Source organism: Dietzia sp. CH92 (assembly GCF_032248695.1).
GTDB lineage: Bacteria > Actinomycetota > Actinomycetes > Mycobacteriales > Mycobacteriaceae > Dietzia.
The window spans coordinates 111,142-337,596 of sequence record NZ_JAVHXC010000003.1; the positions used below are offsets into that span (position 1 = coordinate 111,142).

Below are 226,455 nucleotides of genomic sequence, written 5' to 3' on the forward strand. Positions count from 1 at the left end.
GGCCGGGGTGGAGCTCGGCGAGGGTGCCGAACTGCTCGGCGATCACGAGGGGTGAGTGGTTGGGCAGCATGACGCCGCCGGAGCCGAGCCGGATCGACGAGGTGTGCGCGGCGATGTGCGCCATGAGCACCGCCGGCGCCGAGGACGCGATCGAGGGCACGTTGTGGTGCTCGGAGTACCAGACCCGCTCGTACCCCAGCTCCTCCGCCTTGCGCGCCAGGGCAAGCGAGTCCTGCAGCGCCTCCCCCACCGACTGCCCGGGGCGGACGCTGGCGAAGTCGATCACGGACAGGGGCAGGGCGCGGGAGTCGGGGGAACCGGAGTCGGGGGACGTCATGCCGGGTGCAACCCGGGCCGCCGGCGCACTATTCCTGTCGAGGGGCGCCCGGGGGCACACTGGGGGACATGGCCACCACCGCTGACACCCCCGTAGACCTCGCCCGACTGGTGGACGCGATGCGCGCCGACGGCCCGCTCGTGCACTGCCTCACCAACTCCGTGGTCCGGCAGATCACGGCCGACGTGCTGCTCGCGGCAGGGGCGGCGCCGGCGATGGTGGACCACCCGGACGAGGCGGGGGACTTCGCCGCGATCGCCTCCGGGGTGCTGATCAACGTGGGTAACCCGACCGCCGAACAGGTGGAGGGCATGCGCGCGGCGATCGCCTCGGCCCGGGAGCACGGCACGCCGTGGGTGCTCGATCCGGTGGCGGTGGGCGGGCTGGTGATGCGTACGGGCCTGGCGACCGACTGGCTGGAGTCCGGGCCGGCCGCCATCCGCGCCAACGCGTCGGAGACCACCGCGCTGGCCGGCTCGGGGGCGGGCGGCCGGGGCGTGGACTCGACCGAGGAGGTGGCCGCCGCGGAGCCCGCCGCCCGCGACCTGGCGGCGCGGTCCGGGGCGGTGGTGGCGGTGACGGGACCCCGGGACCTGGTTGTCACCCGTCGCGACGGCGGGTTCCGCACGACGTGGGTCGAGTCGGGTCACCCGTTGCTGCAGAAGGTCATCGGCACCGGGTGCGCACTGGGCGCGCTCACCGCGGCGTATCTGGGGGCGGCCCGGGCGGCGGGGCTCGACGATCATGACGCGGTGGTCGCCGCGCACGCCCACGCCGGCGCCGCGGGGACGGTCGCGGGGCGCACGTCGGCGGGGCCGGGGAGTTTCGCGGTGGCGTGGCTCGACGCCCTGTACACCCTGTCCGGGGAGGACATCGCGGGCCTGGTCACGGTGACCGGCGCGTGAGCGCCGCGCGGCCCGGCGGGGACGCCGCCCTCCCCGCGCGGGGCCCCGGGGTCGACTGGCGCCTGTACCTGGTCACCGATCCCCACCTCGGCGGCGGGCGCGGCGCCGTGCCGGACATCGTGTACGAGGCCGTGCTCGGCGGGGTGGGGGTGGTCCAGGTCCGCGACAAGGAGTGCGACGACGACGAGTTCGCCACCCACGCCGCCGCCGTCGCCGGGGCGGTCGCGCGGGCGTGCACGGAGACGGGCCGCCGCGACGTGCCGGTGTTCGTCAACGACCGGCTCGACGTCGCGCGGGAGCTCGGGCTGCACCTGCACGTCGGGCAGCGGGATGTGCCGCTGGCCCGGGCCCGCGCGGCGTTGCCGGTCGAGCTGATGCTGGGACTGTCGATCGAGTCGGACGGGCAGTTGGCGGCCGCGGTGGCGGGCCCGGGTCCCGCGCCGGATGTGATCGGGGTGAGCCCGGTGTGGGCCACGGCCACCAAGACCGACACGGCCGCGGCGCTGGGTCCGGCCGGTGCCGACCGGATCGCCCGCGCCGCCCACGCGCACGGGGTCCGGGCGGTGGGGATCGGCGGGGTCACGCCCGCGACCGTCGGGCAGCTGGCGGCGACCGATCTGGACGGGGTCTGCGTGGTGTCGGCGATCATGGCCGCCGCGGACCCGCGCGCTGCCGCCGCCGATCTGCTCGCGCGGTGGGAGGACGGGAAATCGTCCTCGCCAGGGCGGCCGCGCGCGTAGCGTCATACGAATGGACGACAGGACGCCTCTCGAGATCACCCTCGTCGAGTTCCCCAGCACGTCGATGACCGCGACCGCCGAGTTCCTCGAGGCGGTCTGCGGCTGGACGCCCACGGTGTACGGGTCCTCGTACGCGTGCATGCTCGGCGGCGGCATCGACGTGGGCGTCCAGGGCGACGCCGACGAGCAGTCCCCCACTCCGCTCATGGTGATCCGGGTGGGCGACCTCGAGGTCGCGCGTCGGCGCGTGGAGGAGGCCGGCGGCGAGGTGACGTTCGGGCCGTTCGACTTCCCCGGCGGCCGCCGCTTCCACTTCCGCGAGCCCGGCGGCAACGAGATGGCCATGTGGGTGCCGGCCTGACCTCAGCGTTCACCGCCCGGGCGCGCCCTGGGGTTCGACGGGCAGCCACAGTTCGCAGGTCGCCCGGGTGAAGTCCGCGGAGTGGTCGAGGACGGCCAGGACCGAGGGGCCCGGCCGCAGTCGCCACGGGTTGGACGGGAACCACTCGGAGGCCGTGGCGGCCCACATCTGCTGCAGGGCGGACGGGTGGTCGCCGGAGGAGCGGAAGACGGCCCAGGCGCCGGCGGGGACGTCCATCACGTCGAGGTCGGCGGGGACCGGCGTGTCCGGGTCGGTGGCGACGCCGTGGAGATAGGTCAGGTCGGTGCCCTCGGGGTCGCCGGGGCCCGTCCCGTGGGTGATCTGCAGGAGCCCGGTGGGCTCTCCGCTGGACAGGGCCTTGAGCCGCGCGTTCTCGGCGGCCGGGATCGACTCGACGTGGGCGCGGATGTGGTGGTTGACCCCCTCGAAGATCAGCGGTACGCGGGTGGCGTGGCCGACCAGGCGCAGGACGGGGCGGTCGATGATGCGGACATCCATGGGATGGCTCCCTTCAACGGTCAGGCGGAACCTGAGGACGGACTGGCTGCGGAGGGGGCCGCCGTCGCGACGGACGTCGCCGTGGCTCACGCCGTGCACGGCGCGGAACGCCCGGCCGAACGCCTCGACGGATCCGTAGCCGTACCGCACGGCGATGGTGAGCAGGTCGTCCTCGCCGAGCAGGTCCCCGGCGGCGACGGCCATCCGGCGCCTGCGGACGTACTCGGACACCGGCATCCCCGCCAGCGACGAGAACATCCGCCGCAGGTGGTACCCGGTGGTCGATCACGGCACCTCCCCTTCCCCGACCACTGTCCTCCCGGTCACCGGGGCGCGCCCGACTTCCCGGGACGCGTGCGGTCGGGTGGCGTGGCGGTCACCCCGACGCCGGTGAGGCCGGCGCTCGTCATACCGGCCCCGTGAACCCCTCCGGGAGCGCCAATCGGGTGAGTTTGTCCGGGTTGCAGTGGAAGTACAGTCGGTCCACGCGGCCATCGACCATTCCGACCTGCGCCACACGCAGCACCCCGCGGGTGACCATCGCCAATCCCAGTTCGCCGTTGACCTCCACGGGCGCGACCATCCCGTCGGCCAGCTCCATGCCCTTGACCAGGAAGTAGGCGCACTTGCGGGCGCCCACGATGTCGCGGCGGGCGGCGTTGACCTTCCCGTTGCCGTCCGACGTCACGCGGGCGTCCGCCGTGAGGGCGGCGACCGTCTGCTCCAGGTCTCCGGAGAGCACGGCCTCCACGAGCTGCGTGATGAGCGCGTCCGGGGCCGGCTCGGGCGGGCGCAGGTCGGTCGCGAGGCGGTGTCGGGCCCGGCTGACCCATTGCCGCACCGTGGCCACGGCCGCGCCGAGCGTGTCGGCGATCTCGGCGTAGGGCAGCTCGTACGCCTCGCGCAGGACGAAGGCCGCGCGCTCGTCCGGGCCGAGCTTCTCGTACGCGAGCAACACGGCGATGCGCAGGTCGTCGCGGCGTTCGGCGCGGTCCGCGGGCAGCAGCGCGGTGTCGACGGGCTCGGGCAGCCAGGCACCGATGTAGTCCTCGCGCTTGCGTCGCCGGAGGCGGTCCAGGCACAGCCGGGTGGTGACGGTGGTGAGCCACGCCTCGGCGTTGCGCGGCGCGTCCGCCGGGTCGAGGGCCACGAGGCGGGCCAGGGCCTCGTCGGCGGCGTCCTCGGCGTCGGCCCAGGTTCCGGTGATGCGGTAGCCGATCCCCAGCAGTCGACCGCGGACCCGCTCGAGCGCCGCCCGGTCGGGCAACACCTCGATCGTGGCGGGGGCGACTCCGCCGGCCGTCGGTTTCGAACCGGCGGGCGCGCCTGTCGTCAACCCCGGCTCACCGGCTCCAGGTCGCCCGGGACGAGACCGCGCAGCGATCCCGGATCCTTGCGGGTGGCGATCGCGATCCGGTTCCATGCGTTGATGGTGACGACCTCCATGACCAGCTGTCCAGCACCTGTGTCACCCCGGTGGCGGACGACGTCGGCCCAGAGCTCGTCGGGGACCGAGTCCTCGCCGTCGACGTGGGTGAGCGCGTCCGCGAATCGCAGGACGGCCTGCTCCGCCGGGCTCATCTCGGCCACGTTCGCCGTCCAGTCCTCCACCGCCGCGATCCGGTCGGCGGACCATCCGTCCCTGCGGGCGTCGCGACGGTGCATCGCGGTGCAGTAGCGGCACCCGTTGACCGCCGAGACGCGGAGTCGGATGAGGTGGGAGTCGTCGCGGGAGACCCGGGCCCGGGAGTAGGCCTCGAGCGCCAGCATGGGGGCCATGGCCGCCGCGCTGACCTGTTTGCGCTGGTCGTGCGTGCTCTGTGATGTGCTCATGTCTACTCGACGCACGAACCGCCCGGAATGTGACAGCGCCAGCCGATCAGGGCGATTCCCTATGGCATCGCCCCGTCGCCGGTCATAGCCTTGGGGGCATGGCCGAGCCCGACGATCTGCTGCTCTCCGACGCCGAGCGACTGCATGCCCTCACCGTCCTGGGTGATCACTACGCGGCGGGCCGGCTCGATGATCCGCAGTTCCATTCCCGTTCCGGCGACGTGGCCGCGGCCCGCACCCTCGGCCAGCTGCGCGACTCGTTCGCCGACCTGCCGGGCGGGATGCCGCTGACGACGGTGGACGGTCTGATCGTCCGGTCGGCCACTGCGGCCGGCGGTGAGGTCGCGCTCTCGTCGTCGTCGTCGCCGTCGTCGTCCCTCGCGACACCTGTCACCGGCGCGCGGACGCCGGCCACCCGCGACGCCGATGCCGACCTGGAGGACCTGCGCCGGCGCGGCAAGCTGGTCGAATCGCTGGACGGGGTGGTGATCGGGCTGACGCTCATCACCTTCCTCGTCCTGCAGATCGTGGTGGACTGGCAGTACGCGTGGATGGTGTGGCCGTCGCTGGTGCTGACGCTGGGGATCCCGCGGCTGGCGCTGCGGTTCACCGATTCCGACGAGAAGACGTACGAGAAGCTCAAGAAGGCCGACGAGAAGGCCCGCGAGGAACGCCTGCGCGCGGCGACCGAGCGGATCCGCGAGCTGGGCGACGGGCGCGAGAAGCGCGACTGAGCGCCGCGGGTCAGGTGTTCTCGAGGGCGACGCCCTTGCGCTCGGGGAGGGTGAAGGCGGCCAGGGCGGCGACGACGAAGGCCGCGGCGAAGACCCCGAACACCATCGCGGTGTCACCCAGATCGAGCAGGAACGGCACGAGCAGCGGCGCGATGATGGAGGCGATCCGCCCGAACGCCGCGGCGGCGCCGGTGCCGGACCCGCGGGTGGCGGTGGGGTAGAGCTCGGGGCCGATCGCGTACAGGGCGCCCCACGCGCCGAGGTTGAAGAAGGACAGGGCCATGCCGGCGGCGATGATCGTGGCCGGCGAATCGGCCAGTCCGAACAGTCCGGCCGACACGGCCGAGCCGATGAGGAACACGGCGAGGGTGACGCGGCGACCCCAGACCTCGATGAGCCAGGCCGCCACGGCGTACCCCGGCAGCTGGGCGAGCGTGATGATGAGCGTGTAGCCGAACGACTTCACCAGGTCGAAGCCCTGGGACACGAGCAGACTCGGCAGCCAGATGAAGGCGCCGTAGTAAGAGAAGTTGATCCCGAACCACACGATCCACAGCGCCCCGGTGCGCGCGCGCAGGCGAGGGGACCAGATGGATTCGGCGGGCTGCCCGGGCCCGGCCGGCTCACCGACCGGCTCGCCGGGCGTCGCGGCGCCGGCCGTCGCGGTCGCGGTCGTCGCGGTCCCGGCCGGGGGCTCGACACCCGCCGAGGCCTCGTACTCGCGGACGATCCGCTCGGCCTCCTCGACCCGGCCCCGGGACTCGAGGAAGCGCACCGACTCGGGCAGGCCGAAGCGCACGACGAGGGCGTAGGCGGCCGGGACCAGTCCCACGGCCAGCGCCCAGCGCCAGCCGTCGTCACCGGTGGGCACCACGAAGTAGCCGATGAGGGCGGCCATGATCCAGCCCAGGGCCCAGAACGCCTCGAGCGCCACCACCACCCGGCCGCGGACCTTGCGGGGCGCGAACTCGCTGACCAGCGTCGACGCGACCGGCAGCTCGGCGCCCAGGCCGAGGCCCACGATGAAGCGCAGCACGATGAGCATCGCCACGCCCGTCGACAGCGCGGCCGCGCCGGTGGCCAGGCCGTAGACGAGCAGCGTCGCCGCGAAGACCTGCCGCCGCCCGATCCTGTCGGCGAGCAGACCGCCGAACGCGGCGCCGAGCGCCATGCCGACGAAGCCGATGGACCCGATCCACGACAGTTCGGTGGGGGTGAGCGACCAGTGCACGGCCAGCGCGGCCATGACGAACGAGATCAGCCCGACGTCCATGGCGTCGAGCGCCCAGCCGATGCCCGAGCCGAACAGCAGCTTGCGGTGCTTGCGGGTGAACGGCAGGCCGTCCAGGCGCTCGGTACGGGTTGTCATGTACGTCACGCTACTCGGCCGCTCCGACACCTCGGGCGGCCTCCCGAGGTAGACATGGACGGTTGTCCGAGTAGACTGATGGATACTGTGTTGCACGTCACAAACGAAGGAGCTCCCCGTGGGCATCACCGATCCGGCCGCCGACGCGGCCACCACCACGCGGGCCGACTTCGACGTCGTCATCCGCGGCGGCACGGTCTATGACGGCACCGGGGCACCCGGCGTGCGCGCGGACGTCGGCATCCGGGACGGAGTGGTCGGGGCGATCAGCGCCGCGCCGCTCCCCGTCTCCCCCACCACGCGCGGGGTGGAGGCCGAGGGCCGGTGGGTGACACCGGGCTTCGTGGACACCCACACCCACTACGACGTCGAGCTGCTCGTCTCCCCGGGACTGGGCGAGTCCGTCCGCCACGGGGTGACCACCGTGCTGGTGGGGAACTGCTCCATCACCGGCGTGTACTCCGGCACGGTCGACGTGGCGGACCTGTTCAGCCGCGTCGAGGCCCTGCCCCGCGAGTCCGTGCTGACCGCGCTCGAACAGAAGAAGACGTGGTCCGACCCTGCCGCCTGGCGGCGCGCCGTGGAGGACCTGCCGCTCGGCCCCAACGTCGCCTCGTTCATCGGGCACTCCGACGTCCGCGCGTCGGTGATGGGCATGGGCCGCTCGACCGACCCGGCGCACTCCCCCGGCCGTGACGAGCTGCGCGAGATCGACCGCCGGATCACCGCCGCCCTCGACGCGGGCTTCCTCGGGGTGTCCACCATGACCAACCCGTGGGACAAGATGGACGGCGACCGCTACCGCTCGCGGACCCTGCCCTCCACCCACGCCTCGTGGGGGGAGTTCCGCCGCATCAGCCGCCTCCTCCGCCGCCGCGACCGCGTCCTGCAGGGCGTGCCCAACCTCAACACCAAGGTGGACGTGGCCTTCTACGCGGCCACCAGCACCGGGCTGTTCCGCAAGCCCCTGCGCGTCTCGCTGCTCTCGGCCGCCGACACCCTCGCCGAGCCCTGGGTCAACCGCATCATCCGCCCCATCGCCTGGGCCGCCAACACCGTCGGCAGGGGCCGGTTCGTGTGGCAGCACCTGCCCACCACGTTCAAGGTGTGGGCGGACGGCATCGACCTCGTGGTGTTCGAGGAGTTCGGGTCGGGCCGCGAGGCGCTGCACCTGGCCGACGAGGTCGCCCGCAACGAGCTGCTGCAGCAGGAGAGCTACCGCCGCTGGTTCCGCCGGGACTTCGAGAAGCGGTTCAGCCCCCGCGTGTGGCACCGCGACTTCGACGACGCCCTCATCGTGGCCTGCCCCGACGAGACGCTGGTCGGCCGGACGGTCGGCGACGTGGCGCGGGCCCGGAAACTGCACCCCGCCGACGCCTACCTGGACCTGGTGGTGGAGTACGGCACCGACTTCCGCTGGACCACCACCATCGCCAACGCGCGCGAGAAGGTCGCCAACCGGTTGGTGAACACCCCCGGCGTGACGATCGGCTTCTCCGACGCGGGCGCGCACCTGCGCAACATGGCGTTCTACAACTTCGGCGTGCGCCTGCTCGAGCGGGTCCACCAGGCACAGCGCAGGGGTCGCCCGTTCCTGTCCACGGAGCAGGCCGTGCACAAGCTCACCGGTGAGTTGGCGGAGTTCTACCGCCTGGACGCCGGGCGCCTGGAGGTGGGCGCGCGCGCCGACGTGGTGGTGATCGACCCGGACGGGCTCGACGGCGAGTCCCTCGACTACCACGAGGAGGCCATGCCCGAGTTCGGCGGAATCCGCCGCATGGTCAACCGCAACGACCGTGCGGTCGCGGCGACGATCATCGGCGGCCGGGTGGTCTGGAGCGACGGCGAGTTCGCGCCGGGCTACGGCCGCGAGTTCGGTGCCGGCCGCTTCCTGCCCTCGGGGGAGACCGTCGCGCCCCGCCCGGCGGCCGCCCGTCCGGTGGAGACCCGCGGGCAGACGCCGCACAATTCACCGGCATGAGCGCCACACCCCTCGACGACGACGTCCGCGACCTGCTCCTCGCGCCGAACCCGGCCGTGATGGCGACGCTGCGGAAGGACGGCTCACCGGTCACCGTGCCCACCTGGTACCGGCTGGTCGACGGCGACCGGATCCACCTCAACCTGGACGCGGGCCGCGTGCGGCTGCAGCACCTCCGCCGCGACCCGCGGGTGGCGCTGTCCGTCATCGAGTCGGAGGACTGGTACACCCACGCGAGCATCCAGGGCCGGGTCACCGAGATCACCGACGATCCGGACCTGGCCGGCATCGACGCCCTCGCGCGCCACTACACCGGCGAGCCCTACCCCACCCGCGACCGGGCGCGCGTGGACGCGTGGGTGGAGATCGAGCACGTCCACGTGTGGGGCCGGCTCCGCGAGTCCTGACCGGAGGTCAGCCGGCGGGCGTGTGCTCCACGCCGAGCGCGGCGAGGAGCGACTCCCGGTAGGCGGCGTGCTCGGCGGCCCGCTCGACCCGGTCCTCGGACAGCACCACGTCCACGTCCCGGACGATCCGCCCCGAGTCCAGCACCACCACGCGGTCGGCGAGGGTGACGGCCTCGTCCACGTCGTGGGTCACCAGCAGCACGGCGGGCCGGTGCACCCGGCACAGTTCGAGCAGTAGCGCGTGCATGCGGATGCGGGTGAGGGCGTCGAGGGCCCCGAAGGGCTCGTCGGCCAGGAGCAGCTCCGGTCCGCGCACCAGGGATCGCGCCAGGGACACCCGCTGCTGCTCGCCGCCGGACAGCTGGGTCGGCCAGGCCCGCTCGCGTCCGGCCAGGCCGACCTCGGCCAACGCGGCGCGGCCCCGGGCGCGCGGGTCCGGCCCCTCCAGGCCCAGTACGACGTTGTCCAGCACGCGGGCCCACGGCAGCAGGCGGGAGTCCTGGAACACCACCGACCGGTTCGCGGGCACCTGCAGGTCCCCGGATCCGGGGACCCCGGCGTCGAGGCCGGCGATCGCCCGCAGCAGGGTCGACTTGCCCGAGCCGCTGCGCCCGAGCAGGGCGACGAACTCGCCTCGGCGGATGTCGAGGTCGATGCCGTCGAGCACCACCCGCCCGCCGAATCCGCGGGTGAGGCCGCGGGCGCTCACGCTCAGCTCGCGATGGTCGTGCGCCATGACAGTGCCTTTCGCTCGAGGAAACGGACCAGCAGGTCGGAGGTGGTGCCGAGGATCGCGTAGACGACCAGGCCCACGATGATCACGTCGGTCAGGCCGTAGTTGCGGGCCTGGTACATGAGGAACCCGATCCCGCTGCTGGCGTTGACCTGCTCCACCACGACCAGCGAGGTCCACGCGATGGTGACGGCCAGCCGGAGGCCGGAGAAGAAGCCGGGCAGCGCGCCGGGGATCGCGACGTGCCGCAGGAACTGGGTGCGCGACAGCCGCAGGGACTCGGCCAGCTCCACGTGGCGGGCGTCCAGGCCCCGGAGCGCGGAGAAGGTGTTGATGTACACGGGCACGAACACGGCCAGGGCGATGAGCAGCACCTTCATCTGCTCGCCGATGCCGAACCACACGATCGCGAGCGGGATGAGGGCGAGCGTGGGGATGGAGCGTTTGATCTGCACGGGCCCGTCGATGAGCGCCTCGCCGATGCGGGTCAGGCCGGCCAGGGTCGCCAGGACCACGCCCAGGGCGACGCCGAGGACGCCGCCGATCAGGGCCCGCTGCACCGAGATCCACAGGTTGCTCTGCAGGCGGCCGTCGGCGATGAGGTCGCCGGCGGTGGTAATGACGGTCCAGGGCGCGGACAGGGTCCGCTCGTCGATGAGGCCGGTGGCGGAGCCGACGGCCCAGATCGCCAGGAGCAGGGCGGGGCCGATGGCGAGCCCGAACCGGATCGGGGAGCCCGGGCCGAGGCGGGAGCGGCCGGGCCTCGGCTCGAGCCTGTCATCGGCCACAGTGCCCGGTGGCGCGGCAGACGGTCCCGCCGGCGCGGCCGGGGTCCCCGCGCCGGGGGCGCCGTGGGGCCCCGCGGCGCGGGCGGGCTCGGAGTTCTTGGTGGTGCGCATGGTGGAGGTCACGGGTCGTCCTTTCCGTCAGGTGGTGGAGGGAATGGTGTCGGCCGGAAGCACCGCGGGGCAACGGTTGTCGTCACCGTGATCGGATGTGCGCCGGGGCAGGTACCGCGGGACGACGCGGGCAAAGATCACCGCGCCGGCCGCGGCCAGTCCGCCGGAGGCGAGGCTCGCCGCGGCCAGCCCCGCCGTCGCGGTCACGCCGGCGACAACCAGCGGGCCGACGACCGTGCCGGAGTCGTGCGCGACCCGCCACAGGCCGAGGAACGCCACCCGGTCCCCGGGCGGGGCGAGGTCCGCCCCGAGCGTCATGAGCAGCCCGTTGCTCAGCCCGTTGGCCGCGCCGAGCACCACGGACACCGCGGCCACCGACACGGCCCCGTTGGCCAGGGGCAGCAGCAGCGCACCGGCGGCGAACACGGTGGTCGAGGCCACGGCGACGGGGACGCGCCCGATCGTGTCGAGCGCCCGTCCGGCGGGCAGGGACACCAGCAGGTCCACGGCGCCGCCGATCCCGAACACCACGCTCGTCGCGACCGCGTCCAGTCCGATGTGTGCGGCCCACAGCGGCAGCACCGCGGTCCGACAGGTGCGGCACACCCCCAGCACCATCGCGCCGGAGCCGACGCGGGTGAGCACCCGGGCGTGGCGGACCGCCACCATCGTCACGCCCTCGCCGCCGGACCCGCGGGGGGTGGCGTCGGGGACGCACATCATGAGGGCGCCGGCCACGGCGAGCGCCGCGGCCTGGAGCCACAGCCCGCCCTCGGGGCCGGCCGCCGCGACGAGGGCCGCGCCGAGGAACGGGCCGAGCAGCAGCCCGGCGCGCATCGAGGCCGCCACCGCCGACAGCGCCCGCCCGCGGTGGGAGTACGCCACCACCTCGACGACCGAGTTCTGCCGGGCGACCATCGACACGGCGGTGGCGAGGCCGACCAGCGCCACGCCGACCGCGATGAGGTCCGGCCGGGTGGCCAGTGCGCTGAGCACCGCGCCGGCCACCCCGATCAGCGTCGATGCGGCCACGGCCCGGCGCTCCCCGAGGCGGGAGATGATCCACCCGGACGGCACGTCGCCGACGAGCATCCCCAGCCCGGCCGTCGCGGCGACGAGTCCGGCCTGCGGCACGCTCGCGCCGTGCTCGAGCGCGAGCAGCACCACCACCGGCGCGGCGGCGCCCTGTCCGAGGCCGTGCAGCAGGGACGGCACCAGCAGCGGCATCGCCAGGCCCCGCGGCAGCGTCGGGCCCGGCTGCGGCCCCGGACGGCCGCCCGCGCGCCGGACCCGCGCCGGCCCGGGCCCCACTAGGAGGCGGTGGAGCCGGCCAGCGGCTCGGCGGCGTAGCGGCTCTCCGGCCGGGGCAGTCCGTAGTGCTCGCGCAGGGTGGTGCCGGTGTACTCGCTGCGGAACAGGCCCTTGTCCTGAAGGATCGGGACCACCCGCTCGGTGAACGCGTCCAGGCCGGTGGGGTAGACGGGCGGCATGATGTTGAACCCGTCGGCGGCGCCGGTGCGGAACCACGTCTCGATGACGGTGACGATCTGGTGCGGGGTCCCGGCGACGACGTTGTGACCCCGCGCGCCGGCCAGGCGGTAGAGCAGTTGCCGGACGGTCGGCTTCTCCCGCAGAACGATCGCGGCCACGACCGACCGTCGGCTCTGGGTGGTGTCGCCCAGGTCGCCGAAGCCCTCGAACCACGACTGCGGAACCTCGTCGTCGTACCCCACCCCCGACAGGTCGATGCCGGTCATCTTCCGCACCTGTTCGAGGCCGAACGCGGGGATGGTCAGCTCGTTGAGTTCGCGCTCGGCGTCGCGGGCCTCGGCGGGCGAGTCGGCGATGAACGGGCTCAGCCCGGGCAGGACCTTGACGTGGTCGGGGTTGCGGCCCACCCGCAGGGCGCGTGCCTTGATGTCGGAGTAGAAGGCCTGGGCGTCGCCGAGGCGCTGGTGGGCGGTGAAGATGGCCTCGGCGTAGCGGCCGGCGAACTCGCGGCCGTCGTTGGAGGATCCGGCCTGGACCAGGACGGGGCGGCCCTGGGGGGACCGTGGGGAGTTGAGCGGACCCCGCACGCGGAGGTGCTCGCCGCGCGCGTCGACGCGGTGGATCCGCGCGGCGTCGGCGTATGTTCCGGAGGACTTGTCGACGACGAGGGCGTCGTCCTCCCAGCTGTCCCACAGCCCGATGGTCGCCTCGACGAACTCCGTGGCCCGCGCGTACCGGTCGGCGGCCGGCGGGTGCTCGTCCAGCCCGAAGTTCGCGGCGGCGGCGTCGGTCGAGGTCGTCACGATGTTCCATCCGGCCCGCCCGCGGGACAGGTGGTCGAGCGAGGAGAACAGGCGCGCGAGGTTGTACGGCTCGTAGTAGGTGGTGGAGGCTGTGGCTATGAGACCGATCCGGCTGGTGGCGGCAGCCATCGCGGTGAGCGTGGTGACGGGTTCCAGGTGGTAGTCGGGCTTGAACCGGGCGTCCGAGCGCAGGGCCGGTCCGTCGGCAAAGAAGACGGCGTCGAGCTTGGCCGCCTCCGCCGTCTGCGCCAGTTCCTGGAAGTAGGCGATGTCGGTGATGCGGTCGGGGCGGGAGTCGGGGTGGCGCCACGACGCCTCGTGGTGACCGGTCGGGTAGATGAACGCGTTGAGGCTGAGCTGCCGGGGTGCGGGCACGGGAGTTCTCCTGGGATGTGCGCGGGTGGGTGTCAGTCGCGGGTGGGTGTCAGTTGCGGGTGCGGGAGGCGCCGACGGCGGCGACGGCGTCCGCGATGACCGGGTCGAAGCGACGGTCGACGCCGTCGGAGGCGTCGACGGGACGGGGCAGGCCGCCCACCGAGTCGAGGCCGGCGGCGATGGAGCCGATGACCTGCTCGACCTCGTCGAAGGTCGGGAAGGTGAACTCGCCCTGGGAGGCGAGGATCGCGTCGCCGTCCTCGGCGGTCAGGCCCTCGGACTCGATCACGTAGGAGCGGATCCACTCCTGCGGGTTCTCGTTGATCCACTGGTAGCTGCGCACGACGGCGGTCACGAACTCGGCGGCCGCGGCGGCCGTCGCGGGATCCGACAGTGCGGTCTCGCTGGAGTAGACGTACAGGTGCCCGGAGCCGAACTCCTCGGTGAGGTCCTCGGGCAGCTGGGAGGCCCCGGGCGTCTTGAGGTAGCGCGAGCGCACGGGCTGGCTCAGCGGCGCCGCGTCGATCACGCCGGAGCGCAGGGCGTCGGGGAAGTCGGGCAGGCTCATGTGGACCAGCTCGACGTCCTCGGTCGTCAACCCGGCCGCCTCCAGCAGGTTGAGCAGGAAGATCTGCTGGGTGGTGCCCTCGGCGTACCCCAGCTTCTTCCCCCGCAGGTCCGCGAGGCCCGTCGCCTCGACCCCGGGCGCCAGTGCCAGGGCCACGGAGTTGTCCGTCGCGCCGGCGCCGATCACGGTGACGTCGTCGCCGGCCGCGAGGGCCTGGACCTCCATGATGTCGCCGGCGTAGCCCACGTCGATCGCGTCCGCGCGGAACGCCTCGAGCACGGACGGGGCGCCCTGGAACGCGCCGAACTCCACGTCGAAGGGCAGCTTGTCCAGTTCGCCGGAGGCCTCCAGCGCCACGGTGAGTCGGTTCTGCTGGTCGGCCACCACGAGGGTCGTGCCCGGCGGGATCTCGGTGGGCAGCGGCGCGTCGGCCTGCAGTCCGTCGGCCTCCCCGGAGCACGCCGCGAGGCCGGTGACCGCGGCCATCGCCATGGCCATCAGCGCCAGGCGGGGGCGGTGGCCATCACGGCGGGTGTGTCGGGGACGGATCGACATTCTCTACTCCTGTACGGCGGTGGGTCGGTGACGGAATGTCTACCAACGGCCCCCGCCCCGGGGGAACGGTTCCGCGCGCGGTGAACAGAACCCCCCGCCCGCTCTACGCTCCCGGTAATCCCTCTGCCCTCGACCGTCCGGAAGGCCCCTCATGTCTGAGCGCTATCCCCTCGCCGACCTCGCCGACCTGCCCGATGACCTGCGCGAACGCGTCCTCGCCGAGCAGGAGAAGGCGGGCTTCGTCCCCGAGGTGTTCCTGATGTTCGGCCGTCGCCCGGCCGAGTCGCGCGCGTTCTTCGCCTACCACGACGCACTGATGGAGCGAGAGGGAAACCTCACCAAGGCGGACAAGGAGATGATCGTGGTGACCATCTCCGGGCAGAACAACTGCCTGTTCTGCGTGGTCGCCCACGGGGCGATCCTGCGCATCGTGAAGAAGGCCCCGCAGATCGCCGACCAGCTGGCCGTGAACTACCGCAAGGCCGACCTCACCCCGCGGGAGCGGGCGATCTGCGACTTCGCCACCAAGGTCAACCTGCGCTCGGACGAGCTGTGCGACGCCGACTTCGCGGCCCTACACGAGCACGGTCTCGACGACGAGGACGCGTGGGACATCGCCGCCATCACCGGGCTGTTCGGGCTGAGCAACCGCCTCGCAAACGCCACGGACATGCGTCCTAACCCGGAGTTCTACCTGATGGGCCGGGTGCCGCGGCAGAAGTGACGGCGGCCGCCCCGGCCATCGGCAGCGCTGCCGGTCAGCCCTGCTCGGTGACGACGCCGCAGGCGATGCGGCTGCCGCCGTCGCCGGCGTTGCGGGTCTCCTCATCAGCCCCTTCGGGCGCGTAGCGCTCGGGGATGTTGGCGAGGTTGTCGGAGTTCTCGTGGATCATCACGGCCGAGCCGTCGTCGTCCAGGAGCAGGTCGCGGTCGAGGCGGTCGGTCAGTGTCATGATGCGCGCCGAGCCGTCCTCGGTGACGAAGAGCGGCGGGAGGTCGCCGGCGTGTTCGGGGTGGCCGGCTTCGCCGTCGGGGCCGGCGAGGTGACCACCCGCGGACAGGAAGGCTCCGCGCTCACCCGGTTCGTTCGGGTTCTCGCTGTCGGGCTCGCACAGTCCCGCGCCGTGGATGTGCAGGCCGTGGAACCCGGGCGTCAGGTCGGTGGCGTCGACCGTGACGATCGTGCCGCCGTCCGCCTCGGCGAACTCGACGGTGCCGCGGGCCTGGCCCTCGGGGTCGACCAGCTCGGCGGTCGCGAAGGCCTGGCCCTCGCTCGCGCCAGCGGCGCCGCCTTCGGTCACGGTCGTCGTCGCGGTCACCTGGGGTTCGACGTCGCCCTGCGCGGCCGGTGAGTCCTCTCCGGTGCCGCAAGACGCGAGCAGAATCGCGGAGGCGCCCAGGGCGACGAGTGGCATTTTCCTGCTCGAGAGTCGGGCGGTGGACACGGTGCGTGCGGTCATGGAACCTCCTCGGACGGCGTCGTGGCCGTCACGCTACCCACGAGCCCCGGCGCTGCAACCGCCTTGTGCGACTGCCCTTCTCAGCCGGTCGCACAGAGACCTCGCCGCTACCACAAAGTAAGGATCCACTGGGCTGGATAAGCTGGCGTTTTGTTGATCTGCCAACCCCGAAGTCGGACGCTTGCCCTGACACGCCACAGGGCCGCGACCCGCGGCACGCCTAGACCCATTGGCCTGCAATGACTTTCGATAACGCGGGCACGAGCTCGGCCGGGACAGAATCAAGAGTGTGATGCTCGTTACCTAAATTTGGCCAACCGCTTGCGCAACCTGAGAGCGAGATGCATACTCTTCTCAGTCCCCGCACAGATTCCCTCTGGCCCTCCGCGGGGCATCCCCCTCCCCTCGAGCCCACGGGCTCAATCCCCCTCTAGAAAGGGTTCGTCATGAACCAGGCGTACTACGCTCTCGCCACCCTGCAGGCCTTCTTCTCCGATCGCCTGGACAACCGCAAGGACCGCGGCGCGACCGCCGTCGAGTATGGCCTCATGGTCGGCCTCATCGCGGTCGCGATCATCGTCGCCGTCGGCTTCATCGGCACGGACCTGACAGCTCTCTTCAATCAGGTCGTCGCAGCCCTCCCCGGCGGAAACGCTGGCACTCCCTGACAGAGGTCGAGCCCGGTGAAGGTTCAGGCCTTCACCGGGCTTGGCTCGCCGCCTCCTCCCCTCCTTGCGTCACGACCGCATGTTCACGCCCTCACGTGACCGCGGAGCAGCCGCAGTTGAATTTGCGCTCGTCCTGCCAATACTTCTGCTGCTGGTCATCGGCATTCTCGAATTCGGCCGCGCTTATCACGTCCAGACGACCCTTTCCAACGCTGCTCGCGACGGGGTTCGGGTCATGGCCCTACAGGACAGCGCATCCGCGGCCATTCAGGCGGCGAAAACGTCAGCCGAGCCCCTCGACCTCGCCGGCGCACGAATTCTCGTTGAGCCGACCGATGGATGCACTGCGCCCGGTATCGCTACCGGACTGGCGACGGTGACCATCGAGTATCCGTTTGAGCTTGTCTCCGGGTTTCTACCCCTGGACGCCATCACGCTCACAGGCAAAGGGACCATGCGATGCTTCGGTTAACTGATGATCGCGGCGCGGTCGCTGTGATCGTCGCGATTCTAATGGTCCCGATAATTGGCTTCGCGGCAGTCTCCCTCGATATCGCCGCCACTCACGAAAAAAGGCTACAAATTCAGAATGGCGCCGATGCCGCCGCGCTAGCCATTGCGCAGGACTGCGCCCGCTATGCATGCAGCAATCCTGAACAGACCGCACGCACATTAGCAATCGCCAATAGCAACTCTGGCGTGGTAGCAGCATCTCTGCCGGTCATACCCAGCTCAAAAACTGGGCGGGTAACTGTCGAAACCTCGGCCGTGCGCGATCATTGGTTCGCCCCGGTCTTGGGCATCGACTCGACTGAACTCCGCGCGCGCTCTAGCGCGGCGTGGGGATCGCCAACCGGCGGGACCGCAGTTCTTCCACTCATTCTCCCGCTCTGCGAAGTTAAGAAGAATGCAGACCCTTACGGTCGACCCACTGGGATTGAGCAGACGATTGTGACGACGCCAGCCAGCTGCCCGCCGAACGGGAAGAACCAGGTTCTCCCGGGAGGATTCGGGTGGCTGCAGACCGACGTCATGAAGAGTTGCAATGTCACAACACGCATAGGGGGCGAGGCACGCAGCGAACCCGGCAACACGATAAAGCACTGCGATCTTTCACCTATTCGTGACCGGACCGTCCTTGTCCCGATTTTCGATGAGTCCGACCCCGCCAATTCCTACGGCACAGGAAAGAACGGCCGGTACATCGTGTACGGCTATGCCGCGTTCCATGTGACCGGGTACTACTTCTCCAACCAGAGCTGGGGAGACCTGAGATGCAGCGGAGAGATAGGGGTCAGCGGAAACGGAAACGGAAACGGGAACGGCAACGGCAACGGCAACGGCAACGGCAATAGCGAACGCTGCATCAGTGGCTACTTCACCGAATTGCATCTAGCCGATCCCGACTTCGATTACGGCCCCGGTGCGCCGAACCTTGGCGCGTCCGCCGTCTACCTTCTACCCGATTAGTGAGTGAGCCATGACCCGACGTCTCGTCTCGGCGATCGCCGCCGGCGTCCTCGCAATCCTCGGCGCGGTGCTGCTCGTCGGTTACGTGAACACCGCGGACAGCCGTGCAATGGCGGACCTGGATCCCGTCGACGTGCTGGTGGTGTCGGCGCCGATCGCCCAGGGTACGCCCGCGGAGGAGATCGCGACCTTGGTTACCACCACGAGCCTGCCCCGCAAGGCCGTGGGGCCCGACCCCGTCCGCTCGCTCGCGGAGGTCTCCGGCCGGGTGGCGGCGACGGACCTGCAGCCGGGCGAACAACTCCTCGGCGCGCGGTTTGTCACTCTCCAGTCGCTTGAACGTTTCGGCGGCATTCCGGTCCCCGAGGGATATCACCAGGTCACCATCCCGCTCGACGCTGCCCGGGTCGTCGGCGGAACCGTCACCCCCGGTGACACCGTCGGCGTCTTCGTGACAAACGGCGGCGGGTCGACGCGGTTGATCCTTCGAAAGATTCTCGTCACGCGCGTCCAGGGTGGGCTCGGCGCGTCTCAGCCGGACGAGGGCGTGGAGGATCCCGACGCCGCGCCGGAGCCGGAGGGGGGCGCCCTGATCACCATGGCGCTGACCACCGAGCAGTCGTTGACCGTCGTCCATGCCGCCGAGCACTTCCCGATCTGGCTCTCCCTCGAGGACGACTCCGTCCCGAACGACGGCACCCCCTCCATCGAGTACAGGGACTTCTACTGATGAGCCGCATCCTGATCGCCTCCGACTCCGCCGACCTGCGCGGGAAGGTCGCCACCGCGGCCGGCGCACCCGTCTCGGTCATCCCCGGCACCGCGCTGCCCGCCGGCCCGCCGCAACTGTTCCAGCGCCTCGGCGCGGGCGCGCCGATCCCGCAGGTCGTGGTGATCGACACCGCCGCGGGACTCGACGACGCCCTGGGGCTCTCGTCCCGGCTGGCGGCGGAGTGCCCGGGACTGGCGGTGGTGTTGGTGACCGATGAGCCCGACACGCTCGCGCTGTCCGCCCTCCGCGCCGGCGCGTGCGATGTGGTGCACCCCGAGGCCGGGGTCCCCGAGGTCGCGGCGATCCTGCGGCGCGCGGCCCAGGTCGCGGCCGCCTCCGCCCCGCAGCACCACGGGGACGGGACGAGCAACGGGGCCGGCGACTCCCGCGGCCGCGTCATCAGCGTCGTCTCCCCCAAGGGCGGCGTCGGCAAGACGACCGTCGCCACGAACCTCGCCGTCGGCCTGGCCCGCTCCGCGCCACACTCGACGGTGCTGGTGGACCTGGACGTGCAGTTCGGCGACGTGGCCAGCGCCCTCAACCTCGACCCCGAGCACACGCTCCTCGACGTGGTCCGCGGCCCGGCCGTGCAGGACTCGATGGTGCTCAAGACCTTCCTCACCCAGCACCAGACCGGCCTCTACACCGTGTGCGCGCCGGTCTCCCCCGCGGACGCCGACGACATCACCTCCGCCGACGTGGCCCGGCTGCTCCAGACGCTGGCCTCGGAGTTCCGCTACATCGTCGTGGACACCGCCCCGGGCCTCGACGATCACGCGCTCGCCGCGATCGACCAGGCCGACGAACTCGTCCTCATGACGAGCCTCGACGTCCCGGGCGTACGCGGCCTGCGCAAGGAGATGACGGTCCTGCGTGACCTGGGCATCGACGTCGACCGGCGCCACGTCCTGGTGAACTTCGCCGACCCGCGCAGCGGGCTGACGAAGGCCGACGCGGAGGCCACCATCGGTGCCGGCGTCGACCTCGTCCTGCCCCGCAGCAAGGCGGTGCCGGTCTCCGTCAACCAGGGCCTGCCGCTGCTGCAGAGCGACACCCGCGACCCCATGACCAAGCAGCTGCGCAAGCTCGTCGACCGCTTCACGCCGGCGCCCATGCGCCCGGCCCCGACCGCCGTGCCCGTCACCGTGGGCGGCCGGCACCGACTCCGTAGGAAGCGGGTGAAGGCATGAGCCTGGCCGAACGTCTCCGCGCCGCGCGCGCCGCCGACGGCCTCACCGCCGGCGCGCCCCCCGCCGGTACCGCCGCGCAGGTCCCCGCCGCGTCGGACGCACCGTCGTCGGTGGCCACCTCGACGATGACGACGACGAAGCCGGTCGCCGCGGGCGGTCCGCAGGCTCCCGCGACCGCGGGAGGGCCCGTGACCGACGATCCCACGGCCGATCCGCTGATCGCCCTCAAGGAACGCGCGGCCAGCGCGCTGTTCGAGCGCATCGGCGCGCGCCTGAACAACCCTTCGCTCACCGAGGACCAGCTGCACGCCATGGTGCGCGCCGAGCTCAACAAGGTCGTCGAGGACGAGACCGTCCCCCTCACCGGCGACCAGCGCCAGCGCCTGATCGCCGACGTCCAGGCCGACGTCCTGGGCCACGGTCCGCTGGAGAAACTCCTCGACGACCCGGACATCACCGAGATCATGGTCAACGGCCCGGACATGATCTTCGTCGAACGCGCCGGTCAGCTCACCCGACACCCGTCCCGGTTCACCTCGGAGGAGCACCTCCGGCAGGTGATCGAGCGGATCGTCTCCCGCATCGGCCGCCGCGTCGACGAGTCGTCCCCGCTGGTCGACGCCCGACTCGCGGACGGGTCCCGCGTCAACGCGGTGATCCCGCCGCTCGCGGTCAACGGCTCGTCGCTGACCATCCGGAAGTTCTCCAAGGACCCCTTCCAGGTCCACGACCTCATCCGGTTCGGCACCCTCACCCCCGAGATGGCCGAGGTCCTGCAGGCCTGCGTGCAGGCGCGACTCAACATCATCGTCTCCGGCGGCACCGGCTCCGGGAAGACCACGCTGCTCAACGTGCTGTCCTCGTTCATCCCCGAGGGCGAGCGGATCGTCACCATCGAGGACGCCGTCGAGCTGCAGCTGCAGCAGGATCACGTGGTGCGGCTCGAGTCGAGGCCCGCGAACATCGAGGGCCGCGGCGAGATCACCATCCGCGAACTCGTCCGCAACTCCCTGCGGATGCGGCCCGACCGGATCGTGGTGGGCGAGGTCCGTGGCGGGGAGACCCTCGACATGCTCCAGGCCATGAACACCGGCCACGACGGGTCACTCTCCACCGTGCACTCCAATTCGCCACGTGACGCCATCGCCCGCCTCGAGACCCTCGTGCTCATGGCCGGCATGGACCTGCCACTGCGGGCCATCCGGGAGCAGATCGCCTCCGCTGTCGACGTCATCATCCAGCTCACCCGTCTGCGCGACGGCACCCGCCGCATCACCGCGGTGACCGAGGTCCAGGGCATGGAGGGCCAGACGGTCACCCTGCAGGACGCGTTCCTGTTCGACTACTCCGCCGGCGTCGGACCCGACGGCAAGTTCCTCGGCAAGCCCGTCGCCACAGGGGTCCGCCCGCGGTTCACCGACCGGTTCGCCGAACTCGGCATCACCCTGTCCCCCCGCGTGTTCGGGGCCACCACCGACGGGGCGGGGGCGATCCGGTGAACGCCCAGTCCGCGCAGGCCGCCCTGCTCTCCCCCGCCGGGCTGGGCATCGTCGCCGTCGCGCTCGCCGTCGCCGTCCTCACCTTCCTCGCGCTGGCCCCCGCGCGCGGGCACATCCCCCGCGAACGCCGCAGGCCCGACCAGGCCGCCGGCCCCGGCCTGCTGAACCGCACGGCCACCGCGCTGACCGAGGCGATCGACTCCGTCCTGCGCCGCCGCGGGACCACGGGAGCCGGCCAGCTCGAACGCGCCGGCGTCCGCATGGGACTCCAGGACTACGTCTTCCTCGTCGTCGTCGCCACCATCGTCGGCTTCGCCCTGGGACTCATCCTCATCGGCCCGCTGATGGGCGTGCTCCTCGCGCTCCTCGCGCCCGTGGGCGGATACGTCCTGCTCCAGGTCCTCGCCGCCCGCCGCCGCGCGGCGTTCGCCGACCAACTCGACGACTCCCTGCAGCTCATGGCCTCGAGCCTGCGCGCCGGGCACAGCCTCCTGCAGGCGCTGGCCTCCGTCGCCCGCGAGGCCGAGCAGCCGACCTCCGAGGAGTTCGCCCGGATCATCAACGAGACCCGCGTCGGCCGCGAGCTCGCCCCCGCACTCGAGGAGACCGCCGCCCGGATGGGCAGCCAGGACTTCGTGTGGGTCACCCAGGCCATCGCCATCAACCGCGAGGTCGGCGGCAACCTCGCCGAGGTCCTGGACGGCGTGGGCCACACCATCCGCGAGCGCAACCAGATCCGCCGGCAGGTCAAGGCGCTGGCCGCGGAGGGCAAACTTTCCGCGTACGTGCTGATGGCGCTGCCGTTCGGCATCGGCGGCTTCCTGTTCGTCTCCAACCCGTCCTACATCGCCGTGCTCACGCAGAGCCCGCTCGGCTGGGGGATGATCGCCGCCGGCGTGGTCATGCTCACCATCGGCGGGATCTGGCTGAGCAAGGTCGTGCGCATCCGGTTCTGACCCCGGGCGCCGCCCCCCCCCCCCCCCCCGGCCCCGGCCCCCCCCCCCCCCCCCCCCCCCCCCCCCCCCCCCCCCCCCCCCCCGCCNTCATGCTCACCATCGGCGGGATCTGGCTGAGCAAGGTCGTGCGCATCCGGTTCTGACCCCGGGCGCCGCCCCCGCCCCGACCCGGGCAGCGGCCCTCACCGCAGCCCCCGCCCCTTCCCTCCCCCCTCTTGCCCGTCTCCGCGAAAGGAGGCCCCTGCGATGCCGCTGACCGCCGCACTGGCCGTGTTCGTCCTGACCGCGTCCGTGTTCCTGCTGGCCTTCGCCGTCTTCGCGGGCCGCGACACCGTCCGCGCTCGCACCGTCACCAACCTCCGCCGCGGCATGGACGACGGGTTCGCCTCCCAGGTCGACCTGACCGGGGTCGACGACGACGACTCCCGCAGCCGCCTGTACGAGGTCGCCCGCCGCCTGACGCCGGTCGGCACCATTCGCAGGCTCGAGACGCTGTCCATCCGCGCGGGACGGCCCCGCGGATGGTCCATCCAGCGGCTGGTCGTGGCCAAGATCGTGGTGCCGCTCATCGTGGTGCTGCTGGGCCTGGCGCTGCTGCGCACCAACCCCTCACCGATGCTGCTCCTGCTCATGCTGGGCACCGCGGCGGTGTGCTACTTCCTGCCGGAGCTGCTCCTGCAGAGCCGGGGCCAGGAGCGCAACGACGAGATCGCGCTCGAGCTGGCCGACACCCTCGACCAGATGACGATCGCCGTGGAGGCCGGGCTCGGGTTCGACGCCGCGATGGCCCGCGCCGGCCGCAACGGCACCGGCCCGCTCGCGCAGGAGCTCATCCGGACACTGCAGGAGATCCAGGTGGGGCAGCTGCGCCGCACCGCCTACGAGCAGCTGGCCCTGCGCACCGACGTGCCCGACCTGCGGCGGTTCATCCGCGCGATCAACCAGGCGGACGCCTACGGCATCTCCGTGGCCGACGTGCTGCGCACCCAGGCGTCCGAGATGCGCCTCAAGCGGCGGCAGCGGGCCGAGGAGAAGGCCCAGCAGGTGCCGGTCAAGGTGATCTTCCCCCTGCTGGTGTGCATTCTGCCCGTACTGTTCATCGTGCTGCTCGGTCCGACCGTGATCAACATGATGGAGGCGTTCTCCTAGGTGCTCTTCGTGATCTGCGTGGCCTCCGCGGTCGTGTCCGCGGTGGTCGCTGCCGCACTCACCCGGCCGATGCGCGCCCTCGCCGGCTCCCGGTCACGCTGGCTGCGCAGCGGGCTCCACGTCCTGCTCGCCGCCGCGGGCGGGTTCGGGGCCCCCTACCTCGCCCTGGGCTGGGCCGACCTGACCACCTTCCTCGCCCTGGCCGTGGCCTGCGCCCTGCTCATCCCGATCGACCTGGCGGTCTTCCGGCTGCCGGACGCGATCGTGCTCCCCCTGTACCCGCTGACGGCCGTCGGCCTCACCGTCACGGCCGCGACCTTCGACGCGTGGGGGTCGCTGGGCCGGGCCGCGGCGGGCGCCGCGGTGCTGCTCGCGTTCTACTTCGTGTTGGCCCTGATCAACCCGGCCGGCCTGGGGTTGGGTGATGTGAAGCTCGCCGGCGTCCTCGGCGCGTTCCTCGGCTGGCTCGGCTGGCCCGCCGTGCTGGCTGGGACGCTGGCGGCGTTCGTCCTCAACGCCGCCGTGGCGCTCGTCCTCCTCGCGGCCCGGCGCGTCACCGTCAAGAGCGGGATCGCGTTCGGCCCGGCGATGATCCTCGGCGCGGTCCTCGGCGCCGCCTACTGGGCCGTGCGCTCGACGGCCCTCGCGGGTTAGACGGGCTGACGCGCCCCACGGTCGGCGGCGCCGCGGCCGCGCTCGCGCCGCAGCCCCGTCAGTCGCCGGACCAGCGCCACGGCCACCACGACGACCGACGCGACCGCCGCCGCCCCCACCAGGGCGGCCGACTCGTGCTCGCCGGAGGTGCGGCCGAAGGCGACCCACGCCAGGCCCCACGAGGTGGCCAGCGCCGGCGGGATGCGCCCGCCGCTGATGAGCGCGGTGGCCACGCCGACCGCCGCCGCCACCACGATCCCGACGATGCCGAACGGCACGCCGGTCACCACGTCGACGCCCGCGCTGGCGAGCCACGCGAAGGTGTTGGCGAAGAACGCCACGGACACCCAGCCCAGGTACAGCCCGAACGTGCCGTCGGTGACCACGGACTCGAGCACCCCGCCGATCCGCGGCGCGGCGAGGACGTACATGATCCGCACGAGCACGGCCAGCAGCAGCGCGATCACGATGACCGAGCCGAGGATCAGCTCGAGCTGCACCGCCCAGACCCACGCCGCGTTGAGCAGCACCGACGCCAGCGCCCACGGCCGCAGCGCCGCCTGCCGCACCGAGCGGCGGGCGGTCGGCGTGAGCTGCCACAGGGCGTACGCGGCGAGGCCGATGTAGATGACACTCCAGATGCTGAACGCCGATCCGGCCGGGGCGACGGGGGTGGCGTCGGCGGACAGGACGCCGCCGGCGGCCTCGGCGATCGGGGTGCCGCCCAGCGCGCCGCTGCCGAAGAACGCGGCCACGATCGCGGCCGCGGTGCCCAGCACGGTGATGATCGGCAGCGCCCAACCGGTCGGCGTCGCGAGGGTGCCCGGCCCGGCGGGGTCGGCGGGCCCGCCCGGCGCGCCGCGGTCGGCGGGTCCGCCCGGGCCGGGGTGGCCGGCGCGTCCGGGGTCGGTGGAGGGGGCATCGGTCGCGGGATCGGAGTGTGACCTCATAACTCCACCCAACCACGGGCTACCCGACAGTGCAGCCGGTCGCTGGGGCGCTCGGGCCTCCGGAACCGCGAAATCCGCTACCCCGCCTCGGGATCCGCTACCCCGGTAGGAGTAGCGGATCCGGAGCGGGAGTAGCGGATTCGGGGAGATCGGGCGGGGCAGGCGTCAGACGGCGGCGCGGAACCTCCGCAGGCGCAGGCTGTTGGCCACCACGAACACCGAGGAGAACGCCATCGCCGCGCCGGCGATCATGGGGTTGAGCAGTCCCGCCGCGGCCAACGGCAGCGCCGCGACGTTGTAGGCGAACGCCCAGAACAGGTTGCCCCGGATCGTGGCCAGCGTGCGCCGCGACAGGCGGATCGCGTCGGCCGCCGAGCGCAGGTCGCCGCGGACCAGCGTGAGGTCGGAGGCCTCGATCGCCGCGTCCGTGCCGGTGCCGATGGCCAACCCCAGGTCGGCGGTGGCGAGGGCCGCGGCGTCGTTGACGCCGTCGCCCACCATCGCCACGACCCGGCCCTCGCCCTGCAGGCGGCGGACCACCTCGACCTTGTCCGCGGGCATGACTTCGGCGATCACCGTCTCCGGGCCGGGATCGATCCCCACCTCGGCCGCCACCGAGGCGGCCACGGCGGCGTTGTCGCCGGTGAGCAGGATCGGCGTGAGGCCGAGGTCCCGGAAACGGCGGATGGCCTCGGCGGAGGTGTCCTTGATCTGATCGGCCACCACCAGAACCCCGCGGGCCCTCCCGCCCCAGCCCACGGCCACCGCCGTGCGGCCACCCTGCGCGGCCTCGGCGACGGCGGCCTCCAGCTCCTGCGGAAGCGGCATGTTCCGCTCTGCCAGCAGCGCGGGCCGGCCCACCACGACCACCTCGTCGTCGTCGACACCCTCCACGGCGTCCGCACCGTCCGCACGGCGGGCACCGGCGCCGCCACCCACGCGGCCCGACACCCCCAGGCCCTCGTGGTTCCGGAAGCCCTCGACGGCCGGCAGGGCGCCGACCTCCTCGCGCGCACCGGCGGCGATCGCGCGGGCGATGGGATGCTCGGAGGCGTCCTCCACGGCGCCCGCGCGGCGCAGCACCTCGTCGCGGTCCTCGCCGGACGCGACGGTCGTCGAGACCAGCGCGTGGCGGCCGGTGGTGACGGTGCCGGTCTTGTCCAACACGATCGTGTCGACGCGGCGCGTGGACTCCAACACCTCGGGCCCCTTGATGAGGATCCCCAGCTGCGCGCCGCGCCCGGTGCCCACCATGAGCGCCATCGGCGTGGCCAGGCCGAGCGCGCACGGGCAGGCGATGATGAGCACCGCCACGGCCGCGGTGAACGCCATCGACGCGCCGCCCCCGGTGAGCATCCAGTACGCGAACGTGCCCGCGGCCAGGACCAACACGATCGGGACGAACACGCCCGAGATGCGATCGGCCAGGCGCTGCGCGGCGGCCTTGCCGGACTGGGCGTCCTCGACCATCCGCGCCATCTGCGCGAGCTGGGTGTCGGCGCCGACGCGGGTCGCGCGCACGATCAGGCGGCCGCTGGCGTTGACGGTGCCGCCCACCACGGCGTCACCCGGGCCGACCTCCGCGGGCACGGATTCGCCGGTGACCATGGACGTGTCGATCGCGGAGGCGCCGTCGACGATCTCGCCGTCCGTGGCGATCTTCTCGCCGGGCCGCACGACGAACTCCTCGCCCACCTGCAGCGTCTCCACCGGCACGCGGGACTCCACGCCGCCGCGCAGGACCGCGACGTCCTTCGCGCCCAGCTCGAGCAGCGAGCGCAGGGCGGCGCCGGCGGAGCGCTTGGAGCGGGCCTCGAAGTAGCGGCCGAGCAGGATGAACGTGGTCACGCCCGCGGCGGCCTCGAGGTAGATGTCGCCCGCGCCGTCGCTGGGCGAGAGGCTGAACTCGAAGCCGTGCGTCATGCCGGGCATGCCGGCGTGGCCGAAGAACAGGGCGTACACCGACCACAGGAACGCCGCCGAGGTACCCAGCGAGACGAGCGTGTCCATGGTGAACGCGCCGTGGCGCAGGTTGATCGCGGCCGCGCGGTGGAACGGCCACGCGCCCCACACGATGACCGGCGCGGCCAGGGTGAGACTCAGCCACTGCCAGTGGGTGAACTGCAGCGCCGGGATCATGGCCATCGCGATGACGGGGATCGACAGGACCGCCGAGATGAGGACGCGGCGGCGCAGGTCGTCCACGCGGTCGGGGCCGGCCGAGTCGTCGGTCTGGTTGTTGGCGCTGCCCGCGGCGCGGCCGGCGTCGGTCGCCCCGCCGGCTCCGGGCGCGGCGGGCTCCGGCGTGCGGGGTTTCGGCAGGCGGGCGTGGTACCCGGCCTGTTCGACGGTGTCCAGGAGGAGCTGCGGCTGCATGTCCGCCGGGAGCTCCACCCGCGCCTTCTCGGTGGCGTAGTTGACCTCCGCCGTGACGGCGTCGAGCTTGTTGAGCTTGCGCTCGATGCGGTTCGCGCACGCCGCGCAGGTCATGCCCTCGATCTGGAGCTCGACGAGGGTGGTGGCGCCCGCGGCGCCGGTCGCCGGTCCGGGGGCGGCGGTCCGGGCGGGGTCGTTGGTGGTCACCGTGATCACCCCTCCGTGAGTGTGTACCCGGCCTCGTCCACGGCGGCGCGGACCGCCGCGGGATCGATCGGGTCGGAGGAGACGACGACGAGGCGACCGGACTCCAGATCGACCTCGACCTCCGAGACGCCGGAGATCTCGGAGACCTCCTCCTTGACGGAGGCGACGCAGTGGCCGCAGGTCATGCCGGAGACGGTGTAGGTGGCGGTGGCGGACATGGGGTTCTCCTCTGTCGGTCGGGGTGTGTGGGGTGAGTCGGGCGGGCGCCGTCGATCAGGACCGGACCAGTCGGGCGATCGCGGCGTTGGCCTCGGCGAGCTTGGCCTCGGCCTCGGGCCCGCCGTGTTCGATCGCTCCGGCGACGCAGTGGCCGAGGTGCTCCTCGAGCAGGCTCAGCGAGACGGACTGCAGTGCGCGGGTCATGGCGGAGATCTGCGTGAGGATGTCGATGCAGTACTTGTCCTCCTCGACCATCCGCTGCAGCCCCCGGGCCTGCCCCTCGATACGGCGTAGCCGCTTGAGGAGGTCGTCCTTGTGAGGGGTGTACCCGTGCTCAGCCATGCCACATACGGTACCCCCCTAGGGTATGTACGGCAAGGGTCGGCGCCCTGTCCCCGTCGCGCCCGCCGGCCGTACGCGCCGACCGGTGTCGCTTCCCGGCGGTTCTTCCTATGGTCGAGGCCAGACCTGCTTTTCGTTGTCGACCCGTCGGGAAAGGAATGGCAGTCATGACCGCGCAACCCGATAACGCCGCCCGCCCCCGTCTCCCGGTGCAGCTCGCCTCGCGCGTCGTGGGCGTCGTGTTCCTACTGGTGGGGATCGCCGGGTTCATCCCGGGCCTCACCACCGGCTACGACACGATGCAGTTCATCGGCCACGAATCCCAGGCCATGCTCCTGGGGATCTTCCAGGTGTCGATCCTGCACAACGCCGTCCACCTGGCGTTCGGCGTGCTCGGCATCCTCATGTCCCGCACCCCGGCGCAGGCCAGGCTGTTCCTGCTCGTGGGCGGCGTCATCTACCTCGTCCTGTGGGTCTACGGACTGTTCATCGGCCACGACTCGCCGGCGAACTTCGTACCCCTCAACACGGCTGACAACTGGCTGCACCTGGTCCTGGGCCTCGGCATGATCGCCCTGTCCTTCCTCCGCCGCGGCCGTCCGGCCGACACCTGAGCCGTCTCGCCCCGGCCCACACAGATCGACAGAGGAGAAGTCATGCCCAAGACCGGCAAGGACGGCCACGCCAAGGAGAGCGAACTGCCCTCGACCCTTCAGCGCAGCGACCAGAAGGCCAAGGACACGTTCGCCAAGGCCTACGACTCCGCCGAGGAGGAGTACAGCAGCGAGTCCCGAGTGGCCCGCACGGCGTGGAGCGCCGTGAAGCACACCCACGAGAAGGTCGGCGACCACTGGGAGCCCAAGGACTCCGCGGGCCCGTCCGACTCCCGCTCCGAGAGCGGCGGACCGAACCCGTCCGGGAAGTCCGAGGGCGGCGTCGACGCCAACGCGACCAAGGACCATCTCTACGAGCAGGCCCGGAAACTCGATATTCCCGGCCGCTCGGACATGACGAAGGACGAGCTCGTCGACGCGCTGCGCAAGGCCAACGACAAGGAGACGCGGAAGAGCCGCGACAAGTGAGCGGCCGGCCGAGCAGGCACGCGGTCTCCTCGGCGCCGCCGGGTGGAGCGGCCCGGTGATCCGCCGCGAACACCTCGCGTGGAGCCTGCGCGTCGCCGGGCTGCGCTACCGGTTCCGGGAGAGCCTGTTCGTCCTCCCGGCCCTGGTGATGGTCGGGGGGATCCTTCTCGCGATCGCCGCCACCTCCGCGGACAACGCCCTGGGCGACGAGGCGGAGGTGCCGCTGACGCTGGCGATGAACAGCAACGCCGCGACCTGGCTGGTCGCCACAGTGGCGGGCGCGATGATCACGACCGTGGGCGTGGTCTTCTCCCTGACCGTCGTCAGCCTCCAGCTGGCCAGCGGGCAGTTCTCCCCGAGGGTCATGCGCTCGTTCATCCGCGACCGCCTCAGCCAGGGCGTGATCGGCCTGCTGGTGGGCACGTTCTTCTACTGCGTGCTGGTCCTGCCCAACATCAACGGGGAGGCCACCGCTCCCGCGCCGCGGATCTCGGTCACCCTCGCGGTGGCCCTCACCCTGGTCACCGTGGTGGGCATCATCGCCCACCTCGACCATCTCGCGCGCGGGCTCCAAGTGGGGACCCTCGCGCGCGTCATCTCGGACGAGGGCCGGGCCATCGTGTCGGCCGCGGGCCAGACCCCGTCCGGACTGCACGAGGTGGACCCGGCCGACTTCCCCACCTCCGACGACGCCACGATCGTGCACTCGCGGCGCAGCGGATGGGTCAGCCAGGTGGGCGTCGAGCAGATGCTGCGCGCCGTGCCGCCCGGCACGACGGTGAGGATGGAGACTCGTGTGGGCGCCTACATCCACGAGGGTGAACCCCTCTACACCGTCCACCCGCACCAACCCCGACGAATCCAGCACGCCCTCGCGGAGGCCATCGACGTCACCGCCGCGCGGACGATGCTCCAGGACGTCGACTTCGCGATCCGACAGCTGGTCGACATCGGCCTGCGCGCCCTGAGCCCGGCCGTCAACGACCCCACGACCGCCGTCGAGATCCTCCTGCGCCTGGGCACTCTCATGCGCAAGCTCCTCACCTCGCCGCCGGCTCCCCTGGCGGTGCGGGACGAGCAGGACCGTGTCCTGGTCCAGCCGTACAACCTGCACCCCGACGAGTTCGTCGAGCACGCCTTCGACCAGCTCCGTCAGTGCAGCCTGGATCAGCCCGAAGTCGTCGCCACGCTGCTGCGGGTCCTCCGGATGCTCATCGCCCATGTGCACGGGGAAGGATGTCCGGACCGCGCGGACGCCCTGGAGCGGCAGATGCGGCTGACCCTCGAGGCGGTCGCGAAGCGGCCGGACCTGCACCCGGAGGACCTGGCGCGCCTGGAGGCGCTCTCCTCCAACGAGACGGATCCCGCCGACCACAGCCGGTGACCGCGCAGGCGGGCCGCGCTGGCGGGCATCGTGGCCGCCCGGGCCCGGACGGGAAGCGGACACGCCCCACGGCCCCGGGACGAGTCACCACGGGACGACAATCCCGATTAGGCTCCGTTTACTCGTCATCCGCACCACAGGGAGTCCGGGGGGACCGTGACACGTCGTCGTATCGCGATGCGCGCAGCCGCTTTCGCCACCGCCATCGCCACTGCTTTCGCGGGAGGGGCGCTCGCCGCGCCCGCCGCCGGCGCGCAGGGATCGTCCAACGATCCGGCGCCCGCCTTCTACCAGCCGCCCGCCGAGCTGCCCGGCGCCCCGGGCGTGCTCGTCAAGACCGAGGCCTTCCCGCTGGCCGCCTCGATCCCGCCGATCCCCGGCGCCGGGTCCATCTCGGATGCCGCCGGGCCGCTGTCCACGGACGCGCACCGGCTCATGTACACCTCGGTCGGGTCCCGCGACCAGCCGATCGCCGTCACCGGAGCCTACCTGCAGCCGCGTGCCCCGTGGACCGGCCCGGGCAGCCGCCCGCTCGCCGTGATCGCGCCGGGCACGCAGGGGCAGGCCGATCACTGCGCGCCCTCGAAGACCTTCCAGAACCTGGCCACCGTCCGCACGGATCCGCCCGGGGTCGGCTTCGGTTACGAGCTGTTCCAGGCGTACGCGCTTCTCGCCCGCGGGTACGCGGTGGCGATGACGGACTACGAGGGCCTCGGCACGCCCGGCCTGCACTCGTACGTGAACCGTGAGTCCCAGGCCCGGGCGGTGCTCGACCTCGCGCGCGCCGCCTCGGCGGTGCCCGGCGCCGACATCCGGCCCGACGCCCGCACGGTGTTCACGGGCTACTCGCAGGGCGGCGGGGCCGTCGCGGCGGCCGCCGAGCTCCACCCGAGCTACGCGCCGGAGGTCAACCTGGTCGGCACCGCGGCGGGCTCCCCGCCGGCCGACCTGCTGGCCACGCTCGAGCAGGTCGACGGGACCGCGATCGCCGGCGTGATCGGCTACTCGCTCAACAGCCTGCTCGACGCCTACCCGGACATGGGTCCGCTGATCGACCCGTACTTCAACGACCGTGGCCGGGCCATGCTCGCGGCGACCTCGGACCAGTGCATCGGCGAGACCGCGATCCAGTTCTTCCAGCAGCGCACCACCGACTTCACCGTCTCGGGCCGGTCGGCCGGGGACATCGTGCGCGGGGAGCCCGAGATCCTCGCGTTCCTCGAGCGTCAGCGCATCGGCCGGCTCACGCCCACCACGCCGGTGCGGATCCTCTCGCCCGTCAACGACGACGTGGTCCCCGGCCACCAGTCGCAGCAGCTCGGCCGCGACTGGTGCGCCCGGGGCGCGGCGGTCGACATGGCCATCGACCCGATGCCGGCGGTCGCACCCGGCCTCGTGATCGGCCACGCCGCGCCGATGATCACGGGCCTCGACGCCAATCTGCGGTACCTGGACGAGCGCGTGGCGGGCGTCCCCGCGCCCAGCAACTGCGGGACCTACTGACCCGCCTCGGGTCATGAGACGGGGCCGGGGCCGGCGGACGCGCCTGCCCCGGCTCCGCAAGAAAGTTGCGCAATCTGGTTGTACGATCGGCGCGTGACCGACCGCGACCGCCCGATCGACCCCGCCTCACCCGACCCCGCCCAGCTCGCCGCGGAGCTGCGTGAGGCGCTGCGCCCCCTGTGGCGCCGGCTCCGCGCGCACAAGACGCTGTCGATGGGCAAGGTCGGGATCCTGTTCCACCTCGAGCAGCACGGCCCGCTTGCGGCCACCGACCTCGCGGGCCTCGAGCGGATCAGTCACCAGGCGGTGGCCAACGCCGTGCGCGAGCTGCAGGACCTGGGGCTGATCTCGCGCAGTCCGGACCCGGAGGACGGCCGCCGCACGCTCGTCTCGCTCACCGACGCCGGCCGCGACCGACTCCTCGCCGAGCGCTCGGCGGGGCAGGACTGGCTGGCCACCGCGGTCGCGGACCACCTCGACGCCGACGACCGCGCCGCGCTCGCCGCCGCCCTCCCGGTGCTCCGGCGCCTCGACGACGTCGCCGGCACCGAGGCCGAGCAGTGACCGCGCCCTACCGCCGGCCCGCGCCGCGCTGGTTCGTCCAGGCCCTCGTCTACGCCGCCCTGACCAGTTCGATCGTCAGCTCGCTCGGCATGCTGCTCGTGCCGTCGGTCGCCGCGGAGTTCGACGTCACCGTCAGTACGGCGCAGTGGATGCTCACCGTGAACCTGCTGGTGGGCGCGGTGGCGACGCCGATCATGGGCCGCCTCGCCGACGGGCCCCACACCCGCCGCCTGCTGCTGACCAGCCTCGGCGTTATCTTCCTCGGGTCGGTCGTGGCGACGCTCGCGCCCGACTTCACGGTGTTCCTCATCGGCCGCGCCCTGCAGGGGTTGCTGTACGGCACGGTGCCGGTGACCATCGCGCTGGCCCGCCGCCACCTCGACTACACCGCGTCGCAGCCCACCATCTCCACACTCTCGGTGACGGTGTCGGTGGGGATGGGCCTGGGTTATCCCCTCACCGGCATCCTCGCCTCGACGTTCGACCTGCGGGCGGCGTTCGCGTTCGCGGCGCTCTTCGTCGTCACCGCCGCGGTCGGGGTGTGGCGCTTCGTGCCCGCGGGCCCCGATCCCCTCGCGCCCCGCACCCCGTTCGACGTCACGGGGGCGATCCTGCTGGGCGTCGGGCTGGCGGCGCTGCTGTTGTGGATCTCGGAAGCGCAGACGTGGGGCTGGGGTTCGGCGACGGCGCTGGTCGTGCTGGTGGTGGCGCTGCACACGCTGCTGCTGTGGGTGGTGCACAGTGTCCGCACCCGGCATCCCCTGGTCAACCTGCGGGTCGTGCGGCGGCCGGAGGTTCTGCTGGCCAACGCCACGGCGATCGGCCTGGGCACGGCGATGTACATCGGCCTGTCGATCGCGAGCCTGGTGGCGCAGGCGCCGCGGGAGACGGGCTTCGGCCTGGCGGTGCCGCTGCTGTGGGCGGGGTTCATGATGGCGCCGCTGTCGGTGGGCAGCCTCGCGGCCAACCGCACCGTCCGGGCGCTGTCCCGCCGGGTGGACATGGCGATGTTCCTGCCGGTGGGCGCGGCCGTGATGACGGTGGCGTCCGTCCTGCTGTGGCTGCGCCACAGCGACTTCTGGACCCTCGCGATCGGCATGTTCCTGTTCGGCGCGGGCATCGGCTCGGGCTACGCGGCGATGCCGGCGCTCATCGCCCGCAGTGTGGCCGTCGACCAGCTGGGCAGCGCGGTGAGCTTCAACCAGGTGCTGCGCACGGTCGGTGGCGCGGTCGGTGCCGCGCTGTCGGCGGCGGTCCTCGCCGCGCATCCGTCCGGGTCGACCTACTCCACCGACGAGGGGATCACCATGGCGTTCGGCGTGGGGGTGCTGTGCTGTGTGGTGGTGTCGCTGGCGTTGGTGGTCCATGCCGTGTCGGGTCGACGACGACGAGCCCGCCCGTAGTCCCGTCGCCCGCCCGTGGCCCGCGCTACCGTTCCCCCATGCGCGTGCTGAGCTGGGTCCCGATCGTGATCGTCACCGTGGTTCACCTGGTCGCGCTGGTGGCGGACGCCGCGGTCGTGGCGGCGTGGTCGCAGGTCCTTCTCATGCCCGCGCTCGCGGTGGTGTTGCTGACGCTGCCGCGCCACGACCGCGGCCCGGCGTGGCCGTGGGCCGGCGGGGCTCTCGCGGCGAGCTGGGTGGGCGATTCGCTGCCCCGTGTGGTGCCCGAGGACGCGCAGTTCCTGTCCATGGTCGGCGGGTTCGCGGTGGCGCAGGTGTTGTGGATCGTGGCGTTCACGCGCGTCGAGCGGGGTCGGGCGCCCATGGCGTGGACCCTGCTCCTGGTGGTGGTCGCGGTGGCGTTGCTGGCGGTGACGATGCCGGAGGCCGGGATCCTCGCCCCGGCCGTCCTGGCCTACGGGATGCTCCTGCTCGCGGTGGCGTGGTTCGCGGCCGACCACGGCTGGGTGGGCGGGCTCGGCGGCGCCCTGTTCATCCTGTCGGACGGGCTCATCGCGCTGGGGGCGTTCCGGCCCGACCTCGTCGACTGGCCCGAGCGCGACCTCATGGTGATGGCCACCTACGTCGCGGCGCAGGCCCTGTTCGTGGCGGTCGTCCTGTTCACCCGCTCGCCTGACCACACACTCCTGCGGTCACCGATCCACCTGCGGGACGCCGCTTAGCCGTCGCCTCACGCACGAGACCTCGTGACCCCCAGGGCTGCCAGATGCCTCGTGCACTCGGCGTGGAAGTCGGCGACGGTCCGCGGCTTGAGGGCCATCCGGCGGCCCGTGCCGTCGGAGACGAGCGACGCACACCGCGGGGCGGTCGAACGCGAGGCCCGGAATCTGACCCCGCCCTCTCACCAGGTGATGCGCTCCGGGCGGGCGTCGGCGAGGATCTCCTCGCGGTCGTCGGCCAGGAGGAAGCCCTCGGCGATGAGCCGGTCGGTGGCCTCGGTATAGGCCCGCAGGTACTCGTCGCGGTCCGACCACCGCTGACGCAGCTGCTCGTCGGGCACCACCTCCGTGCGACCGAGGAGCATGCAGAACGGCGCGGACCGCGGATAGGGCGCACCGACCAGCCTCTCGACCGGCGCCTCCACGGCCGGGGTCCGCACGCCACCGCGGCCGATGCCCAGGTCGCCGGGGACCACCTCGTCGTCGTACTCCACCGGCGGCGCGGCCGGCGGGCGCGCTCCCCCGTCGATCCACGTGAGGAGGTGGCGCAGCGCGGCCCGGCAGACGAACACCTGCTGGCCACTGTTGATCGCGCCGCCGCAGTCGACCATGCCCGCGAGCTCGCCCAGCTGGTAGGCGTCGGCGTGGGCCTGGCCGGCGATCTCCCAGGTGACGATCTTCTCGGAGTCGGGCTGGCGGGCGCGGGCCGAGTCGAGCAGTCCACCGAGGTCGCCCTCGGCCTGCACCACCAGCACGGGCGTGTCGAGGTCGTCGCGCAGGAGCAGGGTCTGCGACGAGACGGCGGCGGCGATCCCGGCCGCGCGCCCGCGATCGCCGAACGGCAGCGCGCCCCCGCCGCGGCTGTGCAGCAGGAAGCCGTCGAACACACCGGCCAGCGGGTGGACGCCGTCGATGTACGAGGTCAGCGCGATGGCCGACTGCGACTCCCCGATCGCCACCACCACCTCCGGCTGCAACCCGGCGAGCGGCCCGGCGTCGAGCGGGGCCGCGCCGTCGCGCGACCCGCCCGCCGCGCGACAGTAGCGGCCGACCTGCGTGACGATGTCGTACGAGTACGCATCGCCGGGATGGTGCAGGTCGCCGTAGCGGGCCCTGCGCTGCGCCCGCAGGCCGCCGGTCTGGCCGCCCATGCCCACGGCCGCGTCGCCGCCCTCGACGGCGATGAACTGCGCCGACACCCCGACCCACGCGTGGCCCGCGCGCACGATCTCCTCCGCGAGGTAGGTGTACTCGGGCGCGGCGTCCTGGCCACCGCTGACGTTGAGCCACTCCACCAGCACCACGCCGCTGAACCGGTCGGCGGCCGGCCGGCGGACCAGCACGCGGGTGCGATACGGGGCCGAGTCCGCCTCGGCCAGCACGACCCGGCCGTTCGTCGGCAGCTCGCCGACCGAGTACGACACCGCCTCACCCGCACACGCCCACTCGGACTCCGTGAACTCCGCCGCGGCGAGGTCCGGGCCCGGGCGGGCGGCCATGGGCGGGACGGGCCGGCCCTCGGTGAGTTCGGTGAACGTCGGGGTCGCCACTGGCTGCATGGCGATGATTCTGCCCGGCCCCGGCGTCCGCGGCCCCGATTTCCCGGACCCGGGGTCCGCAGCGGGCCGTGCCGCTATTCCCCGTCTGCGGCGGGGATGTCGTCCGCCGCGGTGGACGGGGTCGTCTCGCTCGTCGGCGTCGACGTGTCGGGCGTCGTGGGCGTCGTCGGGGTCGTGGGAGTCGTGGGCGTGGGCGTGGGCGTGGGGACACTGGTCGGCGGCGCGGTCGTGGCCGGCGTCGAGGGCGCCTCGGCCGGGGCCCACGTCCGCGTCGTGGTGCGGGTGGGTCGGTCCGGGGGCAGGGGCGGCGGCGCGGGCGGGGACGAGGTCCTCACCTCGGGCGCCCGCACGGGCGGCGGTGCCGCCCGGACTGACCGCTCACGAGGCGGGCAGCTCCGCAGGTGCTTGCGCGCCATCCACGCCGGCGCGCCCCTGGCGATCGCCTGGTCCGAGCACGTCCCCAGGGACTCCGCCACACCCGGGACCCTGCGCCACCTGCCGTCCGAGAACGCGACCCAGTACGGATCGCCCGACACGGCGCTGGCCATGACCGCCCACCCCGCCTGGCAGTCGAGGACCCTGGCCCTGCTGTTCGGGAACAGCAGGTCGGCGTTGATCACCGCGGGATCGCAGTCCGGGCCGGTCACCTCGAGCACGGCGGAGACCCCGGGCGCGGCGGCGTGCGGCACCAATCTGGACATCCGGGGCGACTCGGGGGACGTGACGGCGGCGGCCGTCGCGGCGTCGACGGCCGCCGGTTCCGTTCTGGGCGCTCCTACGCGGGTCAGGGCGAACGCGCCGGCGGCGACCATGAGCACGGCGAGGGCGGCGACCAGGACGGTGGTCACCGTCCGGGAGGCCGTGAGGTTGGGTAGTCCGGTCATCGCGTGCTCCTGCACGGTCGGAGCCACACCCGTTAGTGAGGTCTCTCTTATTATAAGGACCGCGTCAAGACCCCACCGGTGGCCGATTCCCGCCCCGCCCGCGCCGGTTATCGGAGAGGATCGGCCCATGAACGACTCCACCCGCACCCTGGCCGGACGCACCATCCTCATGTCGGGAGGCAGCCGCGGCATCGGCCTGGCCATCGCCCTGCGGGCCGCCCGCGACGGCGCGAACGTGGCGATGCTCGCCAAGACGGACCAGCCCCACCCCACGCTCGAGGGCACCGTCCACACCGCGGCCGCCGAGGTCGAGGAGGCCGGTGGCCGGGCGCTCGCGGTGGTGGGCGACGTCCGCGACGAGGCCTCCGTGCAGCAGGCCGTCGACACGACCGTCGCCGAGTTCGGCGGGATCGACATCGTCGTGAACAACGCCAGCGCGATCGACCTCTCGCCCACGCCCGACCTCGCCATGAAGAAGTACGACCTCATGCAGGACATCAACTGCCGGGGGTCGTTCCTGCTGGCCAAGACGGCGCTGCCGCACCTCGAGAAGTCACGGGCAGCGCACATCCTCACCCTGTCGCCGCCGCTCAACCTGGACCCCAGGTGGGCGGGCAGCTTCCTCGGCTACACGATCGCCAAGTACGGGATGAGCCTGGTGACGCTCGGCCTGGCCGAGGAGCTCAAGGGGCGCGGGATCGCCGCGAACAGCCTGTGGCCGCGCACCACCATCGCCACCGCGGCGGTGGCCAACCTGCTCGGCGGGCAGGAGATGGTGGCCCGCAGCCGCACGCCCGAGATCATGGCGGACGCGGCGCACGCGATCCTCACCCGCGACCCCCGCGCGTGCACGGGCAACTTCTTCATCGACGACGACGTCCTCGCCGAGGAGGGCGTCACCGACTTCTCGGCCTACGGCGGACCGCTGGAGGAGCTGGAGCCGGACCTGTTCCTCTGACGGCCCGGCCCCGGCTCGGCTCACCTCGCGTCGGACAGCGCGTACGCCGCGCCCGAGGCCACCGCCGTCACCGTGAGCACCGCCGGCCACGAGCCCATCTTCTCGGCCAGCGGGTGCGAGGCGCCGAACGCCGCCACGTACAGCGCCGACAGCCCCACCGTGGTGGGCACGTCCGTCCTGGCCGCCCACGAGCGCCCGGCCCACACCCCGGCGGCGGCCAGGATCACCCCACCGAGCGGACGGATCCCCGTCTCCCGCGCGGTCAGCCAGCCCCCGAGCAGCCCGGTCGCCACGACGGCGGCGGTGGAGACGGACTCGGGACTCTTCACATCGATCATCGCCATGCCCCGAATCCTAGGTCCGGGGCCCACGCCGGCGGTGACACGGACCAGCGCTCGGACCGCGCCCGTCACCGCTCAGAGGTCGGAGGGCGGCGGTCCCACGATCTCGATGTCGTGCCGGGCGGCCGCCGCCTGCAGCGCCGCGGGGTCGACGGGCCCGGGCTCCGGGAGCTCGCGGCGCCCGGCCGGCTCCCCGGCCTCGGCCGCGAAGTCCTCGAACCCCGCCGGGACGGTGATCTGCAAGGTCCGCAGCGGCTCGTCCCCCAGCACCAGAAAGGTGTGGACCGACCCCACGGGCAGAAAGACCACGTCCCCCTCACGGGCCTCGAAGTCCTCGCCGTCGCAGCGGAACCGGGCCGCACCGGACAGGATGTAGAAGACCTCGTCCTGGCGCAGGTGCCGGTGTGCGGGCGGCGCGAACCCCGGCGGGTTGACGAACTCCATCAGCGTCAGCCGGTCACGGGTCTGCTCCCCGGAGATCTTGACCGTGGCCAGGCTGCCCAGGAACCAGTACGCGGAGCCGTCGTCAGGGCGCAGAACCGCCCCGGTGGCCAGTGGTTGCTCTGTCATGTCCGTGCCCTTCGTCGTGCGGCGACATGCTGGCTGCCCCCGAGTATTCTCCGCCTCCCGGCGGTGTCAAGAGCCGCCCGCGCGCGGACCCGGCGGGCCGCGGTCGAGGGCGGCGACGGGCATTCCTCGTCGTCGTCGCCCCCGATCCCGATACGGTGACCCCAACCACCCGCGCCCCCGCGCCGACCGTCCCCACCACCCCCCAGGAGACCCCGTGACCAGCCAGGACACCGCCACCCACGCGCTCGACGAGGCCGTGGCGCTGGAGCCGATCGGCGAGAACCTCTTCCGCGGGCGCACCCACCCGGCGTACGCGAACATGGTCGGCCCGTTCGGCGGCGTCACGGCGGCGGCGATGCTGGGCGCGGTCCTGCGGCACCCCGAGCGGCACGGTGATCCGATCGCGCTGACCCTCAACTACGCCGGACCCGTCGCCGAGGGCGAGTTCGTGATCGAGGCGCGCCCCGCGCGCACCAACCGCTCCAACCAGCACTGGTGGCTCGAGATGCGCCAGGGCGAGGAGGTCGTCACCACCGCCACCGCCCTCACCGGGCTGCGGCGCGAGACGTGGTCGGAGACCGAGGCCACCGCGCCGGCCGTCCCCGCGCCGGAGGAGGTGCCCCCCACCGGCGCCGACCGCGGTGTGAAGTGGGTGGAGAACTACGACATGCGGTTCGTCGAGGGGGGCTGGGACCGTGTCACCGCCGGGGAGGAGCATCCGGGGTCGACGACGACGATGTGGATCCGCGACGCCCCCTCCCGCGATCTCGACCACCTCTCGCTGACGGCGATGTGTGATTCGTTCTTCCCGCGGGCGTTCCTGCGCCTCGGTCGGCCGGTCCCCGCGGGCACCGTGACGTTGACGATCCACTACCTGGCCACCGCCGACGAGATCGCCGCGCAGGGCGGCGAGTTCCTGCTGGGGAGCGTGCACTCGCACCGCTTCCACGGCAGCTACCACGACGAGTCCGCGCGGCTGTGGGGTCGCGACGGGAGGCTGCTGGCCACGGGCACGCAGTTGATGTACTTCAAGAGTTAGGAGAGGCCGTGCCGACCCGCGACCACACCAGCCAGCGTCACCACACCACGCACGAGGTGCTCAACCAGGCGCCGCCGAGGGTCGAGGTGGACGAGTTCGCGCTCAACCCGGCGCTGCGGGAGGCGGTCGCGGTGTTCTCGCCGCACGCGCGGGTCGAGCGGTTCCACGAGATCGGCCGCCACGTCGGCACCGAGGAGTTCCAGCACGACGCCGAGCTCGCCAACACCCACCCGCCCGTCCATCACTCGCACGACCGGTGGGGCAACCGCGTCGACGAGATCGAGTTCCACCCGTCCTACCACCGGATCATGGAGTTCTCGGTCTCCCGGGGACTGCACACGTCGGCGTGGGCCGACCCCGGGCCGGGCGCGAACGTCGAGCGGGCCGCCGGGTTCATGCTGGTCTCCCAGGTCGAGGCCGGGCACGGTTGTCCGCTGTCCATGACGCACGCCGTGGTGCCGTCGCTGCGGCTGAGCCCGGAGCTGGCCGCCGAGTGGGAACCCGCGCTGCTCTCGCGGGTCTACGATCCCGAGCTGCGCGACCCCGCCACCAAGGCGGGCGTGCTGTTCGGGATGGCCATGACCGAGAAGCAGGGCGGCTCGGACGTGCGCGCCAACACCACCACCGCGGAACCGGTCACCGCGGGCGGCGCGGCTGCGGGCGGCTCGGGCTCGGGCGCGGGCGGCTCGGGCTCGGGGTGCCACGTCCTGCGCGGCCACAAGTGGTTCTGCTCGGCGCCGCAGTCGGACGCGTTCCTCGTGCTGGCGCAGGCCCCGGAGGGGCTCAGCTGCTTCCTCGTCCCGCGGGTCCTGCCCGGCGGGGAACGCAACCCGTTCCTGGTGCAGCGGCTCAAGGACAAGCTCGGCAACAAGTCCAACGCGTCCTCGGAGGTGGAGTTCGACGGCACCCTGGGGTGGCTGGTCGGCGAGCCCGGCCGCGGGGTGCGCACGATCATCGAGATGGTGGGCCGCACGCGCCTGGACTGCGTGCTCGGCGCGGCGGCCGGCATGCGCCAGGGAGTGGCCGAGGCGGCGTGGCACGCCCGGCACCGGACCGCGTTCGGCGCGACCCTGATCGACCAGCCCGCCATGGCCGCGGTGATCGCCGACCTGCAGCTCGAGTCCGAGGCCGCGACGTGGACCGCCCTGCGGTTGGCGTCGGCGTACGACGACGAGGACTCCGCCCCCTACCGCCGGCTCGCCACCGCGGTCGCCAAGTACTGGGTGTGCAAGCGCGGGCCGAACCACGCCTACGAGTCGCTGGAGTGCCTCGGCGGGAACGGGTACACCGAGGCGTTCCCGCTCGCGCGGCGCTACCGGGAGCAGCCGGTGCTGGCCGTGTGGGAAGGCTCGGGCAACGTCATCGCCCTGGACGTGCTGCGGGCGATGGCGCGGGAGCCGGAGTCGGTGGCCGCCTTCGACGCCGAGCTGGCCGCGCAGCTGGGCTCGCACGAGCTATACGACCGGCACGTCGAGCGGGTGCGCGGCCTCGTCGGCCGTGCCGCCGCCGACCCGGGCGCGGCGCCGGGGATCGCCCGCCGGCTGGTCGAGGCGATGGCCCTGGCCCAGCAGGCCGCGGTGCTGCTCGACCACGCGCCCGCGCCCGTGGCGGAGGCGTTCTGCCTGGCCCGCCTCGGCGACGACCGCTCTGCCGAGTACGGGGCGCTGCCCGACGGGGTCGACGTGGCGGCGCTGGTCGAGCGGGCCTGACGCCGCCGCGACGGAGAAACGACACCGCCGGTTTCGAAAATCGCGTGACAATCCGTGAGTTGTGTCACACACTGGGGGCAACCCGCAGACAAAGAGGTGCAGAATGTCCATTCCCGGCGACCCCCGCCCGAAGATCTTCCGCCCCGACCCGGCCCCGCTGCGCTCCCACCTGCCGGTGCTGGGCAAGACGCTCGAGTACGTGCACGACCCGCTGTCCGCCATGGCCCGGCGCTACCGCGACCACGGCCCCGTCTCCGATCTCACCCTGCTCGGCCGCACCTGGACCGCCCTCATCGGGCCCGACGCGTGCCAGGCCGCCCTGCAGAACGGGGACAAGGCGTTCGCGAGCGGCCCCGGCTGGGGATACCTGGTGGGGCCGTTCTTCAACCGCGGGCTGATGCTGCTCGACTTCGAGGAGCACAAGCACTACCGCATGATCATGCAGGAGGCCTTCACCCGGCCCCGGCTCGAGGGCTACACGCGGACGCTCGCGCCCCTCGTCGACGCCGGGATCTCCGCCTGGTCCCCGGACCGGGCGTTCCAGATCTATCCCGCGCTCAAGTCCCACACGCTCGACCTGGCGACCGACGTGTTCATGGGCGGCGCCGAGTACGCCGCGCCCGGCGAGCTGGACCGGGTCAACACGGCGTTCGTCGACTGCGTGCAGGCCGCCAACGGGTACGTCCGGTCGACGGCGCCGGTGCCGTTCACCAAGTGGGGGCGCGCGACCCGGGGCCGACGCCTGCTGGAGGACTTCCTGCGCCGGCACCTGCCGGCCCGCCGCGCGAACCCGGGCGAGGACCTGTTCTCCGCCCTGTGCCAGGTGGCCGACGCCTCCGGCGGGATCAGCGACGACGACATCATCAACCAGATGATCTTCCTGCTGATGGCCGCGCACGACACCACGACCAGCACCGTGACGTCGATGGTCTACGAGCTGGGCCGCGACATCGAGTGGCAGGAGCGCCTGCGTCGGCAGTGCCTGGCGCTGGGCCCCGACCCGACGCTGGCCGAGCTGGAGGACTTGCCCGACCTGGCGCTGGTGATGAAGGAGACGCTGCGGCTGCACCCGCCGGTGCCGGTGCTGGCCCGCAAGACGGTCAAGGACACCGAGATCCTCGGCGTGGAGATCCCGGCCGGGCGGCTCACCTCGATCATGCCGCTGTACACCCACCACATGCCCGAGTACTGGACCGATCCGGAGATCTTCGACCCCGAGCGGTTCTCCGAGGAGCGGCGGGAGGACAAGTCGCACCGGTTCGCGTGGGAGCCGTTCGGCGGCGGGGTGCACAAGTGCCTCGGCATGATCTTCGCCAACCTCGAGTCGAAACTCGTGCTCAGCGCCCTGCTGCGGCACTTCGAGTGGTCGGTGCCGCTGGACTACTCCCCGCCCATGAAGAACGACTCCCTGCCCTACCCCGGCGACGGCCTGCCCGTCTCGTTGCGCCCGCTCAGCCGCGTCGGCGCCGCCTGACCCCGCCCATCCGATGCCGCGAGTGCGGCCGGGGCACCCCGCCGCCCGGCGACCCGGGCGGCGGGGTGCGGTCAGCTGTCGAGGGCGTTGATGACCTCGAGCTCACCCTCCGAGTGCGAGGCGCGGATGCGCTTCTTGTCCAGCTTGCCGACCGAGGTCTTGGGGATCTCGTCGACAAAGGCGAAGCGCTCCGGCACCTGCCACTTGGCCATCCGCTCGGCCAGGTGGGCGCGCAGCTCCTCGACATCCGGGTCGGGGAGGCCCTCCTTGACGACGATCGTCGCCAGCGGGCGCTCGTCCCACTTGGGATCCGGCACGCCGACGACCGCCGCCTCGGCCACGGCCGGGTGCTCGAGCAGGTAGTTCTCCACCTCCACCGAGGAGATCCACTCGCCGCCCGACTTGATGATGTCCTTGGCGCGGTCGGTCAGCTGCAGGAAGCCCTCGGGCAACACGTAGCCGACGTCGCCGGTGCGCAGCCAGCCGTCGTCGAACGCGTCGGACTGGTCGACCTTGTAGTAGCTGCCGGTGATCCACGGCCCGCGGACCTGCAGCTCGCCCACGGACTCCCCGTCCCAGGGCAGCTCGTTGCCCGCGTCGTCGACGATCCGCGCCTTGACCCCGGCCAGGAACCGGCCCTGGGTCTTGCGCAGTTCGAACTGCCGCTCCTCCGGCAGGGAGGCCGCGGGCCGCGAGAGGGTGCCGATGGGCGAGGTCTCGGTCATCCCCCAGGCGTGGATGATGTTGATCCCGTAGTTGTCCTTGAACTTGCGGATCAGCTCCGGCGGGCAGGAGCTGCCACCCACCACGACCGCGCGGAAGCTCGACATGTCGACGGGATGGTCCACCGAGTACGCGTCGACGGCCATCCAGATGGTCGGCACCGCGGCCGCCAGGGTCGGACGCTCGGCGGCGATCATCGCGGCGAGCGGCTCGGGCTGGAGGAAGCGCTCCGGCATGAGCAGCGAGGCGCCGACCAGGAACGCGGCGTACGGCAGGCCCCACGACATGGCGTGGAACATCGGCACGATCGCCAGCACGTTGTCGTCCAACGAGATGTTCATCCCGTCCGACATGCACACCTGCATGGAGTGCAGGTAGATCGACCGGTGCGAGTAGACCACGCCCTTCGGGTCACCCGTGGTGCCCGAGGTGTAACACATGGCGGCGGCCGAGTTCTCGTCCACCTCCGGCCAGTCGAACTCGGTCGGCTGCGCGGCGAGCAGCGCGTCGTAGTCGTGGACCTGCATCCCCTCCGGCGCCTCGAGCGTGTCGGCGGCGCCCCCGGTGACGATGACGTGCTCGACCGTGGAGAACCGCGGGAGCAGCGGCTGCAGCAGCGGGATCAGGCTGGGGTCGACGATCACGACCTTGTCCTCGGCGTGGTTGGCCACGAACTCCAGCTGGTCCGGGAACAGCCGGATGTTGAGCGGGTGCAGCACGGCCCCCATCGACGGGATGGCCAGGTAGGCCTCCATGTGCTCGCCGTTGTTCCACTGGAAGGTGGCGACCCGCTGGTCCGAGTCGATCCCGAGCGAGCGCAGGGCGTTGGCCAGCTGCGCGGCCCGCCCACCCATCTCCCCGAAGGAGACCCGCCGCGGCTCCTCACCGGTCCACGTGGTGACGACCGCGTCCTTGTGGACCGTCGCGCCGTACTGGAGGATCGTGCTGATGGTCAGCTGCTCCGGCATCATCGTGCTGCGCATGGGAGGGGCTCCTTACTCGCGGGGCATGACCTGCCGGGAACGTGGATATGCCGCAGGTCACTCTCAGCGGCGAGACTACCCGCGGGAACCGCCACCCCACCCGCTCACGGGGGAATCGACCGCGACCGTGTACGGGGGCACCGCACACACGCGGGTCACCCCTGCGAGGGCTCGGCGTCGAGGGCGTCGAACACCTCCTGGATCGTCTTCATCGCCGACAGCGCGGCGGGTGCCCCGCAGTAGCCCGAGGCGTGGATGACCGCCTCGGCGATCTCCTCGCGGGTCAACCCGTTGGTCAGCCCGCCGCGCACATGCCCGGCCAGTTCGGCGTTCGCCCGCAGCGCCACCAACATCCCGATGTTGAGCAGGCTGCGATCCCGCCGACCCAGCCCCGGCCGGTCCCAGATGTTGCCCCACACGTTCTCCGTCACCACGTGTTGGAGGGCCTCCGACGCCGTCCCGGCGGCCCGACCCATGGCCCGGTCGACGAAGTCGTCGCCCATCACCTCACGTCTGGTCGCGAACCCCTGCGCCCGCAGGTCCCCGCCCGCCGGCCCCGCTGCCGCGCCGCTCGTCGTCGTCATCCCGTCCTACCTCCCTGCGCTCGGCGTCACCCTCCTGCGCGCCGTTCCCGACCATCCTGACCGAAACCGCCCGCGCCGCGCGCCGCCGGAGCACCCTGGGAGGAGGTACCCGGCTCCGGAAGGCGGCCCGCCATGCACTCTCGGACTTCCCGACGGATCGCACGCGCGGTCCTCGCCCTGGGACTCGCGCCCGTCCTCGCGCTGTCGGCCTGCTCGTCCGACCCCGGAGGCGCCGAGCAGGAGGCCGCGCCCACCTCGTCGTCGCCCCCGGACCGTCCCACCTCCGCGCGCCCGGGTGCGCTCGGCGGCGAACCCCTCCCCGTCCAGGACACCGCCCCGTGCGCCCAGGACGGCGGCGGCACGCCCGTCGCCCGCACCGCCGACGGAGCCGCACCCGAGGGCCCGATCTCCCTCAACCCCGAGGTCGCGACCGGGTACCGCACCGGGATGCGACCCGTGGCCACCGCGTCGTACTCGGTCTCCACCGCACACCCGCTGTCCACCCTGGCCGCGTGCGAGGTCCTCGCCGACGGCGGCACCGCCGCCGACGCCCTCGTCACCGCCCAGGCCGTCCTCGGGCTCGTCGAACCCCAGTCCTCCGGGCTCGGCGGCGGCGGATTCCTCGTCCATTACGACGCCGACCTGCGGCAGGTCCAGACCTACGACGGACGCGAGACCGCGCCCGCCGCCGCCACCGCCGACTACCTCCGCCACATCTCCCCCGAGGACACAGGCGAACCGCAGCCCGACGCGCGGCGCAGCGGCCGGTCCGTCGGCGTCCCCGGCATCCTCCGCCTCCTCGAGACCGCGCACACCGAGCACGGCGCCCGCGAGTGGGGCGAGCTCTTCGACCCGGCGGCCCGGCTCGCCGACGAGGGCTTCGACATCAGCCCCCGCCTGGCCGAGTCCATCGCCGCCTCCGCCGAGGACCTCGCCCGCGACCCCGACGCCGCCACCTACTTCCTCGACGGCGACGCCGGCAAACCCGCCGGGACCCGCCTGACCAACCCCGCCTACGCCAAGACCCTGGCCGCCATCGCCACCGAGGGCGCCGACGCCTTCTACACCGGCGCGATCGCCGAGGCGATCGTCGAGCAGGTCAGCACCGCCCGCGAGGGCATCACCCCCGGCGCCATGACGCTCGACGACCTCGCCGGCTACGAGGCCGTGGAACGCGACCCCGTGTGCAGTCCCTACCGCGACCACGCGGTGTGCGGCATGGCGCCGCCGTCCTCCGGCGGCACCGCGGTGGCCTCCACCCTCGCCATGCTCGCCGAGTACGACCTCGCCGCGTACCCGCCGGTCGACGTGGGGCCCGACGGTGGCCTGCCCGCCCCCGAGGCCGTGCACCTGGTCACCGAGGCCCAGCGGCTCGCCTACGCCGACCGCGACGTCTACATCGCCGACCCCCGCTTCGTGCCGCCGCCGCTGGGCTCGGCCATGACCCTGCTGCGGCCCGGTTATCTCGCCGACCGCGCCGGTCTCATCGACACCGAACGGTCCATGGGCGAGGCCGAACCCGGCGAGTTCGCCTTCGACGCCCGCGGCGTGTTCACCGGCCCCGAACACGGCACCACCCACATCAGCATCATCGACGCCGAGGGCAACGCCGCCGCCCTCACCACCACCATCGAGTCCGCCTTCGGCTCATTCCAGATGGTCGAGGGCTTCCTGCTCAACAACCAGCTCACCGACTTCGCCGCCGAACCCCGCGACGAGAGCGGGGAACTGCAGGCCAACCGCGTCCAACCCGGCAAGCGACCCCGCTCGTCCATGGCCCCGACGCTGGTGTTCGACGGCACGCCCCTCGCGCGCGGCGAGCTGCGCGCGGTCGTCGGCTCGCCCGGCGGCTCGCGGATCATCCAGTTCGTCGTCAAGACCCTCGTCGGGATGCTCGACTGGGAGCTCGACCCGCAGCAGGCCGTGGGCTCCCCGTCGTTCGGGGCGATCAACTCCCCCGAGACCGCGATCGGCGGCGAGCACCCGGCGGTGACCGACGACTCCGAGCTGACCCGGTGGCTCACCGAGCGCGGCCACGAGATCTCCACCGAGGAGCAGTCCTCGGGGCTCTCGGCGATCCTGCGCCAGTCCGACGGCACCCTGGTCGGCGGTGCCGATCCCCGGCGCGAGGGGGTCGTGCTGGGCGGGTGACGCGGCCACTTCTGCCCGTCGCGGCCGCTCGGCTACCCTCGAGGGGTCCGGCCCCGCGCCGGGCGACCGAGGTGCTCGGCGGAAGTCGGTGGGAATCCGACGCTGTCCCGCAACTGTGATCCCGTCCCCCACACGGGCAAGCCAGGTCGGCCGGATCCTCGGCGCGAGTACGAATCGACCTCGGACGAAGGACGGTTGCGTGCAGCGGCCCCGCGCCGCGGCCCGAGCTGTTCTCGTCCTCCGGATCACGGAGGATGCCGTGCACCACCCCAGCCCACACCACGGCCCGCGCGCCCGACGCGCCCGCTCCCTGCTCATCGCGCCCCTGGCCGCGCTGGCGCTCGTCGCCACCGCGTGCGGCGGCGCCGACGGCGAGGACGCCGCCCCCGCCGACCAGACCGGCGCGGCGGCCGGCGAGCCGCAGGCCATCGTGTCCCTGAGCCCCACCACCACCGAGATGCTCTACGCCGTGGGCGCGGGCGACCAGGTGGTGGCGGTGGACGAGCGCTCGGACTTCCCCGAGGGCGCCCCGGTCACCGACCTGTCCGGCTACACGCCCAACCTCGAGGCGATCCTGGGCTACGGCCCCGACCTCGTGGTGCTGACCGACGACAACGCCGACGTCGTGGCCGGGCTCGAGCGCTCGGGCGTCGAGGTGCTGCAGCTGTCGGCCGCCCAGACCCTCGACGAGACGTACACCCAGCTCGAGCAGGTCGGCGCGGCCACCGGCAACATCGGCGAGGCCGCCGAGCTGGTGTCGAAGATGCAGGGTGAGATCGACGAGATCGTCGCGTCCGTGCCGCAGCGCGAGACGCCGCTGACGTACTTCCACGAGCTGGACGACACGTACTACACGGTCACCGACGACACGTACATCGGCGAGGTGTACTCCCTGCTCGGCCTGACCTCGATCGCCACCGGCGACGACACCTACCCGCAGCTGTCCGAGGAGCTCATCCTCGAGGCCGACCCGGACCTGGTGTTCCTCGCCGACGGGCAGTGCTGCGGCGTCACCGCCGAGACCGTCGCGCAGCGGCCCGGCTGGGGCGGGCTCACCGCCGTGCGCGAGGGCCGCGTCCACGTGGTGGACGAGGACCTGGCCAGCCGCTGGGGCCCGCGCGTCGTGGACTTCATGCGCGAGGTCGCCGCGATCGTCGCGCAGATCCCCGCCACCCAGCCCGCGTCATGACCCGCCCGTCGCCCCGCCACGCCCTCGTGCTGGGCGGGGCGACGCTGCTCTTCGGCGCGGCGATGCTGCTCGGCACTCTGATCGGTCCGGCCGGGCTCACCGCGGGCGGGGTGCTGCTCGACCTCGTCGACCGTCTGCCGCTGGTCGCAGTGGACTCCGGGCTCACCGAGCGCCAGCAGGTGATCCTGTGGGAGATCCGGATCCCGCGCGTGGTGCTGGGGGCGATCGTCGGTGCGACGCTCGCGATCGCCGGTGCCACCTACCAGGGCGTCTTCCGTAATCCGCTCGCCGACCCGTACCTGCTGGGCGTGTCCAGCGGCGCCGGGCTCGGCGCGACCCTGGCGATCGTGGTGGGCGGGGCGGCGGGCTCGGGACTCGTGCCGCCCGCCGCGTTCGCCGGCGGCATGATCGCGGTGATGGCCACGTACGCGCTGGGGCGCAGCGTGGGCGGCGGGCGCAGCGAGGTCGTCATCATCCTCGCCGGCGTCGCGGTGGCCGCGTTCGCCAGCGCCATCCAGACGTTCTTCATGCAGCGTCACGACGAGACGCTGCGGCAGGTGTACTCGTGGATGCTCGGCCGCCTCACCACGAGCGGGTGGACCGACGTGCAGACCGTGCTGCCGTACGTGCTGGTCTCGGTGGCCGTGATCGCCCTGTTCCGCCGGATGCTCGACGTCATGGCGGTCGGCGACGTCGAGGCCGCCACCCTGGGCATCGCCCCGGCGCGCGTGCGGCTCATCCTCATCAGCGTGGCCACCCTCGGCACGGCGGCGGTCGTGTCGGTCTCGGGCCTCATCGGGTTCGTGGGCATCGTCATCCCGCACGCCGTGCGGATGCTCATCGGGCCCGGGCACCGGCTGTTGCTACCCACGTCCCTGCTGGTGGGCGCGACGTTCCTCGTCCTGGCCGACGTCGTGGCCCGTACCGCCATGAGCCCGGCCGAGCTGCCGATCGGCGTGGTCACCGCCGCGATCGGCGCCCCGTTCTTCCTGGTGGTCCTGCGTCGCAGTCGGGGGCAGATATGAGCCCGACCGACCCCGTTCGCCGGGCCCCCTCGGACCCGACCACGCCGCGCCACCCCGCCTTGGCCTGCCGCGACCTGCACGTCGCGCGCGACCGCGCGCCGGTGCTGCACGGCATCGACCTGTCGGTGCCCGCCGGGTCCTGGGTGTCGCTGGTCGGCCCCAACGGCTCCGGCAAGACGACGTTGCTGTTCGCCCTGGCCGGCCTCATCCCCGCGTCGGGGCGGGTCGAGGTGGACGGGTTCGCGCCGCGCCGGGCGGGGCGCCGCCGGGTCGCCCGCACGGTGGCGATGATGCCCCAGCGCCCGGTGGTCCCCGAGGGGGTCACCGCCCGCGAGCTCATCCGCCTCGGCCGCACGCCGCACATCTCCCGCTTCGGCACGGAGACCGCCCACGACCACGAGGTCGTGGACCGGGTGATCGACCGCCTGGACCTGCACGATCTGGCCGCCCGCACCGCCACCACGCTGTCCGGCGGCGAGCTGCAGCGGGTGGTCCTGGCCCGGTCCCTGGCGCAGGAGCCGCGGGTGTTGCTGCTCGACGAGCCGACCAGCGCCCTGGACATCGGCCACCAGCAGCAGGTGCTGGACCTGGTGGACTCGATGCGCCGCGAGAGCGGGCTGACGGTGGTGGCGGCGATGCACGACCTCACCTCGGCCGCGCACTACGGCGAGCGACTGGTCCTGCTCGACGGCGGGCGGGTGGTGGCCGACGGCCCGCCGGCCGAGGTGCTCACCGCCGAGCGGGTGGCGCAGGTGTACGGGGCGCGCGTGGAGGTCCTGGCGCGGCCCGACGGCCCGGCGGTGCTGCCCCGGCGCGGGCCGGGCGGCTCGCGGGCGGACGGCTCGACGCGCGGGGCGGGCGCGCCCTGATGGAGGTCGTGCTGCTGGGCACGGGCGCGGCCGACGGCTGGCCCAACCCGTTCTGCCGGTGCGACTCGTGCGGCGCGGCACGCCGACTCGACGTGGTGCGGGGCCAGACCTCCGCGATGGTCGACGACGACATGCTGATCGACTGCGGACCGGAGGCCCCGGGCGCGGCGGTACGGCTCGGGCGCACCCTGGCGTCGGTCGGGCATCTGCTGATCACCCACGCCCACGCCGATCATCTCGGCCCCCAGGCGCTGCTCTACCGCTCGTGGGTCCCGGAGGCCGGCGAGCTGGAGGTCCTCGGCCCCGCCGATGCACTCGACGTGTGTCGCCCGTGGGTCGGTCCGGACGTTCCGGTGCGCTTCGTCCCGGTCCGTGCGGGGGACCGCCTCACCGTGGGCCGCTACGACGTCCGGGTGCTGCCGGCCCGGCACCGGGTCTTCCGCGACGGCGACGCCGTCCTCTACGACCTCACCGGCCCCGACGGCGTGCGCATCCTCTGGGCCACCGACACCGGGCCGTGGGAGGACGACTGGTTCGCGGCGGTACGCGACGCCCGGTACGACGCGGTGTTCCTCGAGGAGACCCTCGGCGACCGGGAGGAGCTCTCCCCCGCGCACCTGGGTCTGTCCCGGTTCGCCGACATGCTCGCGCGGCTTCGCGAGGCGGGTGCGGTGGTCGAGGACACCGAGGTGGTGGCCGTCCACCTGGGGCACCACAACCCGCCGCCCGACGTCCTGGCCCCGCGCCTGCGCGGACTCGGCGCCCGGGCCGGGGTCGACGGCGAGGTGGTCGACCTCCGGGCCCGGTCCTAGTTCGGGGTCTCCGCGATGACCATCCGCACCAGGCCGGCGAGTGTCGACGCCATCAGAGCGGCCAACCCCGCGACGAGGACAGCCGAGCCGGCGTCCGCGAAGGTCTGCAGCACGATCCCGAGGTAGACGACCGCCACCCCGGCCAGCACCCACACCATCATCCGTTCGCCCTCGCGGTAGAGGCGCTGGGCGTTGGCCTCGGTGACCTCGCCCGGGTAGTTGAGCACCCGGGGCCTGGTGGACAGCCACGCGATGAGGGAGCCCATCGCGAGCATGACGCCGGCCAGCCACAGCAGGCTGGACCTGGCGCCGAACCCGTCGGCCTCCCCGCGGAAGGTGAAGTGGATCGGCACCGTCTCGGGCAGGGTGGGGTACCGGACGAGGAGGTAGGCGCTCACCGCCACGATCGCGGCCAGCGAGACGAGCCGCAGGCCGCGGGTCACCGGACCGGTCACGTACTCGGCGGCGGGACGCTTCGGGGTCGCGGGGCTCTTCGGACTCATCGGTGACGAACCTACCCGCGCGGACGTACGTCGAGTCCGCAGCCGCTCCCGGGGATGGCGTCTCGCACCCCCCGCGGTGCGCGCGAGACGCCATGTTGGCGTGCGGCTACCTACCCCCGCGCGCCCGGCACGGTCAGTCGCCCCGCAGCAGGTCGGCGGCGCCGCGCTCGAGCAGGTCGAACGCCTCGTCGAGGTAACCCGCGCGACCGTGCGTCGCGTCCTGCTCGCCGCCGCGCGGGCGGTGCCGCAGCACCGAGGCACCGGCGGCCAGGCTCAGGTCCACCAGCACCCGGACGCGGAATCCGCTCAGCTGCGGCTCCCGGCGGCCGATCGCCTCGTACAGCGGGTCGAGGATCTGCTCGGCAAGGCACGATCGGGCCTCGCTGGAGAGCATGATGCCGATCTGCTCCCCGGCCACGAGCAGGTTCTCGGCGGCCTCGATGTCATCCGCCGAGCGACCGTACAGCTCCCGGAACATCGTCCGGAAGATGTCCACGGGGGTCAGCTCCGGACGCGCCTGGTCCACCTGCCGCACGAACTCGGCGATCTGCTCCCGCAGGAAGTGCACGAACGCGTCCTCGCGGTGCGCGAAGTAGTTGTGGAAGGTGCGGGTCGACACCCCGGCCCGCCCGGCGATCGCCGAGACCGTGGCCCCCTCCGCGCCCTCGGCGACCAGCAGTTCCACTGCGGCCGCCGAGAGGCGGGTCCGGGTGTCGGCCTTCTTCCGCTCGCGCAGGCTAGCCATCGGACCTCGTGGACCGGCCCGCGGCCACCGTGTCGGCGTGGACCACCTCGTCGTCGTCGCCCGATCCGGCACGGTCTCCCGCATCGCGGGGGCCCGCCTCCTCGAGCCCCTCCAACGCCGACCCCTCGACGTCCACCGAGGGCAGGATCCGGTCCAGCCAGCGCGGGATCTTCCACGCGTTCTCCCCGAGCAGGAACATCACGGCCGGGATGATCGTCATGCGCACCACGAACGCGTCGAACACCACCGCCACCGCCAACGCGAAGCCCATCACCTTGATGAACTGCTCGTCGATCGTCATGAAGGCCGCGAACACGGCGGTCATGATGAGCGCCGCCGCGGTGACCACGCGGGCGCCGTGCTTGAAGCCGTTGGCCACGGCGTTCTGCGCGGTCTTGCCGTGGACCCAGCCCTCGCGCATGCGGGTGACGAGGAAGACCTGGTAGTCCATCGCGAGGCCGAACACGATGCCGATGAGGATGATCGGCAGGAAGCTGATGATCGGCTGCGGGTCGGAGACGATGCCGCCCCAGCCCTCCTGCCACAGCGCCACGGTGAGACCGAACGTGGCCGCCACCGACAGGCCGAAGCCCAGCGCGGCGATGAGCGGCACCCAGATCGAGCGGAACACGAGCATGAGCAGGATGAACGCCAGCGCCAGGACGATGCCGATGTACGGCAGGAGCACCTGGGCGAGACGCTCGGAGATGTCCTCGTAGATCGGGGTGACGCCGGTGACCGAGTAGGTGCCGCCGGTCTGCTGCTCGAACTCGCCGATGCCGTCGCGGATGTTGTCCAGCACCGTGGCGGCCTGCTCGTCGGTCGCCCCGTACTCGGGGGTGACCAGCACCTGGGCGGCGTCCCCCGCCTCGTTGGTCTCGATGATCTGCGCGTTCTGGACGCCGTCCACCGCCTGGATGTCCTCGACGGCCGTCGCCCACGCGGCCGGGCGTTCCTCCGCCGGGACGTCGAGGGTATCGACCAGCGCGATCATCGGCGCGTTACGACCCGGGCCGAACGCCTCGGACGTGAGGTCGTACGCGGTGCGGTTGGGGGTGCCGGGCGACATCGTGCCGTCCGAGGGCATGGCCAGCCGCAGCTGCGCGGCCGGGATCGCGAGCAGACCCAGCAGGACCACCGCGATCACGGCGTGCAGGATCGGATGCTTGCGGACGCGGCGGACCCAGGTCAGGCCCATCGTCGGCTTCTCGTCCTCCGGGTCCGGGGCCTTGACCACCGGCACGCGCGCGCCGAAGACCTTCGTCCCCACGGCGCCGAGGACGGCCGGCAGCAGGGTGATGGCCACGAGGACCGCCACGGCGACGGTCGCGGCCGCCGACAGCGCCATCGCCGTGAGGAACGGGATGTTGATGATCGACAGCGCGGCCAGCGCGATGAGCACGGTCAGGCCCGCGAAGACCACGGCCGACCCGGCCTTGCCGACCGCGAGTCCGGCGAGGTGCGCGCGCTCCCGGAACGGGATCGTCTTGAGCTGCTGCGCCAGTTCCCTGGGCTCGAGGTCGTTGCCGCCGATGTGCTTGACCAGCTCGGTGCGGAACCGGGAGACGATGAACAGGGCGTAGTCGATGCCCACGGCGAGGCCGATCATCGACGCCAGCGTGGGCGTGAAGTTGCTGATGGTGTCCGTGAACGAGGTCGCGGCGAAGATGCCCGCGATGCCGATGCCCACGCCCACCACGCCGACGAGCAGGGGCAGGCCCGCCGCGATGAGCGAGCCGAACGTGATGGTGAGGATGACGGCGGCCACGGCGATACCGATGATCTCGCCGGTCGCGCTGATCTCGGAGGTCTGGAACGCGTTGCCCGAGTAGGCGATCGTCAGACCGTCCTGGTGCTCCGCGACGAGGTCGGCGAAGGCCTCGCGGTCCTCGGCCTCGACGTTCATCGTGGTCTCGGCGTCGAACTGCACCTGGAGCGTGCCGGTCGTCCCGTCCTCGCTCAGGGGGCTGAGCGCGGCGAAGTCGGCGTCGATCTGCTCCTGAGGGATGCCCTGCGCGGCCTTGGCCTCGGTCAGCTGCTGGCGCATGCCCTCGGCCGCGAGCACCGGGCTGACGATGGCCTCGGTGCCGGTGAGGAAGTCCAGTTCACGGACCTCGGCCAGGAAGGCGTCGACGTCCTCGGCCACGGCCGGGTCGGCGAGGGTGCTGCCCTCGGGCGCGCGGAGGACGACGGTGCCGGTGGGCACGTCGAGCTGGCTGGGCGAGCCGGGGAACCGCTGCTGGATCTCCTCCTGGGTCTCGATCGACTCGAGGCCGGGGATCTCGAAGCTGCTGGTGGTCTGCTGCGACAGGGTGGCGGCGGCCGTGCCCATACCCGCGATGATGAGCAGCCACGCGACGATGTACCTCCACCTGTGCAGGTAGGCCGAGCGGCCGATCCGGTAGAGAAATGACGCCATGCGCTGGGCTCCTCGTGATATAGGTGCGTCTCGCGAACTCTCGCAGTTTTGCACGGCGACTGCACGATTGCACAGCCCGTGCAACGTTGTGTGGCGGAGGACACCCTGCGGGACACTCCGGCGCGATCGGAGCACCACTGCAGCGGTGGCGTGACGGCGATCACATGGTTAGAGTGCTCTCACTGTTCGGTAGGGGGGCGGGGGCCCATGGACGAGATCGATCGACGAGTTTTTCTCGCGCGCGCGTGGCTTGTGGGGGCGGTGGTCGGCGTCGGCGCGGCGCTACCGGGTGCGCTCTCCGGCCCGCCGGGGCTGACCGCCCGGGCGCGTGCACAGGGCACCGGCAGCGCCGCCCTCGACGCGGTCGAGGCGTTCTCGCTCGACACGATGCGCGGGCTGTGCGTGATGGTGATGCCCGGGCCCGACGAGTGGTCGCGGCAGCAGGGCACCCTCCGCACCGACGCCGGCCCGATCGAGGTCGGCGGCGGCGAGTTCATGAAGGACCTGTTCGACAACTACCTCGGGATGGGCGATCAGCTCGCGCGGCCGCTCGCCCTGGGGTTCGGCCAGGCCCTGTCCGACCTGGGCGTCGCGACCGAACCGTTCCTGGGCCTGTCCGAGTCCGACGGCCGGCGCATCGACGAGCTGCTGGGGTACGTCTACAGCGACCGCGTGCTCCCGCTGTCGCTGCCGGTGGCGCTCCTGCTGGGCACCGGCGCGCTGCTCGTGAACCCGGCGTCGATCGCCGGACCGCTGGGCAGCCCCTTCTCCCGGTTGTCGCTGGCGGACAAGTGCCGCGTCCTCGAGGCGGTCGAGGGGCCGGTCCCGCAGCTCATCGCCCTCCTGGACGGGGCGCTGCCCGTCCCGTTGCGGGGCAGCGCGTCCGGATTCCTCCGCTTCGCCGGCGGCATCCTCCTGGAGGGCACGGCCTTCGGCGTCTACTCGGAGATGGACGCCTACGACCCGGCGTCGCGCGAGGTCCGCCCGCGGCCGGTGTCGTGGGACCTCACCGCCTACCGGCCCGGCGGCCTGGTCGACGGGCACCCCGAGTTCCTCGGTTACTACCAGGGCCGGACGGAGGTGCCCGCTGATGCGTGACGTCATCGTCATCGGTGCGGGCGGCGGCGGCCCGGTGGTCGCGGCGGAGCTCGCCGGGCGGGGGCTCGACGTGTTGCTCCTCGAGGGCGGTCCCCGCCAGGCGGACCCCGGGAGCCAGTGGTCGCACGCGGAGAACGACGCCAACAACCCCAACGACGGCTACCTGCGCTTCGGGCCCGAGGATCGGGACGCGCCCGCGTGGTTCCGCGAGTGGACGAACAACATGTTCGTCTGGCAGCTGTCCGGGGTCGGCGGGACGACCCAGCACTACTACGGCAACAGCCCCCGGCCCATGCCCGGCGTGTTCCGCGGGTACGAGGGGCCCGACGCCGCCGAGTACGACACGGCGCACCGCTTCCCGTTCACCTACGCCGAGTTCCGGCCCTACCTGGAGTGGGTCGAGGCCACCCTGCCGGTGGAGACGGCGGCGATGGGGACAAAGGAGGCCCTGATGTTCCGCGGGTGCGAGGCCGTGGGCCTGCCGGTCCAGACCTCCCGGGACATCTCGCGGCCCGCGTTCCGGCCGCAGCAGAACGCGATCCTCCAACCCGGCGGCACCGCCGGCCGCACCGACCGCTCGGAACTGCTGGTCTACCCGCAGGCGACGGGGTGCACGTTCTGCGGCCACTGCTTCCAGGGCTGCTACGCGCCGCTGCGCGCGCCGCGGAACCAGTTCGCCAAGCGGTCGACCGACAACAGTTACGTCCCCCTGGGCCTGGCCGCCGACGCGGTCCGCCCCGGGGGCCGACCGGTCGAGCTCCTCACCGACTCCTTCGTGCGGCGGATCCGTCACGAGCAGCAGGGGGCCCACACCGTGGCCCGGGGCGTGGAGTGGAGGAACAACGCCACCGGGGAGCTCTTCTCGGAGGACGCCCGCGTCGTGGTGCTCGCCGGCGGCGCCACCGAGAGTCCGCGACTGTGGTTCAACAGCGGATTGCCCGATCCCAACGACTGGGTGGGCCGCGGACACACCGATCACCACTTCGACTGGGTGGTGGGGGCCTTCGACGAGTACACGGGCAACTCAAAAGGGGCCAACTCGTCGGCGCGGCTGGACTGGCCGGGCCGGGGCGGGATCGAGAACGTGGGGCTGGGTCCGGCCATCCAGGCGTTCTCCCTCAGCCTGTCGGATTCGGGCACACGGGGCCACTACACCAACGGCCGTGGGCTGTACGGCCCGTGGGACGGCCCGTCCGGCCGCCTCGTCGCGGACGAGCTCAAGGACCTCATGGCGGGCGGGATCGACCACCTGCTGAACTTCCTCGTCATCACCGACGACCATGTGCAGCCGGACAACCGCATCACGCCGTCGCTGTTCCCCGCCGACGAGAACGGTGCACCTGCGAAGATCGACGTGACGTTACGCGGCCGCGTGCCGCGGACCCGCGAGAACCGGGAGTTCATGGTGGCCCGGGCGGCGGAGATCATGCGGGCGGCGGGGGCGCGGACGGTGTATCGCCTGGACTGGGCGCCGTTGCTGCTGCACGTGCACTCGACCATGCGGATGGGCGAGTCGGACCGCGATTCGGTGCTCGACGCCGACGCGGAGGCGCGGTGGGTGCGTCGGCTGTTCATCGCGGACAACTCGGCGCTGGCCAATTCGCTGGGCGGGCCCAACCCCACGCTGTCGACGCAGGCGCTCGCGACCCGGACGGCGGAGAAGATCTTCGGACGGTACTTCGGCGGCGACCCGTGGGTGGGCGTCGAGGCGCCGGTGCCGTCCACGGACCCGCGGATCTCGGCCAGGATGCAGCAGCTCGGCCTGTGACGCCGGCGGCCACGGGCGCGCGCAGCGCAGGCGGAAGGGGCGCAGCGGGCGCCGGCTAGAAGACGCTGATCCCGAGGGCGCGCCGGACCCGCAGGTCGAGAAGGTTGAGGGCGTAGTACACGCGCAGGGGCGCGGGGAGGACCGTGCCGAGCGCGGTGGACACCGCCACCACCCGCCGGCGGCGGCGCAGGTCGGCGGGGGTGATCTCCCAGCGCATCTCCTCACGGATCCGCCGCGGCACGGCGAACTTGCTCATCGACAGGTTCCACGGGCCGACTATCTTGCTCGCCAGGGTGCCGACCCTGCCCATGCGGATCTCCAGGACCCGGAAGTCCGCCAGGGACTGCAGGTAGTCACGGACCGTGTCGTCGATCGAGACGTCCTCCAGTCCCTCGGCGAACTGCTTCTCGTACTCGGCCCAGCTCGACGGCCAGCGGGCGTCGGGCACGTTGAGCGTGGTGCCGAGCGGCCGTGCGATGTCGACGATGTGGTCGAGCTCGGCCTCGGTGAGCGGGCCGTGGATCATCTCGAACTGGTCGGTGTAGTAGCGCACGAGACACAGCGCCACCCACATCTGGTACCCCGCGTGGTTGGCGTTGTAGCTCACGGGGCTGGACTCGGTGGAGGTCACCTGAGCGTGGATCCGGTGCACGGACTCGTGGAAGAACCGCCGGTCCTCGCGGCTGCCGAGCGTGGCCACGGCGAGGTACTGCGCGGTGGTACGCGCGCGCTTGATGGGCCGCAGGTCCCCGCGGCCGCGTTCGACGCGGCTCTCGACCACGCCGTAGCCCACGGCGGGGTTCGCGAGCTGCATGACGACGTTGGCGACGGGCAGCCAGAACGCGAGGTGGGTGGAGATGTCGGGGAGGGTCCGGATCCGCCGGGCCCGGCCTCCCGCGGTGCCGGTTCGCGTCCCTGCGGTCATCATCCACTCCCCGTCGTCGGCCGTCCGATCCGATCACATATATCTTACACGGGGGTGCACGTCGCGGTGGCCGCTCCCGCGTCGCCCGAAAATGGGGAAGGATAGGTTCACCTAACCCCCCAGCACTGAGGAGCATGAGTGGCCCGCGATCGTAAGCCTGTCGCCCCGACCGTCCTGACGGTCCTGCGCACCGAGTCGGTGACCCCGCACCTGGTCCGCGTCATCCTGGGTGGGGAGGGTTTCGGGTCGTTCGCCGCCCGGGCGGAGACGGACAGCTACGTCAAGATCGAGCTCCCGCACGCGGGCGAGACCGTGGTGCGCACGTACACCGTCCGTCGGGTCGACGCCGCCGCGCGCGAGATCTGGATCGACTTCGTCGTGCACGGCGACGAGGGCGTCGCCGGACCGTGGGCGCGTTCGGTGACGCCCGGCACGGAGGTCGCCGTGCGTGGGCCGGGCGGGGGTTACCGTCCGGATCCCGAGGCCGACTTCCACCTGCTGGCCGGGGACGAGACGGCGGTGCCGGCCGTCGCCGCCGCGCTGGAGTCGCTGCCGGAGGACGCCGTGGGTGCGGTGTTCCTTGAGGTCGGGGGCGACGACGACGAGCTCGACCTGGCGGCGCCGGCGGGCGTGGAGATCACCTGGGTCCACCGCGGAACCTCCTCGACGGACGCCGGACCGGACCTGATCGACGGCGACGCCCCGCTGGTCGGCGCGGTGCGAGGGCTGCCGTGGCCGGGCGGTGACGTGCAGGTCTTCGTCCACGGCGAGGCCGAGACGGTGATGAAGCACCTGCGGCCGTATCTGCGGTCCGAGCGCGGTGTGCCCGCCGCCCGCGCGTCGATCTCGGGGTACTGGCGGCGCGGTCGCACGGAGGAGGGCTTCCGTGTCTGGAAGCGCGAACTGGCGGACACGGAGGAGACCCCGCAGCCCGTCAGGTGAGTCCGGGCTCACGGTGCCGGGCCGACCCGGTACCCTCATGTGCCAGCACCGTTCACGCATCCGGCCCCTCGCGTTCTCAACCCGTGAGGCCCAGACGGCACAGACAAGGCATGGCACATGGCATTCTCACGCGCGAAGCTCTTCACCGGACTGGTCGCCACCTCGGCTCTGGTCCTGGCAGGTTGTTCGAGCGGCGGTGAGGACGACGCCGCCGGTGGCGGGGGCGAGTCCTACCGCATCGGCATCAACCAGCTCGTCCAGCACCCGGCGCTGGACTCGGCCACGGCCGGGTTCAAGGAGGCCTTCGCCGAGGCCGGCGTCGAGGTGGAGTTCGACGAGCAGAACGCCAACGGCGAGCAGGGCACGGCCCTGACCATCGCCCAGCAGTTCGCCGCGGACGACCTGGATCTGGCCCTGGCCGTGGCCACCCCGGCCGCGCAGGCGATGGCCCAGAACATCACCGACGTCCCGCTGCTGTTCACCGCCGTGACCGACCCGGTCTCGGCCGAGCTCGTCGACTCGATGGAGGCGCCGGGCTCCAACGTCACCGGCACCTCGGACGCCGCCCCGATCTCCGATCAGCTGGAGCTGCTCAAGCAGCTCGTGCCGGACGCCGAGCGCGTCGGGATCGTCTACGCCTCCGGCGAGGTCAACTCGCAGGTCCAGGTCGATCAGGCCGAGGAGGCCGCGGGCCCGCTGGGGCTGGAGATCGTCACCCAGACCGTCACCACCGTCAACGAGATCCAGCAGGCCGTCGAGGCGCTGGGGGATGTCGACGCGATCTACGTGCCCACGGACAACATGGTCGTCTCGGGCATCTCCTCGCTCGTGCAGGTCGCCGAGGCCAAGCAGATCCCGGTGATCGCCGCCGAGTCGGGCACGGTCGAGGGCGGCGCCGTCGCGACCCTGGGCATCGACTACACCGAGCTGGGCCGCCAGACCGGCGAGATGGCGCTGCGCATCCTGCGTGACGGCGAGGACCCGGCCGGCATGCCGGTGGAGACCGCCACCGAGTTCACCTACGTGGTCAACGAGGACGCCGCGGAGCGCCAGGGCGTGACCATCCCCGAGGACATCCTCGCCGAGGCTGAGAAGAAGTGATCGGGACCGTCGAGGTAGGTCTGATCTACGGGGTCATGGCCCTGGGGGTCTTCCTGACCTTCCGCGTGCTCAACTTCCCCGACCTCACCGTCGACGGCAGTTTCACCACGGGCGCCGCCACCGCGGCCATGGGTATCCTCGCCGGCTGGAACCCGGTGCTCGCGACCCTCGCGGGCTTCGGCACCGGGTTCCTGGCCGGAGCGGTCACCGGACTGCTCCACACCAAGGGCAGGATCGACGGTCTGCTCGCCGGGATCCTCACCATGATCGCGCTGTGGTCGGTCAACCTGCGGATCATGGACGGCGCCAACATCCCGCTGCTGCGCAGTGACACCGTGTTCACGCCCCTGAAGGACGCGGACCTGCTGGGCGAGTGGCCCGGGGTCGGCATCCTCGCGGTCGTGGTCCTGCTGCTCGGCCTGGTCGTCCTGTGGTTCCTCACCACCGACCTCGGCCTGTCCATCCGGGCGACCGGCGACAACGGGCCGATGATCTCGTCGTTCGGTGTGTCCACCGACTTCACCAAGACACTGACCCTGGCCCTGTCCAACGGGTTCGTGGGCATGTGCGGCGCACTCATCGCCCAGTACCGGGGCTTCGCCGACATCTCGATGGGCATCGGCCTCATCCTGGTCGGCCTGGCCTCGGTGATCATCGGGCAGGCCATCCTCGGCCAGCGGAAGCTGCTGCTCGCGGTGCTCGCCGTGATCGTGGGCGCCCTGCTCTACCAGCTCATCATCTTCGCGGCCCTGCGCGTCGGCCTGGACCCCAACGACATGAAGGCGGTCACGGCCATCCTCGTCGTCGTGGCGCTGCTGCTGCCCCGGTGGAAGGGGGCCGGCGGGCGCTTCGGTCGCAAGCCCACCACCGCGGTCGCGGCCAACGAGCGGGCGGCCGCCGGGGTCGGCGCGTCGGTCGCCGCGGGGCCGGGCACGGCCGCCGAGGCCACCGCGACCGGGTCCGCCGGGCCCGATTCCACCGCCCCCGGCTCCAAGGAGGTCTGACGATGCTGTCCGTCACAGGGGTGTCCAAGACCTTCTTCCCGGGCACCGCCAACGAGCGCCGGGCGCTCAACGACCTCACGCTGACGCTCGGCGAGGGCGACTTCGTCACCGTGATCGGCTCGAACGGCGCGGGCAAGTCGACCCTGCTCAACGCCGTGTCGGGCAAGCTGCCGGTGGACGCCGGCGCGATCGATATCGACGGCGTGCGCGTCAACCGGCTGCCCGATCACAAGCGGGCCAAGTACATCGGCCGCGTGTTCCAGGACCCGCTCGCCGGCACCGCACCGAACCTCACCATCGAGGAGAACCTGTCGCTGGCACTGCTGCGCGGTCGGCGTCGGGGCCTCGGACGCGGGTTGAACAAGAACCGGCGCGCCCGGTTCGGCGAGCAGCTCGCGATGCTCGAACTGGGTCTCGAGGACCGGCTCACCGCGAAGGTGGGGTTGCTCTCGGGCGGTCAGCGGCAGGCGCTGTCGCTGCTCATGGCCGGGTTCACCCAGCCGCGCATCATGCTGCTCGACGAGCACACCGCGGCCCTGGACCCGCAGCGGGCGGCGCTGGTCACGTCGATCACCGAGCGCATCGTGCGCGAGGGCGGCCTGACCACGCTCATGGTCACGCACAACATGGAGCAGGCCATCCGGCTGGGTAACCGGCTCATCATGATGCACGAGGGCCGGATCGTGTACGAGGCCGACGACGCGACCAAGTCGAAACTCACGGTGCAGGACCTGCTGCGCGAGTTCACCAACATCAAGGGCGCGACCCTGTCGGACCAGGCGTTCCTGGGCTGACCGTCGGGCGACTGAGCTGCGCCGGCGCCCGCGCCCGCAGCTCAGTCGCCCGACGCGCCGCGCACGGCCTCCCAGCCGTCGCAGTTCCTGCGTACCAGCCCCATCTGCTCGAACTTGGCGAACCAGCCCGGCGCGGGCCACTCCCCCCACCGCTCGGCGTAGTGCGCGCCGTTGCGGAGCAGGTCCTGCAGGTGGTCGACGGGCGGGTCGGCGACGGGGTGCCAGCGGTGGTACGCGTGCGCCCCGGCCACCAGGATCACCGGTACGCGCCGGTGGAGCAGTCGTCGGCCGAAGTCGGTGTCCTCGGCGCCGTAGCCGGTGAAGGTCTCGTCGAACCCACCGAAGTCGGTGCGGAGCCGCAGCCAGAGGTCCGGGCGCATGGCGAAGGACAGCGACCAGAACATCCCGAACTCCCCCGGCTCCAACATCCGGGTGCCGGTCTCCGGGAACGGACGCGCCGGATGGGGGTCGGTGAACGCGGGCAGGTCGGCGGGGTCGGGCGCGCCGGCGGATTCAGGGAGATAGGTCACCGGGCCGAGCCCCACGACGCCGTCGGGGAGCTCGGCGTAGCGCGAGCCCAGCTCGGGACCGGGCATGCAGTCCACGTCGAGGAAGACGATCAGATCGACCCCCAGGTCGGCCGCCCGGTCGCCCCCGAGGTTGCGACTGCGGGCGATCGGCAGGTCCGGCCCGGCCGGCACCTCGACGATCTCGGCGCCCTCGGCGCGGAGTTCGCGGCCCAGTTCCCGGCTGCCGGGTCGTTCGGGCAGGACCACCACGTGCCGCGCGTCGGGCAGGTGCGCGGCCATCGCGCGTCGCTGGGACCGCAGGTGATCGGCGCGGCCGGGCGTGCAGACCGTCACCACGGCGGTCGGCGCCGCCGTGGTCATCGCGCCACTCCCACCGTCGACTCCGCCGACGGCGCGCGTCCACTGAGGGCCTCCGCGCTCCCCGCGGCGCCCGCCCCGAGTCCGTCGAGCTCCGGCTCGCGCCCCGCGGCGACCGCCTCGAGCACGCCGGCCAACCGCTCGGCGGCGCCGTCGACCTCCCACGCCTCGCGCAGCCCGGAGCCGGCGCCGGGGGCCGAGCGGGCGGCCTCGAGGGTGCGCCGGACGGCTGCCGTGAGCTGCTCGACGGGGGCGTCGCGGCCGACGACCTCGGCCAGTCCGAGTCGGGCGAGGGTGGCGGCGGTGGCGTCCTGCTCGCCGAAGGGGCGCTCCTCCGGCGCGACGACGAGGTGCGCGTCAGCGGCGGCCAGGTCGGCGATCGAACTCTGCCCCGCGGCGCTGATGACCACGTCGGCGCGACGCAGGTCGTCCCACGGGTCGGCCACCCAGCGGCCGCCGGGGCCGCCGAGGGAGACCCAGTCGGCCTCGCGGAGTGTCTCGCGCACCGCGTCCCAGCGGGCGTCGTGCGCCGTGCCGCCGGAACCCCGCAGGTGCAGCACGCGCGGTCGCGCTCCCGGCCGGAGGCCGTCGTGGGGGTCACGCCCGGCGAACCGCGAGACGCCGCCGACGGGCAGCAGCGGTCGCGTCGCCCCGGCGGGCACCGGCGCCCCGGCCGCGCGGGGCCACCCGGCCACCAGGGCCGAGCAGACGCCGTGGGCGAGGATGTGCGGGGCGTCCTCGCGGCGGCCGGGAAGCACGGTGGACACCACGGGAGTGCCGGTCAACCGGGCGCCGAGCGTCACCTCGACGGAGATGTCGGACCAGAACACGGTCGGTTCGTGACGGTCGATCCAGTCGGCGATCATCGCCATCCGGCGGCGCAGCCCGGCCTGGCGCAGCGGGACCCAGTGCAACCGGCCCCCGGCGGTCGGGTCGTTATCCGCACCGGGTCCGGCCCCGGCCTCGTCGTAGTCCAGCGGCAGCGGGAGGATCCGGACCCGTCCGGGATCGGGGACGGCTCCGTCGCCGATGCGGGCGGAGGTGAGGATGGTGACCTCGTCGCGGAGCGCGGCGGCCACCGACAGCGCCCGCTGCACGTGGCCGCTGCCGTGATGATGGGCGTAGATCCCGATCACGTCGCGGCGCCCACCATCAGTGAACGGAGTCGTTCCTCGAGGGCGTCGATGCGGGCGTCGTGGGAGAACGCGGCCGCGGCGGCGCGGGCGGTCGCGGCGCGGTCGAGGGTGAGTGCGGCGGGGATGCCGGCGGCCAACGCGGCCGCGGGGTCGTCACCGGGGTCGACGAGGATCACCCCGGGCTGCCCGCGCAGGATCTCGCGGATGCCGCCGCGCGCCAGCGCGACGACCGGGGTGCCGCACGCGAGCGCCTCCACGGCGGTCAGTCCGAACGGCTCCTCCCAGCAGGGCGTCACCAGGGCGACCGCGGCGCTCGCGACCAGCGGCACCAGCGCATCGCGGCCCAGCGGGCCGTGGTGTCGCGCCAGCGCCCCGGCCTCCCGCAGCCGGGGCCGCAGGACGCGACGCAGGTACCGGTCGTCGCCGACGCGGCCGGCCAGGTCGAGCGGTATCCCCGAGAGCCGGGCCGCCTCGACGGCCAGGTGCGGCCCCTTCTCGGGCACGATCCGGCCGGTCCACACGGCGCGGGGCGCCGCAGCGCGCCGCGATCCGGCCGGGCGCCGGGGTCGCCAGGTGGCGAGGTCGACGCCGTTGGGCAACACGTCGGCCCCCTGCGGCACGCGCCAGGTCCCCAGGACGGACCGGCTCACGGCGAGCACGTGCCCGGTGGCGGCCCCGAAGCGGTCGAACGCCCGCTGCATCGGCTCGAGTTGGGGGCAGTGCAGCGTCGTGATCATGGGCGTGCCCATGTCGGCGGCGCGCTCGAGCGGGACGTGGCTGAGGCTGTGGTTGAGCACCACGTCGTAGCCGGCCACGGCGACGTGGTCCATGAGTCGCTCGAACTCGGCGGAGTCCGCCTCGTAGCCGCCGGGCGGGTAGTAGCTGTCCCCGCGCCCGGTGGCGGTGGCCATGGCGGTGAACTCGAACCGCTGGTCGTGGCCCTCGCTGCCGGCGGCGGCGTAGAGGGTCACCCGGTGGCCGCGGGCGCGCAGGGCGCGGACCTCCTTGGCCACCACGACCTCGAGCCCACCGGCGTACGGCTCCCGGATGGGGAACCGGGACGGCCCGATCACCGCGATGTTCAGAGTCTCCCCGCTACGTGCGTCCACAGCCCCCCTCGTCGTCTCGTCGCGCCCGGCGGATCCGGACGCGTGCCAGAACCTTGAATGGTGTCCTGTCGGGGGCCCTTCCGCCACCGCTCGGGCGCTCCGCGTCACCACAGGCCTCACCAGCCCCCGACGATCCGCTCGAGCCGCACGCCGTCCCCGTCGACCGGCAGGACCCGGACCCCCACGCCGGACGCCGCGACGGACCGCGTCGCCGGGGGCCGCTCACCCCATTCCTGCTCGCGCGCCAGGGCCCGGGAGCTGCGGATCCGCGCGAGGGTGCGGCCCTCGTCGTCGTCCAGGGTCACGCCGCCCTCGGGTGGGCACAGGGCGCGCAACCGCCGCGGGTCGAGCCCGCCGAGCGCGCACGGTCGGTGGAGGTCGACCAGGACGGGGGGACGACGACGAGGACCCGCCCCCGGCGTTCCCGGCCGCCACCACCCGCCGCGCTCGCGGAGTCCCACGCGTGGGTCGTCGGCGAAGAGCCGGGCGATCACGGCGGCGTCGGGTGTGGCGGGGTCGATCGTCACCGCGGCGTCGCCCCAGGTGAGCAGGGACGCGACCGTGGCGGCGGTCGCGCCGGTCCCGGCGAACGCGGGGTCGGCGGCGTGGACGTGGACGGCGATCGAGGGCAGCGCGTAGATGCCGCCGGCGGGCCGGGTGAGCGGGGAGGCGATGAGCGGGGCGAGGCGGGCGGTCTCGAGGTTCTTCTCGGCGAGGCGGTCGGGGTCGTCGGTGCGCCCGGACCAGTCGGGGCCGTCGTGCCAGGCCACGGCCTCGGGGACGTACTGCAGGCGGCCGCCGGCCTGCTCGCAGCGCCACCCGAGGTCCCAGTCCTCGCCGCCGTAGCCCACGATGTCGGGGTCGAAGCCGCCGGCGAGGTCGTAGAGGCGGCGGTGCAGGCCGCACACGGCGGACAGCACGCCGCGCCACAGGTCCTCGCCGCGGGTGAGGTTCGCCGTCTCGGCGTAGTAGCCCGCCGGCCACTGCGGGTCGGGCAGCACCTCGACCGGCTCCGGGGCTGTCTCGGTGGCGGCGTCGGGGGGCACGGCGTCGGGGAAGCGCCCGTAGCGGCGCCTGCCCACCACCAGGAGGTCGGGCCGGCCCTCGAGCGCGTCGCACATCGCGGCGACGTACCCCGGCCCGGGGACGGTGTCGCCGTCGAGGAAGAGCAGGAGTTCGCCGCGACCGGTCTGCGCGCCGAGGTGCCGGGCGGCGGAGGCGCGGAACCCGTCGTCCGCCTGGCGGACCACCGTGACGCCCTCGGGAACTGTGGGCGGGGTGGGCGAGCCGTCGTCGGCGACGATCACCCGCAGGGCGCGCCCGGCCCGGCCCAGCCCGGTCTGGCGGGCCAGCGCGGTGAGGATTCTGTCGAGCATCCGCTGGTCGCGGTAGTACGGGATGATCACGTCGACCCCGCCCGCCGCGGCCGGATCCGGGCGCACGCCGCCGCTCACGCGAGCCACCGCGTCCACGCGGCGCGGTACTCGCGGCCGACGTCGTCCCACCCCGGCGGCGGGGGCGCGAACCGCGTGGGTGCCGGGTCGTCGAGCAGTCGCCGCAGGTCGTGGGCCAGGTCGGCGCCGTCGGTGATGAGCAGGGAGCGGGGCCGCTGCCGTTCCATCTCGCGGATGTAGTCCGAGTCCCGGACCAGGGGGCGGCGCCCGGCCGCGGCCCATGTCCCCAGCGAGCCCGACGCCGACACGTTGCGGAACAGGGCGACGGGCACCGTCACCTCGCCGAGCACGCGGGCGAGGTCCTCGTCGTCGACCCGGCCAGTCAGCTCGGCGCGGCCCCCGGCGGCGCGGACGGTGTCCAGCGCGTCGCGGACGTAGTCGTCGTGCCCGTCGGCGGGCGCCCCCAACAGACGTAAAGTCACGTCGGTGCCCCCCTGCGCGGCGAGGGCCGCGACGGCTTCGGCCACCACGTCGACGGCCTTGCCCGGGTGCAGGAACCCGAAGACGCCGACCGACCGCGTGTCGGGGGTGAGGTCGGCGGGTGGCGCGAGTTCGGGCACTGGCAGCCCGATGACGGCGTCGGCCGTGATGCCCGCGTCCGCGCACAGCCGCCGTTCGTGCTCGGAGCTCACCACGACCAGGCCGGCCGCGCGGGCGATGCGCTGGTAGGCGTCGGTGCGGCGTCGGCACCGCTCGGCGCCCTCGGCGGGCTGTGGCACGTCGTGCAGGGTCACGCCGACGGGCCGACCCGCGGCGAGCTCCTCCACAGTTGTAGCGGCCTCATCCGGTGTCGCGCCGAACAGCGGGTCCGTGAGGTGCAGGTGCACGGGGACCGGGCCGATGTCGGCGAGCGCAGCGGGTAGCGCGGTCACGTCCGGGACCTCGAGCAGCGGGGTCCCCGCCGCGCGGGCACTGTCCACGGCGAAGCGGGTGACGCCGTGCTCGGGCGGGCCGAGGGCGATCGTCACGGGCACGCCGCGAGGGGCGCCGGGCCAGGCGGCGGTCATCGCAGCCCCAGCAGGTCGAGGCGGTCGGCATGGCGGCGCAGCCCCTCCTCGACCACGCCCGGCGTGACCGCGTACCAGGCCAGATGCGCCTCGACGATGTCGCGCGCGGCCACCGGCGCACCGTCGACGAGCCAGTCCGCCGACTCCTGGTCCGCCCGCCCGTCCAGGCCCAGGGCCCGCGCGACGGCGGGCTCGACGGGCGCGCGGGTGGCGCCGAGGGGCTCACGGTCTCCGATGCGGGGCGGGTCGGTGAGCAGCCCCGCGGGCAGGCGCTCGAGGATGCGGCCAAAGACCGTCGCCAGCGTGTCCCGGTCGGGGTGGTTGATGGTGTGCCAGCGCGGGTACCCGTCGAGCAGGTCGGACGCGGTGATCGTCCCGTGTGCCTGTTCCCGCACCCGCAGGGCCTCGACCGACTCGCGGGCGGCGGCCCGGGCCTGCTCGGGCGTGGGCGCGGCGTCGAGCACCCCGCGGTCGCCGGTCGCGGCGGCGACGATCGTGCGCAGGTCGTGGTACGGGGCGAGCGGCGGGACCAGCGACCGGTCGTGGGGTGGACGGACCAGCACCTGGTACGGGTGCAGGCCCGCGTAGCGCAGCACCGGGACCAGGACCACCGTCGCCGAACCGGGCAGCCGCGCGGCGAGCTGGCGGTGGCCGAGCGGCAGGCCGCGGTAGTCGTCCCGGACGGGCTGGGTGATGAGCACGTCGGTGCGGGCCAGGTCGTCGTGGAGGGCGGGCAGATCGGCGGCCGTCATCTCGTACACCGGCCGCACGTCCACCACCCGGACCTCGGCGGAGGTGCGCAGCAGGTCGCGGTAGACGTCGGCCTGGCAGTTGCCGATCACCATGACTGTCGGACGGTCGGGGGCGCTCACGGCGTCGAGGGTAATAGGCCCCGGGGTTCCCGCGACCGGTGCGCATGGCACGGTGGCGGGGTGAACTCTGGCGTCCCACCGCTCCCGTCGGTCCCGTCCCCGGCGCGGCCGACGACCCCGGCGCGACCATCGACCCCGGTGCCGTCGATCCGGGTGCGTTCCGTACCCGCCGGGCACGACTACGTCCGCCACGCCGTCGGGCCCGCCCGCGGCGTCACCGTGCTGGACGACCCGGTGCTCGACCCGGCCGAGCCCGCCCGGTGGTGGCCGCACCCTGCGCTGGAGGCAGCCGAGCGGCCCGGGGTCCTGGAGGACGCCGACCTCGTGCACGTGCACTTCGGCTACGAGCACCGCTCGCCCGAACAGGTCGCCGAGTTCGTCGCGGCCCTGCGGGCGCGGGCGATGCCGCTGGTGGTGACCGTCCACGACCTGACCAACCCACACGAGCCGGACCCCGCCGCCCATCTCGAACGCACCGGCCATCTGGTCCGCGGAGCCTCCGCCGTCCTCACGCTGACCGCCGGCGCCGCCGCGGAGATCCGCGAGAGGTGGGGCGTCGACGCTCAGGTCGTCCCGCATCCTCGCCTCGTGCCGGCCGCGGTCACCGAGCCACTCCGTCCGGCCCGCGCCTCACGCGGCCACGTCAACCCGGGCCCCGGACGCGTCCGCACGGTCGGGGTGGTGCTCGGCTCGCTGCGGGCGGGCGTCGCAGCGGAGGACCTGCTACCCGCGCTCGCCGACGCGCTGCCCACCGACGCCCGGCTGGTCGTGATGATCCGCGCCGACGCCCTCGCCGCCGCCCGCGATCCCGGACACCCGCGACACGCCGCCGCGCTCGCGCTCGACCGTCTCGCCACCCGCCCCGAGGTCGAGGTGCGGGCGCACGACCACCTGCCCGAGTCCGATCTGTGTGCCGCCCTCGCCGGGTTCGACGCCCTCGTGCTCCCACACCGCCACGGCACGCATTCGGGCTGGTTGGAACTGTGCCGCGACCTGGGTCTGCCGCCTGTCATCCCGCGCATCGGTTACCTGGTGGAGCAGTGGGGCCACGACGTCGCCTCGTACGACCCCGCGTCACCTGACACCGCCGAGCTCCGGGAGGCAGTGGGCACCGCGTTCGGGGGCCCGCCCGTCCCCGTGCGCTCGGCGGACGCCGAGGACGCCGCGGTCGCCGACGCCCACGCCGCTGTGTACCGGGCCGCGCTCAGCTAGACGAGCTGTGGGCGCACATGCATTTGGCGACGACCAGATGAGGTCCTACCTCGCCGATGCCCTGGCAGCGGTCGCATTGACCTCGATCGCCCAGACCGGATTGGCCCCCGCGCATCGGCCGCGATCAGCGCTGGCTTCCTTTCCCCGCCTCGTGGTCTCTCGGATCAGCTCCCGCCGCCGAGTCGCCACCGGCGATCCCCCGGTCAGCCGTCGCTTCTGTACGGTTCGCCGACGCACGTCCTGGGGAAACGCTGACCGTAGTGACGGCTCGCGCGGTCCGGGCGCGGTCCGGGCGCGGTCCGGGCGCGGTCCGGGCGCGGTCCGGGCGCGGTCCGGGCGCGGTCCGGGCGCGGTCCGGGCGCGGTCCGGGCGCGGTCCGGGCGCGGTCCGGGCGCGGTCCGGGCGCGGTCCGGGCGCGGTCCGGGCGCGGTCCGGGCGCGGTCCGGGCGCGGTCCGGGCGCGGTCCGGGCGCGGTCCGGGCGCGGTCCGGGCGCGGTCCGGGCGCGGTCCGGGCGCGGTCCGGGCGCGGTCCGGGCGCGGTCCGGGCGCGGTCCGGGCGCGGTCCGGGCGCGGTCCGGGCGCGGTCCGGGCGCGGTCCGGGCGCGGTCCGGGCGCGGTCCGGGCGCGGTCCGGGCGCGGTCCGGGCGCGGTCCGGGCGCGGTCCGGGCGCGGTCCGGGCGCGGTCCGGGCGCGGTCCGGGCGCGGTCCGGGCGCGGTCCGGGCGCGGTCCGGGCGCGGTCCGGGCGCGGTCCGGGCGCGGTCCGGGCGCGGTCCGGGCGCGGTCCGGGCGCGGTCCGGGCGCGGTCCGGGCGCGGTCCGGGCGCGGTCCGGGCGCGGTCCGGGCGCGGTCCGGGCGCGGTCCGGGCGCGGTCCGGGCGCGGTCCGGGCGCGGTCCGGGCGCGGTCCGGGCGCGGTCCGGGCGCGGTCCGGGCGCGGTCCGGGCGCGGTCCGGGCGCGGTCCGGGCGCGGTCCGGGCGCGGTCCGGGCGCGGTCCGGGCGCGGTCCGGGCGCGGTCCGGGCGCGGTCCGGGCGCGGTCCGGGCGCGGTCCGGGCGCGGTCCGGGCGCGGTCCGGGCGCGGTCCGGGCGCGGTCCGGGCGCGGTCCGGGCGCGGTCCGGGCGCGGTCCGGGCGCGGTCCGGGCGCGGTCCGGGCGATCGGTAGGGGTCGCAGTGGGGGTTCAGCGCTCCTGCCGCCGGACCATCTCGCCGATCCACTCGGGAACGTACGGCGAGGTGCAGCCGCGCGGCGTCGGGTAGTCGCGCAGCACCCCCAGCCGCTCGCCGATCTCCAGCGCCCGCCCGCGCAGCTCCGGGTGATGGATGCCGATCTGCGCGAGGCACGTGTTCATCTCCCACTGCAGCCGCTCATGCGCGTCGGCCATCTCGGCCTCGATGACGTCGAGCAGCCCGGGCAGGTCCAGGCCCTCGGGCTTCTTGACCACGCGGTCGGCGGTGAGCGCCCAGCCGGCGGAGGCCACCACCGGGTCGGCGTCGTCGAGCCACGCCACGCGCAGCTCCTCGGCGTGCGGGCCCTTCATCACCACGTAGCCGACCAGCCAGTCGTGGACCTTCCGGGTGCGGGCCTGACGCAGCATGGCGTCGAGCTGGTCGGCGGAGAACTCCCTGGGCCGGCACACGAGGAGCGCCAGCAGTCGCGCGGCCGAGTCGCCCGTGCCCCACAGCTCGAGCGCCAGGGGCTGGTTCTTCTTCACCCGTTTGGCCACGGCCCGCAGCGCGGTGAGGTTGACCCCGTGGTCGTCACCGTGCCGGGCGTTGACCTCCCGGATCCGTGCGTCCTCGAGGTCCGAGAGCTCGGCCATCACCTCGTCGAGTGTCGGCGTTGTCGTCGTCGTCATCGTCTCGTCCTCTCCCTCCCGGGCGCGCCCGGCGTCACTCGCGCCGGCCCCCCACCACGCGGCGCGTCCCTATACTCGCCGGGGTGCGCCTGTGGAGCATCCATCCCGACCTGCTCGACCGCGCGGCGCTCGTCGCCGGGTGGCGCGAGGGGCTCTTGGCCCAGAAGGTACTCCGCGGCCTGACGAAGGGCTATCGCTCGCACCCGCAGCTCGAACGATTCCGGGAGCTCCCCGACCCGGTCGCGGGGATCGCCACGTGGCTGCACGGGCTCGGCGACGCCGCCGACGCGCGCGGGTACCGGTTCGACCGCACGCGCATCGTCCTGCCGCCGGGCCCCGAGCGCCTGCCGCTCACCGACGGCCAGCTCGCGCTGGAGTGGGCGCACCTGCGCGCGAAGGTGGTCGAGCGCGACCCCCCGTGGCTGGCCCGGCTCGTCGCGCCACGGCCGCACCCGATGTTCGACCTGGTCCCGGGCCCGGTGGCGGCCTGGGAACGCGCCCCCGTGCCGGAGGACTGACCCGTGTACCGACCCACCCGCGTCCCGCTGCCCGTGCTCGTCGCGCCGGCCGCGGCGTCGACCGCGCTCGCGTTGCGGCCGGTCCGGGGGCCGTTCCCCGCCGCCACGGCGGGGTGGGTGGCGAGCCTGCCCGCGCAGGAGCTGCCGCTGCACGTCGGTGCGCTCGTGGGCGCGGTGACCGCGCACGCGTGGGGACGCGGGCAGCGCCGCCCGTCGGACCTGGTGGGCGCGGGGATCGCCGCGCTCACCTGCGCGGGGCTCGGGACGGTGCTGGCCCGGCACCTCGCCGCGGGGCCGGCGCTGGAGCGGGCGCTGCGCGAGGGCGCCGGGTCGCGCGCGGGTGAGCCGCAGGAGGGCGCCGGGTCACGGGCGGAGGGGGACGACACGGCGACGACGACGAGCTCCGCCCCACGCCACCGCACGCCGTGGCCGACCGTGCTGACCCGCCCGTGGCCGCTGCCGCCACGCGGGGTGCGGGCCCGCCGGGGCATGGTCTACGGCCCGGACCCGAGGGCCAACCGGTTCGATCTCTACACCCGTGCCGATCGGGCGGGGGACCGGCGCTCGTTCGCCGACGCCCCGGCGGTGCGTGGCGTGCTCGTGCACGTCCACGGCGGCCACTTCCGCGCCGGCGGACCGAGCCGGGAGTCCCGGGCGATGCTCTTCGACCACGCCCGCCGCGGCTGGGCGGCGATCAGCGCCACCTACACCCTGTCCCCCACGCCGGAGGGCGGGTTCCCGCAGCACCTCGTGGACGTCAAGCGGTTGATCCGCTGGATCCGCGTCGAGGGCCCGGCCCACGGCATCCCGGCGGGCGCGCCGATCGTCGTGGCCGGCAGCTCGGCCGGAGCACACATCGCGATGATGAGCGCCCTGGCCGCGGGCGACCCGCGATTCCAGCCCGGCTTCACCGACGTCGACACCACGCTCGCCGGGGCGGTGGGCCTCTACGGGTACTACGGGCGGCTGGGCGCGGCGACCCGCGACGTCTCGGACCCGGTGCGCCACCCGGCGTCCGCGGCGCCGCCGGTGCTGGTCGTCCACGGCACCCACGACACGTACACGCCGGTCACGGGCGCCCGCCGGCTGGTCCGGCACCTACGGGCGGGATCGTCGAACCCGGTGGTCTACGCCGAGCTGCCGGGTGCGCAGCACGGGTTCGACGCCGTGCGCTCACCCCGCTACCTCGCGGTGGTCGAAGCGGTGGCCCGATTCACGGACCGATACGCCTGAGCGCCCCGACCGCGTAATGTCCCAGACGACGGCCAGGACATCGTCGACCCGAGGAGACTCCATGCCGCTGACCGGAGAGTACGAGCCGAGCCCCAGCCGATGGGTGCGTGACCAGGTCGAACAGTACGAACGCACCGACGGGGCCGAGGCCTCGGACCTCGGCGGCATCCCCGTCGTCATCGTCACCACGGTGGGCAACAAGTCCGGGAAGCTGCGCAAGACCCCCCTCATGCGCGTCGAGCACGACGGCGCCTACGCGCTCGTCGCCTCGCAGGGCGGCGCGCCCAGCCACCCCTTCTGGTACTGGAACATCGTCGCCGAGCCGCACGTCATGGTGCAGGACAAGGACCACGTGGGCGACTACACGGCCCGCGAGGTCACCGGCGCCGAGCGGGACGAGTGGTGGGCGCGCGCCGTGTCGGTGTTCCCGGACTACGGCGACTACCAGGAGAAGACCGATCGCACGATCCCGGTGTTCGTGGCCGAGCCCCGTGCGTAGAGCGGCGGCACGCGGGCGTCACCGCCGCGAGGGGGCCGCGGCGTGACCCGCGTGGCCCTCGTCCTGGGCTGCGGCGGCACCATCGGGGCCGCCTGGGCGATCGCCGCACTGCAGGCCCTCTCCGACCAGGCCGGCCTCGACCCCCGCGAGGCGGACGTCCTGCTCGGCACCTCGGCCGGCGCCGAGCTCGTCACCATGCTCGCCGGCGGCGTCTCCGTCTCCGAACTGGTGGACATGCAGTGCGGACGGGCGACCGACCCCCGGCTGCGCGACCACATCGCCTCCACCCCGGCGAGCGTCCCGCCGCTGCCCCGGTTCCCGCTGCTCAACCCGGGCCTGGTGCGCAGACGCTCCGGCCTGGCGGGCCTCACCGGGATCGCCCCCACCGGCCGCGCGGACGCGAGCTGGCTGCAACGCCTGGCCGAGCAGTTCGAGGTCGGGGCGTGGCTGCCCCACCCCGCGGCCCGGATGGTGGCCTACGACGTCCGCGCCGGCGAGCGGGTCGTGTTCGGCGCGCCCGGCTCCCCCATCGCGACCGTCGGCGAGGCGCTACGTGCCTCGTGGGCCACCCCCGGGTGGATGCCGCCCGTGCCGATCGGGGACCGCATCTTCGTCGACGGCGGGATGGGCTCGACCGCCTCCGTCGACCTCATCGGCCCCGACGAGGCGGACCTGATCTACGTCATCGCCCCCATGGCGTCGGCGCCGGGCGTGCGGATCCCCGGCGCGGGCGGGACGATCGAGTACCGGATGATCCGCCGGCCGATGTCGGCGGTCCTGCACGCGGAGATCGCCACCGCCCGCTCGCGCGGCACCACCGTGGTGCCGATCCTGCCGACCCCCGCCGACCTCGCCGGGCTGAGTCCCCACTTCATGAACGGCTCACAACGCGTGGCCGCGTTCGAGCACTCCATGATCACCGCACCCGAGACCGTGCGGGCGGCCCTGTCGGCCGACGAGGCCGGGGTCTGACCCGGCCGTCGCGGACCGGCTCCCAGGGCGTCCCGGCCACCGGGAGACGGCGGTTCGCGTGTGGGCGGCCGGAATTATCGTCGCCGCATGACCGAACCGACCGTGCACATCATCGACCGGGTGGAGGTCCGGCCCGGCCACGGCCGGGAATTCGTCGGGGCCTACCTCGCCGACTACGCCCCCCGCGCGCGGGACCGCGGCCTCACACTGGACCGGATCCTGGTCAGTCCCCCGGTGTGGATGGACGACGAGCCCAACGTCGTCACCGCGATCTGGTCCGCCGCCGGCCCCGCCGGATGGTGGCGCGCCGCGATCGACGCCCGCTACGACTCCGAGTCGGCCGGCTGGTGGGAGCGGATGGCACCGTTGGTGCTCACGCGCACGCGCTCCTCTGCGGCCGCGGCCGCCGACGTGGAGGCGCTCTGCGATGTCTGACGTCGTGTACGCCGTGTTCCTCACCGACGCCGCCGGCGGCTCGTCGGCCCCGGCCGACCGGATCCGCGCGACGCTCGCCGACCTGCCGGGCACCGACCCGGTGGTCGCACCGACCCTCCCGGGGGCGCGCAACGGAGGGGACCTCATCGTCCGCCTCCGGTTCGACTCCCCGGAACGACGGGAGCAGCACCGGCCGACGATCGAGGGGGCACTGCGATCCGCGGACATCGAGCGGGTCTCAGGGGCGGTCATCGACCCGCGCGCCGCATCCGCCGGGTGGTCCGGTCGTCGCACCGGTGCCGGCGGTCCCGGCGTCTACCGGGTGCTCCTGGCCCGCGCCGCGGACGACGCCACCGCCGAGCAGATCGCCGACTTCGAACGTGCACTCCTGCGGATGCCCGCACACGTCCCCCAGATCCGGGCCTGGCGCCTGAGCCGGACGGCCGAGACGAGCGGTGCCACCCCGTGGACCCACGTCTGGGAGCAGGAGTACGACGAGCTCGACGGACTGCTGGGCCCCTACATGAACCACCCGATCCACTGGGCTCACGTCGACCAGTGGTTCGACCCGGAGAGCCCGCGGCGGATCGTGCGGGACCGGGTGGTCCACACGTTCTGCGCGATCGACGCACCGGTGCTCGACACCGCCGGTTGACCCGTTCTCCCGACCACGCGGTCGGTCCACCGCCGCGGGATGTCCGCGGGGTAACCCCCTCACCGAAGGAACAGGCACATGGGATCACTCGACGGAAAAGTCGTCTTCATCACCGGGGCCGCACGCGGCCAGGGCCGGAGCCACGCGGTCACCCTCGCCGCCGAGGGCGCGGACATCATCGCGATCGACATCTGTAGGCAGTTGGACACCGTCGAGTACGACATGTCGACCCCGGAGGACCTCGCGGAGACCGTCGCGCAGGTCGAGGCGCTGGGCCGCCGCATCGTCGCCTCCCGCGCCGACGTCCGGGACCCCGAGGCGGTGGCCGCCGCGCTCGCCGACGGCGAGGCCAGGCTCGGCCGACGGGTGGACATCGTCCTCGCCAACGCCGGCATCATGCCGCTGAGCGTGAACATCCACTCCCACCAGGCGTTTCTCGACGTGATCGACGTCAACCTCAACGGGGTCCACAACACCGTGTCGGCCGCCGTGCCCAGCCTCCTGGAGAACGGGGGCGGGTCGATCGTCATCACCAGCTCGAGTCAGGGCCTCAAGGGCACGGGCGGTCTGGGAGGGGTCAACGCCGCCTACACCGCGGCCAAGCACGGCGTCGTGGGGCTCATGCGCAACTACGCCAACTGGCTGGGCCCACAGAACATCCGCGTCAACACGATCCACCCGACGGGCGTGGCGACGCCGATGATCCAGAACCCGATCATCGAGCAGTTCTACAACGACCCGAACGCCAACTTCGACGCCGTCAGCAACCTCATGCCGGTGCCGTTCATCGAGCCCGTCGACGTCTCGCGGGCGATCCTGTTCCTCGTCGGCGATGCCGGGAAGTACGTCACCGGGGTGACGTTCCCGGTCGACGCGGGGTTCAACGCCAAGTGACGCCCGGCCGGGCGGGGATCGACCCGCCCGGCCACGGCCCGGGCGTCAGCCGCGTGCGGCGGCGTGCTCGCCCGCGATCCGGCCGAACACGAGGGCGTCGGCGATGTGGAAACCGCCGTCCTTCGCCCAGCTGTAGGTCGAGCTGACGCTGCCGGCGGCGTAGAGCCCCTCGATCGCCTCCCCGGAGGGTCGCAGCACCCGGGCGTGCTCGTCGCGACGCGGCCCGCCGCTCGTCCAGCCGAGCATCGGGCCGCTCCGGTAGGCGTAGAACGGCGGCTCGGACACCGGCACCAACGTCTCGGGCGCCCGGCCGAAGTGCTCATCGTGCCCGGTCTCGCAGGCGCGGTTGTACCGGGCCACCGACTCGACCAGAGCCGCTGCCGGCACGCCTGTGGCGTCGGCGAGTTCCTCGAGGGTGTCGGCCCGGTGGATCCACCCGGCCTCGATCTCGACCGAGTTGTCGGGGCTCCACCGGTAGCCGTCGACGAGCAGGCTCCACCCCACCGGCAGGATCTCGGGGACGGCGCCGATCGGGCCCGCGAGGCGGGTGCGTTCGTCGAACACGACGTGCATGGGGCGTTCGGGGTGCAGCCGGTACTCCCCGTCGATGAGGGCCTGCCCGTGCCCGGTGGGGACGCACTCGTCGACGAAGCGGCGCCCGTCGTCGTCGACCCACAGGTACCCGCGGCGGTGGATCAGCATCGCGAAGGACCCGTGCCGCGAGTCGGGCCGGGGGATCCCGTTGACCGCCATCATGTTGTCCATGTGCCACAGGTCGGCGCCGATGTCCTGCGCCATCCGCAGCCCGTCCCCCGTGGCCGCCGCACTGCCCCACAGCGGCGGGTCCTCCAGGCCGAGATGCTCGCGTACCAGGTCCGCGTCCCCCTCGAAACCCCCGGTGCTCAGCACCACCCCACGCCGGGCCGCCAGCCGTTCGCCAGCGGCGGTGAGGACACCGGTCACCCGGCCGTCGGCCGGGTCCGTCACGAGCTCGGTGGCCGGGGACCCGTACCGCACGGGGATGTCGCGCTCGCGCACGATCGTCTCCAGCGCGCGGTAGAGCCGCCCGTCACCCATGGCCCCGTCGACGCAGCGCAGGTGGTCGTAGGCGTCGCTGCCGGGCAGCTCCGGGTACTCGACGGGGAAGTGCCGGAGCGGCAGCGCGGTGACCCCGAGCGAGCTCATCCACTCCGTGATCTCCCGGGTGCCGTGGGCCCAGGCCCGGATGATCGGTTCGGGAACCGGCCGGTCCCCGCAGAGCGCGCGCAGGTACGTGGCGATGCCCTCGGGGTCGTCGTGGCCGAACCAGGCCCCGCCGGACACCCGGGTGTTCCCGCCTGCGGTATCCGCATCGCCCTTCTCGAGGATCAGCACCTGCGCGCCGGCGTCGTGGGCCGCCACCGCGGCCGCGCACCCCGCCGCGCCCATGCCGACCACGATGACGTCGGCGACGGCGTCCCACGCCGTGCCCGCCCGGTCGCCGGAGTCGTTCCGTGTCACCTGTGTCTCCTCACTCAGTGCAGCCGGGGGATGCCCGCGCCCGTCGGCAGCTCGACGTGGGAGACCGTGATCTCCCCGTCCGCGACCGCGCGGTCGATGCTCGCGCGCAGCGCCGTGCACTCCCGTCCCGGGTCACCCGGCCGGGTGCCGTCCGCGGCGATGACCGGGCAGCCCGCGGTGCCGCCGACCCACTGGATCGAGGTGTGGGCCTCGCTGAACTTCTCCACCCGGACCTCCCGCTCGCACGTGCGGCACCGGTGCGGTCTCATCGCCACGGCGCTCAGCCCCCGACCGCGGCGTCGCGGGGTGCCCGGGACAGGAACTCCATCGCCCGCGGGTCGGGCTCGCGCAGCATGGTCCAGTAGTCGACCAGTCGCCACGGGCACGCCACGACCGACCGGCCCTGCGAGTTGCGGTAGTAGCCGCCGACGTTCGAGCCGCCCGGATGCATCCACACGGTCTTCTCGAGCGCTTCGTCGACCCGCTGGTTGTACTCCGCGACCGCCTCGGGCCTGACGTCCATCGCGTCGAGGTCGTTCTCGAGCAGGTACTGCAGGCACTCGATCACGTAGTGGACCTGCTCCTCGCTCGTGATGTTGTGTCCCGCGCCGTGGTTGGGTGCGGAGTTGGGGCCTGCGGTGATGAACAGGTTGGGGAAACCCGCCGCCTGGACCCCCAGATAAGCGCGCGGGTCCTCCCCTCCGGCCCACTCTTCGGCGAGCGTGCGGCCGTGGCGGCCGGTGATCTCGATGCCGGTGGTGAACTCGAGCTTGAAGCCGGTGGCGAGGATGATGACGTCCGCGGGGATGAACTCGCCCTCGGTGGTGATGACGCCGTCCGGGATGATGCGCTCGAACGAGGCCCGGTGCAGGGAGACGTGCTCGCGGTTCAGGGCCTTGTAGAAGCCGGGATCCTTGACGATCCGCTTGCCGTACGGCCGGAAGTCCGGGGTCAGCTTCTCGATGAGGTCGGGCCGGTCGGGGAAGCTGTCGTGCAGGTAGCGGGTGGCGTTCTGCAGCACCATCTCGTTGGCGGGGGACGCGGAGAAGTGGGTCGCGGCCCACTCGGGGTCGATCCGCGGCAGCGGGTAGAGGTTGTCCGAGGCGAACCAGTAGGCCCGCAGGCGGAACCACTCGTGGAACCGCGGGATGTGCGCCAGCGCCCACTTCTGCGCCTCCGGGACGTCGTTCTGCACCGCCCTCTCCGGCACGATCCAGTGCGGGGTACGCACGACGATGTCCATGGCACTGACCCGGTCCACGATCGCGGCCACCACCTGCACGGACGTGCACCCGGTGCCGAGCACCACGACGCGCTTGCCGTCCAGGTCGACGTCGTCGTCCCACTGCGCGGTGTGCACGATCCGGCCGGCGAAGTCCTCCATCCCCTCGACCCGGGGGATGTTGGGCGAGTTGAGCATGCCCAGCGCGGTGACCACCGCGGCGGCCCGGTGCGTGGTCAGCGTGCCGTCGGAGCCCTCGGTGACCACCTCCCAGCGGTGCTCGTCCTCCAGCCACGTGGTGCTCCGCACGCGCGTGTTGAACTCGATGTTCCGGGCGATGTCGTACTTGTCCACCACTCCGCGCAGGTACTTCTGGTACTCCGCGCCCGTCGGGTAGTACCGCGACCAGTCGGGATTGAGCTCGAACGAGTACGAGTAGTAGTGGCTGGGCGTGTCCACGGCCGCGCCCGGGTAGGTGTTGGCCGACCAGGTCCCGCCGATCTCGTGGCGGGACTCGAACACCCGGTAGGAGAACCCGGCCTCGCCGAGCTTGATGGCGGCGTTGATGCCGATGATGCCGGCGCCGATCACGATCACGGAGAAGTCGGCGGGCGGGTCCACCGTGACGGGGACGCGGCGCTCCGAGAGCACGAAGCCGGCCTGTTCCCGCAGGATTGGGACGAACTCGGCGTCCACGCGCTCCGAGGTGGCGATCCGGGCCATCCGGTTGAACAGCTCCGGGTCGGGCACGCCGAGGACGTCGGTCATGCCGGGCTCGAGAAGCTCGTGGGCGCGGGCCCGGATGTCCGCCACCACGTCGTCCGGGTACTGCCCCGGGGGGACGACCGGCGCGTCGCCGGTCTTGTAGTGGCTGCCCGGCTCGCCGTAGGTCAGGCGCGGCTCGAACTCGTCGAGCAGGCCGGTGTCGCCGGTGACGTGGACGAGCGCCATGAGCAGGGGCGCCGGGTCACACCCGTCGATCGCCTCGCGCAGGCGGGCAGCGTCGTCGGCGTCCGTCGCGCCTACCGCGCGGGGGGAGGTCGTGCTGGTCATGAGGAGGAGCCTTTCGGGAGCGGCACGCCCATGCGGTCGAGCATCGCGCGCGGGTCTGCCGGTGGGGAGGAGTCGAGGAGCTGCCGGGCGCGGCGCTCGAGCGCCGCGGTGCACAGCCGGTCGTCGGAGTGGATCCAGAAGTCGCCGCGGGCGATCTGGGCGACCATGTGCTCGGCGGCGACGAGCGGGTCCAGGCCCGTGCTCTCGTTGTCGCGCTGCATGGCGTCGAACACCGCGTTGGCGACCGGGTTCTCGGTGGGGGCGTCACGCCTGGCGGCGCGGAAGATCTCGCTGCGGATCGAGTGCGGGATGAGGACGCTGACCTGGATCGGCGCGCCGACCACGGCGAGGTCCTGGTGCAGCGCCTCCGTCATGGCCTCCACCGCGAACTTGCTCACGATGTACGGGGATTGAACAGCGACGCTGTTGATCCCGCCAACCGAGGACACGGTCGCGACGCACGACGGCGTCCCGGCGGCGATCATCCGGGGCACGAACGACCGCACGCAGTGGAAGACGCCGTCCACGTTGACGTTCATCACCGTGCGCCAGCGCCGGGGGTCGATCTCCCACAGCAGCCCGGCCGATTCGACGCCGGCGTTGGCGATGAGCAGATCGACGCCCCCGTGTCGGTCGAACACCGACGCGGCGAGCGCGTCGACCGAGGCGGGGTCCACCACGTCGACGTGGCAGGCCTCGGCCCGGCCTCCGCCGTCGCGGATCGACTCGGCGACCCGCTCGGCGCGGGCGACGTCGATGTCCGCGACGACGCTAGTCATCCCGATCTGCGCGAGGTGGCGGACCAGTCCCTCACCCACCCCGGCGGCCGCACCGGTCACCACGGCGACGCCCCCGGCGAAGCGGGCCCGGGCGTCGATCGCCGCGTGCGGGTCGTTCATCGTGGCCACCTCAGATCCCCGCCGGCGCGATGTTCGGGTTGCACCACTGCGGCGGCTCCAGCGGTGGCAGTTCGGTCTCGCCCTCCACGTCGAACACGGGGACGCCCTGCGACCAGGGGTAGTGCAGGCTGAAGGTGACCAGGCCCGTCCGTTCGGCGGGCGATCCGGTGCACATCTCCAACACGGTCTGGGCCAGGTAGTCGACCGGCTCGGCCTCGTATCCCTCCGGGAGGAGGTCACTAGCGCCGGGCGTGCGGATCGCGGTCGACGGGCCCACCGCGTTGACGCAGATCCCGTCGTCCATGACCTCGGCCGCCAGGCCCTGGGTGAACCGGTGCAGCGCCGCCTTGATCGACGCGTACACCACGTCACCGGAGGTCTTGTTGTACTCGCGGAAGGGGCGGATCGGCGGCAGGCCCGTACTGGAGCCGATGTTGACGATCCACCCCCGACCGGCCGCGCGCATGTGGGGCAGCGCCTTCTGGGTGAGCAGGAACGGGACCCGCAGGTAGTGCTCGACCGTGCGGTCGAAGGTGTCGGCGCCCATCGTCTCGATGGGCGCGTAGTCGGCGAAGCCGGCGTTGTTGACCAGGATGTCCAGCGCCCCGGCCTGCTCGATCACCGCGTCGACCAGGCCGTCGCGCTGCTCGGGGTTCTCGAGATCCGCCGGGATCGCCAGGGCCCGGCCACCGGCGCGAGTGATGAGGTCCACGGTCTCGGCGAGCGAGCCGCCGATGACCTGCTCGCGGCCATCTCGGATCGAGGCCGACGGCGTCATCGACCGTGCCGTGACCACCACGGTGGCGCCCTCGGACGCGAGCCGCCGCGCGATCCCGCGGCCGATCCCCCGACTGCTACCCGTGACCAGGGCGACACGCCCGTCCAACCGGCCCGTCATGACGTCACCTGCCCGTCCAGCACGCGCCGCATGAGCGTCCAGAGCTCCGCGCGGGCGGGCCCGGTCAGGGACAGCGACGGGAAGGTGAGGAAGCCGTGGAACAGCCCGTCGAAGCGGTGGGCGAGCACCGGGACGCCGTCTTCGGCCAATCGGCGGGCGTAGTCCTCACCCGCCGAGCACGGTGGATCGAGCTCCGCGGTCGCGACGAGCGCGGGCGGGAGGCCGCTGAGAGTGTCGGCCTTCGTGGGGATGACGAGCTCACTGTCGGTTCCGCCCGGTGCGTACTGCTCCCAGTACCAGCGCATGGCCTTCGTGGTGTTGTAGTACCCGACGCCGTAGAGGCGGTACGACTCGGTCTCGAAGTCGTCGTCGATCACCGGGTAGAGCAGGATCTGCGCGAGGATCTCCGGGCCCCCGCGCTGCCGGGCGGCCAGGCACACCGTGGTGGCGAGGTTGCCGCCGGCGCTGTCGCCGGCGACGGCGATCCGGGCGGGGTCGCCACCGTGCTCGGCGATGTGCTCAGCAGCCCAGCACACCGCCGAGTAGACATCCTCCATCGCCGCGGGCGCCGGGTGCTCCGGCGCGAGCCGGTAGTCCACCGCCACGACCACCACGGACAGGGCCTCGGCCATCGACCGGCAGAACTCATCGTGCGAGTCCAGGTCGCAGAACACGAAGCCGCCGCCGTGGGCGAAGACGATCACGTCCAGCGGAGCGTCCGTGGACGAGTGGGAGGCGGCATGCGGGGTGAAGACGCGCAGCGGTAGGTCGCCGCCGGGACCGTCGATGACGAGATCGACGACGGCGAGCATGTCCGGCTGCCGCTGGAGGGGGGCCCGCCGCGCGGCGATCAGCTCGCGCAGTTCGGCGGGCTGGTGCTGGGTGACGTCCGGGAAGCCCGCCTCCAGGTTCGCGAGCATCTGCTCGACATCGGGGTGCAGGTCGCTGCGACGGGTACTCGTCATCTCAGCGCTCCCCGTGGCCGACGAGCGCGTTCTGCGCGGAGGTGATGGTCATGCCGCGGTATCCGTCCCGCGCGACCTCGTCGAGGACCTGCCCGTAGGCGGCGAACCCGCCGATGTACGGCATGAACACCCGCGGCTTACCGGGGATGTTCGCGCCCATGTACCAGGAGTTCGCGCTGGGGAAGAGCGTCCCGGCGGCCTTGCTGTTGACCTCGGCCACCCACTCGTCCACGGCATCGGGCGTGGGCTCGATCGCCGCGGCGCCGTTCTGGCGGAGGTGGTCGAGGCAGGCCGCGATCCAGTCCACCTGCTGCTCGGCACCGAGGACCATGTTGGCCAGGACGCTCGGGCTACCCGGCCCGACCATGATGAACATGTTGGGAAAACCGTCGGTCATGAGGCCGAGGTAGGTGCGGGGACCCGCCGACCACGCCTCGCGCAGGTCGCGGCCGTCGCGACCGCGGATGTCGATGCGGGACAGCGCCCCGGTCATGGCGTCGAAGCCGGTGGCGAAGACGATCATGTCGAGTTCACGGTGCCCGTCCGTCGTGCGGATACCGGTGGGGGTGATCTCCTCGATCGGGGTGCGGCGCAGGTTGACCAGGGTGACGTTCTCACGGTTGAAGGTCGTGAAGTAGCCGTCGTCGGTGACGATGCGCTTGGTGCCGATCGGGTGGTCGGTGGGGATGAGCTCGTCGGCGATCGCCGGGTCGTCGACCATCTGGCGGATCTTCGCCTCGACGTACTCGCGCGCGGCGTCATTGGCGGCCATGTTCACGGTCTGGTCGGGGAAGGCCTTGGCGAAGAGGTATCCGCCGCGATGCCACCACTCGTCGAAGACGCGCTGCCGCTCGTCGTCGTCGACCTCCATCGCCCCCTTGGGGTACGGCGTGAACGGGGTCCCGCCCCCGCTGAGTCGCGCCTTGCGGCGACGCTCGGGGTAGGTCGCCTTGACCTCGGCGATCTGCTCGGGGGTCAGGGGGCGGTTGCCGGCGGGGATCGAGTAGTTGGGGCTGCGCTGGTAGACGTAGACGTGCTCGGCCGTCTCGGCGATGACCGGGATCGACTGGATGCCGGAGGAACCGGTGCCGATCACCGCGACGCGCTTACCCGCGAAGTCAACGGGCTCGTGCGGCCACTCCCCGGTGTGGTAGCTCTCGCCGGTGAAGGCGTCCCGGCCGGGGATCTCGGGGCGGTTGGCGGCGGAGAGCACGCCGGTGGCCATGATGCAGTACCGGGCCGTGATGGTCTTGCCGGTGTCGGTCCGGACCGTCCACCGCGAGGCGGCCTCGTCGAACTCGGCCGAGACGACCCTGGTGAGGAACTCGAACGACCGGGTCAGGTCGTGCCGCTCCGCGACGTGCTCGAGGTAGGCCAGGATCTCGGGCTGGGTGGCGAAGCGTTCCGTCCAGGTCCACTCCTGCTGGAGGTCCTCGTCGAAGGAGTACGAGTAGTCGATGCTCTCGACGTCGCAGCGGGCTCCCGGGTATCGGTTGTGGAACCAGGTGCCGCCCACGCCGGCGGCGGAGTCGATGCCGAGCACGGTCATGCCGCGCTTGCGGAGGGTGTGGACGGCATACAGGCCGGAGATTCCGGCACCCACGACGACGGCGTCGTAGTCACTGGTGGTGCTCATCAGACGGTCTCCTTCTCCTGCTCGGCCTTGTGCTGGGCGGCCTTCATCTCCTTGGCCCACAGCCACTCGTGACCCCAGTAGCTGTCCGCGGTGATCTCCTCCGCGGTGTAGAAGGACTCGTCCACGGGGTGACCGTCGGTGCCGTACTCGATGTCCCACCCGCCCGGCACCCGGACGTAGAAGGAGACCATCTTGTCGTTGGTGTGCCGGCCGAGGGTCGACGAGACGGGGAAGTGCCGCGCCTCAACCGAATCCAGGGCCCGACCGACCGCGTCGAGCGAGTCGACCTCGACCATGACGTGGATGAGTCCCGGGTCGCGGCCCTCGAGGCTCGGCATGATGGCGAGGCTGTGGTGACGGCGGTTGATGCCGAGGAAGCGGATCCGCAGCGGGCCCGCCTCGGGCGGGGCGGGCATCCGGAACGCGCCCCGGGGCAGGAATCCGAGCACCTCGATGTAGAAGCGGTACGACTCGTCGAAGTTCGCCGTCGGCATGACCACGTGCCCCATGCCCTGGTCCCCGGTGACGAAACGCTGGCCGTAGCGGGTGATCAGGGGGCTGTGGTCGAGGACGGGGCCGTAGAAGATTTCCAGCGGCGTGCCACCGGGGTCCCGCAGGCTCAGCCCGCCCTCGACCCGGCGTGCCTCGCAGAGCTCGAACGGCATGGCGCTGTACTCGTGACCGACCTCGTCGAGCCGGGCGGCGACCCTGGCCAGCGAGGCGGCGTCGCGCACCTCCCAGCCCACGGCCGTCACGCGGTCGACGTCGCCACGCTCGACGGTCAGCCGGGACGTCCGCTCGTCCATCCGGAAGTGCAGCGCGTCCTCCTCGACACCACTGCCGGGGGCGAAGCCGAGGACCTCGAACCCCAGCTCGCGCCACCGGTCCATGTCCGTCGCCTGGACTCGGACGTAGCCGAGTCCCCTGATCTCCGTGCGCCCGTAATGGCGCTCGCCTGTCATCTCGAAAGTGCTGTTCATCGGGGGTTCCTTGGTCCTCGCGGGGTCAGATCATCACGCGCAGCGGTCCCACCGGGACCTCGACGCCGAGGGAGGCCAGGGCGGAGGCGTGGTAGGGGGTGCTGGTGACGTGGATGGCGTGGTGGAGTCCGCAGTGCGCGTCTCTCCAGAAGCGCTGCAGGGGGTTGTCCATGCGCAGGGCGTTACCGCCGGAACGGTCGAACACCTCGTCGGCGGCCCGGACCGCGCGCCACGCCGACCGGATCTGATTGCGGCGCGACTGCGCGCGCATCTCGAAGCTGATCTCCTCGCCCGCGTCGACCATGTCGTAGATCCGGTCGACGTTGCCGAGCAGCTGCTGGCGGGCGGCGTCGATCTCGGCGGCCGCCTCGCCGAGGGCGTGCAGCACGTACGGGTCGTCCTTGATCTTGGTGCCGGTGGCCCCGACGCGTTCGCGCTGGTAGGCCAGGCCCTGGGCCAGGACCCCCTCGCAGATCCCGATGGTCGCCGAGGTGATCCCGAGCGGGAACATGGTGGACCACGGCATCTTGTACAGGGTCTCGGTGACGCCGTACTCGCGGGCCGCGGTGCCGTCCATGACCTCCGCCGACTTCATGACCCGGTACTCGGGGATGAAGGCGTCGGTAACGACGATGTCCTTGCTGCCCGTGCCGCGCAGCCCCACCACGTCCCAGGAGTCCTCGATGATCTGGTAGTCCGAGCGGGGCAGGATGACGTGGAGGCCGACCGGCGGCATCACCGGCGTCCCGTCCGGGTTGGCGACCATCGCGCCGAGGAAGATCCAGTCGCAGTGGTCGGTCCCGGACGAGAACTGCCAACGCCCGGTCATCCGGTAGCCGCCCTCGACGGGAGTGGCCAGGCCACCGGGCATGTACGGCGAGGCCTGCCAGGTGTTGCAATCCGCGCCCAGGACCTCGTCCTGGACCTTCGGGTCCGCGAAGGCGAGCTGCCACGGGTGCACGCCCACGATGCCGCCCACCCACCCGGCGGAGCCGTAGTAGCCGGCGGTGGCCATCACCGTCTCGGCGAACTCGCGCGGGTGCGCCTCGTAGCCCCCGTGGCTCTTGCGCTGCAGCATGCGGATGATCCCGGCCTGTTTGAGGCCGGCGGCCAGGCCGTCGGTGAGGCGCCCCAGCGAGTCGGAGGCGTCGGCCTCGGCGCGGATGTCGTCGGCCATCGCGACGATCTTGTCGAGTACTTCGTGGGTCATGGGTGTCCTGCTCGTGTCGGGGTTCGGGGGGTGGCCGGCGCGGAGGGCGCTCAGCGGGCCGTGTCGAAGGCGGTGCGTCCGGCCGCGAGGTTCTCGTCGACCTCGGCCTGCCAGTTGGTCAGGGCGCGCTCGGTGTCGATCTCGAACTCGAAGCGATCGACCATCTCGGGCTCGATGTCCTCGACGTCCACGTAGAACTGCTCGTACCAGCGGCGCAGCTGGTAGACGGGCCCGTCCTCCTCGGACAGCAGGGGATTGTCGATGCGCGACTTGTGCTTCCAGATCTCGACGTCCTGCTCGAAGCCGATCGCCACGCCCTTGGCGATGGCCTCCGCGACCTGCTGGGCCTGCTCGTCGGGCATGCCCTGGGGCTTGGCCGCGATGACGCCGTACTGCAGCCGGAACGAGGTGGGCGAGATCGGATAGTGGCAGTTGACGAGGTAGACGTTCGGCGGGCCCTCCGGGTCGGTGCCGGCCGTCCAGAGCTTGTCGATCATGTACGACGGCCCGTAGTAGCTGGCGTCCGAACTGCTCTCGGTGCTGTAGTTGGTCCGGTTCATGCTCACGCCGGTGGCGTCCGCCCGGGGCAGGGACCTCATGACCTGGGTCGCGGTGTGTCCCTCGAAGACGTTCCGGAAGAAGGTCGGCATCCCGTAGTGCACGTAGAAGAAGTGCGCCATGTCGACGACGTTGTCGACGATCTCGCGGCAGTGCGCCCCCTCGACGTCGATCGAGTTCCACACCCAGTCGGTCCAGCCCGGGTCGCCGTGGGTGGGGATCTCGGGGATCGCCTGCTCCTCCGGCGGCTTCCGGTTCTGCGGGTCGTGCCAGACGAACAGCTGACCGCTCACCACGGCGGTCGTCCAGGCCCGGGTCTTGGCGACCGGGGGCACGCGACGGGCGTAGGGGATGCCCACGCACTTGCCGTCTCCACGCCACCGCCAGTCGTGGAACGGGCACGCGATCGTGTCGCCCTTGACGGTGCCGCGGGCGAGGTTGCCGCCCATGTGTCGGCAGAAGGCGTCCAGCACGTTGATCTGGCCGTTCTCCCCGCAGAACACGACGAGCTGGGTGCCGAACGCGGAGACCTGGTGCGGGCGGCCATCCGCGAAGTCACGGGCGAGGCCGAGGCAGTGCCAGCCCCGGGCGTAGCGCTGCGGCGGGGTGCCGGCGTCGATCTCGCGGACCGCGTCGGCGGGGTCGGACGGGGTGGGGGTGGTGGATCGCACTGCGCCTCCTGGTCGGTGGTGGCTGATGGGCTCAGCCTGCCGATCCCGGACCGCGATGTGATGTGGGTCTCCCGCCCACCGGGAGGGTCGGACGGTCGCTGCACGTCGCCCTGAACCAGCCGACGCTCGCCCGTCCCGCTCAGCGGGATGAAGGGGTTTTGACGGAGCCCGGACATGCGACCGTCACATGGGCGTGATACACATCACATAGGACGACAGGTACGGAGGAACGCGTGCCCACGATGAACCCACCCCGGAACATCCCCCGGAACCAGCCCGGCCTACATCGGTCCGTCGAGCAGGCGCAGGCCCGCTACCGCACCCGATCGGCGCCGGCCCCGGCAACCAGAACCGGCGAACCCGGCGCGGAGGTGCCCGTGTCGATGGTCGACCGGGTCTCGCTCGTGCTCAGAACGTTCGGCGCCGCCGGGCCGATGACCCTTGCGCAGGTCACCGCGCGCACCGGACTACCCCGCTCGTCCGTGCATCGCCTGCTCGACCAGCTCGCCCAGGCGGGGTGGCTCGCCAAGAGTCCTGGACAGACCTACGAGCTGGGGGTGCACGCCTACGAGGTCGGCCAGGCTGCCCTCCGCCACAATCGCCTCCTCCAGGCCGCCACCCCGGTCATGCGCGCCTTCGCCCACCGGACCGGATTCACCATCCAGCTGGGAGTGGTGGACCGCGGGGACACCGTGTACCTCGCCAAGACCGGTGGGCGTCGGTCCGGCCCCACGCCCACCGCCGTCGGCCAACGGATTCCGGCCCATCTGACAGCGGTCGGAAAGGTGCAGATGGCGATGCCCCAGCCGGCCGACCGCACCGGACCCCGTGGCCGACCGGTCGCCCCGTTCCATCACCCCGCGACCGCGTTCGCGCAGGAGATGGAGGAAATCCGTCGCCGCGGTGCGGCGTTCGACCGCGGCGAGGCGTTCTCCGGCATCGGCTGTGTGGGCGTGTCGATCGGCCCGGCCGATCATCCCTACGGCAACCTGGCCGGACTGTCGGTGTCCGCGGCGGTGGGGACGTTCGAGCCCCGCGAGCTGGTCGGTCCGCTACGGATCGCCGCTCGGGAGATCTGGGAGCGGTCGGTGGCCACCGATCTCGCCAACGACTGACGACGGTCGCCGAACGACGACGCCCCTGAGGCGCGTGCCGGGCACGCGCCTCAGGGGCGTCTCGTGCGGCCGGGCCGCGACCAGAAGGTGGCGCGCCGCGGACCGCCGTCACTCACCGAAGTCGATACGCTGCCCCCCGTTGGCCACCGAGACGACCGTCCCGGTCCCGAACGGCCCTTCCCGGTCGTACAGGGTCGCCGTGCCCACCGCGACCCCGTTCGTGCTGAGGTGCTGATCCGCTTCGAGGCCGAGATCCTCGGACCGGGGCAGGCGGGACAGGGCGACGGTGACATCGGCGTTGATGAAGCCGATGCCCTCGGTGCCCCAGTTGGTGGCCAGGCTCGTGGACTCCGCCAGCGTGGCTGCGCGCTGGAACGGCGTCGCGCGGTCCCCTTCCACCACGTTGCGCGGGTGGTTCCATACCCGCTTGCGTCGGTTGTTCTGGTGGTCACCCATGTCCCGGCTCCACCGGTCGGGGTTCTCGGGGTCGCCAACGAAGTAGTGGTGGGCGTCCGAGGCGAGTGACTCGTCGGCCAGTAGTCGGGGGAAGCCCACCTCCCGCGGGGCGGTCCACACCTCGCCGGCCGGCTGCTCACCGAGCCGGAGCATGACGAGTGTCGCCCGCGCGACGGTCTGCCCCTCCTGGATCACCCGGGCGTCGGCCACCCGGATCCGTCGGCCCGCGCGCACCGCCTCGGTGGACACCTCGAGGGGCGCGAACCGGACGGGGGCGAACAGGTCGACGGTCAGCCGCGCCGGGAGGAAGTCGCCGCCGCCCTGCTCGCGTTCCAGCGAGCGGGCGGCGGCCGCCACCACGGAGGGCCCGTTGAGCATCGTCGGCGACCACGCGCTGCGGGCGTATTCCGTGGGCTCATACGAACCGGCGGAGTCCAGGCTGAAGAACGCGGTGTGCTCAGTGTTCATCCGGCCCATTCTGGTGCCGGAGTCGCTGCGTCATCTCCACCAGGTACCCGTCCGGGTCGCGCACCATCCCGATGATCATCCCGAACCGTGCGACCTCGGTCGCGGGCATGACCACCTCCCCACCATGGCCCGCGGCGGACGCCACTCGTGCCTCGACGTCGTCGACGGACAGGACGAGCTTGCCGAACATCTGTCCGTGTTCACGCGAACGGCCGGCCGACTCTCCCGTCGGCAGCATGAGTTCCAGTCCGCCCGCCCCGGCGCGGACGATCGCGGCGTCGAACTCACCGGCCGAGAACCGGTCGCCCTCGGTGAAGCCGAGCGCGTCGACGTAGAAGCGCACCGCCCGGTCGAGGTCTGCCACGTTGAGCGCGGTGAGTGAGAGCTCCGTGGTGGTCATCGGGTCTGCGACCCGCCGTTGAAGTCGAGGGTCTGGCCGGTCATGCCCCCGGCCTCCTCGGAGGCGAGGTAGGCGCAAAAGGCCCCGACCTCCTCCGGGTCGCCGAGCCGGCCGATCGGGATGCCCTCCAGGAGCCGGGAGATCATCTCGGGCGGCATCTTCTCCTCGAGGTTCTTCTGTAGTCCGAGCGCGACGATGTTCGCCGTGATGCCGTACTGCCCGTTCTCCGCGGCGAGGTGCCGGATGAAGCCCTCGATACCGCTCTTGCCGGTGGCGTACATGCTCTGGTTGATGTTCTGTCCGGTGCGGGCCGATCCGGACGAGATCTGGATGACCCGTCCCCACCGGGCCTCGTACATCCCGTCGAGCACGACCTTGATGCAGTTCATGGCTCCGAAGATGTTCAGGTCGATCGGGGCGCGCCAGTCCTGGGGGTCGAGCTCGCGGAACGGCTTGGTGACGCGCTGTTCCGCCACGCCCGCGTTGTTGACGATGATGGCCGTCCGTCCGCCCAGCTCGGACTCGGCCGCGCGGACGGCGGATTCTGTCGCGTCGAAGTCGGTGACGTCGAACGGGGCGGCGACGGCGCGGTTGCCCTCGGCCCGGATGTCGGCCGCCACGCGCTCCGCGCGGTCGGCGTGCAGGTCGTTGACGATCACCGCCGCCCCCTGGCGGGCGAGGACCTTGGCGATCCCCTCTCCGACACTCTGTCCCGCGCCGCTCACGAGCGCGATCTTGTCGTTCAACTCGAACATCGGTGTTCTCCCTTGCCTCGTCGGATCGTTGGAGTCTGTCGCAGCGGGGACGGCTCCGGAGGGGGTCGTCCCGGGTGGCGGGAGACGAACGTCCACGGCGCGTTTCCCCGCGTAGCGTCTGGTGCCCGGCGCCCCTCGCCGTCCACCCCCGACCCCCACAGGAGCTGTTGATGAACCAGACCCGTCGTACGCCATGGGATCCCGACGTGGAGGAGATCGTCCGCCGTGCGGCGGCCGCGGGTGTGGGGCCGTTGCACCTGCGCGGTGTCGAGGGAGCGCGGGAGGCGCTCGAGTCGATCGTGCGGCCGCCGGGGCCGGAGATGGCCTCGGTGACCGACCACGTGATCGAGGGGCCGCACGGGCCGATCCCGGTCCGCGTCTACCAGCCCGAGGCGGTCTCCGACTCGCCCTCCGCGCCGGCGCTGGTGTGGTTCCACGGCGGGGGGATGATCATGGGTTCCCTGGCATCATTCGACCGCCTCGCCCGCGACGTCGCCGATGCCACGGGCGCGGTGCTCGTCAACGTCGACTACCGCCTCGCCCCGGAGCATCGCTATCCGGTCGCCAACGACGAAGCCTACGCGGCGCTGTGCTGGACCCACGACTCGGCCGACCGGCTCGGGATCGACCCGCGACGCATCGGCGTGGGAGGCGACAGCGCGGGGGGCGGACTGGCCGCGGCGACGGCACTACGTGCACGCGACGAGGGTGGCCCGGCGATCGCGCAGCAGGTGCTGCTCTACCCCGGCCTGGAGCGTCGCCGCGATCGCCCGTCGATGCGGGAGTTCGGGGACAGCCCCTTCCTCACCGCCGCCGACATCGACTGGATGAAGAACCTCTACCTCGGCGAGGACCCGTCGGGCGATGACCAGTACGGCGTTCCCGCGCTGGCGGCCTCCCTCGAGGACCTGCCCGCCGCCGTGATCGCCGTGGGGCACGCCGACCCTCTGCGGGACGGGGTCGAGGAGTACGGGGCCCGGCTGCGAGAGGCCGGGTCCCCCACCGCCCTCCTCCGTTACCCCGGTGTCGGGCACGGCTTCGCGATGCAGGTGGCCTCGGTGGCCCGGGCGCGGGCGGCCGTCGCCGAGGTCGGCGCACTCGTGGCCGCCCGCTTCGCCCTCACCAGCTGAGCTGCGGCCCGGCCAGCGCCTTGCGCAGCGGCACCGCCGGATCGGCGACCGCGTCGGGCGTCGGCCGGGCGCCCCGGGCGAGTGCCGTGCGAAGCGCGACGAAGTCCGCCGGGGCGTTCACGCACTCCGCACCGAGAAAGCCGTTCTCGCCGAAGTAGAGGGCCACCCGGCGACGCGGCTTGTCCGGGTCCTCGCGGACCACGACCTCGCGATGGCCCGCCGAGCGGCCGACGATCTGCAGCTTCCACCCGCCCTGGTCCGACCAGAACCACGGGGTCGGCCGTGTGCTCGGCGCGGCGCCGGTCACCGCGTCGGCGGCGAGTCCTGCCTGTTCCACCGCGTTGTCCACGGACTCGAGTCGGAGCCACTCACCGTCGACGCGCTGGATCGTGCAGTCGCCGATCGCGAGGGTCCGTCCGTCCGAGGTCTGGCACTGTTCGTCCACGCGGATCCCGCCGGCACACTCGAGCCCGAGCTGCTCGGCGAGTTCGGTCCGGGGAGTCACCCCCACGCCCACGAGAACCGTCTCCGCGGGCAGCACCCGCCCGTCCGCGAGGACGACAGCCCGCAGCCCGGCCCCATCGGCCTCGATCCGGTCCGGCACGGCGCCGAGGAGGATCTCGATCCCGGCTGCCCTGTGGCCCCGGGTCAGGAACTCGGCCGTCGAGGCGTCGACCGCGCGGCCCATGAGCCGATCACCGGCCTCGACGACCGTGACCTCCGCGCCGAGGTCACGCGCGGTGGCCGCCACCTCGAGCCCGATGAACCCGCCGCCGATGACGACGACCCGCCCGGGGAGCCGATCCACGAGCCGTCCCGCGTCGGCGATGTCGCGCAGCTCCAGGACATCGGGGTGATAGGCCCCCGGGATCGTGAGGCGTCGCGGCCGGGCGCCGGTCGCGAGCACGACCCGGTCGAACCGCCGCGAGTGCGCCCCCGTCGAACGGCTCCGCCAGTGGCCCACGACGCCGTCGCCGTCGCGCTCGAGGCGCTCGACGACGGCGTCGGTGATCAGTTCGATTCCGTGGTCGTCGTAATGGTCCGGTGCGCGCAGCATCAGGTCCGCCGCGGAGGCCTCGCCGCGGAGCCAGGCCTTGGACAGCGGGGGCCGCTGATAAGGCAGGTGCGGCTCCGCGCCGATCAGCGTGACGGGGCCGCGGTGGCCGCCCTGCCGCACGCGGTCGGCGAACTGCACGGCCGCCTGGCCGGCCCCGACGACGAGAAGTGATTCGAAGAGACGGGGCTGCGCCCCGATCATCGGAGCCATCGTCACACCTGCTCGTCGGGGATCGTCACGTGGAGCTCCATCCCCTCGCGCAGTTCGAGCTGGCACGAGAGCCGGGAGGTGTCCTCACGGTCGCTCGCGGTGCATTCCAGCATGTCGTCCTCGTCCTCTCCGGGTGGGTCGAACAGGTCGTGCTCGGCCGGTGCGAGGTAGACGTGACATGTGGCGCACGACAGGGTGCCACCGCACTGGCCGACGATGCCGGTGACCCCGTTGCGCACCGCGGTGACCATGACCGAATCGCCGACCGTGCCGTCGATGACCACCTGGGTCCCGTCCGGCTTCGCGTAATGAACCTTCGGCATCGGCGCCCCTACCAGGTGACCGGGAGGTCGACGATCGGCTGCGTGAGGTTGTCCGGGTCCACGACCGCTTCACCCGCAAGCTTCAGGCCGGGGAGGCGCCTGAACAGCTCCGAGATCGCGACCTGCAGCTCCATCCGGGCCAGCGGCGCCCCGAGGCAGTGGTGCAGCCCGTAGCTCAGGGTGAGGTGCGGGTTGCCGGAGCGGCGGACGTCGAACTGCTCGCCGGCCTCCACCGCGATGCCGTCGTGGTTGGCCGCGGCCGGGTCGACGAGGACCGCCTCGCCGGCGGCGATGAGCTGGCCGTCGATCTCGACGTCCTCGGTGGCGATGAACGGCACGAGCCCGCCGCCGCCGGTGACCGTCTGTCCGATCCTCATCCGCCCGTGGCGCAGGATCTCCTCGACCGCGGTCGGCGCCACGCCGTCGACATCGGACAGCAGGATCTCCAGCTGCTCGGGTTCACGGAGCAGAGCGAGGGTGCCGGCGCAGATGAAGTTCGCCGTGTTGTCGAACCCGCCGATGATGAGGACCATCGCGATCGGCAGGATCTCGCCGTCGGTGAGCGACTCGTCCTTGTCACGGGCGTTCGCCAGGTCGCTGATCAGGTCCTCCTTGGGATCCTGACGCCGCTGCTCGATCAGTGCCGAGAGGTAGACGAAGAGCTCGGTCATGTTCTCCATGACCTCCTCCTCCGGCATGTTCGCCACGGCCAGGGTGGCCGAGCTCCACTTCTGGAACTTGGGCCGGTCCTCCGGGGGGACGCCGAGGAGGTTGGCGAGCATCTGGATCGGCAACGCGACCGCGTAGTCCTCCACCAGGTTGGCCGGGGCGCCCTTGGCGATCATCTCGTCGATGAGGTGGTTGGCGAACTCGACCGCCGAGTCGCGCATGGCCTTGACGCGCTTGGGCGAGATCGACTTCTGCACCAGCTTGCGGAGCTTGGTGTGCTGCGGCGGATCCTCGAACTGCAGTGTCGACCGCAGGAACTCGGGGAACTCCACGAAGTACGGGACCACGCGTTCGCCGGTGCGGAACGGTTCCCGCACGAACCGCGGATCACCGAGCATCTCCCGGGCAGCGGCGTTGCGGTGGATCACCCAGACGTCGCCGCCGAAGGGCATCGTCATCTTGGTCATGGGGCGGTCGGCCGCGATCGCCGCGTAGCGGCGCGCCGCCTCCGTGGGATCGACGGGACCGAAGGGGTAGGCCGTCTCCGCCGGGGCGGGGGGCACGGATGTACTCACTGTGATTCTCCAGTTCGGACGATGGCGCGGATCAGGACGTGGGGACCTGGGCGAGGGCGATGACCTGCGGGGCCGCCTCGGGCGTGATGGCCATGACCTCGTCGAACCGCTCGGCGACGGACTCGATGGTCAGGCCCGGATCCATGAAGCCGACGGTGTTGACGAGCGCGAGTCGGTTGACGATCCCCCCGGCGACGTTGAAGACCTCCCCGGTGACCTCACAGGACGGGTGCACCAGGTAGGCGGCGACCGGGGAGACGTGCTGCGGCAGGAGCTGGGTGCGCATGTACTCCATCACCTCCGGCGAGAGCGTGTCTGCGGCCGCCTCGGCCATGCGCGTCCCCGCGCCGGGCGCGATGGCATTGACCTTCACCCCGGACGCGAGGCCCTCGAGGGCGAGGTTGCGGGTGAGCCCGAACAGCGCGCCCTTCGACCCGCCGTAGTGGGACATGTCGGGGTTGCCCAGCATGGCCTGCGAGATGGTGTTGACCACGCGCCCGGCCGGGGAGGCGACCAGGTGCGGCCAGGCCGCCCGGGTCAGGCGCATCGGCCCGAGGAAGTGCACGTCCAGGTGCCGCTGGTACTCCTCGTCGGGGACCTGGTCGAACGGCGCCCCGCGGACGATGCCGGCGTTGTTGATCACGGCGTCCAGCTGGCCGTACGAGTCGAGTGCCGCGGTGACGAGGGCGTCGACGCCCTCCTGGGTGGTGATGTCGGACTGGACGGCGACGGCGCGACCGCCGGCGGCGGTGATCGCCTCCGCCACCTCGCTCGCGGGATCGTCGCCGTCGACGCCCGAACCGTCGATGGCGGCACCGAGGTCACCGACGACGACGGCGGCGCCGCGCGAGGCGAGCAGTTCGGCATGCGCGCGGCCGATGCCGCGGCCGGCGCCGGTGATGATGACGACGCGGTCGGAGAAATCCAGAGTGCTCATGTCAGAGGAGTCCTTGCGTTGGGTGGGTCAGGTCAGGTCTGGGGCGGTGCTCAGGGACGGGTGTCGCCGCCGCTGAAGGGCACGTCGGCGACCCAGATGGCCCCCTGGCCCTCGCGCGCGGACTTCTCGAAGTCGAAGACCTCGGTGCCGACCGTGAGGTAGAGCGTGGAGCGATCGGGGCCGCCGAGCAGGCACGCCGAGGCGACGCCCTTCTCGAGCGGGATCTCCACCGCGTGGGTCATTCCGTCCTCGGTGAACCGGGCGACGTGTCCGCTGCCCGGCATGGCCGCCCAGACCCCGCCCTCGGCGTCGAGGCCGATGCCGTCGGGGAGGAACGGGCAGGCGGCGAACGGCCGGGGGTCGGACAACGTCCCGTCCGCGGCCCGGTCCACGACCGTGATCTGGTTGGCCATGACCTCGGCGATGAACACCCGCGTTCCCTCTGCGTTGATCGCGATGCCGTTGCCACAGTTGAGCGGGCCGACCCCCTCCGCGATCCCGGTCGAGCCGTCCGGCTGCACCACGATGAGCGGGGAGGTGACGGGGGTCTCGCCCGCGAACAGGTCAAAGCCGAGCTGCGTGATGTACGCACGCCCGTCGGCGTCCACGACCATGTCGTTGATCGCCTTGAGTGAGTGCTCGGAGACGTCGGCGTAGACCTCTAGGTCATCGGGGGCGCCCCCACCGTGCACCAGCACGAGCTGCTCGTGCATGGAGGTGACGATCAGGCGACCGTCGGGCAGCCAGCCGAAGCCACCGAGGCAGATCGGGACGTCGGTTCCGGCGCGGCGGCCCGTGGCGTCGACCATCACCTCCTGGTTCCCGTCCAGGTCCAGGGTCAGCAGGACGGAGTTGTACATGTCGGTGAACCAGAACCGACCTTCGTGCCACCGCGGGCACTCGGGCCACGAGTAGCCGCTGGCGATGTGGCGAGGGGCGAGGACCTCGGCGCCGGCTGCGGAGATGGCGTCGGCGGTGTCGGAGACCGGGTTGGTGGTCATGTCGGAACCTTTCGATGTGGGTGTGTGCGCCACGCGAATCGTGACGAGCGGACTGCGGATCCAGTGAACTGCGTCACAACGAATGCCTGAAAGTGAGAATAAGATCGAAGAACGCCCCCGCCCGTTCGCGTCCCGCTCAGCGGGCGGATGTTCGGGCGGGGGCGTTACCGGGTAGGCGTCACTCTGCTCGCCAGATCAGCTCCGGCCGGATGTAGTAGTTGTATCCGGGCGCGATTCCGCCGATATCGCCGTTGTGGAACCAGTAGGTCGCCGCCGGCGTCCACGGGAGCGCCGCGACGTCACCGGCATAGGCTCGGATGGCCTCCTTGTACCTCGTCACCTGCTCCTGCGGGTCCGAGGTCGCCCGGGCGAGTTCGATGGCGCGGTCGAACTCGGGGTTCGAGTAGCTCTGATTGTTCTCGCCCCCGTTGGTGTGCATGCGGTCGTAGAGCATCGCCGGATCGAGCGTGACGCCCATGTTGCCGGTGGCACTCTCATAGTCCCCGGCGAGGACGCGGGAGCTGTAACTCGCCGCGTCCAGCTCCAGGACTTCGAGCGTCAGTCCGTCGATCGCGTCGATCTGCGCCTTGAGCATCTGCGCTTCTTCCACCATCTGCGAGACGCCGGCGAGGGAGGTGTACTCCAGGACTACCTCGTCCTGGCCGGTCTCGGCCCGGTACTCGTCGACGAGAGCCTGGGCGCGGGCCGGGTCATGTCCTGGCAGCTCCGCCTCGGGATCGAAGAGCACACTGCCCTCGATCGCGAACGCTCCGGGACCGGGGCCCGCCGAGTAGACCGCCTCGCGGATGGCGTCGGAATCGATGGCGTGGCCGATGGCTTCGCGGATCCTCTGGTCCGTCGCCGGGCCTGCCGCGAGGTTGAATCGCATCCCCGCTCCGATGAGGTTCAGCATGTGGGCTTCCGACTGCCCCGCAGCCTTGAGCTCCTCGACCGTGCGGGGGACACCGGTGGTGTTGATGTCGATGTCCCCCGACTTCAGTGCGTTCGCCCTCTGCTGTTCCTGGGCGATGGTCACGATGACCAACTCGTCGAGGTAGGGGCGCGGAGCGTCCCAATAGTCGTCGTTGCGGACGAAGCGCATCTCGGTGCCCCGGGACCACCGGTCCAGTTCGAACGGTCCGGCACCGACCGGCTCGAGTCCGAAGTCCTGCCCCTTCTCTCGGATGGCGGTCGGCGAGCCGATCATGCCGAGACCCGTGTACAGCAGGGTCGGGAACTGGAAGTTCGGTGCGGGCAAACTCACCTGGAGGGTGCGCTCGTCGACGACCTCCCAGTCCATGGACTGCGCGGTCTGGCGAGCTGCATTGCGGTTGACCGGGTCCTTCGCGCGCTCCCAGTTGAACGCGACCGCCTCCGCGTCCAACGGGGTCCCGTCGGTGAACGTCAGGTCGGGACGAAGCGTAATTGTCCACTCCTTCCCGTCCTCCGACTCGAAGCTCTCCGCCAGCCCGGGGGCGTACTCCAGCGTGCGCGGGTCGAACGTCACGAGGCTCCCGTAGACCGCGGTGCATGCCATCCAACTTTGCGAGAAACCGCAGTTCGCCGAGTCGACGGACACGGGCTCAGTCGAGAACGCATACCGAACGCTTCCGCCGGAACGCGGTTCTCCCTCCGGGGCGGGTCCCGACGTTCCGAACGCCGTGTCGAAGGTCTCCTGGGCGGAGACGTCGCCGGTCGCGGAGACGCCGCCCTGCCCGCAGGACGCGAGGAGAGAGACGACGGCTACCAGCGCGGCGACCCCGGCGGTTCGTGGATGACGCATTCTTAGTTCCTTTTCACGCGGACGGATGTGGATCGGGGCTGGGGCGGGTGTCACTCGGAGCGCCACAGCAGCTCGGGACGGAGGTAGTAGTTGTACCCGGGTGTGATCCCACCGATGTCGCCGTTGTGGAACCAGTAGGTCGTGGCCGGGGTCCACGGCAGGGCGGCCACGTCGCCGACGTAGTGACGCACGGCTTCCTTGTAGTGTTCGACCTGCTCTCCGGGATCGGGTGTGGCCCTGGCACTCTCGATCGCCCGGTCGAAGTCCTCATTCGAATAGCTCTGAGTGTTCTCGCCTCCGTCGGTGTGCATGCGGTCGTAGAACATGGCGGGGTCGAGAGTGACGCCCATGTTCGCCATGCCCGTTTCGTAGTCGCCGGCCAGGCCCCTGGTGCTGTAGGTGGCCGGGTCCAACTCGACGACATCGAGGGATAGCCCCTCGATGGCGTCGATCTGCGCCTTGAGCATCTGGGCCTCCTCCATCATCTGGGAGACACCGGCCATCGTCTGGTACTCGACGACGACCTCCTCGCCGCCGTTCTCCGCGCGGTACTCGTCGATCAGTTCCTGAGCGCGCACCGGGTCGTGCTCAGGGAGCTTCGCGTCCGGGTCGAAGAGCGCACTGTTCTCCACCCCGAAGATCCCGGGCCCCGGATCCGCCGAGTAGACCGCTTCCCTGATGGCTGCGAGATCGACCGCGTGGCCGATGGCCTCGCGGATTCGACGGTCCGTCGTCGGCCCGGAGGCGAAGTTGAACCGCATACCGGCACCGACGAGGGTGGCCATATGGGCTTCCGATCGCCCTGCAGCGATGAGCTCGTCAATGGTGCGCCGCGTCTCCGTGACGTTGATGTCGACGTCCCCGGAGTTCAGCGCGTTGGCGCGTTGTTGCTCCTGCTGGATGGTCACGATGACCAACTCGTCGAGGTAGGGGCGCGGGGCGTCCCAGTAGTCGTCGTTGCGGACGAAGCTCATCTCCGTACCGCGGGACCACCGGTCCAGCTTGAACGGTCCGGCACCGACCGGCTCGAGAGCGAAGTCCTGGCCTTTCTCGCGGATGGCGGTCGGCGAGCCGATCATGCCCAAGCCGGTGTAGAGCAGCGTCTGGAACTGGAAGTTCGGTTCCGGCAGGCTCACCTCGAGGGTGCGCTCATCGACGACCTCCCACTCCATCGACTGCGCGGTCTGGCGAGCGGCATTGCGGTTGACCGGGTCCTTCGCCCGCTCCCAGTTGAACGCGACCGCCTCCGCGTCCAACGGGGTCCCGTCGGTGAACGTCAGGTCGGGACGAAGCGTGATCGTCCACGCCTTCCCGTCCTCCGACTCGACGCTCTCCGCCAACCCGGGGCCGTACTCCAATGTGCGCGGGTCGAATGTCACGAGGCTTCCGTAGACGGCCGTGCAGGCCATCCAGCTCATGGAATACCCGCAGTTGGCGGAGTCGACGGACACCGGCTCCGCCGCATAGGCGAACCGGACCGACCCCCCGGAGCGCGGATCACCTTCGGGCGCGGGACCGGACGTGCCGAACGCCGCGTCGCCGGATTGTTGGGCGGTGGAGTTGTCGGCTCCGGTGGAGCCGCCTTGGCCGCAGGCCGCGACGAGTGAGAGCACGGCGGCGAGGGCCGCGACCCCCTTGAGCTTCGTGTGACGCATCTGGGCGTCCTTTCTAGTGGGCGTTGACGGGGACGGAGGGGGCGCCGAGAGGGGTGGGCGAGCCCGCCCCGACGTCGACGGGGTGATGACAGGCGACCCGGTGGCCGGGCATGAGTTCGCGTAGCGCCGGTACCTCGGTGCGACACCGCTCGGTGGCCAGCGGGCACCGCGGGTGGTAGGTGCAGCCGGGAGGAGGATCGGCGGGCGAGGGGACCTCGCCGATCACGGGGACGTCGATGGGCAGGGCGTCGGGATCGGGGCGGGGAATGGCCGCCATGAGACCGACCGTGTACGGGTGTCGCGGCCGGGCGAAGAGATCGTCCGAGTCCGCCTCCTCGCAGATCGTGCCGAGGTGCATGACCACGACGCGGTCGGAGACGTTCTTGACGACGGCGAGGTCATGCGCGATGAACAGCATCGTCAGCCCCAGCTCCTCACGCAGGTCCGCGAGGATGTTCAGCACCTGGGCCTGGACGGACACGTCGAGGGCGGACACCGGCTCATCGCAGATGAGCAGTTCCGGCCCGGCCGCCAGCGCCCGCGCGATGGAGATCCGTTGGCACTGCCCGCCGGAGAATTCACTCGGTCGGCGGTCACGGGCGACCTCGGGGTCGATACCCACCGCGCGCAGCATGCGATCGACGTGGTCCTCCAGGGAATCGCCCTCGCGGGCTCCGCAAGCGCTCAGCCCATGGATGCGCGGACCCTCGGCGACGATGTCACCGACACGCCGGCGGGGGTTCAGGCTGGAGATGGGGTCCTGGAACACCATCTGGCACCGGCGCCGTACCGCCCTACCCGCCTTACCGCCGCGGGCCCGGGTGATGTCGTCGCCGAAGACCTCGACGGCCCCGGACGTCGCCTCGACCAACCCGACGACCGTCTTCGCGATGGTGGACTTTCCGCACCCGGATTCGCCTACGACGCCCACGGTTGTTCCTGCCGGGACGTCGAGATCGACGCCGTTGACGGCGTGGACCACCCGGCCCCGACCGTCGTTGAACCGGACGGTCAGGTCCCGTATACGGAGGGGCGGCGGGGTCAGCGCGGTCGCGGGCGCCGGCTCGGTCTCTGTCATCGGTCATCTCCTGTCAGCGGGAAGTGGCAGGCCACCAGGTGTTCGTCCGTGCCGGCGACGCGCCGATCGCCGGAGCCCCGGGCCGCTGTCTCCGCGGCGCTCGAGGTGCCCGACACCGGCGCGAGCTCAGGGGCCTCGGTGAGACATCGGTCGGTCGCCCGCGCGCAGCGAGGTGCGAACGCGCATCCGCTCGGCTCGCCGACGACGCGGGGCGGGAGGCCCCCTATCGCCTTGAGGCGGGTGCCGCTCGGGGCTTCCAGACGGGGGATCGACTCGAGGAGCGCGGCCGTGTACGGGTGTGCGAGGTCGTGGAACAACTCCCGCGTGGGCGCGGTCTCCACGATCCGGCCCGCGTACATCACGGCGATCCGATCCGCTCGTCCCGCCACCACGCCCAGATCGTGCGTGACCAGGACCATCGCTGTTCCGAGACGGGACTGCAGATCCGCGAGAAGGTCGAGGATCTGGCGCTGGACTGTGACATCCAGGGCCGTCGTGGGTTCGTCGGCGAAGATCAACCTCGGATCGCAGGCGATAGACAGGGCGATCATGACGCGCTGTCGCATACCGCCGGACATCCGGTGGGGGTAGGTCCGCATGCGGGCTTCCGGGTCCGGGATGCCGACTCGGCGGAGCAGCTCGATCGCCTTCTCCCGAGCCTCCCGGCGGCTCAGGGGGAGATGTCTACGCAGGGTTTCGGTGAGCTGGCCACCTACAGTCATCACCGGGGTCAACGATGTCATCGGATCCTGGAAGATCAGGGACATCTCGTTGCCCCACAGGTCGGAAAGGCCCTTGGGCGGGTTCGGGTGGAGCCGGCGCCCGTCGAACTCGATGACCGACTCCGCGCCGAAACGCGCCGTCTTGGGCAGGAGCCCCATTGCAGCCCTGGCCAGAACGGACTTTCCGGATCCGGACTCTCCGACGATGCCGATCGTCGTCCCCGGGTCGAGATCCAGGTCGATCCCGTCGACTGCGCGCAGGGGCCCTGCGGCGGTGTCGAAGGAGACCCGCAGATCACGGATCCGGAGGATCGGTCGGTCCGTCCCACTCGGCGAGCCAGCGGTTGCCGCCTCTGCGTCCGTCCGGGCTCCGGTGGTCGTCTGCGTCATCATCTAGCGGTCCCCCTTGCCGAAGCGTGCGGCGAGCTCGTCGCCCATCGTGTTGAGCGAGTAGACGGTCAGGAAGAAGAAGAGGCCCGGGATCGCGACGATGTGCGGCGCACGAGCCAGGTCGTTCTGGCCCTGGGCGATCATTCCGCCCCAGCTCGGAGCGGGTGGCGGCACGCCGAGCCCGAGGAAGCTCAGTGAACCCTCGGCGACGACCAGGGTCGCCGCGATGACAAGGGCGAACGACGCGGCGGGGCGGATCACGTTGGGGAGGAGTTCGCGGACGATGATCCGCAGGGTCGAGGCGCCGAGTGTCTGGGCGGCCTGTACGTATTCGCGGGTGGCGTTCGCGATCGTGGCCGCGCGGGCGACCCGCACGAAGCTCGGGGTCCCGACGATGGCGAGGCCGAGCACGAGCATCCTGACGCTGGGCTGAAGTGCGGCCGCCAGAGCGATAAGGAGTATCAACGGGGGGAACGCCAGGATCGTCGAGGTGAGGATGTCCGAGGCCAGATCGGCGCGGCCGCGGCGGTAGCCGGCGATGAGTCCGATGGCTGTGCCGACCACGGCAGCCACGGCGGTCGCGCCGAACGCGACGGACAGGGAGAGCCGCGCGCCGTGGACGACTCTGGAGAGCATGTCGCGACCGAGGGCATCGGTGCCGAGGATCGCCCCGGCCGTTCCTGGTTCGGCTCTGTAGGCGGTACCAACCGCGTCCGGGTCGGCCAGGGGGAGGAGGTCGGCGAACACCGCGGCGGCGAGGACGAGCCCCAGCCAGCACGTGGCGGCGATGGTGATCGCGGTCGGTCGGCGTCGACGCCGCTTCTTCGCGGCCGGGGAGCTGGGGAGGGTGGCGGCCGTTCCGGCCGCTGATTCCGTCATCGTCATGAGCGCACCCTTGGATCGAGGAGTGGATAGGTGAGGTCGACGAGGGTGTTGATGAGCACGTACCCGACGGCGACGAGCAGAACGGCGCCCTGGACGACGAAGATGTCCCGCCCGTTGATCGCGGCGATCAGCGTCTGCCCCATACCGGGCAGTCCGAAGAGCTGCTCGACGATCACGGTCCCGCCGATGAGTTGACCGAGAGACAAACCGAGCACGGTGAGGAGTGCGAACGCCGAGGGACGCAGGGCGTGCCTGACGAGGATTGCCGGCGTCCGTATGCCTCGCGCACGGGCGGCCAGGATGAAATCCTCTCCGATCGTGGCGGCGATGTCACCGCGGAGAATGCGAACGAAGAGCACCGACTGACTCGCCGCGAGCGTCGCGACGGGGAGGACCAGTCGTGAGAAGTGCTCGGCGAATCCGTCGGCGAGCGGAAGCCACCCACTGACAGGGAACGCCTGCAGGGTGACACCGAAGATGAACACCAGAAGCAGACCCAGGAGGAAGTTGGGGATTGCCATGGTGACGGAGACGAGGACCCCACTGACGCGGTCGACGATCCCGCCCGGGCGGTACCCCGCCCACACGGCGATCGGCACGGCCACGAGCAGCGCGCAGATCGTGGACAGGGCCGCGAGTTCCAGTGTCACCGGCAGTCTGGCCATGAGCTCGTCCCATACCGGTACCCGACTGGCGAGCGACCGGCCCAGGTCCCCCGTGAGTGCGCCGCCGAGCCACTCGAAGTACCGGGCGACGACCGGGCCGTCGAGCCCGTACGCGGCCGCGACCGCCGCCCGCTCCTCGTCGGTGGCACCCTCCGGGAGGAGCGTATCGACGGGCTCGCCCTCGGCGATCTCCAAGAGCCCGAAGGTAATAATCGAGACGAGCACGAGGGTGGTCAACAGGACGACGATGCGTCTGACGGGCCCCGCGGACAATCGCAGCAATGCATGCCCCTTACGTAGTGGCGGAAGTCTCTACGAATATTGATCAAGGGCAATCATCTCGCCGTCATGTAATGCAGATCACACCTCGTCCCAGTGAGCGGGAGGCGGGGAGTCCTCCAGCGGCGGGGTCGTCGCTTCTGCCGTGCGCGCGTCAACAACCAGAGACCGACTTGCACCTCATATAGCCAGCCAATGCGCCGCGCCTCGCGAGCCAGCGCAACGCCGACCACCACACCTGGTTAGCCGGGGTTTCCCGTTGTGAGAGACGCACTCTCCGGATGCGCCGACTCTCGTGCCCCAATTGACCCATGCCCCTCCCGCCGTCTCACGCGACCGCCCCGACGACGCCACCGGCTCACCGTGCGGGCACCAGCGCCTACCGCCAGGCCACGCTCGCCCTGTTCGCCGCGGCGATGGCCACCTTCATGACGCTGTATTACGTCCAGGGGTTGCTGCCGGCCCTCGCGGCGGAATTCTCCGTGTCCCCGACCGTGTCCGCGCTCGCGATCTCGGCTACCACTGTCTGCATCGCGACCGCGATCGTGCCGGTCAGCGCGCTGTCCGAACGGTTCGGCCGCGTCCGAGTGATGGTGTGGTCCACCGTGTCGGCCACAGTGGTCGGCCTGGCCCTGCCCTGGAGCCCCACCTTCGAGCTGCTGCTGGGGGGCAGAGCGCTGCAGGGAGTGCTGTGCGCGGGTGTGCCAGCAGCGGCGATGGCCTACCTGGCAGAGGAGATCGAGGGCCACTCGCTCGGCAAGGCCATGGGGCTGTACGTCGCCGGCTCGTCGATCGGCGGCGTCGTCGGCCGTCTGCTCCCCGCGTTGTCCGTGGACTTCGTCAGGTGGGAGTTGGCCTTCCAGTCGGTCACAGTGCTCGCACTTCTGTCCGCGCTGGTATTCGCCTGGAAGGTCCCGCCGTCCGCTCGCTTCACCACTCGCAGGATCAGTCTCGGTTCGACCGTCCGAGAACTGCGCGCCCATTTCCGCGACCCGGTTCTGGTCTCGCTCTTCGGCGTCGGCTTCGTGGTCATGGGCACATTCGTGACCGTCTACAACTACCTGACTTTCCGGCTCCTCGACCCACCGTTCTCGCTCCCGCCGATGGTCGTCGCCCTGGTCTTCACCATGTACCTGACCGGGGCTGCGTCGGCGACACTCGCGGGGCGGAGCTCGGACCGGATCGGGCGTGCCCTGGTCCTGCTGACGTCAGTCTCTCTGATGGCCGGGGGGTTGGTGATCAGCCTCGTCGACTCGCTCGCGGTGCTTCTCGTCGGTGTGGCCCTCTGCACCGTCGGATTCTTCGCCGCGCACTCGGTGGCGAGCGCGTGGGTCGGTGCGCGGGCGGTCCGAAACCGGGCGGGCGCCTCGTCGCTCTATCTCCTCGCGTACTACCTCGGCAGCTCGGTCGTCAGCGTGTTCGGCGGGGCCGCGTTCACCACCGGAGGGTGGGACGGCATGTCGTTGTACCTCGGGGGGTTGCTCGCGGCGGCCATGGTCGCCTCCGCGGTGCTGGGGTTGCGACCAGCCCCGCGCCCCCTCGCCCCGGGACGGAGCGACGACTGACGCGGCCGACGCGGGGCCCGTGTCACCTGTTCTGCGCGAAATCCGGCTCGTAGACGCAGTGGGTCTTGCCGTAGACGGTGAACATGCAGCCGTTGTTGTGGTCGCAACGCCCGGTGATCCCCGGTTCAACGCGCATCCGGCCGACCAGGTCGGGCTCGCGCAGCAGGGCTCGCCCCATGGCGACGAAGTCGAAGCCCTCGTCCAGCCCCGTCTGCATGTGATCGAGGCTGTTGATGCCCCCGAGCAGGATCAGCTTCGTGTTCTTCATGCTCCGCACGAACTGGCGGGCGTCGCCGAGCATGTAGAGGTCGTGGTACTCGTACTCGCCGAGGATCGGCTTTCCGAGCAGCTTCACCCCGGTCTTGAACGGCTCGCTCATCGCGCCCGCGAAACCCTCGATCGGGACGTCGCCGCGGAAGAGGTACATTTGGTGGAAGACGCTCGATCCCTGGGTGAGTTCGAGAGCGTCGAGGTGGCCGTCCGCGTCGAGCATCCGGGCGGACTGCAACGATTCCTCGAGCCGGATCGACCCCTTGATCCCGTCCGTCATGGACAGCTTGGCGAGGATCGCGGCGGAGTCGCCGATCCGCTGCTTCACCGCCTCCGCGATCTCGCGCACGAACCGGGTGCGGTTCTCGATCGAACCCCCGTAGCCGTCCGTGCGCTTGTTGATCCACGGCGACAGGAACGCACTCGGCAGATAGAGGTGCCCGAAGTGCAGCTCGACGGCGTCGAAGCCCGCCTCGACCGCGAGCTCGGCCGCGTCGGCGAACTGCCTCGTTGCCTCGCGAATCTCCTCGACCGAGATACCGCGGGAGAGCTGGAAGGACGTCGGGCTCAGGAACCGGCTCGGGGCCATCGGCCGCTGCCCGGTGATCTTCTTGCTCCCCACGGGCCCGGCGTGTCCGAGCTGGGCCGAGGCCTTGGCGTCGGCCGCGTGCATCGCGTCGGTGAACTCGCGCAGCCCGGGGACGGCGTCGCGGGTCATGAGGATCTGCCCGGGCGCGGAGAACCCCGCGCGGGTGGTCGCGCAGTACGCGAGCGTGGTCATCCCCACCCCGCCGCGGGCGAAGGCCTCATGAAAGGCGATGAGCTCGTCGGTCACCCTCCCCTCCGGAGACCGTCCCTCCGAGGTCGCCGCCTTGATCGTGCGATTACGGAGGGTGACAGGGCCGAGTTGCACCTGCTCGAAGACGGTGCGGCGGTCGACGGTGGATTCGGTCATCACGAGGTCCTTCGAGAAGTGGGACCCGCAGGTGACGCCGGCTCTCGTCCGACCGCCCGGGAGGCGACGTCCTCGAGAACAGCGCGGGTCCAGTGCGTGGGAGGTGCCGATCATGATGCGACACGGCTGTGATGTACGACGATCGTCGTCCCGATGTGTGGGAGCATCGCAGGCCCCGCGCGATCGCCACGGAGTCCTGCCCGCGACGGATCGATCCGGCGTGAGCCGGATCGTGACCGTCACCGGCTCGACCGCATCGCGGCGATGACTACTCTGCGCGCTCGACTGTGTCGACCCGTAAACGGCTCAGGCGCATGGCGCTGATCTTCCAGCCGCCACCCGTCTTTCGATATTCCTCGGTGTAGTGCCCGTAGCCGTGCAGACTTCGCAGTCCGGGCCTCGCGGACCCGTCCGGCCACCACAGTTTGTCCTCCATCGCCCACGTCCCGATCGCCGAGGCCGGGGAGCTGATCGAGATCTCGGGGGTGTGGCCGTGGTGGACGGTCTCGACGTTCTCGATGCTGGCGCGGAGGAACGGTATGTACTCGTCACGGGACCGGGTGATCCCGCCGCCAGATTCGGTCATGTCGATCTCGACGTCCTCGGTGAAGACGGATGCGAGACCGTCCCAGTCCTTGGTGTCCATGAACCTGAAGTAGCGGGCTTTGAGCTGCCTGATCGCCTCCACGTCGGCTGCGGTGTCCGGGGCCTCCGGCGCCCACCCACTACCGTGCCGGTCGGGCTGGCCGCCGAAGACACGGATGTCACCGAGGGTCCCGTTCATGTGCTTTGTCCGATGGCTCATCCGCCAGGCGTCGCCGACCAGTTGCCATTCGTCGTGGTAGTCGCCGAACGTGGAGAAGCTCAGCCCCTGCCGGTCGTCGATCCCGAGGTGCAGGTCGGCGACGTACGTCCGGCTCGTGGCCGTGCCGCTCGGGATATCCACGTCGATGAGCATCGTGCCCAGCAGGTGCTGGGTGGGACCGCAGTTGTCCAGGAAGGACCGGATCACATCCACGACTTCCACCGGGCCGTGGAGCGTGCCCGTGCCGAGCTCTGCTGTTGCTCCCGGCAGCATGATCTCGTGTAGGACCGGCCAGTCCTTCTCGTCCATCGCGCGCGCGAACCGGGCGAGTGCACGAGCGATCTCTCGCTCGGCCGCGAGGATCTCGAGATCCATTCTGGGCTCCTTCTGGGACGGCCGGTGCCGGGACGGCTGGTGATGGTCTGCAACCTGCAGGTCCCCGATCATCCGATCAGGTGTGCTCGCTGTCACCGCCCGTCCCGCTCGGCGGGAGACCTTCTTGTCGGGCGTGGCGCGAAGCCGGAGAGTCCGGGAGGTACCTGGTTCCGGGCTCCGGGAAGTCCGCGCCTCAGGAACCTGGCAATCAACGACGTCCCAGAATGACTACAGCCGACTCCCCTGGAGGACCCGCATGGCCACACCCGAGGACCTCGGTCCGGTTCGAGCCGATCAGATCACCACGTGGGATCACGAGGCCGACGTGGTGATCGCCGGTTACGGGGTCGCCGGGGCCGCCGCGGCGGTGGGCGCCGCGCAGTCCGGAGCGGACGTCCTCGTCTTCGAACGGACCGGCGGCTGGGGTGGGGCCGCCGCGATGTCCGGCGGGATCATCTATATGGGAGGCGGCACGCCGCTGCAGAAGGCGTGCGGGTTCGACGACACTGTCGACGCGATGAAGGCGTTCATGAAGGCCGCGCTCGGTCCGGGCGTCGACGAGGAGAAGATCGACGCCTACTGCGAGGGCAGCGTCGACCACTACCACTGGCTGGTCGACAGCGGCGTCGTCTTCAAGGAGGAGTTCTGGGGCGAACCCGGATGGGAGACCCCCGGCGACGAGGGGCTGATGTACTCGGGCGGCGAGAACGCGGCCCCGTTCAGCGCGACCATCCCGCCGGCTCCCCGCGGGCACGTCCCGCAGATGCCCGCCGAGGAGAAGCACGGCAGCTCGGCACGGGGCGGAGGCTACATGCTCATGAAACCGCTCACCGAGCTCGCGGACCGCCTCGGGGTCAGGGCCGAATACGACGTGCGGGCGCAGAGCCTCGTCGTCGACGATGACGGGCGCGTCGTAGGCCTGGTCGCCTCACGGTACGGTCGGCGGATCGCGGTCCGCGCCCGCGGCGGGGTGGTCCTGGCGAGCGGGAGCTTCGCCTACAACCAGACGATGCTCGAGTCCTACGCTCCGCGCCTGGTCAATCGCCCGGCGGCCTCCGTCGAGGAGCACGACGGCCGGTCGATCCGGATGGCCCAGGCTCTCGGCGCCGACCTGGCCCATATGGACGCCACGGAGGTCGCCTTCTTCTGCAACCCGCAGCTCTTCGTCCGCGGGATCCTGGTCAACGGCCGCGGCCAGCGGTACATCAACGAGGACACCTACGCGGGCCGCGTCGGGCAGGCCACGCTCATCGAGAACGACAACCAGGCGTTCCTCATCATCGACGAGGCCTCCTACGAGGAGGGCATGGCGAGCCGGTCGTCGAGCGCCGGCATCCCCGCGCCGCTGACCTGGGCCGCGGAGACCGTCGAGGAACTCGAGCGCGAGATGGGCCTACCCGAGGGGGCGTTGCAGTCCACCGTCGAGGTGTACAACCGCCACGCGAGCGAGGGGAAGGATCCCCTGTTCGGCAAGAGCCCCGAGTGGGTCCGGCCCCTCGGCACCCCGCTGGGGGCCATCGATCTGCGCGGTCGTACCGGCGGCTTCACCCTGGGTGGCCTGCGTACGGACGTCGACTCGGCCGTTCTGCACGCCTCCGGCCGGCCGATCCCGGGTCTGTTCGCGGCCGGCCGGTGCACCTCCGGTGTGTGTGCGGGCGGGTACGCCTCGGGAACCTCGCTCGGGGACGGGAGCTTCTTCGGCCGCCGCGCCGGGATCGCCGCCGCGCGGGCCTGACACCGCGGCCTTCCCGGCGGGCCGCGACCCGCTCCTCACAGGGGGGGGCGAGACGGAACCGGCCCGGCATCGTCCGGTGAGACCGGGCGAGGCCGGGCCGGTGGGAACGACCGCCGCCTCAGGCCGCCGGGCCGTCGATCCGCAGCAGCTCCCGCGCTTCGGGAGCGCCGTTGAGTTCACGGGTGATGCGGTGCTCGACCCGCCACCCGTCAGGGGTGCGTGCCAACCGGATGCGGTGGCTGCCGGACAGAAGGATCCGGTACGACTCGGCCTCACGCGTCACGAGAATCGACTCACACACCGCGGTGGCCCGGTCGCCGTCGATGCTCACGTGGGCCGGGCCGATGAAGTGAGTGCTGCCGGACCGGAGGAAGTTCTGGTGCGATTCCGAGTACACCATCGCCCGGATGTCCTCGCGGGAGCGCATGTGCAGCCCGGGGACGTCGTACTCACCGTTCTCCGTCCACAATCCTGCGGCGCCGTCAGCGTCACCGCGGTCGACCAGGGGCCCGTAGGACGCCAGGAGCCGCGTGATCTCCAGATGGTCTTCGAGGTGCTGGAGACGGCGCGCCAGGACCTCGTACTTCTCATCACTCATGTTCTTCTCTTCCTGGGTGTCTGTTGCGGGCGTGCTCAGTCCGGCGGCGGCAGAAGCTTCTGCGCGGCGGCCCTGGACGCGAGCAACAACTCGGCACGGTTGTGGCCGCTCTTGGTCAGGACGTCGTCCTCGAAGCCCTCGACGACGACGACGGGGCCGTTCGCGAGACTGGCCAGTCCCTGGGCGGCCACGTCACGCGGCTCGGCGATCTTCAGGCCCGGCCGGTCCATGTTCAGCCCGGCCCGCGCCATCGCCGGGGTTCGGGTCAGGCCGAGGACGAGCTCCAGGACGTCGACGTCGTGGTCCTGCATCTCCAGCCACAATCCCTCGGCGAACGTCCGACAGAAGGACTTGACCGCGGAGTAGATGCTGATCTGAGCAGACCCCAGGTACCCGCTCAGCGAACCGACCAACAGGATCCCGCCGCGCCGTCGCTCCCGCATCAGGTTTCCGAAGTGGTGGACGAGCTTCAGCTGCGCGGTGATGTTGAGATCGATCACGTCCCGGAAGCGCTCGAGGTCCCCGGTAACGAACTCGTGGCCGTACGTGTTGGCACCCGCGTTGTAGACGAACAACCCCACCGTGAGATCCGAGGTCACCGCGACGATCTCGTCGAACGCCCCCTCCGCGAGCAGGTCCACGGACAGGGTGCGCACCTCTGCCCCCAGCGCCCGGCACCGTTCCGCGGTGTCGGCGAGCGGCCCTTCCTTGCGTGCCAGCAGCACGAGGTTCATCCCCGCCTCGGCCAGCTGCGCGGCCATCTCGGCGCCGACGCCTTCGGACCCGCCTGCGATGACGGCCCACGGGCCGTACTTGTCGATATCCACCTGAGGGACTCCTTTTCCTGGTGATCAGGGTGAGTGGCCACGGTCGCACCGATCCCGGGCCTGCGGCGCGGGCCGTTCCGACCAGTGGGCACGTCACCCGATTCCGCCCGTCTGACGGGAGCGGTCGTTCACGTGGAGGCGCCACGAGGCACACTTCGACGTATGCGTCTGGGAATCTCGACACCGGCTGTCACCGTGTACCCGCCGACCGCCTCCGAATGGGAGCCCTCGGCGGGGATTCAGGACATCGCCCGCATCGCAGTGGCCGCGGACGAACTCGGCTACCACCACCTCACATGCAGCGAGCACGTGGCCGTCCCCGCCGACATCGCCGCCGTGCGCGGCGGCACCTACTGGGATCCATTGGCCACTCTCGGCTACGTGGCCGCGCTGACCACGCGGATCCGGCTGGCCACCCAGGTGCTGGTGCTGGGTTATCACCACCCCCTGGAGATCGCCAAGCGCTACGGCACTCTCGACGCGGTCAGCGGGGGCCGGCTGATCCTGGGTCTGGGTGTGGGCAGCCTGGAGCAGGAGTTCGAGCTCCTCGGCGCCCCGTTCGCCGACCGCGGGGCCCGGGCGGACGATGCGCTCGCCGCGCTCCGCGCCTCACTGTCCGTGTCCGAGCCCGAGTATCACGGCCGCTTTCACGACTACTCGGGATTCATCGTGCGGCCGCACGCCGTCCAGGACCGGGTCCCGTTGTGGATCGGCGGGCGGACCCGGCGCTCCCTGCGGCGGGCGCTGGACCACGGCGACGGGTGGGTGCCGTTCGGACTGTCCCTCCCGGACATGGAGTCGATGCTGGCCGGGGTGGCCGAGGCCCGCTCGTCGTCGTCCTCGTCGTCTTCGGCCTTCGATGTGGTCCTCTCCCCCGACCGCATGCTCGACCCCCTCGGCGACCCCGCCGCGACGGCGCGCGCGCTCGAGGCCGTCGCGCGCGCCGGCGCGACGATCACCGGGGTCAGCATCACCGCACGCGACGCCTCCCACTACTGCGACCAGCTCGCGGAACTCCGCGAGCTCGCCGCGGGCGAGGGCCACGAGTTCACGTCCGTCGACCGATGAGACCCGCGCCGGCTCCCGTCAGCATCCGCTGAGCGGGAGGCCAGGCGGCGAAACCGGCACGAGACGGGCAGAGTCGCCCCCATGACCTTTCCTGTGACACTCTCCGGAACCGACCGACTCCACGCTCTCGAGGAGATCACACGCGTCTTCGCGGCCCGCCTCCACGCGCTGGACATGAAGCAGTGGGACCTCTACCCCACCCTGCACACCGACGACGTGGTCTCAGAGACGTGGGGCGGGGTCCCCGTCGACCGGCAACCCACCTCCGACGGGGTCGCCAACCGGGTGGTCGGCAACGAACGGCTCGCGCAGACCATCAGGGCGTTCATGGAACGCAAGGCCATCACGTCGGTCCACCACGGGCACACGCCGCTCATCGAGTTCACCTCCGACACCACCGCCAGGGGCACCTGGGCCATGGAGGACATGCTGTGGTGGACCCACCCGGACGGTGCGGAGGAGCGCCTGCACGGCTACGGGCACTACCACGAGGAGTACCGGCTGGTCGACGGCGTGTGGCTGATCAGCTACCGCGGTCTCAGCCGTCTCCGCGTGGATCACACGCCCCGATTCCACGACGCGATCCCCGAACTCTGATCAGCGGGCGGCCCGGCGGGTGATCGGGCGGGTACCGTCCCCGAGATCCGGGTCCGGCAGGCGCCGGCCCGGGTCCGCCAGGCCCACGGTGTGCCCGTCGTTCGCCAGTCGCCGCATCGCCTCGAGCAGCATCCGCCGGGCGCTGGTGTTGACCGAGGACACCCGGCTGAGGTCCAGCGTCACCTCACCCGGCCCCTCCGGGATCTCCGCGAGGCGCCGCAGCACCTGCTCGGCGCTGGCGAACGTCATGGGGCCCTGCAGGCGGAACGTCCGGCGCCCGGAGATCTCGTCGAACCGGACCGACCGCACGGCCTCCACCTCGGTGACCGTGGTGTTCATCAGATGCAGGTCGAGGTCCCGGGACAGCCGCTCGAACGTGCGCACCCCCTCCACGCTGTGCCCGTGCTCGTCGAGCCGGGGCGAGAACACCCCCAGCCCCACCTGGCCGGGCAGCGCGCCGAGGATCCCGCCGGACACCCCGCTCTTGGCGGGGATCCCCACCGTGGACATCCAGTCGCCTGCGGCGTCGTACATCCCGCACGTGGTCATCACGGCGAGCACCTGGCGCGCGACCGGCGCCGACACCACGCGCTCCCGCGTGACCGGGTTGACGCCGCCGGTGGCCAACGTGACGGCCATGACGGCGAGGTCCCGCACCGTCACCCGGTAGGCGCACTGCCGCGTGTACCCGCGCACGGCCTCGTCCGGATCACCGTCGATGATCCCGCCGGCCCGCACGAGATTGGCCATCGCGCGGTTGCGGAACGCCGTGCGCAGCTCGGACTCACACACCGCGCCGTCGACCTCCAGGCGCCGTCCCGCGAACGCCGAGAGCCCGTCCGCGATCGCCGCGCCGCGTTCCTCCTCCGACGCGCCGGGCGGGCCGACGAGCGTGTGCGTGGTGATGGCCCCGATGTTGATCATCGGATTGCGGGGCCGGCCCGTGTCGCGGTTGAGCGAGATCTGGTTGAAGGCATCGCCGGACGGCTCCACCTCGACCTTCTCCAGCACCGCCTCGATCCCGCGGTCGCGCAGGGCGAGCGCGTAGGCGAACGGCTTGCTCATGGACTGGATCGTGAACTCCGCGTCCGCGTCCCCGGCCGTGTACACGACCCCGTCCATCGTGCAGGCGGCCACCGCGAACCGGTCCGGGTCGACGGCCGCGAGTTCGGGGATGTAGTCGGCGAGCCGGCCGTCCCCGCCGTCCGAGCAGGCGTCGCGGATCTCGAGCAGATAGTCAGGTACCGGCGTCTTCACGTCACCAGCGTGTCATGCACGGCCGGGTCCCCGCCCGGGAGGGAGGAACCGTCCCCGCCGGGCCGGGGACGGAACCGCCCCGCCCTGGGCTCAGTGGTGGTCGTCGTCCGCCTTGGTGGGGTGGACGGTGCCGTGCTCGTGCTCGGGCGGGCCGTACAGCGAGTAGACCTTGAGGTCGTCCTCGCCGATGTTGGTGACGTTGTGCCAGCTCCCGGCGGGGACGAGGATGGCCCAGTCGTCGGAGACCTCGCGCACGAAGTCCAGCTGGTCCTCCGCCGGACCCATCTCGACCCGGCCCCGGCCGGACTCGACGCGCAGGAACTGGTCGTGGTCGGCGTGGACCTCCAGGCCGATGTCGTCGCCGGGCTTGATGCTCATGACGGTGAGCTGCATGTGCGAGCCCGTCCAGAGGGTGGTCCGGTACGTGTCGTTGTCGAGGGTGGCCTTCTCGATGTCGACGACGAACGGGTGCGGACCCTGGTCGGTGGGGCTCATGGATGATCCTCTTTCCTCGATGGGTGGGGCTGTCGGGGCCGGCGGCGGGCTCCGCCACCGCGACGGCCGGGCGGTCAGGCGGTGTCGTGGCGCTTCAGGTCGCTCGTGGCCGGGCCCTCGATGAGTTCACCACACGCCGAGAAGCGGGACCCGTGCCAGGGGCAGTCCCACGACCGCTCGACCTCGTTCCACGACAGCACGGCGCCCATGTGGGGGCACAGCAGCCCGACGCGGCAGGTCTCGCCGTCGTCGCCCGTGGCCTCCGCGACCGGGCGGACGCTCGGCCGCGGAGGCCGGACCACCGACTGCGCCGCGGTCGCCGCCAACTGCAGCGGCAGGTCGGCGAACAACGGCACCGCGTTGCGCACCGAACCGGAGATGCTGGGCTTGCCGAACGACACCCGCGGGTCCCGGCCCTCCAGCCGGTCGACCATGATCCCGGCCGCCGCCGGCGCGCCCGTCAGACCCCACTTGCTGTAGCCACCCGCGAAGTGGACCCGGCCGCGGCCCCACGGCAGCGGACCGGACTTGGGCAGCATCGTCACGGGGTGGAAATCCTGCGCCGACCAGCCGTGCGTCATGGTGGCGCCGGGGAAGTACTTCTCCGCGTACTCGCGGAGGGAGTCGAGCTTGGAGGCCGTGCCGGTCGCGGTGCCCGTGCGGTGGCCGTTGCCGCCGACGAACAGGATCTCGCCGTCCGGCGTCGGCACGGTCCGCAGCGATCGCACCGGGCTCTCCACCGAGCCGTACATCCCCTCCGGCAGCCCGCCGGAGTACTCGAACGACGCGAGGTAGGAGCGCTCCGGTTCCATCGTCGCCACCGTGGGCCCGCGGTCCAGCGCCGGGGACGCGGTCGCCAGGACCACGTCGCGGGCGGTCATCGTGCCGGGGTCGGCGGTGACGGTGACCAGCGCGTCGTCACCCGTGCCCTGCGCCTTGAGGCCGGTGACGCGCGCGTGCTCGACGATGCGCACGCCCAGCGCCGAGGCCGCACGGGCCAGCGCCGCGAGCGCCTGCACCGGGTCGATCTGCATCTGATCCGGCAGTTCCACCGCCGAGCGGGCCGGGAACGGGACGTCGATCCGGTCGTACCACCGGGCGGGCAGCCCCAGGTCGATCATCGTGCGCATCTCCTTGCGCAGCGTCGACGTGCCCATGAGGCCGCGGGAGAACGTCACCGCCCGACGGCGCTGCGAGTCCACGCCGTGCGACTCGCAGAACTCGGCCCACCAGTCCAGGCCGTACCGGCTGGCCTCGGCGTACTGCCGCGCCGTCTCCAGCCCGTGCTTGGAGCGGATGCTCGACAGGCGCGTGCCCTGCAGGACCGACACTTTGGCCGTCGTCGCGCCACTCGCCCCGGCGCCGACGGTGTGCGCCTCGAGCACCACCACCGAGCATCCGCGCGCGGCCGCCATCATCGCGGTGATGAGGCCGGTGAAGCCCGCGCCCGCGATCACCAGGTCCACGTGCTCGCCCGCGGGGAACTCGGCCGCCGGGGGATCGATCGTCGTGCGCCGCCAGAATGAAGTGCCCATCGTGCGTCTCCTCTGCGTCCTCGCCTCGGATTGCTCGCGCGCTCACTGTAAGACCGCGCGGGGAGGCTCGCACCCGCTCGACGGGGAGCGGGCCGGACCCGGCCCGAGTTCAGGTGTCAGCCGGAGCGAGCCGGTCGAGCACCCGTCGCAGCTCCGCGGCGAACTCCGCCGCGTCCCGCCCCGACAGCCGCGAGTAGCTCAGCACGAGACCCGGCACCACGTGACCCTCCGCCTGCGCGCCGAGCGAGCGGGTGCGCCACCCCCTCTCCTCGAGCGACCGGACCACCTCGTCGTCGTCATATCCGGGCAGCACCACGCACAGGTGCAGGCCCGCCTCCACACCCGTGACCTCCAGGTCCGGACACTCGCGCGCGAGCGCCGCCACCAGGCGGCTCCGGCGGTCGGCGTAGACCCGCGCGGCGCGCGCCAGGTGCCGGTCCATCGCGCCCGACCCGATGAACGCCGCGAGCGCCTCGGCCGGCAGCGACGACGGGCCGCGCCGGTGGACCACCAACCACCGCTCCACCCCGCGCCGCAACGCCGCCGGCGACAGGCACCACGCCACCCGCAGATCCGGCGCCACCGACTTGGACGACGTGCCCACGTACGCGACGTGATCCGCCGCGCCCGGCAGTGTCGCCAGCGCCGGGAGCGGCGCAACGCCGTAGCGGAACTCGCCGTCGTAGTCGTCCTCGATCACCAGCGACCCCGTCCTGCGGGCCCACTCCACCAACGCGACCCGCCGGTCCACGCTCATCCGATACCCCAGGGGGAACTGGTGCGCGGGCGTCGTGAACACGATCGCCCGCTCCTCCCCCAGACGCGCCGCGTCCAGGCCACCCGGCTCGGCGGGATGCAGGCGCACCTCCAGGCCCTGCTCGCGGGCCATGAGTCGCGCACCCCGGTAGCCGGGGTCCTCCATGTGGAACACCACCGGCGGGCGCCCTGTCCCGGAGGCGGGCGAGGCGGCCGGGTCCGCGGGGCGCGAGGCGGCCGTGAACGCCGCGCACAGGGCGGCGATCGCCGAGCGGGAACTGTCGAACAACAGGGGATCCGCTGCCGCGACGCCACGGCGGCGGCGCAGGTGCCCGGCCAGCGCGTGCCGGAGCGCGGGACTCGGCTCCTCCCACGGGTTGAGTCCCGCGAGCCCCTGCGTGCCCGCCGCGCGCATCGCGGCGCGCCACGCCCGCTGGTCCACCAGCGTCGCGTCCGGGATCCCCGGCCGCAGGTCCCGCGGGGAGCGGCCACGACGGGGTTCGGGGGCCTGCTGCCCGGCGGGGTCGGTGTGCCCGCGGGTACGCGCGCCGGCCCTCGCCGCCAGCCCGGCACCAGCGCTGACCGTGGTGCCCGACCCGTGCGCGGACTCGACGAAGCCGGCCGCGGCGAGCTCGTCGAACGCCCTGACCACCGTGCCCCGCGAGAGGCCGGTCAGCGCGGCGAGCGACCGGGTCGAGGGCAGCCGGTCCCCGTCCGCCAACGCGCCCTCGGCGATCCGGTCGATGATCGCGTCCACGAGGCCGGCGGCGCCGCTCACCTGCCCCACGACGAGCGAGACGGAACGGGCCGAGCGTGCCATGAGTCCAGCGTAGACGACAGACCACCGAAGTGGTCCCTGAAAAGTGGACAAAGTGGACCTTCCGGGAGCGCCACTTACCCGGTTGGGTGGGGCCATGCAGACCTACCGCCAGTCCCGCCGCCTCCGCGACGTCCGGTACGACGTCCGCGGACCCATCCTCACCGAGGCGATGCGCCTCGAGGCCGAGGGCCACGACATCCTCCGGCTCAACCTGGGCAACATGCGCCCGTTCGGGCTCGACGCCCGGCCCGAGCTGGTGGAGGCGGTGGCGCGGGGCCTCGGGGACGGGCAGGCGTACTCGGACTCGCGCGGCATCCCGGCCGCCCGCCGGGCGGTCGCCGAGTACTACCGGCGGTGCGGCGTCAGCGGGGTCGCGCCCGAGGACGTGTTCTGCGGCAACGGGGTCAGCGAGCTCATCACCCTGGTCCTGCAGGCGATGGTCGACCCCGGCGACGAGATCCTGGTCCCCGCGCCCGACTACCCCACGTGGACCGGGGCGGTGAACCTGACCGGCGGGGTGCCCGTGCACTACCTGGCCGACGAGTCCGACGGCTGGAACCCGTCACTGGCCGACATCGAATCGAAGATCACCCCGCGCACCACCGCACTGGTGATGATCAACCCCAACAACCCGACGGGCGCGGTGTACAGCGAACAGACCGTGCGCGGGATGGCGGACATCGCGCGCCGGCACGGGTTGATCCTGTTGTCGGACGAGATCTACGAGAAGCTCGTGTTCGGCGACGCCGTCCATCACCTCGCGGCCCGCGCGGCCGGGGACGACGTCCTGTGCCTGACCTTCGGCGGCCTGTCCAAGGCCTACCGGGTGTGCGGGTACCGGGCCGGCTGGGTCGTGGCCACCGGGCCGCTCGACCGGGCCGCCGACCTGCTCGAGGGGCTCACGCTGCTGTCCAACATGCGGGTGTGTCCCGGCGTCCCCGGTCAGTACGCGATCCCCGTCGCCCTGGCCGAGGATTCCCCGTGGGGCCCGGAGGTCGTGGACCCCGACGGGCGGATCGAGCGGCAGCTGGCACTGGCCGCGCAGAAGCTGAACGCGATCCCGGGCGTGAGCTGCGTGCCACCGCGCGGAGCGTTGTACTGCTTCCCGCGGATCGACCGGGAGAGGTACGGGATCGACGACGACGAGGAGTTCGTCCTCGACCTGCTGCGCTCAGAGCATGTGCTCGTCACGCACGGCACGGGCTTCAACTGGCCGGAACCGGATCACTTCCGGATCGTCTGCCTGCCCGAGGCCGACGTGTTGGACCGCGCGATCGACGCCATCGCCCGACATCTGGAGAGCCGGTTGATGGTCGCGGCCTCGCGCGTCGCCGCCGGGGTGTGAGCTCGACGGGCTCAGTCCTGCAGGGCCGGCTTGATGTACTCCCAGCCGGGCGTGATGTAGTCGACGAACGTCTGCCACCCGTGGAAACCCTCGTCGCCGTAGTCGACGCGATGCACGATGCCGTGTCGGTCCAGCTCGCGGGAGAAGCTCCGGGCGCCCTCGATGACCCCCTTTTCCAGGATCAGGCCCTGCAGCATGTCGAAGTGGTCCCCGCCGTAGTTCCGGATGTCCGCCTCCGAGACCGTCAGGCCGCCGGTCGCAAAGTACACGGCGGTGTCCGCCAGGCCCTCGACGTGCGCGATCGTGTCGTGGTACTTCCACTGTGCGCTTCCGCGCGGGCCCCACATGTTGGCGGTGTCCCCGCCGCGGCCCTCCACCGCGCCGCGGATCGACTGGTAACCCAGTTCGTCGGTGCTGGAGTAGTAACCCGACAGGCCCATGACGCCCCGGTAGAGCTCGGGGTACGTGGCCGCCAGATGCATGGCCGCCTGTGCCCCCATCGACGCGCCGGCGATGCCATTCCTGCCGTTGTGGCCGGTGTCGCGGGTGTTCAACTCCGCCTCGACGAGGCCGGGCAGCTCCTCGGTGAGGAACGTCTCCCACTTGTTGTAGCCGAAGACCTCGTCCTCGCTGTTCCAGTCGGACCAGTACGTGGAGGGCCCGCCGGTCGGGGTGACCAGGTGGACGTTCTCCCCGGCCATGCGCGTGGGCATGTTCCCGGCCCGCTTCCATCCCGAGTTGCCCTCCACCGAGTCGACACCGTCGAGCAGGTAGAGCACGGGCGCGGGCCCCTGGTCCCTGACCCGGGAGGGCAGCACTTCGAGCACGATCTCGCGTTGCATCGCCGCGGAGGTGACGAGCCAGTGTTCGTAGTCCCCGTGCCGCGTGATCCCCAGGAGTTCGGTCGTCTCGATAGACGCGTCCCGCGCCCGGGGCGGGTTGGGGAGCTCGACGTACGATCCGGTGCCGCCGAGCGGGATGTTCGTGGAGCCCGCGGACCCGACGGACCCGAGTGTCGAGCCCAGCGGGAGCGAGCCCGCCGCGGAGCCGATCAGCTCGACCTCCTCGAGCCCGAGGGACGAGGTGTCGATATCGCCGCCGATCTGGGCCGAGGCGGGGGCGGATGCTCCCAGGACGATCGCGGTGGCGAGAGCGCCGGCGACGGCGCCGCGACGGAGTCGGGTGTTCATGGAATCTCCCTGGAGTGGGGCCAGCAGATACGGAAAGCGGCCCCGCGCCCGGTTGTGGGGTGCGCGGGACCGCTTGCCAGGTGGTCGATCAGGAACCGGTCGAACCGGTCGAACCCGCAGATCCGGTCGAACCCGCGGAGCCGGTCGAACCGCTCGAGCCGGTCGAACCCGTGGAACCGCTCGAGCCGCCCGAACCGGTGGAGTCGTCGGCGCCCGGGGTGCCCGTTCCGGGCTCGGTGACGCCGCCGTACAGGGCGGGCTTGATGTAGTCCCAGCCGGAATCGAAGTTCTTGAGGAAGTTCGGCCAGTTGTGCAGGCCGGTCTGCGAGTAGTCGACCTTGTGCTCGATGCCCGCACGCTTCAGCGCCTTCTCGAACGCCTCGGAGTTCTCGCGCACGCCCTTCTCCAGGACCAGTCCGATGAGCAGGTCCTGGAACTTCGGGGTCGCCGTGGCGAGCTTGTACTCGCCGATGTCGTCGGCACCGATCTCGGAGCCACCGGCCGAGAAGTACACGGCCTTGCCACGCAGACCCTGGGGCCGCGAGATGGTGTCGTTCTCCGCCCACCGCGCACTGCGGTGCGGGCCCCACATGTTCTCGACGTCACCGCCACGCGTCTCCACGCTCAGGCGAATCGTCTGGTAGCCGAGGGCGTCCATCGTGGAGTAGAAACCGCTGAACGACATCACGGCGTCATAGACGTCCGGGTGCGCGGCCGCCAGGTGCATGGCCGCCTGGCCACCCATGGAGATGCCGCCGACTGCCGCCTTGCCGTTCGTGTTGAGACGCTCGTCGACGATCGCCGGGAGCTCCTCGGTGAGGAACGTCTCCCACTTGTTGTTCCCCAGGACCGGGTCGATCTCTTCCCAGTCGGTGTAGTACGAAGCGTAGGCGCCGGCCGGGTTCACCACGTGGACGTTCTCGTCCTTCATCCGGTCGGCGATCTCCGCCTGGTGTGCCCACCCGGTGCTGCTGATCGGCGCCCCGACCCCGTCGAGCATGTACAGGACGGGCGCGTCGCCCGTGCCGCGTGACGGGACGACCTCGACGGTGATCAGTCGCTGCATGGCCTTCGAGGCGATGGTCCAGTACTGGTAGGCCTGAGCGTTCCCGTCCTGGTCGGCGCGGTAGCGCTCGATGCCACGGAACTCGGTCTCGGTGATCGTGGGATCGACCGGCGTCGGCGTGCCGACCGGGGCAGACGAGCCCGCGCCGTCCAGCGGGACGTCGGAAGAGCCGACCGAGCCGAGGAGACCGGCGGTCGACCCGACCGGCACGGACCCGACGGCGTCGATGATCGCCTCGAGGTCCTCCGGGCCCAGCGTCGACGGGTCGATGAGCGTCGAGGGATCGATGCTGCCGGTCTGAGCGACGGCGGGGGCGGTCGAGCCGATCGTGAGGGCGACGGCGAGTGCGCCGGCGGTGGCGGCCGCGAGGCGGCGGAGTCCGAGGGACATGAAGCTCCAGGTGATGATGTTGTAAGAGGTGACTTACGGAGCTTAATCAGTTCTCAGCTCAAATCGGAACTCGGGGGCGCTTCGTCACACCTCCGCGAGCGCCGCCTCGATCGCGTCACGCAGGTCCTCCGGCTTGCGGTGGGGGCCGAAGCGGTCGATCACCCGGCCGTCGCGGCCCACGAGGAACTTGGTGAAGTTCCACTTGATACGCCCGCCCAGAACGCCCGATTTCTCAGACTTGAGCCACTCGTAGAGCGGGTGCGCGCCGGATCCGTTGACCTCGATCTTGGAGAACAGCGGGAACTCCACGCCGAAGTTGCGCTCGCAGAACGCGCCGATCTCCTCGTCGCTCCCCGGCTCCTGGTGCGCGAACTGGTCGCACGGGAAGCCCAGCACCACGAACCCGCGGCCGCGGAACTCCTCGTACAGCGCCTGCAGCCCCTTGTACTGCGGGGTGAACCCGCACTTGCTCGCGGTGTTGACCACCAGGACGACCTGCCCGGTGTAGTCGGCGAGGTCCTTCTCGCTCCCGTCGAGCAGGCTCGCCTCGAAATCCGCGAGGGTGGTCTTCTGGTCGGGCATGGGAACTCCTCGTCGTCGTCCTCGTCGTGGTACCCGCGCGGTCACGTCCCACGCCGTACCGACCGCCATTGTGACCATTTCCCGGCCGCGGGTGGCGGGGTACCCTGGCAGTCCCGCGCCCGGAGGTCACCGTGAGTCAGCTGATCTATACCGCGTTCGTCTCGCTCGACGGCGTCGTCGAGGCCCCGGGCGGCGAGCCCGGATACCGCAACACCGGCTGGACGTTCGCCGTGGACTTCCTCGAGGAGGTCTACGGCCTCAAGGCCCGCGAGCAGGACGAGGCCGGGTCCATGCTGCTGGGCCGCGTCAGCTACCAGTCGTTCTCCGCCGTGTGGCCGCAGATGGTCGACGAGTTCCCCAAGTACAACGCCATGCCGAAGTACGTGGTGTCGAGGACGTTGGGCGAGGGGGACCTCGTGGAGGGATGGGGGACGACGACGATCCTGCGCAATCTCGACGAGGTGGCGGCTCTGAAGCAGGCGGAAGGGGCTCCGATCCTGCTCCAGGGATCGGCGACGCTGGCCCGGGACCTCTCCGACGCCGGGCTCATCGACCGCTATCACCTGCTGGTGTTCCCGTGGGTCCTCGGCGCCGGCAAGCGCATGTGGAGCGACACCGACAAGCCGCGGCAGAAGCTCGAACTGGTCGAGAGCGAGGCCTACGGCAACGGCGTGCAGAAGCTGATCTACGACGTGGTGGGGTTCGACCCCGAGGTCTGACGTGGCCGGCCGCCGGCGTCGCCGGGCCCGACCGGGCCGGTGCTCAGTCGCCCGCGCCGCGCGAGACCTCGGGCATCGAGAACGCCGACGCCGCCCCCACCAGGCCGAGCACGGCGAGGAACACCAGCGCCCACTGCACCCCCAGCACCGCGAGCGCCGAACTGATGCCGCCCACGACGAGCAGGATGACCCCCATCGCGGTGTTGCCGACCGCCACGTACGCGGTGCGGGTGTCGCCCTCGGCCACGTCCACCACGTAGGTCTTGCGCCCCACCCGTACGCCGGAGTGCAGGAGGGTGAGCAGGAAGTACGCGCCCACGAAGACCGCCGCACCGAGCGGGGCGCCCCCGTCGAAGCCGGGGAGCGCCTCGATGAGCACGAGTGCGAACGCCACCAGCGACGCCGCCGTGGCCGCACCCGCCATGAGCAGCCGGCTCGACCGGTCGGCCAGCTTGCCGAAGACCCGTCCCCCGATCAGCGACGCCACACCGGACGCGAGGATGAAGCCGCCGAGCCCGGCCAACGCACCCGTCCCCGAGGCGATCGAGAGGGTCACGATGAACGGCGGGCTCAGCGAGGACACCAGCAGCAGGCCGCGGACGGTGATGAACTTCCGGAACGTGGCGTCGTCGCGGAACAACTGCGCCGCCTCGGCGAACCACGAGGGCGAGGAGTCCTCCGCCGCCGATTCGCGGCCGTCGCCGGCCCCGGCGTCATCGCCCTCGCCCGCCGGTTCGCGGACCCGCGCGCACACCACCGCCGAGAGCACCCACAGCACGGCGCCCACCGCGAGCAGCAGCGCCAGGGCGGCCGCGTCGAGGTCCTCCCCGCCCAGCACGCGGATGAGCACGCCGAGCGTGATGGCGACCAGCCCGGCCGCCGACGTCGCCAGGCCGACGATCTGCCCGCGCTCGCCGGACGGGATCGTGCGGCCCTGCACGTCCTTCGACGCGATCGAGCACAGGCAGCGGCCCAACGAGAACACGACGAGCGCGACGAGGATGCCGACGCCGGCCGCGACCCCGCTGCCCAGCGCGGCGATGGCGGCCATCACCGCGACCGAGACCGCCTGCACCGCCGCGCCGATGACGAAGACCCACTTGCGGCGGCGCACCCGCACCACCAGCGGGGTGAGAAAGGCCTGCGGCAACATCGACCCGGACTCGCGGATCGGTACCAGCAGGCCCACGAACGCCGCGGGCACCCCGAGGACGTGGAACAACCACGGCAGGACCGTGGAGGCGTTGACCGTCTGGTCTCCCGAGGACTGCAGGGTGTTGGCGGCGACGAGCCTCAACCCGTTGCGCGGCAGATCGCGCTGCACGGGATCGGGGAGCTCGTCCTCCGCGTCCTGCGATCGGGTGACTAGACGGGAGTAGAGGCGCTCGGCGGTGGTCACCGTTCAGGAGCCTAGCCGCCCGCGCCCGGACAGACGACGACCGGCGCCGGAGGATCGCCCCCGACGCCGGTCACGCGTCTGTCGTGTGAGGTCGCTCGGATCAGGCGAGCGGACCGCCACAGTTCGGCCAGGCGCCGGCGCCCTGGCCCGCGAGCACACGCTCGCCGATGTCGATCTGCTGCTCACGGGTGGCCTGGTCGGCGGTCGCGGCGTACTCGCCGCCGCCGAAGCCGCTCCACGTCTGGGCGGAGAACTGCAGACCGCCGTAGTACCCGTTGCCGGTGTTGATCTGCCAGTTGCCACCGGACTCGCACTGGGCCACCTGGTCCCAGGCGCTCGGCGGGGCCGCGTTCGCGGCGGGCGTCGCCAGCGAGGCGCCCGCGGCGGCGATACCGCCCGCCATCATCGCGCCGGTCAGGGTTCGGACAAGCTTCTTCTGCATCCCTCGTGACCTCCTCAGGGTCTCGTGTCGTGCATGTCTCGTGACTTTTGATTCGACGAGTTCGTCGGACAGCGGCCGACACTACGAAGGCGCGGGAGGGGCCTGGCAACCCCCGACGCGGGATCCTCCGCGGCCCGGACGGGCGGCAGTGGTCGCGGCGGGTGCGAATCACCGCTGCTCAGAGCGCCGGTTCCGCGGGTGACGCGGCGGGCGGGATCGGGTGGGTGAGATGGCTCACCTCGCCGTCGTGGACCCTCCATACTGGCCGCATGAGCGACTTCAACAAGGGCGACCACGTCGAGTGGAACTCCGAGGCCGGGATGGTGCGCGGGGTGATCCGGAAGATCCACACCGAGGACGTCGAGTTCAAGGGGCGCATGCGGCGCTGCAGCGAGGACGAACCGCAGTACGAGATCGAGAGCGACAAGACCGGGCACATGGCGATGCACAAGGGCTCGGCGCTGAAGAAGATCGACTAGGGCGGGCGCGGGCCGGCGCGGGCCGCGCCCGAGCGGGGGCGCTTCCGCGATCACGTCGGCGGGACGCCCGGTCCTACGCGCACGCGAGAAAACTCGCCTATCCGATCCCGCGCCGCCTGCGGGACCCGCTAGGTGGAGCGGAATCGGACAGGCGGCGCGGGATCAGATGGGTGGCGCGGGTTCGGATAGGCGGCGCCGCGGGGGCGGAGACGCGGGTCGGCGCGCGGCTCGCTCAGCCGGCGACGGCCGAGGCGAGATTGCCCAGGGAATCCTCGAGCTGCTTCTCCGACACCAGCGGGAACGACACCTTCTTGAGCAGGTCCTTGTCGGTGACCTTGCCCCAGTCGTACGTGTGCCGCACGAGCGTGGAGTCCGGCCCCTGGGGCTCGAGCTCCCAGACCCACTCCCAGCCCTTGGGCTCGGTGCCGGCCGGCGCGGTCTGCCAGGCCAGCAGCTTGTCCTTGGCGAAGCCGGTGACGTGGTTCTCGGTGCGGTACTCACCGCCCATGTGCTCGCCCTCCATGTCCATGGCGAACACGTCCCCGACCTGCTGGATGCGGTCGGACTTGTAGTCGCCCCGCACGAAGCCCGAGCCGTCCAGGCGGGCGTGGTTCTCCGGGTTGGACAGGAAGTCGAAGATCTCGGCCGCCGAGTGGTCGATCACGCGCTCGACGGTGATGGCAGTGGAATCACTCATGTCCCCACCGTGCCCGCCGCGGCGCCGGGATGCATCCGGTCGGCACGGTTCGCGTCCAGTCAGCACGGGACGCATCCGGGTGGCCCCCGGCTCCGAATTCACCACAGGTTCATCTCGTCACCGGCGCCCCGGGCCGACGGAGGTGCCAGGATGGTGTGTCCGTTTCATGGTGCAGATGGGAAGTGGTCTCGTGTCGAGGTCTATTGGTCGTCGGACGGTACTGGCGTCGGTGGCGGTCTTCGCCGCCGGTGCCCTGGGGCTCGCGGGGTGCTCCGAGCCCGCCGCTCCCGGTTCCGGATCCGGTGAGGGTGCCACGTCCTCCGAGGCCTCCGGCGAGGTCACGCTCTACACCTCGGAGCCGCAGGCCAAGATCGACGAGATCATCGCCGCGTTCAACGAGGAGCAGCCGGACATCGAGGTGAAGGTCTTCCGGGCCGGCACCGGAGACCTCAAGGCACGCATCGAGGCCGAGAAGTCCACCGGCGGGGTCGCCGCCGACATCCTGCTCGCCGCCGACGTGCCCACGTTCGAGGACTACAAGGACCAGGACCTCTTCCAGCCGTTCGAGCCGAGCGAGCCCGACGCCCTGTCCGAGGTGGCGGTCGACCCCGACGGCTACTTCGTGGGCACCCGCATCATCCCCACCGTCATCGCCTACAACACGGGCGAGGTCACCGACCCGCCGACCTCGTGGGCCGACCTCACCGACCCCGCCTACCGCGACCGCATCATCCTGCCCAACCCGGACGTCTCCGGTGCCGCCGCCTTCAACGCCGCGGCCTGGAGTCTGCAGCCCGACCTGGGCGAGGAGTGGATCGAGCAGCTCGGCGCAAACAACCCGCAGGTCGCCGAATCCAACGGGCCCGTGGCGCAGGCCGTCGCCGAGGGCTCGCGGCCCGTCGGGATCGTCGTGGACTACCTCGTGCGCGACCTCGCGGCCCAGGGTTCGCCCATCGCCGTGAGCTACCCGAGCGAGGGCGTCCCCTACATCACGCAGCCCGGCGCCGTGTTCGCCGACGCGCCCAACCCCGAGGCCGCCAAGCTGTTCCTCGACTTCCTCGTGTCCCAGAAGGGTCAGGAGATCGCGGTGTCGCAGAGCTACCTGCCCGTGCGCGAGGACGCCGGCAGCCCGGAGGGCGCCCCCGCGCTGGCCGACATCACCCTCTTCGACCAGGACCTCGACGCGATCGCCGCCTCCCGCGACGACGCCGTGGCCGCGTTCAACGCGGCCGTCAGGTAGGTGACCCTCCCGCTCAGGCTGGCCCTGTGGGCGTCCCTCGCGGGCGTCATGGTGCTGCCCCTGGCCCTGGTCGTCTCACTGGGGCTGGGGGCCAACCACCTGCCCGAACTCATCGAGCAGGGGCTGCTCACGGCCACCGCCAACAGCCTCGTCAGCTCCCTGCTCTCCGCGGTCGGTGCCGTCCTCATCGGCACGCTGATGGCGTTCGGCCTCGACCGCACCGACCTGCCGGGCCGCGGGGCCCTGCGCCTGCTGCTGCTCACGCCGCTGTTCATCCCGCCCTTCATCGGCGCCATCGCGTGGAGCGGCCTGCTCACCGACGGCGGACTGCTGGACCGCGTCTTCGGTGTCGCGCCGTGGAACTTCTACGGCGGGCCCGGCGTGGTCTTCCTGCTCACGCTGCACGCCTACCCCATGGCCTACTTCGTCGTGGCGGCCGCCCTGCGGCGCATCCCCGCGGAACTCGAGGAGGCCTCACGCCTGTCCGGCGCCCGGCCGACGCGCACGCACCTCGACGTGACCCTGCCCCTCATCCGCCCGGCCATGGCGGCGGCGTTCACCCTGACCTTCGTCAGCGGGATCGGTGACTTCGGCATCCCCGTGATCGTGGGCCTTCCCGCCGGCTACGAGACGCTCTCGACGATGGTCTACCGGTTCCTCGAGTCCGGCTCCGTCGCGTCACCACTGCAGACCGTCTCGCAGATCGGGGTGGTCCTACTGCTCATCGGCGTGTTGGGGACGCTGCTCGACCGGCAGGTCACCAAGGGGTCGGTCGAGTTCGGCGGCACCGGACGCCCCGCCGCGCCCCAGGCGCTCGGCCGGGCGCGGCTGCCCCTGGCGGTGGCCGCGTGGACCGTCAGCGTCCTCGTCACCCTCGCCCCGCTCGTGGGCCTCGCGGTGCGGGCCCTGCTGCCCGCGCCGGGCGTGCCCCTCACCCTCGAGACGGCGACCCTGGACAACTTCCGGCGCGCGCTCACCGCCTCGACCACGATCGACGGCGTCACCAACTCCGTGATCCTCGCCGTCGGCGCGGCCCTCATCTGCGGCGTCCTCGGACTGCTCGTCGGGCTGTTCACCACCCGCCTGGCCGGGCGCGACCGCGAGTCGCTGCTCATGTCGGTGCTGCTGCCGCAGGCCGTCCCCGGCCTGGTCATCGCCACCGGGTGGCTCATCCTCGGCCGCTACACCGGGCTGTTCAACACCCGCTGGGTGATCCTCGGCGCGTACGTCACAGCCTTCACCGCGATCGTCGTCCAGACCGTCCGCGGCCCGCTGGCGGGGATCCACTCGTCGATGGAGGAGGCCGCCCGGATCGGCGGCGCCAGGGCGCTGCGCTCACGGTTCGACACGAGCGTGCGCATGGCCCTGCCCGCCGCCGGCATCGGCATGGTCATGGTCGCGGTGACCGCGGTGCGGGAGCTCACGCTCTCCGTCCTGCTCGTCGCCCCCGGCACCCAGACGCTCGGCGTGGTGATCTTCCAGTACCAGCGCGCCGGGGACTACAACGCCTCGTCCGCGCTGTCCGTGGTGCTCATGGCGGTGGGCCTGCTCGTCCTGGCCGCCTTCGGCGCCCGCTACACCCGACCCGACACCGGGTCCGACGCCGCATCCGGGAGGATCCGTGCCTGAACTCGACGCCCGCGGCGTCTCCGTCCGCTTCGGCGACACCGTCGCCCTTCAGGACCTCGACGTCCACGTGGACTCCGGCCGCATCCTCGCCCTCGTGGGCCCGTCCGGCTCCGGGAAGTCCACCTTCCTGCGCGCCGTCGCCGGGTTCGAGCAGCCCTCCGCCGGCACGATCCGGGTCGGGGACCGCGTCCTCGTGGGCGACGGGGTGCACCTCCCGCCCGAGGAACGCGGCCTCGGGATGGTCTTCCAGCACCACGCCGTGTGGCCCCACCTCTCCGTGGCCGACAACGTCGCCTACCCGCTGCGCCGCGCGAAGGTGCCGGCCGCCCGCCGCCGCACCCTCGTCGCGGAGGCCCTCGAGACCGTCGAGCTGGGCGAGTTCGCCCGGCGCCGGCCCGACACCCTCTCCGGCGGGCAACGCCAGCGCGTCTCGCTCGCCCGGGCGATCGTCGCGCGGCCAGGGGTCCTGCTGCTCGACGAGGCCCTGTCCGCCCTCGACGAGCCCCTGCGCGCCTCCCTGCGCCTCGTGCTGCGCCGGCTCGCCGCGGAGCACGACCTCACCATGATCCACGTGACCCACGACCGCGGGGAGGCCCTCGCACTGGGCGACGAGGTGGCCGTCCTGCACCGCGGGACGCTGGCGCAGTGCGACGTGCCCGACCGGCTGGACGCCGCACCGAACAGCGCGTTCGTCGCCGGGTTCCTGCACGACGCCACGCTCGTCGACGGGACCGTGGGCCCCGACGGCTTCCGCTCCGACGTCGGCGGGATCACGCTCGCACCCGACGTCCTCACCGGGCCCGCCGGCCCGGTGACCGGCCCCGCCACCCTCGCGCTCCTGCCCTCCGGGCTCGAGCTCGCCACGCCCGGACCGGCGCCGGGGCGCATCGGGGCGGAGTTCGTCACCTCCCTCTACGGCCGCGGCGGCAGGACCGTCATCTGCCGGCACGGCGAGACCGAGCTTCGGGTCCTGGCGCCCGCCGGGGCCGCGGTACCCGGCCGGGTGGGCGAGGCCGTGGGGGTCGACGTCCGGCGCGGCGTGATCTACCCGAAGGCCTGAACCCCGGCGCGGGCGGAGCCGCCGCACCTGTCTCGGTGCGGGGCCCGCCGCCCGGCGTCAGCCCTTCCGCGCCACCGCCCGGCCGATGAGCCGCGTCGAGGCGAGGAACGGCACCCGCGAGAACCGCTTGGAGTACCAGAAGACCGTGGCCAGGGCGTCGGGCGTGATGACCACCCGCCGGGCCTCGATGCCGCGCACCGACCGCCGGGCGATGATCTCCGATGTCAGGTGCGTCCGGGTGAGCAGCTTCCGCGCCATCTCGTCCGCCTGCGGGTCGTCACCGGAGAGCGAGTCCGCCAGGCCGGACCGGAAGAACTGGGGGCAGATCACCGACGTGGACACCCCGCGGGGCCGGAGCTCCGCGTCGAGGGTCTCCCCCAGCGCGACCGCGGCGGCCTTGGTCGCGTTGTAGGCCCCCATCTTGGGCGCGTGCACCAGCCCCGCCGCCGACGCGGTGATGACGAGTCGGCCACCCCGACCGAGCTTCGGCGCGAGCGCGCGGCAGCCCCGCACCACGCCGAGCAGGTTGATGTCCACGATCCGCTGCCACGACTCCATGGTGGTGGTCTCCAGCGACCCGCCCACCGCGATACCGGCGTTGTTGACCAGGATGTCCAGTGAGTCGATCTCCTCGGCCGCCGACGCCCAGTCCGCATCGGAGGTCACGTCGAGCCGCCGATACGTCCACCGCCCGGGCAGCTCCCGCACGGCCGGCGGCGGGTCCGCGTGGACGTCGGTGAGGATCACCTCGTCGCCGAGCGCCAGGTACTCCCGGGCCAGCGCCAGGCCCAGCCCGGAGGCAGCCCCGGTGATGAGCACGCGCCTGCCCGGCCCCCCGGAGACGGCCGTCCCCGACCGTTCGGCACCACGGCGTGAAAGGAAACGGGTCATGCTCGGGCCACCTCGTCGTCGTCCATCTCGGTCGCGTCCCCCACGGCGGCGCCGCCACCCGGCGCGCGGCGGGCGCCGGTCAGGACCACGTCCCGCCCGAACGCCATCTCGCGACGCAGGTCACCGAACGCGAGCTCGGGGATCTCCATCAGGAAGTTCTGCACGTACCGCCACGGACGCGAGGCCCCCTGCTTGGGGAACAGGTGCCCGTCGCGCCGGATGTACCCGGCGTCGAAGTCGAGCAGGAGCTGATCCGCCGGCTCGTCGGGCACCCGCGGCGCGTAGACCCGCTCCCCCGTCCGCCACAACCTCACCATGTAGCGCGAGACCATGTCCGCGCGCAGCGTCCACGACGAGTTGATGTACCCCACCGTGAAGCTCGCGTTGGGCACCCCGGCCAGCATCATCCCGCGGTAGGTGGCCAGGGCGGGGACGTCGAGTTCCTGCCCGTCGATACTCAGCGTGCCGCCGCCGAAGACCTGCAGGCGCAGGCCCGTGGCAGTGATGATGACGTCGGCCTCGACGTGCTCGCCCGACGTCAGGCGGATGCCGTCGGCGGTGAACCGGTCGATCGTCCCGGTCACGACCCGCGCGGCGCCCCGCCGCATGGCGCGGAAGATGTCGCCGTCGGGGGCCTTGCACACGCGCTGGTCCCACGGCCGGTACGGCGGCGTGAAGTGCCGGTCGATCTCCTCGGCCGGAAGGTAGCGGCGCTGCATCGCCCGCAGGCCCGCCTTGAACAGCCAGGGCAGGCGCTGGGCGATCACGAACTGCGCCGTGTCGCGGGCACCGTGGTTGAGTCGCGCCGCCCGGTGGTCCCACGGCGCCGGCAGCAGGCGCCGCCACACCGCGCTGATGACGTCCTTCTCCGGCAGCGGACCGATGTAGCTCGGGGTGCGCTGCAGCATGGTCACGTCGGCGCCGAGGTCCGCCAGCGCCGGGACCAGGGTCACCGCCGTGGCGCCCGAGCCGATCACCACGAACCGCCGGCCCGCGTACTCGAGGTCCTCCGGCCACTGCTGCGGGTGGATGATCCGCCCGCGGAAGTCCTCCTCGCCGGGGAAGTCCGGGCGGAAACCCTGGGAGTGCGAGTAGTAGCCCGAGCCGAAGTGCACGCGGCGGGTCCACACGATCCGCTCGCCCTCCGCGGTGCGGCAGGTGACCCGGTAGAGGTCCAGGTCGCTGCGCCAGTCCGCGTCGGCCACCCACGAGCCCAGCCGGAGGCGGTCGAGCGCGCCGGCCTCGCGGGCGGTGTCACGGATGTACTCCTTGATGTCCGCACCGTTGCCCAGGGTCGAGTCGTGGGGCCAGGGACGAAACGGGAACCCGAACGTCGCCATGTCCGAGTCCGAGCGGATTCCCGGGTAGCGGAAGGTGTGCCAGGTCCCGCCCAGGTCGTCGTGGGCGTCGTGGATCTCCCAACGCCAGTCCGGGAAGGCGTGGTGGACGTGGTGGGCCAGGTCGACCCCCGACATGCCCGCCCCCACGATGAGCAGGTCCAGCGGGTCGGTGGGCTCGGCGCCCGGCTCGCCCGGGCGGTGCGTGCTACCAGTCATGCCCCGTACCGTAACCGCCCGCCGCGACCGGTGGTTTCCGTAACGCGCCAACAACTTGCTCTTTCGCGCCACATCGCCCAGAGTGCCCTCATGGCGTTCATCCGATCGGCGGGTCTGCGCGGCGTCCGGGCCGTGGTCAGCGGCCTCGGCGGGGACCCGGACGACCTCGCCCGGCGCGCCGGCCTGCCCCACGGCGCGCTGGACAGCGACGAGATGCTGGTGGAGGACCTGTCCATCGCCCTCCTGCTGGAGACGGCGGCCGCCGAACTGGACTGCCCCGACCTCGGCCTCCGGGTGGCCGAGCACCAGGACCTCGACATGCTCGGTCCGGTCGCGGTGGTGGTGAAGAACGCGCGCACCACCACCGAGGCGCTGGAGATGACGTCCAAGTACCTCTTCTTCCACTCGAGGTCCATCGAGATCACCGTGATCGCCGACCCGCGCGGCGAGCCGGACGTACTGGGCGTGCGGTTCGGGTACCGGGACCCCGGCCAGCTCATCCCGCCACAGGCCGTGGACCTGGTGCTGCTGTTCCTGCACCGGGCGATGCGCACCGTGCTCGGCGGTGACTACGGCCTGCTCTCCGTCGAGCTCCCGGGCCCGCTCAACACCGACGCCGCGCGGTACGAGGCCCTGTTCGGGGCGCCCGTGTCCCCGTCCACCCCGTCCGCGGTCCTGCGCGTGCCCTCCGCCCTGCTGGGTCGGGAGATCTCGGGCGGGGACGACGCCGTGCAGCAGCTGGCCCTGCGCTACCTCGAGCAGCACGTACCGGCCGACCGCCGCAGCCTGGCCGACCGGACCCGCGCGGCGCTCCACCAGTCCCTCGACGCCGGCGCCTCCTCCCTGCCCCGGGTCGCGGCACTGCTGGCCATGTCGCCCCGGACGCTGCAGCGCGGACTCGCCGGCGAGGGCACGAGCTTCTCCGCGGTCCGGGACGAGGTCCGCCGCGAGGTGGCCGCACGCCTGCTCACCACCACGGAGATCCCGCTCTACCAGATCGCCTCGGCCCTCGACCTGGGCGACGCGACCACCTTCAGCCAGTACGCGCGCCGCTGGTGGGGCATGACCGCGCGCGAGGTCCGGCTCGGCCGGGCCGGGGTGGGACAATCGGTCCCATGAGCGAGAACCCGTCGTCCGACCCGCTGGCGATGCTCCGGTCGGGGCGCGGCCTGCCGGAAGCCGCCGGGGTCGACGACCCGATCCGGGAACAGCTCCTCGACGCCGCCGCCGCGCAGTTCGAGAGCGTAGGCATCTCCCGCTCGACCATGAACGACATCACCCGCCGGGCGGGCCTCGCGCGGATGACCCTGTACCGGCGGTTCGCCAACAAGCAGGAACTGGTCGAGGCGACGCTCCTGCGGGAGGCGGCGTGGTTCCTCGAGGACCTGCGCCGCGAGCTCGACGCCCACGACACCATCGAGGACAAGCTCACGGAGGGCTTCGCGTTCACCGTGCAGACCCTGCGCGACCACGACCTGCTCAACCGCCTGCTCGAGACCGAGCCCGAGTCGACGGTCCCGCACTTCACCGTGCAGGGCGCGCCGCTCATCACCGCCGCCGCACACTTCCTGGCCGGGGAGATCAGCCGCGCCGCGCCCGACCCGCGCAGTGACGAGGAGGTGCTGGTCGTGGCCGAACTGACCGCGCGCCTCGTCGTGTCCTTCGTCCTCACCCCGTCGACGACCATCGACCTCGACGACCCCGCGGTCGCCCGCGCCTTCGCCCGGAACCACCTCGGCCCGTTGCTCGGCGCGCCCACGCGGAACTGACGGACTCCTCAACATTGCTTGACGAATCGGCCCCGTCTGTCTAGCGTCAGGGACAAATAGATCGCGGATGTCTCTCTGTCCCATCCGCAGGATTCCACGCTCCCGGCCCCCGCAGGGCCGGTGACCGGAAGGAAGATCATGTCCGCAGCCGCACCCGCCCCCACGGCCAGCACAGACGAGTACGAGGACACGCTCCGCCGCCTGTCGCACGCCTCCGTGCACCGCAGCTTCGACCCCTTCAAGGACATCGCCTGGGACCACCCGGACTTCGCGGTGGACCCCACGGACGAGCGCTGGGTCCTGCCCGCCGGCATCGATCCGCTCGGCGGCCACCCCTGGTACAAATCGCTGCCGCTCGAGAAGCAGATCGAGATCGGCCTGTGGCGCCAGGCCAACGTCATGAAGGTCGGCCTGCAGTTCGAGAACATCCTCATCCGCGGGATCATGCAGTACGTCTTCACGGCCGAGAACGGCTCGGCGGAGTTCCGGTACCTCACCCACGAGGCCACCGAGGAGTGCCACCACACCCAGATGTTCCAGCAGGGCGTCAACCAGATCGGCGCCGACGTGCCGGGCATGCCGCGATGGATGCGTCGCCTCTCCCCCCTCCTCCCGCTGGCCGCCGGCCGCTTCCCGGTCGCGTTCTTCATCGGCGTCCTGGCCGGCGAGGAGCCGATCGACCACACGCAGAAGCAGGTCCTGCGCAACTCGGACTCCCTGCCGCCCGTGCTGTCACGGATCATGGAGATCCACGTCGCCGAGGAGGCGCGGCACATCTCGTTCGCGCACACCTACGTCGCCCGCAACGCGCCCAGGCTCTCGCGCCGCGACGCGTTCCTGGTCTCCCTGCTGTTCCCGGTGATCATGCGGGTCCTGTGCGACGCGATCCTCAAGCCGACGCGCGAGTTCCGCGAGGCCTTCGACATCCCGGACCACGTCGTCAAGGAGCTGTACTGGGACAGCCCCGAGTCGCGGCGGTTCCTGTCCGACCTGTTCGGCGACGTGCGGCTGCTCGCCGAGGAGTCGGGGCTGATGAACCGGACGTCGCGCCGTCTGTGGAAGGCGCTGAAGATCGACGGTCGCCCCTCCCGGTACCGCGGCGAGCCGCCCGTGGCCTTCCGCGACTGACCCCGCCGCGACCCGCGCCCCGCACCCCGCCCGGACAGGGAACGAGCCCATGCCCCACGTCGTCACCCAGGCCTGCTGCGCGGACGCCTCGTGCGTCCACGCGTGCCCGGTCAACTGCATCCACCCCACGCCGGACGAGCCGGATTTCAGCACGGCGGACATGCTCTACATCGACCCGGTCTCCTGCGTGGACTGCGGGGCCTGCGTGGGGGCGTGCCCGGTCGGGGCGATCGTGCCGCACACCGAGCTGGCCCCGGAGCAGCAGGACTTCCTGCAGATCAACGCGGAGTTGACCGGTGACGACCGCCCCTCCCGGCCGCAGGCGCGGGTCCCCACCCTCGTGCGCCTGGGCCCCACGCGCAGGACCCTGCGGGTGGCCGTGGTGGGCGCCGGGCCGGCCGCCCTGTACGCCGCCGACGAACTGCTCCGCCAGCCCGGGGTCGAGGTGACCGTGTTCGACCGGCTGCCGGTGGCCCACGGCCTGGCCCGCCACGGCGTCGCGCCCGATCACACCAGTACCCGCGCGGTGGCCGACCTGTTCGCGGCCATCGAGACCCAGCCCGGCTTCCGGTACCGGCTCGGGGTGGACGTGGGGACGGACGTCACCGCGGCGGAGCTGGCCGCCGAGTACGACGCGGTCGTGTACGCGACCGGCGCGGGCACGGACCGCCCGCTCGGCATCCCGGGCGTCGACCTGCCCGGCAGCACGTCGGCCACGCGGGTGGTGGCCTGGTACAACGATCACCCCGACCACGCCGACGAGTACGTGCCGCTGGATCACGAGCGCGCCGTGATCGTGGGCAACGGCAACGTGGCGCTCGACGTGGCGCGGATCCTCGCGACCGACCCCGACCGGCTCGCCGACACCTCGATCGCCCGCCACGCCCTGGAGGCGCTGCGGCGCAGCCGGGTCCGCGAGGTGGTGGTGCTCGGTCGCCGCGGTCCCGAGCACGCCGCGTTCACGCTTCCCGAGCTGGTCGGGCTCGCCGCGCGCGAGGACATCGACCTGCGGGTGGACGCCCCCGCCGGGATCGACCCCGGGGCCGCGGACTCCCGGCAGGACCGCCTGAAGCTCGAGCACCTGGCCCGTGTCGCCGCCCGCCCGGAGAGGTCGGGGCGCCGCCGGATCGTCCTGCGTTTCCGGACCGCGCCGGTGGAGGTCGTCGGCACGGTTCGGGCCGAGGGCCTGCGGGTGGTGCGCACCGATCTCGCCCCCGACGGGTCGGGGCGGGTCGGCGCGGTGCCGCGGGCCGGTACGGAGGAGACCCTCCCGGCCGGTCTGGTGTTGGGGTCGGTCGGGTACCGCGGTGTCGAGGTGCCGGGCGTGCCGTTCGACCCGGTCACCGCGACGATCCCCAGTCGCGAGGGTCGGGTGCTGGACGGCGTCGGCGGCCGTGTGGTGCCGGGGGCGTACGTGGTGGGGTGGATCAAGCGCGGCCCGCGCGGGTTCATCGGCTCCAACAAGACGTGCGCGCGGGAGACCGTGAACTCGCTGCTCGCCGACGCGAACGCCGGTCTGCTCGCTACGCCGACGCCGAGCGGCACTCGCTGAGGCGGCCGGCGTCCCGGCCCGCCGTGTCGGCGCCGACCGCGTCGAGACCGATCACGTCGGGCCCGCCGAGGAGGACGCCGTGCTCGCTGTCGACCCGGTCGGCGATGAGCGCGGCCAGGCGGGTCAGCGGCGAGACCCCGTGCGCGTCGGACTCGTAGAGGGCGACGGACTCCTTGTCGCGGTACCGGGCCAGGACCTCTGCGGCGTCGTCGAGTTGCTGCAGCAGGTGCGGTGACCACTGCGCGGGCTGCTGCGCCAGCTTCAGGCGGGCGGCCATCCGCGGCCGGGTGTCGGGCAGGTCCTCGAGCAGTTCGTCGTAGACCTGGTCGGGCGCGAGCGGTGAGGTCCGCACGACGCCGCGCAGGAGGCAGTTGGGCCGCACGCCGCTGAGGGGGTCACCCGGGACGGACACCCAGTAGGTGCGGTCGGGGACGGCTCCGCGGCGCAGGCCGGCCACGCCCTGGCCGCCGGGGTCGGGCATGCCGTCGAGCCACTGGTCGCGGGGGCGGTACGGGTCCGCGATCATGCCGACCGCCGCGACGCGGTCCAGGTCCTCGGGGTGGGCGTCCATCCAGTCGTGGATGACGCGGGTGCCGCTGCACACGCCGATGAGGATGATCGGGTCGGAGGGATGCAGCCTGACCAGCCGGTTCAGGTCCGCGACGCCCGCGGCGGCGGCCGATTCCCAGGTGTGGGAGCGGCGTCTGCCGAACCCGCCGGGGGCGGGCCACTGCACCTTGACAGCCTCCCGGGCACCTGTCCAGTCCGAGAGCTCGCTGACGAACCGTCCGAGGATCCTCGACGGCTTCCGGTACCCGCCGTCGCTGTCCGCGATGAATATCCGCACGTCCTGGCCCCTCCCGGGCGCCCACCGACGCACCACGAGATTGATGTGACAACCTCAGTGTCGTACGTTCACCTGACAAACGGCAGCGTTCATAAGTAAATTTTGCCTGTCAATACGTTTGTACTGTTACGAGTTTCGCCTCATGTTCCGCAATAGGTGACGTGCGGCGCGGCGTCCGGCGGGGCGGGGCGGGAGTAGCGCTCGCGCCCCGGGCGCTCGGTGTAGGGGTCGGTGACGACGACGAGGAGTTCGGTGAACGGGCCCATGTCCCCCGCCGTGGCCGCGTCCAGGGCCTCCTCCACGAGATGGTTGCGCGGGATGTAGAGCGGGTTGACCCGGTCCATCGATCCCCGGGCGGGTCCCAGGGCCCGCCATCTCGTCAGCCAGTCCTCCGCCAGGACGCCGACGTGCTCCCGTACCGGCGCGGTGTCCCCGTCCGCGGCGGCGCCGAGGGCGCGGAAGAAGCCGGTGTAATCCGGGCGGGTCGCGTTGAGCAGCCGGGACAGGTCCTCGATGAGTTCGTTGGCCTGCGCGTCCGGGGTGTCGGCGGGCAGTCCCAGCTTGTCGCGCATGCCCGCGGTCCACGCCCGCTGGTAGAGCTCCGGGAAGGTGCCCAGCACCTCGGTGAGCAGCCGGACCGCCTCGTCCTGGTCGGGGGCGACGAGCGGGACGAGGGTCTCGGCGAACCGGGCGAGGTTCCATTGCAGCACCGGCGGCTGGTTGGCGTAGGCGTAGCGGCCCCCGGTGTCGATGGAGCTGAACACGGTCGCCGGGTCGAAGGCGTCCATGAACGCGCACGGGCCGTAGTCGATGGTCTCGCCGGAGATGGTGGTGTTGTCCGTGTTCATCACGCCGTGGATGAACCCGAGCAGCATCCAGCGGGCCACGAGCCGGGCCTGGTCGCGGACGACGGAGGCGTACAGCTCCAGGTACGGGTTCTCGGCGTCCGCGGCGTGCGGGTGGTGCCGCGCGATCGCGTGGTCGGCCAGCCGGCGCAGCACCTCGTCGTCGCCGGTCGACCGCGCGAACTGGAACGTGCCCACCCTCAGGTGGCTCGCGGCGACCCGCGCGAGCACGGCGCCGGGCAGCGGCGTCTCGCGGTACACGGTGTTGCCGGTGGCCACCACGGCGAGCGAGCGGGTGGTGGGGACGCCGAGGGCGTGCATGGCCTCGCTGATGAGGTACTCACGCAGCATCGGCCCCACCGCCGCCAGGCCGTCCCCGCCCCGCGCGAAGGGTGTCCGGCCGGAACCCTTGAGGTGCAGGTCGCGACCGTCGGGCAGTTCGCCCAGCAGCAGCGCCCGCCCGTCGCCCAGTCGCGGCGAGTACCCACCGAACTGGTGGCCGGCATAGGCCTGGGCGACGGGCGTGGCGCCCTCGGGGACGGCGGTGCCGGTGAGCAACCGGACGCCCTCCTCGCCGCGCAGGTGGTCGGCGTCGAGCCCGAGCTCGGCGGCCAGCGGTTCGTTGAGCATGAGCAGTCGCGGATCCGACGCCTCGGCGGCCTTCCACGGCACGACGAGTTCGGACAACTCGGTGGCGTAGCGCGTGCCGAGCGAGACTGGGGATGCGGCCTGCGGAGTCATACCCCGACGATACGGACGCGTGGCCCCGGCGCGCGGGCACCGATCACCCGATCGGTGACACCCCCGCGGCCGCGCCGGGTCCGTTAACGTCGCCGATCATGTCGCATCGCCACCGCCTCGCCGCCCTCGTGGTCCCCCTGGTCGTCCTCGCCGGGTGCTCGGCCGACCAGACCGCCCAGGACGGGGCCACCACCACCGAGGCATCGGCGGCCGCCGTGGAGTCATCCGCCTCCCCGGCCGGGACCGCGGGCGGTGACGAGGGAGCCCCGGGGCGGTGCGGGGCGTCGGACGCCGAGATGGCGGTCGTCTCCGCGGCGGGCGAGCCGACCCTGGAGGTCCCGCAGCCGGCCGGGTGGGAGCGCAACTCCCAACTGGACTCCGAGCTGGTGCGTCAGGCGCTGGTCAACCCCGGGCTGGCCGCGTCGGGGTTCGCTCCGAACGTGGTGGTGACCGCCGAGCCCTCGCCCGCGGACGTGGAAGCCGCTTTCGATCGCCAGATCGCCGCCATGCGGGCGTCCGGGGCGTCCGAGCCCGCCCTCGAACGCGGGCAGGTGTGCGGGTTCGAGTCGATGACGGTCCGGCACGTGCTCCCCGAGATGGGCACCGTCCCGCAACGACCGGCGGTCGTGCAGATCATCGTGGTCCCCGCGGGCGCCGAGACCGTCACGTACACGATGACGGCGCAGGCCACCGAGCCGCTCGACCCCGCCTACGAGCGGGACGTGGCGGAGATGTTCGCCGGGGTCCGGATCAGCTGACCCGGCGCCACGGACGCCGTCGACCGGCGTCCGGGTCAGAAGTACTGCGCGCCGCCGTCGATGCTGATGTGCTCGGCGGTGATGAACTTCGACTCGTCGGAGGCCAGGAACGCCACGACGTTCGAGATCTCCTCGGGCTCGGCCCAGGTCTGCTCGAGGAACGTCGACCCCATGAGGTTGAGCGGCGGGTTCGACTCGCCGACCTTCTCCAGGGTGCTCACCATGTCGCCGCCGCCCATCGGGGTCGCGACGCCACCCGGGTGGATGCTGTTCACCCGCACGTTCCTGGGACCCAGCTCCGCGGCGAACGCGCGCGTCATCCCGACCAGCGCGTGCTTGGAGGTCGTGTAGTGGACCATGAACGGCTGGATCTTCTTGCCCGCGTACGAGCTGGTGAGGATGATCGAGCCCCCTCCGGCCGCGATGACGTGGTGCGCGGTCGCCATGACGGTGTTCCACACGCCGGTGACGTTGGTGTCGATGGTGGCGGCGAAGTCCTCCGGGCTGATGCTGTCCCAGATCTGCGGCGTGCAGATGCCGGCGTTGGCCACCACGACGTCCAGGCGGCCGAGCTCCGCTACCCCGTCGTCGACGATCGTCGTCATCCCCGCCAGGTCACGCACGTCCCCCACCGAGAGCAGGGCGCGACGGCCCTGCTCCTCGACCAGACGGCGGGTCTCCTCCAGGTCCTCGGGGGTGGCCGGGTCGTAGGGCACGGCGTCCGCCAGCGGACCCGCCAGGTCGAGGCCGATGATGTCCGCACCCTCCGACGCCAGTCGGACCGCGTGGGTCCTGCCCTGCCCGCGCGCGACCCCGGTGATGAACGCGACCCTGCCCTCGAGCCTTCCGGCCATGCCGACCCTCCTGGAGAATTAGGTGTGGTCGTCACGCTAGTGCGGGACCCGGTGGCCGCGAGGCGGATCGCGCACCCCGGTGTCGTCCGGTGGCCCGGCCCGGCGGCCGGTCCTACCCTGTCGTGAGCACGACGATCCACCGCCGGAGGAGTTCGCCGATGCCCACCCCGTCCAGCCCCGCCCGCGATGCCGACCACGGTGCCGGACCCGCGCCCTCCCGAACCGTGGGGCGGCGACTCGTCCTGTCGGGCTTCCTCTTCGGCTGCGGGATCGCGGGGTCGGTCATCGACCTGTTCATCTTCCACCTGCTCCTGCAGTGGCATCACTTCTACGACCTGTCCACCACCACGGTCGCCCTCCTGGCCGACGGGCTCTTCCACGGCGCCACCTGGCTCATCACCGTGTGGGGCCTGTTCATGTTCGCCGACGTCCGCCGGGAGATCGCCGTCCCCTGGATGCGATGGGCCGGCGCGGTACTCACCGGGGTCGGCTTCTTCCAGCTGTTCGACGGCATCGTGTTCCACAAGGTCCTCGGCATCCACCAGATCCGCTACGGAGTGGACCTGCTCGTGTACGACGTCGTGTGGATCCTCTCCGCGGTGCTGCTCCTGCTCGTCGGCCTCGTCCTGCTGCGCCGGACACGCGCCGCTGCGCTGCGCTCCCCCGCCGCCCGTCGTCCCGGGGGCTGAGCGGCGGTGGAGTCCGGACACGACCCCGCCGGGCACGGGGGCCACACAGGACACGAGGGGTTCGAGACGGGTGCCGCGGAGTCGGCGGCGTGGTGGGTGGTCGAGGCCGCCGGCCCGGCCGTGCTCGCCGTCGCCCTGGCCGCCTATCTGCTCGGCGTCCGGCGGCACCGCGTACGCGGACCGTGGGCCCGGTGGCGCACCGCCGCGTGGATCGCCGGGCTCTCGTGCGTGGGCCTGGCCTGGGCCGGCCCGCTCGCCGAGGCCGCACGCCACGATTTCACCGCCCACATGGCCGGCCACCTGCTGCTCGGCATGATCGGCCCGCTGCTGGTGGTCCTCGCCGCGCCGGTCACGCTGGCCCTGCGGACGCTGCCGGCCGGCGGCGCGCGGACCCTCTCGACGGTCCTGCGCTCGCCGCCCGCGCGCGTGGTGACCCACCCGGTCGTCGCGGCCGTCCTCAACGCGGGCGGCCTGTGGCTGCTCTACGCCACCGACCTGTTCGCACACATGCACGCCTCCCCGGCGGTGCACGCGGCCGTCCACGCCCACGTGCTGCTCGCGGGTATCGCCTTCACCGTCGCCGTGATCGGCCCCGACCCGAACCCGCACCGCGCGACTCTCCGCGCGAGAGCCACCGTGCTCGTCCTGTTCATCGGCGCCCACTCGATCCTGGGCAAGTGGCTGTACGCCCACCCGCCGGCCGGGGTCGACCCGGCGGACGCCCGCGTCGGCGCCCAGCTCATGTACTACGGCGGCGACGTCGTGGACCTGGCGATCCTCGTGCTGCTGTTCGCCGGGTGGTACCCCGGCTCGCGCTTCCGGTCTCGGCTCCTGCCCGGAAATCCCGCACACGGACACCGCGATCGGCCGGTCGCGCCGCCCCGGGACCCTCTAGAGTCGGATCACCGAATCGACGTGAGGAGACCGGCATGGCCCGGAAGAAGCGCATCAGCGAACTGAGTGACGCCCAGCGGGCGGGCCTGTGGGCGCTGGTCGCCCTCCAGGTGTCCCTCGCGGTGTCCGCGTGGGCGGACCTGGCCGCGCGGCCCGCCGCGCAGGTCAACGGCTCCAAGGGCAAGTGGGCCGCGATCATCGTGATCAACTTCATCGGTCCGCTCCTCTACTTCACCCGCGGACGGCGATAGTGCCCGCGCGCGGGTCGGCCCGGCGACGCTGATGCGTGTCCTGGTGACCGGAGGCGTCCGGTCCGGCAAGTCCCGGCACGCAGTGCGGCTGCTCGCCGGCGGCGAGGCCGACGCCGCCACGGGTGCCGCGGGCACCGGAGCGACGCCCGTGACGTTCGTGGCCCCGGGCCGCCCCGCCGACGAGCTCGACGACCCCGACTGGGCCAAGCGCGTAGCCCACCACCGCGCCCACCGGCCCTCGTCGTGGCGCACGGTGGAGTCCCCCGACGTGGCCACCGCCCTGCGCGAGGCGCCGGGGCCGGTCCTCGTGGACTGCCTGGGCACCTGGCTCACCGCGACCGTGGACGACCTCGGCCTGTGGGACGCCCCCGTCGACGAGGCCCGCGCCGCCGTCGACGAGCGGACCGACGTCCTCTGCGCGGCGCTCGAGGCGCGGACCGACGTGGTGCTGGTGACCAACGAGGTCGGCTCGGGGGTCGTCCCGCCCTACCGCTCCGGCGCGGTGTTCCGCGACCTGCTCGGCGCCCTCAACCAGACCGTCGCCGAGTGCTGCGACGAGGTGCACCTCGTGGTGTGCGGGCGGGTGCTGCGACTGTGAGCGCCGAACAGATCACCGAGAAGACCGACGAACCCGCCGCCCGCTCTCCGCTGGCCACCGCGGGCCACGCGGTCGCCACCGCCGCGCGGCGCCTGCCCGTCACGGCGGCGATCGTCGCGGCCCTGCTGGTCACCGGCGTGGTGTTCGAGACCCTGTGGCGCAGCGCCCGGCACGCGCCGTGGTTCCCCGATGTCGCCTACGGCGTCCCCGCGCTGGAGGGCGGCCGGTGGTGGACGCTGGTCACCGGGCCCTGGTTCGGGCTCACGCCGCTGCAGCACATCTCGCTGCTCGTCCTGGTGGCGGCGGGGATCGGTGTGGGCGAATGGCGGCTCGGCCCCGCCCGCACGGCGATGGTCGCCGCGGCCGGCCAGCTCGTCGGCGTGCTCGGCGCGGTCGCGGTGATCGTGCCCGGGAACGCCGCGGGGTGGGAGTGGGCCACCGAGTTGTCCGTGCTCCTGGACGTCGGCTGTACGACCGCGGTGATCGCGGTCCTCACCGCCGCGACCGCCACCCTCGTCTCGCCGTGGCGGCTCCGGGCCCGCGCGGTGCTGTACGGCTACGTGATCGTGTCGTTCCTGTTCATCGGCAGTCTCGCCGACCTCACCCACCTCATCGCCTTCGTGGTGTTCCTGTTCGTCGGCGAGCGGTTCTTCTCCCGCTCCGAGCGGGGTCTGGCGCCCCGCACGCGGCGGGAGACCCGGCTGGTGGTCTCGGCGGGCATGTGGTTCATCGCCGCGGTCCACGTGGTGGTGTACGTCCTGCCGTCCGACGGCCCCCTCGGCCCGACGGAGGCCGACGACGTGAGCCTGGTCGGCATGCTCGCGTCCGTCCTCATCGCCGCGGCGACCGCCGAGCTGCTCCGCCGCGGGTACCGGATCGCGTGGGGCGTGGCCCTGGCGTATGCGGTGGTCACCGCGACCGCCACGCTCGTCGTCGTCGCCCTCGTCATCGCGGCCGACGTCGAGTCGCTCGGCGCGGTCACCCTCGGCACCGGCCTGTTGTGGGCGGGCGAGGCCGTCCTGCTGGTCGTGGGCCGCGGCGCGTTCGGGGTGCGGATCCGGCGGCGTGTCACCGGCTCCGCCCTGCACTCGGACGACGTGGTGGAGCGGGTCCGCACGCTCATCCGGCGCCACGGCGGCAGCACGATGTCGTGGATGATCACGTGGCAGCCGATGAACTACTTCTTCGGCGGTGGCCGCGACGGCGCGTCCGCCGAGCCCACCGGCGTCGTGGGCTACCGCATGCACGTGGGCACCATCATCGCGCTGGCCGACCCGGTGGCGGACCCCGCGGACCGTGACACGCTCCTCGCCTCGTTCGTCGACTTCGCCGAGTCCCAGGCCGCGGTGCCGTGCCTGTTCTCGGTCTCGGGCGAGACCGCGGAGCGGATGCGCGCGCACGGCTGGCGGGCGCTGCAGATCGCCGAGGACACCCTCATGGACCTGCCCGACCTGGAGTTCAGCGGGAAGAAGTGGCAGAAGATCCGCACCGCCATGAACAAGGCCACCAAGAGCGGCACGACGTTCGTCTCCGGCCTGCTGCGCGAGCAACCGGCGTCCGTGGTGGCGCAGGTGCGGGCCATCTCCGAGCAGTGGGTCGGGGACAAGGAACTGCCGGAGATGGGCTTCACGCTGGGCACGGTGGAGGAGGCGCTCGACGACGACGTCCGCATCGCCCTGGCCGTGGACTCCGACGGGGTCGTTCAGGCCGCGCTGTCGTGGCTGCCGGTGTACCGCGGCGGGCCCGACGGTGGCGTGCGCGGCTGGACGCTGGACCTCATGCGCAAGCGCAACGGCCCGGGCGCGAACAACATGGTCGAGTTCCTCATCGCCCGTTCGGCGCTGGAGTTCAAGGACGAGGGGGCGGACTTCGTCTCGTTGTCCGGCGCCCCGTTGGCGCGTAGTGGCGACGACGACGAGGTGGCCGTTCTCGACCGCGGACTCGATCTGCTGGGTCAGGCGCTCGAGCCCTACTACGGGTTCCGGTCGCTGCACCACTTCAAGGCGAAGTTCAATCCGAGGATCGAGCCCGTCTACCTGTGTTTCCGCGACGAGGCGGACCTGCCGCGGATCGGTGTGGCGATCGGCCGGGCGTACCTGCCGGGCGCGACGACCCGCCAGCTCGCGGCCCTGGCCCGCTCGGGCGCCTCGGAGACCGTGGACGTCTGAGCACGACGCCCTGCGCCCCGCCCGCAGGGCCGTCAGTCGGCGTCGAGGTCCTGCTCGATGAGGGCGGCGATCGCGGCCACGGCGTCGGCGTCGTCGCCGCTCACCGTGACCTCGGCGCCCTTCTCCGCGCCGAGCGCCATGATGAGCATGGCGGAGGCGGCGTCGGCCTCCTCGCCGTCGAAGGTGATCTCGATGTCCGTGTCGTACTTCTCGGCGGCCTCGGCGATGACGCCGGCCGGGCGGGCGTGCAGGCCCTCGGCCGATCCGACGATGACGGTCTTGCTGGCCATGATGGCTCCTCCTGTGGGGTGGGTGGCGGGGGCACGGGGGCCGGTCTCTCCCGCCATCGTGCAGTGCGGTCGGTCAGGCCGCGACCGGCTCGGCCGCGGCGGTCGGCGCCGCAGCCGGGGTGCGGCGGGCGGACTTGGCGGTGACCACGGCCGCGCAGGCGACGAGCGTGCCGGCGAGGATGGCCACGAGGTAGCCCCACACCGGGCTGATCGCGAACACCACGAACAGTCCACCGTGCGGCGCGTACGACTCCACGGAGAACGCCATGATGAGCGCGCCGGTGACGGCGCCGCCGGCCATCATCGACGGAATGACGCGGAGCGGATCGGCGGCGGCGAACGGGATGGCGCCCTCGGTGATGAAGCTGGCGCCCAGCAGGAACGCGGCGCGGCCGTTCTCCTGCTCGGCCGGGCTGAACAGGCGCTTGCGCACGACCGTGGCCAGGCCCATCGCCAGCGGCGGCACCATGCCCGCGGCCATGACGGCGGCCATGATCCGCAGGGTGGCCGGGTTGTCGGCCACGAGGCCGGCGGTGGCGAAGGTGTAGGCGGCCTTGTTGACGGGCCCGCCGAGGTCGAAGCACATCATGAGGCCCAGGATGACGCCGAGCAGGATCACCGAGGAGCCGGTCATGCCGCCGAGCCACGACTCCATGGCCTCGGTGAGCGCGGCCAGCGGGCGGCCGAGCAGCAGGAACATGAGCAGGCCGATCGCCAGCGAGCCGATGAGCGGGATGAGCACGACGGGCATGAGTCCGGAGAGCCAGCGCGGGGTCTTCCACGTGGTCATCCAGCGCACGAGGTAGCCGGCGAGGATGCCGGTGACCAGGGCACCGATGAAGCCGGCACCGAGGGTCGCGGACAGTGCGCCGCCGACGAAGCCGGGCGCGATGCCGGGGCGGTCGGCCAGGCCGTAGGCGATGTAGCCGGACAGGACGGCGATCATGAAGCCCATCGCGGCCTGCCCGATCGCGAACAGCACCGCACCGAGGTAGAGGCGTAGTCCGGTGTGGGTGAGCACCTCGGCGCCGGCGGTGCCGGCGGAGACGATCTCACCGTCGAGGTACCAGACCTCGCCGGGCAGGTCGGTGAGGGTGAACGAGGTGGACAGCTCCTGCCACACGAACGCGACGTCGTAGCCGGCGAAGAGGAAGCCCAGCGCGAGGAGCAGGCCGCCCGCGGCGACGAACGGGATCATGTAGGACACGCCCGTCATGACGGCGCGCTGCAGGCCGCGGGCCCAGTGCTCGTCGGCGCCGGACGTGCCCGACCCGCCCGAGCCGGTGCCCGCGCCATCCCCGGAGTCGGCGGACACGCGCCGGGCGCGGGGGTCGCGCGCGGCGGCCAGGGCCTCGTCGAGGACGCGGTCGGGGGCGTCGATGGCCTTCTTCACGCCGTACTCGACGACGGGTTTGCCCGCGAATCGGCCGCGGTCGCGGACGCCGACGTCGGTGGCGAACACGACCGCGTCGGCCGCCTCGATGACGCCCGGGTCGAGCGGCGTGGCGCCGGCCGAGCCCTGGGTCTCGACCTGCAGGTCGACGCCGCGGGCCTGCGCGGCCTGGGCGAGGGAGTCGGCGGCCATGTAGGTGTGGGCGATGCCGGTCGGGCACGCGGTCACCGCGACCAGGCGCAGCGGCGCGTCGCCTCCGGCGGTGGGCGGGGTGCCCGCACCGTCGGCCGTGGTCGCCTCGCCGTCGGCCGTGGTCGCCGCACCGGCGCCGGGCGCCGAGGGAGCGGGCGACGACGAGGACGACGACGAGGTCTTCCGCCCCTGGCCGACGAGCACGTCCTCGATGGTCGCGACCGCCTCCTCGGGCGTGGCCGCGGCCCGCAGCGAGTCCACGAACTCGGCCCGCACGAGATTGCGCGCGAGCGTGGCGAGCAGCGTCAGATGCTCCTTGCCGCCGCCGGCGGGGGCGCCGATCATCAGCACCAGGTCGGCGGGCCCGTCCTTGGCCCCGAAGTCGACGGGCGGGTCGAGGCGGGCGAACGCCAGGCTCGGGGAGGTCACCGCCTCGGACTTGCAGTGCGGGATCGCGATCCCGCCCTTCATCCCGGTGGCGGCCTTGTCCTCGCGGGCGAGCAGGTCGCGGACGAGGGCGTCGTGATCGTCGGCGCGGCCGGCGTCGACGAGGGTCCGGGCGAGCGCCCGGATCACCTCCTGCTTGGTGCCGCCGAGGTCGGCGTCGAGCCGCACGGCGGCGGTCTCGATGATGGGCTGGTTCATGGCCGTGCTCCGTGTCGTGATGAGAAGGGGTGGGGCGGGGACGAGGGGCCTCAGTCGAGGCGTCTGAGGGTGGGCCGGAAGGTGGCGGGGTCCAGGCCGAGCGGCAGCCCGGTGCCGGGCAGGGAGGCGGCCACGCTGCCGTGGCAGACCGCCCACGCCAGCCGGTCCCGCGGCGGGAGTCCGCGGGCCCCGGCGAGCAGATATCCCGCGAGCGCGGAGTCGCCGGCCCCGACCGTGGACCTGACCTGCACGGCGGGGGTGTTCGCGAACCACGTCTCGTCGTCGTCGACCAGGACCGCTCCCGCGCCGCCCAGGGTGACCAGGACCGCGCCGACGCCACGGTCGCGCAGGGCGCGGGCGGCGGCCACCACGGGGGCGGTGTCACCGCGGGCGGCGCGGCGCTCCAGCTCGGCGCCGTCGACGCCGGCGAGCTGGCCGAGCTCCTCACCGTTGGGTTTGACCAGGTCCGGCGCCGCGTCGGGCAGGCGCGCGGCGAGCGCGGCCAGGGGCGCGTCGGAGGTGTCGACGGCGAGGCGCGCCCCCGCCGGGCGCAGGGCGGTGACAAGGTCGGCGTAGACGTCGGCCTCGACGCCACGCGGCACGGACCCGCACAGCACCACCCACTGCGCGTCGCGGGCGAGGTCGGCCACCGTGGAGCGGACCCGCTCGAGCGTGGCGGGGTCGAGCTCGGGCCCCGGGGCGTTGATCTTGGTCGTGGTGCCGTCGGGGTCGGCGAGGGTGAGGTTGACCCGCACCCCGCCGGTCGCCGGCACCACCGACGTCGCGACGCCGGACGCCGCGCACATCGTCACGAACGGGTCCCCGGGCGGCGCGGGGAACACCGCGCGCGCCTCCACGCCGCCGGCCGCCACGACGCGGGCGACGTTGACGCCCTTGCCGCCCGGCGAGTCGTCGACCGACGCGATGCGGTTGACGCCGCCCACCACCAGCGGCGCGGGCAGGTGGGCGGTGCGGTCCACCGACGGGTTCAGGGTGAGCGTGACGATCATGGGAGCACGACCTCGATTCCGTGGGAGTCCAGCGCGGCGGCGAGCTGGCCGGGCGGGGGCGCGTCGGTGACGAGGACGTCGACCTGGTCGAGGCACGCGAACGAGACCAGGAACTCGTGCCCGAACTTGCTCGAGTCGGCCAGCACCACGACCCGCCGAGCGGCGCCGCACATGGCGTTCTTCACCGCCGCCTCGTCCGGGTCCTGGGTGGTGAGGCCGCGGTCGGGGTGCAGGCCGTTGGCGCCGATGAACGCCACGTCCACCCGGATCGCGTCGAGCGCCCGCAGCACCGACGGGCCCACGCACGCGCCGGTGAGGCCGCGGACGGTCCCGCCGAGCACGTGCAGGTCGTCGGCCGCCGCGCGGTGCAGTCCGTCGGCGACGGGCACGGAGTTGGTGATGAGCGTGAGCCCGTGGTCGGCGGGCAGCGCCTCGGCCAGCGCGGCCGTGGTGGAACCCGCGTCCACCAGGACGGCCCCGCCGCGGCCGGGCAGCAGTCGCAGCGCGGCCCGGCCGATCGCCGATTTGGCCTCGACGTTCTCCGAGCGACGCGCGGCCAGTGTCCGCTCCACCCGCCCACCCGGGACGGCCGGGACCGCCCCGCCGTGGGTGCGCTCGAGGTGGCCCTCCGACTCCAGCACCGACAGGTCGCGGCGGATGGTCTCCGCGCTCACGTCCAGGTCCGCGGCGAGCTCGGCCACGGTGACCCGCCCGGAGGCGGCGAGGGTCTCCATGATGCGCCGTCGTCGCTCGCTGCCGTACATGGTGAGCCTTTCGCCTGTGACCGAGTGTGTTGAATTCTGCCCGAAACGGTTGGAAAGTCAAGCGGGTTTCGTTATTCTCGTCACATATCCACTCGATCGGCCGGGCGCGGGCGTCCGGTCCGCTAGGAGTTCGCAATGTCGCAGCAGTCGAAGGCCGGAGCGGTCATCCGCGGCACCGGCGTGGTCGCCGGACTCGCCTACGCCCCCGCCCGGTGGGTGGTCCGGCCCGACGCCCTCGGCGGACCGGCCCCGGCCGGATCCCCGGGCGCGGTGGGATCCCCGGGCGCGGTGGACGAGGAGGCCGTCGAGCGCGGCCGGGAGTGCTTCGCCGCCGCGGCGGCCACGGTCGCCGACCGCCTCGACCAGCGGGCCGCCCTGGCCACCGGCGTCAGCGCGGAGGTACTCACCGCCAACGCCGTCCTCGCCCGCGACCGCGGCTGGGCCAAGGAGGTCACCAAGGAGTTGACGAAGGGCGCGGCGGTCGAGGCCGCGGCGGTCGCCGCCACCGAGAGCTTCGCCGCCAAGTTCGCCAAGATCGGCGGCCGGCAGGCCGAACGCATCACCGACCTGCGCGACCTCTGCGCCCGCGTGGTGGCCGAGCTGCGCGGCCTGCCCGAACCCGGGATCCCCGCGCTCGACGAGCCGAGCGTCCTGCTGGCCGACGACCTCGCGCCCGCCGACACCGCCGGCCTCGACCCGTCGCTGGTGCTGGCGATCGTCTGCGAGCACGGCGGCCCCACCTCGCACACCGCGATCATCGCCCGCCAGCTCGGCATCCCCTGCATGGTCGCCGCCGGCGGCCTGTCCGCCGTCGCCGACGGCACCACCGTCCTCGTGGACGCCGGAGCCGGCACCGTCACGGTCGAGCCCGAGGAGGGGCCGGCAGCGGCGGCGGCCGAGGCGGACCGCCGCACCCGCGCGGCCGCCGCGACCTGGACCGGGCCCGCCGCGCTCGCCGACGGTCGTCCCGTCTCCCTGCTCGCCAACGTCCAGGACGGCGAGAGCGCGGAGGCCGCGGCCGCGGGCCCGGCCGGTGGCATCGGCCTGTTCCGGACCGAGCTGGCGTTCCTCGACCGCGCCGCCGAGCCGACCCACGACGAGCAGGTCGAGCTCTACGCCCGCGTCCTCGGCGCCTTCCCCGACGCGCGCGTCGTCACCCGCACCCTCGACGCCGGCTCCGACAAGCCGTTGGCGTTCGCGGGCATGACCGAGGAGGACAACCCGGCGCTCGGCGTGCGCGGCATCCGCGTGGACCTCATCGACCGCGGACTCCTCGACCGGCAGCTCGACGCCCTCGCCGCGGCCGGGCGGCAGGTCGGTGGCGCCCAGTCCTCGCCGTGGGTCATGGCTCCCATGGTGGCCACTGTCGACGAGGCCCGCGACTTCGCCGAGCGCTGCCGCAGCCGGGGCCTCACGCCCGGGATCATGGTCGAGGTGCCGTCCGTCGCCGTGGCGGTGGACCGCTTCCTGCCGCACGTGGACTTCCTGTCGATCGGCACCAACGACCTCACCCAGTACGTCATGGCCGCCGACCGCATGTCGCCCGATCTGGCCGCGCTCACCGACCCGTGGCAGCCCGCCGTGCTCCGCCTCATCCGGGGCGTCGCCGAGGCCGCGGCCGCCTCGCCCGACGGGCGCTCGATCCCCGTGGGGGTGTGCGGCGAGGCCGCGGCCGACCCCGACCTCGCGGTGGTGTTGCTGGGTCTCGGCGTGACCTCGCTGTCCGCGGCCACCGCCGCCCTGCCGCACGTCGGCGCGGCACTGGCCGGGGTCACGCTCGAGCAGTGCCGCGAGCTCGCCCGCGTCGCCCTGGACAGCGACACGGCCCGCGACGCCCGCGAGGCCGTCCGCGCCGCCCGCGGCTGAGCGCGGTCGCCAGTACGGTCGGGGGCGACACCGCAGAGACGACCGCGACACCGGGAGCCGCCATGACCGAAGACCTGCGCATCGACACCGCCGACGGGACCGCGGAGGCGTTCGTCTCCCGTCCCGGCGCGGCCGACCGGGACCTGCCGGGCGTGCTGCTGTTCCCCGACATCTTCGGCCCGCGACCGCGGATCCACGCGATGGCCGACCGGATCGCGAGCTGGGGCTACGTCGTCCTCGTCCCGAACGTCTTCTACCGCGCCGGCACCGTCGCCGAGCTCGCACCCACCACGGACCTGCGCGAGCCGGGAGAGCGCGACGCGTACCTCGAGACGGCCGTGCCGCGCATGAACGCCCTCACCTCACAGCTGTCCCGCCTCGACACCGCCGCCTACCTCGAGGCCCTGACCTCCCTGCCCGGCGTCGCCGGGGACGTGGGGGTCATCGGGTACTGCATGGGTGCCCGTCTGGCCCTGCGCGCCGGCGGCGACCACCCCGACCTTGTCGCCGCGGTCGGCGGCTTCCACGGCGGCGGGCTCGTCACCGAGGAGCCGGACAGCCCGCACCGCAGCCTGGCCACCACGCGCGCCGCGGTCCTGCTGCGTCACGCCGACGAGGACCCGTCGATGCCGCCGGAAGGGATGGACGCCATCACCTCGCTCGCGCGCGAGTCCGGGGTCGCGCTCGACCAGGCCGTCTACCCGGGCGCGCCCCACGGGTATTCCATGGCGGACACCTCGATGTACGACGAGGCCGCGGCCGAGCGGCACTTCGAGGACCTGCGCGAGCACCTGGCCCGCCGACTCTCGCGCTGATCCCCCGGACGCGCCAGAGCGTTCCGCGCACCCGCCGCTGGGGCGATGTGTGCGGAACGCTCTCGGTGACACGCGCGGACCGGTGGGTCAGAGGGGCTGCATGTAGTCGAAGAACCCGGGGCTGTGGTCCTCGCGCAGGCGGGTCAGCCGTCGGTAGCTGATGAGCCAGTGGCCGTCGACCTTCCGGTATTCCTCGTGGTAGTGACCGAACCCGTGGAGGTACTCCTCCTCGCCGCGGTCGTTGGTCCACCACAGGCGGTCCTCCATCGGCCAGATGCCGACGGCGGTGGTGTCGGAGGTCAGGGTGATCTCCGGGGCGTGCCCGTGGTGGACGGTCGTCACGTGGGTCGAGCCGCCGAGCATGCCGCGGATCGCGGCCGTCAGCGCCTCCGGCCCCACCACCCGGTTCGACGTCCCCTGGGTCTGCGGTTGCTTGTCCTCGGGCAGGCCGCCCCAGGTCTCGCTCACCACGTCGTCGGTGTGCAGCGTCGGGTAGATGTCCCACCGCTTCTCGTCGAGCGCCCGCAGTCGGGCCGCGAACACGCGCCTGATCTCCTCGATCGCCAGCGCCTGCTCGCCACTGCTCAGGGTGATCTGCTCGGTCACCGTCATCCTCCCAGGTAGATCGCTTGCAGCAGCTCGCCGTCGCGGTACTGCTCGGGTGGTCCGGCCGAGACGATGCGGCCGGAGTCCAGGACCGCGACGGTGTCGGCCACGTCCAGGGCCACGTCGACGAGCTGTTCCACCACGACCACGGCCAGGCCCTCGTCGCGCAGGGTGCGGGCGGTGTCGAAGACCTCGTTGCGGATGGCCGGGGCCAGGCCGGCGGAGGGTTCGTCGAGCAGCAGCACCTGTGGGTCGGCGGCGAGGGCCTGGGCGATGGCGAGCATCTGTTGCTGGCCGCCGGACATGCCGCCGGCGCGGTCGGTGCGCTTCTCGTGCAGGATGGGGAACCGTTCGTAGGCGGCGGCCAGGGCCTTCTTGCGGTGGGGCGAGCGCATCGACCAGCCCGGTCCGGAGTAGGTCCCCAGCAGCAGGTTCTCCTCCACGGTGCGGGTGCGGAAGATGCGTTTGCCCTCCTGGACCAGGCCAATCCCGGCGGCGGCGCGCTTGTGGGCGGGCAGGGCGCTGATGTCGCGGCCGCCCACCGAGACGGTGCCGGAGCTGATGGTGGGCAGCAGCCCGGCGATGGCGGACATGAGCGAGGTCTTGCCGGCGCCGTTGCGGCCGAGGATGACCTGCAGGGTGCCGGCGGCGACGTCGAGGTCGACGTCGTGCAGGACGGTCAGGTCGCCGTAGCCGCCGCCGAGCCCGTTGATCTGCAGCATGGTCACTGGGCACCTCCGGTGTTCTCGGGCGCGCGGCCCAGGTATTCGATCGCCACGTCGGGGTGGTCGCGGATCTGCTCGGGCGGGCCCTCGACGAGGGTGGTGCCGCGGGACAGGACGTGGACGTGGTCGGCCAGGCGCATGACCAGGGGGAAGTTGTGCTCGACCAGGATGATGGTGACCCCGGCGTCGCGGATGCGGCGAAGCAGGTCCTCCAGTCGGGCCAGGTCGCCCTCGTCCAGGCCGGAGCCGACCTCGTCGAGCAGCAGCACCGACGGCGAGGCGGCCAGGCAGCGGGCGACCTCGACCAGTCGCCGGTTGCCCAGGGGCAGGGAGTCGACGTCCTTGTCCATGATCTCGGCCAGGCCGAGGGCGCCGAGCAGCTGTTCGGCGCGGGCGGTGGCCTGGCGCAGCGTGCGGCGGTGCCCGGGCAGTCGCATCACGGTCTCGGCCAGGGAGGCCGGGTCGGTGAGGTAGCCACCCAACGCCACAAAGTCCACGGTGGTCACGCCCTCGGGCATGATCGGCGTCTGGAAGGTGCGCATCACCCCGGCGCGGGCCACGGCGTCGACGCTCATCGTGTGCAGGGTGCGGGCGCCGTCGCCCTGGCCCAGGTGCACGGCGCCGGTGTCGGGGCGCAGGAAGCCGTTGATCATGTTGAGCACGGTGGTCTTGCCGGAGCCGTTGGTGCCGATCAGGGCGGTGATCTCACCCGGGCGGGCGGTGAAGCTGACCCCGCGCACGGCGTGGTTGCCGCCGAAGGACTTGTCCAGCTGGTCCACCACGACCGGCTGGCCGCGCAGGCCGTCCAGCTCGAGGGCCTCGCCGGTGTGGGTGTGTGCGCCGGCGGTGTGGCCGGGTGCGGGCAGGTAGCGGCCCAGCCAGCGGCGCACCAGGCCCACGACGCCGTCGGGCAGGGCGATCGCGAGCACGACCAGCAGCAGACCGAAGACGATGAGCTGGTACTGGTTGAACCCGGTCAGCGCGTCCTCGGTGAAGTGCAGGACCGCCGCGCCCAGCAGTGCGCCGTAGATGGAGGTGCCGCCGCCGAAGACCGACGCCGCGAGCAGGGTGATGGCCAGGCCGAAGGTGAACGAGTCGGGGGCGATGAAGCCGTCCATCCACGCGAACAGTGCCCCACCCAGGGCGGGGGCGATGGTGCCCAGCACGTACACCTTGAGCTTGGTGCGGTACACCGACATCCCCAGCGCGCCGGCCAGCTCCGGGCTCTGGCGCAGCACCAGAAAGCCGGTGCCGTGCGGGGACAGGATGATGTTGCGCACCACCAGGAACCAGATCGCGGTGACCGCGACCACGACGATGTAGTAGCCGTAGGCGCCCAGCTCCGAGCCGAAGAAGGTGGCCCGCTCCACGGCCATGCCCTGGCCGCCGCCGGTCCAGCGGGAGAAGATCTCGATGAGGTTGGGCACGATCAGCACCAAAAAGAACGTCACCATCGCCAGCGGCCACCCGGACAGGCGCAGGCTGGGCACCCCGGTGACCAGGCCGACGATCACGGCGCCGACGATCACCGCGGCCAGACCGACCAGCAGGTCGTGCTGGCCCAGCGACATCCCGACGAACCCGGCGATGTAGGCGCCGATCGCGTAGAACGCGACCTGGCCCACCGCGAGTTCGCCGGCGTAGCCCAGCACCAGGTTCAGGCCCGAGACCATCAGGGCCAGGGTGGCCACGAGCATGATGTCGCGGGCGGCCACGGCCCCGATCAGACCGAACGAGGGCCCCACGAGCAGCACCACCACCAGCAGCAGCGGCAGGGCCGGGGCGAATTTGCGAAGTGCGGACATATCAGACCGTCCTTTGTGCCGGGGCTCCGAAGAACCCGGCGGGCTTGACCAGCAGGATCACCAGCAGCAGAACGAACACCGCGACCTGGGCGTACTCGGCACCCAGATAGCGCCCGGCCAGCGCGGACAACAGGCCGGCGATGAACCCGCCGATCAGCCCGCCGAGCTGGTTGCCGGCGCCGCCGATGACCACCGCGACGATCCCCAGCACCGCCAGGGCGTGCCCGAGGTTGGCATCGGCGTAGGTGTTCCCGGCCACGAACAGGCCCATCCCACCGGCCACCGCACCGGACAGGGCGAACGCGCCCATCCCCAGCCCGCGGGCGTTGATGCCGCGCGCCCCGGCGGCATCGGGATCCTCGGCCGAGGCCAACGCCCCCAGACCGACCATGGTGCGGGTCATCGTCAGGTGCAACGCGATGACGACGACGACAACGAGCACGATGAGCAACAGATCACTGGGGCGCACGATCCCGCCCAACAGGCGCACGGTGTCACTGGTGACCACTGTGGGCACCGAGCGGGGCCGATCACCGAAGATCACCTTGACCACGCCCTCGACGATCTGCGAGACACCGATCGTCACGATCAACGCGGTCAGATGCCGATGCTCGGCGATGAGCTTCTGCAGCGCCAACCTCTCCATCAGCACCGACAGCACCGCCACCACGACCGCACCGAGCAGCACGCCCACCGGCCAGGGCAGACCCCACTCCACGGTCACCACGAACGCCGAATACGTCCCGGCCATCAGGAACGTCGCGTAGGCGAAGTTCACCATCCCCGCCGACAGCAACACGATGTTGTACCCCGTCGCGATAAGGGCGTACAGGCTGCCCAGGACCAGGCCCTGCCAGATCGTGGTCACGACCGCTTACCCGGCACGTACATGCCACCGTCGTCATACATGCCCGGGTCGATGTAGAGGAAGATCTCCGGCGGGCTGAACGGGAAGTGATTGTCCTCGGAGTACTGGTAGGAGTTCGGTCCCTTCGAGTCGGTGAGCCACGGGGTGGCGTCGCCGCCCTCCTCGGGCAGGTCGTTGTAGAAGGTCTCGATGATCGAGGCGGTGTCGGTCTTGCCGCCGTTCTGCTCGACCGCCCACGCGGTGAGCTGCACCGTCGCGGCGGAGACGGCGGGCAGACGCACGCCGGTCTGCGGCAGGGTGTCGCCCTCGGGGACGGCCTTGACCTTCTCGATGAACTCGACCATCTCGGCGGGGGTCTCCCCCTCGTTGACCGTCCAGTTGGACTGGATGACCTGCACCCCGCGGAGCTGCTCCTCGGAGAAGTCCTCGACGAAGGGGTACGTGGAGGAGGTCTGGTTGGAGAAGCTCGGGATGTCCCAGCGCATGCCGGCCCGCGACCGCATGAGGTACTGGACCGGGGTGCCGTATCCCTCGAAGATGAGTGCGTCGGGGTTCTGCGAGCGCAGCTGCTCGAGCTGAGCGGTCATGTCGAGCGCCTCGGGCTGGTAGCCCACCGAGACGAACTCGAGGCCCGCCGCCGTGATCTCCTTGCGATACGCCGCCTCCGCGGCCTGGCCCGTGGGGTTGTTCGAGAAGATCATCGCGATCTTCTCGAAGCCCTGCTCCTCGGCGATCTGCACGAACGGCGGCACATAGGCGTCGGTCAGTTCGGCGGTGCCGAAGTGGTACGGGAACGCCTCGGGGTCGTTGAGCTGCGAGGCGACGGTCCCGCCGAGGGAGAGGATCTCCTCGCGCGTGGTGATCGGCAGCAGCGAGAGCGACACGGCCGAGGACCCACCGGGATAGACCAGGTCGGGCTTCTCGCCGGAGTTGATGAGCTCCTGCAGCGCACTCACCGCGCTCGTCGGGTCGTTCTGGTCGTTGTTCTCGATCAGGACGACCTCGCGGCCGCCGATCCCACCCGCCGCGTTGGCGTCGTCGACCGCGACCTTCATCCCGGACAGCAGCGCACGACTCAGGGTCGCGGTCGGTCCGGTCATGTCCGCGGTGAAGAACACGCGGAACGGGCCGTCGGAGGTGGACTCTTCGCCGAGCTGCTGGCCTCCACACCCTGCGAGGACGAGGGGCAGCGCGAGCGCTCCGGCGAGGAGCTTTGACGCGGGACGTGTCACGAGGGCACACCTTTCAGCAGAAACCAACCAAGCACTTTCTTGGTTCGGGACGAATCTATGCCGTACGTCACAAACAAGCAAGCGATCGCTTGGTAATCCCGGCGCGCACTTTCGGCGTGGCATGGGGTAAACATGTGCTGATGGAGACCCGTCGGGAGCAGATCAAGCGCGTCGCCGCCAGACTCTTCGTCGAGCGCGGGGTCGGCGGCACCAGCGTGCGCGACATCGCCGACGGCGTCGGGCTCCTGTCGGGAAGCCTGTATCACCACTTCGCCTCGAAGGACGCCATCGCCTTCGCGATCCTGGACGACTTCATCCGCGACCTGAACGCGCTCTACGCGTCCGTCCTCCCTCACGTGAGCGGAATGCGGGAGGAGCTACGCGCGCTGCTGTACTCGTCCATCGAGGTGGCCGAGAAGCACCCGTACGCGACGGAGATCTACCAGAACGAGCTGGCCTACCACGGCCCGCAGGCGCCGGAGGAGATCGCGGACGGCGTACGCAGGGCCAACCGGTTCTGGCTGGATACGGCGACGCGGGCCCGGGACAGCGGGCAGCTACGGGAAGGGCTCGACCCGGAGGAGTTCTCGCGGATGGTCCGCGAGAGCGTGTGGTGGTCGGTACGCCAACACCGCGAGGCGCTGGCCGAACGCGGAACCACCATCGCCGACACGCTCCTGACCGTGTTCCTCGACGGCGCCGCCGTCACCGCCGCCGGCCCCAGCCCGTCCGGGACCGACGCGCGCGCGGGGTCCCCGTCCGCGGCGGCCCCCTCCGGCGAGGGCCGCATCCCCGCGGCGGGGCCAACCGAACTCGAGCGTCGACTCCTCGCCCTGGAGAGCAAGGTCGCCGCCCTCGAGTCGCGGCCGCTCATCTGACGCGGGTCACGTCACCGGGCGCGCAGACGGCTGACCTCCGACTGGCGCTTCTACGGTTCGCTTGGCTAGCCTCGAGCAATCGCTTGCGAAAGAAACGTGAGCCGCACCTCGGAATCCGAGCGGCGGATGCGGACTTTCCCGCGAGCGCCACGTACAGTCGACTCATATTGACAGTCGTCAACCTGCGATGGAGCCCGGCGCGGGCCGACAACCGTCGCCACACGGAGAAGCACGAGGTCTCGCATCATGACTCCGCTGGTCGCCCCCGGTCGTGAAGCACTGTTCCAGCCGCTCGACGTCCGGTCCCTGCACCTGGCCAACCGCCTGGTCATGTCGCCGATGACGCGGATGGACTGCCCCGGCGGTCTGCCCGACGAGATCAACCGGGACTACTACTCCGCGCGCGCTGCGGGCGGGACCGGGCTCGTCGTCACCGAGGGCATCGGGGTGGACCACCCCACGGCGGTCGACCACTCCGCGATCCCGCGCCTCGACGGACCGGAGTCCGTGGCGGCGTGGCGCGTGGTGACGGACGCCGTCCACGCCGCGGGCGGCCGGATCATGGCGCAGCTGTGGCACGTCGGTCCGCTGTGGGGCGCGAACGCCCGCTTCGACCGCGAGAACCGCGACCGCCTCATGGAGATGCATCCCATGCGCCCGTCCGGGCTGTGGGGCACCCCGGGTGTCACCACGTACTCCGAGCGGAGCATCGAACGCTGGTCGCCGGCGGTGGAGCCGATGACCGAGGCGGACATCGCCGAGGTGATCGCCGCGTTCGCCCGGTCGGCGCGCTACGCCCTGGACGCCGGATTCGACGGGGTGACCCTGCACGGCGGCCACGGGTACCTGCTCGACGCGTTCGTCTGGGCCGACACCAACCGGCGCACCGACGAGTGGGGCGGCGACCTGGCGGCGCGCAGCCGCTTCCCCGCAGCGGTGGTCGCGGCGGTCCGCGAGGCGATCGGTGCCGACGCCCCGCTGTTCTACCGCTTCTCGCAGCACACCCAGCAGGACTACACGGTGCTCAAGGCGACGACCCCCGACGAGCTGGGCGTCTACCTGGGCGCGCTCGCCGAGGCGGGTGTCGACCTGTTCGACGCGTCGACGCGTCGGTTCAGCGATCCGGCGTTCCCCAACCTGGAGGGTGACGACGGCAAGGTGACCCTCGCGGGATGGGCCCGCCGGCTCACCGGTAAGCCGTCGGGCGCGGTCGGCGGCGTGGGGATCGGGACGTCCCTGCGTGAGCAGAAGTCGGGCAAAGCGGCCGTCGCGTCGGACAACATCGATTCGGTCATCGAGTGCATGGAACGCGGCGAGTTCGATCTCATCTCCATCGGCCGGATGCACCTGGCCGATCCGGCGATCGCCCGCGTCCTGCGGGCCGCCGAGCCGCTGCCGGAGTTCGACCGCGAGGTGCACGAGGCGCCGCTGCGCGCCCCCGCCTGATCGGCCTCGCCACCTCTGTAGTGAAAGCGCCCCGCCGCCCACCGGATGACGTCTCGACCGGGGAGCTGCGCGAGGTCCCGCGCGAGAAGTAGCCTCACCGGCCGACGGGGCGTCGACGAGCCCGTTGTCAACCCATCGTTGACAGCCGCTCGCCTGTCAGCCTACCGTTGACGGCATGACCGAGCACTCCACCCCCGGCCCGCTCGCGACAGCGCTGGCGACTCCCGTGGACGACGCCGTCCGCTCCGCCTCGGCCGCGGCGGCGAGAGAGGCGTTCTCGCAGGCCCAGGACCTTCTCGGTCCCCGCCCGACGACCGAGGCGGAGCTCGAGCAGTGGCACGTGGCCGTCCAGGTGCTCGCGTTCCGGATCGAGCACGCCACCGGGGTCGACGCCCTGGGCGCGGTGGTCGGGCTCCGCCGCTGGGGTGTCACCTGGGAGACCATCGGCCGAGCCGCCGGCATGAGCAGACAGGCCGCGCACACCCGCTGGGGTGCACCGTCCCGCGCGGTACTCGACCGTTACGGCACGGGCGAGCTGGGTGGCCCCGTCGCCGCCGACGAGGCGGATCTGGCCGACTGATCGCGGCGCCGCCGACTCCCGGCCAGCGCGAACCCCTACCGGCGGGCGCGGGAGCGGCGTTGAATGGGGAACGCGTTCCCCCCCCTCGGCGCCCGGTCGTGGACGTCCGAGCCAGCACAGGATCCCTGAACGCCTCGTCCGATAGGAGCCCACCGCGATGTCAGCCGCCCGGACCGCCTCGACCACTCCGGCCACCCCCGACGCCCGGCGCCGGGTGAATCCGCTCCGCGTCGCACTTCTCATCGGCGGCCTCATCGCCGTGGGCTTCGGGATCGCGGTCCTGCTGTGGCCCGTCAAGACCGCCGTGGCCGTGACCGGCGTGCTCGCCGTGTACGCGATCGCCGGCGGTCTCGTGTACGTCGCCGTCGCGATCCTCGCCAAGCGGCACGGGACGGGCAGCCGGATCGGGCACGGCCTGCTCGGCCTGCTGTTCATCCTCGCGGGGGCCTACGCGTTCGCCTCACTGCAGGAGTCGGCGCTGTTCCTGGCGCTGTTCGTCACCGTCATGATCGGCGTGTTGTGGATCGTGGAGGGCGTCACCGCGCTGTTCACGCTCGGCGACACCGGCTCCACCGCGATCACCATCCTCTTCGCGATCGTCTCCGTGATCGCCGGGTTCGCGCTGCTCAGCACCCCGGTGTGGGGCGCGGGCTTCCTGTGGTGGCTCTTCGCCGTCTCGTTGCTCGTGCTCGGCGTCCTCAACGTCATCCGCGCGTTCCCGTTGAGGGGCGAGGCGTTTCCTGACTGACGCCGGCGACCCCTCAGCGCCAGATCCGCCTGACCGCGTCGCGCAGTGGTCGCACCCGGTGTCCGGCCAGCCGACGTGCCGCCGGCAGGAGCGCGCTCTTGTCCTTGGGGATCGCCCGCAGGACCTCGTCGTCGGGGAGCCGCGACGCCTCGGCGCGGGGGACGCCGGCGCCCCGCTCGACCTGATGCGGCCCGTCGGGGCCGGGCCGGACGTCGAAGTCGAAGATCGCCGTGGGGATGTACAGGGTCGCGCACGCGTTGGGGATGTCCACCACGCTGGACAGGCGCCCCTCGACCGGTGCCGCGCCGATGAGCAGGTACGCCTGCTCGCGGGTGTAGCCGAAGGTGGTGAGGTAGTCGATCGCGTGGAGGCAGGCCCGCTGGTAGGACAGGTACGGGTCGAGGTAGCGCTGCGTGCCCTTCTCGGTGACGGAGATGCCGGAGAACGAGATCCAGTCGTCGTACCGGGGCCCTCCCCCGCCGGGGACGAACACCGGGCTCTCGTGGATCCGGTAGGTGTCCATGCCGCCGGGGATCACGTCGACGTGCAGGTCGATGTACCCGCCCATCTCGATGGCGCCGCAGAAGGTGATCTCGCCGTCGCCCTGGGAGAAGTGCAGGTCGCCTACCGACAGGTTCGCGCCGTCGACGAACACGGGGTAGTAGACCCGGCTGCCGGCGGTGAGGTTCTTGATGTCCTGGTTGCCGCCGTTCTCGCGCGGGGGCGCGGTCTGCGCGGCCTCGGCGGCGACGCGCGGCGCGTCGTCCTCCGCGAGGTGCCCGAGGAGCGCGCCGTCGGGCAGCGGCGGCAGCGCGAGCGGTGGGACGCGCAGGGGTCTGGTGGCGACCAGCGCGGCCTCCCTCGCGTTCCACTTCGCCAACAGTGCGGGCGACGGCGCGGTCCCCATGAGACCCGGGTGCGGCGCGCCCTCGAAGCCCACCCCGGGGATGTGGCGGGAGGTGGCGCGACCGCCGCCGAACTCCCAGATCGCCTTGTAGGCGTCGGGGAAGTGGTGGCCGAGGAAGCCGCCGCCGTTGCGCGGGGAGAAGATGCCCGTGTATCCCCAGCCCTGGCCGGCGAGGGGGCCGAGCTCGTCGGTGGAGGTGGGACCGATGTCCACGATGTCGACGACGAGGAGATCGCCCGGTGTCACGCCCTCCACCGCGAACGGTCCGCTCAGCTTGTGGCCGGCGTGGAACGGCGCCCGGAGGATGTCCTCGGCGGAGTCGTCGTTCCGGATGGCGCCGTCGAACCACTCGCGGCAGTGCACCCGGAAGGTCTGGCCGGGCCGCACCGTCGCGACCGGCGGGATCTCGGGGTGCCACCGACTGTGGCCGATGAGTTCCTGGTCGTCGAAGGGCTTGTCCGGGTCGAGGGGGAAGATCACGTCGGTCACGGAACCTCCTGGCGTCGCGGCGGGCCGGCGGATCCGCGGGCGCGGGCGCCGGTGGTCGTGCTCCACCGTGGCCGAGGCCCCCGTCGGCGACAACCGGACGCCGCGGGCGGTGGGCGGTGGCCGCTCGCCGCGGGCGCGGCCCCGGGTTCCCGGAATCGCCCATACTGGGCGTGGAGGGCGACGACGAGGAGGGCCGGATGCTGGACTGGGCGGAGATCTTCACACCCAGCATCGCGCTCGCCGAACTCTTCGTCCGCGGCACGGTGGTCTTCCTCGGGCTCATGCTGCTCCTCCGGGTGCTCGGCCAACGCGAGGCCGGAGGCCTGTGACTCACCGACCTCCTCGTCGTCGTCCTCGTCGTCGACGCCGCCAGTTCCGGCCTGACCGGTGACACGGACACCATCGGGGACGGGTTCGTCCTCGTCCTGACCATCCTGTTCTGGAGTGTGGTCCTGGACGCCGTCTCGTACCGGTGGCCACGCCTCGGGAAGATCCTCAAGGCGCGGCCCAAGCCGCTCATCGAGGACGGTCGGCTCAACCGGCGCGTCATGCGCCGCGAGCTCATGACGGACGTCGAGGTCTTCGCCCAGCTGCGGCTCCACGGCATCGAGGACCTCGAGCGCGTGCACCGCGCCTACCTCGAGCCCAACGGCATGATCAGCATCGTCCCCGTCCGGGACGACGACACGATCGATCCGCCGGGCAGCCCGATCCCGGAGTAGAGCGCCCCGGGGTCAGAAGACCGCGATCCCCAGCGCCCGGCGGGCCCGCAGATCCCACAGGGCGACGGTGTACAGGACCCGCAACGGGGCGGGCACCACCACGTCGGCGGCCCGGGCCACCGCGCTGATGACGCGCCTGCGCCGCAGGTCGGCGGGCCGGATCTCCCACCGCATCTCCTCGCGGGTGCGCCGGGGCACCCCGAAGCGGGTGAAGGAGTGGTTCACCGGACCCACCGTCCGGGCCAGCGCGGTGCCCAGCCCGAGCAGCTTCCCGGACAGCGGACCGAACCGGACGAGGTCGTCGAGCATCTCGCGGACCGGGTCGTCGATCCGCGCGGCCTCCATGCCCTGCCGGAAGTACTCCTCGTAGGCCTCCCAGCTCGGCGGCCAGGCGGCGGGGTCCACGTTGAGCACGGTCGCCAGCGGCATTCCCAGCGCCAGCACGTGCTCACGCTCGGCGGCGGTGAGCTCGCGGTACAGCAGTTCGTACTGGTCGACGAAGAACCGCAGGAGGCACACCGCCACCCACAGCTGGAGCTGCTGCGAGTTCCCCGAATACCGCACCGGGGACTGCGGGGTCGAGAACACCTGGGAGTGGATCCTCTTGACCTCGTCGTGGATGAAGGCCCGGTCGGACTCGCTGCCGATGGTGGCCACCGCCAGGTAGAGGCCGGTGGTGCGGCCCCGCTTGATGGGGTGGCGGTCCACGCGGCCCGACTCGACCCGGCTCTCGAGCACGCCGTAGCCCACCCCGGGATTGGCCAGCTGCATGATCACGTTGGCCCCGGGCAGCCACGGCCACAGGCCCGTGGACAACTCCAGCAGGGAGTCGATCTGCGTGAGGTCCCGCTCGGCCGGGCGGCGCCGCGCCCGCAGGCGGGCGGCCCGCGCCGAGACGGCGGACGGCCTCGTGGGCGGGGAGCCGGCGGCCGGGAGATCGGTCGTGGGATCGGCGATGCGATGTACCGCGGTCATGATGTCCGTCCTTCGCGGTCGGGCCGGGCCCCGGGTTGGCGCCCACGTCGGCGTGGCACCCACCGTAGGCGCTCCCGCCCATCTGATCAAGAGCGTTGTCAGATTACATCGGTGCGCTCCGGTGCAGGTCCGGACTGCTACCGTCGGCCCCGGACGGCGGTGCGGACACGACAGGGTGACGCACGGTGCACCCCGGTGCACCACGGGAGCGAGACGGGGGCCGCGGTGGCGGACGGCAACAGGGCGGGGCGGGTGTACGGCGGGCGGTCACCGGCCGAGCGCGAGGCCGCCCGTCGACAGGCCCTGGTGAACGCCGCGATCGACACCCTCGCCGCCGGGGAGAAGCTCACCGTCCGCGGACTGTGCACGCGCACCGGGCTGACCTCGCGCTACTTCTACGAGAACTTCACCTCCACCGGCGCGCTCGCGGAGACGGCCTACGACACGTGTGTCGCGGGCATCGCCGAGACGGTCGCCGCGGCGTTCGCCACCCCGCACGACCTCGCCGACCAGATCGCGCACGCGATGAACGCCCTGGTCGAGAGCCTCGAGAAGGAACCTCGCGCGGGGCACATCCTGTTCTCCCACCGGATCGCCGACCCCCTGATCGCCCGCAAGCGCCAGGAGTCGACCGAGTTCTTCGCCCAGATCACGGCCGCCACCGCGGGCACGGCCGTCCGGTCCTCGGTGGACGTGGGTCACGCCGCCCAGTTCGTCGTGGGCGGCGTGACCCAACTGCTGTCCGTCTGGCTCAACTCCGACGACCGGCCCTACACCGCCGCGGGCGGGCTGGACGGGCCCGCAGTCGCGCGGTTGGCCGCCACCATGATCACCGCGTTGGCCGCCCAGCTGACAGAGGCGCCAACCTCGTCGTCGTCGTCGCCCCAGGACCCCTCCCCGACCACACGGACACCGCCGCCCCGCGGCGACCACGGCTGACGCCCGGCGCACCTCGCCGACACCGGGACTCAACCTGCGCCGACCGGCGCCGACCGGACGCGCCCCGGCCACGCACCGTCGGCGCAGGTCAGGACCCCACCCCGGCCACCTCCAGAACCGCTGAACCGAGGGACAGGAACAGCGACACCACCGGGATGCCGCCGAGGGTCTCGGCAAGGGACGCGAGGGGATTCATGGGACTCTCCGATCCGTCGCGGGCCCGCCGGTCCGGGGCCCGGTGCACCGAACGTAGCGCCCCACCCGTCGGCGCGGGCGCGAATCGATCACGCCCGTAGTCAGATTCGTGAGGGGGCGGCGGGCGGCCTCGGCCGGGGTCCCTCGCGTCACACTGGAGGCATGACGATCGCGGCGTTGCTCATTCACGGTTTCGGCGGGGACCGGGCAATGTGGGACCCGCTCGCCCCGCGACTCGAACGACTCGGGGTTCACACCCACCGGCTCGCCCTGTCCGGCCACGAGGACGACGCCGCGGCACTGGGGAGCACGCCGTGGACGACATGGCTCGCCGAGATGCGGGCCGCCGTGGCGGACCTGCGCGGCCGCGCGGATCACGTATGCCTCGTCGGCTATTCGATGGGCTCGACCATCGGCCTGCACGCGTTGGCCGAGCGACTGGTCGATTCGGCGGTCCTGCTCTGCCCGAGCGTGAGCGTGCCGCCCGTGCAGCGGGCTGCCGTCGGCGTGTTGTCCACGCTGCGGGTGCGCGAGATCCCGCGGCGGTTCGTCGGCACCGGCGACGAGGAGGAACCGGGGCAGGCGTTGCCGGTCGCGGCGCTGCGGACCAATCTGGAGTTCAAAGCCAGCGCCCGCGAACTCGAGCTGCGCGACCCGGCGCCGACGCTGCTCATCGCCGGCGGCAGCGACGGCGTCGCCGGCCCGGAGGCGGTGGCCGAGGTCCTGGCCAAGTTCCCCACCGGCACGCACGCGGTCACCCTCGCCGGTGGCGACCACGCCCTGGTCGACGGCCCGTTGGCTGATGAGGTGGGCCGACTCGTCGAGCAGTTCCTCGCGACGGTCGGCGCCGAGGCCGACTAGGGCCGGCCAGGGGCCGGCGACCGCCGCGCGGGGTCACCGCGGAGAGCCCGTTCCGCCCCCTGTGTTAGCTTTCAGATCGCCAGCATGACCTGCCAAGGTCGCGGGAATCCGGTGAGAGTCCGGAACTGACGCGCAGCGGTATGGGCGATGGCGGGGCACGATGCCACTGGATCAGCCGATCCGGGAAGGCGCCCCGGCCGCGTGACCCCGAGTCCGAAGACCGGCTGGCCCTCGCGGCGCCTCGCCGCGTGGTCATCACCGGGCCTCGCGAGATGGGCCCGCGACCACGGAAGTACACCTATGCGTTCTTTCAGCATGCTCACCGTCGGCGTTCTCGCCGCGCTCACCCTCGCCTCCTGCTCCTCCGCCTCGGACGCGGAGACGGACGTCGCCGCTATCGGCCCCTTCGAGAACTGTGGTGAGGAGATCACCCTCGAGGCGCCTCCCGAGCGCGTGGTCTCCCTCAACCAGGGCTCGACCGAGATCCTGCTCGCCCTGGGCCTGGAGGACAGGATCGTCGGCACCGCCACGTGGACCGACCCGGTTCTGGAGGAGTTCGCCGAGGCCAACGCGGGCATCCCGCGCCTCGCGGACAACGCTCCCTCGTTCGAGGTGGTCCTGGACACCGAGCCGGACTTCGTCACCGCGTCCTTCGGCAGCACCCTCGGCGAGGGCGGGGTGGCCTCCCGCGAGCAGTTCCACGAGCTCGGCGTGGGCACCTACCTCTCCCCTGCCGACTGCGTGGGCAAGGTCGCCGACGCCGGTGACGGGGTGCGGGAGACCCCGTTCACCCCGGACCTGCTGTACCGCGAGATCTCCGAACTGGCGCAGATCTTCGACGTGGAGGAGGCCGGTGACGAGCTGATCGCCGACCTGCAGAGCCGCCTCGACGCCGCCGGCGAGCTGGCCACGACCGACGAGGTGACCGCCCTGTACTGGTTCGCCAACTCCGAGTCGCCGTACATGGCCGGCTGCTGCGGCGCCCCCGGCCTGATCTCCGAGACCCTGGGCGTGAAGAACGTCTTCGACGACACCACCCAGGAATGGCCGCAGATCAGCTGGGAGGTCGTCGCCGAGCGCGACCCGGACGTGATCGTGGTGGGTGACCTGACCCGCAAGAGCCAGACGGCCGAGACCGCGCAGGCCAAGATCGAGTACCTCCGCAGCAACCCGGTCACCCGCGAGATGACCGCCGTCCGGGAAGGCCGGTTCATCGCCATCACCGGCGCCGAGATGAACCCCTCGCTCCGTACGGTCTACGGGGTCGAGACCGTGGCGGCCGGCCTGCAGGAGTTCGGCCTGGTCGACGCGCCCACGACCGGGAACTGACCCGCCGTGACGGTCGCTGACATCCGCGCCGTCGATCTGCCCGCAGCGGAGCAGGCCACCCGGCAGGCTCCGCTGCGGCGGCCCGCGACGGTCCTCGTTCTCTGGCTCGCGGGGCTGGCGGTGCTCGTCGCCTCCGCCGCCGCCGTCATCACCATCGGCCCCTCCGACCTCAGCGCCTCCGACGTGATCCGCTCGGTCTCGGCGCGCCTGGCCGGCACCGACTCCGGGCTCACCCGGATCGAGGAGGGGATCATCTGGAACCTGCGCTTACCGCGGGCGTTGATGGCCGCCCTCGCCGGCGCCGGGCTCGGCCTGTGCGGGGTGATCCTGCAGTCCCTGCTGCGAAACCCTCTGGCAGACCCGTACATCCTGGGGATCTCCTCCGGCGCCTCGACGGGGGCCGTGCTCATCGTGGTCCTGGGAGTCGGCGCCGGGGCCGTGGGACTCACCGGCGGCGCGTTCGCCGGCGCGCTGCTCGCGTTCGGCTTCGTCATGGTCCTGGCCTTCGCCTCCGGCGGCACCACCGACCGGGTGGTGCTGGCCGGCGTGGCCGCCACCCAGCTGTTCTCCGCCCTGACCTCGTTCGTCGTCTACATCGCCGCCGACGCCGAACAGACCCGTGGGGTCCTGTTCTGGCTGCTGGGTTCGCTGGCCGACATCCGCTGGTCCGACGTGGCGGTCTGCGCAGTGGTGGTCTGCCTCGGGCTCGCGCTCTGCCTGCTGCACACCTCGAGCCTCGACGCGTTCACCTTCGGCCAGGACTCGGCGGCCTCGTTGGGCGTCGACGTGGCGCGCACCCGTCTGGTGCTGCTCGGCGCGACCGCCCTCATGACGGCCGTGATCGTGAGCACCTGTGGGGCGATCGGGTTCGTCGGCCTGGTCCTGCCCCACGCCGCGCGCGCCCTGGTGGGCGGTCGCCACCGCGTGCTGGTCCCGACCACCGCGCTCATGGGCGCGATCTTCCTGGTGTGGATCGACGCGGTCTCCCGCACGGTGCTGGCCCCGCAGGAACTCCCGATCGGCGTGGCCACCGCGCTGATCGGGGTGCCGGCGTTCGTCGGCCTGCTGCTGCGGCGAGAGTGGACGCGATGACCCGCCGCGGGGACCTGGTGCCCCCCGACCGCGACGCGGAGGTAGCGGGCTCCGTCGGTGGCGCGACCCTGGAGGCCCGGAATGTCTCGTGGTCCGCCCGTGGCCGGCCGATCGTCACCGATGTCAGCCTGGCACCGGCACCCGGATCCGTGGTGGGCGTGCTCGGCCCCAACGGCTCGGGCAAGTCGACACTGTTGAGGCTGATGGCCGGGCTGCTCCACACGACGACCGGCCAGGTACTACTCGAAGGCGAAGACGTCCGGACGCTGTCGCGCAAACAGTTCTCCCGCCGTGTGGCCCTGGTCGAGCAGGAGGTGAGCACCGACCAGAACCCCACAGTGCGGGACGTGATCGAGCTCGGCCGGATCCCTCACCGCGCGGCCTGGTCCGGGCCGCGGCCGGGGGACGAGGCGGTCGTGGCGCGTGCCGCCTCCACGGCGGGGCTCGCCGAGCGCATCCATCAGCGATACCGGACGCTGTCCGGAGGCGAGCGTCAGCGGGTGCAGATCGCCCGGGCGTTGGCGCAGGAGCCCGAGGTGCTGATCCTGGACGAACCGACCAATCACCTGGACGTCCGGCATCAGCTGGACCTCCTCGCGCTGGTGCGGGGGACGGGCGCCACGGTGATCGCAGCGCTGCACGACCTGAATCTCGCGGCAATGTTCTGCGATCGTCTGGTGGTGCTGTCCGGTGGGCGGGTGATCGGCGACGGGTCGCCGGCGGAGGTCCTCACCCCGGAGCTGATCGACGCCGTGTACGGCGTCCGGGCGGCTGTGACGATTGACGACGGGGGGCTGCACGTGCGGTACATCGCCCGCTGATCCCGAGGCGGGAGGCCGGATCTGTGACTCCCCTGCAGCGACCGGGCCGGTAGCCCGCGGATCGGAACCCCGGTCGCTGCGACCGCCAGCCCGGTGCGGGCACGACTTCCTCTGCGCGACGCGGTATGCCTATGCTCACTACGCACTACTGACTTCCGGACGCAGGGGAAGACCGGTGAGAATCCGGCGCTGACCCGCAACGGTGTGCCGCCACGCATGCGTGACGGCGAGCCCGATCGCCTGCCCGGAGGCCTGACTCCACCAGTCATCGCCGAGGTCTGCGATCCGGAGTCCTGCCAGGTGACGTGGCGTCGTCGACGCCTGCCGTCCTGCGGGTCCGCCGTGTTCGTCGACCACACGACACGATCCGAGGTCTGATCATGTTCCGTCACCGTCCCGTCACCACTGCGGCCGCCCTTCTCGTGGCCGGCCTGGCCCTCACCGGCTGCTCCCGCGGGGAGGCGCTCGAGGCCGGCGGCGCCGCCGAGCCGTTCGCCGAGCCCGTCACCATCACCAACTGCGAGCGCGAGGCCACCTACACCGAGCCGCCCCGACGCATCATCTCGATGAACGACCACGTCACCGAGACCCTCATCCAGATGGGCGCGGGCGACCGGATCGTCGGGATGGGCTACGGCGAGCAGAACGACGTGCTGCCGGAGGTCGCCGACCAGTTCCACGCCATCCCCTCCCTGGCCGAGGAGTACCCCACCTGGGAGCAGATCGTGGACCTCGAGCCCGACCTGGTGGTCGCCGGGATGCGCAGTGCGTTCGACGACAAGGAGGGCCGCAGCCGCGACGCCCTCGAGGCCGCGGGCATCAACACGTTCCTGTTCTCCGAGTACTGCGGCGAGGGCTTCCCGGACCTGTCCATGCTCGAGACCGACTTCTCCCAGCTCGGCCGCGTCCTCGGCGTGGAGGACGGCGCCCGCGGTCTGACGGACCGGATCACCGACGAGATGGAGGACGTCCGCGCGACGCTCGACGCCGCGGGCGTGACCGGGCTCCCCACCTTCTTCTACGACAGCGGAGAGGCCGAACCCACGACCATCGGCGGGGTGGGCATCGGCCAGCTCATCGGCGAATACGCGGGCGCGGACAACATCTTCTCCGAGGGCGACCGTCCCTACCTCAAGACCACGTGGGAGATCCTCGGCGAGCGCCGCCCGGAGGCGATCGTGGTGCTGGACTACGGAGCCACGAGCGCCGAGGACAAGATCGCCTACCTGCGCGCCCAGCCCATCATGGCCACCACCCCGGCGATCCGGGAGGACCGCATCGTGGTGGTCCCGTTGTCCGACTTCTTCGAGAGTTCGCGGATGACTACCTCCACCGAGGCGATCGCCCGCGAACTGCACCCGCACGCGTTCGGGCAGTGACATGACGTCGGTAGCCGAGAGGCCCGCCCACGTCGTCGACGGAGCCACCACCAGCACCCTCTCCCCCGCCCCCTCCGGCCGCCGGCCCCTCGCGCTCATCTGCCTGCCGCTCGTGGCCCTGCTCGCGGTGTCGATCGCGGGGGGCGTCTCGCTGGGCTCGGTGTCCATCCCGATCGGGGACGTGTGGGCGATCGTCGCGCACCGCCTCGTCCCGGGCGCGTTCGAGCCGTGGTGGACCGATGCCCGCGAGGCGATCGTCCTCGAGTCGCGACTGCCCCGCGCGCTCATGGCGGCGGCCGTGGGCGCCTCCCTGGCCGTCGCGGGCGGTGTGGCGCAGGCGGTGACCCGCAACCCGCTCGCGGACCCGTACCTGCTCGGGGTCTCCTCGGGCGCGGGCTTCGGCGTCGTCGCCCTCACTGTCCTCGGGGTGGGCGCCGGGATGTGGGGCGTGTTCACCCTGCCCATGGCCGCGTTCGTCGGCGCGTTGCTCCCCCTGGCCGGAGTGGTGCTGGTGGCCCGCCGCGCCCACGACACCACCGCCATCGTGCTGGTGGGGGCGGCCATGACGATGGTCTTCGGCGCGCTCAACACCTTCACGCTGCTGGTGTTGGGCGACGACCACCAACTTGGCACGGTCATGCGGTGGCTCGCCGGCGGGTTCGGCGACGCCGGATGGACGATGGTCTGGGCGCCGATCGCGATCCTCGCCGTCGCCGGCACGGTGGTGATGCTGTGCAGCCGCCACCTGGACCTGCTCCTCACCGGCGACGACGGCGCCACCGCCATGGGCGTCAACGTGCCGCGGTTCCGGATCCTCATGCTGCTGCTCGTCTCGCTGCTCACCGCGGGAGCCGTGGCGGTGTCGGGGACCATCGGGTTCATCGGCCTGCTCATCCCGCACCTCGCGGGTTTCCTCACCGGCCGCACGTCCGCGCGCCTGCTGCCCACCGCGGCCCTGCTCGGCGCCCTCGCCCTGGTCCTGGCCGACATCACCGCCCGGTCGGTGAGTGAGGGCACCGAGCTGCCGGTCGGCGTCATCACGGGCGTCGTGGGCGGGCCGGTGTTCCTGGCGATGCTGTGGCGGCGCTACGGGAAGGCGTCGATATGACCACCCTCAGCGCGAACGGTGTGTCCGCCCGCCTGGGCGGCCGGCAGATCCTCGACGGCGTCGACCTCACCGTCAGTCCCGGCCTGGTCACGGCCCTGGTCGGGCCGAACGGCAGCGGCAAGACCACCCTGCTGCGGACCTGCTACCGGGCGCTGCCGGTGTCGGCGGGGATGGTGACGGTGGACGGCGCGGACATCGCCTCGCTGCGACGCCGCACGCTCGCCCGCGCGGTGGGCGCCAGCACGCAGGAGCCGGTCTCGCTCGGCGGAATCACGGTCCGCGAGTCGGTGCGCCTGGGCCGGACGGTCACCCGCGGGCCGTTCGAACCGCTCGGCGCCGACGACGCCGCGGTTGTCGAGACGGTCCTGGCGCGGGTCGGGCTGACCGGGCTGGCCGACCGGGACGTGCTCGCCCTGTCCGGCGGGGAGCGGCAGCGGGTGTCGATCGCGCGCACGCTCGCCCAGCAGCCCGACGTCCTCCTGCTGGACGAGCCCACCAACCACCTCGACCTCCACCAGCAGCTGTCGGTCCTGGCGCTGCTGCGCGAGCTCGCGGCCGGTGGCCTGGCGGTGCTGCTCACGATTCACGACCTGCGCATGGCCGTCGAGTACTGCGATGCCGTCGCGGTCCTGCACCGCGGGCGCCTCGTGGCGACGGGCGCGCCGGAGGAGGTCATGGACGCGGCCGTGCTGCGGGAGGTGTTCGGCGTGCGCGGGGAGGTGCGGGCGGGGCCGGACGGTCGCCGCACGCTCGACGTGGCGGGGCTCGCCGATGCGTGACGAGGCGGTGCGTGAGGCCCCGATGGGTGACGACGGCGAGCTCGGCGCCCCCGGGGCGGTGGCAGCCGCATACGCCGACGCCTCGGGCCTTCTCGGCGACTTCGTCCGCACCATCGAGCACGCCTCTCCCGTCCTGCCCGGGGAGGTGCTGACGGACCCGCGCTGGCTGGCCCGGCGGGTGGAGGACACGGGCCGGCGCTGGTCGCATGATGACCCACGCGTGAACGGGACCCTCTGGTGGTATTCGGCCAGCTCGACGCTGGTCGCGGCGCCGCTGGCGATGCTCCTCGCCAGCGGCCGCGCACCCGATCCCCGGCCCGCGCGGCTGGTCGTCTCGCTGCAACCGAACGGTTATCTCCGGTCGGCGCGGTCTGATCGGCTCCTGCCGTCGGTCGCGGCGTTCGCCGACGCGCTCGTGGAGGCGCACGGCGAGGTGATCGCCGCCCTCGCGGAGGTCTCGGGGGCCGCGCCCCGGGCGTTGTGGGCGATCGCCTCGGACTCCGTCGCCAACCGCGCGCTCGAGGCGGGCCGCGCGGCGGGCGACGAGGACGGCGGCGTCGCGCTCGCCCGCGCCGTATGCCTCCCTCCGCTACTGCCGGCCCGATTCGTCGACGTGGAGGGCCCGGAGCGGACACGGCGGTTCGTCCGCCGCGGCTCGTGCTGCCTCATCTACGTGGCGACCGACGGTGGCAAGTGTGCGAGTTGCCCGCGCCGTTCCCCGGACGACCGCCGGGCCGAGCTCGCCCGGCGGGCGTAGCTCCTCGAGCGACGAAGGAAACCTCACCGGAATCGATACAGGAAGCACCCCAACGAGAGTCGCAGGATTGTTACGGTGCGCGCCGTCGGCACCCGTGGCGTCACGGGTGGTATCACTACGTCCGGAGCTTCATGATTCTCTCCACTTCTCACTCCGTTCTTCGGTCCGTCGTTGCCCTGGGCACGGCGATGTCACTCGTCTTCGCCGGCTCCGCCGCGGCCGCGGCGCCGTCCGGTTCGGCGAGCGGTCAGTCTTCTTCAGGCCAGGCCGTGGAAGAGCAGGCCCCGGCGCCGACCGCGGCTCAGCTGGACTTCCTCTCGGACCAGCTCGGGCCTGCGGCCGGGGAGATCGAGCGCGCCCAACAGGGGGACGCCTCTGAGGGGGAGGTCCGGTCGGTCGCGCTACCGATCGCCGCGGCCGCAGTCGCCGCGGCGGCATGGTGCGCCAGCGGCGCGCTGGGGAGCGTGCCGACCTCCGTGCTCGACGACCTCACGAACGGTGGGGCAGGCACCGACTATGCGCGCAACGCGATCATCGGGTGCCTTGCCGGTAACGTCGGTTCGTGGGCGTGGAAGGTGCTGCCCGGATGGGCTAAGGAGAAGGCGGTCGCCGCTGTCGCCGCCTTCATCATCAAGTACGTCCGCTGAGTCGAGGGAGGTACCGGTGGCCACCACCGTGTTGGCCGGGTTATTTCTGCTCGGCGCGATAGCGTCGGCTCTGGCGGCCTACACCGGCTTCAAGGGGTGGGTGACCGATCCCCGGCGCGGCTACCGTGTTCCCGACCGGGTTCGGCGGGATCCCGACGCGTCCCGCCGCGCCAACTCATTAGTGGCCACCTGGTGTCTCCTCGCCGCAGGCCTGGCTCTGGCTCCCGCTGTCGCGGTGGTTCCGCTGCTCGCCTCGGACTTCCGACTCGAGGTCTCCACCGGCTTCCTCGCCGCGACGGCCGCCTACGGGCTGATCGTGGCGACCATCGCCCGGTACCCGTTCGAGCGGATCAAGCGGTTGTGACCACTCGACGGGGCCGGGTCGGTCGCCCGGTACCACCCCGGGCGACCGACCCGGCTCAACAGTTGGCCAGTCCGGGCACCAGCTCTCCCGCCAGCCCCGCGACCGCGCCGATCACGGTGATCGCCGGCGGTGCCACCCCGGCCTCGGCGGCCTGCTCCGCGATGCTCGCCAGCGTCCCGCGCAGGACCCGCTGCGCCGGGGTCGAGCCGTTCTCGATCATCACCGCTGGAGTGTCCGCGGCCATTCCCTGCTCGAGCAGTTCCGCGGTGATCGCGGGAAGCGTGGTGACCGCCATGAGCAGCACCAGGGTGGTGCCGGAGCGGGCCAGCGCCGCATAGTCGAGCGTGGACTGCGGGTGCCCGGGCGGCACGTGCCCGGAGATCACGGACACCCCTTGAGAAAGCCCGCGGTGGGTGGCGGGCACCCCGGCCAGGGCGGGAACCGAGAACGCCGAGGTCACACCGGGGATCACGGTGACGGGCACCCCTGCGGCCGTGCACGCGAGGTACTCCTCAGCGCCGCGGCCGAACAGGAAGCTGTCCCCACCCTTGAGCCGCGCGACGGTCCGGCCACGGCGGGCCTGCTCGACGAGGATCCGGTTGATCTCCTCCTGCGGCGTCGCGGGGCCGAACGGCACCTTGCCCACATCGATCACCTCGATGCCCGGGTCGAGCTCGTCGAGGATCGCCACCGGGCCCAGCCGGTCGGTCACCACCACGTCGGCGGTGCGCACGGCCTCGAGCCCGGCCACGGTCATCAGCCCCGGATCGCCGGGTCCGCCGCCGACCAGCACCACGCGGCCAGCACATTCTGAACCAGCGCTCTCGTTCCCACCCGTCATCGGGCCGTCGTCCCTTCATCTCGTCGCAGCAGATACACGTCCATCACCCATCCGTGCTCGGCGCGCAGCCGCTCGCGCGCCTGCCGCACCTCCTCGAGCACGTCGCCCACGCGGCCGGCGAGGAGCGTCTCGCCGGCGTCGCCGAGGTTGCCGCCCCACCAGATCCGCCAGTCGGACAGCTCCTCGGGTGGGGGCTCGGCGTTGAGCATCACCACCACGTTGTCGGCACCGGCGGCCACGACCTCGCGCAGTCGTCGACCGGTGGTCACGGTGACGGTGCCGCCGATCTCGTGCAGAACCAGTCGGTGTCGCGCGGCCAGGACCTGCAGGGCGGAGATCCCGGGCAGCACCTCCACCTCCAGTTCCAGCGCTCCGCGGTCGGCGATCCGGTCGAGGATCCGCAGCGTCGAGTCGTAGAACGCCGGGTCGCCCCACACGGGGATCGCCACGTCGCCGGGCCGCGCCGCGATCGCGCGTTCCCAGGCCAGCGAGCGCGCCTCGTGCCAGTCCAGGACCACGCCGCGGTAGTCGAGCGGGGTCGAGGTCGACGACGACGAACGGTCCCTCTCCGGATCGGGCACACCCACCAACTCGACCCCCGGGGCGTGCCGGGCGAGCAGCCGCGCGCGGAGGTCGACCAACGGGTCGGCCGGGCCCTTCACGGCGGCCAGTGCGTAGTCGCTGGCGCGCAGGGCCTCGGCGGCCTCGACGGTGATCTGGTCGAGGCCGCCGGAGCCGATGCCCACCACGCGCACGCGCCGCCGCGGGGCGCCCGCCGAATGGGGTTCAGTTGCCATGGTTCTCTTCGAGATCACCCTCGACGTCCAGGTAGACCTGCCGCATCCGGTTCATGATGTCGGCGTCCGGCTCGGCCCACATGCCGCGGTCGCAGGCCTCGGTGAGACGTTCGATCATCCCGCGCAGCGCCCACGGGTTGGACTGCCGCAGGAACTCCTGGTTCTTCTCATCCAGCACGTACTCGCGGGCCAGGGTGTCGTACATCCAGTCCTGCACCACCCCGGCGGTGGCGTCGAAGCCGAACAGGTAGTCCACGGTCGCGGCGAGCTCGAACGCCCCCTTGTAGCCGTGGCGCTGCATGGCCGCGATCCACCGCGGGTTGACCACCCGGGCCCGGAACACCCGGCGGGTCTCCTCCGCCAGCGTCCGGGTGCGGATGGCGTCCGGGGTGGTGGAATCGCCGACGTACGCCCGCGGCTCGGCGCCGGTGAGCGCCCGCACTGTGGCGATCATGCCGCCGTGGTACTGGAAGTAGTCGTCCGAGTCGGCGATGTCGTGCTCGCGGGTGTCGATGTTCTTCGCGGCCACGGCGATGCGCCGGTAGTTGGTGCGCATGTCGTCGGCGGCGGGCGCCCCGGCCAGGTCGCGGCCGTAGGCGAAGCCGCCCCAGCGCGTGTAGACCTCGGCCAGGTCGCGGTCGTCCCGCCAGTTGCCGGCCTCGATGGTCTGCAGGATCCCGGCGCCGTACGAGCCCGGCGCGGATCCGAAGATGCGGGTGGTGGCCCGCCGCGCATCGGCGTGCTCGGCCAGGTCGGCCCGGGTGTGGGCGGCCACGAAGTTCTGCTCGTCCGGCTCGTCGAGTTCGGCGACCATCCGCACGGCGTCGTCGAGCATCGAGATGACGTGCGGGAACGCGTCCCGGAAGAAGCCGGAGATCCGGACCGTCACGTCGATGCGCGGGCGGCCCAGTTCCTCGAGTGGGATCACCTCGAGCCCGTTCACCCGGCGGGAGGCCTCGTCCCATTCCGGGCGCACGCCCAGCAGGGCCAACACCTCGGCGATGTCGTCCCCCGAGGTGCGCATGGCGGAGGTGCCCCACACCGACAGGCCGACCGAGGCCGGGTAGGAGCCGGTCTCCTCCAGGTGCCGCTCCAGCAGGGAGTCGGCCATCGCCTGACCGGTGTCCCAGGCCAGTCGCGAGGGGATGGCGCGCGGGTCCACGGTGTAGAAATTCCGCCCGGTGGGCAGCACGTTGACCAGTCCCCGCAGCGGGGACCCCGACGGCCCGGCCGGGATGAACCCGCCCTCCAGCGCGTGCATCACCGCGTCCAGCTCATCGACAGTGGCGGCCAGGCGCGGCACCACCTCGCGGGCGGCGAAGGTGAGCACCTGCGCCACCTCGTCGTCGTCGCCCCCACCACCGTCGCCACGCTCCCCGGCGTCACCGGGCGCACCGGCGCCCCGCACCTCGGCCACGACCTCGGGCACGGCGGCTACGTCCCAGCCGCGCTCCTCCATGGCCTCAACCAGGCGCCGCGCCAGGTCCTCGACCCGGTCGACCTCCTCGGTGGGCGCGCCCTCGGCCAGGCCCAGCGCGCGGCGCAGGCCCGGCACGGCGCCGGTCTCGCCGCCCCAGATCTGGGTGGCGCGCAGGATCGCCAGCACCAGGTTGACGCGCGCTCGCCCCTCCGGCGCCTGGCCCAGGACGTGCAGGCCGTCGCGGATCTGGACGTCCTTGATCTCGCAGAGCCAGCCGTCGACGTGGAGGAGGAAGTCGTCGAACTCCTCGTCGTCCGGGCGCTGCTCCAGGCCCAGGTCCTCGTGGATGTGCGCGGCCTGCATGAGGGTCCAGATCTGGGCGCGGATGGAGGGCAGCTTGGCCGGGTCCATCGCGGCGATGTTCCCGTACTCGTCGAGCAGCTGCTCGAGCCGGGCGATGTCGCCGTAGGACTCCGCGCGCGCCATGGGCGGCACCAGGTGATCCACGATGATCGCGTGCGCCCGGCGCTTGGCCTGCGCACCCTCGCCCGGGTCGTTGACCAGGAACGGGTAGATCAGCGGCAGATTGGCCAGGGCAGCGTCCGTGCCGCAGTCCGCGGACAGCGCGGCGTTCTTGCCGGGCAGCCACTCGAGCGAGCCGTGCTTGCCCACGTGCACCACGGCGTGCGCGCCGAAGCCGTGCGCGAGCCAGCGGTAGGCGGCCAGGTAGTGGTGGGACGGCGCGAGCTCGGGGTCGTGATAGATCGCCACCGGGTTCTCGCCGAAGCCACGCGGCGGCTGGATGAGCAGCACGACATTGCCCGCGGCAATGGTGGCCAGCACGATCTCGCCGGCGTCGTTGACGAACAGCTGCCCGGGTGCCTCGCCCCAGGCCTCGACCATCTGGTCTCGAAGGTTCGCGGGAAGGTCGGCGGTCCATTCGAGGTAGTCGGCGGTGCTGATGCGGACGTGGCTCTCGGTGAGCTGGGCTCCTGTGAGCCACTCCTCGTCCTGCCCGCCCGCATCGATGAGGGCGTGGATCAGCGCGTCGCCGGCCTCGGAGTCAGTGGCGTAGGCGTGCTCGTCGAGGAACGTCGCGACGGGTCCGTCCGCCGGGCCCAGGTCATAGCCGTCCTCGCGCATGCGGCGCAGGAGGCGGATCGTGGAGACGGGGGTGTCCAGGCCGACAGCGTTCCCGATGCGCGAGTGCTTGGTCGGGTAGGCCGAGAGGACGAGGGCGACCTTGCGCTCCGCCGGCGTGACGTGACGCAGCCGGGCGTGGGCCACGGCGATCCGGGCGACGCGGGCGCAGCGCTCGGGGTCGGCGACGTAGCGGGGCAGGCCGTCCGCGTCGATCTCCTTGAACGAGAACGGCGCGGTGATGATGCGCCCGTCGAACTCCGGGATCGCGATCTGGTTGGCCGAGTCGAGCGGGTTGACGCCGTCGTCGGAGTCCGCCCAGTCCTCGCGGCTCCACGTCAGGCACAGGCCCTGCAGGACGGGGATGTCCAGGGCGGCGATGCGCTCCACGTCCCAGGCCTCGTCGTCGCCGCCCGCGCTCACCGCGCCCGGGGTGGTGCCGCCCGCGGCGAGCACGGTCACGATCAGTGCGTCCAGCGTCCCGAGCGCGTCGAACAGCTCGTCGGGGGCCGAGCGCAGGGAGCCGGCGAAGATCGGTACGCCCACCCCGCCGGCGGCGTCGATCGCGTCGGCCAGCGCGTGCGCGAAGCCGGAGTTCCCGCTCACCTCGTGGGCGCGGTAGTAGAGCACGCCCACGCGGGGGCCGCCGCCCGGCCCGCCCGGCGAGTGGTCGACCTGCGGCGAGCGGTCGGCCTTGCGCGGTAGCTGATCGACCCGCGGCGAGTGGTCGATTTCATTCACGTTCTCCCAGGTCGCGTCCCGGGAATCGCCGCGTTTGTGACCACTCGCCGTGGAGTCGACGCCCGCGCCCACGCCGAGTGCGCCCGGCCGCTCCGGCATCCCCCACACCGGCACGCTCACCGGCGGCTCGAACCCGGCGCCGGTGAGCAGCACGGTGTCGGAGAGGAAGGCGTGCAGCTGCGCGAGGTTCGTGGGCCCGCCCTCGGCGAGGTAGCGGTGGGCCTCGGCGGCGGTCCCGATGGGGACGGTGGACAGCTCCATGAGGTCGGCGTCGGGGGTCTGCTCACCGCCCAGCACCACCACGGGCACGCCCGCGCCCAGGACGGCGGCGAACCCGTCATCCCACGAGCGGCGCGAGCCGAGGATACGCACCACCACCAGGTCGGCGCCGGTGAGCAGCGCGGGTAGGTCGGCCTCGACGTCCAGGCGCGACGGGTTGCCGAGCGTGAACCCGGCGCCGGATTCGCGCGCGGAGAGCAGGTCCGTGTCGGAGGTGGACAGCAGTGCGATGTGGGGCACGTCGGAGCGTGCCGGGGCGTCATCAGGGGACGCCGAACGCCGGTCGGGGCGCATGTTCTTCTCCAAACCCTCGTGGAACATGTCGCCGTGGCCGGTCTCCTGGCTTCCGCATCAACGCCGCGCGACCGACCTTCCCGGGCTCTCGCCCAGTGGCCTCCGCCCCACGCGTGGGACGGACGAGGGTCGCGTGACTCCGCGACTACAGTGGCGAGGGCCGCGCCGGCTTTTCCTCCGGCTTCCCGAACACCACGGCACGGGCGAGCCTATCCGCCCCCGCTGACATCGGACCCGCCAGCCTCTGTCGCCGCGCACGCCTCGCCGCGCACGCCTCGCCGCGCGAGTTCCGGCCGCCCCGGTGCACACTGTCCGGCGTGAGCATCTCCGAACCCCTCCGCCGGACCCGCGGCGACCTGTGCCCGGGAGTGTTGCGGCCGTGGCCGGCCTCCGATGGCGCACTGGTCCGCCTGCGCGTCCCGGGCGGCCGCCTCTCGCCGGCGTCCCTGGCCGCGCTCCACGGGGTCGCCGCGAGATATGGCGACGACGACAACGTGCACCTCACGTCACGCGCGAACCTGCAGCTCCGGGCCCTGCCGATCGGTCCGGACGGGCAGCTCCCCGGTGAGGTGGTGTCGGCGATCGCCGCGACCGGCCTCCTGCCCGCTCCCGGGCACGAGCTGGTGCGGAACGTGATGGTCTCGCCGCTCACGGGGTTGGGCGAGTCGCTCGGCGGGCAGGCCTTAGGCCGGGCGGACCTGCGGCCGGTGACCGATGCCCTGGACGCGAGACTGCTGGCGGATCCGTCGCTGGGCGGGCTGCCGGGGCGGTTCCTGTTCGTGCTGGACGACGGCTCCGGCGACCTCATCGAGCGCTCCTGCGACCTGGGCCTGGTCGCCCTGGATCCCGAGAGCGCGCAGCTGCGGGTGGGTGATCGGTGGTCGGAGGTGGTGCCACTGGCAGGAGCCGCCGACCGTCTGGTCGAGCTGGCCCGCGCGTTCGTGCAGGCTCGCGGTACCGGACCGGACGCGCCGTGGCACGTGCGGGAGCTCCTCGCGCAGGCCGGTGCGGCGGCGAAGGCTGATCCGGCGGCGACCGCCCTGCCCCGGTCGCTGGTCCCGGCCGTCGATCCCGACCCTCGCCTGCCCCGGCCCGCGGATCCGCTGCCGTTCGGGCCGGTCCCCGGTTCGGCGGGCCGGATCGAGCACATCGAGGCACCCGGCGGCGTCCTGACCCCCGCCCTGATCGAGCGACTCACCGCGCCCGGCGTCACCGAGCTCGTCGTCACCCCGTGGCGTGGGGTTCTGGCCGTGCACGCGTAGGCTGCCAGCTGTCCCACGGCGAGGAACCCGGTGAGAGTCCGGGGCGGTTCCGCCACTGTGAGGCCCCTTGAGCGCGAGGGGCCCAGCCAGATACTCACCGGGGATCAGCGCTGCTCATGCCGCAGCGCTGCGACTTCTCACACCGGGGCGAGAACCCCGAGGAGGACCTGATGAGTGCTGCCCCGAGGCCGCCGCGTCGCTACGACTACGTCGACGACGGCCCGGCCATCTACGTCGACTCCTTCGCCACCATCCGCCGCGAGTCCGATCTGTCGCGTGTTCCCGCGGATGCCGAACGGCTCGCGGTGCGGATGATCCACGGCACCGGGCAGACCGACCTCACCGCCGACCTGGAGATTCATCCCCGGCTCGTCTCCGCCGCCCGGGCCGCCCTGAACGCCGGCGCGCCGATTCTCTGCGACGCCCACATGGTGGCCTCCGGCGTCACCCGCGCTCGCTTGCCCCGCGACAACGACGTGGTGTGCACGCTGAGCGAACCCGGTGTGCGCGACCTGGCCACACAGATGGGCACCACCCGCTCCGCCGCCGCCCTGTCGCTGTGGGGCGACCGCCTCGACGGCGCGGTGGTGGCGATCGGCAACGCCCCCACTGCCCTGTTCCACCTGTTGGAGATGCTGCTCGACGGCGCTCCCCGCCCGGCGGCGATCGTCGGCTGCCCGGTCGGCTTCATCGGCGCGGCCGAGTCCAAGGCCGCACTCGCCTCGTTCGCCAGCGACCACGGGATCGACATCCCGTTCGTCACCGTCCACGGCCGGCGCGGCGGCTCGGCGATGACGGCCTCCGCACTCAACGCCCTGGCCCAGGAGCAGGAGTGAGCGGCCGCCTGTACGGGGTGGGCGTGGGCCCCGGCGATCCGGAACTGCTCACCCTCAAGGCCGCCCGGCTGATCGGCGCCGCCGACGTGGTGGCGTTCCACGCCGGCCGCGGCAAGGAGTCCAACGCCCGGCGCATCGCCGCCGACCTCATCCCGGCTGCCGCGATCGAGGAGCGGCTCGAGTACCCGGTCACCACGGGCACCACCGACCACCCCGGCGGCTACGCGGGCGCGATCGCGGACTTCTACGAGCGCAGCGCCACTCGGCTTGCTTCTCACCTGGCCGCCGGCCGCGACGTGGTGCTGCTGTCCGAGGGAGACCCGCTGTTCTACGGCTCCTTCATGTACATGCACGACCGGCTCTCACCCCGCTTCGAGACCGAGATCGTGCCCGGCGTACCGGCCTTCGCCGCCGCGACGGCCACCGCCGCGACTCCCCTGGTTCGGCAGACCGACGTCCTCACGGTCCTGCCCGGCACGCTGCCCGAGCCCGAGCTCGCCCGCCGCTTGGCCGACACCGACGGCGCGATCATCATGAAGCTCGGCCGAAACTTCCCCGCCGTCCGCCGGGCGCTCGAGGCCGCCGGCCGCGTCGACGGGGCGGTGTACGTCGAGCGCGCCTCGATGACCGCCGAGCAGTTCCACGCCGTGGCCGACGTCGACCCGGATTCGGTCCCCTACTTCTCGCTCATCGTGGTCCCCGGCGATTCGCGCCACGAGGACCCGACCGGGCGTCGCGGGGGTCCCTTGTCCAGCACCACCACCGCAATGTCCGCACCCGCCGCGCCCGCCTCATCGACGGCTGACACCGGCCCGGTCGTCCACGTGCTGGGCCTGGGGCCCGGCCCCGACTGCTGGATCACCCCCGAGGTCACCGAGGTGCTGTCGCAGGTCGACCACATCGTCGGCTACGCCCCGTACGTCAACCGCGTCCCCCAGCGAGTCGGCCTCACCCGGCACGCCTCGGGCAACACCGTCGAGGTGGACCGGGCACGGTTCGCCCTCGATCTGGCGCTGGCCGGCGAGCGGGTCGCGGTGGTCTCCGGCGGCGATGCCGGCGTGTTCGGCATGGCCTCGGCCGTGTTCGAGGCCGCCGAGGATCCCGCGTACGCCGAGATCGACATCCGCGTCGCGCCCGGCGTCTCAGCAGTCCAGGCGGTGGCCGCCCGTGCGGGTGCGCCGATCGGCGCCGACTTCGCGGTGGTGAGCCTCTCGGACCGACTCAAGCCGTGGGAGGTCATCGAGCGCCGCCTCGACGCGATCGCTGCTGCGGATCTGGTGCTCGCGATCTACAACCCGGCCTCCCGCTCGCGCACCCACCAGGTGGCCGAGGCCCGCGAGGTACTGCTGCGTCACCGCGATCCCGCCACGCCGGTCGTCGTAGGCCGCGACGTCGGACGGGCCGAGGAGTCGCTCACGGTCACGACGCTCGGCAAGCTCGACTGCGCCTCGATCGACATGAAGTGCCTGCTCCTCGTGGGCGCGTCAGGAACCCGGCTCACCGAATCCGGGCGAGCGTGGAGCCCGAGGTTCGTCCGCGCATGAACTCAGCCCCTGGCCACCCGCCCCAGCCGCACTCCGGCGCCCTCGACGCCGCTGGCCAGCCGGCCGATCGCGACGCAGAGGCGCTGTGGCGCATCCTGACGACCCGTCGGGATCACCGCCACTTTCTCTCCGACCCGGTCCCTCGGGAGACCATCGAGCGACTGCTCGAGGTCTTCGACGTGGCGCCAAGCGTGGGCCTGAGTCAACCGTGGCACGTGACCGTGGTCCAGGACCGAGGGGCACGCGAGGCTATTCACGCGGGATTCCGTGAGGTTCGCGCCGCCGAGTCCCAGCGGTTCGAGGGCGAGCGCCGTCGCCTCTACAATTCGCTCCGCCTCGAGGGAATTCTGGAAGCCCCGGTCGGACTGATCGTCAGCCACCTACCACCCGCCGGCCCCACGCTGGGCACGACCAGCATGCCGACCGCGTCCGAGTACAGCGTGGTCTCGGCCATCACCCTGCTCTGGCTCGCGGTAACCGCCGAGGGCCTGGGCATGGGATGGGTGAGTCTCGTCGACCCCGCCCACCTCAGCGACGCCGTCCCGCTTCCTGCTGGCGCGCGACCGATGGCGTACCTGTGTCTGGGGTATCCCGCGCTGTGTCTAGACGAGCCTTTACTGCAGACCGTCGGCTGGGGCCGCCGCGCGCCCCAGCCCGTCGGCTGGCTGTAGACCGTGAGCCGGGGTGCCGGGGCTTCCGCCGACGGGGCCGGACACCCTGTCGATCTCACCGGCCGCACGCATGGAGCCCCCGCGGGTTCGCTCCACGCATTCGGTCGGGTCAACAATGCACACCGGCTCTTCCGGCACGAAGGGGCCGGCTAGGTCGACCGGGTCGACACCATCGCCTAGGAGATCCGGGTGCGCGATGTGGTGACCGAACGGGCTGCGCCGTGGGGGAGAGTACGCTCGCCCCCACGGTCGCCGCCATGCACGCGTCGAAGGCGACGGTCAAGCCACTCCTCGTTCACTTCTTCGGGTGAACTCGACGTAACTTCGCGGACCGCGGCCGTGGCGCGCGCCCGCGAGCTCGGACCACTGTGAGTGGCGCCTCGTCGTGCGGTCGTCGGCCCTAACCCAGGGCCACGGACATCTCGTTCGGCTCGCCGGGGATCTCGCCGGTGGCGATGACCTCACCTGCGGTGAGATCGACCGCAGACACCGTGTTCTTGGCGGGCTCGCTGACGTAGGCGATGTCCCCGCTCAGCACGATCGACGGGTGCGCGTTCTGCCATTCCGCCGGCCCCTCCCACGGGTCGATCACGTCGTAGCTCTCCGAAATCGCTCCGGTGGCCGGGTCCATGACGTGGATCGCTCCGTCGGTGCCGAGCAGGTAGGCCATGTCGTTCGGCCCCCGCACGACGCCGCGCCAGGTGTACTCGATCCCGTCCGGAAGTTCCACGACCTCGTGGGTGCGTGCCTCGGTGTCGATGAGCGCGACCATGCTGAGTAGAACGCCCTCGGCGTCAGGGTCGGTCTTGTAGTCACCCACCACGAGCGGGCTGTCCTCGGTGACGTACGCGTTGCCCATCCGGCCGTACTCGTCCGCGGCGTCGAGCTTCTCGAACTCGCCGCCGTGGAAGATCAGGGCGCCGTCCTCGCAACCGAAGATCACCGTCTCGTCGGCAGCTGTGCCCTCGCCGTGGATGGCAGGGCAGTCCTCGTTGCGGGCGATCTCTTCGCCGTCTGCATTGATGGCCCGGGCGCCGGTGCGGCCGTCATCGTTGCCGATGGTGGTGAGGAAGGTGCCGTCGGTCAGCACAATGGACACACCGTGATGCGCCTCCTCGCCGGGGACGGTCTCGAACTCGGGGAGCTCCCCGCCGGCCTCGCGGAGCGCTTCGGTGTCAATGACGAAGGTGTCGCTGGTCCCGTCGTCGTACAGGACCGTCTTTCCCGCGTGGCGGACGACGTGTGCCGGGGTCTCGGCCTCGATGACGAGGTCGGTGAGCGCCGGTTCCGAGGTGTCGAGCACCTGGAAGCCCTCGGACATCGTCACCAGGACGGTCTGGCCATCGCCGAACGCGTTCAGTCGGGTGAACTCCTCGGACTCGAACTCGTCGATCACCTCGAGGGTCTCGCCGTCGAGTACGGCGATGCCGTTCTCGTAGGACACGACGAGCCGGCTCTCGGCGCTGCCGCCCGCCGCGGTCGCGGAGGTGGTAGTGGTGGTGGCCGCGGCCGTGTTCTGCGCTTCGGCGTCGTCTACGCCAGCGTCGCCGCCATTGCCGCATGCGGTGGCGAGCAGCGCGGCGGTCGCGAGAGTCGCGACCGCTCCGATCCCGCGGGTGCGTGGTGTGCTCATCAGTCGTCCTTCTTCTCGTGGGTGGTCAGGTGGAGAGCCCGTCGACGATGCGCTCGGTGTTCTCGCGCATCATCTCGAGGTAGCTGGGGGCGCCCTGTCCCGGTTCGGTCAGCGACTCGGTGAACAACTCGATCACCCGGACGTCGATCCCGGCCTCACTCGCGAGCACCTGCACCAGACGGTCGGGCTGGGAGGATTCGGCGAAAATTGAGGGAACTCCGGCTTCGGTGATCGCAGCCGCGAGGTCGTTCAGGTCGGATGCACTTGGGGAGGCGAGGGTGGTACCGCCGGGGATGGCCGCGCCGAGGACGCGGAAGTCGAAACGCTCGGCGAGGTAACCAAAGACGTGGTGGTTGGTGACGAGGGTGCGGTCGTCGTCCGGGATGGCGACGAACGCGGCGGACATCTCCTCGCCGAGCGCGATGAGCTCGTCACGGTACTGGTCGGCGCTGGCTTCGACCGCATCGCGGTTGATGCCCTCGACGGTGAGCAGCTCGGCTTCTAGGGCGTCGACCACGTCGATCACGCGCTCCGGATCTGTCCAGAAGTGCGGGTCGGGAGTGCCGCCCGCATCCCCGTCCGAGTAGTCGATGACTTCGATCTGATTCCCGGCGACGAACATCGGCACGCCGGTGCCGGCCACCCGGTCGAGGTGCTGCTGCAACCCCTCCTCGAGCCCCAGCCCGTTCGATACCACGAGGTCGGCGCGGTCCATCAGGATCGCTTCCCGGGCGGAGATCTCAAACGAGTGGGGGTCGGCGTTGCGCTTCATCAACGTCGTGACGCCAGCCGCCTCCCCCACCACGTTCTCCACCACATCGCCCAGGATGTTGGTCGTCACCACGATGTTCGGCACGTCATCCACGCCGCCGCCTGCGGCCGAACACCCGGCCACGGCCAGGGCGGCGATGACGACGGCCGCGGACAAACCGGTCCGGCGCCTCATCGCCCGGTCTCCGCGTAGAAGTCGGGGGTTGTCGGGGTCTTTAGGCTGCGGGCGATCCGGGCGTCACCGCGGTAGTCGATCTCATGGACCACACCCTTGACGGGGTCGTTGAGGTAGGCGCGTTCTCGGTCGACGATGAGGTCCACCCCTGAAAGGAGCTCCGGGCTCGAGACCGCCTCGGCGAGCACTTCCTCCGTCGACGCGATCTGCGTACCGGTCTCACCGTCGTAGACGTGGACCCGGCCCTGACGGTCCAGGGCGACCACGTGGGCATCGTTGTCACTCGCCGCCGACACCTGCACCAGCGGCGTCTCCGTCGGCACGAAGTTCCACTCACGCGACCGGGTGTCGAGCAGCCAGAAGCCCGCGTCCCCGGCGAGCGCGGCCACCACCGGACGCCCCTTACGGCCCCGGAAGTCCGTCGCGCGCGGCTGGTCCGCGCCCTCCGGGTAGGGGATGTGCTCGAACCGGGGCTCGTCCGCCTCCCAGGTGGCGAGGATCGCGCCGTCAGCGCAGCCGACGACCAACCCGATGCGGGAGGTGATGGCGCCCCGCGCCTCAGGGCAATCCGCCCCCGCAGCCTCGACGGCTGCGCCGTCGGCGCCGTGGAACCGCACCTGGGCCGCGATGCCCGACTCGTCGGCCGAGGTGATAACAGCTCCCCGACCGAGGGGGGCGGCCAACCCGTCGTGCGGGTCGGTCTCCACGCGGAAAACTTCCTCGATCCTGCCTCGCGAGAGTGCGTCATTGCTCAGCAGGACCACCTCTCCCGAGACGGGAAAGAACAGCGCGGTCCCACCCGACGTCGCGTTGCCGGAGGTCGCCACGACCGCCGGCCCCTCGCCCTCCACCGCCCCCAGGACTATCGGGGACGTGCGGTAGTAGTGGAAATGGTCCGCGTGGTCCCAGGTCCACACCCCACTGTCGACGATCTCGACACCACCGGAGGTGTCGGCGAACAGGTACCGGCCGTCCGAGGTGACCGCGGACGGCGGGCCGACGATCCCCGGTTCGGAGACGGTCCCGTCCAACAGGTTCACCATCCCGATCGCTCCGTCGGAGTCGATGCTCACTAGGTGTAGCTGCGGTTCCGTGACCTCCTCCGCCCCCTCGATATATCCGTGCCCGGCGCCCGTGTCCTGCCCGGACAAGGAGTCCTCGGCCGCCGTCGCGGACTCGTCAGTCCCCTGATCCGGGGCGTCGGTCCCGCCCCCGCATCCCGCGAGGGCAAGTACGACGGCGACTCCTAGGGGAGCGAGCGTTCTGGAGGTGCGCATTTCCTGCTTTCTCGTGGTTATGTTCACCGGGTCGGTGTCCTGGCGGTCGATGTCCCCTGCGCTACCGGGATCCCGGGGCGGTCGGTGCGGGCGGGATGGCGGCTCCTCCGGACTCCCGGCGGGCGGGCGGGTGATGGTTCAGCCGACGCGCCCGCGCGAACTGGTGGGCGGAGTGCACCAGGGCCGACACCCCCGCCAGTGCGATCGCGGCGAACGCGATGGAGGAGCCGGCGGCCGTGGCGAAGTGCCAGGACGCCGACAGGCCGACCACCACGGCTGCGCTCCCGAAGGCGACCGCGAGCGCCATCGTCGAATGGATCCGCCTAGTCCAGCGGTTCGCTGCGACCACCGGGGCGAGGATGAGCGCGACCACCAGGAGGGTCCCGACGGCCTGGTAGGAAGCGACCACCGCGAGGGTCACCAGCCCCACCAGGGCCACCTGGGCGCTCCTCGGCCGGAGCCCGAGGGTCTGGGCCACCCGCGGATCGAACGCGGCTGCGACGAACGCCCGGTGGAAGCAAGCCGCTACCGCCAGCGTCACCCCCAGTGCGACCGCCAGGGTGACGAGTTCCGGGAACCGGATGGCCAGAATGTCGCCGAAGAGGATGGCCGTCGCGTCGGTCGCAAAGCTGCCGGAGTGGGAGACGATGATCACTCCCACCGAGAGCATGGTGACGAAGAGCAGCCCGATGGTGGTGTCGTACGACAGTCGTCCCCGCCGCTGCAGGGCCCCGATCGCCGCGCTCATCGCCACTGCGCTGACCGCTCCTCCCACCAGCACCGGGAAACCGAGGACGGTGGCCAACGCGACGCCCGGGAGTGTTCCGTGCCCGATCGCCTCCCCGAAGAACGCCATGCCGCGGATGACCACCCAGGTGCCGACGACGCCGCAGATGACAGCCACGATCACGCCGCCGACGAGCGCACGGGCCATAAACGCGGTGCTGAAGGGATCACTGAGCCAAGACACGATCCAGTACGCTAATGCTATTGGTAATCATTTTCAATAGCGAGGATCCCGATGAACTCTCTGACAGCGCCAGCGATTAGTGCCCGCGGCCTGTGCTACGCATACGGGGAACGAGTGGTCCTACACGAGGCCTGCCTGGACTTGGAGCCGGGTTTCGTGACGGGGATCGCGGGCCCCAACGGCTCAGGGAAGTCGACGCTCATCGAACTACTCGCCGGAGTTCGCACCCCGCACCGAGGTTCGATCCGCAGGCTGGGCAGCGTCTCGCTGGTAGTGCAACGCCCGGCTGTTCCGGAGACGCTGCCGCTCACAGTGCGCGACACCGTCTCCATGGGAACGTGGGGTCGACGAGTCGGCAGGAGACAGGCGCGGAAGACCGTCTCGGAGATGATCGACACGGTGGGTCTGGCGGGCCTCGACTACCGTCCCCTCACCGAGCTGTCCGGGGGCCAGCGGCAACGCGCCTTCCTCGCTCAGGCACTCGCTAGCAGCGCGGACATCGTGCTCATGGACGAGCCCGACACCGGGCTCGACACCGCGAGCCGGCTCCGCATCCACGAACTATTGGTCAACCAGGCCGCAGATCGGGGCGCAGCCGTAGGTTTCGCGACACACGACGAGAACTTTCTCGCCGCCGCAGATCACGTGGTCCTGCTCGACGTCGCGCAGCATCATCCCGGCGAGCCCGCGTCGTCCGCACATCCACGGGGCCGCGGGTGAACGGCCGCACCGACCCCGCACTGCCACGGTCAGCCGCAGACCCGACCGCCGAGAGATCGAGGACGTCGGCGATCGCTGCGCCCCTCGGAAGGGCCGGTGTGGCGACACCACCCCGTCTCGAACTTCCGCAGCGTCTTCGGACAGTTGCCGACGGCGCGAGCGCAACGTCAAGCATCGAGCTACACGCTCTCCCCGCCGGGCGTATCGGGGACACCGCCCGGCAAGGGAACCGGAGGCAGGAACACGTGAGGCGGGGAGTTACTCGCCACCGTCAGCGGCAGCGCAGCCGCCTGACTGACGGCACCGCCCGAGACCGACATCGGGTGCAGGAGAGCCGGGGCAGCGGCTGGTCAGCCAGATTGCCATGACGGCGCCGGACCTGCTGGCGCACCGAAGTCGATCATGTGGAGGCTCGGCACGACACCCCGGCAACCCCACGGTTCGACACCGAAGCTTTTCTCTGAGGCCCGCTGGCGGCGTTTGATGCCCTAGTTGCCCGAGAGCATCGTTCTCGGAGTCGAAATATGCTGGCCCGTGCGCCGACCCCTTCGCCTCGGGCCTCGGTAGAGCATGGAAATCTGCCGCTATCCAGACGCGCCGACATCTGGACTGATCACGGCGCCCCCTCTGGAGAACCCCTCACGTCGGGCCGCCTAACCCCGCCGCTTCGCCTCCCGATCCGGGCTCGACGCATACAGCCACGACTCCGCATCTCCGGGCCTGACCAACGCTCGGCCCACCAGAATCACCGCCGCCTGCCGCAGCCCGGCCGTCTCCACGGCATCAGCGATGTCGGCCAGAGTCCCCCTCAGCTCAACGCGGTGCGGGCGGCTCGCGCTAGCCACCACGGCTACCGGACAGTCCGCGCCGTGGGTGGGGACCAGTCGCTCGGCCAGCTCGCGGATGCGAGTGATCGCCAGATGAAGCACCAACGTGGCGCCGGTGGCGGCGAAGTTCTCCAGTGCCTCGGCCGAGGGCATCGCCGTGGACCGGGCTTGTACCCGGGTGAGCACCACCGACTGCACCACCTCGGGAACCGTCAGCTCAACGCCCAACTCGGCGGCGGCTGCAGCGTAGGCGGGCACTCCCGGGACCACAGCCCACGGCAGCCCGGCCGCATCCAACCGACGGGTCTGCTCGGCCAGCGCCGAGTAGATCGACGGATCGCCCGAGCACAGCCGAACCACCTCGAGCCCCGCGCCGTGAGCTGCGACGATCTCGCTGATGATCCCGTCCAGGTCCAGGTTCTGCGTATCGACCAACCGGGCCTCGGGACGGCAGTGCTCCAACACTCCCTCATCGAGGTACGTCCCCGCGTACAAGCACACATCAGCAGCGCGCAGGAGAGTGACCGCCCGCAGCGTGAGCAGGTCCGCGGCGCCGGGACCGGCCCCCACGAAGTGAACGGTCACAAGGTCTCCTCCATCTCATCACCACGCGGCTTCACGGCCGCCCACTGCACCACGGCCCGAGCCGGCGACCAGCCGGTGTACGAGCCGATCTGATCACTGTGTTCCACGTGGAACCGCGTCAGCTCGCCGCCGAACTCGGCGCGGGCGTCGATCACCACCCGCTCGGTCTCGAGCGTCACCGCGTGAGCTACTAGCCGGCCGCCCGGAACGAGCGCGTTCCAGCACTGCCGCAGCAGGCCGGGGGCGGTGCCGCCCCCGCCGATGAACACCGCATCCGGTCGCGGCAGGCCCTTCAACGCCTCGGGGGCACGGCCCTGGACGATCTCCAGCGAGGGCACCCCCAGAGCCTCGGCGTTGCGTCCGATCCGGGCCGCCCGCTCGGGGTGGGCCTCCACCGCGATCGCCCGGCAGGTGGGGTGAATCCGCATCCACTCGATGCCTACCGACCCGGCACCGGCGCCCACATCCCACAACAGCTCCCCGGCCGAGGGCGCGAGCCGGGACAGCGCCGAGGCCCGCAGGTCGCGGCGGGTGAGTTGGCCGTCGTTCTCGAAGGCGTCATCGGGCAGCCCCGGCGCCAGGCCGAGCGGCCGGGCGGAGGCGTCGGCCACGCACTCGATCGCCAGCACGTGCAGCTGCGGTGCTTCGCGGCCGGCCCCCCAGTCCCGCGCCGCACACCGCTCGCGGGACTCCGAGGGGCTGCCGAGGTCTGCGAGGACGGTCATCGCGCTCCCCCCGAACCCGGTGTCGCAGAGCATCGCGGCGACAGCCGACGGGGTGTGCCGGTCGGCGGACAGCACCAGCAGACGCCGGCCCGGGGAGAGCTCGCGCGGCAGCGCACGGTGGTCCCGCAGCACCGCCACCGACTCGGCGGGCCACCGCATCCGGGCCCGCGCCAGCGCCACCGAGGAGACCGCCGGCAGCACGTCCACGGCGTCCGCACCGAACAGCTCGACGAACGTCGTACCAACTCCCGCTACGAGCGGATCACCCGAGGCCAGAGCCACAATTCGCTGGCCCGCGAACCGTTGCACCAGCTCCGCCACGCCGTCACGGAAAGGCCGCGGCCACAGCACCCGCTCGGCCGTGACGTCGCCCGGGAGCATCGCCAGATGGCGGTCGCCGCCGAGCACCACCTCAGCACCGAGGACGGCCCTGCGGCGGGCCGCGTCGAGACCCGCCCAGCCGTCACCGCCGATCCCCACAACCGTCACCCGCGCTGTCATGACGCGGAACCCTACAGCCTCCACCGAACTGTCCCGGCGCCCAGTCAGACGACCGAGCCTCCGCGCGGCTGCCGATCCCGCCCGGTCCACGACGTCACTGCTCCGTCGACCAGACGGAGCTGCGAGTCGCACCGCGCCGCCATCGAGGCGTCGTGAGTGACAAGCATCAGTGCCACCCCGAAATCCCGGGCGGTACCCAGCAGGAGATCCATCACGACCCCACCGGACTCGGAATCGAGCGCGCTGGTGGGCTCGTCGGCAAGCACCATCGCCGGTTGGTTCATGAGGGCGCGCGCCACCGCCACCCGTTGCCGCTGGCCCCCGGACAGCGCCCCGACCGCCCGCTCTCCAGCGTCACCCAGGCCGACCACACCGAGGAGTTCGTCCGCTCGTTCTCGGGCGTCGCGGCGCCGTGCCCGTGACGGCCGCGGTCCGAGCCAGGCCATGGCCTCGAGTTGTTCACGTGCCGTGAGCGATTCGATGAGGTTCGACTGCTGGAACACGATGCCGATGTCCTTCCGGCGCAACTCCGCACCCTGCGCAGGGCTCACTGCGGCCAGGTCCACCATGCCGTCGCGGGTCTGTAGCCACACCTGCCCGGAGTCAGGCGTGGTCAGGGACGCCGCCACCGCCAACAGACTGGACTTTCCCGAGCCTGACGGGCCCGTCACCGCGAGACTGCGCCGTCGTTCGATCGAGAGCGACACGTGGTCGACGGCAGTAACCCTGCCTTCACCGTCGGGAAAGGTCAGGAGGACGTCCTTCATCCTCAGCACGGTGGTCGACGGCGCTTCGAGCAGAGCGGAGCGAGACATGTGATTCCTTCCGGTGATGGACGGCTGTAGCGAGAAGTCGGAGGGCGGCTCCATGGGCGAAAGAAGGCTGCGATCGGGGCTGCTCATCGGGCGGCCCCCAGCGCGGAGTTGGGGTCGGCCTTCATGACCGGGCCCAGCGAGGCGGCGGCGCCGGCCAGGCCGAGCCCGGCGAGCAACGCCGCGGGCAGGAGCGTCGTCCCCTCCGACACCACGAACGGCACGGTGCCTCCCGCGGCCAGGCCGAGGAGGGCGACGACCCCCACCCCGCCACCGATGCCCACGGCCAACACGATCGCGGCCTGCCCGATCGAATCGCGGACGACCACGGTCGTGGACGCGCCGAGCGCCTTGAGCACGGCCACATCGCGACGGCGCTGCATTCCCCACACGGTGAAGAACGCCCCCACGACCAGCGCCGTGACCGCCAGCAGCATGTAGGTCATGGTGCTCAGCGAGGTGTTCTCCGCCCGGTGCGAGGGCAGCGCGCCCACGAGTCCCGCGGGGTCGACCAGCCCGAGTCCCTGGTTCGCCACAGCGGACTCAGGGAGTGCGTTCGCCGACACCGCCATGGTGGTGGCCGCGCCGCCGCGAGGGGCGATCTCCCTCCACGTGTCGAGGTCGGTCACCAGCACAGGCGTGTGCGAGTGCCACAGATCGCCGGCGTCCCCGGAGACCGCGAGTGTGTGGCCGCTGATTCCGATCTCCGCCGCGCCGCCGCCCACCTCGTCGTCGACCCCGGTGGACACGAGGACCTCCCCCCGCGGCGGCGGGGACACCGAGCCCACCGGCTCCGCCAGGCCCACGGCGACGGCGGACGCGCCCGTCTCCGTCCCGTCGTCGACGGTGACCCGGGCGAGTCCCACCGGCACGGCGGAGGGGTCCAGCGCCGAGATCTCCTCCACCTGCCTGTCGGTGAGGGCCGCGCGATCGAGGTCGACGACGCCTTTGTCGTCAGTGGGCAGGACAAAGCTCGATCCGCCCGAACCGAGCGCCCGGAGAGCGGACACGCTCTGGTTCGCCAGACCGGCGGTCAGACCGAGCAGGCCCGCCACCAGAACCGACAGCAGCAGCACGACCCCGGTGATGAGGGCGAAACGCCACCTCGCGGTACGGAGGTCACGAAGTGCGAAGAACATGGTTTTCCCTTTCCGACGGCATACCTCAAGGCTCGACTCACAGGCCCCACACCGGATCGACCGCGAGGTTGGTTCTCCGGCACCGAAAGGCGGGTCCCGCCTCCACCTTTCGATGGATGCCGGACCCGGTTCGCGGCGACTAGCGTCGAGCGGGTGACCCCTGCACCAGCCAGCGCCGCGGAGCTCCCGCCCGAGTCCGCGGGCGTGCGTGTGGTGTTCACGCAGCTCCAGATCGCGCTGCACACGCTGGTGGCGGCGCTGCTCGTGCTCACCCTGATCGGCGCGCACAGCAGCACCCACGGCGTCCTCAACGTCCCTGCAGTGGTGACCGCCGCGGGATTCGCCGCGGTGTATTGCATCGGGACCGTGTGGGAGCGCCGTCGCGAGGCGACCCGCACCATCCGTCTGGGGTGGCTGGGCGTCGTCGTCGGGCTGTGGGCGGCTCTCGTCGTCCAGGTCCCCGAGGCCGCTTACCTGGTGTTCCCGCTGTTCTTCCTGTCCCAGTTCCTCCTCGGCGTGTGGGCGGGCGCGGCGGCGGTGGTCCTCCTCGCCGTCGTGGCCGTCCTGGCCCTGGGCCTGCATGGCAGCTTCACCGCGGCGGGGATCATCGGGCCGGCGGTGGGGGCGCTCGTGGCTCTCGGCCTGGGGGCCGGCGTGCGCGCGCTGCACCGCGAGTCGCAGGCCCGGCGCGCGGTGATCGCCGAGCTCATGGACACGCGCTCCGAGCTCGCCGCGCGGGAACGGGAGGTGGGCCGAGAGGCCGAGCGGACCCGGTTGGCGGGCGAGATCCACGACACCGTGGCACAGGGACTCTCGAGCATCGGGATGCTGCTGCACGCCGCCGAGCGCGCGGATCCCTCGCATCCCGCGGTCGAGCAGATCCGTCTCGCTCGCGAGGTGGCGCGCGAGAACCTCACCGAGACGCGCAGGCTCATCGCCGCGCTGCGCCCGGCACCTCTCGACGGCGTCTCGCTGGCCGGTGCCCTGCGCCGGGTCGCCGAGCGGGTGGAAACCGAGAACCCCGGCGTCGCCGTGTCGGTGGGCGGCGATCTGTCCGCCGACCCCCCGGCGGAATTGTCGGCGGTCCTCGTCAGGGTCACGCAGGAAGCGCTGACCAACGCGGTCAGGCACGGCGCGCCGGGCGGGATCCGGGTCGCGCTGCACCACCGCCCCGGTTCGGTCACCCTGGAGGTCTCCGACGACGGCGGCGGCTTCGACACCACCGCCCCTCGCACCGCGGCCTCGTTCGGGCTGGACGGGATGGCCCGGCGGGTCGACGACCTGGGAGGGACACTCGAGGTGGAGTCCGAGGTGGGCGTCGGCACCACCGTCCGTGCGGTGCTGCCCACGGGGACCGCGGAGAAGGAGCTGTGACGAGGGTGCGGGTGCTGATCGCGGATGACCACGCGGTGGTGCGGACGGGGCTGCGCGCGCTACTCGCCTCCGATCCGTCGATCGACGTGATCGCCGACGTTGCCGATGCCGGGGCAGCCGTGGAGCGTTGCCGAATCGGGGACGTCGACGTGGTGCTCATGGACCTGCGCTTCTCCGGCGACGCCACCGCAGGGGTCCGGGCCACGGCCAGGATCAGGGAGCTCGCCGACCCTCCCCAGGTCCTGGTTCTCACCAGCCACGACACCGACTCGGACATCCTCGGCGCGATCGAGGCCGGCGCCTGCGGATACCTGCTCAAGGACGCCGGTCCCGACGAACTCCTGGGCGCGGTCCGCGCCGCCGCAGCGGGCGAGAGCGCGCTCTCCCCCACCGTCGCCGGCAAGCTCATGGGCCGGCTCCGCGACCCGCGTCCACTACTCACCGATCGCGAGACGGAGGTCCTCCGGGCGGTGGCGGACGGTGCCACCAACCGGCAGGCCGCCGCCTCGCTGAACGTGTCGGAGGCGACCGTCAAAACCCACCTGGTGCACATCTTCGACAAGCTCGGCGTCACCACGCGGACCGCAGCCGTGGCCCGGGCCCGCGAGCTCGGCGCCGTCTAACCGGGCAGGCCGATGCTCCCCTGTGCCGCTGGCGACCGGCGGCTGGGCTAGCCTGAGGCACCACAACCGAACACGACCCACAGCACGAGGTGCCCCACGGCCGCGAGAGCGGGCGGAGGGGAGAATCAGGGAAGCCGGTGAGAATCCGGCACAGGGCCCGCTACGGTAACCCGGCCTCTCGCGACACCGCGCCAGCGCGCACCGTCGCCAGATGAGCCGGGAAGTCCGGAGACCGGCCTCGCGCTGACCAGCCTGGCAGACGAGAGCGGGAGCCCCCATGCCATTGCACTACCCCTTCAGCGCTGTCGTCGGTTCCGACGACATGGCGCTGGCCCTCATCCTCACGGCGGTGTCGCCGTCGGTCGGCGGCGTCCTCATCCGCGGCGAGAAGGGCACGGCCAAGTCCACGATGGTCCGCGCCCTCGCCGGGATCCTGCCGCCCATCGACGTGGTCGCCGGCGATCGCTTCTCCAGCGCGCCCGCCGACCGCGGCGCCGCGACCCCCGACGGGCCCATCCCCCACGACGCGCCGATCGAGTCGCGGCCCGTGCGGCTGGTGGAGCTGCCGCTGGGCGCGTCCGAGGACCGGATCGCCGGGTCGCTGCACCTGGAGAAGGCGCTCAGCGAGGGCGTCACCGTGTTCGAGCCCGGACTGCTGGCCCGCGCGCACCGCGGGATCCTCTACGTCGACGAGGTCAACCTGCTGCACGACCACGTGGTGGACCAGCTCCTCGACGCCGCCGCGATGGGCCGCGTGACCGTGGAGCGCGACGGCGTCTCCGTGGAGCACGCCGCCCGGTTCGTGCTGGTGGGGACCATGAACCCGGAGGAGGGCGAGCTGCGCCCACAGCTGCTGGACCGCTTCGGCCTCACCGTGGAGGTGGCCGCGCCGCGCGAGCCCGACCTGCGCGCCGAGGTGATCCGACGCCGCGTGGCGTACGAGACCGATCCGGCCGCGTTCACCGCCGCCTTCGCCGACGACGAGCATGCCCTGCGCGAGCGGATCGTCGCCGCCCGCGAGCGGATCGGGCAGGTGGAGCTCACCGAGTGGGCGCTGACCAAGGTGGCGACCGTATGCGCGGGGTTCGACGTGGACGGCATGCGCGCCGACATCGTCACCGCTCGCACCGCCGCCGCGCACGCCGCGTGGCAGGGCCGCGTCCGCATCACGCGCGAGGACATCCGGGTCGCCGCGCTCATGTCGCTGCCGCACCGCCGGCGCCGCGCACCGTTCGACGCGCCGGGCCTGGACGAGGAGCTGTTGGAGCGGCTGTTGGGCGACGACGACGAGCCCGATCCCGACCCCCGGGACGACGCCCCCACCGACGGAACGGACCCCGCGGACAGCGACGAGGGCGCGAGCGAATCGGGCCCCGCGGACGCCCCGTCCGCCGACCAGGCCCCCGCCGGGGCATCGGCCGAGCACGCCGAGCAGGACGATCCGGCGATTCACCCGCACGGAGGTGAGCAGTCCTCGGAGGAGGGTCACGAGGCCGACGCGGCCGACGACCGCGACTACGACACCCCGCCCGAGCCGTTCACCCCATCGGCGGGCGCCGGATCCGAGCCACAGCCCGGCACGCAACCCGGCACCGTGGTCAGCGCATCGGAGCCGTACCGCACCCGCCTGTTCGCCGTCGCCGGCACGGGCGAGGGCACCACGGGCCGGCGATCACGAGCCCTCACCAGCTCCGGCCGGCGCACCGGCTCGAGCGCCTTCACCGGCTCGGACCTGCACCTGCCGGCCACGATCCGGGCCGCCGCGCCGTTCCAGGCCGCGCGCGGTCGCGGCACAGTCGGCAGCACCGAGACCGCCAGCGGGCCCGACGCCTCCGCCGCACGCGGCCCCGACACCCGCCTCCGCCTCGAGCCCCGCGACCTGCGCTCGGCCGTCCGCGAGGGCCGCGAGTCCAACCTCGTGCTGTTCTGCGTGGACGCCTCCGGCTCCATGGCCGCCCGCACCCGGATGGAACAGGTCAAGACCGCCATCCTCTCCCTGCTGCTGGACGCCTACCGCCGCCGCGACAAGGTCGGCCTGGTGACCTTCCGCGGGTCCAGCGCTGAGGTGGCGCTGCCGCCCACGTCCTCGGTCGATGTGGCCGCCACCCGCCTGGCCGAACTCCCCGCAGGCGGCAGGACTCCCCTGGCCGAAGGGCTGCTCGCCACCGCGGAAGTGCTGCGGATCGAGAGCGTTCGTGACCCGCGGCGGCGGCCTCTCGTCGTCGTCGTCACCGATGGCCGCGCCACCTCCGGCCCGGACGCCCTCGCCCGGTCCCACCGCGCGGCGGCCGGGCTCGCCGCCACCGGCGTGACGTCCGTGGTGGTGGACTGCGAGACCGGCCGGTTCCGCATGGGCCTGGCCGCCGACCTCGCCGCGCACCTCGGCGCCGAGCACCTCGCCCTGGGCGAGGTCACCGCCGACGGCCTCACCCGCACCGTCCGCGCCCGCACCGCCCCGACCAGCACCGAAAGGCAGGTGGCCTGATGCCCAAGGGACAGCCCGAGATCATCCCCGACGACGGCCTCAGCACCCGACAGCGCCGCAACCGGCCGCTCGTCATGGTCCACACCGGGCCCGGCAAGGGGAAGTCCACCGCCGCGTTCGGCCTGGCCATGCGCGCGTGGAACCAGGGCTGGGACATCGGCGTGTTCCAGTTCGTCAAATCCGCCAAGTGGCGCATCGGCGAGCAGACCGTCATGGAACGCCTCGGCCAACTGCACGCCGAGACCGGCGAGGGCGGACCCGTGGAGTGGCACAAAATGGGCTCGGGGTGGTCGTGGTCGCGCAAGGGCGGCACCGAAGCCGACCACGCCGCCGACGCCGCCGAGGGCTGGGCCGAGATCAAGCGCCGCCTCGCCACCGAGCGCCACGACCTGTACCTGCTCGACGAGTTCACCTATCCCATGAAGTGGGGCTGGGTGGACGTCGACGACGTCGCGGAGACGTTGGCCTCGCGGCCCGGGCGGCAGCACGTGGTGATCACCGGCCGCGACGCCGACCCCCGGCTTCTTGAGGTGGCCGACCTGGTGACCGAGATGGGCAAGGTCAAGCACCCGATGGACGCCGGGCAGAAGGGGCAGCGGGGCATCGAATGGTGAGCGCGGCCGCGCTGCCGCGGATCGTCGTGGCCGCCCCGGCCTCCGGGCACGGCAAGACCACCGTCGCCACCGGCCTCATGGCCGCGCTGCGCCGCTCCGGCCTGCGCGTGTCCGGCCACAAGGTGGGGCCCGACTACATCGACCCCGGCTACCACGCCCTGGCCACCGGCCGACCCGGCCGCAACCTCGACCCGCACCTCGTGGGCGAGCAGCGCATCGTCCCCCTGCTCCAGCACGGCGCGCGGGACGCCGGCCGCACCGCGGACATCGCCGTGATCGAGGGCGTTATGGGCCTGTACGACGGGCACATCGGCGGCGACGGATTCGCCTCCACCGCCCACGTCGCCCGCCTCACCGACACGCCCGTCGTGCTGGTCGTGGACATCTCACACGCCTCCCGCAGCATCGCCGCCGTCGTGATGGGCATGGCCGCCTACGGCCCTGACCTGCGGATCGCCGGCGTGGTGCTCAACAAGGCCGGCTCGGTGCGCCACTCCGACGAGGTCCGGCGCGCGCTGGCCCCGCTCGGCATCCCGGTGCTCGGGGTCCTTCAGCGCGACGACAACGTCACTGCCCCCTCCCGCCACCTCGGCCTGGTCCCCGCCGCCGAACGCCCCGAGGCCGCGCGGTCGCTGGACCACCTCGCCGCGAAGGTCGCCGACGCGATCGACCTCGAGGCCGTGGTGCGCATCGCGCGATCGGCGCCGGCGCTGGCGGGCCCGGCGTGGTCGGCGCGGGAGGCTGTCGCCGGCGCGGTGGGTGGCACCGCTGTGGGTGACACCGCCGTGGGTGGCCGACCTGGTGAGGGCGACGACGACAACTCCGCGCGCCCCCTCGTCGCCGTAGCCGGTGGCCGGGCGTTCACCTTCCGCTACGCCGAGACCGTCGAGCTGCTCGAGGCCGCCGGCTGCTCGGTGGCGCAGTTCGACCCGACGGTCGACGAGCGGCTTCCCGAGGGGACCGCGGGGATCTACCTGGGAGGCGGCTTCCCCGAGGTCCACGCCGCTGAGCTGGCCTCCAACGAGCCGATGCTCCGGTCCTTGCGATCGGTGACGTCCGCGGGCGTGCCGACGGTCGCCGAATGCGCCGGGCTGCTCTATCTCTGCCGCAGCCTCGACGGGGTTCCGATGGTGGGGGCTGTCGACGCCGATGCCGCCATGGCGCCCCGCCTGACGCTGGCCTATCGCCGTTCGACGGCGGCCGCGGACAGCGTCCTCGCGGCGGCCGGCGCCGAGGTCACCGGGCACGAGTTCCACCGCACGGCGGTCACGCCACCAGCGGGTGCGGCTGGGGCGGGCTACGCGGCTGGGCCCGACGTGGCCCCTGCGTGGATGAGCAGCGCCGGGCCGGAGGGGTTCGTCACCGGCTCGGTCCACGCCTCCTACCTGCACACGCACTGGGCGGGGCATCCGGCGCTCGCGGCCCGGTTCGCGGCGCAGGTCCGGACGTTCGCCGGGGAGCACCGGCATGATCGCAGTGCGCCGGGACGCCGACCAGCACCACTAGGCCGGCCCTGACGCGAAATTGGCAGCAGCCATGTAGGCGATGAACGCGAGAACTCGCCGTGGCTGCTGCCAATTTCGCCATGGCTGCGTCCAAAACCGGGGCGGGGGCCGGGGCCGGGCCCGGGAGACTGGCCGCGGACCCACTCGGCGGCGGCCGCTGGTCGACCGCCGCTCGCCCGCTGCTCGACTTTGGTGTAGCTATTGCGATGAACCGGCCGGATTCTCGCAGTAGCTACACCAAAGTTCGCCTAGGAGTTGGCGGCTGACGCGCTGACCCACTCGACGGCGGCCGCGGCGTTGTCCACCACCTGCACACCCGGCGCGGGGCCGGGGCGGCGCACCACCACGATCGGCACACCGAGCTCGTCGGCCACCGCCATCTTCGACCACGTGTGGGCGCCGCCCGAATCCTTGGTGACCAGCACGTCCACGTCGTACTCGCCGAAGAGTTCGCGCTCGGCGTCGACTGAGTAGGGGCCCCTGCTCAGCAGAAGTCGCCACGGTTCGGGCAGCGCCACCTCGGGCGGGTCCACCACCCGGACCAGGGCGTGATGCTCGGCGAGCGGGCCGGTGAAGCGGTCGAGTGACTGCCGGCCGACGGTGAGGAACGGCCGCTCCCCGAGGCGGGCGGCGGTCGTGGCGGCGGCATCGTGGTCGTCGACCCAGTGCCAACGGCCAGCGCCCGGGGCCGCGGCCCAGCCCGGACGCTCGAGGCGCAGCAGCGGGACCCGCGCGGCCGCACACGCAGCAGTGGCGTTGGTCGAGATGCCCGCGGCGAACGGGTGGGTGGCGTCGATGACCGCGCGCACCGCCGTCTCGGGCCCGGATTCGCCGGGGCCGGCCTCACCGCCGCCGGCCCCGTCCTCCGCGCGCTCGCCGGCCTCGCGCAGGAACCGGGCCAGCCCGTCCACCCCGCCGAACCCGCCGATGCGCACCTCGCCCACCGGCAGTCGCGGCCGCGCGACCCGTCCCGCCAGCGACGACACCACCGGCACCCCGGCCTCCACCAGCAGGGCGGCGAGCTCGCGGGCCTCGGCCGTCCCGCCCAGGACGAGGATCACCGGTCGGCCCCCGGCGGGAGCAGCGGCAGCTCGGGCGCACCGTCGCGGGCCAACGCGAGCAGCGCGTCCAGGTCGAGGTGCTCCTCGGCGAGGTCGCCGAGCAGGTCGAGGCGGCGCTCCCGCGCGGCGGCGAAGCTCACACCCGAGGGCTCGCGGGTCCGCCCCGACCCTGCCGCGACCTCGCCCAGGAACGCGCCCCGGAACCCGTCCGACTCGAGACTTCCGTGCCACATGGTGCCGAACACCCGCCCCCGCCGGGCTCCGCCGGGGAACACCTCGTCGTCGTCACCCCGACCGCCTCCACCGCCGACGGTGACCCGGCCGTGATGGATCTCGTACCCGCTCACCGGCTGCCCCAGTGCGGTCCCGGTGGGCAGGCGCAGCACCTTCTCCGCGCCGAATCGCGTGATCACGTCGAGCAGCCCGAGCCCGGCGACGCGCGTGCCGGGGGCGCCCTCGATGCCGTCGGGGTCGGCGATCTCGCCGCCGAGCATCTGGAAGCCTCCGCAGATCCCCAGCACCGCGCCGCCCCGCTCGACATGAGTGGTGAGCGCGCGGTCGAGACCCCGCGCGCGGAGCCAGGCGAGGTCGTCGAGGGTCGCCCTGGTTCCGGGGACGACGACGAGGTCCGCCCCCGCGAGGTCGCGGGGCTCCGTGACGTAGGCGACCTCGACGTCCGCCTCCAGGCCGAGGGCGTCGACGTCGGTGAAGTTGCTGATGCGCGGCAGCCGGATCACCGCGACGCGCAGGGCGGCGGTCGCGTCGGCGGCGCGCGGGCTCACCGCGAGGGCGTCCTCCGAATCCAGCCACAGGTCGGGATCCCAGGGCAGTACCCCGTGGACCGGGCGGCCGGTGAGCGCGGTGAGCTGCTCCAGCCCGGGGGCGAGCAGGCTCGGGTCGCCGCGGAACTTGTTGACGACGAAGCCGGCGACCAGCCGCTGGTCCGCCGGCTCGAGCAGCGCGACCGTCCCGAACAGCGCCGCGAAGACGCCGCCGCGATCGATGTCGCCCACCACCACCACGGGCATGCCGGCGTGGCGGGCCAGGCCCATGTTGACGTAGTCGCTCGAGCGGAGGTTGATCTCGGCCGGGCTGCCGGCGCCCTCGCAGATGACGAGGTCGTAGCGGGAGGCGAGGTCGTCATACGCCGCGAACGCCGCCTCCGCGAGGTGCGCGCGCCCGTCGACGAAGTCCCGCGAGGACACCGAGCCCCCGGGCTGGCCCATCACCACCACGTGGCTGCGGCGGTCGCCACCGGGCTTGAGCAGCACCGGGTTCATCGCCGGCTCCGGCACCGCGCGGGCGGCCAGCGCCTGGACCCACTGGGCGCGGCCGATCTCGGCGGTTCCGGCTGACGTCGACCCGGCGGGGCCGGCGGGCGTCGACCCGGTGGGGCCGGCCGCGTGGTGGGCGGCCACGACCATCGAGTTGTTGGACATGTTCTGCGCCTTGAACGGCGCGACCTTCAGGCCCCGGCGGGCGAAGGCGCGGCACAGGGCGGTGGTGACGATGCTCTTGCCGGCATCGGAGGTCGTACCGGCGACGAGCAGGGACGCGGCGCCGGTAGCAGCGGCAGTCATGCGGTGGGGCTCCTCGGCCTGGCACGCGCCGACCACGGACGCGGGCGGCGATCGGCAGGTATCGGGCTCGACCCGGCCCGCGGGCGAGGCGGGAGGGTCACACCGTTGCGGGACAGCCCCGGACTCGCACCGGGTTCCCTGGACCGACGAGCAGTGAGACTACCCGAGGAGCGTCAGGAACCGACGGCCGCCGGCAGGTAGCTCGAGCCCGCCACGAACGGCATGGCGAGGAAGCTCAGGGGCACGGCGGACTGATCGAACGGGATACCGACCGCCTCCAGACCGCGGGCGATCGCACCGAATGCCGCGTTGATGGCGTCGTACATCGGGCCGCTGATGGGGCCGTTCGGACGGAAGATCACGGATGACTCCTAGAGAGTGGAACTCCGCACGGCGGCGGGTCGCGACCGCGGGTCGCGGGGCAAGTGGACAGGTCTCACTCTCGATATCGAGCGCCCGCCCCGCGTCGTTACCCGTCCGGGCTGCGCCGGGTCGAGCCGGGCTGAGCCGGGCTGAGCCGGGCTGAGTCGGGCGGGCCCCGGGACCGTGGGCGATCCCGGGGCCAGTTCCAGCCGACTCGGGCGAGGCCCGGCGCGGTCGTCCTCCGGGCCTCACCACCGCGACCTACGGCTGCATCAGGTAGCACGCCTCCGTGAACTCGAAGTTCTCGGCCGTGGGACCGACGTACCACTCCTCCTCCAGGACCAGGCCCGTGGGACTGTCCACCTCGACCCGGCTGATGATGTTCTCCCGCGACGCGTTCTCGTTGACCTCACCGGTGTAGTCCCCGGCCCCCTCGGGGAACATCCCCTTGGTGTCCACGCCCGCCAGGGAGTCGACCGCCTCGAAGAGGCCGCTGCGGCTGAGCTGGTCGTTGTCCGCGGCCTGCTGCAGGAGCCCGTGGATGACCGACGAGGCCCCCCAGCCCAACACGAACCAGTCGTTCGGCTCCGCCCCGATCGACTCGGCGACCTGCCGCATCTGCGCGTGCCCCTCCGAATCGTGACCCCACGGGGCCACGGCACCGGCGTGCACGAACCGCCCCTCCAGCGCCGGCGCCGCCTGACTGCCCAGCAGGCCCGCGCTCCACGTGGGCGTGGAGCCGATGAACCGCCCCTCGAACCCCTGCGCGACAGTGGCACCGACGATGGCGCCGGTCTCGATCGCGCTGGTCGACAGGAGCACGACATCCGGACGGTCGGCGAGGATCCGCTGGATCACCGCCGTCTGCGCGTCGGTCCCGCCCGGCGCCGTGGTGTACCGGAAGAACTCGACACCGCGCTCCTCCGCCGCGAGCTGCGCGCCGTTGGCGGCGTCGTCGCCGTAGTCACCGGGGAAGTGCACCGCGCCGACACTGGCCGCGTCGAACTCGTCGACCGCGTAGTCGACCATGTTCATCGCCTCCGCGCAGTAGCTGGTGCCGAACTCCATCACCCCCTCCTCGAAGAGCCAGTTCGACCCCAGCGACGCGGGCACCGTGACGATGTTCTGCTGCCGCGTGTCGTCGAGAATGCCGTTGGTGTGGGCGGTGCCCATCGAATGGGCCAGCATGAGGATCTGGTCCCGGATCTCCCGGTATTCCTGGGAGTGGGTGGTTTCGTTGTAGGTGTTGTCACGCACGTGGGTCACCATGTCGACCTCGTAGTCCCCGACACCGCCGTTCTCGTTGACGTACTGCCAGTACGCCTGAGAACCCTCGATCATGGGCGCACCGATCGGCGAGAACGGGCCCGTCAGGTCGGTGATCGCGCCCAGATAGATGCAACCCTTCTCCGGGTCGACCGCCTCCGGGCACGGCTCCTGCGTCACCCCGGCCACCTCGGTGTCGGCGGCGTCGTCGCGGCCGCACCCGGCCAGGACCAGAGCGATCGCCGACAGGCCGGCGACCCCGCTTCGTAGCGTCTTGGACTTCATTGCTCTCTCCTCGGTGACTCGGTGACTCGTTGACTCGGTGACTCGGTGTGGTGGTGACTCTCGGTGGCTCGGTGGCTCGGTTTCTCGGTGGCTCAGTAGGTGAACGGGAAGCTCTTCCAATACATCCGCATCCGAAGCCACACGCCGAACAGGCCACGGGGCTCGAACAGCAGGAACGCCACGATCAGGCCGCCGTACAGGATCGCCTCGACCTCGAAGATGTTCGGGCTCGTGTTGGGCGCCGTGGAGATGAACGGGAACAGGTGCGCGATCTCGGCGGAGATGCGGGGCAGGGCCGCGATCAGCAGCGCGCCCATGATGGTTCCGGAGATGGTCGCGGCCCCGCCGATGAAGACGATGGCGACGAACTGGATCGACATGATCAACCCGAACTGCTCCGGACCGAAGTGCCGGTTCGCCACGAACAGCAACGACCCGCACACGCCCGCGTAGAACGACGACACCGTGAACGCGATGAGCTTGTAGCGCGCCAGGTCGACGCCCATCACCCCCGCCGCGATGTCGCGGTCGCGGATCGCCCCGAAGGCGCGACCGACACGGGACCGGGCGATGTTCCGGGCCGCGAGCGCCCCGATCAGCAGCAGGGCGAGGAAGAACCAGTACAGCTTCTGGTCCGAGGTGAACGCGCTGTCCAGGGTGAGGTCGTCGCCCAACAGGACGGGGCGGGGCGCCTCCCGCCCGACCCCGGGCCCACCGGTGACACTCGCCCACTCCGTGAAGACATAGGTGCCGAGGAAGACCAGCCCGAGCGTGACGACCGCGAGGTACAGACCCCGCAACCGCGTGGCCAGCGGCGCGACGATCACCCCGCACAGCGCCGCCATCGCCCCGGCGGCCAGGATCCACACCGGGATGACGGTGATGCCCAGGCCGAAGGCCCGGCCGTCGGGATCGCCGGCCACCACCGAGGCGGTGTACGCGCCGACCCCCACGAAGAAGGCGTGCCCCAGGGACACCTGCCCGGCGTACCCGGTGATGAGGTTGAGCCCGATCCCGCCGATCGCCAGGACGAGCCCCAGCCCGAGGATGCGCAGCACGTCGTCGCTGACGTTGAACGGCAACACGACCGCGAGCGCGATGAGCACCACGGCACCGATCGCCTTGGCGCGCGTGTTGAACAGCGCCTGCTCCTGCCGGTAGCTGGAGTACAGCTCCGGGCGGCCCCGGGGCCGGCCGGAGAACCCGCCCCGGCGCCCGGCGCCCCTGTCCGGTGTCGGCGTACCCGACGGTTCCGAGGCTGAGACGAGATGACTCATACCCGTTCCACCTCCTTGGTCCCGAACAGTCCGTGCGGTCGGACGAGCAGGACGGCGAGCATGATCACCCAGGGCATCAGCGGGCCGAGGTTGGTGGTGAGCTCCGGGAGCACGCCGCTGCCGTCGAACCACTGGTTGTGATAGGTCGACACGACCGCCTGGGCGACGCCGATCGTCAGCCCGCCGATGATCGCGCCGCCGAGGGAGTCGAAGCCGCCGATGACGATGGCGGGCAACGCGATGAGCGCCACCAGCCACAGGGTGTTGCCGATGGGTCCGCCCGTGGCGGCGAAGACCCCCGCGACCGCGGCCAACGCGCCCGCCATCGCCCACGACAGGGCGAAGATCGCGCTCGCGCTGACGCCCTGCGCCATCGCCGCCTCCTGATCGGACGCGACCGCCCGCATCGCCAGCCCGACCGCGGAGTAGCGGAAGAACAGCAGGAGGGCCACCACGATGACGGTCGCCGTGACGAACGCCGCGACGTGCCGTTGCTGGACCACGACCCCCGAGATCACCCAGACGTCGGTGCCCCACGGGTCGCCGACGGACCGCGGCTGGGTGCCCAGGAAAATGCCCGCGACCGTGCGGATGACGATGTCCAGTCCCACCGTGATGATCGCGATGGTGAACACCGCCTTGCCGATCATCGGGCGGATCGCCACCCTCTCGACGAGCAGGGCGACGACGCCGATGGCGATCACGCCCAGGACCGCGCCGACGTAGAACCCCATCAGCGGAGCGAGGAAGCTGACGATGATCGCGCCGGACATGAGGAACGCGGGCTGCGCGAAGCTGATGACGCCGGTCGCCTTGAAGATCATGACGAAACCGATCGCGACCAGCGCGTAGATGGCCCCCGACCCCAGGCCGATGCTCAACGCGGACAGGAACTGGGTCATGTCGCCCTCGCATACAGGTCGTCGACGAGGGGGGCGAACGCCTCCGTGACGGCCGCGCGCTTGACCTTCTGGGTGGCGGTGAGCTCGCCCTCGTCGTGGTCGAGTTCCTTGGGCAGCAGGGCGAACGCCTTGATCTGCTCCACGGCGTTGAACCTGGAGTTGGTGGCGTCGACCACCCCCTGCACCAACTCGCGGACCTCCGGTTTCTCCGTGAGGTCCCGGTACGTCGTGTAGGCGATCCGCCTGCGGGTGGCCCAGTCGCCGACGGTCTCGAGTTCGATCCCGATGAGCGCGGTGAGGTACCTGCGTCCGTCGCCGATCACGATGGCCTCCTTGATGTAGGGCGACACCTTGAGCGCGTTCTCGATCTCGGACGGCGAGACGTTCTTCCCGCCGGCGGTGATGATGATGTCCTTCATCCGGTCGGTGATCTTGAGATAGGTGCCGTCGACCCATTCGCCCACGTCCCCGGTGTGCAGCCAGCCGTCCGCGTCGATGGTCTCGGCCGTCTTCTCCGGGTTCCGCCAGTACCCGGCGAACACCGCCGGACTCCGGACGAGGATCTCCCCCGTGTGCTCGTCGATCCTCACCTCGGTGCCGTCGTGGGGCTCGCCCACGGTGCCGAGCCGGACCCGTCCGGGCTTGTTGGTGGTGGCGATGGCCGAGTTCTCGGTCATCCCGTAGATCTCGTGCATCGGGACGCCGATCCCCATGAAGAACTTGAGGACCTCCGGGGCGATGGGCGCCGCCCCGGACACCGCGTAGCGCGTGAACCGCAGGCCCGTGCGCACCCGCAGGGCCCGGTACATGCACACCCAGCCCAGCGCGTACCAGGCGCGACTGGCGGCGCTGTGGCGACCGCCGTTGGAGACGAGGACGTCCCCGATCCACTCGGCGCGCGCCAGCCAGAACGCCGACCACCTCCGCTTGAGCCACGTGGCGTCCTCGAGGCGGATCTGCGCCGAGGCCAGGAGCTTCTCCCAGATGCGGGGCACGCCCATGACCAGCGTCGGCTGCACCTCCTGCAGATTCTGGGGGACCGTGTCGATGGACTCGGCGAAGGTCACCTGCAGCCGGCTCGCGCAGCTCATCCACGTGGTGAAGAACCGCTCGGCGACGTGGGACAGCGGGAGGTAGGTCAGGACGTAGTCGGACGGCCCCGGAGGCGGGTCGGACGTCCCGCCGCGGGTCATGACGGTGTCGATCGCGAACTCCACGTTGGCCGTGGTGAGCATCGCGCCCTTGGGCGGTCCGGTCGAGCCGGAGGTGTAGACCAGGGTGATGAGGTCCTCAGGCCGGGCCTGCTCCATCCGCCGCGCCACCGCCCCCTCGTCGGTGCGTCGGTGCTCGCGGCCCAGCACCAGGAAGTCGTCCCAGGAGATCAGGCGCTCGTCCCGGTAGTGCCCGCGGATGCCGCGCGGCTCCAGATAGACGATGTGCGCGAGGTCCGGGCACTGGTCGGACACGGCGAGCGCCTTGTCCACCTGCTCCTGGTCCTCCGCCACGAGCAGCGTCACCTGGCTGTTCTCCAGCAGGTACCCGACCTCGGCGCTCGGGTTGGTCGGGTAGATCCCCACCGACACACCCCGTACGGCGACCGCCGCGATGTCGCAGATCAGCCATTCGGGTCGGTTCTCGCTGTGGATCGCCACCCGGTCGCCGACGTCGATGCCCAGTGCGAGCATCGCGTGCGCGGCGTCCTGGATCACGTCCCAGTACCGCGCCCACGTCATGGGCTCCCAGACGCCCCGCGACTTCCTGCGCAGCGCGATGTCGTGCGGGTGGGAGGCGGCGTTGTCGCGGACCCTCGTGGCCAGCGTGGTGGTGCTCATGCTCCGCCCCCGTCGGTCGTGGACGTGGTGGCCTGGCCACCCAGGTAGGCCTCCACCACGGCCGGGTGGTTCTGGACCTCCGCCGGGGTGCCGAGCGTGAGCGGGGCCCCGAAGTCGATCGCGAGTACCCGGTCCGCGATGTCCATGACCAGGCTCATGTCGTGCTCCACCAGGATCATCGGGGTGCGGTACTCCTGCCGGATCGCCAGCAGGAACCTGGCCGTGTCCTCGGTCTCCTCGAGGTTCATCCCGGCGACGGGCTCGTCGAGCAGGAGGATCTCCGGCTCCATCGCCAGGGCCCGGCCCAGTTCGATGCGCTTCTGGATGCCGTAGGGCAGCAGGCCCACCGGGAGCTTCCGCCACGCCTGGAGCTCGAGCAGGTCGATAATCTCCTCGACCGCCGCGCGGTGGAGTTCCTCCTGGCGCCGGGCCGGTCCCACCCAGGCGATCGCGGCGAGGGTGCCGTACCGGAACTTCACGTGCCGACCCAGCATGAGGTTGTCGACCAGCGTGAGGTTCGCGAAGAGCTCGACGTTCTGGAAGGTCCGAGCGACGCCCAGGCGGGCGATCCGGTGCGGACGCAGCCCCAGGAGCTGCCGCCCCCGCAGTGTCACCGACCCCTTCTGCGGCCGGTACACGCCGGACAGGACGTTGAAGATGCTCGTCTTGCCGGCGCCGTTGGGCCCGATGATCGCGAACAGCTCGTCCTCGTTCACCGTGAAGTCGACGCCGTCGATCGCGGTGAGGTTGCCGAAGGACAGGCTCACGTCGGAGAACTCCAGCACCGGCGCGGGGCCGGGGCCGGGCGCCGAGCCGGGGCCGGGCGCGGAGCCGGGGCCGGGCGCGGGGCCGGGGCCGGCGGTCACGACGCCCACCTCTTACGCCGGCGGTACTGCTTGACCTCGCGGTAGGAACCCGGGGTGTCGGACCGCGCGCCGAGGTAGAACTCGCGGATGTCGTCGTCGTCCAGCAGTTCCGCCGCCGGCCGGTCCATGACCACGCGGCCCGTCTCCACCACGTAGCCGTGCCGGGCGATCGACAGCGCCATCGCCGCGTTCTGCTCGACCAGCAGGACGCCGGTCCCCTGCGCGTTGATCTCCACGATGATGTCGCGGATCTGCTCGACCATCCTGGGGGCCAGGCCCAGGCTCGGCTCGTCCAGCAGGAGGTAGCGGGGTTCGGACATCAGCGCCCGGCCGATCGCGAGCATCTGCTGCTCGCCGCCCGACAGGTACCCGGCCACCCGGTGCCGCCGCTCGCGCAGCACCGGGAAGAGGTCGTACACGCGCCCGAGCCCCTCGCGGATGTGCCGGCGCCGGACGTGGGCGCCGATCCGCAGGTTCTCCTCGACTGAGAACTCCTTGAAGATCCGCCGACCCTCGAGGACGTGCTTGATGCCGCGGCGGGCGATCGCCGGCGCGCTGAGGCTGCCCAGGTCGTCGCCGTCGAGCGTGACGGCCCCCTTGGTGATCTCGCCGTCGTGGATGTCGAGCAACCCGGACACTGCGCGCAGAAGAGTGGACTTACCTGCACCGTTCGCGCCGAGCAGGGCCACGATGTGGCCGTCCGGCACGTCGAAACCGGCGCCGCGGATGACGAGCATCGCGTCGCCGTAGACGACCTCGAGGTTCCGGACCGAGAGCATCGCACCTCCTGTGTGATGCACCTCACACTATGGGGCCGCCCTCAGATGGGGGAACTTTTAACGATTTTACCCACCCGGCCGCCGGACCACCCGGCCGTCGACCCAGCCGTCCGCCGGCGCGGCGGCCGCCCACCTCGTCGTCGCCCCCTGACACGACAGACCCCGGGACCCGACAACGGTCCCGGGGTCTGTTCCCGGCGCGGATCGCCCCCTCAGCAGAGCTCGATCCACCGCGGGGCGGGCGTCACGCCAGGGCGTCCTCCGAGCGCGACTCCTCCGTGTGCATCGAGGACTTGCTGGTCTCCGGCGCGAGGATCAGCGCGATGATCGTCAGCACCGACAGGCCCACGAGGTAGTAGCCGACGTAGGCCACCGAGTAGTTCTGCACCAGCCACACCGCGACGAACGGGGTGAGCGCCGCGCCGAGGATCGCGGAGAAGTTGTACGCCACACCCGAGCCCGTGTACCGGGTGTTGGTGGGGAACAGCTCCGGCAGCACCGCCGACATCGGGCCGAAGGTCAGGCCCATGAGCATCATGCCCACGCTGAGGAACAGCAGCATGCGGGTGACGTCCAGGCCCTCGCCGGTGCCCATCGCGTCCGGGTTCAGCCACCACCCGAAGCTCAGGCCGAACACGATGATCCCGGCCGTCACGCCGATGAGCATCCGCCGGCGGCCGAGCACGTCCGCCAGCCAGCCGGCCACCGGCACGAACGCCGCGAACAGCAGGATCGCGATGACCTGGATGATGAGGAACGACTGGTAGCCGTAGCCCAGCCCGCCGGTCTCCTCGGCGCCGATCGCGAACGACAGGATCCACGTGGTCATGAGGTAGAACAGGCCGTAGGTGGCCAGCATGATGAACGTGCCGAGGATGATCTCCCACCAGTTGCGGCGGAACACCTCGGACACCGGGGTCTTGACGCGCTCGTTGTTCGCGACAGCCCGGGCGAAGACCGGGGTCTCCTCGATGCGCAGCCGCACGTACAGGCCCACGCCCACCATGACGATCGACAGCAGGAACGGCAGGCGCCAGCCCCACACGAGGAACGGCTCGTCCAGGTCGGCGGCGGTGGAGTCGTAGGAGAACCAGATGGTCAGCAGCAGGAAGATGCCGTTGGCCAGGATGAAGCCGAACGGCGCGCCGAGCTGCGGCCACATCGCGGCGAACCCGCGCTTGCCCGGCTGGGCGGTCTCCGACGCCAGCAGCGCCGCACCCGACCACTCGCCACCCAGGCCGATGCCCTGGAAGAAGCGCAGGATCGTGAGCATCGCCGGGGCCCACAGGCCGATCTGGTGGATCGTCGGCAGCAGGCCGATGAGGAACGTGGCGATACCCATGGTGAGCAGGGCGCCGACGAGCGTGACCTTGCGGCCGAGACGGTCTCCGTAGTGGCCGAAGACGATGGAGCCGAGCGGCCGGGCGATGAACGCCGTGCCGAACGTGGCCATGGAGGCCAGCAGCGCGGTGCTCGCGTCGCCGCCGGCGAAGAACAGCAGCGGGAAGACCGACACCGCGGCGGTGGCGAAGATGTAGAAGTCGTAGAACTCGATCGTCGTCCCGATGAGCGAGGCGAGGATGATCCGGTGACGGGGCACCGGCTCGGCCGAGATCGTCTCGTCGACCGCGGCAGTGCTCCCGTGTGGATCGGTGGTCCCGTCCGGCGTTGCCATGTTCCTCCTAGGTCCGGGTAGCGGGGATGGCTACCGACGACCGCGACAAGGCTAGGCGTCCAGGTGATCTGGGTCACCCCGCCCAGCGGTGAGTGTGCACGTGGCACAGTGCGACCGGCCATTTTTCTCGCGCCCTGCGCACGGTGTCCAATCCCGGACGGCGGTGCGGGTGTAGGCGCGGGGGTGTGACGACCGCGACGTGGCCGGACCTCAGCGGCTCCGGTAGCGCAGGAACACCGTGCCGCCGGTGAACACGCGTTGGTCGACCAGCTCCAGGTCCAGGCGGGCGTCCGGCGGCAGCGCCCGCAGGCCCCCGCCCACCACCGCCGGGACCACGAAGAATCCGAAGTCGCGGACCATCCCCGCCCGGATCGCCTCCGCCGCGGTGGTGGGTCCGAAGATCTCGACCTCGCCCGCCGCCTCGTCTACGATGCGGCGCAGAGTGCCCGGGTCGAGCCGCGGCACCAGGCGGTCGGTGTCCGAGGTGAGGTCGGCGGCCGTCAGCGTGGAGGAGACCACGGTCCGGGGGATGGCCTGCCAGCGCCGCGCGAACTCCTGCTCGTCGGGCCCCCACTCCTCGCCCTCGGGCGGGGCCAGCCAGTACTCCATCAGCGCGTAGGTGCGCCGCCCCAGTACCTCGTGGGCGACGGCCCGCATGCGTTCCACGTGGAACCGGAAGACCTCCGGATCCGGGGCGGACCACTGGAAGTCCCCGTTCTCGTCCGCCACGTACCCGTCGAGCGAGACGGTCGCGGTGTAGCTCAGCGTGCCCATGGTCGTCCTCCGGACCGGAAGGGAGCGGTGCCGGCAGCCTAACCCCGCGGGCCGACGTCAGGCTGAGCGTTGCCCGTGACCTCCGGCCTCGGCCGCCGCGACGATCGCCTGCCGCAGCCGGACGCGGTCGTCGAAGTGCTCCCGGCGCGGTCCGTACCGCCGGGTCACGTCGCTGCCCCGACCGGCCACCACCACCATGTCCCCGGGACCGGCGGCCGCGACGGCCAGGTCCAGCGCTCGTCCCCTGTCCGGCTCCTCCCACACCTGCGCACCGCGGGCGGCGCGGGCGCCGGCGAGCACCTCGGCGCGCAGGTCGGCCGGGTCCTCGTCCTCGGGGCTCTCGTCGGTGACGATCACCAGGTCGGCGAAGGACGCCGCCGTGTGCCCGAGGGGGCGCCGCTTGGTGCGGTCGCGCCCGCCGGTCGCCCCGATCACGAGGATGAGCCGGCCGGTGGCCACCGACCGCAGGTGCGGCAGGAGGGCGCGCTGGCCGGGCTCGTTGTGCATGTAGTCGACGAGCGCGGTGAAGGACTGCCCGGCGTGGACGGGCTCGCACCGTCCGGGGATCCGCCGCAGTCCGGACAGGCCCTCGGCCGCCGCGGCCGGGTCGACGCCGTCGGCGAGCAGGCAGGTCAGGGCGACGAGGGCGTTGGCCACCTGGTGCGGGCCGAGGACCCGCAGCTGCAGCGGGACGGCGCCGAGCGGGGTGCGGGCGGTGAACCTCGACCCGGTGTCGTCGCACGCGATGCCCTCCGCGTGGACGTCCGCGCCCGGGTCGCGGGTCGAGCACGTCCACGTGGGCGGTTCGGAGGCCGCGGCGAGCCGGCGCCCGTGGTCGTCGTCGACGCACACCACCGCGGTGTCGGCGCGGGCGGCGGTGAACAGCGACGCCTTGACGCGGTAGTACTCCTCCATCGTGTGGTGGTAGTCGAGGTGGTCGTGGCCGAGGTTGGTGAACGCGACCGTGCGGAACCGCACGCCGTCGACGCGCCCCTGGTCGATGGCGTGGGAGGAGACCTCCATCGCGCACGCGGTGGCGCCGCCGCGGACGAACCGGCCGAGGGTGCGCTGCAGGAGCGGCGCCTCGGGGGTCGTGCACACGGGCTGCAGTTCGATGCCTCCTCCGCGGACGGTGACGCCGGAGATCAGGCCGGTGCTCTCCCCCGCCGCCGCGAGCCCGGCCTCGAGGAAGTGGGCGGTGCTGGTCTTGCCGTTGGTGCCGGTGACGCCCACGACGCGCAGCGAGGCCGAGGGGCAGCCGTGGACCCACGCGCTCAGGGGGCCGCTCGCCGCGCGGGGGTCGGCGACGATCAGGGTCGGCAGGACCGTCGAGGGTCGGTCGCTGATCGCGACCACGGCGCCGGCGGCCGCGGCCTGCGCCTCGAAGTCCAGGCCGTGGTGCCGGCGGCCGGGCAGGGCGAGGTAGGCGCTCCCGGGTGCGACGGTGCGGGAGTCGTCGGTGATGTCGACGACGACGAGGTCGGGCGCTGACGCCGGTTCGCTCGCGCCCGGTGGCCTGACCAGCGGACTTCCGAGCCGGCGGGCGAGGTCGGCGACCGTGATCGGTGGGCGCGCGGGCGCGTCGGGTCGGGGGTGGGAGGCCCGTCGTCCGGGTTCCTCGGCTGCTCGCCCCACCGCGTCACTCCTGACCGGGCTCGTGTCGTCGTCGACGGCCACGGTCCCACCTCAGGCCGCCGCCCGCGACCGCTGCCCGCGGCCGGTGCGGGTCAGTCGGCGCGGGCCCGCTCCGGGGTGTCGCGGTCGGTGAAGGGCCGGTCCGGGCCCTCCTCGGAATCGCGCCGCGCTACGCGCTCGGCCTGCGCGAGGGCCTGCCGGCCGTACGCCCACCGGGCGGTGGAGTTGAGGTGCGAGCGGTGGTCGCCCATGTGCAGTCCCCAGGACAGGAGGGTGATGACGCGGTTGCGGAACCCGATGAGGAACGCCAGGTGCACCACCAGCCACAGCACCCAGGCGAGGAACCCGTGGAGCTCGAGCGGGCCGATCCGGGCGACCGCGCTGTAGCGGGACACCGTCGCCATGGAGCCCTTGTCGAAGTACCTGAACGGTTTGCGTGCGGCCGGCGAGCGTCCCGTCGCGACCTCGCGGGCGATCTGCTTGGCGACGTACTTGCCGCCCTGGATGGCCACCGGCGACACCCCGGGCAGGTTGTCGAGGTTCATCATGTCGCCGATCACGAAGATCTCCGGACGTCCGGGCAGCGACAGGTCCTTGTTCACCAGGACACGCCCCGCCCGGTCCACCTCGGCGCCGGTCTGCTCGGCGAGCATCGCGCCGAGGGGGCTGGCCTGCACGCCGGCCGACCAGATCTTGCACGTCGCGTCGATCCGCCGCAGCGTGCCGTCGGGGTCCCTGACCTCGATCCCGTGGTAGTCGACGTCGGTGACCATGGCGTTGAGCTGGATCTCCACCCCGATCTCCTCGAGACGGGCCCGGGCGGCGTTGCCGAGTCTGTTGCCGAACGGCGGGAGCACGGCCGGGGCGGCGTCGAGGAGGATCACCCGGGCGCGGCGCGGGTCGATCCGCCGGAAGCTGTTCTTCAGGGTCCGCCGCGCCAGTTCGGCGATCTGCCCGGCCATCTCCACGCCCGTCGGGCCGGCCCCCACGACGACGAACGTGAGCAGTCGGCGCCGCTCCTCCTCGTCGTCGGTCACCTCGGCCTGCTCGAAGCAGCCCATGATGCGACTGCGCAGTTCCAGCGCGTCGTCGATGGACTTCATCCCCGGCGCCCAGTGCTCGAAGTGGTCGTTGCCGAAGTAGGACTGGTTGGCGCCGGCGGCCACGATGAGGCTGTCGTACTCGAGCTCGAAGTCCACGTGCCCGGCCGTCGCGTGCACGGTGCGGGCGACGACGTCGATCTGGTCGACCTCGCCCAGCGCGACGGTGGCGTTCTTCTGGTCCCGCAGCACGAGCCGCGTCGAGGGCGCGATCTCGCCGACGGAGAGGATGCCCGTCGCTACCTGGTAGAGCAGCGGCTGGAAGAGGTGGTGGCCGGTCCGCGCGACGAGCGTGACGTCGACGTCGGCCTTCTCGAGGGCGCGGGCGGCGGCGAGCCCGCCGAATCCCGAGCCGATGATCACCACGCGGTGGCGGTTCTCCGACGACGGCCCACTGTTCATCGGCGAGTGCGAGTATCCGGTCATGGCGCCTCCTCGACCTGGCTGTGCCGTGCTCGCGGACCCGGTCGGGTCCCGTTGCGGCCGACCCTAGTCCTGTTCGCCGGGCTCGTCGCCCGGATCCGGCACCGCGCCCCGGCCCGTGCAATCCACGCCGGTCCCGCGGCGCGGGTCGAGCGCTCGGCCGCGATCCGAGACCGCTTCCGTCTGGCGGAAGTGCAGTGCGGCGCCGCGCGGTGTGTGCCCCCTACCGTTCCGCCTGTGATCCACACCACTTCCCGCCGCCGCTCCGGTCCGCTACCCACCGGGTTCGCCTTCGGCGCCGCCGTCGTCCTCTCGGCCGCGCTCGCCGGGTGCGGAAGCTCCGCCACGTCCGCGTCCGTCGCGCCCACCTTCCCCATCGAGGTCAACGGGCAGGAGCGCCCGAACGTCCTCATGGTCCTGCTGGACGATCTCGGCTACTCCGACCTCGGGGTGTACGGAGGCGAGGCCGAGACTCCAGTCCTCGACGCGCTGGCCTCGCAGGGCGCGCAGTTCACCGACTTCCACGCCACCCCGTTGTGCGCGCCCACCCGCGCGGCGCTGCTCACGGGGCAGGATCCGCACATGGTCGGCCTCGGCTCGATGGAGGGTATGGCCCCGCCCGGGGTCGATCCCTCCACCCCGGGATACAAGGGCAGCCTCGAGGGCGAGCTCACGAGCATCGCCGAAGTGCTCGGGGACGCGGGCTACGACACCTACCAGGTGGGCAAGTGGCATCTCGGCGCCGAGGAGGGGCAGACCCCGCAGGACCTCGGCTTCGACGAGAACTTCACCCTCTATGACGCCGGCGCCTCCTACTATTCAGACCGCCTGCGACTGTTCGACCGCCCCGTCGATCCGGTCGACACCGTCAGGTACGAGCGGAACGGCCAGCCCGTGGATTCCCTGCCGGAGGACTTCTTCGCCACCCGCTTCTACACCGACGAGATGATCGACATGGTCGACCGCGGCGCCGAATCGGATCGACCCTTCTTCGGCTACCTCGCCTACACGGCGCCCCACGATCCGCTCCACGTGGAGAACAAGGCGCTCATCGACGACTATCTCGAGATCTATACCGACGACTACGACCACGAGTCGTTGCGGGCCGAGCGCATCCAGCGGATGGCCGATCGCGGCCTGGTCGACGCAGACGTACCGACCCGCTGGCCCGAGCAGTCACCGGCGCCCGAGACCCTCACCGCCGAGCAACGCCGCGACCTGGCGTACCGCATGGCGGTCTACGCGGCCACGATCCACGAGACCGATCAGCAGCTGGGCCGGGTGATCGACCACCTGAAGGACACCGGCGAGTACGACGACACCCTCATCGCCGTGGTCAGCGACAACGGCTCCTCCGCCAGCACCCAGGCCATGTACACCGGGCACGGTACCCGGGAAGGGTGGCACGAGAGCGCCTACCCGCTCCTCGGTCGACTCGAGTCCTACGGACACCGGGGATCGTTCCCGTCCATCGGGCTCTCCAACGCACAGGTGGCCTCCGGTCCGTACTTCCAGGCCAAGAACACGCTCTTCGAGGGCGGTATCCGGGTGCCCGCGATCATCAAGACCCCCGCGTGGAGCGGCGACGGCGCTCCGCGCATCATCGACACCTTCGCCCACATCACCGACCTCTACCCGACCTTCGCCGACTACGCGGGTGCCGACACGACCGGTGTCGGTCTCCTGGGCGACTCCGCCCGACCCGTCCTCGAAGGCAACTCGGACACGATCGGGGACGACGAGTTCGGCTGGGAGCACTTCGGCCACCGCGCCTACCGGGCCGGGGACTGGAAGCTGCTCTTCACGCCCGAACCATTCGGCGGCACCGGGGACTACGCCCTGTACGACCTCGCGTCCGACCCCGGGGAGACGATCGATCTCAGCGCCGAGCACCCGGACATCGTCGACGACCTGGCCGGCCGGTGGGATCGGTACGCCGCCCGGAACGGCGTGGTCGCCGTGGACTTCGCCGGCGTGAACACCGTCGCCTCGGCCGCCGCGGCCGGGTGGTACGCCATGGACTGGGTGACCGAGCCCTCCGTCGCCACGGGGGCGCCGGGTGAGTGACTGTTGCTCGCCGCGCGGTGATGACCTCCGCGGCGAGGCCGAGCCCCGTCGGCCTGCCGCCCCGGCCACCACCGGAGCCCCGGACACCGCCGCGCCGCGAGGGGCGGCCGGGCCGCGCGGCAGCACGACGGGGCCTACTGCCGCTCGGGACCTGATCGACGCCGTGGACATCCCCTCCGGGCGCTTCGCCATGGGAGACCATGACGGCGTCGGCTACCCGGCCGACGGGGAGTCACCCGTCCACGAGGTGGAGATCAGCGGATTCGCGATGGCCTCCACGTCCGTGACCAACGCGCACTTCGACCACTTCGTCACGGCCACCGGATACCGGACGACCGCGGAGCGACTCGGCGTCTCCGCCGTCTTCTACGCGGCCTACCAGGGGCCGCGATCCCACATCGTCCGACAGGTCCCGGGAGCACCGTGGTGGCTCGCAGTCCGGGGCGCGAACTGGCGCCGTCCCGACGGCCCGGGGTCCACCGTGGCGGGCAGGGGCGACCACCCCGTCGTCCACATCTCGTGGGACGACGCGGTCGCGTACTGCACGTGGGCGGGCGGTCGTCTACCCACCGAGGCCGAACGGGAGTACGCCGCCCGCGGCGGGCTCGCCGGCCGCACGTACACCTGGGGCGACGACCCCATTCCCGACGGGACCTGGAACTGCAACATCTGGCAGGGCACGTTCCCGCACCACAACTCGGCCGACGACGGATACCTGACGACAGCGCCCGTGAAACGCTATCGGCCCAACGGATACGGACTGTGGCAGATGAGCGGGAACGTCTGGGAATGGTGTCAGGACTGGTTCGACCCCACCTACTACTCCGGCTCCGCGTCCCGCGACCCCCTCGGCCCGGCGTCCGGCGATCGCCGAGTGATGCGCGGCGGGTCCTATCTCTGCCACGACTCCTACTGCAACCGCTACCGGGTGTCGGCGCGCAGCTCGAACACTCCCGACTCCACCGCCGGCAACATCGGATTCCGATGCGTGCTCCCGGGTCCTCCCCCGCCGACTCCCTAGGGCCGAGCGGGCTCCCCGGCGTCGTCCACGTCCGCACCGCCCCACCCACCGGTTCGGCGGCGGTGGCGACGCGCGTTCGCTACCGGCCGTCGGGCACTTCGTCGTCGTCGTTGTTCTCGTCGCCGTGGATCTCGTCGTCGTGGTTCTCATCGTCGCCGCGCGACCAGACGTCGGCGAACACCAGGTGGCCCGTGCCGTCCGCCGATACCCAGCACCCGCCGGTGTAGGTCCCGGTGACGGACGGGCACTCGTGCGCGAGCGCGTAGACCTGCGCGGCGAGGTCGGCGACGTCGAGCGCCCCGTCGGCGTCGCGGTGCGGGGTGACGACGGCGGTGCGGTCCGGCACCACGCCCGGCCGCCCCCACAACGTCACGCGACGGGCGCGCAGGTCGCCCGCCCGCGCCAGCCGCACCACCCGCCTGGCGACCGTGTCGCGATGCGTGCCCGAGATCGGTTCTGCGATATCCATGCCCGGCACCCTCACACGGCCCACCGGGCTCGCGCCCTCGTCGGCGACCGGTCCCGCTGGCGCTGTGGACGCGGCCCCGGCGCTGTGGATCGCGGACGTTCCGGCCCCGACGCTATCGATCACGGGCGCCCCCGGAGGCGGCCGATGCACAGGAACAACTCAGCACGCGTGCGGTCGGAACGAGAGGGAGTCGCTGTTACCCTCGGCGAAGTGAGCGGGGATCACTCCCGGCTCGCGCCTCATGCCCGTCGAAAGGAGACACATCCATGGGTTCTGAAGCTCTCGGATCGCTCGGTTCGCTCGCCGCGGGGTCGCTCGCGGCGCCCATCCTCGGCTCGCTCGGCCTCGGCTCGCTGCTCGGTGGCCCCGGTAGCGGCGGCGGAAGCTCGACCGATTCGCTGACCGGACTCCTGCCGACCGACCTGCTCGGCGGTCTGTCCTAGCTCGACTTCCCGGCGACCCGGGGGCAATCGTCCCGGACCTCAGGTCCGGCGGGCGGGGTCCCCGGGTCGTTGCGTGCGAGCGCCCCGGAGCCAGGGCGGCAGATCAGCGCTGCAGGTCAGCCTGCGGCGCCCGGCCGTCGATCGCCCGGACGGCCACGTCGAGGTGGGTGGATTCGACCAGCACATCGTAGGAATCGGCCTCCATCGTCTGCACCGACGAGAAGTCACGACGCCCGCCGGTCGACGCGTGGCCGATGCCACCGAAGATCGCGCCCCACAATGCGCCGAAGCCGAGCGGTGTGTGCCGTACTCGGGTGTCGAGAGGTCGTCGGATGCTGGTTCCGACGCCCCGCGAGTCTGGTACCGAGCAGCCGCAGGCTAGTGAGCCGCGTTGTAGGCCTCCACGATCTCGGCATGAATCCTGCCGCGACCCGACACGGCGTGTCCGTTCTGGACGGCCCACTGCCTGATTTTCGCCGACTCACTCTGGGCCGACGACCCGGACTTACTCCGAGTGGCCTTGTCCGCCCGCTTCTTGGCCGGGGTCACCCGCTGCGCCGACCTGACGTAGATCTCCATGGCTTCGCGGAACGCCGCAGCGTTCTTCACCCCCAGGTCGATCGTGTAGGCCTTTCCGTCGAGGGCGAACTCGATCGTTTCCGCCTCGTCCGGCGCCAATGTCGCACCGTCGAGATCATCGATATAGATCGGCTCGTAGCGGATCGCCACTTCTCCCCCAATGTCCGTGCGTCACTTCCGCAGAGACCCTACGCGCGCCGAGAGAGATACCTCGGCTTCCGCTATCGCCGCCCCAACGGAGTCTTGGCTGGTCAGCGGGCATTGAGGCGAGATCGCTTCACCCTGGTTTTCACCCGCGTTTTCATCCTCGCCGGCCCGGTATTCACATTCGGCCAGCGCCTCACCGCGAAAGGTAGGTACGCCCAGAGGGATTGACGGGGATCCCTAGGTCCACGATGTCGCTTAACCCCGCGTGAATGACATTCGGGGTATCGCGATCGCACTCATCGCCGCGAATCACGGCTATGTACGGACTTCTCCTCGCCTACAGCCCCCGCGCCATGTCGACGAAGCGCGAGTAGTGGAGCTGGTGCGCGACCGTGATCGTGGACGTGGGACCACCACGGTGCTTACCCAGGATGAGGTCGGCCTCGCCGGCGCGCGGATCGTCGCGCTCGGACGCGTCCGGGCGGTGCAGCAGCATGACGATGTCCGCGTCCTGCTCCAGCGAGCCCGACTCACGGAGGTCGGAGACCTGCGGCCGCTTGTCCGTCCGCTGCTCCGGCCCACGGTTCAGCTGCGAGATCGCGATCAAGGGCACGTCGATCTCCTTGGCCAGCAGCTTCAGCTGACGGGAGAACTCCGACACCTCCTGCTGACGGGACTCGACCTTCTTGCCCGAGGACATCAGCTGGAGGTAGTCCACCACGATCAGCCGCAGGTCGTGCTTCTGCTTGAGCCGCCGTGCCTTGGCGCGGATCTCCATCATGGTCATGTTGGGCGAGTCGTCGATGAACAGCGGCGCCTCGGAGATCTCGCCCATCCGGCGCGCCAGACGCGTCCAGTCCTCGTCGCTCATCTTGCCCGACTTCATATCGGACAGCTTCACGCGAGCCTCGGCGCTCATCAGACGCATGACGATCTCGGTGCGGCTCATCTCCAGCGAGAACACCACGGAGGTGAGCCCGTTCTTGATCGAGCAGGATCGCATGATGTCCAGGCCGATGGTGGAGTTGTGCGTGGGGATCGCGGTGGGGCCCGCCAGGTACAGGTGGTCGGCCGCGGCCACCTCGATGCACTTCACCGGAACACTCTCGGCCCCGCGCACGTCGGTGATGAGCCTGGCCGCACGGCCGGAATTCGGGTGCTCGGGGACGACGATCCCGAAGTCGCACACCAGCATGAGGGTGTCGAGCGACTTCGTGGTGACGATCTGCTCGGTGCCGCCCATCTCGATACGCCACTCGTGCTCGGCATCGGCCACCAGCTCGGTGCCGTCGTTGAACCGCACGGTGTAGCAGGGACGGTCCTCCCACACCTCGGTCACGGCCACGACCTCGGTCGGCTGGCCGTCCGCGCCCAGCACGCGGTCCCCCACCGCCACCTCGCCCATGGTTGTCTGCCCGTCCGGGGTCGGCAGGACCGTGTCCAGGGCGAGAGCCTTACCGACGCCGGGGCGCGCGGCGATGATGATCATCTGACCGCCGTGCAGGCCGTTGGTCACGGCGTCGAGGTCCGCGAACCCCGTGGGAACGCCCTGGGCGAGACCGCCCGCGGTGTGGATGTTGTCGATCTCGTCCATCGTGGGCTGCAGCAGCTCCTCGATGATGACGTAGTCCTCGGTGGTGCGGCGCTCGGTGACCTCGAAGATCTCCGCCTGCGCCCGGTCCACGACCTCCGCGACGTCCGAGCCCTCGGAACCCGAGTAGCCGTACTGCACGATCCGGGTGCCCGCGTCCACCAGACGCCGCAGCACCGCCTTCTCCGCGACGATCTGCGCGTAGTACCCGGCGTTGGCCGCCGTGGGCACGGTCGAGATGAGGGTGTGGAGGTACGGCGCCCCGCCCGCCCGCCGCAGATCGCCGCGCCGGTCGAGCTCCGCGGCCACGGTGACGGCGTCGGCCGGCTCCCCCCGCGCGTAGAGGTCCAGGATGACGTCGTAGATCGCCTGGTGCGCGGGCTTGTAGAAGTCACCCGGCTGGATCTCCTCCACCACGTCCGCGATGGCGTCCTTGCTCAGCAGCATGCCGCCCAGCACGGACTGCTCGGCGGTGAGATCCTGCGGCGGGGTACGTCCGAACTCCCCGCCACCACCCTCGTCGGGCGGAGGTGGGAGCTCGTCGGGACCGCTGTATCCCGCCTGCGCCATGACCGCTCCTCTTCCACTGTCGAACTCGACCGCCCGGCCGGCTCCCGTCGGAACCGCCGCGCGACCCCTTCACTGTAGGGCACCGCCACGACACGCCCGGCGTCCCGCCCCCGCGGTTATCCACAGGTCTATCCACATTTGCGGGAGGCCGCTTGTGGACAACTGTGAATGGTTGGGGGTTACGCAGGGCCGATGCGCGTATCACTGTGGACAACCGGTGGAATACCCAGGTCATTTCCGTCAAAACCGCAGGTCACCGGCATCATCGCAGGTCGCGGCGTCCGTGGAGAACCCCA

General features: G+C 72.0%; 214 protein-coding genes and 7 riboswitches (1 of these 221 only partly in view). Of the genes, 100 read left to right on the top strand and 114 right to left on the bottom strand.

All coding sequences use genetic code 11. From position 1 onward, the window contains the following. On the bottom strand, positions 1–337 hold the 5' end (the start) of the coding sequence (locus RWK90_RS06935) for an LLM class flavin-dependent oxidoreductase (protein ID WP_314036158.1). 689 nt of this gene lie to the left of the window's left edge; the window shows 337 of its 1,026 coding nt (coding positions 1–337); the start codon lies at positions 335–337; the stop codon falls past the left edge of the window. A gap of 68 nt (positions 338–405) precedes the next feature. On the opposite strand from RWK90_RS06935, the gene thiM reads away from it, so the two are divergent. The 3 genes from thiM to RWK90_RS06950 are packed head-to-tail and all read left to right on the top strand — an operon-like array spanning position 406 to position 2,343. Further along, positions 406–1,242: a hydroxyethylthiazole kinase gene (thiM, locus tag RWK90_RS06940; protein WP_314036160.1), complete on the top strand. Its 837-nt coding sequence runs from the start codon at positions 406–408 to the stop codon at positions 1,240–1,242. Then, a complete protein-coding gene (gene thiE, locus RWK90_RS06945) occupies positions 1,239–1,982 on the top strand; it encodes a thiamine phosphate synthase (RefSeq protein WP_314036162.1) in 744 nt (247 codons plus the stop codon). Before thiM ends, thiE begins: the two co-directional genes overlap by 4 nt. Before the next feature lie 10 nt (positions 1,983–1,992). Further along, the gene (locus tag RWK90_RS06950; RefSeq protein ID WP_314036164.1) at positions 1,993–2,343 is read left to right on the top strand and encodes a VOC family protein; all 351 of its coding nucleotides are present in this window, start codon (positions 1,993–1,995) and stop codon (positions 2,341–2,343) included. A gap of 9 nt (positions 2,344–2,352) precedes the next feature. Here RWK90_RS06950 and RWK90_RS06955 read toward each other — a convergent pair whose 3' ends face one another. The 3 genes from RWK90_RS06955 to RWK90_RS06965 all read right to left on the bottom strand — a co-directional run bounded on the left by RWK90_RS06955 (position 2,353) and on the right by RWK90_RS06965 (position 4,695). After that, positions 2,353–3,129, bottom strand: a complete 777-nt coding sequence (locus RWK90_RS06955; protein ID WP_314037080.1) for an AraC family transcriptional regulator — start codon at positions 3,127–3,129, stop codon at positions 2,353–2,355. Positions 3,130–3,268: 139 nt separating this feature from the next. Then, positions 3,269–4,132, bottom strand: coding sequence for a sigma-70 family RNA polymerase sigma factor (locus RWK90_RS06960; RefSeq protein WP_396230295.1), 864 nt, complete (start codon positions 4,130–4,132; stop codon positions 3,269–3,271). Between the two features lie 62 nt (positions 4,133–4,194). Beyond that, entirely contained in the window at positions 4,195–4,695 is a 501-nt protein-coding gene (locus tag RWK90_RS06965; protein WP_314036168.1) for a carboxymuconolactone decarboxylase family protein, read from the bottom strand. A gap of 98 nt (positions 4,696–4,793) precedes the next feature. Between RWK90_RS06965 and RWK90_RS06970 the strand changes: the two genes are divergently transcribed. Further along, positions 4,794–5,429: a DUF1707 domain-containing protein gene (locus tag RWK90_RS06970; RefSeq protein ID WP_314036170.1), complete on the top strand. Its 636-nt coding sequence runs from the start codon at positions 4,794–4,796 to the stop codon at positions 5,427–5,429. 10 nt (positions 5,430–5,439) lie between these two features. Here RWK90_RS06970 and RWK90_RS06975 read toward each other — a convergent pair whose 3' ends face one another. Continuing rightward, positions 5,440–6,798: an MFS transporter gene (locus RWK90_RS06975; protein ID WP_314036172.1), complete on the bottom strand. Its 1,359-nt coding sequence runs from the start codon at positions 6,796–6,798 to the stop codon at positions 5,440–5,442. Between the two features lie 118 nt (positions 6,799–6,916). On the opposite strand from RWK90_RS06975, the gene RWK90_RS06980 reads away from it, so the two are divergent. Both RWK90_RS06980 and RWK90_RS06985 read left to right on the top strand, forming a co-directional pair. After that, positions 6,917–8,779, top strand: coding sequence for an amidohydrolase family protein (locus RWK90_RS06980; protein ID WP_314036174.1), 1,863 nt, complete (start codon positions 6,917–6,919; stop codon positions 8,777–8,779). Further along, positions 8,776–9,186, top strand: a complete 411-nt coding sequence (locus RWK90_RS06985; protein WP_314036176.1) for a TIGR03618 family F420-dependent PPOX class oxidoreductase — start codon at positions 8,776–8,778, stop codon at positions 9,184–9,186. The genes RWK90_RS06980 and RWK90_RS06985 overlap by 4 nt, the downstream gene beginning before the upstream one ends. Before the next feature lie 7 nt (positions 9,187–9,193). Here the strand turns inward: RWK90_RS06985 and RWK90_RS06990 are convergent, their stop codons facing one another. The 5 genes from RWK90_RS06990 to RWK90_RS07010 all read right to left on the bottom strand — a co-directional run bounded on the left by RWK90_RS06990 (position 9,194) and on the right by RWK90_RS07010 (position 14,610). Further along, positions 9,194–9,922: an ABC transporter ATP-binding protein gene (locus RWK90_RS06990; RefSeq protein WP_314036178.1), complete on the bottom strand. Its 729-nt coding sequence runs from the start codon at positions 9,920–9,922 to the stop codon at positions 9,194–9,196. Beyond that, complete coding sequence (locus RWK90_RS06995; protein WP_314036180.1) at positions 9,898–10,830, bottom strand: ABC transporter permease; 933 nt, start codon at positions 10,828–10,830, stop codon at positions 9,898–9,900. Before RWK90_RS06995 ends, RWK90_RS06990 begins: the two co-directional genes overlap by 25 nt. Positions 10,831–10,845: 15 nt before the next feature. Beyond that, a complete protein-coding gene (locus tag RWK90_RS07000) occupies positions 10,846–12,045 on the bottom strand; it encodes an MFS transporter (protein ID WP_314036182.1) in 1,200 nt (399 codons plus the stop codon). A gap of 83 nt (positions 12,046–12,128) precedes the next feature. Then, positions 12,129–13,487: an LLM class flavin-dependent oxidoreductase gene (locus RWK90_RS07005; RefSeq protein WP_314036184.1), complete on the bottom strand. Its 1,359-nt coding sequence runs from the start codon at positions 13,485–13,487 to the stop codon at positions 12,129–12,131. Positions 13,488–13,536: 49 nt separating this feature from the next. Beyond that, positions 13,537–14,610 (bottom strand): ABC transporter substrate-binding protein, encoded by a 1,074-nt coding sequence (locus RWK90_RS07010; RefSeq protein WP_314036186.1) that lies wholly within the window; start codon positions 14,608–14,610, stop codon positions 13,537–13,539. Between the two features lie 151 nt (positions 14,611–14,761). On the opposite strand from RWK90_RS07010, the gene RWK90_RS07015 reads away from it, so the two are divergent. After that, positions 14,762–15,334, top strand: coding sequence for a peroxidase-related enzyme (locus RWK90_RS07015; RefSeq protein WP_314036188.1), 573 nt, complete (start codon positions 14,762–14,764; stop codon positions 15,332–15,334). A gap of 34 nt (positions 15,335–15,368) precedes the next feature. Here the strand turns inward: RWK90_RS07015 and RWK90_RS07020 are convergent, their stop codons facing one another. Further along, positions 15,369–16,070, bottom strand: coding sequence for a superoxide dismutase family protein (locus RWK90_RS07020; RefSeq protein WP_314036190.1), 702 nt, complete (start codon positions 16,068–16,070; stop codon positions 15,369–15,371). Between the two features lie 446 nt (positions 16,071–16,516). Between RWK90_RS07020 and RWK90_RS07025 the strand changes: the two genes are divergently transcribed. The 9 genes from RWK90_RS07025 to RWK90_RS07065 all read left to right on the top strand — a co-directional run bounded on the left by RWK90_RS07025 (position 16,517) and on the right by RWK90_RS07065 (position 24,428). Then, positions 16,517–16,738, top strand: a complete 222-nt coding sequence (locus RWK90_RS07025) for a Flp family type IVb pilin (RefSeq protein WP_314036192.1) — start codon at positions 16,517–16,519, stop codon at positions 16,736–16,738. 79 nt (positions 16,739–16,817) lie between these two features. Beyond that, positions 16,818–17,210 carry a pilus assembly protein gene (locus RWK90_RS07030; protein ID WP_314036194.1) on the top strand — a complete coding sequence of 131 codons (393 nt, stop codon included), beginning with the start codon at positions 16,818–16,820 and terminating at the stop codon, positions 17,208–17,210. Then, positions 17,198–18,208, top strand: a complete 1,011-nt coding sequence (locus RWK90_RS07035; RefSeq protein WP_314036196.1) for a pilus assembly protein TadG-related protein — start codon at positions 17,198–17,200, stop codon at positions 18,206–18,208. Before RWK90_RS07030 ends, RWK90_RS07035 begins: the two co-directional genes overlap by 13 nt. A 10-nt stretch (positions 18,209–18,218) precedes the next feature. Next, positions 18,219–18,938, top strand: coding sequence for an RcpC/CpaB family pilus assembly protein (locus RWK90_RS07040; RefSeq protein ID WP_314036198.1), 720 nt, complete (start codon positions 18,219–18,221; stop codon positions 18,936–18,938). Further along, entirely contained in the window at positions 18,938–20,170 is a 1,233-nt protein-coding gene (locus RWK90_RS07045) for an AAA family ATPase (RefSeq protein WP_314036200.1), read from the top strand. The genes RWK90_RS07040 and RWK90_RS07045 overlap by 1 nt, the downstream gene beginning before the upstream one ends. Continuing rightward, entirely contained in the window at positions 20,167–21,669 is a 1,503-nt protein-coding gene (locus tag RWK90_RS07050; protein ID WP_314036202.1) for a CpaF family protein, read from the top strand. Before RWK90_RS07045 ends, RWK90_RS07050 begins: the two co-directional genes overlap by 4 nt. Next, a complete protein-coding gene (locus tag RWK90_RS07055; RefSeq protein WP_314036204.1) occupies positions 21,666–22,625 on the top strand; it encodes a type II secretion system F family protein in 960 nt (319 codons plus the stop codon). The genes RWK90_RS07050 and RWK90_RS07055 overlap by 4 nt, the downstream gene beginning before the upstream one ends. Before the next feature lie 246 nt (positions 22,626–22,871). Next, complete coding sequence (locus tag RWK90_RS07060; RefSeq protein ID WP_314036206.1) at positions 22,872–23,774, top strand: type II secretion system F family protein; 903 nt, start codon at positions 22,872–22,874, stop codon at positions 23,772–23,774. Next, positions 23,775–24,428, top strand: coding sequence for a prepilin peptidase (locus RWK90_RS07065; RefSeq protein WP_314036208.1), 654 nt, complete (start codon positions 23,775–23,777; stop codon positions 24,426–24,428). On the opposite strand, the gene RWK90_RS07070 is transcribed toward RWK90_RS07065, so the two are convergent. The 4 genes from RWK90_RS07070 to RWK90_RS07085 form a co-directional block, all read right to left on the bottom strand. Then, positions 24,425–25,378 (bottom strand): tryptophan-rich sensory protein, encoded by a 954-nt coding sequence (locus tag RWK90_RS07070; RefSeq protein ID WP_314036210.1) that lies wholly within the window; start codon positions 25,376–25,378, stop codon positions 24,425–24,427. The two genes, RWK90_RS07065 and RWK90_RS07070, sit on opposite strands and share 4 nt — an antisense overlap. A gap of 165 nt (positions 25,379–25,543) precedes the next feature. Beyond that, entirely contained in the window at positions 25,544–27,868 is a 2,325-nt protein-coding gene (locus RWK90_RS07075) for a heavy metal translocating P-type ATPase (protein WP_396230296.1), read from the bottom strand. Between the two features lie 98 nt (positions 27,869–27,966). Further along, complete coding sequence (locus RWK90_RS07080; RefSeq protein ID WP_314036212.1) at positions 27,967–28,179, bottom strand: heavy-metal-associated domain-containing protein; 213 nt, start codon at positions 28,177–28,179, stop codon at positions 27,967–27,969. 55 nt (positions 28,180–28,234) lie between these two features. Further along, positions 28,235–28,522, bottom strand: a complete 288-nt coding sequence (locus RWK90_RS07085; protein WP_314036214.1) for a metal-sensitive transcriptional regulator — start codon at positions 28,520–28,522, stop codon at positions 28,235–28,237. Between the two features lie 167 nt (positions 28,523–28,689). Between RWK90_RS07085 and RWK90_RS07090 the strand changes: the two genes are divergently transcribed. The 7 genes from RWK90_RS07090 to RWK90_RS07120 all read left to right on the top strand — a co-directional run bounded on the left by RWK90_RS07090 (position 28,690) and on the right by RWK90_RS07120 (position 35,180). Continuing rightward, a complete protein-coding gene (locus tag RWK90_RS07090; RefSeq protein ID WP_314036216.1) occupies positions 28,690–29,136 on the top strand; it encodes a DUF4383 domain-containing protein in 447 nt (148 codons plus the stop codon). Positions 29,137–29,178: 42 nt separating this feature from the next. Further along, on the top strand, positions 29,179–29,604 hold the full coding sequence (locus RWK90_RS07095) for a ChaB family protein (protein WP_314036218.1): 426 nt from the start codon (positions 29,179–29,181) through the stop codon (positions 29,602–29,604). A 55-nt stretch (positions 29,605–29,659) separates the two neighbouring features. Then, entirely contained in the window at positions 29,660–30,988 is a 1,329-nt protein-coding gene (locus RWK90_RS07100; RefSeq protein ID WP_314036220.1) for a DUF2254 domain-containing protein, read from the top strand. Between the two features lie 177 nt (positions 30,989–31,165). After that, complete coding sequence (locus RWK90_RS07105) at positions 31,166–32,491, top strand: lipase family protein (RefSeq protein WP_314036222.1); 1,326 nt, start codon at positions 31,166–31,168, stop codon at positions 32,489–32,491. Between the two features lie 93 nt (positions 32,492–32,584). Beyond that, entirely contained in the window at positions 32,585–33,055 is a 471-nt protein-coding gene (locus RWK90_RS07110) for a MarR family transcriptional regulator (protein ID WP_314036224.1), read from the top strand. Next, complete coding sequence (locus tag RWK90_RS07115) at positions 33,052–34,458, top strand: MFS transporter (RefSeq protein ID WP_314036226.1); 1,407 nt, start codon at positions 33,052–33,054, stop codon at positions 34,456–34,458. The genes RWK90_RS07110 and RWK90_RS07115 overlap by 4 nt, the downstream gene beginning before the upstream one ends. Before the next feature lie 38 nt (positions 34,459–34,496). Further along, the gene (locus RWK90_RS07120) at positions 34,497–35,180 is read left to right on the top strand and encodes a lysoplasmalogenase (RefSeq protein WP_314036228.1); all 684 of its coding nucleotides are present in this window, start codon (positions 34,497–34,499) and stop codon (positions 35,178–35,180) included. 179 nt (positions 35,181–35,359) lie between these two features. On the opposite strand, the gene RWK90_RS07125 is transcribed toward RWK90_RS07120, so the two are convergent. Further along, positions 35,360–36,736 carry an alpha/beta hydrolase domain-containing protein gene (locus RWK90_RS07125; protein WP_314036230.1) on the bottom strand — a complete coding sequence of 459 codons (1,377 nt, stop codon included), beginning with the start codon at positions 36,734–36,736 and terminating at the stop codon, positions 35,360–35,362. A 74-nt stretch (positions 36,737–36,810) separates the two neighbouring features. Next, complete coding sequence (locus RWK90_RS07130; protein ID WP_314036232.1) at positions 36,811–37,620, bottom strand: hypothetical protein; 810 nt, start codon at positions 37,618–37,620, stop codon at positions 36,811–36,813. A 127-nt stretch (positions 37,621–37,747) separates the two neighbouring features. On the opposite strand from RWK90_RS07130, the gene RWK90_RS07135 reads away from it, so the two are divergent. Next, a complete protein-coding gene (locus RWK90_RS07135; RefSeq protein ID WP_314036234.1) occupies positions 37,748–38,578 on the top strand; it encodes an NAD(P)-dependent oxidoreductase in 831 nt (276 codons plus the stop codon). A gap of 20 nt (positions 38,579–38,598) precedes the next feature. On the opposite strand, the gene RWK90_RS07140 is transcribed toward RWK90_RS07135, so the two are convergent. Both RWK90_RS07140 and RWK90_RS07145 read right to left on the bottom strand, forming a co-directional pair. Further along, positions 38,599–38,922 carry a hypothetical protein gene (locus RWK90_RS07140; protein WP_314036236.1) on the bottom strand — a complete coding sequence of 108 codons (324 nt, stop codon included), beginning with the start codon at positions 38,920–38,922 and terminating at the stop codon, positions 38,599–38,601. Between the two features lie 72 nt (positions 38,923–38,994). After that, positions 38,995–39,489 (bottom strand): cupin domain-containing protein, encoded by a 495-nt coding sequence (locus tag RWK90_RS07145; RefSeq protein WP_314036238.1) that lies wholly within the window; start codon positions 39,487–39,489, stop codon positions 38,995–38,997. Positions 39,490–39,703: 214 nt separating this feature from the next. Here RWK90_RS07145 and RWK90_RS07150 point away from each other — a divergent pair, with 214 nt between their 5' ends. The 3 genes from RWK90_RS07150 to RWK90_RS07160 all read left to right on the top strand — a co-directional run bounded on the left by RWK90_RS07150 (position 39,704) and on the right by RWK90_RS07160 (position 43,711). After that, positions 39,704–40,528, top strand: coding sequence for a thioesterase family protein (locus RWK90_RS07150; protein WP_314036240.1), 825 nt, complete (start codon positions 39,704–39,706; stop codon positions 40,526–40,528). Between the two features lie 8 nt (positions 40,529–40,536). Further along, a complete protein-coding gene (locus RWK90_RS07155) occupies positions 40,537–42,237 on the top strand; it encodes an acyl-CoA dehydrogenase family protein (RefSeq protein WP_314036242.1) in 1,701 nt (566 codons plus the stop codon). Between the two features lie 103 nt (positions 42,238–42,340). After that, positions 42,341–43,711 carry a cytochrome P450 gene (locus RWK90_RS07160; RefSeq protein WP_314036244.1) on the top strand — a complete coding sequence of 457 codons (1,371 nt, stop codon included), beginning with the start codon at positions 42,341–42,343 and terminating at the stop codon, positions 43,709–43,711. A gap of 71 nt (positions 43,712–43,782) precedes the next feature. On the opposite strand, the gene RWK90_RS07165 is transcribed toward RWK90_RS07160, so the two are convergent. Both RWK90_RS07165 and RWK90_RS07170 read right to left on the bottom strand, forming a co-directional pair. Next, complete coding sequence (locus RWK90_RS07165) at positions 43,783–45,417, bottom strand: long-chain fatty acid--CoA ligase (protein ID WP_314036246.1); 1,635 nt, start codon at positions 45,415–45,417, stop codon at positions 43,783–43,785. 155 nt (positions 45,418–45,572) lie between these two features. After that, the gene (locus tag RWK90_RS07170; RefSeq protein WP_314036248.1) at positions 45,573–46,001 is read right to left on the bottom strand and encodes a carboxymuconolactone decarboxylase family protein; all 429 of its coding nucleotides are present in this window, start codon (positions 45,999–46,001) and stop codon (positions 45,573–45,575) included. Between the two features lie 132 nt (positions 46,002–46,133). Between RWK90_RS07170 and ggt the strand changes: the two genes are divergently transcribed. The 5 genes from ggt to RWK90_RS07195 all read left to right on the top strand — a co-directional run bounded on the left by ggt (position 46,134) and on the right by RWK90_RS07195 (position 52,047). Then, positions 46,134–48,152: a gamma-glutamyltransferase gene (gene ggt, locus RWK90_RS07175; RefSeq protein ID WP_314036250.1), complete on the top strand. Its 2,019-nt coding sequence runs from the start codon at positions 46,134–46,136 to the stop codon at positions 48,150–48,152. 31 nt (positions 48,153–48,183) lie between these two features. After that, a riboswitch (cobalamin riboswitch) is annotated at positions 48,184–48,322 on the top strand. Positions 48,323–48,411: 89 nt separating this feature from the next. Continuing rightward, the gene (locus tag RWK90_RS07180) at positions 48,412–49,341 is read left to right on the top strand and encodes an ABC transporter substrate-binding protein (protein ID WP_396230297.1); all 930 of its coding nucleotides are present in this window, start codon (positions 48,412–48,414) and stop codon (positions 49,339–49,341) included. Continuing rightward, entirely contained in the window at positions 49,338–50,366 is a 1,029-nt protein-coding gene (locus RWK90_RS07185) for an iron ABC transporter permease (RefSeq protein WP_314036252.1), read from the top strand. Before RWK90_RS07180 ends, RWK90_RS07185 begins: the two co-directional genes overlap by 4 nt. Continuing rightward, entirely contained in the window at positions 50,363–51,235 is an 873-nt protein-coding gene (locus RWK90_RS07190; protein ID WP_314036254.1) for an ABC transporter ATP-binding protein, read from the top strand. The genes RWK90_RS07185 and RWK90_RS07190 overlap by 4 nt, the downstream gene beginning before the upstream one ends. Then, entirely contained in the window at positions 51,235–52,047 is an 813-nt protein-coding gene (locus RWK90_RS07195) for an MBL fold metallo-hydrolase (RefSeq protein WP_314036256.1), read from the top strand. The genes RWK90_RS07190 and RWK90_RS07195 overlap by 1 nt, the downstream gene beginning before the upstream one ends. Here RWK90_RS07195 and RWK90_RS07200 read toward each other — a convergent pair. The 3 genes from RWK90_RS07200 to RWK90_RS07210 form a co-directional block, all read right to left on the bottom strand. Then, complete coding sequence (locus RWK90_RS07200; protein WP_314036258.1) at positions 52,044–52,550, bottom strand: DUF1648 domain-containing protein; 507 nt, start codon at positions 52,548–52,550, stop codon at positions 52,044–52,046. The genes RWK90_RS07195 and RWK90_RS07200 overlap by 4 nt on opposite strands. A gap of 133 nt (positions 52,551–52,683) precedes the next feature. Continuing rightward, positions 52,684–53,295 (bottom strand): TetR/AcrR family transcriptional regulator, encoded by a 612-nt coding sequence (locus RWK90_RS07205; protein WP_314036260.1) that lies wholly within the window; start codon positions 53,293–53,295, stop codon positions 52,684–52,686. Next, complete coding sequence (locus RWK90_RS07210; protein WP_314036262.1) at positions 53,288–55,714, bottom strand: MMPL family transporter; 2,427 nt, start codon at positions 55,712–55,714, stop codon at positions 53,288–53,290. The genes RWK90_RS07205 and RWK90_RS07210 overlap by 8 nt, the downstream gene beginning before the upstream one ends. A 207-nt stretch (positions 55,715–55,921) precedes the next feature. On the opposite strand from RWK90_RS07210, the gene RWK90_RS07215 reads away from it, so the two are divergent. Then, a complete protein-coding gene (locus tag RWK90_RS07215) occupies positions 55,922–56,812 on the top strand; it encodes a hypothetical protein (RefSeq protein WP_314036264.1) in 891 nt (296 codons plus the stop codon). Continuing rightward, a complete protein-coding gene (locus RWK90_RS07220; RefSeq protein WP_314036266.1) occupies positions 56,805–58,580 on the top strand; it encodes a GMC family oxidoreductase N-terminal domain-containing protein in 1,776 nt (591 codons plus the stop codon). Before RWK90_RS07215 ends, RWK90_RS07220 begins: the two co-directional genes overlap by 8 nt. A gap of 55 nt (positions 58,581–58,635) precedes the next feature. Here the strand turns inward: RWK90_RS07220 and RWK90_RS07225 are convergent, their stop codons facing one another. Continuing rightward, positions 58,636–59,505: an oxygenase MpaB family protein gene (locus RWK90_RS07225; protein WP_314036269.1), complete on the bottom strand. Its 870-nt coding sequence runs from the start codon at positions 59,503–59,505 to the stop codon at positions 58,636–58,638. A gap of 138 nt (positions 59,506–59,643) precedes the next feature. On the opposite strand from RWK90_RS07225, the gene RWK90_RS07230 reads away from it, so the two are divergent. The 4 genes from RWK90_RS07230 (at position 59,644) to RWK90_RS07245 (ending at position 63,346) form a co-directional block, all read left to right on the top strand. Further along, a complete protein-coding gene (locus tag RWK90_RS07230; RefSeq protein ID WP_314036271.1) occupies positions 59,644–60,447 on the top strand; it encodes a siderophore-interacting protein in 804 nt (267 codons plus the stop codon). A 117-nt stretch (positions 60,448–60,564) separates the two neighbouring features. Next, positions 60,565–61,548, top strand: coding sequence for an ABC transporter substrate-binding protein (locus tag RWK90_RS07235; protein WP_314036272.1), 984 nt, complete (start codon positions 60,565–60,567; stop codon positions 61,546–61,548). Further along, positions 61,545–62,552: an ABC transporter permease gene (locus RWK90_RS07240; protein WP_314036274.1), complete on the top strand. Its 1,008-nt coding sequence runs from the start codon at positions 61,545–61,547 to the stop codon at positions 62,550–62,552. Before RWK90_RS07235 ends, RWK90_RS07240 begins: the two co-directional genes overlap by 4 nt. Positions 62,553–62,554: 2 nt before the next feature. Further along, entirely contained in the window at positions 62,555–63,346 is a 792-nt protein-coding gene (locus tag RWK90_RS07245; protein WP_314036276.1) for an ABC transporter ATP-binding protein, read from the top strand. Positions 63,347–63,387: 41 nt separating this feature from the next. Here RWK90_RS07245 and RWK90_RS07250 read toward each other — a convergent pair whose 3' ends face one another. The 6 genes from RWK90_RS07250 to RWK90_RS07275 all read right to left on the bottom strand — a co-directional run bounded on the left by RWK90_RS07250 (position 63,388) and on the right by RWK90_RS07275 (position 69,811). Further along, on the bottom strand, positions 63,388–64,236 hold the full coding sequence (locus RWK90_RS07250) for a galactosyltransferase-related protein (RefSeq protein WP_314036278.1): 849 nt from the start codon (positions 64,234–64,236) through the stop codon (positions 63,388–63,390). Further along, positions 64,233–65,369, bottom strand: coding sequence for a glycosyltransferase (locus RWK90_RS07255; protein ID WP_314036280.1), 1,137 nt, complete (start codon positions 65,367–65,369; stop codon positions 64,233–64,235). Before RWK90_RS07255 ends, RWK90_RS07250 begins: the two co-directional genes overlap by 4 nt. Beyond that, positions 65,366–66,478 carry a glycosyltransferase gene (locus RWK90_RS07260; RefSeq protein ID WP_314036283.1) on the bottom strand — a complete coding sequence of 371 codons (1,113 nt, stop codon included), beginning with the start codon at positions 66,476–66,478 and terminating at the stop codon, positions 65,366–65,368. Before RWK90_RS07260 ends, RWK90_RS07255 begins: the two co-directional genes overlap by 4 nt. 116 nt (positions 66,479–66,594) lie before the next feature. After that, complete coding sequence (locus RWK90_RS07265) at positions 66,595–67,932, bottom strand: glycosyltransferase (protein WP_314036285.1); 1,338 nt, start codon at positions 67,930–67,932, stop codon at positions 66,595–66,597. Then, a complete protein-coding gene (locus RWK90_RS07270; RefSeq protein ID WP_314036287.1) occupies positions 67,929–68,939 on the bottom strand; it encodes a hypothetical protein in 1,011 nt (336 codons plus the stop codon). Before RWK90_RS07270 ends, RWK90_RS07265 begins: the two co-directional genes overlap by 4 nt. Further along, positions 68,936–69,811, bottom strand: a complete 876-nt coding sequence (locus tag RWK90_RS07275) for a WcbI family polysaccharide biosynthesis putative acetyltransferase (protein WP_314036289.1) — start codon at positions 69,809–69,811, stop codon at positions 68,936–68,938. Before RWK90_RS07275 ends, RWK90_RS07270 begins: the two co-directional genes overlap by 4 nt. Positions 69,812–69,964: 153 nt before the next feature. Between RWK90_RS07275 and RWK90_RS07280 the strand changes: the two genes are divergently transcribed. Further along, positions 69,965–71,023, top strand: coding sequence for a glycosyltransferase (locus tag RWK90_RS07280; RefSeq protein ID WP_314036291.1), 1,059 nt, complete (start codon positions 69,965–69,967; stop codon positions 71,021–71,023). Between the two features lie 1,177 nt (positions 71,024–72,200). Here the strand turns inward: RWK90_RS07280 and RWK90_RS07285 are convergent. Next, positions 72,201–72,878: a DNA alkylation repair protein gene (locus RWK90_RS07285; RefSeq protein WP_314036293.1), complete on the bottom strand. Its 678-nt coding sequence runs from the start codon at positions 72,876–72,878 to the stop codon at positions 72,201–72,203. Between the two features lie 83 nt (positions 72,879–72,961). Here RWK90_RS07285 and RWK90_RS07290 point away from each other — a divergent pair, with 83 nt between their 5' ends. From RWK90_RS07290 to RWK90_RS07320, 7 genes are all read left to right on the top strand, one after another. Beyond that, complete coding sequence (locus RWK90_RS07290) at positions 72,962–73,396, top strand: pyrimidine dimer DNA glycosylase/endonuclease V (protein ID WP_314036294.1); 435 nt, start codon at positions 72,962–72,964, stop codon at positions 73,394–73,396. A 3-nt stretch (positions 73,397–73,399) separates the two neighbouring features. Further along, positions 73,400–74,629: an alpha/beta hydrolase gene (locus tag RWK90_RS07295; RefSeq protein ID WP_314036296.1), complete on the top strand. Its 1,230-nt coding sequence runs from the start codon at positions 73,400–73,402 to the stop codon at positions 74,627–74,629. A 61-nt stretch (positions 74,630–74,690) separates the two neighbouring features. Further along, positions 74,691–75,128, top strand: a complete 438-nt coding sequence (locus RWK90_RS07300; protein WP_314036299.1) for a nitroreductase family deazaflavin-dependent oxidoreductase — start codon at positions 74,691–74,693, stop codon at positions 75,126–75,128. A gap of 42 nt (positions 75,129–75,170) precedes the next feature. Further along, positions 75,171–76,100: a patatin-like phospholipase family protein gene (locus RWK90_RS07305; protein ID WP_314036301.1), complete on the top strand. Its 930-nt coding sequence runs from the start codon at positions 75,171–75,173 to the stop codon at positions 76,098–76,100. 87 nt (positions 76,101–76,187) lie between these two features. Continuing rightward, positions 76,188–76,535, top strand: coding sequence for a hypothetical protein (locus RWK90_RS07310; protein ID WP_314036303.1), 348 nt, complete (start codon positions 76,188–76,190; stop codon positions 76,533–76,535). After that, positions 76,528–77,190: a Dabb family protein gene (locus tag RWK90_RS07315; RefSeq protein ID WP_314036305.1), complete on the top strand. Its 663-nt coding sequence runs from the start codon at positions 76,528–76,530 to the stop codon at positions 77,188–77,190. Before RWK90_RS07310 ends, RWK90_RS07315 begins: the two co-directional genes overlap by 8 nt. A gap of 78 nt (positions 77,191–77,268) precedes the next feature. After that, positions 77,269–78,084, top strand: coding sequence for a mycofactocin-coupled SDR family oxidoreductase (locus RWK90_RS07320; protein ID WP_314036307.1), 816 nt, complete (start codon positions 77,269–77,271; stop codon positions 78,082–78,084). A 45-nt stretch (positions 78,085–78,129) separates the two neighbouring features. Here RWK90_RS07320 and RWK90_RS07325 read toward each other — a convergent pair whose 3' ends face one another. The 10 genes from RWK90_RS07325 to RWK90_RS07370 are packed head-to-tail and all read right to left on the bottom strand — an operon-like array spanning position 78,130 to position 89,676. After that, positions 78,130–79,584 (bottom strand): FAD-dependent oxidoreductase, encoded by a 1,455-nt coding sequence (locus RWK90_RS07325; protein ID WP_314036309.1) that lies wholly within the window; start codon positions 79,582–79,584, stop codon positions 78,130–78,132. Positions 79,585–79,598: 14 nt separating this feature from the next. Next, entirely contained in the window at positions 79,599–79,811 is a 213-nt protein-coding gene (locus tag RWK90_RS07330) for a hypothetical protein (protein ID WP_314036311.1), read from the bottom strand. A 53-nt stretch (positions 79,812–79,864) separates the two neighbouring features. Continuing rightward, positions 79,865–81,859 (bottom strand): NAD(P)/FAD-dependent oxidoreductase, encoded by a 1,995-nt coding sequence (locus tag RWK90_RS07335; protein ID WP_314036313.1) that lies wholly within the window; start codon positions 81,857–81,859, stop codon positions 79,865–79,867. Next, positions 81,856–82,758 carry an SDR family NAD(P)-dependent oxidoreductase gene (locus RWK90_RS07340; RefSeq protein ID WP_314036315.1) on the bottom strand — a complete coding sequence of 301 codons (903 nt, stop codon included), beginning with the start codon at positions 82,756–82,758 and terminating at the stop codon, positions 81,856–81,858. The genes RWK90_RS07335 and RWK90_RS07340 overlap by 4 nt, the downstream gene beginning before the upstream one ends. Positions 82,759–82,768: 10 nt before the next feature. Next, positions 82,769–83,656 (bottom strand): SDR family NAD(P)-dependent oxidoreductase, encoded by an 888-nt coding sequence (locus RWK90_RS07345; RefSeq protein WP_314036317.1) that lies wholly within the window; start codon positions 83,654–83,656, stop codon positions 82,769–82,771. Then, positions 83,653–84,621: an alpha/beta hydrolase gene (locus RWK90_RS07350; protein WP_314036323.1), complete on the bottom strand. Its 969-nt coding sequence runs from the start codon at positions 84,619–84,621 to the stop codon at positions 83,653–83,655. Before RWK90_RS07350 ends, RWK90_RS07345 begins: the two co-directional genes overlap by 4 nt. Position 84,622: 1 nt before the next feature. Continuing rightward, positions 84,623–86,257 carry an NAD(P)/FAD-dependent oxidoreductase gene (locus tag RWK90_RS07355; protein WP_314036325.1) on the bottom strand — a complete coding sequence of 545 codons (1,635 nt, stop codon included), beginning with the start codon at positions 86,255–86,257 and terminating at the stop codon, positions 84,623–84,625. Then, entirely contained in the window at positions 86,257–87,237 is a 981-nt protein-coding gene (locus RWK90_RS07360; RefSeq protein WP_314036327.1) for a VOC family protein, read from the bottom strand. Before RWK90_RS07360 ends, RWK90_RS07355 begins: the two co-directional genes overlap by 1 nt. A gap of 25 nt (positions 87,238–87,262) precedes the next feature. Then, positions 87,263–88,447 (bottom strand): acyl-CoA dehydrogenase family protein, encoded by a 1,185-nt coding sequence (locus tag RWK90_RS07365; RefSeq protein WP_314036329.1) that lies wholly within the window; start codon positions 88,445–88,447, stop codon positions 87,263–87,265. A gap of 50 nt (positions 88,448–88,497) precedes the next feature. Next, positions 88,498–89,676: a Rieske 2Fe-2S domain-containing protein gene (locus RWK90_RS07370; RefSeq protein ID WP_314036331.1), complete on the bottom strand. Its 1,179-nt coding sequence runs from the start codon at positions 89,674–89,676 to the stop codon at positions 88,498–88,500. A gap of 383 nt (positions 89,677–90,059) precedes the next feature. Between RWK90_RS07370 and RWK90_RS07375 the strand changes: the two genes are divergently transcribed. Then, positions 90,060–90,791 (top strand): IclR family transcriptional regulator, encoded by a 732-nt coding sequence (locus tag RWK90_RS07375; RefSeq protein ID WP_396230299.1) that lies wholly within the window; start codon positions 90,060–90,062, stop codon positions 90,789–90,791. A gap of 108 nt (positions 90,792–90,899) precedes the next feature. On the opposite strand, the gene RWK90_RS07380 is transcribed toward RWK90_RS07375, so the two are convergent. The 3 genes from RWK90_RS07380 to RWK90_RS07390 are packed head-to-tail and all read right to left on the bottom strand — an operon-like array spanning position 90,900 to position 92,870. Further along, positions 90,900–91,715, bottom strand: coding sequence for an acyl-CoA thioesterase domain-containing protein (locus RWK90_RS07380; protein ID WP_314036333.1), 816 nt, complete (start codon positions 91,713–91,715; stop codon positions 90,900–90,902). After that, the gene (locus RWK90_RS07385; RefSeq protein ID WP_314036334.1) at positions 91,705–92,115 is read right to left on the bottom strand and encodes a VOC family protein; all 411 of its coding nucleotides are present in this window, start codon (positions 92,113–92,115) and stop codon (positions 91,705–91,707) included. The genes RWK90_RS07380 and RWK90_RS07385 overlap by 11 nt, the downstream gene beginning before the upstream one ends. After that, positions 92,112–92,870 (bottom strand): SDR family NAD(P)-dependent oxidoreductase, encoded by a 759-nt coding sequence (locus tag RWK90_RS07390; protein ID WP_314036336.1) that lies wholly within the window; start codon positions 92,868–92,870, stop codon positions 92,112–92,114. The genes RWK90_RS07385 and RWK90_RS07390 overlap by 4 nt, the downstream gene beginning before the upstream one ends. Positions 92,871–93,040: 170 nt before the next feature. Here RWK90_RS07390 and RWK90_RS07395 point away from each other — a divergent pair, with 170 nt between their 5' ends. Continuing rightward, positions 93,041–94,000: an alpha/beta hydrolase gene (locus RWK90_RS07395; protein ID WP_314036338.1), complete on the top strand. Its 960-nt coding sequence runs from the start codon at positions 93,041–93,043 to the stop codon at positions 93,998–94,000. Here the strand turns inward: RWK90_RS07395 and RWK90_RS07400 are convergent. The 11 genes from RWK90_RS07400 to RWK90_RS07450 form a co-directional block, all read right to left on the bottom strand. Beyond that, complete coding sequence (locus RWK90_RS07400; RefSeq protein ID WP_314036340.1) at positions 93,990–95,267, bottom strand: FAD-dependent oxidoreductase; 1,278 nt, start codon at positions 95,265–95,267, stop codon at positions 93,990–93,992. The genes RWK90_RS07395 and RWK90_RS07400 overlap by 11 nt on opposite strands. A 2-nt stretch (positions 95,268–95,269) precedes the next feature. After that, a complete protein-coding gene (locus tag RWK90_RS07405; RefSeq protein WP_314036341.1) occupies positions 95,270–95,590 on the bottom strand; it encodes a 2Fe-2S iron-sulfur cluster-binding protein in 321 nt (106 codons plus the stop codon). 8 nt (positions 95,591–95,598) lie between these two features. Then, positions 95,599–96,834 (bottom strand): cytochrome P450, encoded by a 1,236-nt coding sequence (locus tag RWK90_RS07410; RefSeq protein WP_314036343.1) that lies wholly within the window; start codon positions 96,832–96,834, stop codon positions 95,599–95,601. A gap of 31 nt (positions 96,835–96,865) precedes the next feature. Beyond that, positions 96,866–97,771, bottom strand: a complete 906-nt coding sequence (locus RWK90_RS07415; RefSeq protein WP_314036345.1) for an SDR family NAD(P)-dependent oxidoreductase — start codon at positions 97,769–97,771, stop codon at positions 96,866–96,868. A 50-nt stretch (positions 97,772–97,821) separates the two neighbouring features. Then, positions 97,822–98,772, bottom strand: a complete 951-nt coding sequence (locus tag RWK90_RS07420) for an SMP-30/gluconolactonase/LRE family protein (protein WP_314036347.1) — start codon at positions 98,770–98,772, stop codon at positions 97,822–97,824. Positions 98,773–98,950: 178 nt separating this feature from the next. Next, positions 98,951–100,555: an ABC transporter substrate-binding protein gene (locus RWK90_RS07425; RefSeq protein ID WP_314036349.1), complete on the bottom strand. Its 1,605-nt coding sequence runs from the start codon at positions 100,553–100,555 to the stop codon at positions 98,951–98,953. A gap of 50 nt (positions 100,556–100,605) precedes the next feature. Beyond that, positions 100,606–102,210 (bottom strand): ABC transporter substrate-binding protein, encoded by a 1,605-nt coding sequence (locus tag RWK90_RS07430; protein ID WP_314036351.1) that lies wholly within the window; start codon positions 102,208–102,210, stop codon positions 100,606–100,608. A gap of 13 nt (positions 102,211–102,223) precedes the next feature. Continuing rightward, positions 102,224–103,288 (bottom strand): ABC transporter ATP-binding protein, encoded by a 1,065-nt coding sequence (locus RWK90_RS07435; RefSeq protein WP_314036353.1) that lies wholly within the window; start codon positions 103,286–103,288, stop codon positions 102,224–102,226. Beyond that, positions 103,285–104,400: an ABC transporter ATP-binding protein gene (locus tag RWK90_RS07440; RefSeq protein ID WP_314036355.1), complete on the bottom strand. Its 1,116-nt coding sequence runs from the start codon at positions 104,398–104,400 to the stop codon at positions 103,285–103,287. Before RWK90_RS07440 ends, RWK90_RS07435 begins: the two co-directional genes overlap by 4 nt. Before the next feature lie 3 nt (positions 104,401–104,403). Continuing rightward, positions 104,404–105,279 carry an ABC transporter permease gene (locus RWK90_RS07445; RefSeq protein WP_314036357.1) on the bottom strand — a complete coding sequence of 292 codons (876 nt, stop codon included), beginning with the start codon at positions 105,277–105,279 and terminating at the stop codon, positions 104,404–104,406. 2 nt (positions 105,280–105,281) lie between these two features. Continuing rightward, positions 105,282–106,232, bottom strand: coding sequence for an ABC transporter permease (locus RWK90_RS07450; protein WP_314036359.1), 951 nt, complete (start codon positions 106,230–106,232; stop codon positions 105,282–105,284). Positions 106,233–106,540: 308 nt separating this feature from the next. Here RWK90_RS07450 and RWK90_RS07455 point away from each other — a divergent pair, with 308 nt between their 5' ends. Continuing rightward, positions 106,541–107,794: an MFS transporter gene (locus RWK90_RS07455; protein ID WP_314036361.1), complete on the top strand. Its 1,254-nt coding sequence runs from the start codon at positions 106,541–106,543 to the stop codon at positions 107,792–107,794. Between the two features lie 22 nt (positions 107,795–107,816). Here RWK90_RS07455 and RWK90_RS07460 read toward each other — a convergent pair whose 3' ends face one another. Next, positions 107,817–109,019 carry an NADH:flavin oxidoreductase gene (locus tag RWK90_RS07460; RefSeq protein ID WP_314036363.1) on the bottom strand — a complete coding sequence of 401 codons (1,203 nt, stop codon included), beginning with the start codon at positions 109,017–109,019 and terminating at the stop codon, positions 107,817–107,819. A 268-nt stretch (positions 109,020–109,287) separates the two neighbouring features. Further along, the gene (locus tag RWK90_RS07465) at positions 109,288–110,199 is read right to left on the bottom strand and encodes a nuclear transport factor 2 family protein (RefSeq protein WP_314036365.1); all 912 of its coding nucleotides are present in this window, start codon (positions 110,197–110,199) and stop codon (positions 109,288–109,290) included. A 256-nt stretch (positions 110,200–110,455) separates the two neighbouring features. On the opposite strand from RWK90_RS07465, the gene RWK90_RS07470 reads away from it, so the two are divergent. Then, positions 110,456–111,934: an FAD-dependent oxidoreductase gene (locus RWK90_RS07470; RefSeq protein ID WP_314036367.1), complete on the top strand. Its 1,479-nt coding sequence runs from the start codon at positions 110,456–110,458 to the stop codon at positions 111,932–111,934. Positions 111,935–112,052: 118 nt separating this feature from the next. On the opposite strand, the gene RWK90_RS07475 is transcribed toward RWK90_RS07470, so the two are convergent. Both RWK90_RS07475 and RWK90_RS07480 read right to left on the bottom strand, forming a co-directional pair. Then, complete coding sequence (locus RWK90_RS07475; protein ID WP_314036369.1) at positions 112,053–112,532, bottom strand: nuclear transport factor 2 family protein; 480 nt, start codon at positions 112,530–112,532, stop codon at positions 112,053–112,055. 35 nt (positions 112,533–112,567) lie between these two features. Then, the gene (locus tag RWK90_RS07480; protein WP_314036371.1) at positions 112,568–113,359 is read right to left on the bottom strand and encodes an SDR family NAD(P)-dependent oxidoreductase; all 792 of its coding nucleotides are present in this window, start codon (positions 113,357–113,359) and stop codon (positions 112,568–112,570) included. A gap of 162 nt (positions 113,360–113,521) precedes the next feature. On the opposite strand from RWK90_RS07480, the gene RWK90_RS07485 reads away from it, so the two are divergent. Both RWK90_RS07485 and RWK90_RS07490 read left to right on the top strand, forming a co-directional pair. Further along, a complete protein-coding gene (locus RWK90_RS07485) occupies positions 113,522–114,427 on the top strand; it encodes an LLM class F420-dependent oxidoreductase (RefSeq protein WP_314036373.1) in 906 nt (301 codons plus the stop codon). Between the two features lie 81 nt (positions 114,428–114,508). Further along, positions 114,509–115,024 (top strand): nuclear transport factor 2 family protein, encoded by a 516-nt coding sequence (locus RWK90_RS07490; protein ID WP_314036375.1) that lies wholly within the window; start codon positions 114,509–114,511, stop codon positions 115,022–115,024. Here the strand turns inward: RWK90_RS07490 and RWK90_RS07495 are convergent, their stop codons facing one another. The 4 genes from RWK90_RS07495 to RWK90_RS07510 all read right to left on the bottom strand — a co-directional run bounded on the left by RWK90_RS07495 (position 115,025) and on the right by RWK90_RS07510 (position 119,887). Beyond that, complete coding sequence (locus RWK90_RS07495; protein ID WP_314036377.1) at positions 115,025–116,281, bottom strand: glutaminase; 1,257 nt, start codon at positions 116,279–116,281, stop codon at positions 115,025–115,027. 90 nt (positions 116,282–116,371) lie between these two features. Continuing rightward, a complete protein-coding gene (locus RWK90_RS07500; protein WP_314036379.1) occupies positions 116,372–116,776 on the bottom strand; it encodes a cupin domain-containing protein in 405 nt (134 codons plus the stop codon). A gap of 74 nt (positions 116,777–116,850) precedes the next feature. After that, a complete protein-coding gene (locus tag RWK90_RS07505) occupies positions 116,851–118,311 on the bottom strand; it encodes an FAD-dependent oxidoreductase (RefSeq protein ID WP_314036381.1) in 1,461 nt (486 codons plus the stop codon). A 109-nt stretch (positions 118,312–118,420) separates the two neighbouring features. After that, on the bottom strand, positions 118,421–119,887 hold the full coding sequence (locus tag RWK90_RS07510; protein WP_314036383.1) for a PLP-dependent aminotransferase family protein: 1,467 nt from the start codon (positions 119,885–119,887) through the stop codon (positions 118,421–118,423). A gap of 94 nt (positions 119,888–119,981) precedes the next feature. On the opposite strand from RWK90_RS07510, the gene RWK90_RS07515 reads away from it, so the two are divergent. Beyond that, the gene (locus RWK90_RS07515) at positions 119,982–121,232 is read left to right on the top strand and encodes a pyridoxal phosphate-dependent aminotransferase (RefSeq protein ID WP_314036385.1); all 1,251 of its coding nucleotides are present in this window, start codon (positions 119,982–119,984) and stop codon (positions 121,230–121,232) included. A gap of 11 nt (positions 121,233–121,243) precedes the next feature. On the opposite strand, the gene RWK90_RS07520 is transcribed toward RWK90_RS07515, so the two are convergent. The 3 genes from RWK90_RS07520 to RWK90_RS07530 form a co-directional block, all read right to left on the bottom strand. Further along, complete coding sequence (locus RWK90_RS07520; RefSeq protein WP_314036387.1) at positions 121,244–122,422, bottom strand: alpha/beta hydrolase family protein; 1,179 nt, start codon at positions 122,420–122,422, stop codon at positions 121,244–121,246. An 88-nt stretch (positions 122,423–122,510) separates the two neighbouring features. Further along, a complete protein-coding gene (locus RWK90_RS07525) occupies positions 122,511–123,878 on the bottom strand; it encodes an alpha/beta hydrolase family protein (protein WP_314036389.1) in 1,368 nt (455 codons plus the stop codon). Positions 123,879–123,962: 84 nt separating this feature from the next. Further along, entirely contained in the window at positions 123,963–124,460 is a 498-nt protein-coding gene (locus RWK90_RS07530) for a glutathione peroxidase (protein WP_314036391.1), read from the bottom strand. Between the two features lie 131 nt (positions 124,461–124,591). Here RWK90_RS07530 and RWK90_RS07535 point away from each other — a divergent pair, with 131 nt between their 5' ends. Continuing rightward, the gene (locus tag RWK90_RS07535; protein WP_314036393.1) at positions 124,592–125,179 is read left to right on the top strand and encodes a dihydrofolate reductase family protein; all 588 of its coding nucleotides are present in this window, start codon (positions 124,592–124,594) and stop codon (positions 125,177–125,179) included. Positions 125,180–125,222: 43 nt separating this feature from the next. On the opposite strand, the gene RWK90_RS07540 is transcribed toward RWK90_RS07535, so the two are convergent. Next, positions 125,223–126,578 (bottom strand): MFS transporter, encoded by a 1,356-nt coding sequence (locus RWK90_RS07540; RefSeq protein WP_314036395.1) that lies wholly within the window; start codon positions 126,576–126,578, stop codon positions 125,223–125,225. 100 nt (positions 126,579–126,678) lie between these two features. Then, positions 126,679–127,020: a transglycosylase family protein gene (locus tag RWK90_RS07545; RefSeq protein WP_314036397.1), complete on the bottom strand. Its 342-nt coding sequence runs from the start codon at positions 127,018–127,020 to the stop codon at positions 126,679–126,681. 269 nt (positions 127,021–127,289) lie between these two features. Between RWK90_RS07545 and RWK90_RS07550 the strand changes: the two genes are divergently transcribed. Beyond that, on the top strand, positions 127,290–127,499 hold the full coding sequence (locus RWK90_RS07550) for a DUF2945 domain-containing protein (RefSeq protein WP_314036399.1): 210 nt from the start codon (positions 127,290–127,292) through the stop codon (positions 127,497–127,499). Positions 127,500–127,731: 232 nt separating this feature from the next. Here RWK90_RS07550 and RWK90_RS07555 read toward each other — a convergent pair whose 3' ends face one another. Beyond that, a complete protein-coding gene (locus RWK90_RS07555; RefSeq protein WP_314036401.1) occupies positions 127,732–128,196 on the bottom strand; it encodes an SRPBCC family protein in 465 nt (154 codons plus the stop codon). Positions 128,197–128,371: 175 nt separating this feature from the next. Here RWK90_RS07555 and RWK90_RS07560 point away from each other — a divergent pair, with 175 nt between their 5' ends. From RWK90_RS07560 to RWK90_RS07570, 3 genes are read left to right on the top strand one after another with little or no spacing between them, the layout of a single operon-like run. Continuing rightward, positions 128,372–129,436, top strand: coding sequence for an ABC transporter substrate-binding protein (locus RWK90_RS07560; RefSeq protein WP_314036403.1), 1,065 nt, complete (start codon positions 128,372–128,374; stop codon positions 129,434–129,436). After that, on the top strand, positions 129,437–131,065 hold the full coding sequence (locus RWK90_RS07565; protein ID WP_314036405.1) for an iron ABC transporter permease: 1,629 nt from the start codon (positions 129,437–129,439) through the stop codon (positions 131,063–131,065). Then, the gene (locus RWK90_RS07570) at positions 131,058–132,125 is read left to right on the top strand and encodes an ABC transporter ATP-binding protein (protein ID WP_314036407.1); all 1,068 of its coding nucleotides are present in this window, start codon (positions 131,058–131,060) and stop codon (positions 132,123–132,125) included. Before RWK90_RS07565 ends, RWK90_RS07570 begins: the two co-directional genes overlap by 8 nt. A 57-nt stretch (positions 132,126–132,182) precedes the next feature. Here the strand turns inward: RWK90_RS07570 and RWK90_RS07575 are convergent, their stop codons facing one another. Both RWK90_RS07575 and RWK90_RS07580 read right to left on the bottom strand, forming a co-directional pair. Beyond that, a complete protein-coding gene (locus tag RWK90_RS07575) occupies positions 132,183–133,016 on the bottom strand; it encodes an SDR family NAD(P)-dependent oxidoreductase (protein WP_314036409.1) in 834 nt (277 codons plus the stop codon). After that, entirely contained in the window at positions 133,013–134,572 is a 1,560-nt protein-coding gene (locus RWK90_RS07580; RefSeq protein ID WP_314036411.1) for an NAD(P)/FAD-dependent oxidoreductase, read from the bottom strand. Before RWK90_RS07580 ends, RWK90_RS07575 begins: the two co-directional genes overlap by 4 nt. Before the next feature lie 90 nt (positions 134,573–134,662). Between RWK90_RS07580 and RWK90_RS07585 the strand changes: the two genes are divergently transcribed. The 4 genes from RWK90_RS07585 to RWK90_RS07600 all read left to right on the top strand — a co-directional run bounded on the left by RWK90_RS07585 (position 134,663) and on the right by RWK90_RS07600 (position 139,021). Continuing rightward, positions 134,663–135,691 (top strand): AraC family transcriptional regulator, encoded by a 1,029-nt coding sequence (locus RWK90_RS07585; protein WP_314036413.1) that lies wholly within the window; start codon positions 134,663–134,665, stop codon positions 135,689–135,691. Beyond that, the gene (locus tag RWK90_RS07590) at positions 135,688–136,341 is read left to right on the top strand and encodes a TetR/AcrR family transcriptional regulator (RefSeq protein ID WP_314036415.1); all 654 of its coding nucleotides are present in this window, start codon (positions 135,688–135,690) and stop codon (positions 136,339–136,341) included. The genes RWK90_RS07585 and RWK90_RS07590 overlap by 4 nt, the downstream gene beginning before the upstream one ends. A gap of 138 nt (positions 136,342–136,479) precedes the next feature. After that, positions 136,480–137,469 (top strand): diiron oxygenase, encoded by a 990-nt coding sequence (locus tag RWK90_RS07595; protein WP_314036417.1) that lies wholly within the window; start codon positions 136,480–136,482, stop codon positions 137,467–137,469. Positions 137,470–137,518: 49 nt separating this feature from the next. Continuing rightward, positions 137,519–139,021 (top strand): FAD-dependent oxidoreductase, encoded by a 1,503-nt coding sequence (locus RWK90_RS07600; RefSeq protein ID WP_314036419.1) that lies wholly within the window; start codon positions 137,519–137,521, stop codon positions 139,019–139,021. On the opposite strand, the gene RWK90_RS07605 is transcribed toward RWK90_RS07600, so the two are convergent. Then, positions 138,993–139,868: a hypothetical protein gene (locus RWK90_RS07605; protein WP_314036421.1), complete on the bottom strand. Its 876-nt coding sequence runs from the start codon at positions 139,866–139,868 to the stop codon at positions 138,993–138,995. The genes RWK90_RS07600 and RWK90_RS07605 overlap by 29 nt on opposite strands. A 140-nt stretch (positions 139,869–140,008) precedes the next feature. Continuing rightward, complete coding sequence (locus tag RWK90_RS07610) at positions 140,009–141,454, bottom strand: protein adenylyltransferase SelO family protein (RefSeq protein ID WP_314036422.1); 1,446 nt, start codon at positions 141,452–141,454, stop codon at positions 140,009–140,011. Positions 141,455–141,552: 98 nt separating this feature from the next. Here RWK90_RS07610 and RWK90_RS07615 point away from each other — a divergent pair, with 98 nt between their 5' ends. Continuing rightward, entirely contained in the window at positions 141,553–142,212 is a 660-nt protein-coding gene (locus RWK90_RS07615; RefSeq protein WP_314036424.1) for a hypothetical protein, read from the top strand. 35 nt (positions 142,213–142,247) lie between these two features. Here the strand turns inward: RWK90_RS07615 and RWK90_RS07620 are convergent, their stop codons facing one another. Continuing rightward, positions 142,248–143,066: a mycofactocin-coupled SDR family oxidoreductase gene (locus RWK90_RS07620; RefSeq protein ID WP_314036426.1), complete on the bottom strand. Its 819-nt coding sequence runs from the start codon at positions 143,064–143,066 to the stop codon at positions 142,248–142,250. Positions 143,067–143,224: 158 nt separating this feature from the next. Here RWK90_RS07620 and RWK90_RS07625 point away from each other — a divergent pair, with 158 nt between their 5' ends. The 5 genes from RWK90_RS07625 to RWK90_RS07645 are packed head-to-tail and all read left to right on the top strand — an operon-like array spanning position 143,225 to position 147,666. Then, entirely contained in the window at positions 143,225–143,755 is a 531-nt protein-coding gene (locus tag RWK90_RS07625; RefSeq protein WP_314036428.1) for a DUF2243 domain-containing protein, read from the top strand. A gap of 6 nt (positions 143,756–143,761) precedes the next feature. Next, on the top strand, positions 143,762–144,715 hold the full coding sequence (locus tag RWK90_RS07630; protein WP_314036430.1) for a cytochrome c oxidase assembly protein: 954 nt from the start codon (positions 143,762–143,764) through the stop codon (positions 144,713–144,715). After that, positions 144,685–144,900 (top strand): hypothetical protein, encoded by a 216-nt coding sequence (locus RWK90_RS07635; RefSeq protein ID WP_314036432.1) that lies wholly within the window; start codon positions 144,685–144,687, stop codon positions 144,898–144,900. Before RWK90_RS07630 ends, RWK90_RS07635 begins: the two co-directional genes overlap by 31 nt. A gap of 31 nt (positions 144,901–144,931) precedes the next feature. Beyond that, positions 144,932–145,498, top strand: coding sequence for a bifunctional adenosylcobinamide kinase/adenosylcobinamide-phosphate guanylyltransferase (locus RWK90_RS07640; protein ID WP_314036434.1), 567 nt, complete (start codon positions 144,932–144,934; stop codon positions 145,496–145,498). Continuing rightward, on the top strand, positions 145,495–147,666 hold the full coding sequence (locus RWK90_RS07645) for a DUF2156 domain-containing protein (protein WP_314036436.1): 2,172 nt from the start codon (positions 145,495–145,497) through the stop codon (positions 147,664–147,666). Before RWK90_RS07640 ends, RWK90_RS07645 begins: the two co-directional genes overlap by 4 nt. Positions 147,667–147,698: 32 nt before the next feature. Here the strand turns inward: RWK90_RS07645 and RWK90_RS07650 are convergent, their stop codons facing one another. The 4 genes from RWK90_RS07650 to RWK90_RS07665 all read right to left on the bottom strand — a co-directional run bounded on the left by RWK90_RS07650 (position 147,699) and on the right by RWK90_RS07665 (position 151,960). Continuing rightward, on the bottom strand, positions 147,699–147,956 hold the full coding sequence (locus RWK90_RS07650; RefSeq protein WP_314036438.1) for an HPr family phosphocarrier protein: 258 nt from the start codon (positions 147,954–147,956) through the stop codon (positions 147,699–147,701). A 73-nt stretch (positions 147,957–148,029) separates the two neighbouring features. Further along, on the bottom strand, positions 148,030–150,186 hold the full coding sequence (locus RWK90_RS07655) for a fructose-specific PTS transporter subunit EIIC (protein ID WP_314036440.1): 2,157 nt from the start codon (positions 150,184–150,186) through the stop codon (positions 148,030–148,032). A 50-nt stretch (positions 150,187–150,236) separates the two neighbouring features. Next, positions 150,237–151,196: a 1-phosphofructokinase family hexose kinase gene (locus tag RWK90_RS07660; RefSeq protein WP_314036442.1), complete on the bottom strand. Its 960-nt coding sequence runs from the start codon at positions 151,194–151,196 to the stop codon at positions 150,237–150,239. Continuing rightward, entirely contained in the window at positions 151,193–151,960 is a 768-nt protein-coding gene (locus RWK90_RS07665; RefSeq protein ID WP_314036444.1) for a DeoR/GlpR family DNA-binding transcription regulator, read from the bottom strand. Before RWK90_RS07665 ends, RWK90_RS07660 begins: the two co-directional genes overlap by 4 nt. Positions 151,961–152,095: 135 nt before the next feature. On the opposite strand from RWK90_RS07665, the gene RWK90_RS07670 reads away from it, so the two are divergent. Then, on the top strand, positions 152,096–153,826 hold the full coding sequence (locus tag RWK90_RS07670; protein WP_314036446.1) for a putative PEP-binding protein: 1,731 nt from the start codon (positions 152,096–152,098) through the stop codon (positions 153,824–153,826). A gap of 62 nt (positions 153,827–153,888) precedes the next feature. After that, a complete protein-coding gene (locus RWK90_RS07675; protein WP_314036448.1) occupies positions 153,889–154,641 on the top strand; it encodes a dienelactone hydrolase family protein in 753 nt (250 codons plus the stop codon). 87 nt (positions 154,642–154,728) lie between these two features. Here the strand turns inward: RWK90_RS07675 and RWK90_RS07680 are convergent, their stop codons facing one another. The 5 genes from RWK90_RS07680 to RWK90_RS07700 are packed head-to-tail and all read right to left on the bottom strand — an operon-like array spanning position 154,729 to position 159,877. Beyond that, on the bottom strand, positions 154,729–155,253 hold the full coding sequence (locus RWK90_RS07680; RefSeq protein ID WP_314036450.1) for a nuclear transport factor 2 family protein: 525 nt from the start codon (positions 155,251–155,253) through the stop codon (positions 154,729–154,731). After that, entirely contained in the window at positions 155,250–155,969 is a 720-nt protein-coding gene (locus RWK90_RS07685; RefSeq protein ID WP_314037088.1) for an ABC transporter ATP-binding protein, read from the bottom strand. The genes RWK90_RS07680 and RWK90_RS07685 overlap by 4 nt, the downstream gene beginning before the upstream one ends. Positions 155,970–155,971: 2 nt before the next feature. After that, positions 155,972–157,777, bottom strand: coding sequence for an ABC transporter permease subunit (locus tag RWK90_RS07690; protein WP_314036451.1), 1,806 nt, complete (start codon positions 157,775–157,777; stop codon positions 155,972–155,974). A 1-nt stretch (position 157,778) separates the two neighbouring features. Then, entirely contained in the window at positions 157,779–158,645 is an 867-nt protein-coding gene (locus tag RWK90_RS07695; RefSeq protein WP_314036453.1) for a branched-chain amino acid ABC transporter permease, read from the bottom strand. Beyond that, positions 158,642–159,877: an ABC transporter substrate-binding protein gene (locus RWK90_RS07700; protein WP_314036455.1), complete on the bottom strand. Its 1,236-nt coding sequence runs from the start codon at positions 159,875–159,877 to the stop codon at positions 158,642–158,644. Before RWK90_RS07700 ends, RWK90_RS07695 begins: the two co-directional genes overlap by 4 nt. A 140-nt stretch (positions 159,878–160,017) precedes the next feature. Here RWK90_RS07700 and RWK90_RS07705 point away from each other — a divergent pair, with 140 nt between their 5' ends. The 4 genes from RWK90_RS07705 (at position 160,018) to RWK90_RS07720 (ending at position 163,529) form a co-directional block, all read left to right on the top strand. After that, on the top strand, positions 160,018–160,755 hold the full coding sequence (locus RWK90_RS07705; RefSeq protein ID WP_314036457.1) for a helix-turn-helix domain-containing protein: 738 nt from the start codon (positions 160,018–160,020) through the stop codon (positions 160,753–160,755). A 246-nt stretch (positions 160,756–161,001) separates the two neighbouring features. Further along, positions 161,002–162,201: a 12-oxophytodienoate reductase gene (locus tag RWK90_RS07710; RefSeq protein WP_314036459.1), complete on the top strand. Its 1,200-nt coding sequence runs from the start codon at positions 161,002–161,004 to the stop codon at positions 162,199–162,201. 175 nt (positions 162,202–162,376) lie between these two features. After that, positions 162,377–162,781 (top strand): hypothetical protein, encoded by a 405-nt coding sequence (locus RWK90_RS07715; protein ID WP_314036461.1) that lies wholly within the window; start codon positions 162,377–162,379, stop codon positions 162,779–162,781. A 157-nt stretch (positions 162,782–162,938) separates the two neighbouring features. Then, positions 162,939–163,529: a DUF308 domain-containing protein gene (locus RWK90_RS07720; RefSeq protein WP_314036463.1), complete on the top strand. Its 591-nt coding sequence runs from the start codon at positions 162,939–162,941 to the stop codon at positions 163,527–163,529. Positions 163,530–163,542: 13 nt separating this feature from the next. On the opposite strand, the gene fmdA is transcribed toward RWK90_RS07720, so the two are convergent. Further along, positions 163,543–164,925 carry a formamidase gene (gene fmdA / locus RWK90_RS07725; protein ID WP_314036465.1) on the bottom strand — a complete coding sequence of 461 codons (1,383 nt, stop codon included), beginning with the start codon at positions 164,923–164,925 and terminating at the stop codon, positions 163,543–163,545. Between the two features lie 170 nt (positions 164,926–165,095). On the opposite strand from fmdA, the gene RWK90_RS07730 reads away from it, so the two are divergent. Both RWK90_RS07730 and RWK90_RS07735 read left to right on the top strand, forming a co-directional pair. Further along, positions 165,096–165,254, top strand: coding sequence for a hypothetical protein (locus RWK90_RS07730; protein WP_314036467.1), 159 nt, complete (start codon positions 165,096–165,098; stop codon positions 165,252–165,254). 117 nt (positions 165,255–165,371) lie between these two features. Then, positions 165,372–165,647: a YetF domain-containing protein gene (locus RWK90_RS07735; protein WP_314036469.1), complete on the top strand. Its 276-nt coding sequence runs from the start codon at positions 165,372–165,374 to the stop codon at positions 165,645–165,647. Between the two features lie 12 nt (positions 165,648–165,659). Here RWK90_RS07735 and RWK90_RS07740 read toward each other — a convergent pair whose 3' ends face one another. Further along, complete coding sequence (locus RWK90_RS07740) at positions 165,660–166,622, bottom strand: oxygenase MpaB family protein (RefSeq protein WP_314036472.1); 963 nt, start codon at positions 166,620–166,622, stop codon at positions 165,660–165,662. A gap of 195 nt (positions 166,623–166,817) precedes the next feature. Between RWK90_RS07740 and RWK90_RS07745 the strand changes: the two genes are divergently transcribed. The 11 genes from RWK90_RS07745 (at position 166,818) to RWK90_RS07795 (ending at position 176,893) form a co-directional block, all read left to right on the top strand. Continuing rightward, a complete protein-coding gene (locus RWK90_RS07745; protein WP_314036473.1) occupies positions 166,818–167,561 on the top strand; it encodes a TetR/AcrR family transcriptional regulator in 744 nt (247 codons plus the stop codon). A 357-nt stretch (positions 167,562–167,918) separates the two neighbouring features. Further along, complete coding sequence (locus RWK90_RS07750) at positions 167,919–168,617, top strand: alpha/beta fold hydrolase (protein ID WP_314036475.1); 699 nt, start codon at positions 167,919–167,921, stop codon at positions 168,615–168,617. Positions 168,618–168,680: 63 nt separating this feature from the next. Then, a riboswitch (cobalamin riboswitch) is annotated at positions 168,681–168,861 on the top strand. Between the two features lie 56 nt (positions 168,862–168,917). Further along, entirely contained in the window at positions 168,918–169,946 is a 1,029-nt protein-coding gene (locus RWK90_RS07755) for an ABC transporter substrate-binding protein (protein WP_314036477.1), read from the top strand. A 72-nt stretch (positions 169,947–170,018) separates the two neighbouring features. Continuing rightward, positions 170,019–171,038: an iron chelate uptake ABC transporter family permease subunit gene (locus RWK90_RS07760; RefSeq protein WP_314037090.1), complete on the top strand. Its 1,020-nt coding sequence runs from the start codon at positions 170,019–170,021 to the stop codon at positions 171,036–171,038. After that, positions 171,035–171,859 carry an ABC transporter ATP-binding protein gene (locus RWK90_RS07765; RefSeq protein ID WP_314036478.1) on the top strand — a complete coding sequence of 275 codons (825 nt, stop codon included), beginning with the start codon at positions 171,035–171,037 and terminating at the stop codon, positions 171,857–171,859. The genes RWK90_RS07760 and RWK90_RS07765 overlap by 4 nt, the downstream gene beginning before the upstream one ends. A 104-nt stretch (positions 171,860–171,963) precedes the next feature. After that, a riboswitch (cobalamin riboswitch) is annotated at positions 171,964–172,122 on the top strand. A gap of 117 nt (positions 172,123–172,239) precedes the next feature. Further along, positions 172,240–173,238: an ABC transporter substrate-binding protein gene (locus RWK90_RS07770; RefSeq protein WP_314036480.1), complete on the top strand. Its 999-nt coding sequence runs from the start codon at positions 172,240–172,242 to the stop codon at positions 173,236–173,238. 1 nt (position 173,239) lies between these two features. Further along, on the top strand, positions 173,240–174,346 hold the full coding sequence (locus RWK90_RS07775; protein ID WP_314036482.1) for an iron ABC transporter permease: 1,107 nt from the start codon (positions 173,240–173,242) through the stop codon (positions 174,344–174,346). Further along, complete coding sequence (locus RWK90_RS07780) at positions 174,343–175,125, top strand: ABC transporter ATP-binding protein (protein ID WP_314036484.1); 783 nt, start codon at positions 174,343–174,345, stop codon at positions 175,123–175,125. The genes RWK90_RS07775 and RWK90_RS07780 overlap by 4 nt, the downstream gene beginning before the upstream one ends. Beyond that, positions 175,118–175,882, top strand: coding sequence for a (2Fe-2S)-binding protein (locus tag RWK90_RS07785; RefSeq protein ID WP_314036486.1), 765 nt, complete (start codon positions 175,118–175,120; stop codon positions 175,880–175,882). Before RWK90_RS07780 ends, RWK90_RS07785 begins: the two co-directional genes overlap by 8 nt. 188 nt (positions 175,883–176,070) lie before the next feature. After that, positions 176,071–176,529, top strand: a complete 459-nt coding sequence (locus tag RWK90_RS07790; RefSeq protein WP_314036488.1) for a hypothetical protein — start codon at positions 176,071–176,073, stop codon at positions 176,527–176,529. 16 nt (positions 176,530–176,545) lie between these two features. Continuing rightward, positions 176,546–176,893, top strand: coding sequence for a hypothetical protein (locus RWK90_RS07795; RefSeq protein WP_314036490.1), 348 nt, complete (start codon positions 176,546–176,548; stop codon positions 176,891–176,893). A gap of 55 nt (positions 176,894–176,948) precedes the next feature. On the opposite strand, the gene cobA is transcribed toward RWK90_RS07795, so the two are convergent. The 3 genes from cobA to cobN form a co-directional block, all read right to left on the bottom strand. Then, positions 176,949–177,689: a uroporphyrinogen-III C-methyltransferase gene (gene cobA / locus RWK90_RS07800; protein WP_314036492.1), complete on the bottom strand. Its 741-nt coding sequence runs from the start codon at positions 177,687–177,689 to the stop codon at positions 176,949–176,951. 41 nt (positions 177,690–177,730) lie between these two features. Beyond that, positions 177,731–178,531 (bottom strand): precorrin-6A synthase (deacetylating), encoded by an 801-nt coding sequence (cobF, locus tag RWK90_RS07805; RefSeq protein WP_314036494.1) that lies wholly within the window; start codon positions 178,529–178,531, stop codon positions 177,731–177,733. Continuing rightward, positions 178,521–182,432 (bottom strand): cobaltochelatase subunit CobN, encoded by a 3,912-nt coding sequence (cobN, locus tag RWK90_RS07810; RefSeq protein ID WP_396230283.1) that lies wholly within the window; start codon positions 182,430–182,432, stop codon positions 178,521–178,523. Before cobN ends, cobF begins: the two co-directional genes overlap by 11 nt. Further along, a riboswitch (cobalamin riboswitch) is annotated at positions 182,423–182,617 on the bottom strand. It overlaps the preceding gene by 10 nt. Before the next feature lie 105 nt (positions 182,618–182,722). Here cobN and RWK90_RS07815 point away from each other — a divergent pair. From RWK90_RS07815 to bluB, 4 genes are all read left to right on the top strand, one after another. After that, positions 182,723–183,667, top strand: a complete 945-nt coding sequence (locus RWK90_RS07815) for a nitrite reductase (protein WP_314036496.1) — start codon at positions 182,723–182,725, stop codon at positions 183,665–183,667. Next, positions 183,649–183,784: riboswitch (cobalamin riboswitch) on the top strand. It overlaps the preceding gene by 19 nt. 53 nt (positions 183,785–183,837) lie before the next feature. Further along, positions 183,838–184,503, top strand: a complete 666-nt coding sequence (locus RWK90_RS07820) for a precorrin-8X methylmutase (protein WP_314036498.1) — start codon at positions 183,838–183,840, stop codon at positions 184,501–184,503. Beyond that, positions 184,500–186,047 carry a precorrin-2 C(20)-methyltransferase gene (locus tag RWK90_RS07825; protein ID WP_314036500.1) on the top strand — a complete coding sequence of 516 codons (1,548 nt, stop codon included), beginning with the start codon at positions 184,500–184,502 and terminating at the stop codon, positions 186,045–186,047. The genes RWK90_RS07820 and RWK90_RS07825 overlap by 4 nt, the downstream gene beginning before the upstream one ends. Then, positions 186,044–186,718, top strand: coding sequence for a 5,6-dimethylbenzimidazole synthase (gene bluB, locus RWK90_RS07830; RefSeq protein WP_314036502.1), 675 nt, complete (start codon positions 186,044–186,046; stop codon positions 186,716–186,718). The genes RWK90_RS07825 and bluB overlap by 4 nt, the downstream gene beginning before the upstream one ends. Before the next feature lie 400 nt (positions 186,719–187,118). Here bluB and aztD read toward each other — a convergent pair whose 3' ends face one another. The 4 genes from aztD to aztB all read right to left on the bottom strand — a co-directional run bounded on the left by aztD (position 187,119) and on the right by aztB (position 191,544). Beyond that, a complete protein-coding gene (gene aztD, locus RWK90_RS07835) occupies positions 187,119–188,351 on the bottom strand; it encodes a zinc metallochaperone AztD (protein WP_314036504.1) in 1,233 nt (410 codons plus the stop codon). A gap of 25 nt (positions 188,352–188,376) precedes the next feature. Further along, positions 188,377–189,297: a zinc ABC transporter substrate-binding protein AztC gene (gene aztC / locus RWK90_RS07840; RefSeq protein WP_314036506.1), complete on the bottom strand. Its 921-nt coding sequence runs from the start codon at positions 189,295–189,297 to the stop codon at positions 188,377–188,379. After that, positions 189,294–190,574: an ABC transporter gene (locus RWK90_RS07845; protein ID WP_314036508.1), complete on the bottom strand. Its 1,281-nt coding sequence runs from the start codon at positions 190,572–190,574 to the stop codon at positions 189,294–189,296. Before RWK90_RS07845 ends, aztC begins: the two co-directional genes overlap by 4 nt. Before the next feature lie 61 nt (positions 190,575–190,635). Then, a complete protein-coding gene (gene aztB / locus RWK90_RS07850) occupies positions 190,636–191,544 on the bottom strand; it encodes a zinc ABC transporter permease AztB (protein ID WP_314036510.1) in 909 nt (302 codons plus the stop codon). Positions 191,545–191,595: 51 nt separating this feature from the next. Between aztB and RWK90_RS07855 the strand changes: the two genes are divergently transcribed. Continuing rightward, complete coding sequence (locus tag RWK90_RS07855) at positions 191,596–192,264, top strand: ATP-binding cassette domain-containing protein (protein WP_314036512.1); 669 nt, start codon at positions 191,596–191,598, stop codon at positions 192,262–192,264. Between the two features lie 653 nt (positions 192,265–192,917). Here RWK90_RS07855 and RWK90_RS07860 read toward each other — a convergent pair. From RWK90_RS07860 to RWK90_RS07875, 4 genes are all read right to left on the bottom strand, one after another. Then, the gene (locus tag RWK90_RS07860) at positions 192,918–193,676 is read right to left on the bottom strand and encodes an SAM-dependent methyltransferase (RefSeq protein ID WP_314036514.1); all 759 of its coding nucleotides are present in this window, start codon (positions 193,674–193,676) and stop codon (positions 192,918–192,920) included. Continuing rightward, positions 193,673–194,902: a precorrin-6y C5,15-methyltransferase (decarboxylating) subunit CbiE gene (gene cbiE, locus RWK90_RS07865; RefSeq protein ID WP_314036516.1), complete on the bottom strand. Its 1,230-nt coding sequence runs from the start codon at positions 194,900–194,902 to the stop codon at positions 193,673–193,675. Before cbiE ends, RWK90_RS07860 begins: the two co-directional genes overlap by 4 nt. A gap of 44 nt (positions 194,903–194,946) precedes the next feature. Beyond that, the gene (locus tag RWK90_RS07870; RefSeq protein ID WP_314037094.1) at positions 194,947–195,717 is read right to left on the bottom strand and encodes an ABC transporter ATP-binding protein; all 771 of its coding nucleotides are present in this window, start codon (positions 195,715–195,717) and stop codon (positions 194,947–194,949) included. An 83-nt stretch (positions 195,718–195,800) separates the two neighbouring features. Then, positions 195,801–196,853: an ABC transporter permease gene (locus RWK90_RS07875; protein WP_314036518.1), complete on the bottom strand. Its 1,053-nt coding sequence runs from the start codon at positions 196,851–196,853 to the stop codon at positions 195,801–195,803. Between the two features lie 153 nt (positions 196,854–197,006). On the opposite strand from RWK90_RS07875, the gene RWK90_RS07880 reads away from it, so the two are divergent. From RWK90_RS07880 to RWK90_RS07900, 5 genes are all read left to right on the top strand, one after another. Further along, the gene (locus RWK90_RS07880) at positions 197,007–198,227 is read left to right on the top strand and encodes a sensor histidine kinase (RefSeq protein ID WP_314036520.1); all 1,221 of its coding nucleotides are present in this window, start codon (positions 197,007–197,009) and stop codon (positions 198,225–198,227) included. Further along, the gene (locus RWK90_RS07885) at positions 198,224–198,850 is read left to right on the top strand and encodes a response regulator transcription factor (protein WP_314036522.1); all 627 of its coding nucleotides are present in this window, start codon (positions 198,224–198,226) and stop codon (positions 198,848–198,850) included. Before RWK90_RS07880 ends, RWK90_RS07885 begins: the two co-directional genes overlap by 4 nt. A 70-nt stretch (positions 198,851–198,920) precedes the next feature. Then, positions 198,921–199,106: riboswitch (cobalamin riboswitch) on the top strand. Between the two features lie 21 nt (positions 199,107–199,127). Beyond that, on the top strand, positions 199,128–201,335 hold the full coding sequence (locus RWK90_RS07890) for a magnesium chelatase subunit D family protein (protein WP_314036524.1): 2,208 nt from the start codon (positions 199,128–199,130) through the stop codon (positions 201,333–201,335). Further along, positions 201,335–201,949 (top strand): cob(I)yrinic acid a,c-diamide adenosyltransferase, encoded by a 615-nt coding sequence (gene cobO, locus RWK90_RS07895; RefSeq protein WP_314036526.1) that lies wholly within the window; start codon positions 201,335–201,337, stop codon positions 201,947–201,949. Before RWK90_RS07890 ends, cobO begins: the two co-directional genes overlap by 1 nt. Further along, complete coding sequence (locus RWK90_RS07900; protein ID WP_314036528.1) at positions 201,943–203,466, top strand: cobyrinate a,c-diamide synthase; 1,524 nt, start codon at positions 201,943–201,945, stop codon at positions 203,464–203,466. The genes cobO and RWK90_RS07900 overlap by 7 nt, the downstream gene beginning before the upstream one ends. Before the next feature lie 236 nt (positions 203,467–203,702). Here the strand turns inward: RWK90_RS07900 and RWK90_RS07905 are convergent, their stop codons facing one another. The 13 genes from RWK90_RS07905 to RWK90_RS07965 form a co-directional block, all read right to left on the bottom strand. Further along, a complete protein-coding gene (locus RWK90_RS07905; RefSeq protein WP_314036530.1) occupies positions 203,703–204,515 on the bottom strand; it encodes a precorrin-6A/cobalt-precorrin-6A reductase in 813 nt (270 codons plus the stop codon). After that, positions 204,512–206,095, bottom strand: coding sequence for a cobyric acid synthase (locus RWK90_RS07910; RefSeq protein WP_314036532.1), 1,584 nt, complete (start codon positions 206,093–206,095; stop codon positions 204,512–204,514). The genes RWK90_RS07905 and RWK90_RS07910 overlap by 4 nt, the downstream gene beginning before the upstream one ends. Before the next feature lie 56 nt (positions 206,096–206,151). Further along, positions 206,152–206,235: riboswitch (cobalamin riboswitch) on the bottom strand. A 33-nt stretch (positions 206,236–206,268) separates the two neighbouring features. Then, entirely contained in the window at positions 206,269–206,457 is a 189-nt protein-coding gene (locus tag RWK90_RS07915) for a hypothetical protein (RefSeq protein WP_259842100.1), read from the bottom strand. A gap of 262 nt (positions 206,458–206,719) precedes the next feature. Further along, positions 206,720–208,009, bottom strand: coding sequence for an ABC transporter substrate-binding protein (locus tag RWK90_RS07920; RefSeq protein ID WP_314036535.1), 1,290 nt, complete (start codon positions 208,007–208,009; stop codon positions 206,720–206,722). 92 nt (positions 208,010–208,101) lie between these two features. Next, complete coding sequence (locus RWK90_RS07925; RefSeq protein ID WP_314036537.1) at positions 208,102–209,286, bottom strand: branched-chain amino acid ABC transporter permease; 1,185 nt, start codon at positions 209,284–209,286, stop codon at positions 208,102–208,104. After that, complete coding sequence (locus RWK90_RS07930) at positions 209,283–210,188, bottom strand: branched-chain amino acid ABC transporter permease (RefSeq protein ID WP_314036540.1); 906 nt, start codon at positions 210,186–210,188, stop codon at positions 209,283–209,285. Before RWK90_RS07930 ends, RWK90_RS07925 begins: the two co-directional genes overlap by 4 nt. Then, complete coding sequence (locus RWK90_RS07935; protein WP_314036542.1) at positions 210,185–212,020, bottom strand: long-chain fatty acid--CoA ligase; 1,836 nt, start codon at positions 212,018–212,020, stop codon at positions 210,185–210,187. The genes RWK90_RS07930 and RWK90_RS07935 overlap by 4 nt, the downstream gene beginning before the upstream one ends. Then, positions 212,017–212,886 (bottom strand): ABC transporter ATP-binding protein, encoded by an 870-nt coding sequence (locus RWK90_RS07940; RefSeq protein ID WP_314036544.1) that lies wholly within the window; start codon positions 212,884–212,886, stop codon positions 212,017–212,019. The genes RWK90_RS07935 and RWK90_RS07940 overlap by 4 nt, the downstream gene beginning before the upstream one ends. Further along, positions 212,883–213,665: an ABC transporter ATP-binding protein gene (locus tag RWK90_RS07945; RefSeq protein ID WP_314036546.1), complete on the bottom strand. Its 783-nt coding sequence runs from the start codon at positions 213,663–213,665 to the stop codon at positions 212,883–212,885. Before RWK90_RS07945 ends, RWK90_RS07940 begins: the two co-directional genes overlap by 4 nt. A gap of 244 nt (positions 213,666–213,909) precedes the next feature. After that, positions 213,910–215,340, bottom strand: coding sequence for an MFS transporter (locus RWK90_RS07950; RefSeq protein ID WP_314036548.1), 1,431 nt, complete (start codon positions 215,338–215,340; stop codon positions 213,910–213,912). 210 nt (positions 215,341–215,550) lie between these two features. Continuing rightward, entirely contained in the window at positions 215,551–216,114 is a 564-nt protein-coding gene (locus tag RWK90_RS07955) for a dihydrofolate reductase family protein (RefSeq protein WP_314036550.1), read from the bottom strand. Between the two features lie 57 nt (positions 216,115–216,171). Beyond that, positions 216,172–217,677 (bottom strand): UDP-N-acetylmuramoyl-L-alanyl-D-glutamate--2,6-diaminopimelate ligase, encoded by a 1,506-nt coding sequence (locus RWK90_RS07960; RefSeq protein ID WP_314037096.1) that lies wholly within the window; start codon positions 217,675–217,677, stop codon positions 216,172–216,174. A 164-nt stretch (positions 217,678–217,841) separates the two neighbouring features. Next, complete coding sequence (locus RWK90_RS07965) at positions 217,842–219,275, bottom strand: NAD(P)/FAD-dependent oxidoreductase (RefSeq protein ID WP_314036552.1); 1,434 nt, start codon at positions 219,273–219,275, stop codon at positions 217,842–217,844. Positions 219,276–219,509: 234 nt separating this feature from the next. On the opposite strand from RWK90_RS07965, the gene RWK90_RS07970 reads away from it, so the two are divergent. Together RWK90_RS07970 and RWK90_RS07975 are read left to right on the top strand one after the other, a co-directional pair. Continuing rightward, positions 219,510–221,339, top strand: coding sequence for an arylsulfatase (locus tag RWK90_RS07970; RefSeq protein WP_314036554.1), 1,830 nt, complete (start codon positions 219,510–219,512; stop codon positions 221,337–221,339). A gap of 163 nt (positions 221,340–221,502) precedes the next feature. Beyond that, positions 221,503–222,360 carry a formylglycine-generating enzyme family protein gene (locus tag RWK90_RS07975; protein ID WP_314036556.1) on the top strand — a complete coding sequence of 286 codons (858 nt, stop codon included), beginning with the start codon at positions 221,503–221,505 and terminating at the stop codon, positions 222,358–222,360. 79 nt (positions 222,361–222,439) lie between these two features. On the opposite strand, the gene RWK90_RS07980 is transcribed toward RWK90_RS07975, so the two are convergent. Further along, positions 222,440–222,829 (bottom strand): hypothetical protein, encoded by a 390-nt coding sequence (locus RWK90_RS07980; protein WP_314036558.1) that lies wholly within the window; start codon positions 222,827–222,829, stop codon positions 222,440–222,442. A gap of 266 nt (positions 222,830–223,095) precedes the next feature. Between RWK90_RS07980 and RWK90_RS07985 the strand changes: the two genes are divergently transcribed. Continuing rightward, the gene (locus RWK90_RS07985; RefSeq protein WP_314036560.1) at positions 223,096–223,272 is read left to right on the top strand and encodes a hypothetical protein; all 177 of its coding nucleotides are present in this window, start codon (positions 223,096–223,098) and stop codon (positions 223,270–223,272) included. 103 nt (positions 223,273–223,375) lie between these two features. Here RWK90_RS07985 and RWK90_RS07990 read toward each other — a convergent pair whose 3' ends face one another. From RWK90_RS07990 to dnaB, 3 genes are all read right to left on the bottom strand, one after another. Continuing rightward, on the bottom strand, positions 223,376–223,552 hold the full coding sequence (locus tag RWK90_RS07990) for a hypothetical protein (protein WP_314036562.1): 177 nt from the start codon (positions 223,550–223,552) through the stop codon (positions 223,376–223,378). A 98-nt stretch (positions 223,553–223,650) separates the two neighbouring features. Next, complete coding sequence (locus RWK90_RS07995) at positions 223,651–224,001, bottom strand: Lsr2 family protein (protein WP_314036564.1); 351 nt, start codon at positions 223,999–224,001, stop codon at positions 223,651–223,653. Positions 224,002–224,335: 334 nt separating this feature from the next. Continuing rightward, positions 224,336–226,159, bottom strand: coding sequence for a replicative DNA helicase (dnaB, locus tag RWK90_RS08000; protein ID WP_314036566.1), 1,824 nt, complete (start codon positions 226,157–226,159; stop codon positions 224,336–224,338). Between the last annotated feature and the right edge of the window lie 296 nt (positions 226,160–226,455).

Excerpts from the sequence above, each read along its gene's own strand:
- RWK90_RS07315 (WP_314036305.1), top strand. The coding sequence starts at position 76,528 with ATGTCTGACGTCGTGTACGCCGTGTTCCTCACCGACGCCGCCGGCGGC.
- RWK90_RS07845 (WP_314036508.1), bottom strand. The coding sequence starts at position 190,574 with ATGCGCACCTCCAGAACGCTCGCTCCCCTAGGAGTCGCCGTCGTACTT.
- RWK90_RS07680 (WP_314036450.1), bottom strand. The coding sequence starts at position 155,253 with ATGACGGTGACCGAGCAGATCACCCTGAGCAGTGGCGAGCAGGCGCTG.
- RWK90_RS07060 (WP_314036206.1), top strand. The coding sequence starts at position 22,872 with ATGCCGCTGACCGCCGCACTGGCCGTGTTCGTCCTGACCGCGTCCGTG.
- RWK90_RS07400 (WP_314036340.1), bottom strand. The coding sequence starts at position 95,267 with ATGGCTCCGATGATCGGGGCGCAGCCCCGTCTCTTCGAATCACTTCTC.
- RWK90_RS07515 (WP_314036385.1), top strand. The coding sequence starts at position 119,982 with ATGCAGACCTACCGCCAGTCCCGCCGCCTCCGCGACGTCCGGTACGAC.
- RWK90_RS07955 (WP_314036550.1), bottom strand. The coding sequence starts at position 216,114 with ATGGGCACGCTGAGCTACACCGCGACCGTCTCGCTCGACGGGTACGTG.
- RWK90_RS07385 (WP_314036334.1), bottom strand. The coding sequence starts at position 92,115 with ATGACCACCACGGAGCTCTCACTCACCGCGCTCAACGTGGCAGACCTC.
- RWK90_RS07555 (WP_314036401.1), bottom strand. The coding sequence starts at position 128,196 with ATGAGTGATTCCACTGCCATCACCGTCGAGCGCGTGATCGACCACTCG.
- RWK90_RS07355 (WP_314036325.1), bottom strand. The coding sequence starts at position 86,257 with ATGAGCACCACCAGTGACTACGACGCCGTCGTCGTGGGTGCCGGAATC.
- RWK90_RS07950 (WP_314036548.1), bottom strand. The coding sequence starts at position 215,340 with ATGGCAACGCCGGACGGGACCACCGATCCACACGGGAGCACTGCCGCG.
- RWK90_RS07510 (WP_314036383.1), bottom strand. The coding sequence starts at position 119,887 with ATGGCACGCTCGGCCCGTTCCGTCTCGCTCGTCGTGGGGCAGGTGAGC.
- RWK90_RS07245 (WP_314036276.1), top strand. The coding sequence starts at position 62,555 with ATGCTGTCCGTCACAGGGGTGTCCAAGACCTTCTTCCCGGGCACCGCC.
- RWK90_RS07470 (WP_314036367.1), top strand. The coding sequence starts at position 110,456 with ATGGCCACACCCGAGGACCTCGGTCCGGTTCGAGCCGATCAGATCACC.
- RWK90_RS07870 (WP_314037094.1), bottom strand. The coding sequence starts at position 195,717 with ATGTCTCGCTCCGCTCTGCTCGAAGCGCCGTCGACCACCGTGCTGAGG.
- RWK90_RS07365 (WP_314036329.1), bottom strand. The coding sequence starts at position 88,447 with ATGACCCACGAAGTACTCGACAAGATCGTCGCGATGGCCGACGACATC.
- RWK90_RS07220 (WP_314036266.1), top strand. The coding sequence starts at position 56,805 with ATGCGTGACGTCATCGTCATCGGTGCGGGCGGCGGCGGCCCGGTGGTC.
- RWK90_RS07105 (WP_314036222.1), top strand. The coding sequence starts at position 31,166 with ATGCGCGCAGCCGCTTTCGCCACCGCCATCGCCACTGCTTTCGCGGGA.
- RWK90_RS07705 (WP_314036457.1), top strand. The coding sequence starts at position 160,018 with ATGGAGACCCGTCGGGAGCAGATCAAGCGCGTCGCCGCCAGACTCTTC.
- RWK90_RS06965 (WP_314036168.1), bottom strand. The coding sequence starts at position 4,695 with ATGAGCACATCACAGAGCACGCACGACCAGCGCAAACAGGTCAGCGCG.
- RWK90_RS07040 (WP_314036198.1), top strand. The coding sequence starts at position 18,219 with ATGACCCGACGTCTCGTCTCGGCGATCGCCGCCGGCGTCCTCGCAATC.
- RWK90_RS07090 (WP_314036216.1), top strand. The coding sequence starts at position 28,690 with ATGACCGCGCAACCCGATAACGCCGCCCGCCCCCGTCTCCCGGTGCAG.
- RWK90_RS07635 (WP_314036432.1), top strand. The coding sequence starts at position 144,685 with ATGGCCCGGAAGAAGCGCATCAGCGAACTGAGTGACGCCCAGCGGGCG.
- thiM (WP_314036160.1), top strand. The coding sequence starts at position 406 with ATGGCCACCACCGCTGACACCCCCGTAGACCTCGCCCGACTGGTGGAC.
- RWK90_RS07785 (WP_314036486.1), top strand. The coding sequence starts at position 175,118 with ATGCGTGACGAGGCGGTGCGTGAGGCCCCGATGGGTGACGACGGCGAG.
- RWK90_RS07710 (WP_314036459.1), top strand. The coding sequence starts at position 161,002 with ATGACTCCGCTGGTCGCCCCCGGTCGTGAAGCACTGTTCCAGCCGCTC.
- RWK90_RS06970 (WP_314036170.1), top strand. The coding sequence starts at position 4,794 with ATGGCCGAGCCCGACGATCTGCTGCTCTCCGACGCCGAGCGACTGCAT.
- RWK90_RS07190 (WP_314036254.1), top strand. The coding sequence starts at position 50,363 with ATGAGCCCGACCGACCCCGTTCGCCGGGCCCCCTCGGACCCGACCACG.
- RWK90_RS07685 (WP_314037088.1), bottom strand. The coding sequence starts at position 155,969 with ATGCTGCAGATCAACGGGCTCGGCGGCGGCTACGGCGACCTGACCGTC.
- RWK90_RS07425 (WP_314036349.1), bottom strand. The coding sequence starts at position 100,555 with ATGCGTCATCCACGAACCGCCGGGGTCGCCGCGCTGGTAGCCGTCGTC.
- RWK90_RS07475 (WP_314036369.1), bottom strand. The coding sequence starts at position 112,532 with ATGAGTGATGAGAAGTACGAGGTCCTGGCGCGCCGTCTCCAGCACCTC.
- RWK90_RS07585 (WP_314036413.1), top strand. The coding sequence starts at position 134,663 with ATGGCGTTCATCCGATCGGCGGGTCTGCGCGGCGTCCGGGCCGTGGTC.
- RWK90_RS07590 (WP_314036415.1), top strand. The coding sequence starts at position 135,688 with ATGAGCGAGAACCCGTCGTCCGACCCGCTGGCGATGCTCCGGTCGGGG.
- RWK90_RS07335 (WP_314036313.1), bottom strand. The coding sequence starts at position 81,859 with ATGACCAGCACGACCTCCCCCCGCGCGGTAGGCGCGACGGACGCCGAC.
- RWK90_RS07075 (WP_396230296.1), bottom strand. The coding sequence starts at position 27,868 with ATGACCTGCGCGGCGTGCGCGAACCGCATCGAGCGCAAGCTCAACAAG.
- RWK90_RS06990 (WP_314036178.1), bottom strand. The coding sequence starts at position 9,922 with ATGGCGCACGACCATCGCGAGCTGAGCGTGAGCGCCCGCGGCCTCACC.
- RWK90_RS07435 (WP_314036353.1), bottom strand. The coding sequence starts at position 103,288 with ATGACAGAGACCGAGCCGGCGCCCGCGACCGCGCTGACCCCGCCGCCC.
- RWK90_RS07390 (WP_314036336.1), bottom strand. The coding sequence starts at position 92,870 with ATGTTCGAGTTGAACGACAAGATCGCGCTCGTGAGCGGCGCGGGACAG.
- RWK90_RS07790 (WP_314036488.1), top strand. The coding sequence starts at position 176,071 with ATGTCACTCGTCTTCGCCGGCTCCGCCGCGGCCGCGGCGCCGTCCGGT.
- RWK90_RS07135 (WP_314036234.1), top strand. The coding sequence starts at position 37,748 with ATGAACGACTCCACCCGCACCCTGGCCGGACGCACCATCCTCATGTCG.
- RWK90_RS07405 (WP_314036341.1), bottom strand. The coding sequence starts at position 95,590 with ATGCCGAAGGTTCATTACGCGAAGCCGGACGGGACCCAGGTGGTCATC.
- RWK90_RS07920 (WP_314036535.1), bottom strand. The coding sequence starts at position 208,009 with ATGAAGTCCAAGACGCTACGAAGCGGGGTCGCCGGCCTGTCGGCGATC.
- RWK90_RS07205 (WP_314036260.1), bottom strand. The coding sequence starts at position 53,295 with ATGGCTAGCCTGCGCGAGCGGAAGAAGGCCGACACCCGGACCCGCCTC.
- RWK90_RS07310 (WP_314036303.1), top strand. The coding sequence starts at position 76,188 with ATGACCGAACCGACCGTGCACATCATCGACCGGGTGGAGGTCCGGCCC.
- RWK90_RS07085 (WP_314036214.1), bottom strand. The coding sequence starts at position 28,522 with ATGGCTGAGCACGGGTACACCCCTCACAAGGACGACCTCCTCAAGCGG.
- RWK90_RS07225 (WP_314036269.1), bottom strand. The coding sequence starts at position 59,505 with ATGACCGCAGGGACGCGAACCGGCACCGCGGGAGGCCGGGCCCGGCGG.
- RWK90_RS07770 (WP_314036480.1), top strand. The coding sequence starts at position 172,240 with ATGTTCCGTCACCGTCCCGTCACCACTGCGGCCGCCCTTCTCGTGGCC.
- RWK90_RS07500 (WP_314036379.1), bottom strand. The coding sequence starts at position 116,776 with ATGAGCCCCACCGACCAGGGTCCGCACCCGTTCGTCGTCGACATCGAG.
- RWK90_RS07440 (WP_314036355.1), bottom strand. The coding sequence starts at position 104,400 with ATGACGCAGACGACCACCGGAGCCCGGACGGACGCAGAGGCGGCAACC.
- RWK90_RS07345 (WP_314036317.1), bottom strand. The coding sequence starts at position 83,656 with ATGACGGGCCGGTTGGACGGGCGTGTCGCCCTGGTCACGGGTAGCAGT.
- RWK90_RS07715 (WP_314036461.1), top strand. The coding sequence starts at position 162,377 with ATGACCGAGCACTCCACCCCCGGCCCGCTCGCGACAGCGCTGGCGACT.
- RWK90_RS07035 (WP_314036196.1), top strand. The coding sequence starts at position 17,198 with ATGCTTCGGTTAACTGATGATCGCGGCGCGGTCGCTGTGATCGTCGCG.
- RWK90_RS07720 (WP_314036463.1), top strand. The coding sequence starts at position 162,939 with ATGTCAGCCGCCCGGACCGCCTCGACCACTCCGGCCACCCCCGACGCC.
- RWK90_RS07930 (WP_314036540.1), bottom strand. The coding sequence starts at position 210,188 with ATGACCCAGTTCCTGTCCGCGTTGAGCATCGGCCTGGGGTCGGGGGCC.
- RWK90_RS07980 (WP_314036558.1), bottom strand. The coding sequence starts at position 222,829 with ATGGATATCGCAGAACCGATCTCGGGCACGCATCGCGACACGGTCGCC.
- RWK90_RS07215 (WP_314036264.1), top strand. The coding sequence starts at position 55,922 with ATGGACGAGATCGATCGACGAGTTTTTCTCGCGCGCGCGTGGCTTGTG.
- RWK90_RS07910 (WP_314036532.1), bottom strand. The coding sequence starts at position 206,095 with ATGACTGCCGCTGCTACCGGCGCCGCGTCCCTGCTCGTCGCCGGTACG.
- RWK90_RS07665 (WP_314036444.1), bottom strand. The coding sequence starts at position 151,960 with ATGTACGGCAGCGAGCGACGACGGCGCATCATGGAGACCCTCGCCGCC.
- RWK90_RS07045 (WP_314036200.1), top strand. The coding sequence starts at position 18,938 with ATGAGCCGCATCCTGATCGCCTCCGACTCCGCCGACCTGCGCGGGAAG.
- RWK90_RS07580 (WP_314036411.1), bottom strand. The coding sequence starts at position 134,572 with ATGACTGGTAGCACGCACCGCCCGGGCGAGCCGGGCGCCGAGCCCACC.
- RWK90_RS06985 (WP_314036176.1), top strand. The coding sequence starts at position 8,776 with ATGAGCGCCACACCCCTCGACGACGACGTCCGCGACCTGCTCCTCGCG.
- RWK90_RS07140 (WP_314036236.1), bottom strand. The coding sequence starts at position 38,922 with ATGGCGATGATCGATGTGAAGAGTCCCGAGTCCGTCTCCACCGCCGCC.
- RWK90_RS07520 (WP_314036387.1), bottom strand. The coding sequence starts at position 122,422 with ATGAACACCCGACTCCGTCGCGGCGCCGTCGCCGGCGCTCTCGCCACC.
- RWK90_RS07855 (WP_314036512.1), top strand. The coding sequence starts at position 191,596 with ATGAACTCTCTGACAGCGCCAGCGATTAGTGCCCGCGGCCTGTGCTAC.
- cobO (WP_314036526.1), top strand. The coding sequence starts at position 201,335 with ATGCCCAAGGGACAGCCCGAGATCATCCCCGACGACGGCCTCAGCACC.
- cobF (WP_314036494.1), bottom strand. The coding sequence starts at position 178,531 with ATGGCAACTGAACCCCATTCGGCGGGCGCCCCGCGGCGGCGCGTGCGC.
- RWK90_RS07000 (WP_314036182.1), bottom strand. The coding sequence starts at position 12,045 with ATGCCGCTGCTGGTGCCGTCCCTGCTGCACGGCCTCGGACAGGGCGCC.
- RWK90_RS07595 (WP_314036417.1), top strand. The coding sequence starts at position 136,480 with ATGTCCGCAGCCGCACCCGCCCCCACGGCCAGCACAGACGAGTACGAG.
- RWK90_RS07530 (WP_314036391.1), bottom strand. The coding sequence starts at position 124,460 with ATGCCCGACCAGAAGACCACCCTCGCGGATTTCGAGGCGAGCCTGCTC.
- RWK90_RS07945 (WP_314036546.1), bottom strand. The coding sequence starts at position 213,665 with ATGCTCTCGGTCCGGAACCTCGAGGTCGTCTACGGCGACGCGATGCTC.
- RWK90_RS07620 (WP_314036426.1), bottom strand. The coding sequence starts at position 143,066 with ATGGCCGGAAGGCTCGAGGGCAGGGTCGCGTTCATCACCGGGGTCGCG.
- RWK90_RS07755 (WP_314036477.1), top strand. The coding sequence starts at position 168,918 with ATGCGTTCTTTCAGCATGCTCACCGTCGGCGTTCTCGCCGCGCTCACC.
- RWK90_RS07965 (WP_314036552.1), bottom strand. The coding sequence starts at position 219,275 with ATGACCGGATACTCGCACTCGCCGATGAACAGTGGGCCGTCGTCGGAG.
- RWK90_RS07925 (WP_314036537.1), bottom strand. The coding sequence starts at position 209,286 with ATGAGTCATCTCGTCTCAGCCTCGGAACCGTCGGGTACGCCGACACCG.
- RWK90_RS07125 (WP_314036230.1), bottom strand. The coding sequence starts at position 36,736 with ATGCAGCCAGTGGCGACCCCGACGTTCACCGAACTCACCGAGGGCCGG.
- RWK90_RS07020 (WP_314036190.1), bottom strand. The coding sequence starts at position 16,070 with ATGACCGCACGCACCGTGTCCACCGCCCGACTCTCGAGCAGGAAAATG.
- RWK90_RS07780 (WP_314036484.1), top strand. The coding sequence starts at position 174,343 with ATGACCACCCTCAGCGCGAACGGTGTGTCCGCCCGCCTGGGCGGCCGG.
- RWK90_RS07560 (WP_314036403.1), top strand. The coding sequence starts at position 128,372 with ATGGGAAGTGGTCTCGTGTCGAGGTCTATTGGTCGTCGGACGGTACTG.
- RWK90_RS07050 (WP_314036202.1), top strand. The coding sequence starts at position 20,167 with ATGAGCCTGGCCGAACGTCTCCGCGCCGCGCGCGCCGCCGACGGCCTC.
- cobN (WP_396230283.1), bottom strand. The coding sequence starts at position 182,432 with ATGTTCCACGAGGGTTTGGAGAAGAACATGCGCCCCGACCGGCGTTCG.
- RWK90_RS07285 (WP_314036293.1), bottom strand. The coding sequence starts at position 72,878 with ATGACGACGACGACAACGCCGACACTCGACGAGGTGATGGCCGAGCTC.
- RWK90_RS07625 (WP_314036428.1), top strand. The coding sequence starts at position 143,225 with ATGCCCACCCCGTCCAGCCCCGCCCGCGATGCCGACCACGGTGCCGGA.
- RWK90_RS07455 (WP_314036361.1), top strand. The coding sequence starts at position 106,541 with ATGCCCCTCCCGCCGTCTCACGCGACCGCCCCGACGACGCCACCGGCT.
- RWK90_RS07030 (WP_314036194.1), top strand. The coding sequence starts at position 16,818 with ATGTTCACGCCCTCACGTGACCGCGGAGCAGCCGCAGTTGAATTTGCG.
- RWK90_RS07145 (WP_314036238.1), bottom strand. The coding sequence starts at position 39,489 with ATGACAGAGCAACCACTGGCCACCGGGGCGGTTCTGCGCCCTGACGAC.
- RWK90_RS07360 (WP_314036327.1), bottom strand. The coding sequence starts at position 87,237 with ATGAACAGCACTTTCGAGATGACAGGCGAGCGCCATTACGGGCGCACG.
- RWK90_RS07935 (WP_314036542.1), bottom strand. The coding sequence starts at position 212,020 with ATGAGCACCACCACGCTGGCCACGAGGGTCCGCGACAACGCCGCCTCC.
- RWK90_RS07015 (WP_314036188.1), top strand. The coding sequence starts at position 14,762 with ATGTCTGAGCGCTATCCCCTCGCCGACCTCGCCGACCTGCCCGATGAC.
- RWK90_RS07165 (WP_314036246.1), bottom strand. The coding sequence starts at position 45,417 with ATGCGCAGCACGATGATGCCGGAGCAGCTGACCATCAGCACGATCCTC.
- RWK90_RS07095 (WP_314036218.1), top strand. The coding sequence starts at position 29,179 with ATGCCCAAGACCGGCAAGGACGGCCACGCCAAGGAGAGCGAACTGCCC.
- RWK90_RS07350 (WP_314036323.1), bottom strand. The coding sequence starts at position 84,621 with ATGACGAGTACCCGTCGCAGCGACCTGCACCCCGATGTCGAGCAGATG.
- RWK90_RS07080 (WP_314036212.1), bottom strand. The coding sequence starts at position 28,179 with ATGTCCGCCACCGCCACCTACACCGTCTCCGGCATGACCTGCGGCCAC.
- RWK90_RS07460 (WP_314036363.1), bottom strand. The coding sequence starts at position 109,019 with ATGACCGAATCCACCGTCGACCGCCGCACCGTCTTCGAGCAGGTGCAA.
- RWK90_RS07675 (WP_314036448.1), top strand. The coding sequence starts at position 153,889 with ATGACCGAAGACCTGCGCATCGACACCGCCGACGGGACCGCGGAGGCG.
- RWK90_RS07640 (WP_314036434.1), top strand. The coding sequence starts at position 144,932 with ATGCGTGTCCTGGTGACCGGAGGCGTCCGGTCCGGCAAGTCCCGGCAC.
- RWK90_RS07505 (WP_314036381.1), bottom strand. The coding sequence starts at position 118,311 with ATGGGCACTTCATTCTGGCGGCGCACGACGATCGATCCCCCGGCGGCC.
- cbiE (WP_314036516.1), bottom strand. The coding sequence starts at position 194,902 with ATGACAGCGCGGGTGACGGTTGTGGGGATCGGCGGTGACGGCTGGGCG.
- RWK90_RS07775 (WP_314036482.1), top strand. The coding sequence starts at position 173,240 with ATGACGTCGGTAGCCGAGAGGCCCGCCCACGTCGTCGACGGAGCCACC.
- RWK90_RS07420 (WP_314036347.1), bottom strand. The coding sequence starts at position 98,772 with ATGACCACCAACCCGGTCTCCGACACCGCCGACGCCATCTCCGCAGCC.
- RWK90_RS07740 (WP_314036472.1), bottom strand. The coding sequence starts at position 166,622 with ATGACCGCGGTACATCGCATCGCCGATCCCACGACCGATCTCCCGGCC.
- RWK90_RS07120 (WP_314036228.1), top strand. The coding sequence starts at position 34,497 with ATGCGCGTGCTGAGCTGGGTCCCGATCGTGATCGTCACCGTGGTTCAC.
- RWK90_RS07380 (WP_314036333.1), bottom strand. The coding sequence starts at position 91,715 with ATGAACACTGAGCACACCGCGTTCTTCAGCCTGGACTCCGCCGGTTCG.
- RWK90_RS07900 (WP_314036528.1), top strand. The coding sequence starts at position 201,943 with ATGGTGAGCGCGGCCGCGCTGCCGCGGATCGTCGTGGCCGCCCCGGCC.
- RWK90_RS07250 (WP_314036278.1), bottom strand. The coding sequence starts at position 64,236 with ATGACCACGGCGGCGCCGACCGCCGTGGTGACGGTCTGCACGCCCGGC.
- RWK90_RS07750 (WP_314036475.1), top strand. The coding sequence starts at position 167,919 with ATGACGATCGCGGCGTTGCTCATTCACGGTTTCGGCGGGGACCGGGCA.
- RWK90_RS07550 (WP_314036399.1), top strand. The coding sequence starts at position 127,290 with ATGAGCGACTTCAACAAGGGCGACCACGTCGAGTGGAACTCCGAGGCC.
- RWK90_RS06950 (WP_314036164.1), top strand. The coding sequence starts at position 1,993 with ATGGACGACAGGACGCCTCTCGAGATCACCCTCGTCGAGTTCCCCAGC.
- RWK90_RS07210 (WP_314036262.1), bottom strand. The coding sequence starts at position 55,714 with ATGGCGTCATTTCTCTACCGGATCGGCCGCTCGGCCTACCTGCACAGG.
- RWK90_RS07445 (WP_314036357.1), bottom strand. The coding sequence starts at position 105,279 with ATGACGGAATCAGCGGCCGGAACGGCCGCCACCCTCCCCAGCTCCCCG.
- aztC (WP_314036506.1), bottom strand. The coding sequence starts at position 189,297 with ATGAGGCGCCGGACCGGTTTGTCCGCGGCCGTCGTCATCGCCGCCCTG.
- RWK90_RS07650 (WP_314036438.1), bottom strand. The coding sequence starts at position 147,956 with ATGGCCAGCAAGACCGTCATCGTCGGATCGGCCGAGGGCCTGCACGCC.
- RWK90_RS07525 (WP_314036389.1), bottom strand. The coding sequence starts at position 123,878 with ATGTCCCTCGGACTCCGCCGCCTCGCGGCCGCCACCGCCGGCGCACTC.
- bluB (WP_314036502.1), top strand. The coding sequence starts at position 186,044 with ATGAACTCAGCCCCTGGCCACCCGCCCCAGCCGCACTCCGGCGCCCTC.
- RWK90_RS07545 (WP_314036397.1), bottom strand. The coding sequence starts at position 127,020 with ATGCAGAAGAAGCTTGTCCGAACCCTGACCGGCGCGATGATGGCGGGC.
- RWK90_RS07670 (WP_314036446.1), top strand. The coding sequence starts at position 152,096 with ATGTCGCAGCAGTCGAAGGCCGGAGCGGTCATCCGCGGCACCGGCGTG.
- RWK90_RS07485 (WP_314036373.1), top strand. The coding sequence starts at position 113,522 with ATGCGTCTGGGAATCTCGACACCGGCTGTCACCGTGTACCCGCCGACC.
- RWK90_RS07235 (WP_314036272.1), top strand. The coding sequence starts at position 60,565 with ATGGCATTCTCACGCGCGAAGCTCTTCACCGGACTGGTCGCCACCTCG.
- RWK90_RS06975 (WP_314036172.1), bottom strand. The coding sequence starts at position 6,798 with ATGACAACCCGTACCGAGCGCCTGGACGGCCTGCCGTTCACCCGCAAG.
- RWK90_RS07270 (WP_314036287.1), bottom strand. The coding sequence starts at position 68,939 with ATGACCGCCGCCTGGCCCGGCGCCCCTCGCGGCGTGCCCGTGACGATC.
- RWK90_RS07430 (WP_314036351.1), bottom strand. The coding sequence starts at position 102,210 with ATGCGTCACACGAAGCTCAAGGGGGTCGCGGCCCTCGCCGCCGTGCTC.
- RWK90_RS07375 (WP_396230299.1), top strand. The coding sequence starts at position 90,060 with ATGGTCGACCGGGTCTCGCTCGTGCTCAGAACGTTCGGCGCCGCCGGG.
- RWK90_RS07010 (WP_314036186.1), bottom strand. The coding sequence starts at position 14,610 with ATGTCGATCCGTCCCCGACACACCCGCCGTGATGGCCACCGCCCCCGC.
- RWK90_RS07340 (WP_314036315.1), bottom strand. The coding sequence starts at position 82,758 with ATGAACGACCCGCACGCGGCGATCGACGCCCGGGCCCGCTTCGCCGGG.
- RWK90_RS07395 (WP_314036338.1), top strand. The coding sequence starts at position 93,041 with ATGAACCAGACCCGTCGTACGCCATGGGATCCCGACGTGGAGGAGATC.
- RWK90_RS07820 (WP_314036498.1), top strand. The coding sequence starts at position 183,838 with ATGAGTGCTGCCCCGAGGCCGCCGCGTCGCTACGACTACGTCGACGAC.
- RWK90_RS07320 (WP_314036307.1), top strand. The coding sequence starts at position 77,269 with ATGGGATCACTCGACGGAAAAGTCGTCTTCATCACCGGGGCCGCACGC.
- RWK90_RS07130 (WP_314036232.1), bottom strand. The coding sequence starts at position 37,620 with ATGACCGGACTACCCAACCTCACGGCCTCCCGGACGGTGACCACCGTC.
- RWK90_RS07490 (WP_314036375.1), top strand. The coding sequence starts at position 114,509 with ATGACCTTTCCTGTGACACTCTCCGGAACCGACCGACTCCACGCTCTC.
- RWK90_RS07600 (WP_314036419.1), top strand. The coding sequence starts at position 137,519 with ATGCCCCACGTCGTCACCCAGGCCTGCTGCGCGGACGCCTCGTGCGTC.
- ggt (WP_314036250.1), top strand. The coding sequence starts at position 46,134 with ATGCACTCTCGGACTTCCCGACGGATCGCACGCGCGGTCCTCGCCCTG.
- aztD (WP_314036504.1), bottom strand. The coding sequence starts at position 188,351 with ATGAGCACACCACGCACCCGCGGGATCGGAGCGGTCGCGACTCTCGCG.
- RWK90_RS07300 (WP_314036299.1), top strand. The coding sequence starts at position 74,691 with ATGCCGCTGACCGGAGAGTACGAGCCGAGCCCCAGCCGATGGGTGCGT.
- RWK90_RS07690 (WP_314036451.1), bottom strand. The coding sequence starts at position 157,777 with ATGTCCGCACTTCGCAAATTCGCCCCGGCCCTGCCGCTGCTGCTGGTG.
- RWK90_RS07465 (WP_314036365.1), bottom strand. The coding sequence starts at position 110,199 with ATGGATCTCGAGATCCTCGCGGCCGAGCGAGAGATCGCTCGTGCACTC.
- RWK90_RS07415 (WP_314036345.1), bottom strand. The coding sequence starts at position 97,771 with ATGAGCACTCTGGATTTCTCCGACCGCGTCGTCATCATCACCGGCGCC.
- RWK90_RS07655 (WP_314036440.1), bottom strand. The coding sequence starts at position 150,186 with ATGAACCAGCCCATCATCGAGACCGCCGCCGTGCGGCTCGACGCCGAC.
- RWK90_RS07615 (WP_314036424.1), top strand. The coding sequence starts at position 141,553 with ATGTCGCATCGCCACCGCCTCGCCGCCCTCGTGGTCCCCCTGGTCGTC.
- RWK90_RS07200 (WP_314036258.1), bottom strand. The coding sequence starts at position 52,550 with ATGAGTCCGAAGAGCCCCGCGACCCCGAAGCGTCCCGCCGCCGAGTAC.
- RWK90_RS07170 (WP_314036248.1), bottom strand. The coding sequence starts at position 46,001 with ATGACGACGACGAGCGGCGCGGCAGCGGGGCCGGCGGGCGGGGACCTG.
- dnaB (WP_314036566.1), bottom strand. The coding sequence starts at position 226,159 with ATGGCGCAGGCGGGATACAGCGGTCCCGACGAGCTCCCACCTCCGCCC.
- RWK90_RS07195 (WP_314036256.1), top strand. The coding sequence starts at position 51,235 with ATGGAGGTCGTGCTGCTGGGCACGGGCGCGGCCGACGGCTGGCCCAAC.
- RWK90_RS07985 (WP_314036560.1), top strand. The coding sequence starts at position 223,096 with ATGGGTTCTGAAGCTCTCGGATCGCTCGGTTCGCTCGCCGCGGGGTCG.
- RWK90_RS07160 (WP_314036244.1), top strand. The coding sequence starts at position 42,341 with ATGTCCATTCCCGGCGACCCCCGCCCGAAGATCTTCCGCCCCGACCCG.
- RWK90_RS07070 (WP_314036210.1), bottom strand. The coding sequence starts at position 25,378 with ATGAGGTCACACTCCGATCCCGCGACCGATGCCCCCTCCACCGACCCC.
- RWK90_RS07575 (WP_314036409.1), bottom strand. The coding sequence starts at position 133,016 with ATGACCCGTTTCCTTTCACGCCGTGGTGCCGAACGGTCGGGGACGGCC.
- RWK90_RS07765 (WP_314036478.1), top strand. The coding sequence starts at position 171,035 with ATGACCCGCCGCGGGGACCTGGTGCCCCCCGACCGCGACGCGGAGGTA.
- RWK90_RS07875 (WP_314036518.1), bottom strand. The coding sequence starts at position 196,853 with ATGTTCTTCGCACTTCGTGACCTCCGTACCGCGAGGTGGCGTTTCGCC.
- RWK90_RS07185 (WP_314036252.1), top strand. The coding sequence starts at position 49,338 with ATGACCCGCCCGTCGCCCCGCCACGCCCTCGTGCTGGGCGGGGCGACG.
- RWK90_RS07660 (WP_314036442.1), bottom strand. The coding sequence starts at position 151,196 with ATGATCGTCACGCTCACCCTGAACCCGTCGGTGGACCGCACCGCCCAC.
- RWK90_RS07025 (WP_314036192.1), top strand. The coding sequence starts at position 16,517 with ATGAACCAGGCGTACTACGCTCTCGCCACCCTGCAGGCCTTCTTCTCC.
- RWK90_RS07890 (WP_314036524.1), top strand. The coding sequence starts at position 199,128 with ATGCCATTGCACTACCCCTTCAGCGCTGTCGTCGGTTCCGACGACATG.
- RWK90_RS07610 (WP_314036422.1), bottom strand. The coding sequence starts at position 141,454 with ATGACTCCGCAGGCCGCATCCCCAGTCTCGCTCGGCACGCGCTACGCC.